Source organism: Gammaproteobacteria bacterium (assembly GCA_036381015.1).
Lineage (GTDB): Bacteria > Pseudomonadota > Gammaproteobacteria > Steroidobacterales > Rariloculaceae > ZC4RG20.
In genome coordinates this window covers 57,672-229,014 of the sequence record DASVDR010000029.1, presented here as the reverse complement: position 1 = coordinate 229,014, position 171,343 = coordinate 57,672, and the positions used below count along the sequence as shown (strand labels likewise).

Annotated in this window: 152 protein-coding genes, 3 pseudogenes and 1 CRISPR repeat array (1 of these 156 running past the window's edge); of the genes and pseudogenes, 74 read left to right on the top strand and 81 right to left on the bottom strand. The window is 68.0% G+C overall.

From position 1 onward, the window contains the following. Nucleotides 1–63 precede the first annotated feature (63 nt). Nucleotides 64–2,559: a CRISPR direct-repeat array (repeat unit 36 nt; unit sequence GTTTCCGCGGCGTATTTGCCGCGGCCTCATTGAAGC). A 56-nt stretch (nt 2,560–2,615) separates the two neighbouring features. Then, complete coding sequence (locus VF329_11650) at nt 2,616–3,854, bottom strand: glycosyltransferase family 1 protein (GenBank protein HEX7081660.1); 1,239 nt, start codon at nt 3,852–3,854, stop codon at nt 2,616–2,618. 502 nt (nt 3,855–4,356) lie between these two features. Here VF329_11650 and VF329_11645 point away from each other — a divergent pair. The 4 genes from VF329_11645 to VF329_11630 all read left to right on the top strand — a co-directional run bounded on the left by VF329_11645 (nt 4,357) and on the right by VF329_11630 (nt 9,717). Next, nucleotides 4,357–5,466: an SMP-30/gluconolactonase/LRE family protein gene (locus tag VF329_11645; protein HEX7081659.1), complete on the top strand. Its 1,110-nt coding sequence runs from the start codon at nt 4,357–4,359 to the stop codon at nt 5,464–5,466. 75 nt (nt 5,467–5,541) lie between these two features. Then, on the top strand, nt 5,542–6,894 hold the full coding sequence (locus tag VF329_11640; protein ID HEX7081658.1) for an MFS transporter: 1,353 nt from the start codon (nt 5,542–5,544) through the stop codon (nt 6,892–6,894). Nucleotides 6,895–7,126: 232 nt separating this feature from the next. Next, the gene (locus tag VF329_11635) at nt 7,127–8,398 is read left to right on the top strand and encodes a PQQ-dependent sugar dehydrogenase (GenBank protein HEX7081657.1); all 1,272 of its coding nucleotides are present in this window, start codon (nt 7,127–7,129) and stop codon (nt 8,396–8,398) included. Nucleotides 8,399–8,577: 179 nt separating this feature from the next. Next, nucleotides 8,578–9,717: a DUF6152 family protein gene (locus VF329_11630; GenBank protein ID HEX7081656.1), complete on the top strand. Its 1,140-nt coding sequence runs from the start codon at nt 8,578–8,580 to the stop codon at nt 9,715–9,717. A 93-nt stretch (nt 9,718–9,810) separates the two neighbouring features. On the opposite strand, the gene VF329_11625 is transcribed toward VF329_11630, so the two are convergent. The 7 genes from VF329_11625 to VF329_11595 all read right to left on the bottom strand — a co-directional run bounded on the left by VF329_11625 (nt 9,811) and on the right by VF329_11595 (nt 17,397). After that, nucleotides 9,811–10,659 carry a S1/P1 nuclease gene (locus VF329_11625; protein ID HEX7081655.1) on the bottom strand — a complete coding sequence of 283 codons (849 nt, stop codon included), beginning with the start codon at nt 10,657–10,659 and terminating at the stop codon, nt 9,811–9,813. Beyond that, nucleotides 10,659–11,975 carry a lipid IV(A) 3-deoxy-D-manno-octulosonic acid transferase gene (gene waaA, locus VF329_11620; protein HEX7081654.1) on the bottom strand — a complete coding sequence of 439 codons (1,317 nt, stop codon included), beginning with the start codon at nt 11,973–11,975 and terminating at the stop codon, nt 10,659–10,661. Before waaA ends, VF329_11625 begins: the two co-directional genes overlap by 1 nt. Continuing rightward, entirely contained in the window at nt 11,972–12,679 is a 708-nt protein-coding gene (locus tag VF329_11615; protein ID HEX7081653.1) for a phosphatase, read from the bottom strand. Before VF329_11615 ends, waaA begins: the two co-directional genes overlap by 4 nt. A 76-nt stretch (nt 12,680–12,755) precedes the next feature. Then, nucleotides 12,756–13,790, bottom strand: a complete 1,035-nt coding sequence (locus VF329_11610; protein HEX7081652.1) for a transaldolase family protein — start codon at nt 13,788–13,790, stop codon at nt 12,756–12,758. A gap of 7 nt (nt 13,791–13,797) precedes the next feature. Beyond that, complete coding sequence (kdsA, locus tag VF329_11605; GenBank protein ID HEX7081651.1) at nt 13,798–14,631, bottom strand: 3-deoxy-8-phosphooctulonate synthase; 834 nt, start codon at nt 14,629–14,631, stop codon at nt 13,798–13,800. Further along, complete coding sequence (locus VF329_11600; protein HEX7081650.1) at nt 14,628–15,983, bottom strand: 3-deoxy-D-manno-octulosonic acid transferase; 1,356 nt, start codon at nt 15,981–15,983, stop codon at nt 14,628–14,630. The genes kdsA and VF329_11600 overlap by 4 nt, the downstream gene beginning before the upstream one ends. Nucleotides 15,984–16,086: 103 nt before the next feature. Continuing rightward, a complete protein-coding gene (locus VF329_11595; GenBank protein ID HEX7081649.1) occupies nt 16,087–17,397 on the bottom strand; it encodes a GGDEF domain-containing phosphodiesterase in 1,311 nt (436 codons plus the stop codon). 274 nt (nt 17,398–17,671) lie between these two features. Here VF329_11595 and VF329_11590 point away from each other — a divergent pair, with 274 nt between their 5' ends. Next, nucleotides 17,672–17,941 carry a hypothetical protein gene (locus tag VF329_11590; GenBank protein ID HEX7081648.1) on the top strand — a complete coding sequence of 90 codons (270 nt, stop codon included), beginning with the start codon at nt 17,672–17,674 and terminating at the stop codon, nt 17,939–17,941. 16 nt (nt 17,942–17,957) lie between these two features. On the opposite strand, the gene VF329_11585 is transcribed toward VF329_11590, so the two are convergent. From VF329_11585 to VF329_11560, 6 genes are all read right to left on the bottom strand, one after another. After that, a complete protein-coding gene (locus VF329_11585; GenBank protein ID HEX7081647.1) occupies nt 17,958–18,752 on the bottom strand; it encodes a PhzF family phenazine biosynthesis protein in 795 nt (264 codons plus the stop codon). 121 nt (nt 18,753–18,873) lie between these two features. Next, entirely contained in the window at nt 18,874–20,604 is a 1,731-nt protein-coding gene (locus VF329_11580; GenBank protein HEX7081646.1) for a M28 family peptidase, read from the bottom strand. An 83-nt stretch (nt 20,605–20,687) separates the two neighbouring features. Beyond that, nucleotides 20,688–22,268 carry an FAD-dependent monooxygenase gene (locus tag VF329_11575; protein HEX7081645.1) on the bottom strand — a complete coding sequence of 527 codons (1,581 nt, stop codon included), beginning with the start codon at nt 22,266–22,268 and terminating at the stop codon, nt 20,688–20,690. 116 nt (nt 22,269–22,384) lie between these two features. Next, nucleotides 22,385–22,951 (bottom strand): type 1 glutamine amidotransferase domain-containing protein, encoded by a 567-nt coding sequence (locus tag VF329_11570; GenBank protein ID HEX7081644.1) that lies wholly within the window; start codon nt 22,949–22,951, stop codon nt 22,385–22,387. A 131-nt stretch (nt 22,952–23,082) separates the two neighbouring features. After that, on the bottom strand, nt 23,083–24,159 hold the full coding sequence (locus VF329_11565; protein ID HEX7081643.1) for a hypothetical protein: 1,077 nt from the start codon (nt 24,157–24,159) through the stop codon (nt 23,083–23,085). Between the two features lie 160 nt (nt 24,160–24,319). After that, entirely contained in the window at nt 24,320–24,790 is a 471-nt protein-coding gene (locus VF329_11560; GenBank protein HEX7081642.1) for a MaoC family dehydratase, read from the bottom strand. Nucleotides 24,791–25,063: 273 nt separating this feature from the next. On the opposite strand from VF329_11560, the gene rimO reads away from it, so the two are divergent. From rimO to VF329_11535, 5 genes are all read left to right on the top strand, one after another. Then, a complete protein-coding gene (gene rimO, locus VF329_11555) occupies nt 25,064–26,434 on the top strand; it encodes a 30S ribosomal protein S12 methylthiotransferase RimO (GenBank protein HEX7081641.1) in 1,371 nt (456 codons plus the stop codon). Beyond that, nucleotides 26,434–27,666: a DUF1015 family protein gene (locus VF329_11550; protein HEX7081640.1), complete on the top strand. Its 1,233-nt coding sequence runs from the start codon at nt 26,434–26,436 to the stop codon at nt 27,664–27,666. The genes rimO and VF329_11550 overlap by 1 nt, the downstream gene beginning before the upstream one ends. A 72-nt stretch (nt 27,667–27,738) precedes the next feature. After that, a complete protein-coding gene (locus VF329_11545) occupies nt 27,739–28,407 on the top strand; it encodes a SatD family protein (protein HEX7081639.1) in 669 nt (222 codons plus the stop codon). Next, on the top strand, nt 28,404–28,802 hold the full coding sequence (locus tag VF329_11540; GenBank protein ID HEX7081638.1) for a hypothetical protein: 399 nt from the start codon (nt 28,404–28,406) through the stop codon (nt 28,800–28,802). The genes VF329_11545 and VF329_11540 overlap by 4 nt, the downstream gene beginning before the upstream one ends. 36 nt (nt 28,803–28,838) lie before the next feature. Then, entirely contained in the window at nt 28,839–29,135 is a 297-nt protein-coding gene (locus tag VF329_11535) for a YciI family protein (GenBank protein ID HEX7081637.1), read from the top strand. Here the strand turns inward: VF329_11535 and VF329_11530 are convergent. Beyond that, nucleotides 29,089–29,544 (bottom strand): NfeD family protein, encoded by a 456-nt coding sequence (locus VF329_11530; protein HEX7081636.1) that lies wholly within the window; start codon nt 29,542–29,544, stop codon nt 29,089–29,091. The genes VF329_11535 and VF329_11530 overlap by 47 nt on opposite strands. 219 nt (nt 29,545–29,763) lie before the next feature. Between VF329_11530 and VF329_11525 the strand changes: the two genes are divergently transcribed. The 3 genes from VF329_11525 to VF329_11515 all read left to right on the top strand — a co-directional run bounded on the left by VF329_11525 (nt 29,764) and on the right by VF329_11515 (nt 32,249). Then, nucleotides 29,764–30,561, top strand: a complete 798-nt coding sequence (locus tag VF329_11525) for a DUF4159 domain-containing protein (protein HEX7081635.1) — start codon at nt 29,764–29,766, stop codon at nt 30,559–30,561. Between the two features lie 215 nt (nt 30,562–30,776). Next, on the top strand, nt 30,777–31,706 hold the full coding sequence (locus tag VF329_11520) for an endonuclease/exonuclease/phosphatase family protein (GenBank protein ID HEX7081634.1): 930 nt from the start codon (nt 30,777–30,779) through the stop codon (nt 31,704–31,706). A gap of 30 nt (nt 31,707–31,736) precedes the next feature. Then, on the top strand, nt 31,737–32,249 hold the full coding sequence (locus VF329_11515) for an arsinothricin resistance N-acetyltransferase ArsN1 family B (protein ID HEX7081633.1): 513 nt from the start codon (nt 31,737–31,739) through the stop codon (nt 32,247–32,249). Between the two features lie 76 nt (nt 32,250–32,325). Here the strand turns inward: VF329_11515 and glpK are convergent, their stop codons facing one another. From glpK to VF329_11500, 3 genes are read right to left on the bottom strand one after another with little or no spacing between them, the layout of a single operon-like run. Then, nucleotides 32,326–33,822 carry a glycerol kinase GlpK gene (glpK, locus tag VF329_11510; GenBank protein ID HEX7081632.1) on the bottom strand — a complete coding sequence of 499 codons (1,497 nt, stop codon included), beginning with the start codon at nt 33,820–33,822 and terminating at the stop codon, nt 32,326–32,328. Between the two features lie 15 nt (nt 33,823–33,837). Continuing rightward, on the bottom strand, nt 33,838–35,484 hold the full coding sequence (locus tag VF329_11505; GenBank protein ID HEX7081631.1) for a PQQ-dependent dehydrogenase, methanol/ethanol family: 1,647 nt from the start codon (nt 35,482–35,484) through the stop codon (nt 33,838–33,840). Next, nucleotides 35,481–36,251, bottom strand: coding sequence for a c-type cytochrome (locus tag VF329_11500; protein HEX7081630.1), 771 nt, complete (start codon nt 36,249–36,251; stop codon nt 35,481–35,483). Before VF329_11500 ends, VF329_11505 begins: the two co-directional genes overlap by 4 nt. A 253-nt stretch (nt 36,252–36,504) precedes the next feature. On the opposite strand from VF329_11500, the gene VF329_11495 reads away from it, so the two are divergent. Next, a complete protein-coding gene (locus tag VF329_11495) occupies nt 36,505–36,861 on the top strand; it encodes a phage holin family protein (GenBank protein HEX7081629.1) in 357 nt (118 codons plus the stop codon). Nucleotides 36,862–36,962: 101 nt separating this feature from the next. Here the strand turns inward: VF329_11495 and VF329_11490 are convergent, their stop codons facing one another. The 4 genes from VF329_11490 to VF329_11475 form a co-directional block, all read right to left on the bottom strand. Further along, nucleotides 36,963–37,334 (bottom strand): hypothetical protein, encoded by a 372-nt coding sequence (locus VF329_11490; protein ID HEX7081628.1) that lies wholly within the window; start codon nt 37,332–37,334, stop codon nt 36,963–36,965. After that, nucleotides 37,318–37,824, bottom strand: a complete 507-nt coding sequence (locus VF329_11485; GenBank protein HEX7081627.1) for a sigma-70 family RNA polymerase sigma factor — start codon at nt 37,822–37,824, stop codon at nt 37,318–37,320. Before VF329_11485 ends, VF329_11490 begins: the two co-directional genes overlap by 17 nt. Before the next feature lie 21 nt (nt 37,825–37,845). Then, nucleotides 37,846–38,601, bottom strand: coding sequence for a hypothetical protein (locus tag VF329_11480; protein HEX7081626.1), 756 nt, complete (start codon nt 38,599–38,601; stop codon nt 37,846–37,848). 152 nt (nt 38,602–38,753) lie between these two features. Beyond that, a complete protein-coding gene (locus tag VF329_11475; protein ID HEX7081625.1) occupies nt 38,754–39,398 on the bottom strand; it encodes an FMN-binding negative transcriptional regulator in 645 nt (214 codons plus the stop codon). Between the two features lie 353 nt (nt 39,399–39,751). Between VF329_11475 and VF329_11470 the strand changes: the two genes are divergently transcribed. Beyond that, nucleotides 39,752–40,219, top strand: a complete 468-nt coding sequence (locus VF329_11470; GenBank protein HEX7081624.1) for a hypothetical protein — start codon at nt 39,752–39,754, stop codon at nt 40,217–40,219. Nucleotides 40,220–40,259: 40 nt separating this feature from the next. On the opposite strand, the gene VF329_11465 is transcribed toward VF329_11470, so the two are convergent. From VF329_11465 to argS, 3 genes are all read right to left on the bottom strand, one after another. After that, the gene (locus VF329_11465) at nt 40,260–41,009 is read right to left on the bottom strand and encodes a 2OG-Fe(II) oxygenase (protein ID HEX7081623.1); all 750 of its coding nucleotides are present in this window, start codon (nt 41,007–41,009) and stop codon (nt 40,260–40,262) included. A gap of 257 nt (nt 41,010–41,266) precedes the next feature. Then, the gene (locus VF329_11460) at nt 41,267–42,118 is read right to left on the bottom strand and encodes a neutral zinc metallopeptidase (protein HEX7081622.1); all 852 of its coding nucleotides are present in this window, start codon (nt 42,116–42,118) and stop codon (nt 41,267–41,269) included. A gap of 98 nt (nt 42,119–42,216) precedes the next feature. After that, entirely contained in the window at nt 42,217–43,959 is a 1,743-nt protein-coding gene (gene argS / locus VF329_11455; GenBank protein ID HEX7081621.1) for an arginine--tRNA ligase, read from the bottom strand. A 221-nt stretch (nt 43,960–44,180) separates the two neighbouring features. Between argS and VF329_11450 the strand changes: the two genes are divergently transcribed. Beyond that, nucleotides 44,181–45,257 (top strand): MBL fold metallo-hydrolase, encoded by a 1,077-nt coding sequence (locus tag VF329_11450; GenBank protein HEX7081620.1) that lies wholly within the window; start codon nt 44,181–44,183, stop codon nt 45,255–45,257. Between the two features lie 24 nt (nt 45,258–45,281). Here the strand turns inward: VF329_11450 and VF329_11445 are convergent, their stop codons facing one another. The 4 genes from VF329_11445 to VF329_11430 form a co-directional block, all read right to left on the bottom strand. Next, nucleotides 45,282–46,028 carry an alpha/beta hydrolase-fold protein gene (locus VF329_11445; protein HEX7081619.1) on the bottom strand — a complete coding sequence of 249 codons (747 nt, stop codon included), beginning with the start codon at nt 46,026–46,028 and terminating at the stop codon, nt 45,282–45,284. 40 nt (nt 46,029–46,068) lie between these two features. Beyond that, nucleotides 46,069–46,842: an MBL fold metallo-hydrolase gene (locus tag VF329_11440; protein HEX7081618.1), complete on the bottom strand. Its 774-nt coding sequence runs from the start codon at nt 46,840–46,842 to the stop codon at nt 46,069–46,071. 162 nt (nt 46,843–47,004) lie between these two features. Further along, a complete protein-coding gene (locus VF329_11435) occupies nt 47,005–47,280 on the bottom strand; it encodes a hypothetical protein (GenBank protein ID HEX7081617.1) in 276 nt (91 codons plus the stop codon). Between the two features lie 221 nt (nt 47,281–47,501). Continuing rightward, nucleotides 47,502–47,900, bottom strand: coding sequence for a VOC family protein (locus VF329_11430; protein HEX7081616.1), 399 nt, complete (start codon nt 47,898–47,900; stop codon nt 47,502–47,504). Between the two features lie 198 nt (nt 47,901–48,098). Between VF329_11430 and VF329_11425 the strand changes: the two genes are divergently transcribed. Together VF329_11425 and VF329_11420 are read left to right on the top strand one after the other, a co-directional pair. Continuing rightward, entirely contained in the window at nt 48,099–48,533 is a 435-nt protein-coding gene (locus VF329_11425; protein ID HEX7081615.1) for a winged helix-turn-helix domain-containing protein, read from the top strand. A gap of 34 nt (nt 48,534–48,567) precedes the next feature. Then, nucleotides 48,568–49,290 carry a c-type cytochrome gene (locus VF329_11420; protein ID HEX7081614.1) on the top strand — a complete coding sequence of 241 codons (723 nt, stop codon included), beginning with the start codon at nt 48,568–48,570 and terminating at the stop codon, nt 49,288–49,290. Between the two features lie 29 nt (nt 49,291–49,319). On the opposite strand, the gene VF329_11415 is transcribed toward VF329_11420, so the two are convergent. Together VF329_11415 and VF329_11410 are read right to left on the bottom strand one after the other, a co-directional pair. After that, nucleotides 49,320–50,531 carry an FAD-dependent oxidoreductase gene (locus VF329_11415; GenBank protein ID HEX7081613.1) on the bottom strand — a complete coding sequence of 404 codons (1,212 nt, stop codon included), beginning with the start codon at nt 50,529–50,531 and terminating at the stop codon, nt 49,320–49,322. Between the two features lie 17 nt (nt 50,532–50,548). Further along, nucleotides 50,549–50,860 (bottom strand): HU family DNA-binding protein, encoded by a 312-nt coding sequence (locus tag VF329_11410; GenBank protein HEX7081612.1) that lies wholly within the window; start codon nt 50,858–50,860, stop codon nt 50,549–50,551. 253 nt (nt 50,861–51,113) lie between these two features. Between VF329_11410 and VF329_11405 the strand changes: the two genes are divergently transcribed. After that, on the top strand, nt 51,114–52,712 hold the full coding sequence (locus VF329_11405) for a tannase/feruloyl esterase family alpha/beta hydrolase (protein HEX7081611.1): 1,599 nt from the start codon (nt 51,114–51,116) through the stop codon (nt 52,710–52,712). 21 nt (nt 52,713–52,733) lie between these two features. Continuing rightward, a complete protein-coding gene (locus tag VF329_11400; protein ID HEX7081610.1) occupies nt 52,734–54,008 on the top strand; it encodes an amidase in 1,275 nt (424 codons plus the stop codon). A gap of 103 nt (nt 54,009–54,111) precedes the next feature. Here the strand turns inward: VF329_11400 and VF329_11395 are convergent, their stop codons facing one another. Then, nucleotides 54,112–54,711 (bottom strand): NUDIX domain-containing protein, encoded by a 600-nt coding sequence (locus VF329_11395; GenBank protein ID HEX7081609.1) that lies wholly within the window; start codon nt 54,709–54,711, stop codon nt 54,112–54,114. Between the two features lie 154 nt (nt 54,712–54,865). Here VF329_11395 and VF329_11390 point away from each other — a divergent pair, with 154 nt between their 5' ends. Then, nucleotides 54,866–55,339 carry a cupin domain-containing protein gene (locus VF329_11390; protein HEX7081608.1) on the top strand — a complete coding sequence of 158 codons (474 nt, stop codon included), beginning with the start codon at nt 54,866–54,868 and terminating at the stop codon, nt 55,337–55,339. Nucleotides 55,340–55,375: 36 nt separating this feature from the next. On the opposite strand, the gene VF329_11385 is transcribed toward VF329_11390, so the two are convergent. Both VF329_11385 and VF329_11380 read right to left on the bottom strand, forming a co-directional pair. Further along, nucleotides 55,376–55,789, bottom strand: coding sequence for a DUF6152 family protein (locus VF329_11385; GenBank protein HEX7081607.1), 414 nt, complete (start codon nt 55,787–55,789; stop codon nt 55,376–55,378). Nucleotides 55,790–55,831: 42 nt separating this feature from the next. Continuing rightward, nucleotides 55,832–56,653, bottom strand: a complete 822-nt coding sequence (locus tag VF329_11380) for a hypothetical protein (GenBank protein ID HEX7081606.1) — start codon at nt 56,651–56,653, stop codon at nt 55,832–55,834. Nucleotides 56,654–56,695: 42 nt separating this feature from the next. On the opposite strand from VF329_11380, the gene VF329_11375 reads away from it, so the two are divergent. Beyond that, nucleotides 56,696–57,898, top strand: coding sequence for a hypothetical protein (locus VF329_11375; GenBank protein HEX7081605.1), 1,203 nt, complete (start codon nt 56,696–56,698; stop codon nt 57,896–57,898). Between the two features lie 263 nt (nt 57,899–58,161). Here the strand turns inward: VF329_11375 and VF329_11370 are convergent, their stop codons facing one another. Continuing rightward, entirely contained in the window at nt 58,162–58,602 is a 441-nt protein-coding gene (locus VF329_11370) for a VOC family protein (GenBank protein ID HEX7081604.1), read from the bottom strand. Nucleotides 58,603–58,922: 320 nt separating this feature from the next. On the opposite strand from VF329_11370, the gene VF329_11365 reads away from it, so the two are divergent. Next, entirely contained in the window at nt 58,923–59,516 is a 594-nt protein-coding gene (locus VF329_11365) for a TetR/AcrR family transcriptional regulator (protein ID HEX7081603.1), read from the top strand. Between the two features lie 27 nt (nt 59,517–59,543). Here the strand turns inward: VF329_11365 and VF329_11360 are convergent, their stop codons facing one another. Genes VF329_11360 through cysK form a run of 3 tightly spaced genes read right to left on the bottom strand, consistent with a single transcriptional unit; the run spans nt 59,544 to nt 62,655 of the window. Next, on the bottom strand, nt 59,544–60,185 hold the full coding sequence (locus VF329_11360) for a peroxidase (GenBank protein ID HEX7081602.1): 642 nt from the start codon (nt 60,183–60,185) through the stop codon (nt 59,544–59,546). Nucleotides 60,186–60,196: 11 nt separating this feature from the next. Continuing rightward, nucleotides 60,197–61,150, bottom strand: coding sequence for a 2OG-Fe(II) oxygenase family protein (locus VF329_11355; GenBank protein HEX7081601.1), 954 nt, complete (start codon nt 61,148–61,150; stop codon nt 60,197–60,199). Nucleotides 61,151–61,161: 11 nt separating this feature from the next. Beyond that, nucleotides 61,162–62,655, bottom strand: coding sequence for a cysteine synthase A (cysK, locus tag VF329_11350; protein ID HEX7081600.1), 1,494 nt, complete (start codon nt 62,653–62,655; stop codon nt 61,162–61,164). Nucleotides 62,656–62,841: 186 nt separating this feature from the next. Between cysK and VF329_11345 the strand changes: the two genes are divergently transcribed. The 4 genes from VF329_11345 (at nt 62,842) to VF329_11330 (ending at nt 68,545) form a co-directional block, all read left to right on the top strand. Then, on the top strand, nt 62,842–65,898 hold the full coding sequence (locus tag VF329_11345; GenBank protein ID HEX7081599.1) for an AAA family ATPase: 3,057 nt from the start codon (nt 62,842–62,844) through the stop codon (nt 65,896–65,898). A 163-nt stretch (nt 65,899–66,061) separates the two neighbouring features. Continuing rightward, nucleotides 66,062–66,622: an OsmC family protein gene (locus tag VF329_11340; protein HEX7081598.1), complete on the top strand. Its 561-nt coding sequence runs from the start codon at nt 66,062–66,064 to the stop codon at nt 66,620–66,622. Continuing rightward, complete coding sequence (locus VF329_11335; protein ID HEX7081597.1) at nt 66,619–67,923, top strand: NAD(P)-binding domain-containing protein; 1,305 nt, start codon at nt 66,619–66,621, stop codon at nt 67,921–67,923. The genes VF329_11340 and VF329_11335 overlap by 4 nt, the downstream gene beginning before the upstream one ends. Before the next feature lie 103 nt (nt 67,924–68,026). Beyond that, nucleotides 68,027–68,545, top strand: a complete 519-nt coding sequence (locus VF329_11330) for a hypothetical protein (protein ID HEX7081596.1) — start codon at nt 68,027–68,029, stop codon at nt 68,543–68,545. Nucleotides 68,546–68,562: 17 nt separating this feature from the next. Here the strand turns inward: VF329_11330 and VF329_11325 are convergent, their stop codons facing one another. Next, a complete protein-coding gene (locus tag VF329_11325) occupies nt 68,563–68,793 on the bottom strand; it encodes a hypothetical protein (GenBank protein ID HEX7081595.1) in 231 nt (76 codons plus the stop codon). 65 nt (nt 68,794–68,858) lie between these two features. Between VF329_11325 and VF329_11320 the strand changes: the two genes are divergently transcribed. Then, nucleotides 68,859–69,467 (top strand): hypothetical protein, encoded by a 609-nt coding sequence (locus VF329_11320; protein HEX7081594.1) that lies wholly within the window; start codon nt 68,859–68,861, stop codon nt 69,465–69,467. 275 nt (nt 69,468–69,742) lie between these two features. Here VF329_11320 and VF329_11315 read toward each other — a convergent pair whose 3' ends face one another. The 6 genes from VF329_11315 to VF329_11290 form a co-directional block, all read right to left on the bottom strand. Beyond that, nucleotides 69,743–70,234 (bottom strand): SDR family oxidoreductase, encoded by a 492-nt coding sequence (locus VF329_11315; GenBank protein HEX7081593.1) that lies wholly within the window; start codon nt 70,232–70,234, stop codon nt 69,743–69,745. A gap of 2 nt (nt 70,235–70,236) precedes the next feature. After that, entirely contained in the window at nt 70,237–71,823 is a 1,587-nt protein-coding gene (locus VF329_11310; protein ID HEX7081592.1) for an amino acid permease, read from the bottom strand. Nucleotides 71,824–71,993: 170 nt separating this feature from the next. Beyond that, nucleotides 71,994–72,260, bottom strand: coding sequence for a hypothetical protein (locus VF329_11305; protein HEX7081591.1), 267 nt, complete (start codon nt 72,258–72,260; stop codon nt 71,994–71,996). Between the two features lie 62 nt (nt 72,261–72,322). Beyond that, a complete protein-coding gene (locus VF329_11300) occupies nt 72,323–73,117 on the bottom strand; it encodes a hypothetical protein (protein ID HEX7081590.1) in 795 nt (264 codons plus the stop codon). A gap of 82 nt (nt 73,118–73,199) precedes the next feature. After that, on the bottom strand, nt 73,200–73,841 hold the full coding sequence (locus VF329_11295) for a phytochelatin synthase family protein (protein HEX7081589.1): 642 nt from the start codon (nt 73,839–73,841) through the stop codon (nt 73,200–73,202). Between the two features lie 209 nt (nt 73,842–74,050). Next, nucleotides 74,051–74,884: a 5'-3' exonuclease H3TH domain-containing protein gene (locus VF329_11290; GenBank protein ID HEX7081588.1), complete on the bottom strand. Its 834-nt coding sequence runs from the start codon at nt 74,882–74,884 to the stop codon at nt 74,051–74,053. 195 nt (nt 74,885–75,079) lie between these two features. Here VF329_11290 and VF329_11285 point away from each other — a divergent pair, with 195 nt between their 5' ends. Together VF329_11285 and VF329_11280 are read left to right on the top strand one after the other, a co-directional pair. Continuing rightward, nucleotides 75,080–76,006 (top strand): MBL fold metallo-hydrolase, encoded by a 927-nt coding sequence (locus tag VF329_11285; GenBank protein ID HEX7081587.1) that lies wholly within the window; start codon nt 75,080–75,082, stop codon nt 76,004–76,006. Between the two features lie 64 nt (nt 76,007–76,070). Next, nucleotides 76,071–78,416: a DUF1592 domain-containing protein gene (locus VF329_11280; GenBank protein ID HEX7081586.1), complete on the top strand. Its 2,346-nt coding sequence runs from the start codon at nt 76,071–76,073 to the stop codon at nt 78,414–78,416. 58 nt (nt 78,417–78,474) lie between these two features. On the opposite strand, the gene VF329_11275 is transcribed toward VF329_11280, so the two are convergent. Then, complete coding sequence (locus VF329_11275; protein ID HEX7081585.1) at nt 78,475–80,142, bottom strand: cation:proton antiporter family protein; 1,668 nt, start codon at nt 80,140–80,142, stop codon at nt 78,475–78,477. A gap of 226 nt (nt 80,143–80,368) precedes the next feature. Between VF329_11275 and msrA the strand changes: the two genes are divergently transcribed. From msrA to VF329_11260, 3 genes are all read left to right on the top strand, one after another. Further along, entirely contained in the window at nt 80,369–80,980 is a 612-nt protein-coding gene (gene msrA / locus VF329_11270) for a peptide-methionine (S)-S-oxide reductase MsrA (GenBank protein ID HEX7081584.1), read from the top strand. Further along, nucleotides 80,965–81,384: a hypothetical protein gene (locus VF329_11265; GenBank protein HEX7081583.1), complete on the top strand. Its 420-nt coding sequence runs from the start codon at nt 80,965–80,967 to the stop codon at nt 81,382–81,384. The genes msrA and VF329_11265 overlap by 16 nt, the downstream gene beginning before the upstream one ends. Nucleotides 81,385–81,798: 414 nt before the next feature. Next, nucleotides 81,799–82,083: a KTSC domain-containing protein gene (locus tag VF329_11260; protein ID HEX7081582.1), complete on the top strand. Its 285-nt coding sequence runs from the start codon at nt 81,799–81,801 to the stop codon at nt 82,081–82,083. Between the two features lie 152 nt (nt 82,084–82,235). On the opposite strand, the gene VF329_11255 is transcribed toward VF329_11260, so the two are convergent. After that, entirely contained in the window at nt 82,236–82,400 is a 165-nt protein-coding gene (locus VF329_11255; GenBank protein ID HEX7081581.1) for an FmdB family zinc ribbon protein, read from the bottom strand. Nucleotides 82,401–82,755: 355 nt separating this feature from the next. Here VF329_11255 and VF329_11250 point away from each other — a divergent pair, with 355 nt between their 5' ends. Both VF329_11250 and VF329_11245 read left to right on the top strand, forming a co-directional pair. Further along, nucleotides 82,756–83,301 carry a DUF2975 domain-containing protein gene (locus VF329_11250; protein HEX7081580.1) on the top strand — a complete coding sequence of 182 codons (546 nt, stop codon included), beginning with the start codon at nt 82,756–82,758 and terminating at the stop codon, nt 83,299–83,301. A gap of 13 nt (nt 83,302–83,314) precedes the next feature. Continuing rightward, nucleotides 83,315–83,560, top strand: coding sequence for a helix-turn-helix transcriptional regulator (locus VF329_11245; GenBank protein HEX7081579.1), 246 nt, complete (start codon nt 83,315–83,317; stop codon nt 83,558–83,560). A gap of 362 nt (nt 83,561–83,922) precedes the next feature. Here VF329_11245 and VF329_11240 read toward each other — a convergent pair whose 3' ends face one another. Next, nucleotides 83,923–84,270 (bottom strand): PadR family transcriptional regulator, encoded by a 348-nt coding sequence (locus VF329_11240; GenBank protein ID HEX7081578.1) that lies wholly within the window; start codon nt 84,268–84,270, stop codon nt 83,923–83,925. Nucleotides 84,271–84,447: 177 nt separating this feature from the next. On the opposite strand from VF329_11240, the gene VF329_11235 reads away from it, so the two are divergent. Both VF329_11235 and VF329_11230 read left to right on the top strand, forming a co-directional pair. Beyond that, the gene (locus VF329_11235; GenBank protein ID HEX7081577.1) at nt 84,448–84,906 is read left to right on the top strand and encodes a hypothetical protein; all 459 of its coding nucleotides are present in this window, start codon (nt 84,448–84,450) and stop codon (nt 84,904–84,906) included. Nucleotides 84,907–84,919: 13 nt separating this feature from the next. Beyond that, entirely contained in the window at nt 84,920–85,396 is a 477-nt protein-coding gene (locus VF329_11230; protein HEX7081576.1) for a MarR family transcriptional regulator, read from the top strand. A 22-nt stretch (nt 85,397–85,418) separates the two neighbouring features. Here VF329_11230 and VF329_11225 read toward each other — a convergent pair whose 3' ends face one another. From VF329_11225 to VF329_11205, 5 genes are all read right to left on the bottom strand, one after another. Next, nucleotides 85,419–86,147, bottom strand: coding sequence for a hypothetical protein (locus VF329_11225; GenBank protein HEX7081575.1), 729 nt, complete (start codon nt 86,145–86,147; stop codon nt 85,419–85,421). A 2-nt stretch (nt 86,148–86,149) separates the two neighbouring features. After that, complete coding sequence (locus VF329_11220) at nt 86,150–86,551, bottom strand: DUF6152 family protein (protein HEX7081574.1); 402 nt, start codon at nt 86,549–86,551, stop codon at nt 86,150–86,152. Nucleotides 86,552–86,623: 72 nt separating this feature from the next. Then, a complete protein-coding gene (locus tag VF329_11215; GenBank protein ID HEX7081573.1) occupies nt 86,624–88,552 on the bottom strand; it encodes a hypothetical protein in 1,929 nt (642 codons plus the stop codon). 136 nt (nt 88,553–88,688) lie between these two features. After that, nucleotides 88,689–89,171 carry a VOC family protein gene (locus VF329_11210; GenBank protein ID HEX7081572.1) on the bottom strand — a complete coding sequence of 161 codons (483 nt, stop codon included), beginning with the start codon at nt 89,169–89,171 and terminating at the stop codon, nt 88,689–88,691. 46 nt (nt 89,172–89,217) lie between these two features. Beyond that, entirely contained in the window at nt 89,218–90,201 is a 984-nt protein-coding gene (locus VF329_11205; protein ID HEX7081571.1) for an AraC family transcriptional regulator, read from the bottom strand. A gap of 344 nt (nt 90,202–90,545) precedes the next feature. Between VF329_11205 and VF329_11200 the strand changes: the two genes are divergently transcribed. After that, nucleotides 90,546–91,133, top strand: a complete 588-nt coding sequence (locus VF329_11200; protein ID HEX7081570.1) for a hypothetical protein — start codon at nt 90,546–90,548, stop codon at nt 91,131–91,133. A 92-nt stretch (nt 91,134–91,225) separates the two neighbouring features. On the opposite strand, the gene VF329_11195 is transcribed toward VF329_11200, so the two are convergent. The 4 genes from VF329_11195 to VF329_11180 form a co-directional block, all read right to left on the bottom strand. Next, on the bottom strand, nt 91,226–92,788 hold the full coding sequence (locus VF329_11195; protein HEX7081569.1) for a di-heme oxidoredictase family protein: 1,563 nt from the start codon (nt 92,786–92,788) through the stop codon (nt 91,226–91,228). A 308-nt stretch (nt 92,789–93,096) separates the two neighbouring features. Beyond that, nucleotides 93,097–93,795 (bottom strand): class I SAM-dependent methyltransferase, encoded by a 699-nt coding sequence (locus VF329_11190; GenBank protein ID HEX7081568.1) that lies wholly within the window; start codon nt 93,793–93,795, stop codon nt 93,097–93,099. Between the two features lie 144 nt (nt 93,796–93,939). Next, on the bottom strand, nt 93,940–94,551 hold the full coding sequence (locus VF329_11185; GenBank protein ID HEX7081567.1) for an FtsX-like permease family protein: 612 nt from the start codon (nt 94,549–94,551) through the stop codon (nt 93,940–93,942). Then, entirely contained in the window at nt 94,461–96,368 is a 1,908-nt protein-coding gene (locus VF329_11180) for an ABC transporter permease (GenBank protein ID HEX7081566.1), read from the bottom strand. The genes VF329_11185 and VF329_11180 overlap by 91 nt, the downstream gene beginning before the upstream one ends. Before the next feature lie 324 nt (nt 96,369–96,692). On the opposite strand from VF329_11180, the gene VF329_11175 reads away from it, so the two are divergent. The 5 genes from VF329_11175 to VF329_11155 all read left to right on the top strand — a co-directional run bounded on the left by VF329_11175 (nt 96,693) and on the right by VF329_11155 (nt 101,771). After that, nucleotides 96,693–97,565 (top strand): hypothetical protein, encoded by an 873-nt coding sequence (locus VF329_11175; protein HEX7081565.1) that lies wholly within the window; start codon nt 96,693–96,695, stop codon nt 97,563–97,565. A gap of 48 nt (nt 97,566–97,613) precedes the next feature. After that, complete coding sequence (locus tag VF329_11170; GenBank protein HEX7081564.1) at nt 97,614–98,927, top strand: DUF1552 domain-containing protein; 1,314 nt, start codon at nt 97,614–97,616, stop codon at nt 98,925–98,927. A gap of 10 nt (nt 98,928–98,937) precedes the next feature. Next, nucleotides 98,938–100,656 carry an ankyrin repeat domain-containing protein gene (locus VF329_11165; GenBank protein HEX7081563.1) on the top strand — a complete coding sequence of 573 codons (1,719 nt, stop codon included), beginning with the start codon at nt 98,938–98,940 and terminating at the stop codon, nt 100,654–100,656. Nucleotides 100,657–100,771: 115 nt separating this feature from the next. Then, entirely contained in the window at nt 100,772–101,389 is a 618-nt protein-coding gene (locus VF329_11160) for a hypothetical protein (GenBank protein ID HEX7081562.1), read from the top strand. A 7-nt stretch (nt 101,390–101,396) separates the two neighbouring features. Then, nucleotides 101,397–101,771, top strand: a complete 375-nt coding sequence (locus VF329_11155; protein ID HEX7081561.1) for a transcriptional regulator — start codon at nt 101,397–101,399, stop codon at nt 101,769–101,771. A gap of 88 nt (nt 101,772–101,859) precedes the next feature. Here the strand turns inward: VF329_11155 and VF329_11150 are convergent, their stop codons facing one another. After that, entirely contained in the window at nt 101,860–103,083 is a 1,224-nt protein-coding gene (locus VF329_11150) for a phosphoribosyltransferase family protein (GenBank protein HEX7081560.1), read from the bottom strand. Between the two features lie 308 nt (nt 103,084–103,391). Here VF329_11150 and VF329_11145 point away from each other — a divergent pair, with 308 nt between their 5' ends. Genes VF329_11145 through VF329_11135 form a run of 3 tightly spaced genes read left to right on the top strand, consistent with a single transcriptional unit; the run spans nt 103,392 to nt 105,716 of the window. Continuing rightward, a complete protein-coding gene (locus VF329_11145) occupies nt 103,392–104,120 on the top strand; it encodes a hypothetical protein (protein HEX7081559.1) in 729 nt (242 codons plus the stop codon). Nucleotides 104,121–104,136: 16 nt separating this feature from the next. Further along, the gene (locus VF329_11140; protein HEX7081558.1) at nt 104,137–104,607 is read left to right on the top strand and encodes a hypothetical protein; all 471 of its coding nucleotides are present in this window, start codon (nt 104,137–104,139) and stop codon (nt 104,605–104,607) included. Then, the gene (locus VF329_11135) at nt 104,520–105,716 is read left to right on the top strand and encodes an ABC transporter permease (protein ID HEX7081557.1); all 1,197 of its coding nucleotides are present in this window, start codon (nt 104,520–104,522) and stop codon (nt 105,714–105,716) included. Before VF329_11140 ends, VF329_11135 begins: the two co-directional genes overlap by 88 nt. Here the strand turns inward: VF329_11135 and VF329_11130 are convergent. Next, nucleotides 105,695–105,889: pseudogene (locus VF329_11130) on the bottom strand (TipAS antibiotic-recognition domain-containing protein). The gene VF329_11135 and the pseudogene VF329_11130 overlap by 22 nt on opposite strands. A gap of 461 nt (nt 105,890–106,350) precedes the next feature. On the opposite strand from VF329_11130, the gene VF329_11125 reads away from it, so the two are divergent. Continuing rightward, nucleotides 106,351–109,200 carry a TonB-dependent receptor gene (locus tag VF329_11125; protein HEX7081556.1) on the top strand — a complete coding sequence of 950 codons (2,850 nt, stop codon included), beginning with the start codon at nt 106,351–106,353 and terminating at the stop codon, nt 109,198–109,200. A 79-nt stretch (nt 109,201–109,279) separates the two neighbouring features. Next, nucleotides 109,280–110,500: a PQQ-dependent sugar dehydrogenase gene (locus tag VF329_11120; protein HEX7081555.1), complete on the top strand. Its 1,221-nt coding sequence runs from the start codon at nt 109,280–109,282 to the stop codon at nt 110,498–110,500. 73 nt (nt 110,501–110,573) lie between these two features. Here VF329_11120 and VF329_11115 read toward each other — a convergent pair whose 3' ends face one another. The 5 genes from VF329_11115 to VF329_11095 all read right to left on the bottom strand — a co-directional run bounded on the left by VF329_11115 (nt 110,574) and on the right by VF329_11095 (nt 117,545). Then, nucleotides 110,574–113,273: an ADOP family duplicated permease gene (locus tag VF329_11115; protein ID HEX7081554.1), complete on the bottom strand. Its 2,700-nt coding sequence runs from the start codon at nt 113,271–113,273 to the stop codon at nt 110,574–110,576. Continuing rightward, nucleotides 113,270–113,587 (bottom strand): helix-turn-helix transcriptional regulator, encoded by a 318-nt coding sequence (locus VF329_11110; GenBank protein HEX7081553.1) that lies wholly within the window; start codon nt 113,585–113,587, stop codon nt 113,270–113,272. Before VF329_11110 ends, VF329_11115 begins: the two co-directional genes overlap by 4 nt. Nucleotides 113,588–113,848: 261 nt before the next feature. Next, nucleotides 113,849–114,295 (bottom strand): universal stress protein, encoded by a 447-nt coding sequence (locus tag VF329_11105; protein ID HEX7081552.1) that lies wholly within the window; start codon nt 114,293–114,295, stop codon nt 113,849–113,851. Between the two features lie 56 nt (nt 114,296–114,351). Continuing rightward, nucleotides 114,352–114,543 (bottom strand): hypothetical protein, encoded by a 192-nt coding sequence (locus VF329_11100; GenBank protein HEX7081551.1) that lies wholly within the window; start codon nt 114,541–114,543, stop codon nt 114,352–114,354. Between the two features lie 44 nt (nt 114,544–114,587). Beyond that, nucleotides 114,588–117,545, bottom strand: coding sequence for a TonB-dependent receptor (locus tag VF329_11095; protein ID HEX7081550.1), 2,958 nt, complete (start codon nt 117,543–117,545; stop codon nt 114,588–114,590). A 270-nt stretch (nt 117,546–117,815) separates the two neighbouring features. Between VF329_11095 and VF329_11090 the strand changes: the two genes are divergently transcribed. Next, complete coding sequence (locus VF329_11090) at nt 117,816–119,720, top strand: hypothetical protein (protein HEX7081549.1); 1,905 nt, start codon at nt 117,816–117,818, stop codon at nt 119,718–119,720. A 104-nt stretch (nt 119,721–119,824) separates the two neighbouring features. Here VF329_11090 and rnk read toward each other — a convergent pair whose 3' ends face one another. The 5 genes from rnk to VF329_11065 form a co-directional block, all read right to left on the bottom strand. Continuing rightward, nucleotides 119,825–120,238, bottom strand: coding sequence for a nucleoside diphosphate kinase regulator (gene rnk, locus VF329_11085; GenBank protein HEX7081548.1), 414 nt, complete (start codon nt 120,236–120,238; stop codon nt 119,825–119,827). Nucleotides 120,239–120,555: 317 nt separating this feature from the next. Then, nucleotides 120,556–121,626 (bottom strand): multicopper oxidase domain-containing protein, encoded by a 1,071-nt coding sequence (locus tag VF329_11080; protein ID HEX7081547.1) that lies wholly within the window; start codon nt 121,624–121,626, stop codon nt 120,556–120,558. Beyond that, complete coding sequence (locus VF329_11075) at nt 121,623–122,054, bottom strand: cytochrome c (GenBank protein HEX7081546.1); 432 nt, start codon at nt 122,052–122,054, stop codon at nt 121,623–121,625. The genes VF329_11080 and VF329_11075 overlap by 4 nt, the downstream gene beginning before the upstream one ends. Next, complete coding sequence (locus VF329_11070) at nt 122,054–122,746, bottom strand: c-type cytochrome (protein HEX7081545.1); 693 nt, start codon at nt 122,744–122,746, stop codon at nt 122,054–122,056. The genes VF329_11075 and VF329_11070 overlap by 1 nt, the downstream gene beginning before the upstream one ends. A gap of 23 nt (nt 122,747–122,769) precedes the next feature. Further along, nucleotides 122,770–123,711 (bottom strand): multicopper oxidase domain-containing protein, encoded by a 942-nt coding sequence (locus VF329_11065; GenBank protein HEX7081544.1) that lies wholly within the window; start codon nt 123,709–123,711, stop codon nt 122,770–122,772. Nucleotides 123,712–123,856: 145 nt separating this feature from the next. Here VF329_11065 and norR point away from each other — a divergent pair, with 145 nt between their 5' ends. The 5 genes from norR (at nt 123,857) to VF329_11040 (ending at nt 131,424) form a co-directional block, all read left to right on the top strand. Beyond that, nucleotides 123,857–125,410, top strand: coding sequence for a nitric oxide reductase transcriptional regulator NorR (gene norR / locus VF329_11060; protein ID HEX7081543.1), 1,554 nt, complete (start codon nt 123,857–123,859; stop codon nt 125,408–125,410). A 175-nt stretch (nt 125,411–125,585) separates the two neighbouring features. Continuing rightward, nucleotides 125,586–126,692 (top strand): hypothetical protein, encoded by a 1,107-nt coding sequence (locus VF329_11055; GenBank protein ID HEX7081542.1) that lies wholly within the window; start codon nt 125,586–125,588, stop codon nt 126,690–126,692. Between the two features lie 233 nt (nt 126,693–126,925). Continuing rightward, nucleotides 126,926–129,925, top strand: coding sequence for a TonB-dependent receptor (locus VF329_11050; protein HEX7081541.1), 3,000 nt, complete (start codon nt 126,926–126,928; stop codon nt 129,923–129,925). Nucleotides 129,926–130,101: 176 nt separating this feature from the next. Beyond that, entirely contained in the window at nt 130,102–130,521 is a 420-nt protein-coding gene (gene panD, locus VF329_11045; GenBank protein HEX7081540.1) for an aspartate 1-decarboxylase, read from the top strand. A 180-nt stretch (nt 130,522–130,701) separates the two neighbouring features. Continuing rightward, nucleotides 130,702–131,424, top strand: coding sequence for an HAD family hydrolase (locus VF329_11040; GenBank protein HEX7081539.1), 723 nt, complete (start codon nt 130,702–130,704; stop codon nt 131,422–131,424). Here VF329_11040 and VF329_11035 read toward each other — a convergent pair whose 3' ends face one another. Further along, nucleotides 131,425–131,907 carry a DUF2269 domain-containing protein gene (locus VF329_11035; protein HEX7081538.1) on the bottom strand — a complete coding sequence of 161 codons (483 nt, stop codon included), beginning with the start codon at nt 131,905–131,907 and terminating at the stop codon, nt 131,425–131,427. A 198-nt stretch (nt 131,908–132,105) separates the two neighbouring features. On the opposite strand from VF329_11035, the gene VF329_11030 reads away from it, so the two are divergent. After that, nucleotides 132,106–132,729, top strand: a complete 624-nt coding sequence (locus VF329_11030) for a TetR/AcrR family transcriptional regulator (protein HEX7081537.1) — start codon at nt 132,106–132,108, stop codon at nt 132,727–132,729. Nucleotides 132,730–132,780: 51 nt separating this feature from the next. Here VF329_11030 and VF329_11025 read toward each other — a convergent pair whose 3' ends face one another. Then, nucleotides 132,781–133,800 carry a DUF3500 domain-containing protein gene (locus tag VF329_11025; protein ID HEX7081536.1) on the bottom strand — a complete coding sequence of 340 codons (1,020 nt, stop codon included), beginning with the start codon at nt 133,798–133,800 and terminating at the stop codon, nt 132,781–132,783. Nucleotides 133,801–134,045: 245 nt separating this feature from the next. Here VF329_11025 and VF329_11020 point away from each other — a divergent pair, with 245 nt between their 5' ends. The 3 genes from VF329_11020 (at nt 134,046) to VF329_11010 (ending at nt 135,862) form a co-directional block, all read left to right on the top strand. Next, nucleotides 134,046–134,654: a hypothetical protein gene (locus tag VF329_11020; protein HEX7081535.1), complete on the top strand. Its 609-nt coding sequence runs from the start codon at nt 134,046–134,048 to the stop codon at nt 134,652–134,654. A gap of 8 nt (nt 134,655–134,662) precedes the next feature. Then, complete coding sequence (locus VF329_11015; protein ID HEX7081534.1) at nt 134,663–135,001, top strand: transcriptional regulator; 339 nt, start codon at nt 134,663–134,665, stop codon at nt 134,999–135,001. A gap of 261 nt (nt 135,002–135,262) precedes the next feature. Continuing rightward, the gene (locus VF329_11010; protein HEX7081533.1) at nt 135,263–135,862 is read left to right on the top strand and encodes a pyridoxamine 5'-phosphate oxidase family protein; all 600 of its coding nucleotides are present in this window, start codon (nt 135,263–135,265) and stop codon (nt 135,860–135,862) included. A 538-nt stretch (nt 135,863–136,400) separates the two neighbouring features. Here the strand turns inward: VF329_11010 and VF329_11005 are convergent. Further along, nucleotides 136,401–136,784 (bottom strand): annotated as a pseudogene (locus VF329_11005) (type II toxin-antitoxin system VapC family toxin). An 89-nt stretch (nt 136,785–136,873) separates the two neighbouring features. Here VF329_11005 and VF329_11000 point away from each other — a divergent pair. The 6 genes and pseudogenes from VF329_11000 (at nt 136,874) to VF329_10975 (ending at nt 142,655) form a co-directional block, all read left to right on the top strand. Continuing rightward, nucleotides 136,874–137,029: pseudogene (locus VF329_11000) on the top strand (hypothetical protein). 144 nt (nt 137,030–137,173) lie between these two features. Then, the gene (locus tag VF329_10995) at nt 137,174–137,725 is read left to right on the top strand and encodes a dihydrofolate reductase family protein (protein ID HEX7081532.1); all 552 of its coding nucleotides are present in this window, start codon (nt 137,174–137,176) and stop codon (nt 137,723–137,725) included. Nucleotides 137,726–137,933: 208 nt separating this feature from the next. Then, nucleotides 137,934–138,470: an NIPSNAP family protein gene (locus VF329_10990; GenBank protein ID HEX7081531.1), complete on the top strand. Its 537-nt coding sequence runs from the start codon at nt 137,934–137,936 to the stop codon at nt 138,468–138,470. Between the two features lie 11 nt (nt 138,471–138,481). After that, nucleotides 138,482–140,188, top strand: a complete 1,707-nt coding sequence (locus tag VF329_10985; GenBank protein ID HEX7081530.1) for a PQQ-dependent dehydrogenase, methanol/ethanol family — start codon at nt 138,482–138,484, stop codon at nt 140,186–140,188. Between the two features lie 41 nt (nt 140,189–140,229). After that, a complete protein-coding gene (locus tag VF329_10980; GenBank protein HEX7081529.1) occupies nt 140,230–142,182 on the top strand; it encodes a thiamine pyrophosphate-binding protein in 1,953 nt (650 codons plus the stop codon). Next, nucleotides 142,179–142,655: a cytochrome c gene (locus VF329_10975; GenBank protein HEX7081528.1), complete on the top strand. Its 477-nt coding sequence runs from the start codon at nt 142,179–142,181 to the stop codon at nt 142,653–142,655. Before VF329_10980 ends, VF329_10975 begins: the two co-directional genes overlap by 4 nt. 45 nt (nt 142,656–142,700) lie before the next feature. On the opposite strand, the gene VF329_10970 is transcribed toward VF329_10975, so the two are convergent. Both VF329_10970 and VF329_10965 read right to left on the bottom strand, forming a co-directional pair. After that, nucleotides 142,701–145,802 (bottom strand): TonB-dependent receptor, encoded by a 3,102-nt coding sequence (locus VF329_10970; protein HEX7081527.1) that lies wholly within the window; start codon nt 145,800–145,802, stop codon nt 142,701–142,703. A gap of 219 nt (nt 145,803–146,021) precedes the next feature. Further along, the gene (locus tag VF329_10965; GenBank protein HEX7081526.1) at nt 146,022–147,617 is read right to left on the bottom strand and encodes an ankyrin repeat domain-containing protein; all 1,596 of its coding nucleotides are present in this window, start codon (nt 147,615–147,617) and stop codon (nt 146,022–146,024) included. A gap of 119 nt (nt 147,618–147,736) precedes the next feature. On the opposite strand from VF329_10965, the gene VF329_10960 reads away from it, so the two are divergent. From VF329_10960 to VF329_10950, 3 genes are read left to right on the top strand one after another with little or no spacing between them, the layout of a single operon-like run. After that, nucleotides 147,737–150,118 carry a DUF1592 domain-containing protein gene (locus VF329_10960; protein ID HEX7081525.1) on the top strand — a complete coding sequence of 794 codons (2,382 nt, stop codon included), beginning with the start codon at nt 147,737–147,739 and terminating at the stop codon, nt 150,116–150,118. Then, the gene (locus VF329_10955; GenBank protein ID HEX7081524.1) at nt 150,115–151,458 is read left to right on the top strand and encodes a DUF1552 domain-containing protein; all 1,344 of its coding nucleotides are present in this window, start codon (nt 150,115–150,117) and stop codon (nt 151,456–151,458) included. Before VF329_10960 ends, VF329_10955 begins: the two co-directional genes overlap by 4 nt. A 16-nt stretch (nt 151,459–151,474) precedes the next feature. Then, entirely contained in the window at nt 151,475–152,419 is a 945-nt protein-coding gene (locus tag VF329_10950) for an alpha/beta hydrolase (GenBank protein ID HEX7081523.1), read from the top strand. Nucleotides 152,420–152,435: 16 nt separating this feature from the next. Here VF329_10950 and VF329_10945 read toward each other — a convergent pair whose 3' ends face one another. Continuing rightward, a complete protein-coding gene (locus VF329_10945) occupies nt 152,436–152,870 on the bottom strand; it encodes a hypothetical protein (GenBank protein HEX7081522.1) in 435 nt (144 codons plus the stop codon). A 155-nt stretch (nt 152,871–153,025) separates the two neighbouring features. Next, nucleotides 153,026–155,173: a hypothetical protein gene (locus VF329_10940; GenBank protein HEX7081521.1), complete on the bottom strand. Its 2,148-nt coding sequence runs from the start codon at nt 155,171–155,173 to the stop codon at nt 153,026–153,028. 449 nt (nt 155,174–155,622) lie between these two features. On the opposite strand from VF329_10940, the gene VF329_10935 reads away from it, so the two are divergent. Further along, nucleotides 155,623–157,824 (top strand): M3 family metallopeptidase, encoded by a 2,202-nt coding sequence (locus tag VF329_10935; GenBank protein HEX7081520.1) that lies wholly within the window; start codon nt 155,623–155,625, stop codon nt 157,822–157,824. Between the two features lie 86 nt (nt 157,825–157,910). On the opposite strand, the gene VF329_10930 is transcribed toward VF329_10935, so the two are convergent. After that, nucleotides 157,911–159,803, bottom strand: a complete 1,893-nt coding sequence (locus VF329_10930) for an MBL fold metallo-hydrolase (protein HEX7081519.1) — start codon at nt 159,801–159,803, stop codon at nt 157,911–157,913. 262 nt (nt 159,804–160,065) lie between these two features. Between VF329_10930 and VF329_10925 the strand changes: the two genes are divergently transcribed. From VF329_10925 to VF329_10915, 3 genes are all read left to right on the top strand, one after another. Beyond that, nucleotides 160,066–162,090: a marine proteobacterial sortase target protein gene (locus VF329_10925; protein ID HEX7081518.1), complete on the top strand. Its 2,025-nt coding sequence runs from the start codon at nt 160,066–160,068 to the stop codon at nt 162,088–162,090. Continuing rightward, on the top strand, nt 162,087–162,719 hold the full coding sequence (locus VF329_10920) for a class GN sortase (protein HEX7081517.1): 633 nt from the start codon (nt 162,087–162,089) through the stop codon (nt 162,717–162,719). Before VF329_10925 ends, VF329_10920 begins: the two co-directional genes overlap by 4 nt. 63 nt (nt 162,720–162,782) lie before the next feature. Then, nucleotides 162,783–163,052: a hypothetical protein gene (locus VF329_10915; GenBank protein HEX7081516.1), complete on the top strand. Its 270-nt coding sequence runs from the start codon at nt 162,783–162,785 to the stop codon at nt 163,050–163,052. 23 nt (nt 163,053–163,075) lie between these two features. Here the strand turns inward: VF329_10915 and VF329_10910 are convergent, their stop codons facing one another. The 3 genes from VF329_10910 to VF329_10900 form a co-directional block, all read right to left on the bottom strand. Then, entirely contained in the window at nt 163,076–163,447 is a 372-nt protein-coding gene (locus VF329_10910) for a YciI family protein (protein ID HEX7081515.1), read from the bottom strand. Nucleotides 163,448–163,476: 29 nt separating this feature from the next. Further along, nucleotides 163,477–163,836 (bottom strand): hypothetical protein, encoded by a 360-nt coding sequence (locus VF329_10905; protein HEX7081514.1) that lies wholly within the window; start codon nt 163,834–163,836, stop codon nt 163,477–163,479. A 111-nt stretch (nt 163,837–163,947) separates the two neighbouring features. After that, nucleotides 163,948–164,730 carry an AraC family transcriptional regulator gene (locus VF329_10900; GenBank protein ID HEX7081513.1) on the bottom strand — a complete coding sequence of 261 codons (783 nt, stop codon included), beginning with the start codon at nt 164,728–164,730 and terminating at the stop codon, nt 163,948–163,950. 442 nt (nt 164,731–165,172) lie between these two features. Here VF329_10900 and VF329_10895 point away from each other — a divergent pair, with 442 nt between their 5' ends. From VF329_10895 to VF329_10885, 3 genes are all read left to right on the top strand, one after another. Further along, nucleotides 165,173–167,674, top strand: coding sequence for an ABC transporter permease (locus VF329_10895; protein ID HEX7081512.1), 2,502 nt, complete (start codon nt 165,173–165,175; stop codon nt 167,672–167,674). A gap of 148 nt (nt 167,675–167,822) precedes the next feature. Next, complete coding sequence (locus VF329_10890) at nt 167,823–168,308, top strand: (2Fe-2S)-binding protein (GenBank protein HEX7081511.1); 486 nt, start codon at nt 167,823–167,825, stop codon at nt 168,306–168,308. Next, nucleotides 168,305–170,674, top strand: a complete 2,370-nt coding sequence (locus VF329_10885) for a molybdopterin cofactor-binding domain-containing protein (GenBank protein HEX7081510.1) — start codon at nt 168,305–168,307, stop codon at nt 170,672–170,674. Before VF329_10890 ends, VF329_10885 begins: the two co-directional genes overlap by 4 nt. A gap of 76 nt (nt 170,675–170,750) precedes the next feature. Here the strand turns inward: VF329_10885 and VF329_10880 are convergent, their stop codons facing one another. After that, nucleotides 170,751–171,343, bottom strand: the 3' portion of a protein-coding gene (locus VF329_10880) for a 4-coumarate--CoA ligase family protein (GenBank protein HEX7081509.1). The gene runs 985 nt beyond the window's last position; 593 of the gene's 1,578 nt are visible here — the last part of the coding sequence; its start codon lies off the right edge, out of view; it ends in the stop codon at nt 170,751–170,753.

The following is a 171,343-nucleotide window of genomic DNA, read 5'->3' as shown; positions in this document are numbered from 1 at the left end:
GGCGTATTTGCCGCGGCCTCTTTGAAGCAGCACGATGGATACACGGCGCTCGCCCTCATAGGGGTTTCCGCGGCGTATTTGCCGCGGCCTCATTGAAGCGCGCTCATCCGGGCCCGCGAGGGCTCCGTGTATCAAGGTTTCCGCGGCGTATTTGCCGCGGCCTCATTGAAGCCCGCATAGCCGTTGCGGACGGATACGACTTTCGCCTGTTTCCGCGGCGTATTTGCCGCGGCCTCATTGAAGCAACCCGTCGGCGCTCTGCTTCGACGAGCTCCACGCGGTTTCCGCGGCGTATTTGCCGCGGCCTCATTGAAGCTCGGGGCACACACGAGCCGCATGAGCACACGCGAGTGTTTCCGCGGCGTATTTGCCGCGGCCTCATTGAAGCGGCCCGTGCATTTGTACTCATCCACATCGAGCCCGTAGTTTCCGCGGCGTATTTGCCGCGGCCTCATTGAAGCCCGCTGATGTACGACAGGTAATCCTTTTGCGTTCGCGGGTTTCCGCGGCGTATTTGCCGCGGCCTCATTGAAGCGAAGTCGAAGCGAAACGGATTCACGGCGCGGATGACGGTTTCCGCGGCGTATTTGCCGCGGCCTCATTGAAGCTGCTCGTGCTTCGCAGAAGACCCGCCGCCCGAATACGGTTTCCGCGGCGTATTTGCCGCGGCCTCATTGAAGCAATACATACGTCGTCGCTCTTGAATCTCTCGATCGGGTTTCCGCGGCGTATTTGCCGCGGCCTCATTGAAGCGGCGAGCTCCAACCGCCGCGCATCACGCCGAGCGCAGTTTCCGCGGCGTATTTGCCGCGGCCTCATTGAAGCCAGATCGTTGATTACGTCCCGCTCCGCGAGCACGAGGTTTCCGCGGCGTATTTGCCGCGGCCTCATTGAAGCAGCTGAAAAATCAGCGTGAGCGGCTGCGGATTCGGCGGTTTCCGCGGCGTATTTGCCGCGGCCTCATTGAAGCCAGCCATCAGGTGTATTCGCAGACGATCGAGGCCGAGTTTCCGCGGCGTATTTGCCGCGGCCTCATTGAAGCACTGGACGTGCGCCTTTTTCTCGCTGCGCGCCGCGAGGTTTCCGCGGCGTATTTGCCGCGGCCTCATTGAAGCGTCGCGCCCCAGTAGATCATATGTCCCCACACCCCGGTTTCCGCGGCGTATTTGCCGCGGCCTCATTGAAGCCAATGCCCGATGTCGCAGTGCAAGGATCGGGAGCAGGTTTCCGCGGCGTATTTGCCGCGGCCTCATTGAAGCGGGACGATCGGTGCGTCGCCGTTGAGCCGAACACCGGTTTCCGCGGCGTATTTGCCGCGGCCTCATTGAAGCGTGACGAACGAAGTCCGTGCAGCTCCAGACCACGCGAAGGTTTCCGCGGCGTATTTGCCGCGGCCTCATTGAAGCCGCGCCTGATTCGCGAGCGGCAGCATGTGCCAGTAGGTTTCCGCGGCGTATTTGCCGCGGCCTCATTGAAGCCTGGCCGTGACCGCAGCGCTCTTAGGGCTGCACCCTGCGTTTCCGCGGCGTATTTGCCGCGGCCTCATTGAAGCCGGACATTCGGAAGGTCTCGATGGCCCAGGATTTCAGTTTCCGCGGCGTATTTGCCGCGGCCTCATTGAAGCTGAGGAACAGCATGGACATAGAAAAGTTCACCGACTGTTTCCGCGGCGTATTTGCCGCGGCCTCATTGAAGCGAGATCATCTGCTCGAGCGAGCGGATCGCGCCCTCGGTTTCCGCGGCGTATTTGCCGCGGCCTCATTGAAGCGCGATCGTCCCGTCCGTCGAATCGACCGCCACGTCGTTTCCGCGGCGTATTTGCCGCGGCCTCATTGAAGCGCCCCCGCTCACGCTGACGACGATGCGCTCGAACTCGTTTCCGCGGCGTATTTGCCGCGGCCTCATTGAAGCGGATCGGCCTTGGCTCTACGCTTCGACCAATCTCGAGTTTCCGCGGCGTATTTGCCGCGGCCTCATTGAAGCGCCCCCCATCGTTGGCAGCCCTTGCGCTGCTCGTGTGTTTCCGCGGCGTATTTGCCGCGGCCTCATTGAAGCGATTCCGCGAGCGCAGGACAGTCGCGCGTCGTCGGCGTTTCCGCGGCGTATTTGCCGCGGCCTCATTGAAGCGTGCTCATCCGGCGCAACAACGGGGCGGACCAAGGTGTTTCCGCGGCGTATTTGCCGCGGCCTCATTGAAGCTTCTCGGGTTGGGTGGAGAGAAGCACCGATGGAAAGGTTTCCGCGGCGTATTTGCCGCGGCCTCATTGAAGCGAATAGGCCGAATCGGTGAACCGGAACATCGTGAGTTTCCGCGGCGTATTTGCCGCGGCCTCATTGAAGCTCCGCCTTCTTCGAGCCGGTCTCTTTCGCGGCCCGCGTTTCCGCGGCGTATTTGCCGCGGCCTCATTGAAGCTTGTTATGGAGCCGACTTTTTCGCTCGCCGGCGGCCGGTTTCCGCGGCGTATTTGCCGCGGCCTCATTGAAGCTCGAGGATCGCGCCGAGGCGTCGCGCGTCGCCGTTCAGTTTCCGCGGCGTATTTGCCGCGGCCTCATTGAAGCCGTTGCACAGCGGCACTGGAAGACCCGACTCGAGGTTCCACCCGACCAACGCGGCATCACGCCCGTTTCGTTCCCGCTGGCGGCCCCGAAGGGCTCTTACGAGCCGCTGTGGGCGACTTGGCTGCGCTCGCCGGCGGCCGCGCCTCCTCGATGACCTGGCCGATTGCGTCGAGGACGCGCTTGGCAGAGCGGCTCCAGTCGAAGAAGGACGCCCTCTCTAGCGCCCGGCTCCGCAGTTGCGCGCGCAGCTCATCGTCCTTCAAAACAAGGCGCATCTTCTCGGCGAAATCGTGCCAGGAATACGGGTCGGCCATGAGGGCGGCGCCCGCGGTGATCTCCGGACAGGCGCCAGTCCGCGATACCACCGTGGGACAGCCGCACGTCATCGCCTCGACCAAGGACATCGCAAAGCTCTCGTAGAACGATGGGAGCACGAAGAGATCGGCAAGCGTCAGGAAAGCGGGCAGCTCGTCATGCGGAATGAAATCCATGAACCGAATCTTGGCGAAATCCTGGTGCTTGAAGCCGCGATGAAGCAGAAACTCTTCCACTCGCCGGCCGCCGATGACCAGCTCGTGCGGTATTTCGTCGCGGATTTGCGCGAATGCGCGCACTGTCGTCTCGACGTTCTTCCCCGGGAAGAAGCTGCGCGAGTTATCGAGGCCCGGGTGGTCGACGCGGGTCAGCGTGAAGATGAACGGCTCCGTCAGGCCGTACTTCGCGCGCGCCCGCTGCAGCGCAGCCGGGTCCTCCACTCTTCGGATGTAACTCCTCGGTGCCGGATACGTAACCGTCGTGTTGTCGAACGGGTGCCTGATGTATTTCCGGCATTCGTCGACCACGAACTGGGAGATCGGAAACAGGTGCTTCGATCTCTTGATATAGATCGGAAGCATCGTCTTCATGTAGGTCCTGTCGAACGGTTCGTAGTGCTCAGGCCACGTCCACCAGGCCGGCTCGTGCAGGCCCATCACGACGGGGCAGTGGCTCACGAGCGGCACGCTGAACTTCGGGTTGAAGATGACGCTCGCGTTTTCTTTCCACGCGTAGTAGGGAACCGCGACTTGATCCCAAAGAAACTTGTGCGGAGCGCGGATGAGCTTTTCCTCGGCGTTCGGATATTCGGAGAATCTGCCGAAGAACTTGGGAGTTCGATAAAGGAGAAGAAAGGAGGTCTCCGGTGCCTCGCGCAGCATGTTCTCCACCAAACCCATGATGATGGACTGGTGGCCGCTATCCTGGTCCATCGCGCGCATCATGACCGCGATTCGCGAGTGCTTCGGAGCGTCGACCACGGTCTGGCCTCTCCCTGATCTTTCCCTGATCTCGCTGAGGTGTGCAACCGTCCTGCGGGCACGGCTCGGCAAGACTTATGCTACCCGGGATGCTACCCCGCAACTATCCATACCTGATGCTTCGAGGGACGAGGGACGCGCACAAGCGAGCCTGCCGGAACGTGTTCACGGTCTTTCCCGGCACGCATCAGGCATTGGCGTTTACGGGACACCGCAGTAGAAACAGACAGAAAATCAGAGAATTCCCGATATTCGAGGAGTGCGGATTCGGCGACACCCGACCGAGCGGCCGCACGGATCGCGATGCCGGCCGAGCTCTCGAGCAACGCGGAGCACGTCTGGCGCTAGGGGATCTCCCCCTATCCTTCCTTTGCTTCGCGTCGAGATCCCGGTACTGTACCGACGACCTGCTGTTGCGAAGCGGCCGAGGAGCGCTCGGCATGACGTTCCTTTGATGTTCCTTTCTCATTGCGAGCGTGCTCGGCAAAGTCCGCGAGCTAAGATGATCGCACGCGCACGAACGGCGATCGCGGCGCTTGCGCTTGCAGCGACGCTGGCCGGTCCGGCGGCCTCGCAGCAGGCGCCGGCGATGCGCGGCGACGGTCCGCCGCCGGCGCCAAAGGCTTTCAGCATCACGAGGATTGATCCTGCGCTCGATGCGATCGTCGCGCCGAACGCCGAGCTCGAGCTCATCGCGAGCGGCTTCGGTCTCAACGAAGGTCCGGTGTGGGTCCGAGAAGGCCGATCGGGTTATCTGCTCGTCGGCGGCCTGATCGACAACGTGATCTACAAGATCTCGGCCGACAAGCAGGTTTCCGTGTTTCTCGAGCAGGCCGGCTACACCGGCACGGACATCGAGCACGTGGGCGCGCAGACCCGGAGCGGCCGCTCGCACGTGCTCCTGATCGGACCGAGCTGCGCAAGCCTCGATTCCGTCGGCCGGCTCATCTGGTGCGCGGACAACGACCGCGCGTTGATGCGCCTCGAGAACGACGGGACGCGGACGGTGCTCTCGGGCGGCGCGAACGGCAAACGCTTCAGCGGCCCGAACGACATCGCCGTGACACACGACGACGCCGTTTACCTGACGGACAACGACTTCGGCCTGCGCGGCGCAGGGCGGAGCCCGGACAAGCAGATGCCGAACGGCATCTGGCTCGTCGAAGACGGCCGCTCGACGATGGTGCTGGACGCGGCGACGCTCGGCGGCATTCCGAACGGCATCGCACTCTCGCCGGACGAGCGGTATCTCTACGCCACGGCGGGTCGCAAGCTCATGCGCTACGAGGTGCAGCCGGACGGCACGCTCGGCGCGGGCATCGTGTTTGCCGAGGGGCCTGGCATCGGCGACGGTATGAAGGTCGATACGCTCGGCAACGTCTACTCCACGAGCGGCGCCGGGCCCGGCATCGTCCGGATCACGTCTCCGGCGGGAACGCTGCTCGGCTATCTCAACCTGCCGATCTACGGCGGCGAGCCGAAACGGCAGATCTGCGCGACGAACGTCGCGTTCGGCGACGCGGACGGGAAGAGCCTGTACATTACGGCCTGCGACGTCGTCTACCGAATCCGCCTCGAGGTCGCCGGCATCATGCCGGGGCCTGGGGGGTAAATCCGCGGGGAACGGAAGCCGATCGCGCCGGGAGACAACGGCGAAGAACCAAAAATAAAGCTCTTCGGGGGAAGAATGACGACAACCGAACGCAACTTGGCCGTTAGCACGCATCGGCGCCGCGCCGTCGTCGCGAGCACGGTAGGCACGACCATCGAGTGGTACGACTTCTTCCTGTACGGGACTGCCGCCGCGCTCGTATTCCCGGAGGTATTCTTCCCGAACGACACGCCGCTGCGAGGGGTGCTCCTCGCGTTCGCCACCCAGTTCGTCGGGTTCGCGGCGCGGCCGATTGGAGCCGTCATCTTCGGCCACCTCGGCGACCGCATCGGCCGCAAGGCGACGCTGATCTCCACGCTGATGCTCATGGGGATTGCGACGACGCTGATGGGCATGCTGCCGGGCTACGACACGATCGGAGTCGCCGCCCCGCTGTTGCTCGTGGCGTTGCGTATCGTGCAAGGCATCGGCGTCGGCGGCGAATGGGGCGGCTCCGTGCTGCTGTCGATGGAATGGGGGACGCAACGGCGACGCGGCCTCATGGCCAGCTGGCCGCAGGTCGGCGTGCCGCTCGGGCTGCTCCTGTCGACCGGAATGGTCAGCCTGTTCGGTCAAGTGGCCGGCGACGGATTCGGTACCTGGGGCTGGCGCGTGCCGTTCCTCTTGAGCACCGTGCTGATCGCGGTCGGCCTCTACGTTCGGCTCAAGGTGCTGGAGAGCCCGACTTTCAGCCAGCTGAAACGCGAGAACGCGGTGGTCAAGTTGCCGGTGTGGCAGGTCTTGAAGGAGCAGCCGCGCGAGGTGATCACGTCCGCGTTCGTGCGGTTGTCCGAGCAGGCCCCGTTCTACATCTTCGTCACGTTCGTGCTCACCTACGGCACCGATCACCTCGGCATGTCCAGGGACGCGCTGCTGAACGACACGCTCGTCGCGGCCACGGCCGGCCTGATCACCGTGCCGCTGTTCGGGCTCTTGTCCGACCTGATCGGCCGCCGCCTGATGTACGGCATCGGCATCGTCGGCCTGGCCATGTTCGCGTTCCCCTACTTCGGCATGCTGAATACCCAAGCTCCCGCACTCGTGCTGCTCGCGATCGTGATTTCGCTGCAGTTCCACGCGATGCAGTACGGGCCGCAGGCCGCGCTGATCGCCGAGAGCTTCGGTCCCTCTACGCGGTACAGCGGCGCGGGGCTCGGCTATCAGCTCGCGTCGGTCATCGCCGGCGGGCCCGCACCGCTCATCGCCACTGCGATCCTGAGCTCGACCGGATCGAGCACGTTGATCAGCGCCTATCTCGTCGGGTGCTGCATTCTCGCAATGGGCGCGCTGCTGCTGATGCCGCGCCGGGAAACCACGGCGGCGCCGTCCAAATTCGACGAGGCCGCGGACCGCGGCGCGATTGCAGAGGTCGAGCCGGCAGGCGCGTAGCGGCGGCGGCCGGGAAACGGTGTGGACACACTGCTCCGCGAGCTGCATGCGCCGTGCGCCGGCGTACGCGCGAGTTCGGCATCCCGCATCGCGCAGGCGCCGCCCCGGCGCCGCAGCTTATGGACATTTCGCGGCTCATGAACTAGAAGACGACATCCGGCAAACGATCGCGCGGCTCCGCGTCGCCGCGCGGAGTGCTTTTTTGGTTCGACACGAACCCGGGGGAGCAGCATTGACGAACACGACAACGCAGCAGATTTTCTCCGGCGGCCTCCTGATGGCGCTCGCGACGGCGCTCTCGGCGCCGGCGGCCGCGCAATCCTCCAGCTTGCCGCCGCTCGATCCGGCGGCCCTGCCCGCGACCGAGTCTTCGATTCCGCCGGGCATCTCCTGGTCCTCGCCGCCGCTCGGTGAAGGCCCGTTCCTGATCGAGTCGGCCGTGCCCGAGCACCGCGAGCTACGGGTCGTCGTCGTCGCGCGCGGCCTCGAGCAGCCGTGGTCGATCGCGTTTCTACCCGACGGCGCGACGCTCGTGACCGAGCGTCCCGGCCGTCTCCGGATCATCCGCGACGGCGTGCTGGACCCCGAGCCCGTCGCCGGCGTGCCGGAGGTGCACGCTGCCGGCCTCCAGGGCCTCATGGACGTCGTGCTGCATCCGGAGTTCGAGGAAAACCATTGGATCTACCTTTCCTATCATCGGCCCACCTCGGAGGGCGAGGGCGAGACCGTGCTCGGGCGCGGCCGCTGGACGGGCACGGCGCTCGACGACTTCGAGGTGATATTCGAGACCGGCGCCACCGGGACCGAGGCCTCGCGCATCGGCTTCGGGGCCGACGGTATGCTGTACATGACCGTCAGCGCGCCCGGCACCGGCCTCGGCGTGCTCCGTTCGCAGAAGCCCGACGATTACGCGGGAACGACGATCCGGCTCCACGACGACGGCCGCATACCCGACGACAACCCGTTCGTCGATAAGCCGGGCTGGCTCCCTGCGATCTACACGACGGGACACCGCAACGGCCACTCGATGACGCTCAATCCCTGGACCGGCGAGCTGTGGGTCACCGAGCAAGGGCCGAACGGCGGCGACGAGATCAACATTCTCGAAGCGGGCGCGAACTACGGCTGGCCTTATGTCAGCTACGGCCGCACGTACATGGGTCCCTCCGTCTCGAAGAATCCCTACCTCGAGGGCACCAAGCAGCCCGTCGTCTTTTGGGTTCCGTCGATTGCCGTCACCGGCATGACGTTTTATTCGGGGCGCGTGTTCACCGAGTGGGAGCGGAATGTGTTCGTCGGCGGTTTACGCGAAGGCGAAACGCCGCGTACAGGGCAACTGCAGCGCATTCAGTTCAACGAGAACTGGCAGGAAATTCGACGCGAGCCGATGCTGCGCGAGCTCAAGCAGCGCATCCGCGACGTCCGCGAAGGCCCCGACGGCCTGCTCTATGTGCTGACGGGCGAGCGGGAGGGCGCCGTGCTCAGAATCGAGCCGCGCGAGTGAGCTCTCGCGGTGCTTGCTCTCTTCTTGATCGCATAGGCCCGGTCGCGACAAAATCCAGATAAACTAGCCTTCCCATTCGTGGCGAGCGCCTTTGTCCGACACCGGGACAAGCACGGTGCCGAGCTCGATCGGGCGTTCTATTCGACTACAGCGGCAAGGATGAAGGGATAACCATGGACATGTCACACAAGATTCTGAGGTCGGCAGTTGCCGCTGCCACCGTTGCCAGCTTGGCTGCGCCGGCGTTCGCGCACCATGGTTTCGGCCGTTTCGAGATGGAAGTCAACGAGGAATGGTCCGGAACCCTCACCAAGATGAACCTGGTGAACCCGCACTCCTACATGGAGCTCGACACGGTCGACGAGAACGGCAAGACGGTGCACATGCGCTGCGAAATGCGCGCCGCGACCCTGATCAGGCGCTCCGGTTGGTCCATCGACATGTTCAAGGTCGGCGCGCACGTGGAGATCGAAGGTCACCCGCACCGCGATGATCCCGAAGCGTGCTACATCGAAAACTTCAAGATCGGCGATTCGGTCGAAATGAACCGAAACGATCAGCTAACGACGAGTCAGCCCGTCGATACGCACAATCGTCCACTGCGCCTGGCCGACGGCACGCTCAACCTCAGCGGTGACTGGGCCGTGGAGCAGCTCGTGCTGACCGTGCCCCCGAGCGGCGGTCGCGGCTCCATGATTCCCAAGCACCTGTCGCCGGATTTCGCCGCCGGCAAGATCACCCTGGAGGACGTGCGCGCCACGATGCCGCCGAGGCCGGAAGTCGTCTATACGGAACGAGGCCGGCAGGCGGCCGAGGCTTTCGACCGCCGGTCTCCGGAGGACAATCCGTGGTTCGCCTGCAAACCCACCAGCATCATCCGAGACTGGACGGCGGACTGGCCGATCAACCGTTTCGTGCAAAGAATCACGCCGGAAGGCGAAAAGGTCATCGACATCACCTATGGCCTGTACAACTTCCATCGCCGAATCCACATCGGTATGACCGAGCATCCGGAGAACCTCGAGCCGAGCTACGCCGGGCATTCGATCGGCAACTGGGAGGGCGACACGCTGGTGGTCGATACCATCGGCTTTGCCGAAGGCGTCCTGTCCCCGCCCACTCGCAGCAGCGAGCAGATGCACATCGTGGAGCGCTTCACGCTCGACACCGAAACGATGGCGCTGAAGCGTGAGTACACGGTCACCGATCCGGTCTATTTGGCGGCGCCCTACGAGAGCTACGACGTCATGTATCTCTCGGACGTGCCTTTCCAGGAGCAGCCCTGCAAGGAGATGACGCCGGAATTCCAGCAGGGTTGACGGCGCGGCGGCGTCGGATCGTACGGCCGATCTAAACGCCGCTCGCGGAAAGCGCCGCCCTCGAGAAGCGTCTCCGCGAGCGGCTCGGCTCCTTCAGCACGCCTCGCCCGGCGCGAGAATCCGATTCAGCGTCGCGGCGAGCCGCGCGGCAGCTTGTGCGAGCCGCACGCGCGTGATCGCGTCCGCGCGGTCGAGGTACGCGTCGTCGAGACGCACCGCCCCGCTCCGCGCTGCCGTGAACGCATACACCTGCGGACGCAGCGCGAGGCTTTCGGCCGCCCAAGTCGGGTACGGATCGTCGCCGGCGGCAACCACGAACAGGCGCACGAGCGGCTCGAGGCCGCGGGCATAGATCGGCTCCGGCAACCCGGCGAGCCGCAGGACGTCCGTATCCCAGAATCGATGCAGCGTGATCGTCTCGCCGCCGACGCGCACGTCGATCGTGTTGCCGCCGCGGTCCGACTCCCGGCCGACGTGAAGCGGCTGGTGCACGTCGACGACGAAGTGCACGAGAAATCTCAGCGCTTCGCGCTTGTCGGCGCGCGAGCCTGGCGCCGCGAGCCGCGCGGCGTGACGCTCGATGGCCCAGAGCACGTCGCCTTCCGGCGGGTGCACGAACGACGCGATCGAAGCGCCGTCCGCGATGTTCATGTAGTGCCAGGGACCGGTGTGCCGCCAGGCCTCGTCGTCGCGGATGCGGTCGGCCCAGACCCCGATCTCGCCGAGATCCTCGCCGCCCGCGAGGCTCTCGACGGCTGCCGCGGCCGCCGGGCAGAGCAGCGGCTCGGCAAGCCGCCCCGCGACCCTGTGCCCTTCCGGCCCGAACGCGAGAGCAGGGCCCGCGAGCGCCGCGGCGCCCGCCGACGCGACGAGCGCGAGCGCGAGCGTTTTGACGGCGCGTGCGCTCGCGCGCGCAAGGTCGACGCGACCGTCCATCGACATCAAGGCGCCTTTTCGGCGGGTTGCCGGAAAGCCGGGTCGACGCCGAAGCCGACACGCCCGAGGGTCTCGTCCATCAGCCGCAGCGTGCGCTGCAGCGCACCGTGATTGTCCTCCATCAGGCTGTGCGCGGCGTCGCCGGCGGCGCGCCGCAGATCGGGCCGGTCGAGGAAGAGCGCGACGGCGTCGGCAAGCTCGTCCGCGTCGGCGACCTGCCGCGCGGCGCCGCGTTCGAGCGCGAGCCGGCTGATCTCCTCGAAATGAAACATGTGCGGTCCGAAGATCACGGGCACGCGCACGGCGCAGGCCTCGAGAATGTTCTGGCCGCCGTGGCGTACGAGGCTGCCGCCGACGAACGCGACGTCGGAAGCGGCATAGAGCCGCTGAAGCTCTCCCATCGTGTCGCCGACGACGATGTCCACCTCCGCCCCGAGCTCCCGGTGCGCGAGGCTGCGGAGCGCGATCTCGTACCCGCGGCGCTCGCAGAGGCGCTCCACGCCGTCGAAGCGCTCCGGATGGCGCGGCACGAGGGCGAGCAGCAAGTCGGGGTGCGTCTGCCGCAGCTTCGCGAAGGCGTCGAGGACCTGCGCCTCCTCGCCCGCGTGCGTGCTCGCCGCGATCCATACCGGCCGATCTCGGCCCCACTGCTGCCGCACGGCCGCGCCTTCTTGCAGAAGGCTCTGCGGCAGCTCGACGTCGAACTTGAGGTTTCCGGTCACGTGGATTCGCTCGGCGGGCGCGCCGAGCAGGCGCAGCCGCTCGGCGTCGACCTCGGTCTGCGGGCAGATCAGGTCCGCGTTCTCGAGCATCCTGCGCGTCGTCCGCGGCGCGCGGAGATAGCCCCGTAGCGATGCCTGTGACACGCGCACGTTCACGAGGAAGAGCGGAATGCCCCGCTGCCGGCACGCGGCGAAAATGTTCGGCCAGAACTCGGTCTCCGCGATGACGGCGAGATCGGGCCGGATGCGGTCGAGGAAACGATGCACGGCGTCCGGCAGGTCGTACGGGACGTACGAGTGGCTCACGCGCTCGCCGAAGAGCTCCCGCACCTGCTCGGACCCCGTGGGCGTCATCGTCGTCACGTGGATGCGGTGCTCGGGATAGCGCTCGTCGAGCGCGACGATCAGGGCCGCGGACGAGCGCACCTCGCCGACCGACACGGCGTGCACCCAGATTACCCGCCGTCCCGGCACCGGCTCGACGAAGCCGAAGCGCTCGGGCCAGCGGTTCCAATAGGGGCGGTAGCGCAGTCCGCGCCAGATCAGATTCCACAGCGCGTAGGGGAGCAGGAGATAGGCGGCGACCGACCAGACGGTCACTCGCGGGCTCTCCCTTGGAGCGGCATGGACTCGAAGCGCGTCTCCACGGCCTGGCGAGCCGCGAAGTAGCGCCGGTAATCCTCGTCCCATGCGACACGCGAGTCCACGGCCCGCTCGAACTCGCCGGTGAGCCCGAGCAGAAGCTCGGCGGCCTCACGCACCGCGTGGCGCTCGGGGGGCGCCGCGGTCACGTAGTCCGCGAGGCCGCGCCGCGCGACGTGCTCGTGCAGCAGCGGGCTCGAGTCTCGCCTCACGAGGATCCTGACGCCGCAGCGGGCGGCCATCGCGAGATCGTTCACGTCGTCGAATACCGCGATCAGACGTTCCGGCGGCAGGCCGTGCTCGGCGCAGAGCGCGTCGAGCGCGTCGGGCTTGTTCTTGACGCCGGTGTAGAGCACGTGAAAGTGCTCGCGCGCCGCGAACGCGGCAGCGCCCCGGTTCTCCTCGCCGGTGATGATCGCGGCGATCGGCAGCCCGGCATGCGCCCGCCACATCGCGAACCGCAGCAAATTGACGCCCATCGAGTCCGCTTCGCTGAAGCCGCTCGCGCCGCCGTCGCCCTTCGCGCCCGTGTTGAAGACGCCGTCCCAGTCGAAGACGATTCCGCGCGCGGCCGCGGCCCGCTCCGCGAGCGCCGCGGCCGGCGTCAGAAACACGCCGCCGAGCGCCGCGAACGCCGTCTGCACGTCACTTACCGATGGCATCACGAAAAAAAGGTGTCGGACACCTTTTCCTCGACGAAGGGCTCGGGCCGGAAAAGGTGTCTGACACCTTTTTGGGTTAGCGCTGCGGACCGAGCAGGCCGAGGCGCACGAGATCCTGAATGTCGAGGATGCCGGCGGGCCGCTCGTCGTCGACGACGACGATGCTGTCGACCTGGAACTCCTTGAAGAGCTTCACCGCCTCGTTCAACAGGCTTTCCTTGCCGATCGTGACCGGGCTCTTCGTGAAGCCGATCTGGCCGAGCGTCTTGTCGAGAATCGACGGGCCGTCCTTCTGCAGGCGGCGGCGCAGGTCGCCGTCGGTGAAGACCCCCGCGACGGCGCCCGACTCGTCGACGACGGTGACGGCGCCGAGGCGCGATTGCGTCATGCCGACCATCGCCGCAGTCAGCGTGTCCGACGGCGAGCAGACCGGATTCTCCTCCCGAATCAGATCCTTGACCTTCACCGTCATGAGCTGCGTGTGCTCCCTGAACTGGGCCGTGCCGACCTCGGTCAGCGAGTTGTCGCAGAGGTGCTGCATCACGAGGAACGGCACCGTGCAGACGTGCACGCCGGCGAGCAGCGCCTGGCGCACGTGCTCGGCATGGCGCACGGAAGAGAACATGACCTTCGTGTCGTAGCCGTGCACCTCGACGACCTCGACGCACTGCTCGAACAGCTTGATCGCGTCGTGGCCCTGATCCTGGAGGCGCCCGGCGAGCGGGCAGACGAACGCGGCGCCGGCCTCCATCGCCATGTACGCCTGATTCAACGTGTAGATCAGATGCACGTTCACGCGGTGGCCGCGGTTCGTCAGCCGCTGGCACGCCTTCACGCCGGCGTTCGAGATCGGCACCTTGAACACGGGCTCGCGCTCGAGCCCCAGCCCGAGAATTCGCTCGGCCTCGGCGACGATCGCATCGGGCGTATCGCCGAGGGCCTCGACTTGAAGCTCCGGCACCATCCCGGAGAGCTTCACGATCGCGCCGTCGATGTCGGTGATGCCGTGACGGTGCATGAACGTCGGCGTCGTCGTCAGCCCCTTTACGAAGCCGAAATCGAAAGCCGCTTCGATTTCCTTGAAATCTACGGAGTCGAGATAAAGGTCCATGAAGGTCTCAATGCGCCCGAGAGCGAACGATGTCGTGAATGTCGAGCAGCGGCCGCACGAAGTCGGCGAGATGGTCCAGCTCGTATTGGCTGGCCGCATCGCAGAGCGCCTCGGGCGGGTTCGGGTGCGCCTCGATGAAGATGCCGTCGACGCCGGCGGCCACGCCGGCCCGTGCGAGCACGGTCAAGAACTCGCGCGTGCCGCCGCGCGGATCCTTGCTGGGGATGCCGTACTTCCTGATCGTGTGCGTGATGTCGAAGACGACCGGATAGCCGGTCTGCGCGAGCAGATAAAAGCTGCGCGGATCGACCACGAGGTCGTTGTACCCGAACGTGTAGCCGCGCTCGGTGAGGATGATGCGGTCGTTGCCGGATGCCTCGATCTTCTGCACGGGCTTCGCCATGTTGTCCGGGGCGATGAACTGGCCGTGCTTGATATTGATCACGGCGCCGGTCTTCGCGGCGGCGACGACGAGCTCGGTCTGCATGCAGAGGTAGGCCGGAATCTGGAGGACGTCGACGACCTCGGCAGCCGGCGCCGCCTGCGACGGATAGTGGATGTCGGTGAGGATCGGCAGCTCGAACTCGCGCTTGATCTTCTCGAGCGTTCTCAATCCGGCCTCGAGGCCCGGGCCCTGGTAGTAGTCGAGCGAGCTGCGGTTGTCCTTCGAGAACGACGACTTGAAGATGAGCGGCAGACCGAGCTCCGCCGCGATGCCCTTGAGGCGCTCGGCGGTGCGCATCATCAACGGTTCGTGCTCGATGACGCACGGCCCCGAGATCAAGAAAAGCTCATCGGATCCGCAGTCTATGTCGCCGACAAATACGTGCTTTTCGCTCATCGGGAATCCAGGTGGCCGCTCGCTCGCGGCATTGTGCGTTCAAAGCCGGGGGCCTGCAAGCGCGGCCCGTTACCGTCGATGATGTGCGACAGCAACGCATAGTTTCGCCGCGTCGCGCCTTGCCCGTCGAGAACGACGCGCTTACCGCGCTCGCCGAGCCGCCTTCTTCGCTCGCCGTCGGCGACGAGCTCCGCGATCGCCGCGGAGAGCTCGTCCGCGTTCCGCACCAGGAGGCCGGCGTCGTGCCGCAGCAGATCCTCGACGGTCTCCTTGAAGCTGAAGTTGTACGGACCGAACAAAACGGGCACGCCGAGGACGGCAGGCTCCATCAGGTTGTGGCCCCCCTTGTTGCTGCCGCGATAGAACAGGCTCCCGCCGACGAAGGCGACGTCGGCCGCGGCGTAGAGAAGTCCGAGCTCGCCCACGGTGTCGACGACGAGCACGGCGCCCCGCCCGGGCGCGGGGCAGGCCCCGGAGTCGAGCAGCGTCTTGCGCACCGCGCGCAGGCCTTCGGCCGCGAGGTGCTGCTCCACGTCCGAGGCGTCCTCCGGGTAGCGCGGCACGACGATCAGGGCGGCGCGCCGCTCCGGGTCGAGCGCCTTGAAGGCGCGGAGCAGGGCCTCGTGCTCGCCCGGATGAAGACTGCCGCCGATCACGACGACATCCTCCGGCGCATAGCCGAGACGCTCGCGCAGACGGCGCCGCGACTGGTCCGCCGCGCCCGTGTGCGCGAGGTCGTATTTCATGTTACCGGTGACGTGAAGGCGCTCCGGGGCGACGCCCAGACGGCGCAGCCGCTCCGCATGCTCGCCGCTTTGCACCGCGACGAGCGCGACACTGCGAAGCGCGCGCCGCAGCACGCCGGTCCGCGCGTACGCGCGGCAGGACTTCTCCGACATCTTGCCGTTCAGCACGACGACGGGCACGCCGCGCGCCTCGGCCGCGAGAAGGAAGTTCGGCCAGAACTCCGACTCGACGATCACGACGATGCGGGGATCGAAGCGCTCGAGAAAGCGCCGAACGACGACCGAAAGATCGAACGGAAACAGCGTCACGCGGTGACGCGGATAGGCCTTGCGTGCCGCCGCGAGCCCCGTCGTCGTATAGGTCGAGACGATCAGCGGCACGCCCGGCCGGTCGGCCTCGAGCATCGCGACGAGAGGCTTCAGCAACGAGACCTCGCCGGCCGAGGAGCCGTGCAGCCATATCGAGCCCGAAGCCGGCTCGCCGAGCCCGAACCCGAACCGCGACGAGAAGCCGCGCCATCCGCCCGTGCGCAGCAGCCGGTAGAGAATCCACGGCGACGCGAGCAGCAGGGCGATCGAATAACCGAGATCGAGCAACAGGCTCATCGGGACATCGGGCGCGCACGCCGCCGGGCCAAACGGGCGCTCATTTTAGCCCGCCCTCGAGGCGGGCTGCGGCGGCGCCGCGGCATCCGACGGGCCGCGGCGGTCACGCGGCCGGGCCGGGCGCCTCCTCGGCCGGCCTCGAAGCCGGCCAGCGCGCCGCTTCCCGCTGGAGGTGGGCGATCCAGTCGCCGGTGACGCCGGCGCGCATCGGCCGCGCGATGAAGAAGCCTTGCGCGGCATCGCAGCCGAGCTCGGCGACGGTCTCGAGGTTGTAGGGGCTGTCCACGCCCTCGGCGACGACGGTCATTCCGAACGCGCGCGCGAGCTCGACGATGACGCGCACGATGTGGCGGTCCTTCTCGTCGGTCGCCGCGGTCGCGACGAACCGCTTGTCGATCTTGACCTCCGTCGCGGGGATTTCCTTGAGGTAGCTGAGCGAGGAGTAGCCCTTGCCGAAATCGTCGATCGCGACACCGATACCGAGCTTGCGCACGCGCTCGAGGCTCGGGATCGACGCGCCGTCTCCGCTCACGAGGCTCTCCTCGGTCAGCTCGAGCGTGAGCCCGAGCCCCGACTCCTCGAGAGACCGGGCGCTGTGCTGCAGGCGCGAGAAGAAGTCCGGATGCGTCAGGACCTGCGGGGCGACGTTCACCGCGATCGAGAACGGCGCAAAGGGCGACCACGTGGCCGCGGTCTCGAGGACCTTGTCGAGCACGAGCCACGTCATCGGCACGATGCTGCCGCTGCGCTCGGCGAGCGGCACGAACTGCTGGGGCGGCACGAACGTGCCCGAAGGCGAGCGCCAGCGCGCGAGCGCCTCGACGCCGAGGACGCGGCGGTCGCCGAGGGCGATTTTCGGCTGGAAATAGACGTCGAGCTTGCCCTGCTGCACGGCTCGCTCGAAATCGCTCTCGAGCTTCCACAGCGCGGTTTGCCGGCGGGTCGAGTCGGGGCTGTAGACCGCGAACCCGAGCTCGTTCTCGCGCGCCTCCTTCAGCGCGAGCTCGGCGCGGCGAAAAAGGCTGGCGGCGTCTTCCGCGTGCGTCGGGTAGACCGCGACGCCGAGGGTGAGATCCACGACGAAGCTGTCGTCGCCGACCTGCACGCGCGCCCGATCGTCCTCCGTGAGCCGGGCCGCCGCATCGAGCACGGCGCCGGCGGAGTCGAGCGGCAACAGCACGATGAAGCGGCGACCGGAGAGGCGGATGATCGGAGCGCCGGGCGGCAGCAGCGCTTTCATGCCCTCGACGTAGTCGCTGCAGAAGCGTTGCGATCGATCTTCGCCGAAAGTCGCGCTGATTCGATTGAACGCGTCGAGCTGACCGAGCAACAAACCGATCAGCCGATGCGATGCCTGCTGGAGAAACTGATCGATGAATCGCGTACTCGCGCTCGCACGCCTGCCAGCGGCCATTACGCTCCTTTTCGACGCCGGAGATGGTTGCGCTGCAAAGCTCCGATGAACGGAGCCGTCGGGCATTTGAGCACGACGGCGGCTTTGCCGCTGTGAGAGCCTTCACGGCGTCGCGACCCGAGGGCGACCGGCGGCGACGGTTTTCGCCGGTCCGCGTCACCTGCGGCATTGACATAAGCGCGGCCGGCGAGGCCTTCCCGTGTGCGCCGAGCGGCGTGGCACAGGCCTTGCAGGACGGGATCACGATCACCTTCGTTCGAGCTGAACCCTGCAGATGACGCGACTCGAGCCGCAGCTCCGCGATACGGAAACTTATACGGAGTCGAACTTCCTGCGCTTGCACACCGCGTCGGCGCCGAGACGCGCCCCCGGCGACACGGTTCTCGTCACGATCGAGCACCTCTGCTACCGACCGGACGGCGGTTGGCGTTGCTCGACGATCGTCGACCGCGAGGCGATGTCGCGGGAGGACGCGTTGTTCATCGCGCACTCGTATGCGGAGCGGAACGAGGTGCCCGTGATTTACGAGTGCCACGCGCGCTGAGCCCGCGCGGCCGCGGTCAGACCTCGATCCAGCCCTCGAGGTACTTCACGACCTGCCCGGAGATCGCCGTACGGTCGCCGCGCAGCTCCCCGAAGAGCTCGGCGCCGCGGCGCGAGAGCTGAAGAGTGCGAATCGCGGGCTTACCGAGGCGCGCGCTCCAGTAGGGCACGAGGCCGCACTGGATCGAGCCCGTTCCCGGATCCTCGCCGACGCCGTGGCTCGGCGCGAAGTATCGACAGACGATGTCGGCGCGATCGCTCGGTGCCGTGGCGGCAACGCCGGCCGGGTGCAGGGCGGCCAAGGCGTGCAGGTCCGGCGCAAGGGCCGCGACCGCCGCTTCGCTCTCGAGCACCGCGAACAGGTAGTCCCGACCGGGCGTGGCGAGCACTTCGATCGGCTCGACGCCGAGGCCCTCGACCAGCGCGTCCGGCGGTGCCACGCGTTCGAGGCGCCACGCGGGGAACAGCAGCTCGAGCCGTCCGTCATCCAACCGGCTCACGCCGAGCTCCCCGCTCGCCGTGTCGAAGCGGACCTCCGTGCGCCCGGGCTCGAGCTCGGTGAACAGGACGAAGGCGCTCGCCAGCGTCGCGTGGCCGCAGAGCTGCACCTCCACGGTGGGCGTGAACCAGCGCAGCCGGTACGCCGGGTCGCCGGGGACGAAAAACGCGGTCTCGGACAGGTTGTTCTCCGCGGCGATCGCCTGCAGCAGGCCGTCGTCGAGCCACTCGTCGAGGGGCACGACCGCGGCCGGATTGCCGGCGAACCGCCGCGACGTGAACGCGTCGACCTGGTACAGCCGCAGACGCGTCATCGTTTCCCCGAATCCATTTTCGGCACCTCGCCGAATTCGTGCCCGGCTCCGAATGCATGGACTGCAGGCGAAACCCTGTCCGGCACTCGATGCACGCAATTCCTGTCCGGCACCGAACGCATTACTCGAGAGCGTCGAGGGCGCGCTTCCGGGCGGCTTCGAACTCGTCGCCGGGGTTCCAGCGCGGCATCTCGTCGGCGTTCGCGACAACCAGGCCGGCCCAGAAGCCGAATCGGGCGTCCTGGACCATGCCCTCGAAGCTCCACTCGTCGGTCAACTCGTCGCTCGGCTGGTGGTAGTGCTCGTTCGTGTATTCTTCGACGCGCTCGACGCCCCATCCTTCCGGCCGGCCGACGAAATCGGTGCCGGGGTCGAAATAGAACGCCGGGACACCGATCTTCGCGAAGTTGAACTGGTCGGAGCGGTAGTAGTAGCCCCGATCGATGAACTCGTCGGGCTTGACCTCGCGGCCTTGGAAGTCCGCGACCTGGCGCGCGACCGCATCGAGCGTCGACTTGCCGAGACCGACGAACGTGATGTCGCTCGTCTTGCCCCAAATGTTGCCGCTGTCGTAGTTCACGTTCGCGGCGATGCGCCCGGGCGGGACGGTCGGGTGGAGGGCGAAATACTCGGACCCGAGCAGCCCCTGCTCCTCGGCGCCGACGAAGAGCAGCATGATCGAGCGGCGCGGGGGCTCGGGCATCGCCGCGAACGCCTGGCCGATCTCGAGCAGCATCGCGACGCCGCTCGCATTGTCGCGGGCGCCGTTGTAGATCGTGTCCCCGCCCTCTTCCGCGTCCATCGCGCGGCCCAGGTGATCGTGGTGCGCCGTGTAGATCACGTACTCGTCGGCAAGCTCCGGGCCGCTGCCGCGGAGGACGCCCAGCACGTTCGCCGACGACGTGCGCTCGAGCGTATTCTCGAGCGCGATCGAGGTCGTCACGCCGAGCGGCACGGGCTCGAAGTCGCGCTGCTTCGCGCGCTCGACGAGCTCGGCGAGGTCGAAGCCGCCGAGAGCGGCGAGACGCTCGGCCGAGGGCTCGGTGATCCACGCCTCGATCTGCATTCGCGGCTCGTCGCCGGCCGGCAGCTCGTACTGCGTGCCGGTCCACGAGGTCTGCACGACTTGCCAGGGATACCCTGCCGAAGGCGTCGTGTGGATGATGATGGCGCCGGCCGCGCCTTGGCGCGCGGCGCTCTCGTACTTGTAGGTCCAGCGGCCGTAATAGAGGCGCTCGCGCCCGGCGAACAGCTCCGGATCCCAATCCGGATCGTTGTTCAAAATCAGCAGGACCTTGCCCTCGAGGTCCGCGTCCTTGAAATCGTCCCAGTCGTATTCGGGCGCCTGTATGCCGTAGCCGACGAAGACGATCTCGGCCCCGTCAACCTCCGCGTGCTCGCTCTGCACGCCGCTCGCGACGATGAACTCGTCGCCTTGCGAGAGCTCGAGCGTTTCGCCGCCGCGCGAGAACGTCCATGTCGGGGGCTGCATCGCGGTGATGCCGACGAGGTCGAACGGCTGGAGCCACGAGCCGTCCGCGCCGCCGGGCTCGAAGCCGATTTCCTCGAGCGCGCGCGCGAGATACGCCTGCGTCATCTCGTCGCCTTCGGATCCCGGCGCGCGGCCGCCGTAACGATCGCTCGCGATCTCCGCGATGACCTCGCGCAGGCCGCGGGCGTCGATGGCCTCGGCCGCGTTCCGATTCGCATCGGTGAAGACGTCGCTCCCCGACTGGGCACGCGCCTGGCCGCTTCCGAGCAGCACGGCGAGCGTGCCGGCGAGCCAGAACGCGGCGCGGGCCGCGGAACGCGCTCGGCGCCGCCGGTCTTCGAGCGTGATCGTCGCGCACATGATCGGCCTCCTGCGTCGGTGGATCGTGACGGCATTATCGCAACGACGCCGGCACAGTTCATGCCGCGGCAGGCATCGGGGCGTCAATCCCGCGAACAAAGGTGGACCGCCTCGAGCGCTCCGGCGAGCTCGGCCTCGGGATCTCGAGCCGCACGTTGCGCGCGCCACGCGATGTGGCCGTCGGGTCGAACGAGCACGGCGCCGTCCGCCTCGACGTGATAGACCTCCTCGAAGCGCCGCGCGGCGGCATGCCCCCTCGGCCCCGCCGGGAGGCAACGAATCGAAGCGGCGAAGCGTCTGTCGGCGTTCGCAGCCGCCTCGCTCCAACGCTGCCCTGCGGCGCCGGTCAGCAGCACGAAGCCCGCGCCAAAGCAGTCGTGCACCGGCACGAAGCTGCCGGCGTGCTCGATCATGAAATGCGGTGCGCGTGATCCGGGTCGCCCCGTCGGCTCGTGCGGGTTCTCGAACGCGGCGCTCGCCGCAGCGTCGGCGACCAGCGCCCCGCCGGGGTAGACATAGCCGAAGATGACGGCCGCGTCGTCGACGATCGGCACCGGAGCAGGCAGACGCTTCGACGGGTCCTCGAACCACGCCGCGAGGCGCGCGAGAGCCTGGGCGAGCGAGTGCTCGGCGACGTAGCGGCGCTCGATCTGATAGCTCTCGAGGAGCCCCGGCCGAGCCGCGCGGCCAAGCACGAGCTCGAGTTTCCACGCGAGATTGTGCCCGTCGTGGATCCCCGTGTTGCCGCCGAATGCGCCGGTCGGCGGCATCGAATGCGCGGCATCGCCGAGCAGGAAGGCGCGTCCTTCGCGAAAGCGCTCGGCGAGCCATGCGGTGACGTCCCACGCACGCGCGTCGAAGAGCTCCGCCCGTACGTCGGAGCGGCCCGCCGCACGGCGCACGAGCTCCGCGGTGCGCGCAGCGTCGAAGCCCTCCGGGCTCTCGCCGCGCTCGGGCCGATATTGCAGCGCGAGCAGCCAGTGATCCTCGCGCGGCGTGACCGTCGCGTTGAGATCGGTGACGAAGCAGGACGTGAAACGACGGCCTTTCAGGAACGGCTCGAGATCGGTATCGAAGATGAGATTCATCCAATGCTGGAGGACGCCGGGTCCCGTGCGCTCGATGCCGAGCGACTCGCGAGTGCGCCCGCCGATGCCGTCCGCCGCGACGAGATAGTCCGCCTCGACGACGTCCTCGCGACCCGTCCCGAGATCGCGGACCCGGGCGAGCACCGCATGCTCGTCTTGCGTGAACGAGACGAGCTCCGTGTGAAAACGGACGTCCGCGCCGAGCCGCTCCGCATGGGCACGCAGGATCGGCTCGAGGCGGTCCTGATCGCAGGTCTCGGCGCTCGCCGCGCTGAGGTCGCTCATGTCCGACCACGGCTTCCCGAGGAACCGCACGTCCGGATCGGCCAGGCTCCGCGCGCGGGCGATCTCGCCGCCCTTCTGGTCGCCCGTGCGACGCTCGCGAATCTCCTGCTCGATTCCCGCCCCTCGATAGATCTCCATCGAGCGCGGCGATATGCCGGCAAACTTGTACTGCACCGTGGTCGCCGGATGCCGCTCCACCACGGTGCAACCCACGCGACGCCGCGCGAGGAACAACGCCAGCGAAAGACCGTTCAAGCTGCCGCCGACGACGAGCACCGACGTCCTGGTCATGACCGCACCTCCTGTTGCCGCGCTCCGCAACGCAAGACTCGCCGATGCGAATCGCGTCTGCCAGCGGCGATGGCCGGCCGCGCCGCCGGGCTCGTTCGTGGACGGCGCTGCCGCCGTCAGGCGGCGGAGCTGTGACGTCGGCCGCTCGCGGCGAACTCCTCGATCATCGTGCGATTGAACGCGGGCAGATCGCCGGGGTTGCGGCTCGTGATCAAGCCGTCGTCGACAACGACCTCGCGATCGACCCAATTCGCGCCGGCGTTCCGGAGATCGGTTCGCAGCGAGGGCCAAGAGGTCATGGTCCTGCCCTTCACCGCGCCCGCTTCGATGAGCGTCCAGGGCCCGTGACAGATCGCGGCCACGGGCTTGCCGGCCCGGAAGAACGCCTGGACGAACTCGACCGCCGCAGTGCTCGTCCGAAGCTTGTCCGGGTTCATCACGCCCCCGGGCAGGACGAGCGCGTCGTAACGGGCGGCGTCCGCCGCGTCGAGCGCGACGTCGACCGGGACCTCGTCGCCCCAATCGGTGTGATTCCAGCCTTTGACCTTGCCGCGGACGGGCGACACGACGTCGACCTCGGCGCCCGCGTCGAGCAGCGCCTTGCGCGGCTCCGTGAGCTCCGACTGCTCGAAGCCGTTCTCGACCAGCATGGCTACGCGCTTTCCTTTCAATGACTCGGTCATCTCGTCCCCTCCATGCTTCGCGCCAAGACGAGTTGCACGGGCGGCTTCACGGCGAATCGCGGCCGCGAGCGCGGCGGGTGGGCGCCGACGCGTCGGCCGCGCGCCATGCCGCCGCCCGTGCGCGTCCTGCGCTACCTCGCCGCCTGCTCGTATTCCTCGCGGCTGATGGAGCCGCTCTGATCGGTGTCGACCGACGAGACATCGACGCCTTCGATTGCCGCAAGCTCGGTGCGGCTCAGCTCACCGTCGGCGTTCGCGTCGACCTCCTCGAAGGACGGCCGAGCTTCAACGCCGCGCTGCTGCCCCGCGCCGCTGCGCTGCTGCTCGGCCGCGCTGCGCTGCTGCTCGGCGGCACCGCCCTGCTGGGCTTCTGCGCTGCGTTGCTGCTCGGCCGCTCCGTGCTGCTCCGCCGTCGCTCCGTGCTGCTGTGCCGTGGCTCCGTGCTGCTGTGCCGCCGCTCCTTGCTGCTGTGCCGCCGCTCCTTGCTGCTGTGCCGCCGCTCCTTGCTGCTGTGCCGCCGCTCCTTGCTGCTGTGCCGCCCCTTGCTGCTGCTGGGCTACCGCGGCGCCGCCCTGCTCACGCTCGGCCACGCTGCGCCCTTGGTCGACGGGGCTGCGCTGTCGTTCGATCGCCCGTTGCGCCTCGGCCGCGCTCTGCAGACGCTCGGCCTCGCTCGCCGGCTCCTCTCCCGCGCTCTGCTCCGACGAGGCCTGCTCGCCCGAGGCGGCGAGCTGGAGGTCGGCGACTTGCCGCAGCTGCGTTGCCGCATTGCGCAGCGCTTCGGCAGCACTCAGCAGCTCCTCGGCCGCAAGTCGATCCGGGCGCGCGCCGCGCCGCTGCCCGCCGGCCTCGTCGCGCGCGGCCTGCGAGCCCTGCGAAGCGGAGGAACCGCCCTCGAGCTCGGTGATTCGCTGCTGGGCCGCGAAGAGGTAAAACTCGGTGGCGTCGAGGCTGCCGTCACGCGTCAAATCGACGTCCGCCCACGCCGTGATCAGCTCGGGACGGCCTTGCGCCTCGGCTTGCTCGAGGCGCTCATCGCCGTTTCTGTCCATGCGCTGCATCTCCTCCTGCGCGCGCCGACCGTAATCGGTCGATGTGAAGGGCTGGTAATCGCGCGCCTGCGACGGCGCCGGCTGCTGTGCAAGCGCGCCGCCGGCTAGCGCCGCGGCAACGGCTGCAGCGAGAGCTGCTTTCGAAATCGTCATCATGGCTGTGGCCTCCTCCTGTGCGGAAATGCCGAGAGGCGAAATCGGACGCTGGGGAGTGCAATTGACGTGCCATGGCTCGCGAGCGCGAGCTCGAACCGGAAGCCGGGCTCGGCTTCGCCCGGGTACGCGTGCTTCGAAGTCGGAGCGGCCGGCCGGAGCCTCAATCGACGACGTGCAGCGACAGCCACTCCGCCGTCAACGCGGGCTTTTGCTCGCCCTCGATCTCGATCGTGACGTCGAGCTTCATCAGAAATTGACCGGGCTTGCGCTCCTCCACGCTCGCGAGCGTGCCGGAGGCGCGGATGCGCTTGCCGACGCGTACCGGCGCCGGAAAGCGCACCTTGTCGAACCCGTAGTTCACGAGGAGCTTCGTGCCCGCGATCTTCGGCACGAAGTCGATGCAGAGCGGCACGATCAAGGAGAGCGTCAGCAGACCGTGAGCGATCGTGCCGCCGAACGGCGTTTGTGCGGCGCGCACGGGATCGACGTGGATGAACTGATGGTCCTCCGTGACGTCCGCGAAGCGATCGACGCGTGCTTGATCGATCGTCATCCAATCGGACGTGCCGAGCGGCCGTCCGACGAGCGCCTCGAGCTCGTCGCGGCCGATTTCCCGCCGTGCTTCCGTCATGTCGCTCCTCTCGACGTCGCTGCCGATCCGGCCTCGCCCGTCCGCCGAACGCTGTGCCGCGTCCGCCGCAGGCTCCCGCCAGTGTGCCCCGAATCCCCCGCGGAGCCTAGGAGCCTGTGCGAACGCCTCGTCTCTCGCAGGCGCGCCGGCCGACGGCCGGCGGCCCGCCGGCGTTGCGTTTTGCGGCGTCGCATGGCGCAATAGGCGGCTCGCGCGCTCCCGGCGCGCTCCTGCTCGATGCGCAATCCCCGGCTCGGAGGACTTCAACCGCTCATGGCGACGGCACCACGGATCGGCTTCGTCAGCCTCGGCTGCCCCAAGGCCCTGGTCGACTCCGAGCGCATCCTGAGCCGGCTGCGCGCGGAAGGCTACGAGACGGCCGCCGACTACGCCGGCGCGGACGTCGTCGTCGTGAATACGTGCGGCTTTCTCGAGAGCGCGCGGGCGGAGTCCCTCGACGCGATCGGCGAAGCCCTCGCCGAGAACGGGCGCGTGATCGTCACCGGCTGCCTGGGCGCGCAGGCCGCGCTGATCCGCGAGCGCCACCCGGACGTCCTCGCGGTCACGGGCCCGCATCAATACGAGGCCGTGATGGCCGCCGTGCACGACGCCTGCCCGCCGCCGCACGATCCATTTCTCGACCTGATCCCGCCGCAAGGCATCCGCCTGACGCCGCGGCACTACGCTTACCTCAAGATCTCCGAGGGCTGCAATCATCGTTGCAGCTTCTGCATCATCCCGAGCCTGCGCGGCAAGCTGGCGAGCCGACCGGCGGCCGACGTGCTCGTCGAAGGGGAGCGCCTCGTGCGCGCCGGCGTGAAGGAGCTGCTCGTGATCTCTCAGGACACGAGCGCCTACGGCGCGGATCTGAAATACGCGGCCTCCTCGTGGCACGGCCGGGACGTGCCTGCGCGCATCACGGAGCTCGCGGCGGCGCTCGGCGAGCTCGGCGCATGGGTCCGCCTGCACTACGTGTACCCGTATCCGCACGTCGACGAGCTCATCCCGCTGATGGCGGAGGGCAAGCTCCTACCGTACCTCGACATTCCGTTTCAGCACGCAAGCCCGCGCGTGTTGAAGGCGATGCGGCGTCCGGCCGCGAACGCGCGGACGCTGGAGCGCATTCGGGCGTGGCGCTCGGCCGTGCCCGCGCTGACGCTTCGCTCGTCGTTCATCGTCGGCTTTCCCGGCGAGACCGAGGAGGACTTCGCGCTGCTCCTCGACTGGCTCGAGGAGGCGGAGCTCGACCGCGTCGGCTGCTTCCGCTACGAAGCCGTGGCCGGGGCAGCGTCGAACGCGCTCCCGGGCCGCGTGCCGGAGGAAGTCATCGAGGAGCGCTGGCACCGCCTGATGGCCGCGCAGCAGTCGATCAGCGCAAGACGGCTCGCGCGTCTCGTCGGCCGGACGATCGAGGTCGTCGTCGACCGTGTCGACGGCGAAGGCGCGGTCGCGCGCTCGAAGGGCGATGCGCCGGAGATCGACGGCAACGTTTTCCTGCCGCCGGCGCCGGGGCTCGTGCCCGGCACGATGCTCGACGTGCGCGTCGAGGAGTCGGGCGACTACGATCTCTGGGCCGTGCCGGTCGACTGCCGCACTGAAGGGCTCGAGCCCGTCGGTGCGGGCGCGGCGAGGGCCGCCTCGTGATGGCGCTCGTGAAGCCGTTCAGAGCGCTCCGGGCGAGCGCCGAGCACGCCGCCGGCGTCGTCGCGCCGCCGTACGACGTCGTCGACACCGACGAGGCGCGTGCGCTCGCGGCAGGCAAGCCGGACAGCTTCCTGCATGTCTCGCGGCCCGAGATCGACCTGCCGCCCGGCACCGACCCGCACGACGCCGCGGTCTATGCGCGCGGAGCAGCGAACCTGCGGCGGCTCGAACGCTCCGGCGCGCTGGTGCGGGACACCGAGGCGTCGTTCTACGTCTACCGGATGACGGCGGACGGGCACGTTCAGACCGGCATCGCGTGCGTCGCATCGATTCGCGCGTACGAGGAAAACCGGGTCAAGAAGCACGAGCTGACGAGACCCGACAAAGAGACGGATCGCGTTCGTCACATCGACGCGTTGAACGCGCAGACGGGCCCCGTGCTCTGCGCGTATCGCGCGGACGAGCGGTTGGAGGCGCTGCTCGACGAGGCGGCGCGGAAGTCGCCGCTGCTCGACGTCGAGGGGCCGAACGCCGTCCGGCACACGGTGTGGCGTGTGGCCGAATCCGCGGCTGCCGAGCGGCTCGCCGCGGCGCTCGGTGCACTCGACGCGCTCTACATCGCCGACGGTCATCATCGTTCGGCCGCCGCGTCCCGCGTGGCCCGAGAGCGTCGCGCGAAGGGCGGAGGCGAAGACGCGAGCCACGAATATTTCCTGACCGTCGCGTTCCCGCACGACGAGATGCGGATCCTCGACTACAACCGCGCCGTCGCGGGCTTGAACGGCCTGACGCCGGCCGATCTGCTCGAGCGGCTGGAGCGCACGTTCGCCGTCGAGCGGCTCAGCGCTCGGGCGAAGCCCGAGCGCGCCGGCACGTTCGGGATGTACCTCGACGGCGCGTGGTATCGCCTCGCGCTGCCGGATAGCGTGCTGCCGTCCGATCCGGTCGCACGCCTCGACGTGAGCCTGCTGCAGGAGCACGTGATCGGTCCGCTGCTCGGCGTCGACGACCCGCGGAGCGACCCGCGGATGATGTTCGTCGGCGGCGTCCGCGGCCTCGCCGAGCTCGAGCGGCTCGTCGACGGCGGCCGCGCGGCCGTCGCGTTCGCGATGTATCCGACGAGCATGGAGCAGCTCATGGCCGTCGCCGACGCCGAGCGGCTGATGCCGCCGAAATCGACGTGGTTCGAGCCGAAGCTGGCCGACGGGCTGCTGTCCCACGTCCTCGACTAGCGAGGGTTAGCCCGTTGCGACTAACCCTTTGCTGGGTTAGCATGCCGGGGCTATCCCATAATCGGGTGGACGATGTCGCAGGGAAAGCCGCACGCCGTCCTGATGGGCGATCTCGTCGGCAGCTCGAAGGCCGCGAGCAAGACCGATCTCCACGAGCTGTTCAACCGCGTCGTCGAGGATGCGAATCAGCGCTGCGCGCCCGAGATCGCGTCGCCGCTCACGATCACGCTCGGCGACGAGTTCCAGGGTCTCGCCTACACGTTGGGCGGCGCCTTCGACGTGGTCCGGGGCCTGCGGCTCCGGCTTCTGCTCGAGCGCGTCGAAGCCCGCTTCGTCGTCGGCGCAATCACGCTCGAGACCGAGCTGAACCGGGAAAGGGCCTGGAACATGATGGGTGAAGGGCTCGCCGAAGCGAGAGCGAAGCTCGGCGACAAGGACGACACGAACCGCTACCGCTTCAGCTTCCCGGCCGACCCAATGCTCGAGCTGCTCCTCGACGGCATCGGCCGCAGCCTGACGCGGGTCGAAGCCGGCTGGACCGACACGCAGCGGCGCTACGTCGCGCGCGTCCTCCTCGACCCGGAGACGCCGAAGGGCGAGATCGCGAGCGCGCTCGGCGTGTCGGAGAACTCGCTTTACAAGGTGCTGAGGTCGGCGGAGCTGCGCTTTTATTCCCGCCAGATCGAGACGATCGAGGAGGCGCTCAGCCGCGAGGACCGGCGCCGCGAGGCGGCGGCATGAATCCGCTCGCCGAAGCGCTTCGGTACGCCGCGTACCTCCTCTACGTGCCGCTCGTCTGGTACGCCGGGAACGCGTTCTGCCGGCTCGTCTTTCGCGTTGCCACCGTCGCGGTCGCGAAAACATCGGAGGCCCGCGAAGCGGAGGCACTCGCCGCGGGTCGCTACATCGGGCTGTTCGAGCGCCTCCTCGTCTCGATCGGCGTCGTCGCGAACCAGTGGGAGATCCTCGTCGCCGTCGTCGCGCTGAAGACGGTGGCGCGATATCAAGAGCTCGACAAGCAGATCACCGCCGAGTACTTCCTCGTCGGGTCGCTCGCGAGCCTTTTCTGGGCGCTGCTCGTCACCGGCGGTCTGCTCGCGTACGACCGGCACTGGGGACTGCAGCTTCTGCAATAGCGCCTGCACGAAACAGGCATACCGGAGGCCGTTCAGATGCTTTTCATCGTCCAATTCGAAGACAAGCCCGACGTCGGCGAGCTGCGCCAGAAGCTCTTTCAGGAGCATCTCGCGTTTCTCGACAGCCGCAAGGACCGCGTGCTCGTGCCCGGCGGCCTCCGCGAGGTGCCGAGCGACCGTCCGGTCGGCGGGTTGTGGATCGTCGACGCGGACGACGAGGACGGCGTCAAGGCGATCTTCGAGGACGATCCGTTCTGGACGAACGGCCTGCGGGCGAGCTACCGGATCAATCGTTGGGTGAAGGCGTTTCCGGACCGGAAGGTGCCGATCTGATCGCAGCGCCCGGCTCGGCGGGCGTCTCCGTTCGGTCGCCGCGTTTCTCGTCGACCTCGAGCACGCGACCGTTGACCGCCTTGACCTCGACCTCCGCGCCGACGGGCGGCACCGCGGCGCCCGGCGCGCTGACGCGCGCTCGCCAGCGCTCCATGCCGATCCGCACTCGAATCTCGCCGCTCGCCTCGTCGCGGTCGACGACGCGGCCGGCCGCTCCGATCAAGTGGTCGTTCGCGCCGGGTGCCGGCTTTGCCGGGCGCTCCGGCTTCGCCGGGCGCTCGCCGCGCCGGGCGCGGCTCGCCTCGAGGCGCGCCTTCAACGGCTCGGCGAGCACGATGCTCGCGAGGTAGCCGCCGCCGATCAGCACGACCGCGGCCAACAACAATCCGCTCAAGAAATCGAGTGTCATGGGCGCTCAGTCTATTCATGCGGCGCGGAGGATGCGACGCCGTTTCGGCCGGACGGCGCCGGGGCGGAAGCGATGCCGCTTGGTCCGGAGGCGGATGCGATGACGCTTCGTCCGGAGAGCGACGGCACCCGCGCGACGGCAATGCGGCGCCGCGAAGCCGCCGGGTTGCTTGACTCGGCGGGCACCGGGCGAACAATGTGAACGATCGGAGGTCCGCTGATGCGCCGTTCGCCCGTTCCCGTCACCCGCGCCGCAGCCGTCGTCGGCCTGCTCGCAGCGCTCGCCGCCGGCCTGGCCGGTGCTCAAGGTTTTTTCCGGCGGGTCGCGCCGAAGCCGATCGATGGACCGCCCGAGGCCGAGTTCCACATGGCGCGCCTCGCCTACGACACCGGCGGCGGCTGCGCGGGTTCGCGCGGGTGGTGCAATCCGTGGTGGGCGATCGATTACCCGTATGCGGAAGCGCACATCCTGGCCGCGCTCTCGCGGATGACGCGTCTGCAGGTCGCCGAGGACAGCCGCCACGTGACGCTCGACGGGGACGAGCTTTTCGATTATCCGTGGCTCTTCGTGCAGCAGGTCGGTCAAGGCAACTGGCGGCCGACGCAAGCCGAGGCCGCGCGGCTGCGCGAGTACCTGATGCGCGGCGGCTTCCTCGTCGTCGACGATTTCCACGGTCAATACGAATGGTATGCCTTCGAGGGCGTCATGCAGACCGTGCTGCCCGGACGGCCGATCGTCGACATCCCGCAGGACGACATGCTGATGAACATCCTGTTCAGTCTCGACGAGCGCACGCAGATCCCCGGCGAGCGCCACCTCGGCTGGGAGCGAATGCAAGGCCCGCCGCACTGGCGGGGCATCTACGACGACGACGGCCGCTTGATGGTCGCGATCAACCACAACATCGACATGGGGGATGCATGGGAGCATGCGGACGACCCCCACTACCCCGCGCCGATGACGGCGACCGCCTACCGCTTCGGAGTGAATTACGTCATCTACGCGATGACGCACTGACCTGCGCCGGCTCCGCGATCTGAGCCGCGACATCCGACGAAATACGGCGTTCCCGGACGGCGCTGCGCGGCGTTTCGGCGTCCACCCGCCCGTTGCAGTCCCTTTCGGCGTCAAGCGGTGAATTCAGCGCTTGCGTTCAGTTTCACGTCCCCGCAGGATATCGCCGTCCTCCAAGAGCCGATTGCAAGCCGATTTTGCAGGGAATATCGCCGGAAATGCGGGCTCGCGCCGGCGCGGCGCGTCGTTCTGCGCGTGCCGCTCGAGTTGCGACAAGACGCGCCGCGGCGTGGCTCGTCCTCGTCGTCGCCGCCCTCGCGCTCCCGGTCGAGGCGGCTACGCTCGCCTCCTGGAACATTCGCCATCTCGGGCACGGCGACCACAAGCGCTTCGACGTTCTCGGCGCCGTCGTCGAGCGCGCGTCGTTCGACTTCGTCGCCGTGCAGGAAGCGATGACGGCCGAAGGCGTCGACGCTCTGGAAGCGGCGATCGAGCGCGCGACCGGCGTCGAGTGGGAGACGATGCGTTCGCACGATCTCGGCCGCGGGTCTTACAAGGAAAAGTACGCTTTCCTTTGGAACCCCGAGGTCATCGAGTACGTCGACGGCGCGGTCGTCTATCTCGACGTCACCGATCGTTTCGCTCGCGAACCTTTCTCCGCACGCTTTCGGATTCGCGACTCCGGGCTCACGTTCGTCGCGGCGACGGTTCACGTCTTTTACGGGCACGGAGTCGCCGATCGCACGCCCGAGATCGCAGCGATCGCCGAGTACTGGCGGTGGCTTCGCGAGATCTATCCGGAGGAAGCAGACCGCATCGTGCTGATGGGCGACTTCAACCTCGCGCCGCAGCACCCGGCGTGGGCCGCGCTTCGCCCCCACGCGAGGCCGCTGATCGTGGAAGGCGCCACGACGCTTTCGAGCGTCGACGGCCGCTTCGCGAACCTCTACGACAACATCTGGATACCGGTCAGGCACCGACTGCCGATCGCCGGCGCCGGCATCGTCGCCTTCCCCGCGGCCGTCGGGCTCACGCACGCAGAAGCCCGGCGCGACGTCTCGGACCACGCGCCGGTTTGGGTTTGGCTGGATGCCGCGGAGCATCGCGATTCGGCCGCCCCGTTCGTCGGCCCTGCCGGCCGAGAGTAGAGTCGTCGTGAACGATAAGGCGGAACGTACGTGAGCGACCGCATCGCGCCGTTCCGGCCGGCGACTCCGGACGACGCGCCGCAAATCTGCGCAATCTACAACCACTACGTCGTCTCGACGGTCGTCACGTTCGAGGAAGAGCCGGTGGCCGCGGCCGACATGGCCGCACGGATCTCCCGCGTGAGCGAGACGTTTCCGTGGCTGGTCGCGGAGCGCGACGGCTCGATCGAAGGCTACGCGTACGCCTCGCAGTGGCACACTCGGTGCGCCTATCGGCTTTCGGTCGAAAGCACGATTTACTTGCGGCCCGACTGCGGCGGCCGCGGGCTCGGCAGCGCGCTCTATCGCGCGCTGATCGACGAGCTCCGCAGCCGGGGGCTGCACTGCGTGATCGGCGGCATCGCGTTGCCGAATCCGGCGAGCGTCAGGCTTCACGAGAAGCTCGGCTTCGAGAAGGTCGCACATTTTCGCGAGGTCGGCTTCAAGCTCGGCCGATGGATCGACGTCGGCTACTGGAAGCTGATCCTCGGACGTGACGCGTGACGCGTAACGCCGCTTCGCCCCGTCGCGGCACGCGCGAGCTCGCAAGTTACGCCCAGTCGAGCGACCGTGCGACCGGCTACGTCCAGTCGAGCGATCGTGCGACCGCCTTGCGCCAGGCGGCGTAGAGACGCGCTCGATCCTCGTCCGACATCGACGGAGCCCAGCGCCGGCCTTCACGCCACTGCCTTCGCAACGCCTCGCGGTCCGGCCAGAATCCCGCAGCGACGCCCGCGGCGTACGCCGCGCCGAGCGCGGTCGTCTCGAGAACCTCGGCGCGCACGACCGGCACGCCGAGCATGTCCGCCTGGAACTGCATCAGCAGGTCGTTCGCCGCCATCCCGCCGTCGACGCGAAGCTCCCGAAGCTCGATGCCCGAGTCCTGCTCCATCGCCTCGACGACCTCGCGCGTCTGATAAGCCGTGGCCTCGAGCACCGCGCGCGCGAAGTGGCCGCGGTTCGCGTAGCGCGTGAGCCCGACGATCACGCCGCGCGCGCTCGAGTTCCAGTGCGGCGCGAAGAGGCCGGAGAACGCCGGCACGAAATAGACGTCCCCGTTATCCGCGACGGTGCGCGCGAGGGGCTCGATGTCGGCGCTCTTCGCGATCAGGCCGAGGTTGTCGCGCAGCCACTGCACGGCGGAGCCCGCCACGGCGATCGAGCCTTCGAGCGCGTAGCATGCGGGCTCGGCGCCGAAACGGTACGCGACGGTCGTGACGAGACCGGCCTTGGACGATACCGGCGACGTGCCGGTATTCATCAGCAGGAAGCAACCGGTGCCGTAGGTGTTCTTCGCCTCGCCCGGCGCGAAGCACGTCTGCCCGACGACCGCGGCCTGCTGGTCGCCGAGCAGACCGGCGAGCGGCACGCCGCGCAGCGGATCGATCCGAATCTCGCCGTAGATCTCGCTCGACGACGCGATCCGCGGCAGCAGGCCCCGTGGAATCCCGAATGCTTCGACGAGCGCGTCGTCCCAATCGAGCGTGGCGAGATTCATGAGCTGAGTGCGGCTCGCGTTAGTGACGTCCGTGACGTGCAGGCCGCCTGCGGCCCCGCCCGTCAGGTTCCACGCGATCCACGTATCGATCGTGCCGGCAAGCGCCTTGCCCGCTTCGGCGGCCGCCCGGGCGCCGGGCACGTGGTCGAGCAGCCACTTGAGCTTCAGTGCGCTGAAGTAGGTTGCGAGCGGCAGGCCGGTGATCGCGCGGAAGCGGTCGACTCCGCCGTCACGGGCGTATTCCGCGACGTCCCCATGGACGCGCGTGTCCTGCCAGACGATCGCGTTCGCGAGCGGCGCGCCGCTGGCGGCGTCCCAAAGCACGGTGGTCTCGCGCTGATTCGTGACCCCGACGGCCGCGACGTCCGCGGCGGTGGCGCCGGCCTGCGCGAGCGCGTCCGCGACGACGTGCTCGGTGTTGCGCAGGATCTCGAGCGGATCGTGCTCCACCCATCCCGGCTGCGGGCAGATCTGCGCATGCTCGCGCTGCGCGATCGAGACGATCGCGCCCGATTCGTCGAAGAGGATGAAGCGGCTGCTCGTCGTGCCCTGGTCGATCGCGCCGACGTAGCGGCTCATCGTCGAGCCCCGGTCTTATTCGTCCTCGGGCAGCGCGAAAGCGAACAAGGCCGTACCCGCGGCGATCGTCACGTACTGACGGCCGTCTACGGCGTAGCTCATCGGCGCGCTGTTGATCTGGCCGCCGAGCGATGCCTTCCACAACAGCTCGCCGCTGCGGGCGTCGAGCGCGAAGAAGTAGCCCTCCCGGCCGCCGCCGAAGAGCAGGTCCCCCGCCGTCGTGAGCACGCCCGCCCACGTGATGTTCGTCATCCGGTGCTCCCAGACCGGGTCGAGCGTGTCGGGATCGTACGCGCGCACGACACCGTACGCCTCCTCGTCGTTGTTGAAGAAGGGTTCCAGGTTGACCTGCCCCATCGCGGTCTGCCGGCGGTTGACCCCGACCCCCTGCGGAAACTCGCCGAGGATCGCGATGATTCCCGAGTTCTCCCAGTGCGAGACGTAGAAGAGGCCTGTGCGGGGGCTGAACGACGGCGCGGCCCAGTTCGTGGCACCGTGCACGTGCGGCCGCACCAGCGTGCCTTCCGGAGTCGGCTCGATACCCGGCGTGCGCAGCGGGCGCCCGGTTTCGTCGAAGCCCGCCCACCAGTTCGTCTTCACGTACGGCTTGCCGTGGAGCAGCTTGCCGGTGTCGCGGTCGAGCACGTACATCAGGCCGTTACGGTTCGCCCAGAGCATCACGCGGCGCGGCTCGCCGCGCCACTCGATGTCGGCGAGCACCGGCACCTGCGTGGAGTCGTAATCGAGCTCGTCGTGAGGCGTGAACTGGTAATACCAGGCGAGCTCGCCGGTGTCCGCATCGAGCGCGACGACGCAGTTGCTGTAGAGGTTGTCGCCGAGGCGGGTGCGCCCGTCCCAGTCCGGCGCCGGATTGCCGGTGCCCCAGAACGCGAGGTTCGTCTCCGGATCGTACGCGCCTGCATTCCAGACGGCCGCGCCTCCGGTCTTCCACGAGTCTCCGGACCACGTGTCGTGGCCGGGCTCTCCGGGACCGGGGATCGTGTAGAAGCGCCATGCTTCCTCGCCCGTCTTCGCGTCGAACGCCGCGATGAACGCGCGGATCCCCATGTCGCCGCCGGCCGTGCCGACGACGACCTTGTCCTTGATGACCGTCGGCGCCATCGTGATCGAGTAGCGCTCGCCGGCCTCCGCCACCTTCGTCTTCCACAGAAGCTGGCCGCTCACCGCGTCGATGGCGAGAAGGTACGCGTCGATCGTGCCCATATAGAGCGTGTCGCCGAGGATCGCGACACCGCGGTTCACGCGGCCGCAGCACAAGCGCGCCTCCGGCGACGGCTCGTGGTGATACGTCCAGAACACCCGCCCGGTGGCCGCATCGAGCGCGACGACGTCGTTCGGCGCCTGCACGGTGTAGAGCACGCCGTCGACGACGAGCGCCGTGGCCTCGAATTTCTCGAGCGAGCGCGCCTGCCACACCCACGCGAGCTCGAGCTCATCCGCGTTGTCGACGTTGATCTGGTCGAGCAGGCTGTAGCGCTGGTTCGACAACGTGCCCGAGTAGCTCAGCCAGTTCCACGGCTCGCGATCGGCGTTCAGGATCCGCTCGAACGTGACCTGAGCCTGAAGGGGCATCGAGGCGGCGAGCGCTCCGATCAGGAGCGGCGCTCGAATACCGCACACGTGCGCGATCAACGTAATCATGGCGCGTCCTCCCCGTGCAGCGTGGTCAGGTAGCTCACGACGTCGGCAATCTCCTGAGCGGTGAGCTCGCCGCGATACGACGGCATCGGAGTCTCCGCGAAGCCGTAACGGACGAGCTCCGCCTTCTCGAACGACCGCAGCCGCTCGTCCGGACCGATGAGCTGGACGGTATACGTATCATGATTCAGCAGGCGGCCGGTGATCGGCTCTCCGCCCTTCGGAACGACGGTGTAGGAGCGGTTGGCCGGGAGCACCTCGGCCGCGGGCTCGAGCAGCGACTGCTCGAGCTCGGCCGCGCGGCGCACGAGGCCGATCCCGCTCAGGTCCGGGCCGAGCCGCGAGCCTCGGCCGCCGACGCGATGACAGTCGAGGCACCCGCCCTTTCCTTCGAAGATCGCGCGGCCCCGCGCCGGGTCGCCGGCAGCCGCCGAGCCCGCTCCCTCCGCCGCCATCGAGCGCAGGTAAGCGACGATGCGAAGGGCCTCCTCCTCGGATATTCCCGGCGTTGGCGGCATCGGAGTGTTCGGGATGCCGTTCAGGATGATCGCGGCGATCTCCTCGTCCGAGTGCGGCCTGCGGAACACGCCGCGGCCGAAGTCGATGCCGGCGATGAGGTTGCCGTCCGGGCCATGGCACGGCGCGCAGCTGGTTTGGTACGCGCGCGCCCCGTTCTCGATGTCGTACGCCGTGGCATGCTGCGCGACGGCCGCGCGGGCGGCGAGCAACGCCGCGGCGGACCCGAAGAGGATCAGAATGACGAACCGCATCGTGACCTTGCACCTCGCTGAAGCCGTCTGCCGCGACTCGGCATGCCGGATACTAACCGTCCGCGCGCTTCTACGGCAACGCGAGACGGTCGCGGGAATTGAATTGCCGACGGCGGCAAACGAGAATCGAAGCGGTTGGTCGTCCCGCTCCGTCTTGTCTTCAACCCCGGCGAGCTGCCGCGTGAGCGGGCGCGACCGGCGGGAGCGGCACGCCCGGTTCGGTGCTTCCCGATAACTTCCCGAGGAGCTCGAGATGGAGCTGTTGCTTTCTTGGCTGATCCTCTCGGTCGCCGTGTGGCTGACGGCGGCCATCCTGCCGGGGTTTCACGTGAAGAGCTTTGGCAGCGCGATCCTCGTCGCCGCGATCTTCGGCGTGCTGAACTTCCTCCTCGGCTGGCTGCTGTTCGCGGTGTTCACGGTCGTGACGTTGGGGATCGCGTACCTGCTCGCGTTCATCACGCGCTGGATCATCAACGCGATCCTGCTCGTGCTCACCGACAAGCTCACCGACCACCTGCACCTCGACGGCTTCGGGTGGGCGCTCGGCGGCGCGCTGATGATGTCGGTGATCGGCACGATCGGGGAGTGGCTGGTGCGGAGCGTGTTCTAGCTCGCTCTCGCCGGCGCGGTGCGGACGCTCGAGGACGCGCTCGAGAGCTTTCCGGCGGGTCCGGCGGCGATCGGCGCGGCGCCGGACCGCATCGACCCGCTTTACTCGAGCCGATAGATACGGACGTTCCCGCGCTCGGTCGGGATCTCGGCGACGCGCACCCTCCGGTCGTTGAGGATGACGCGCGGCTCCGTGCGCTCGAGGGGCCGGCCGAGCAGCCGGTCGAACTGCGGAGCGTCGTAAAGCGCGACCCCGTGCTCGGAATCGCTGCCGGCAATCCGCTCGCCGCGGATCAGGAGAGCAACGGCCGCTACGGCGACTAGCGCCGCGGCCGAGACGGCGACCACGAAGTAGCGGCCCGGCGCGCGGCGCTTCGATCCGGCGACATCCAGGCGCCTCCGAAAGGCGTCCGCACCGCCGGGCGGGGGATCGAGCTGCTCGAACAATCCGTGCCGATCAATGCTCATCGCCATCCAGTCCTTCGGCCGCGAGCCGCTCGCGCAAGATCGCGAGCGCGCGCGTGCGCCGAGACCCCACGGTGCCCTCGCGAACGCCGAGCGTCGAGGCCACCTCGGCGTAGGTCATCCCGGCGATCTCGGTCAACAATAATACTCGCTTGAGCTGCGCCGGCAGCGCTTCGAACGCGTCTCGCACGGGCTTCGAGATCGTGTCCCGGCACGTGCTCTCGCCGGCGATCTCCGGCACCGACGCGAGCCCGACCATGCGCCAGAGCTTGTCGCGGCGACGCCGATTGCTCGCGAGGTTCAGAGCCGTGCGGAAAAGCAGGCCTTTGACTCCGTCGGCTCGAACATCCTCCTTGCGCCGCCAGCATCGAAGAAATGCTTCCTGCACGACGTCCTGGCTCTCGGCGGCATCCCAGAGGACACGGTAGACCACGTTGTAGAGCGGCTTCTCCAGCGCGCGATACAGCTCGATCCACAGCGCCTTGTCGACGCCCCCCACGTCGGCAGCCTCGAGCCGGCTCTACTCGGCGGCCGGCCAGTTGACGATGTAGAACAGCGTGCCGTCGATGCCTCCGGGCGTCTGAATGGTGTTCTCGCCGAGCACGAGGAACTCGCCGCGATTCAGCGTCACGTTGAGATTCAGCTCTTGTGCGGTCTCCTCCACTCGGGTGGTCGCGAAGACGTTGACGTTTCCGGCATTGTCGAGCTCCGGCTCGAATCTCTCTCGGATGGTCAGCCGCATGGCGATCTCCGCGCTCGCCGTGTCGCCCTGGACGTAAGCTCTCTGCCTCACGGTGAGCGGGCGGCCCTCGACCTCGCCTTCCTGACCCGATTCCGTCACGAGCGTCGCCGTGCCGAGCACGCGAAACGTCAAATCGCCGTGCACGCGCTCGAGCTCGGCGAGCACGTCGCTCAGCATGCTCGGCGTGTCGCCGGCGGCCTCGGCCGCAGGGCTTCCGAGCACGGCCCAGTAACGGAGCCTCGCACTCGGCGACACGTCCGTTTGACGTGCCGCGACGGCAGCGAGGAGCTGCTCGATCTGCGCCTGCGTCGCGGGGGCGGTGTCGACGACGATTTGACCGGTCGGCAGCAGCTCCACGCGTCCGAACGCGGTGCCGGGCCCCGCGAACGCCGGATCTCGGACCAGAATTTCGTTCAAGGCCTCGTACACCTCCCGTTGATATTTGAAGTCCACGTCGTAGACCTTTATCTCGGCCCTGACGACGCTCGCGAGCAAAAGCCCCAGGCACACCACGGCGACTCGCACGATCGACATCGTCTTCCTCCCGATGCGGCACACGCCCATATATACACGCGACGTTCGGGATTCCTTCCCGGCAGCGAGCGCGTTGCGCCTCGCTGCGCCGCGGGAGGCCGTCTCGCCTGAACTCGAACCGGCCGGACGTTCCGCTGAGGGCGCGAAGTAGGTTACTCGCCGCGCGAGGCGTAGCGCTCCACCCACGCGGCCATCTCCGCCGACACCGGACTGCTTTCCGCGCGCAGCCCGGCGACGACGCCGAGCTTGTCGGCGTGCGGCCGATTCTGGCTGACCTTCCATTTGCCCTCGAGCTTCGCGAGCGGAATCTCGATGCCGACGAGACGTTCGATCATGCGCTCGACGAAGTCCGGCGGCGCATCGGCCACTTTCCAAGCCGGCGAGCGACCCGTTTCGTGGGTATCCGTGAGCCGATTCAAGTGCTCGAGGAGCCATGCGGAATCGTCCACGACGCGCGGGATCCCATGGGCGTGCACGACGACGTAGTTCCACGTCGGCACGACCCGGCCGTGAGCTTGCTTGCTCGGATACCAGGACGGCGAGATATAGGTATCCGGACCGTGAAAGACCACTACGGACGGAAGCGTCCTCGAAAAGGCTCGCCATACCGGGTTGGCTCGGGCGACGTGGCCCATCAGCGTGCCGAACGTTCCGCGCGATGGATCCACCAGGAAGGGGATGTGGTTGACGATAAGCTCGCAGTCGCCCGGCGCGGCCCACGTGCCGAGCGGGTGCGCGCGAATCAGGTCGTAGAGGACCGCCTGGTCGGTCTCTTCGTGAGGCTTCGGAATGTACATCGGGATCTCCCGGCTCTGAGGCGACGCTGCTCCCCCCTACCTAATGAAACACACCTGCGGGAAAGCCTTCATCGGGTGCTTGTCGTTCGGATCCGGACCATTCATCGCGGGCCTCCTTCATCTTCACTGCCGAACCGTGCGGGAGAGAAATTCCGAGCAGGCTCGACGACCAATTGAACGTATGCGCAGCCATCTGTTGCGCCGCGCCAGTAGTTAGCGACTTTCACCAACCGCATCGCGCCCCCCGATCCCCGGCGGCGCCCGTTTTCTTCGTCCACTCAGCACGTTACGCGCGTGCCCGCGCGTCGGCACAGTCCTTGGAAAGAGGGACCGCCATTCACAGGGAGCCAACCATGACACACATCTCTCGAATCGCCTTCGGCACGCTCGCCGTCCTGTGCCTCTCGCCGGCGGTTGCCGAGGAAGACTCATCCGTCGTCGCGCTCGCCGACGGCCATCACATCATCCGGCCGTATCGATCGGCAGCGGACGTCTTGGACCGATACGCCGGCCGATACGAGACGCCGACGGGCGTCGCGTTCGCCGTGATTCACGAAGCCGGTACGTTGACGATCGACGTCCCCGCGAGCTTCGGCCTGCTGACCTTACGACTGCATCCAGAGGACGAATCCGGATCGTTCAGGACCGATGCCGGGCGCGTGGTCTTCCGAACCGACGCCGCGGGACGCGTCACCGGATTCGCGTTCCACAACGCGGGCGCCGTGGAAGCGATCGTCGCGCGCAAGGCGCCGATGCCCCGCGGCATCGTGACGATTCACGATCTGCCGACCGCAGCCGCCGCGGTCGCGCAGTCGGACTGAGTCGGGATCGGCCGCGAGTGGGTGCATGCGGACGGAGGGCTCAGGCGGCATCGTGAAAGATGACGCCCGCCGTGTACCGCGCGCCGGACCGGATGCGGCTGACGCCGTGACGCATCGTGACCCGAGAGGGACCGCGCTTGCCGGGCACGGGCCGTTGGCTCACCGCAAACAGGACCGCATCGCCTCGCTCGAGCGGCACGACCTCGGCCCGGGACTGCATCCGCGGACGCTGCTCCGTCAAGACGAATTCGCCGCCGGTGAAATCCCGTCCGGGCGCCGACAGCAGGATCGTGACTTGAATCGGGAAGACATGCTCGCCGTAAAGATCCTGATGGAGGCGGTTGTAGTCGCCGGCCTCGTAGCGAAGCAGCAGCGGCGTCGGCCGCTGCTGGCCGGCCGCGTGACAACGCGACAGAAATTCTTGGTGCGTCGCCGGGAAGCGCACGTCGACGCGCATGGCCTCGTGCCACCGGTTCGCGACCGGAACGAGACGCGGATAAATTTCGCTTCGCAGCTCCTGGATGATGCCGGGCAACGGGTATGCGAAGTACTTGTACTCGCCGCGGCCGTAGCCGTGCCGGCTCATGACGATTCGGCTGCGAAACAGGCGATCGTCCGTGTACGAGCGCGCCAGCGCGTCGCACTCCTCGTCGTGCAGCAACGCGGAGATCGTCGCGCAGCCTCTTTCGTCCAGATCTCGAGCGATCCGCGCCCAGTCGGCCGTTTGCACGCGGCGCGCGATCTCGAGCGAGCGCCGGCTGGCCCGCGCCCCTGCGGCCGCCGCGCTCACGGCCGTCCTTCCCCGCGACCCACGCCGCGATCGCGCGCAGCCACGCGACGAATTGCGGAAAGCGCCAAGCTCGATCGACGCATGATTCAGCCCTCGTTGCCGAACGTCACGCCAAGCATGCCTCGGCACGGCCGCGGGCGCATCCCGCGTCTGGCTCTCGAATCGGACGGGCTTTCACTTGCAGGTCCGCGCGGGCCGGCGCGCCCACCGGATCGGGGCGGCACGCGCTCGCACCTTATTCTTCGATCGATGCCCCGTCACACTCCGAACGTATCGCAGTCCTCGGGCCGGCCGCTCCGAAGGCCGGTCTCGAGCCAGCGCCGGCGCTCGTCGGACGAGCCGTGCGTGAACGCGTCCGGCGTGACCCGTCTGCCGGCGTTACGCTGAAGGCGGTCGTCCCCGATCGCGGCTGCGGCCGCGAGACCTTCGGCGACGTCGCCAGGCTCGAGCACGTGCTGCTGCCGGTTCGCGTGATGCGCCCAGACGCCCGCGTAGCAGTCCGCCTGCAATTCCATCGCCACGCTGAGGCGATTCGCGTCGGTCTCGCTCGAGCGCGCCTGGAGCTCGCCGACCTCCCGGGAGGTGCCGAGCAGCGTCTGCACGTGGTGCCCGATCTCGTGGCCGATCACGTACGCGGCGGCGAAGTCGCCGGGGCCTCCGAGACGCGCAAGCTCGTCGAAGAACGACGTGTCGAGGTAGACGCGCCGATCGCCGGGGCAATAGAACGGCCCGACCGCCGCGCTCGCGTAGCCGCACGCCGAGCCGACGGCGCCCTCGAACAACGTGAGCTCCGGCGGCTCGTAGAACGCGCCGCTCTCCGCGAACAGCGCGCTCCAGACGTCCTCGGTGCTCCCGAGGATCGCGGCGACGAAGGCGCCTTCCTCGTCGCTTGGCGTTCCGCTCGCGGGCGCCGGATCCGACGCGTAGTCGCTCCCGCCGCCCATCAGCAGATTCACCGCCTCCGGCCCGCCGATCAGGAACGCGATCACGAGCATCACGATCACGGCGATGCCGCCGCCGCGCCCGCCGAGGGCGAGCGGCATGACGCTTCGACCACGTCCCCGTGCGTCGCGCACGTTTTGGCTGCGCCTGAGTCCCCGCCACCGCATCGCCGTTCCCGCCGTCTTTCGGGCAGATCGCCCCGGGAAGCAAGAACGGTGCCACGGCCGGGAGCGGCGTCACGGCCTGCTCCGCGCGCCGCCGCGAGCTACATGCGCTCGACGGTTCCGATCCCGAGCAGACCGAGACCGGTTCGCAGCGTGCGCGCGGTGAGGTCGCTGATTCGAAGCCGGCTCGCCCGCGTGGCGTCGTCCGACGCCGTGAGCACCGGGCAGCGCTCGTAGAACACGTGATACGCCGACGCGAGGTCGTAGAGATAGTTGCAGAGCCGGTGCGGCTCGAGCGTCTCGCCGACGCTGCGGACGGTCTGCGGGAATTGCAGGAGCTTCAGCACGAGCGCCCGTTCGGCGTCGTCGCCGACGACGATCGGCCCGGCGCTCGGAACGTCGAGCCCTTGCGCTTCCGCCCGGCGGAAGATCGAGCGGATCCGCACGTAAGCGTTTTGCAGGTACGGCGCCGTGTTGCCCTCGAAGGCGAGCATGCGGTCCCAGTCGAAAACGTAGTCCTTGATGCGCTCGCTCGACAGGTCGCCGTACTTCAGCGCGCCGACTCCGATCACGTGCGCGACGCGACGCTTCTCGTCCTCCTCGAGATCGGAGCTCTTCTCGTTTACGATGGCATACGCGCGCTGCTCCGCCTCGTCGATCACGTCGGCGAGGCGAATCGTGTCGCCGGAGCGCGTCTTGAACGGCCGGCGGTCCTTGCCGAGGATCGTGCCGAACGGCACGTGATCGAGCCGCACGCGGTCGTCGGCCCAGCCGGCCTGGCGAAGCGTCCGGAAGACCATCGCGAAGTGCTGCGACTGCCGGGCGTCCGTCACGTAGATGATGCGATCCGCGTGCAGCGTGCGTAGGCGATAGCGCGCGGCCGCGAGGTCGGTGGTGGCATAGAGATAGCCGCCGTCGCGCTTGCGCACGATCATCGGCAACGGCTCGCCGTCGCGGCCCTTGAAGCCTTCCGGATAAACCACGAGCGCGCCTTCGCTCTCCTCGAGCTGCCCCGCGCGCTCGAGGTCCGCGACGACGGCATCGAGATCGTCGTTGTACGCGCTCTCGCCGCGATACTCGAGGTGCTCTCGATCGATGTCGAGGCGCTCGTAGGCTTCGTCGAAGTGCCGTTTCGAAAGCTCCACGAACCGGCGCCACAGCGCGAGCGTTTCCTCGTCGCCGCTCTGCAGAGCGACGACGCGGCGCCGCGCGCGCTCGGCGAACTCGTCGTCCTCGTCGAAGCGCCGCTTCGCGGCTTGATAGAACGCGTTGAGGTCGCCGATTTCCCGGCGCTCCGCCGTCCCGGACTCGATCAGGTGCTGGATGAGCATGCCGAACTGCGTGCCCCAGTCGCCGAGGTGGTTCTGGCCGATCGTCTCGTGGCCGAGGAAGCGCAGCACCCGCGCGATCGCATCGCCGATTATCGTCGAGCGCAAGTTGCCGACGTGCATCTCCTTCGCGACGTTCGGGCTCGAGTAGTCGACGACGACCCGCTGCGGAGGCTCGGCCCGCGGCACCCCGAGGCGCTCGTCGGCGTGCATGGCGGCGGCGAGGCGCCCGAGAGCGGCGGCGTCCAGCGTGAGGTTGACGAACCCCGGCCCGGCGATCTCCACCTTCGAGAAGAGATCCGCGGCGTCGAGCGCCTCCACGATCTTCTGCGCGACGTCCCGCGGCTTCTGCTTCACCTGCTTCGCGAGGCTCATCGCGACGTTCGCCTGGTAGTCGCCGAAGCGCGCGTCCCCGGACGGACGCACGAGCGGGTCCGTCTCCGCGTGCTCGTCGCCGAAGGCCTTGCGGAGGGCGGCGCGGAAGCGCGCCTCGATTTCGTCGTGGAGGTCGGTCATAGGACGCGACATGGTCCACGCGGGCCGGTGCGGGGTCAATCACAGGGACGCAGTGCGCGAATCCGGCACGGATTCCGTCGCCGCCCGGCGCAGCCCGGTCGAAGGCTTTGCGCACGCGACCCGCTGGTCTCCGTCCCGTCGCCGAGGCTATGCTCGTTCCTTCACGAAGAATAGCGACGCAGCCGACTCCGGTCGGCAGCGAGAAGGGGGGATACGCGAGCATGCAGAAAGAATTCGTCGGGCGCGTGACCCGGACGCGCCGAGCGCTGCTCATCGATGCGGGGAGGCTCGCGGGCCTCTGCACTGCGGCCGCTCTCGGCCCATTGGCCACGGCCGTGCCGAAGGCTTTCGCCCAGCCGGCCGCGGCTCCCGAAGCCGAAGCCAACGCAGGCTCGCGCCTCGTGCTGCTCGGCACGCAGGGCGGGCCGGGCGTGAACCTGCGGCGCGGCCAAACCGCGAGCGCCGTCGTCGTCGGCGGCCGGCCGTACCTCGTCGACTGCGGCTACGGGACGGTGCGGGCGCTGGTCGAGAGCGGCCTCGGATATCGCGACGTTCATCACGTCTTTCTGACGCACCTGCACGACGACCACACCCTCGACCTCGCGGCGTTGATGTCGCTGCAATGGACGGGCCGCGGCACGGTGCCGACGAACGTCTACGGCCCCTACGGTACCGCGGCGCTCGTCGCCGCCGCGCTCGATTATCTGGGGCCGAATACCGAGATCCGCACGATCGACGAAGGACGATCGGTGAACCCCGAAACGCTGTTCCACGGGCACGACGTCGCGGCCTCCGCCACGGCCTCGGACGTGTTCGAGGACGAGCGCGTGCGCGTCTCCTGCATCGAGAACACCCATTTCCCGGAGGCGGCGAAGGCGCAAATGCGCTTCCGCTCCGTCGCCTATCGGCTCGATACGGCCGATCGGTCGTTCGTGATCGCGGGAGACACGGCGTACTCGGAAAACCTCGTCGCGCTCGCCCGCAACGCGGACGTCTTCGTCTGCGAGGCCGTCGACGTGGCGCAGCACGCGCGACTGGTCCGCCAGGCCGCGGAAGCCGACGAGAAAGGCGACCCGAACGCGGCGTTTCTGCACCACGTCGCGGACACGCATTCGACGACCGAGCAGGTCGGCCGGATGGCGGCCGAGGCAAACGTGAAGACCGTCGTGCTGAACCACCTGCTGCCGGGCTCGAGTGGTCCGCTGGCCCGCGAGCTGCCCGACACCGCCTATATCGACGCCGTACGGAAGTTCTTCGACGGTCCGGTCATCGTCGGGCGCGACCAGATGCGGCTCTGACCTCGCCCGGCTCGAGCCTCGCCCTCACTCGGGCCGCGCGCCGCAGCCCTTCCGGGCTTCGTCGAAGCCGTCGAACAAGCGGCCGGCATTCTCGCCCGCGAGCGATTGAAGCCGATGGGCTTGCCCCTTTTCCACGGTGTAACGAGCGACGGCGCCCTTGGAACGCAGCACGTCCGCTTCCCGCTTCATCTCGTCGTGCCACATGTAGGGATCGGATTCGCCGACGTACATGAAAACGCACATGCCGGCGATCGCGTCGAGCTTCTCCTCGCTGGGCCGCCACATGTATCCCGGAAACGCGGTGACGGACCGGAAGTACCGCGGGTTCGCCGCCGCGACGTGAAAAGCCGCGATCCCGCCGTTCGACGGCCCGGCGACGTGAAATCGGCCGCCCTCGACGTGGTAGTCCGCGAGGATGCGGTCGAGAAACGCCGGAAAGATGCGCGCGCCGCCTTCGAAGAAGAGGCCCTCGGCCGGTGCGGCGGGCGCGATGACTAGGTAGCCGCGCTTCTCCGCCTCGGCTCGAAGGTTGCGGCGCAGCAGGCCGTCCACCGTCTCCATCGTCTGCGGTCCGCCGCCGAAGGCGAGGATCGCCGGATACGTCTTTGCCGGATCGAAGCCGTCGGGGAGCACGACCTTGTAGTGCACGGTGGTGCCGTTCACGGTGGCCGTTCTTTCGACCACCTCCCCCTTCGCACCCGCCGCAGCGAGCATCGCGAACGCCGCGGCGCAGCAGAGCGCCGGCAGCCGGTTCCCGCTGGATCGCTTCATCGACAGCACCTTTCTCCCGCCCGGTGGGAAGTATACGCCGCTATTTCGACATCTCCGCGATCTGATCGTCGATCAGCGAGGCGTCGCCGAGCGGACCATGGTCCGGCACGACGTGCAGCGGCTCGAGCGCGGCGAGCTTCTCGAGGATGGCGACCCAAGCCTCCGCGCTCGATCCTTCGGCAAACCGCGCCGGCGGTCGGTCCTTCATCGCGAGGTCGCCGCTCAGCAGCGTGCGGTCCTCCTCGACGAAGATCTGCTCGTCGCCTTGCGTGTGCGCGGGACCGAGCCACATCAACCGGGCGTGAACGCCGCCGAGGTCGAGGCGGTATTCGTCGTCGAAGAGAACGTCGGGCTCTCGGAACTCCACGTCGTCGAGGTAGGCCGCGAAGCCCGGCCGCTGCTGGAACCGCTCGACGATGCGTTCCCCGTCACGCTCGAGCTCCTGCTGCTGCACGCGCGGTCGAATGAGGACCGTATCGGCCGGAAAGCCTGCGTCGCCGGCCGCGTGCTCCGGATGAAAGTGAGTCGTCGTCAGGTACAGCTTCCCGCTGTTGGAGAGGCGTTGCGCGATCTCGGCGACGACGGCGCCGTTCCGCGGGCCCAGGCCCGTGTCGACGACGAGCGTCCCGTCGTCGCCGACGACGATGCCGATGTTCGGCCAAGCCTCGATGACGTAGACATGCTCCGAGACGCGCGTCAGCGAATCCTCGGGTACGGCCGGATCGTTCCCCTGCTGCGCAGCGGCTTCTCCGGCCGCCGCGAGCCCCAAGGCAATGAGTGCGCTCGAGCGAAAGAGCCCGCTCTTCTTCGACATGGACGTTACCTCGCGATGGACGTTACCTCGCGCCGACAGTGGCCGAGCTCAGTGTACGCCGGTTCTTCGCGGCTGCAGCGCCCCGGCGCGTCACTCCGCGCGCGGCCGCCGTGCAGCCGCCGCTTCGCGGCGCCTTCGGCCGCCCTCGGAGAGGAGCGGCGCTCAGGCTCGAAGGCGGTCGATGTCGTCGCGGAGCTTCGTGGAATCGTCGGTGACGATGCGCTCCAGCACGCGAACCCGCTCTTCGAGGCCTTCGATGGCCCGATCGCGCGCTTCGACTCGAGCCTGAAGCTCCTCGAGTCGCCGGCTCAACGCCGTATCCTGCTCGTTCCGCGCTCTCGCGTGCCGGAGCTGCAGCCAGCGCATCAGGAACAAGAACGTGCAGACGATTGCCGTGATCGGAACCAGAATCGTCACCAAGCCCGGCACCATTCCCATCGGCGTACCTCCCTCGTTTCGGTGCGGCGCCTCCGCGCTTCGAGATTCGAAAACCGGCAGCACGGTCCGTGCCAAGCGGCATGCGACTCCAACCCGTTGATCCTTCGAAGATCTTCCTTTTCGACCGGTCCGCGCCGTTGCGCGGCGCCTCATTGATTGGCGATTTTCGCCAGCCTCTTCAGCGCCCCTCACGACGCTCGCGCATGGCTACCGCCCGCCCGCTATCCGAGCCTCGCCTCTTGCCGAGTCGGCTCGAACAGCTCGATCGGATTGCCGGAGGGATCCTCGACGATGATTTGCTTGCCGCCGACGCCCGTCACGATCTCGTTGCGGAAACGTGCGCCCGCTTGGCGCAATTGCTCGACCTCCGCCGCGATGTCGCGAACCTCGACGGCGAACCGGTTCCATCCGCCGGGCTCCTGGCGAGTACCGTCCGGCATCGGCTGTCCGCCGCCGCCCGCCGGGTTCGGAGCGCTCAGCACGAGACGAAGATCGCCGCGCGAAAGCATCGCGAACACCGGAGCAGGATGCAGGTCGAGCTCGAAGCCCAGCAGCCTCGTATAGAACGCGATCGCAGCATCGACGTCGTGAACGATATAGCGGATCTGGACTGTCGGCATGTCCTGCCTCCCTGATCTGCGGGCGAAGGCGCTGCGTCTCTCGGAACGCACGCCCGGGGAGGGATTATCGCGCGTCTTGCCGGCCCGGCGGCAAGCCGCGCTCCGCCGCGGCGTCCGCGACCCGGCGCATATCGCCGCCCACGCGCGTTTATTAACGAAGCGGAACGGTTAACGAAGAAGACGATAACCGTTTACTACTTGACCCGCGAGGCCCCGGAACCGAAGTTCGGCAGCGTGGATGCCGCTCGGGAACAAGCATCGACGTCCGCGGCCGACGGGGCGATCTTTCGCTTCGGGGACTTCGAGCTGAACGCGGCGCGCCGGGAGCTGCGCCTTCACGGACGAATCGTCCTCCTCCCGGCGCGCGCCTTCGATCTGATCGTCCTCCTCGTCGCGAACCGCCACCGCATCGTCGGCAAGGACGAGATTCTCGGCGCGCTTTGGCCGGATGCGGTCGTCGGCGACGGCGCGCTGCAACGCGCGATCAGCGGCGCACGGGCCGCCCTGAGGACCGGCGGCCTCGGTGGAGCCATCCGCAACCACGCGCGGCGCGGATATCAGTTCTCCCCCGAGTGGATGCGCTATCATGCTCCGCACGGCCCCGGAGAGCGTCAGCGGGGCCCGGACGATTAGGACGACGTTCGCAACGTTGGAGAGAGGACCTCCGTTGGCCCGCGCGACACACGGAACGAGTCGTAGGACCGTCGAGCTCATCACCCTTCTCTGCTTCGCCGCCGCGCTCGACGGATGCGGCCCGGCGGGCGAATCGGAAACCACGGTCTCCGTCGAGCAGCAGCAGCGGCTGCGCGCCGAGAGCCAGGCCTATGCGGATCGAGGCATCGAGCAGCTCGTCCGCGACGACGCCGCACTCGCGCTCGGGCAGCAGCTCTTTGCCGCGCACTGCGCGTCGTGCCATGGCGAGAACGGAGAAGGCCGCCCGGGCGTCACCCGCCTCGCCGCCGGCCCGCACAACTATCCGATCACGGTCGAGTCCATCCGGTCCACGATCGCGAACGGCAGGCGGGGCACGATGCCTGCGATGGGCCAGCTGCTCGGCGAGGTCGAGCTGGGTCAGGTCGTCGCGTACATCCGATCGCTCCCTTCCGCCGACCCGCTTTCGGAGGACGAGAAGCGCGGCCGGCAGCTCTTCACCGAGCACTGCGCCCGTTGCCATGGCGACGACGCCCGCGGCAAGGCCGAGCTCGGCGCCCCGAGCCTCGCGGACGACTACTGGCAACACGGCGACTCGATGATGAAGATTCGGCTGGCGGTCACGCGAGGCGTCGAGACGCAATGTCCGGCGCACGCCGGCACGCTGACCGCGGCGGAGATCGATCTATTGACCGCGTTCGTGCTGGGCCTCGTGCCGGGGCCCGACACCGGCAGCTAGGCGAAGCGGGCCTGACGGGGCACTAAAGCTCAAGTCGGCGGCCGGCCTTGGGCCGCGAGATCGGTGCTCGACATCGCGAGCAGCGCATCGCCCGGGGCGTCGGCCGGCGGATAGATGAGCTCGCGGTTGATGCGCCGCTTCGCCGCCTTCGCCTCAGCACCCGTCTGCCGAACGATCCGCTCCCAGCCCTCGGTCCGCACGGCGCCGGAGCGTCCCAGATCGAGGCACGTGACGTAACGCCGCTGGACGTAGTCGAGCGTCGGCAGGCCGAGCAGGTCGCGCGCGGCGTTCTCGCCGGCGAATCGGCCGAGCTGGAGCGCGTGCTGGCAGGACTGCAGCGTCCGGTGACCGTCGCCGGTGTCGGCGGCGGCCGCGTCGCCGGTGACGAAGACATCCGGCACGGCCGGCGCGCGCAACGCACGGTCGACGACTACGCGGCCGCGCTCGTCCCGCTCGCCGGGGATCCGGCTCGCGAACGGCGCGGCCTCGAGCCCGGTGGCGAGCACGACCGCGTCGGCCGTGACGGCGGCGCCGTCTCGAAGCTCCACGCGATTCGCCGACAACGCCTGCACGGCGGCGTCGAGGCGCAGCTCGATCCGGGCTTCGGTCAGCGCCGCTTCGATCGCGGACCGCGGGCCCGCGCCGAGCTCGGGCCCGACCACCGGCGCGCGATCGATCAACACGATGCGCAGTCGTTCCGCCGCCTCTTCAGCGCCGTGCGCTCGAAGGCGATCACGCAGCTCGAGCGCGAGCTCGATGCCGGTGAAGCCGGCGCCGACGACGCCGACGGTCGGAGACGGCACCGTCGCGGCGATCTCGGCCAAGCGCCGATCGAAAGCGATCGCCTCCGCCTGCGTATCGACCGAGAACGCGGACGCTGCGCCCGGCACGTCGGGTCGGCGCATGCGGCTGCCCGTGGCGACCACGAGGCGTGCATACCCGAGCCGCTCGCCGGAAGCGAGAGTGACGGTGCGTGCCGAGGGATCGAGATCCGCCGCTTCGCCGGCGACGAAGCGCACGCCGACCCTGTGCAACAGCGGCCGCAGATCGACGCCGAGCCGCTCGGGATCGGCCTCGTAGAGGCGCGGCCGCATCTGAAGCACGGGCTCGCGGGAGAGCAGCGTCACGGGTGCGCGACCGTCGATGACGCGGCGGGCGGCGAGCGCCGACCAGAAGCCGGCGAAGCCGCCCCCGACGATCAGAATGCCATTCGACTGCGACGCGTTGCCGTTCGACGGCATCACCCGGACGCCCGATGCTAGCTGACCATGTCCTTTAGGCCCTTGAGGGGCAGCGCTCTCACCTTCTTGCTCGCCGGCTTCGCCTTGAAGATCATCTTCTCGCCGGTGAACGGATTCACGCCCTCGCGGGCCTTCGTGGCCGGCTTCTTCACGACCTTCAGGCGCAGCAGCCCCGGAAGCGTGAACAGACCGTGAGCGCGCAGGCTCTTGCGCATGATCCCGTTCAGCGAATCGAATACCGCGTTCACCTGCTGGCGGGTCAAACCCGTATCTTCCGAGATCTGCCTGAGAACTTCCGACTTCGTCGGCGGGCTACCTTTCGTTGCCATGCTCCCTACTCTCAAAGGTTGACGACGTTCGGCGCGAAAGCGCCGACCCAAACCCGGCGCGGAAAATAGCACATTGCGGCCGCCGTGGCCTCGCGTTGCACCTTCTTGCGCGCGGATCTCTCGGGCTTGGCCGGCCGGCGCCGATGCCGGCGTCGCCGCGTGGGGCGATTAACCGGCGCGATTGACAGCAGCGGCTCCCGGGCGTATGTACCGTGGAAGTTCCCGTTGCGCGACCTTTCCACGAGGCACTTCGATGCGCGCGTTCCACCTCTCACGCCCGATCCTGTCGGCCGCGTTTCCGTTCCTTGCGTCCACCCTCTGCCATGCGCAGCCGTTCGCGAACGCCTCGGAGTCGCGGGCGGGCTACTCGGGCGGCGACATCGCCCCGCAAGGCGAATGCGCGGCGCTCACCGGCATTCGCCTTCCGGATCTCGTCGAGATCACCGCCCGTGCCGTTCCGGCCGAGCCGGATGCGCCGGCGCACTGCCGGGTGAGCGGCACGCTCGCGCCGGAGATCGGCTTCGAGGTGAACCTGCCCGATTCGTGGAACGGACGTTTCTACATGATCGGCAACGGCGGCCATGCCGGCCAACAGCCGGACGCGCCGGACCGTGCCGCGCAACGTGCGGAGGCGCTGCGGCTCGGCTTCGCGATGGCGAGCACGAACACGGGTCACGATGCGCGCACCGAGCCGCAGGCGACTTTCGTGCTGAGCAATCCGCAGAAGGCCATCGACTACGCGTATCGCGCGGTGCATTTGACCGCCGTGGCCGCCAAGACCCTCGCAGAGGCGTACTACGGAGAGCCGCCCGCGCACTCCTACTGGAACTCGTGCTCGAACGGCGGCCGTCAGGGCCTGATCGAGGCGCAGCGCTATCCCGAGGACTTCGACGGCATCGTCGCGAACGCACCGTGGGTGGATCAGACGGGCTTCACGATCGGCGCGATCTGGAATCAACGCGCGCTCGACGAGGCGCCCTTATCCGCCGAGAAGCTCGCGCTCGTCGCCGACCGGGTCATGGCTCAGTGCGACGCGGTCGACGGGCTTCGCGACGGCCTGATCGACGACCCGCGAAAGTGCTCGTTCGAGGTCGCGCGCGACGTGCCGATCTGCCCTTCCGGCACGGACTCGGACGCCTGCCTCACGGAGGCGCAAGCGCGCGCGGTGCAGAAGATTTACGACGGGCCGAGCACCAGCGACGGACGGTCGATCTTTCCGGGCTTCATGCCGGGCAGCGAAGCGATCGTGGAAGGCCGCGACGGCGTGCCGCGCAGCAACTGGATGGGCTTGATCGTGCCCGGGGCGCCCGACGCGAAGGCGGCCGATTTCTCGCTCGCGGAAGCCACGATGCGCTACCTCGTCTTCGATCCGCCGCAGCCCGATTGGGACTATCGCACCTTCGACTTCGACCAGGACACGGCGCTGCTCGAGCGCTGGGGCCGCATCGCGAACGCGACGCAAACCGATCTCGGCGCGTTCCGCGAGCGCGGCGGCAAGCTGATCATCACCTACGGCTGGGCCGACACGATCCTGCAACCGATGATGGGCGTGGAGTATTACGAGCGCGCGGCCGAGGCGAACGGCGAGAACAGCGACGACTTCATGCGGCTTTTCATGGTCCCCGGCATGGCGCACTGCGGCGGCGGCGTAGGCCCCGATCAGATGGATCCCGTCACGGCCGTGATCGATTGGGTCGAGGAAGGCTCGGCGCCCGACAAGCTCGTTGCGAAGAAGGTCGTCGATGGCGCCACGGTCCGATCGCGGCCGCTGTGCCCGTATCCGCAGGTCGCCCGCTACAAAGGCGAAGGCTCCCCCGACGACGCCGCAAGCTTCGAGTGCCGGGACCCGTAGCGGCCGATGCGATCCGACGTCATGTCGGCTCGTGCGGTCGCCGCAGCCATCCGCAGCGGCGCGCTGCACGCCGCCGATGCGGCCGCGGCGTGCCTCGAGAAGCTCGCGGCGCACGAGCCCGTGCTGAAGGCTTGGGCGAGCGTCGACGCGCGCTGGGTCGAGCGGCAGGCTGCCGCGCTCGACGGCGGCGCTCCTCGCGGTCCGCTGCACGGCGTGCCGATCGGCGTCAAAGACATCATCGATACCGCCGACCTGCCGACCGAATACGGCTCGCCGATATATGCCGGCCACCGCCCGGCCGCCGATGCCGCGTGTGTCGCGCTCGCGCGCGAAGCGGGTGCGATCGTGCTCGGAAAGACGGCGACGGCGGAGCTCGCCTGCTACTCGCCCGCCGCCACGGTCAACCCGCACGATCCCGCACATACGCCGGGCGGCTCGTCGAGCGGCTCCGCCGCGGCCGTCGCGGCGGGAATCGTGCCGCTCGCGTTCGGCACGCAGACCGCGGGGTCGATCATTCGGCCCGCGAGCTTCTGCGGCGTCGTCGGGTACAAGCCGACCTACGGGCTCATCGGCCGTGCGGGCGTGAAGCTCGTGGCGGAAAGCCTCGACACGCTCGGCGTTTTCGCACGCGACGTCGCGGACGCGGCGCTGCTCGTCGGCGCGCTGACCGGCCGCGCCGATCTGCTCGACCTCGAGCCCGGCCGGCACCGATGGCGCATCGGCCTCTGCCGAACGCACGACTGGGAGCACACGGAGCCCGAAGCCCGCGCCGCGCTCGAGCAGGCGGGGACCGCGCTCGCCGAGGCCGGCGCCGCGGTCGATTGGATCGAGCTGCCGGCACGCTTCGGCGGGCTCGGCGATGCGCACGCCGCGATCTTCGGGTACGAGACCGTGCGCAATCTCGCGCACGAGCGGCGCGCGCACTGCGACCAGCTGAGCCCGCGCCTCCAGCGCGAGCTCGACGCCGGCGCGGAGGTCTCGGCCGCCGACTACGACGCCGCGCAAGCGCTCGCGCGGGACTGCCGCCGCCGGTTCCCGAGCGCAACGGCCGACTTCGACGTGCTCCTCGCGCCGAGCGCCACGGGGGAAGCGCCGCGCGGTCTCGAGTCCACCGGCAGCCCGGTCATGAACCGTACGTGGACGTTGCTGCACGTGCCGTGCGTGAATGTGCCCTATGGGCGCGGTCCCCATGGCCTGCCGCTCGGCGTGCAGGTGATCGGCCGGCAAGGCGACGACGCCCGGATGCTCGCCGCGGCGGCCTGGATTCACGATCGGCTCGGCCGCCGCGAGACGTGAGCAGCGCGCTTGCCGAGTCGCGTTCCTCCGCGCTCCCCGCCGTCGACGGCATTCACGCTCGTCGACGGCATCGCCGAGCCCGGCGCATGACGGCCCGAGGCTCTCAGGATCGATGCGACCGGGCGCGATACTCCGCGAGCCAGTAGGCTGCGACGAGCGTCTTCATGTCCGTGATCTCGCCGCGGCGCGCCCGGTCGATGAGCTCCTCCGCGGGCAGCACGACCGTCAGGATGTCCTCCTGCTCCGCCGCATTGCCGTGCACGCCGCCGGCGCGGCTCGCATCGACGAATCCGAGCACGATCGATATTTTTTCCGACGTTCCGCCCGGGCTGACGTAAGCGCCGGGATGCACGAGCACGGGATCGCGAAGGTCGAGCCCCGTCTCCTCCTTCATCTCGCGGACCGCGGCCTCGACCGGCGTTTCATCCTCACCGACGATGCCGGCCGCGAGAGCATCGGTGAACGGGTGCTCGCCGGCGGCCACGATGCCCGCTCGAAGCTCGTTCACGAGGACCGCCTCGTCGCGCGCGGGATCGTAGGCCAGCACGGCCACCGCGTGACCGCGCTCCATCACCTCGCGCGTCACGTGCTGCACGCCGCCTTCGTGCCGCTCCGCCTCGAGCTCGTACCCGTTCACTTTGAGGAAACCGTCATAAAGCGGCGTCACGCGCTTGATCGTGACGCGGAGCTTGCGATCGCTCATGCGCGCCTCCCGGCGTGGACCGCCCTGTTGGCGATTGCCTCGTCCCGCGGACGTTCTATCATGCTCGGACTACACGTTGAACGACACCGGCGGCGAGCGTGGTCCTTGCGAGTCCTGCAAGGCGAGCGCTCTCCCCCGGCAAGGAGCGGACGCTATGCCGAAGATCGAGCTCGAAGAGGCGCCGGTGCTCAAAGGGTCGTCCTACCCGCCGCCGTTCGATGTGCCGTGCAGGAACCGGAGCGCGTTGCGGCTCGGCCTCGCGGCCGGCCTCACGCAATTCGGCGTGAACCTGGTGACGCTGCCGCCTGGCGCCTGGTCGAGCCAACGCCATTGGCACGCCAAGGAGGACGAGCTCGTCTACGTGCTCTCGGGCGAGGTCGTCCTCGTCGAGGACGAAGGCGAGACCGTTCTCGGGCCGGGCGACTGCGCCGCGTGGAAGGCGGGTGTGCGCAACGGCCATCACCTCGTCAACAGAAGCTCGGAAGACGCCCGGCTCCTCGTCGTCGGCACGCGCGACGACACGGACTGGGGCGAGTACCCCGACATCGACCTGCGGTTCGGCCCGGCCCTTGAGCCCGGCGGAGGCCCGGCCGGACGGTATACGCACAAGGACGGCACGCCGTATTGAAGCGCGCGTCCTCGGTGTGTGAAGCCCGTCGCCGATCTACTCGGCGCTCGGCGCCCCGATGCCGGTGGAGGTGACGTTCAGACTCGACCCGTCGGGGAGCTTCACGGACGCGCCGCTCGCTCTCAACGTGCCGTCCTTCGACCGATAGCCGAGCACCGTGACCTCCGTGCCCGGAGGCAGCGAGTTGCGGTTCCAGCCGCGGCGGATCAGCGCGTTCGGCGCGCCGCCTTCGATGGCCCATTCCTGGACCTCGCCGCTATCCGTGGTGACCTTCAGGTAGATCCACGAATGCGGGTTGGTGAATTCCATGCGAATCACCTCGCCGTGCAGCTCGATCGGCTGATTGATGTCGAACTCGGCCGCGAACGAGTGATGGGCCGCGGCCGGCCCGGCGGCGAGCAGAGCGAGCAGGACGGCGAGCGACGAAGCGGCAAGAGCATTACGTGACATCGGACGGACCTCGTGTTTCGTGCCTGAGCGTGAGCCGCCGCCTCACTGAGTCTCGGCGACGGGCTTCCGCGTCATCAAGTCGCCGTACAGCAGCTGCTCGGAGAATTCCACGCAGTTGAACTCCAGAAGATGGGCGTTCTCTTCCACTCGGCGGTAGAGCGGCATACGGATCGTCCACGGACGGGAAAAGGTCTGGGGATCGTCGATGGTCGCCTCGTACTGCATGACGTTGTCGTCGATCAGCGTGTAGCGCTCGGTGACGACCATCGCCGAGCTGTGGTGATTGCCGGCGCGGTCGAGCCACGTCTTGTCGATGTTGGAGTTGACCTCGATCACGAGCGTGTCGCCCTCCCACCGGCCGTTGGAACGGCCCATCCACAGGTCGACGGGGGCGATCTCGTGGTCTTCCGGATTCATATAGACGGGGCGATTCGCGTTCGCGTACTCGTAAGCGAAGAGGATGATGTCGCCCTCGCCCTGCACGATCTGAAACGGATAGGGCATGTAGGTGGCGCGCGGAATGCCGGGCATGTAGCACTTCGCTTCCGGGTCCGACGCCGGCCAGCCCGCGCGGTTCTCCTCGCGCTTGGCAAGCGCCTCCGGCAGGTACGGGATTTTGCCGCCGACGACGACGCTCTCCCCGGCCGGGATCGCCGCGATCGCGCCGAGCTGCCAAAACGACTCGAGCGCTTCGGCGGAGTGTCCTTCCAGATTCCAGTAGGCCGTGTTCATCGCCTGCCAGATGCCGTTCAGGTTCGGCTTGCCGGCGATCCGCTCCGGGCGCTCGCGCTCCTGCGCGCAGGCCGGACCGGCGGTCGCGGCCGCGAGAAAGCACAGCAAGGCGAGTGGAAGTGCGTGGCGCATGCGCTTTAACATACCCCCAGGTTCGGCGCGGGAGAAAAAAGTATGCGTACCCTGGAGAAGCCGGTCAATGCACGCATCGCGTTCGCCGATGATCACGCACGCTTGCGCGTCTCCACGCTCGCCCTGGCGCCCGCGACGCTCGGGCTCGCAGCGGGCCTCCTCCTCGCAGCGGAATCGCAGGCCCAGGACGCGGCTCCGGCCGCCGGGACGCCCGTTCCGGCCGAGCAGACGGCGGCGGCATTCGCGGATCCCGATTGGCGCGTGCCGCGCCTTTCGTGGGGCGATCCGGATCTGCAAGGCACGTTCACGAGCCGCGATATGAGCGGTATTCCGATGGAGCGTCCGGAGCAATACGGCAAGCGCCAAAATTTGACGGCGGAGGAGTTCCAGCAACGGCTGTCGCAAGGTTCCCGCGGTCTGGCGGCGCTCGCCGCGAGCCAGCCGAACGACGGCCGCCGCCTGGAGCTGAGCGCGCTCGATTCGGCGGAAACCGGCACGCGCACCTTCGGCTATACGTCCTACATCATCGATCCCGAGGACGGGAGGATGCCGGCGCTCACCGAGGAAGGGCGGCAGCGGCAGTCGACGATCCATCGCGGCCAGGCGAACGGGCCGTTCTACACGACCGAGGATTTTTCGTATTACGACCGCTGTATCACGCGGGGCGTCACGGGGTCGATCCTGCCCTCGCTTTACGGTGACGCGATGCGCATCGTGCAGTCCCCCACGGAAGTCGCTATCAGCTACGAGATGCTGCACGACACCCGCATCATCCCGCTGGACGGACGGCCGCCGGCCGACCCGAACGTCCGCCAATACATGGGCTCGTCGGTCGGGCATTGGGAGGGCGACACGCTCGTCGTCGAGACCACGAACTTCACCGACAAGCTCGCCGAGGCGCGTATGGCGCACAGCGAGGAGCTCAAGCTGATCGAGCGCTTCACGCGGATCGATCCGGAGATGATCAACTACGTCGTCACCGTCATCGATCCGCGCACGTTCGAAGAGCCGTGGACGTTCCGGCTCACGCTCACGACGCAGCCCGGCTACGAGGTGCTCGAGTACTCCTGCCACGAAGGCAACTTCTTCGTGGCCAACGCGCTCAGGGCCGAGAAGGAGTACCAGCGGCGCGTCGCCGAGGCGCGCGCCAAGGGCGAGCCCATCCCGGAGCGCACCGTCACCACGGGCCAGGGCCTGAGCATCTACGAGGCGCCCTCGGCCGACCAGGCGGTCGACATCAACTGAAAGCGCCTTTCGCGGCGCGCGGGCTCCGGCCCGCGCCGCCGCTCGAGGCCGTCGGCGCCCCTTGCGGGCCTCGTATACCGGAGGAGATCGCGTGGAGCTCGATGCCGAGATAGCTTCGGGCACCACGGCATAGGCGGGTCCATAGGCTTCTGCGACCCGGACGCGGGGTCGGGCTTCTCGTACGCGTGCAACACGATGCATGCCGTCGGTACGAACGGCCCGCGGGCGGCGCGTCTCATCGACGCGTTGTACGGCTGCGAGCTCTAGGAAGCGACGCCCGGCACGGCAAGCGAATCATCCTCGGGCGCGCGTTCGCGGCTCTCCGGGTAGATGCGCGGACGCCGTGACTCGACGAGCTCTATCTCGTTGCCGTCGGAATCGCGAATCGGCACGATTCGGCAGCAACGCACCGCATCGAATCGCGGCTCGATGCTCCCGTCGGCCGGCACGACGCCGAGGTTCCACAGGCGCTCGCGCGCGATATCGAGCGAGACGGTCTCGAACCGCAGTCGTTTCGGCTCGGCGATTGCGTCGCTTTGCTCTTCGATTGCCAAGTATGTCCACCCTCGCCCACGCATGAGCACGCGCGGTGATCCGTTCTTGCGCGTCGTCGAGACGAGCTCGAAGCCGAACACGCGATTGTAGAAGCGGACTGCACGTCTCGAGTCACGCGTTGGAATCTCGATGGCGCCGACGGTTGTCACGTCGATCGGTTCTTCATGATCGAAGCGAGTCACAATGGCCTCCCAGCTCGGAGTGGTCGCGAGGCGCCCGGCCTTGCAGACGGGCGACCGACGAGTGCGGGCGAACGGTCGATTCCGATGAGATGTCGCCGATGTCTCATCGGCGCTTCCGGATGCCGCTGCCCGTTCTCGCCAATGCATCGAAGGCGTGCTAGCCTTAACAAGCGGAACGTTGTTCCACATGATGTGGAACAGTGTTCCGCTTGTCAATGGTGTAGATGGATCCATAGGTGCGCAACCGGAAGACATCCTCCCCGCCGCAAAACCAAGAGGCGCGCCCGGTGCGTGCAGACGCGCGCCGCAACGCCCAAGCGCTGGTCGAAGCGGCGATGAAGGTCTTTGCGACTTCGGGCGTCGAAGCCCCGTCGAGGGAGATCGCGGAAAAGGCCGGCGTCGGCGTGGGCACGCTCTATCGCCATTTCCCGCAGCGCTCGGACCTCGTGGTGGCGGTCTTTCGCAACGAGGTGGACGCCTGCGCAGACGCAGCTGCGAAACTTGCGGCCGAGCATGATCCAGGGGAAGCGCTTGCGCGGTGGATGCAGCGTTACGTGGATTTCATCGCCGCGAAGCGAGGGCTTGCGGGCGCGCTTTCCTCGGGCGACTCCGCCTTCCAGTCTTTGCCGACCTATTTCCTCGAGCGAATTCGGCCGGCGTTGCAGGCTCTGCTCGATGCAGCGATCGACGCGGGCGATATCCGCTCCGACGTCGACCCCGACGAGCTGCTGTTCGCGGTCCCGAGACTCTGCAAGACCGACGCCTACGGCGGAAGCCAAGAGCAGGCACGGCGGATGGTCGCGCTGCTCGTGGACGGGCTGCGCTACCGCGCCCAGCCGACTTCGGCCGGCCGCAAGAAAAGCCGTCGTTCTCGCAAATAGGCCGCGCCGATGAGCCGTTGCGCCCGGTCAGCCGGCGCTTCGCGCCCGGCAGTCGGTAAGCGTTCCCGCTCCCGCGGCGTCGTCGGGGGCGACGAGCGGCCGTCCGGCCGTCAGCGCCTCCGTGAAATCGCGGTCCATTGCATGGAACGGCGCATCGGCTTCGACGCCGAGCGACTCGATCACCTTCGTCCAGAATGCACGCGCGGCGGCCGTCGCGGTGATGTCGAAGATCTCGGCGTCCGTGAACCCTAAACCCTTGAGCCGCTCGACGTCGCCGGCCGTCACGGACGCCGCATCGCGGGCGACCTTACGGGCGAACTCGAGCATCGCCGCCTCCGCGTCGCTGAGCGCCGCAGGCTTATCGCCGCGCGCGATCGCCATGACGTCGGCCGCGGAGAAGAACTCGGTCAATGCCTTGCCGTGAGCGAGCGAGCACAACGTGCTGCGCAGCTCATGCGCCGCGGCGAACGTGACGAGCTCGAAGCGCCGCTTGTCCATGTGGCGCTTGATGCCGGACTGAAGCTGCGCCCACAGCCGCATGATCTCCGGACGGTGGCAGAACACGAAGGCATAGCCCGGCACGTAGCCGTAGTGCAGAAATTGCCGCTCGTACATCGCCTTCACGTCGCCCGTGGCGTCCTGTGCGGAAATCGTCTCGATGAAAGCCATCTCGGTGCTCCTTACTCCGTGAGGTGCCAATCGCTGATGCGGACGTAGCGGCCGTGATCGGCGTAGTCGCCGGCGGCGCGACGCGCGCGAAAATCGCCCCAGTTGATCGGCCGGTAGCGCGGCGGGCGGTATGCGTCGACGGTCGACGGAAGCGGCGCATACTCGACGCTGTAGGCGGGATTCAGGAAGAACGGCGCGCTGAACCGGGCCGCCTCGGCGCTCACCAATCCGCGATGCAGCGCCGCCTGATACCGGTCGTTCGACCACACCTGCACGATGTCGCCGATGTTGACGACGAGAGCATCGGGCCGCGGCTCGACGAGGTGCCATGCGCCGTCGTGGAAGACCTCGAGGCCGGGCTGCTCGTCCTGCAGCAGCAGCGTGAGCGCGCCGGCATCGGTGTGATGGTTGACGCCGAGATGTCCGTCGCGCGCCATCGACAGATCCGTCGGCCGTGCCGGCTTGGGGCACTTCGGATAGTAGTTGAGGCGCAGGAAGCTCGTGTGCTCCGGCATGAAATACGGGTCGAGGTACCGCGCGGGCATGCCGAGATTGACCGCGATAGCGCGGAGCAACCGCAGCGCAAGCCCATAGCACGCCTCATAGAAGCCCTGGATCGCGCCCCGAAACTCGGGCAACGCGGCCGGCCACTGCGGCATGATCACGCCCCCGTCGGGCGGCCCGTAGTCGTAGATCTGCTTCCAGTCCGGCGTGTGCTTGGTGAGCTCGCGATCGTAGAACCCCCAAGGGTTGTCGGCCGTGCGCAGGATCTCGCGCTTGACGTCGAGCGGCTGCGCGAAGAAGGCGCGCATCTGCCTCCTCAGCGCGAGGATGCGGCCTTCGTCGATGCCGTGTCGCTCGATTTGAAAGAAGCCCCAGTCTCGGCACGCGGCGTCGATCGCGTCGAGGGTTTCGCCGCTCGAGAGATCGCTGATGTCGATGACGGGCAACGTGCTCGTGGTCATGACTTTCTCCTTCACGCGGTCTTGCGCGGCTGCAGCCACTTCGGCAACAGCGCGTAGGGGTCGACGTCGGCGCTCTTGGCGTAACGGATGCCGCGCTCCTCGAGCCGCCGCTGCAGCGAGCCGTTGCGCCAGGCGTCGAAGAGATCCGTGCAGCCGCCGATGTGCTCGCCGCCGACGAAGATCTGCGGGATCGTCCTCGCGTTGGTGCGCTCGGCGAGCACGGCGCGAATCTTGCCGCCCCTGTCGCCGGCCTGGTATTCGACCGAGTCGAGGTCGACGCTGCGGTATTCGATGCCGAGCCGCGCGAAGAGCTTGCGGACCGACCAGCAGAACTCGCACCACTCGAGCGCGAACAGCACGACGGGCTCGTTCCGAACGACGTCGTCGACGAAGCGCTCGGCGTCCGGATCGAGCGCGGCGGGCGTCGGTGCCGCGGCAGCGGGCGCGGGCGCCGGCGGCGGCGCATCGAAGCGGCAGCTCGGCGTCGAGCGCGACAGCGCGAGCTCCTCCTCCGTCATCTCCTCGCCGATGTGCTCGAACAGCGGGGTCGACATGTAGCGCTCCCCGGTATCGGGCAGCATGCAGACGACGTTCGTGCCGGGCGGCGAGCGCCGCGCGACGTCGAGCGCGGCCGCGAGTGTCGCGCCGCTCGACGTGCCGACGAAGATGCCTTCCTGGCGCGCGAGCTCGCGGGCCAGGTGCAATGCGTCGTTCCCGGATACGGGCACGATCTCGTCGATGAGACCCGCGGCCACGGCGTCCTCGGTCAGCTTCGGGATGAAGTCGGGCGCCCAGCCCTGCATCAGATGCGGACGAAAGCGCGGATGGCTCTCGGCGGGCGTGCCGTCCGGAGCGCGCCGTTGCGGTATGCCGCTGCCGAGCACCTGCGAATTGTCGGGCTCGGCGGCGACGATCTTCGTCGGCAGCCCCGCCTGCTTCAGCGCGCGCGCGACGCCTTTCAACGTGCCGCCGGTGCCGAATCCGGAGACCCAGTAATCGAGGCGCTCGCCCGCGAAGTCGGCGATGATCTCCTGCGCCGTGGTCTGCGAGTGCACGTCGGCGTTGGCCTCGTTCTCGAACTGTCGGCACAGGAACCAGCCGTGCGTCTCGGCGAGCTCGACGGCTTTCGCGAGCATCCCGGTGCCCTTCTCGGCCGCCGGCGTCAGGACGACCTTCGCGCCGAGAAAGCGCAGCAGCTTGCGGCGCTCGATGCTGAAGCTTTCCGCCATCGTGACGACCAGCGGGTAGCCTTTCCGGGCGCAGACCATCGCCAGACCGATGCCCGTGTTGCCGCTCGTCGCCTCGACGACGGTCTGGCCCGGCTCGAGCTCTCCGGTCTGCTCCGCGCGCTCGATCACCGCGAGCGCCATGCGGTCCTTGACCGAGCCCATCGGGTTGAAGGACTCGACCTTCACGTACACGTTCACACCCGCCGGCGCCAGCTTGCCGAGCTTGACGAGCGGCGTGTTGCCGATCGTTTCGAGAATGTTGTCGAAGCGAGCCATGCGTTTCTCCTCGAAGGGGTTTGCGCTGGAGGGCCATCCTGACGGCGGAGCGTGGCAGCGGCCGTGGAAGCGAGCGTGGTTTTTCGTGCCCGGAGCGTTGGAATTCGGGCTCGGAGCCGCCGCATGCGCGGCTCGCCCGGCCTGCGACCGTTTGCCCCGTGAAGGGCCGGAACTACAATTCGCGTCATGGCCGCGCTCGAGCTCAAGTTCCTCGGGGGGCTCGAAATCCTTCGCGACGGGGCGAGCGTCGAGCTGCCCCCGTCCAAAAAGACGCGTGCGCTTCTTGCCTACCTGGCGCTGAACGGCCGGCCGTTCCAACGCGAGCATCTGTGCGACCTGCTGTGGGAGATCCCGGACGACCCGCGCGGCTCGCTCCGCTGGAGCCTTTCGAAGCTGCGCCGCCTCGTGGACGACGATTCGCGTCAGCGGATCGTCGCCGATCGGAACAGCGTCGCGTTCGACGCGAGCGACGTCGAAATCGACGTGCTCGCGCTGCACGCGCTCGCGGGCGGAGGCCTCGAGCACGTGTCGCTCGACGCGCTCGAGGCCGCGGCCGCGCGCTATCGCGGGCACTTCCTCGAGGGCCTCAGTCTGTCGGCGTTCCAGGACTTCGACGCCTGGTGCTGCGCGGAGCGGGAGCGGGCCCTGCAAGCGCAGTCGCGCGTGTTGTCCGCGCTCGTGCGGCGCCTCGAGACCGAGCCCGAGCGCGCGCTGCCGCACGCGTACGAGCTCGTGCGCATTGCGCCTTACGATGAAACTGCGCGCGCGACGCTGATCCGGCTGCTCGTCGCTCTCGGCCGGACGGATCAGGCGGAGCAGCAGTATCGAACCGGCGCCCGGCTGTTGCAGGAGGCGGGCGCGGCGCCGACCGGGGCGCTGTACCGGGCCTTGCGGGGCGAGCCCGGCGCGCGGCGAGCCGCCGGCGGCGCGGAGTCGGTCGAGGCTCGGCGCGCGAGCGTCGCGGAGCATCGCGCAAGCGTCGCGGAGCGTCGCGCGGCCGCGGGTGCCCCGCAGCCGCCGAAGGCCCCCGGCGGCGCCGGCGACACGGCGTTGATCGGTCGCGACGAGGAGCTCGAGCGGATCGCGACCGCGCTCGCGCGCGCGGTCGCCGAGCGACGCGGCCGACTCGTGCTCGTCTGCGGCGAGCCCGGCATCGGCAAGAGCCGCCTGCTCGAAGCCGCCGCAGGGCTCGCCCGCGATGCCGGCGCATTCATGCTCGAAGCGTGTGCCTTCGAGTCGGAGTCGATCCGCCCGTTCGCATTGTGGATCGACGCGCTGCACCGCGCCGCGGCCAACGGCACGGCGGATGTCTTCGGCGATGTTCTTGCCAACGTCGACGAGGCCAACCGCGACCGCTTGTTCCGCGCATTGGGCGAGCTCGTCGCGGAGCGCGCCCGCGTGCAGCCCGTCGTCGTGCTATTCGACGATCTTCACTGGGGCGACGAGTCGAGCGCCTCGGCGCTGCATTACGTCGCGCGGACGAACCGCGATCAACCGTTCGTCGGCGTCCTGGCGACCCGCGAGGACGAGCTGCGCGACAACACCGCGGTGCGCCGCATGCTGCGCGAGCTGCGCCAAGCGGGGCTGCTCGAGGAGATCGAGCTCGGGCCGTTGCCCGAAGCGGATTTGCGCGCGCTCATCAGCACGCGCGTGCCGCAGGCGAACGGCACGCGGCTCAGCCGCGAATGCGGCGGCAATCCGCTGCTCGCGATCGAGCTTGCGCGCGCCGAGGCCGCCGGCGACAGCGGCCAGTCGCTCGACGAGCTCGTCCAGGAGCGTCTCGCGCGCCTCGATCACGAGAGCGGCGACGTGCTGCGCTGGGCCGCGGTGCTCGCGCCGCGCATCGATGAAGCCACGCTCGCGCGGGTGAGCGGCCTCGACTGGAACGGCATCGGCGAGGCGCTCGAGACGGCCGCGCGTCAGTCGATGCTGCTGCCGACGGAGCGCGGCTTCCGCTTCTCGCACGATCTCATCGCGCGCAGCATCTACTCGAGTATCTCGCCGGCGCGCCGCCGCACGATGCACCGGCGGGTCGCGGAGCTCCTCGAGCAGGACACGGCGCTCGACCTCGCGCACGCGGCGGATCTCGCGCACCACGCCTCGCAAAGCGGCGACGCCGGCCTCTGCGCACGCGCGATGGTCTCGGCCGGGAGGCTGTGCTTGAGATTCTTCGCGAACGAGGAGGCCCTCTCGCTGGCCCGCAAGGGCCTTCAGTGGGTCGAGCGCCTTGCGCCTGCGGAACGCGTCTGCCTCACGCTCGAGCTGCGCGAGATCCTGCTTGCCGCGGCACCCGTCGAGGACTGGGAAGCGGCCGCGGCCGAATACGCGGCGCTCGCCGAGCAGGCGCTCGACCACGGTGCGATGGCGCACGCGCGCCGCGGCTACAACATGGCGAGCTACGTGCTTTGGCAACACGGCCGCTGGACGGGCGCGCACGAGGAGACTCTGCAGGCGGAGCGCGTCGCGCGGGGCGGCAGCGAGGCCGAGAACATCGCGGGTCTCGCCGAGGCCGCGCGCTGCCTCGCGATGCTCGAGCGCGATCTCTCGCAGGCGGAGGCCCTGCTGATGGAGGCGCAAGCTCTCGCGAAGCGCAAGCGCATGAGCCATTGCGCGATCCCGGGCGCGCTCGGCATGCTGCGCTTCCATCAGAACAAGCTCGACGAAGCCGTCGGGCTCTTCAAGGAGGCGCGCGCCCTCGCGAAATCCGCGGGCGACCGGATCAGCGAGTTCCAGGCCAACGAGTATCTGGCGATGATCGAGCTCGAGCGCGAACGCTTCGACGCGGCGAAGGCGTATTGCGCATCGCTGATCGAGCTCGGCGAGAAGATTCGCGAGGGCAGCGAGCGGCCCTTCGCGCATGCGCTCGACGGCTTGTGCCACTACGCACTGACCGACGAGACCGCACCGCTCGAGGCCGCTCTCGAGGATCTGCGTTCCGCCGACGCGAAGCATCGAATGGCCTATACGCTGACGCGCGCCGCGCTCCTCGACATCGAACGGCGCCGGCACGAGACCGCGCTCGACCGCGCGACCGAAGCGCTCGACTGTGCCGAGGCGCTCGACCGCGCCACCGACATGATGCTCGCTCACGTCGCGCTGGCCCTCGCGAGCCGCGCGGCGAACGACGAGGCCGGCTTCGAGCGCCACGCAGCGGCGCTCGCCCGTCTCGAGACGGCGCCCGTCGCGCTTTGGGCTCGTGAGCGCGCTGCCGCGTTGACGGCGCCGCTGGCGCGTCCGGCGTGAGCGCGGCCGGCTTCGATCGCCGCCCGCGCCGCACGCGTTTCCACGCTTCCGTCTGAAAATTCCACGCCCGCTCCCACGCTCGGTCCAACGCGCCGCCCGCAAGCTGCGCTCCATGCCCGGTCGCCGACCGGTCCCGAAGCACAACCAGAGGGGAGCACCCGACATGAACATCACCGCGAACAAGGTCGACAACGGCGTCAACGTCGAAGCGCTGCTCGGCGCCCGGCAGGCACTGACCGAAGCGCCGGAGGCGGCGCGCTTCAAATGGCGTGCCACGTGCGCGTGGGTCAACGGCACCCATAGCCGCTCCGTCGTGCACGGCTTCTTCGGGCTCGGCGCGGAGCAATCGCACAAGACCGAGTTCCACTACGACGCCGATCACCCGGAGCTCTTCGCCGCGGAGGACAACGGCGCGACGCCGGTCGAGTACGTGCTCGTTGCGCTCGCGTCCTGTCTCACGGCGGGAATCGCGACCGTCGCGCAGCACCGGAACATTCAGCTGCGCTCCGTGAAGGCGACGCTCGAAGCCGGCATGGACCTGCAAGGCATCCTCGGCATCGACAGCGAGGTGCGCAACGGCTTCGACGGGATCAAGGTCGTCTTCGAGGTCGATGCGGATGCCACGGAGCAAGAGATCGCCGCGCTCGTCGCGCAGTCGCAGCGGCGCTCCGCCGTCTTCGACATCGTGACGAACCCGACGAACGTCGCGGTGGAGGTCAAGTGATCCGCGCTCCTCGAAGGCGCTATCCGCCGGCCGGCGCCGTCGACGTCGTCGTCATCGGCGCCGGCCACGCGGGGCTCGCGATGAGCCGGTGCCTCGCCGAGCTCTCGATCGATCACGTCGTGCTCGAGCGCGGCGAGATCGCGAACTCGTGGCGGCGCGAGCGCTGGGACTCGCTGCGGCTCTTGACGCCGAACTGGCAGAGCCGGCTGCCGGGCTATGCCTACCGCGGCCCGGACCCGGACGGCTACATGAGCGTAAGCGACGTCGTCGAGTTCATCGACGGCTACGCGAGGCTTATCGGCGCGTCCGTGAAGCCGCACACGACGGTGACGTCGGTCGTCGCGGAGGCTTGCGGCTACCGCGTCGCGACCGATCGCGGCGATTGGCGTTGCCGCGCGGTCGTCCTCGCGAGCGGCGCGCACGGCGTTCCGGCCGTGCCTGCCGCCGCCGCCGCGCTGCCGAAGTCGGTCACGACGCTGACGCCGAAGACGTATCGCAATCCGGACCAGCTCGATGGCGGCGGCGTCCTCGTCGTCGGCGCGTCGGCGAGCGGAATACAGCTCGCGGACGAGATTCGGCGCTCGGGGCGGCGCGTGATCCTCGCCGTCGGCGAGCACATCCGGATGCCGCGCGTCTACCGCGGGCTCGACATCCAATGGTGGCTCGACGCCGTCGGGATCCTCGACGAACGCTACGACGAGGTCGACGACATCGTCCGCGCGCGGCGCGTGCCGTCGCCGCAGCTCGTCGGAACGTCCGAGCGCGCGACGCTCGATCTGAACGCGCTCACGGAACGCGGGATCGAGCTCGTCGGCCGCCTGGTCGGCATCGACGAGGACGGCAAGGCGCAGTTCTCGGGCTCGTTGCGCAACCATTGCGCGATGGCCGACCTGAAGCTCGCGCGCCTGCTGGACAGGCTCGACGACTGGGCCGCGCAGCACGGCGACCGCCCTGCCTTCGCACCGCCCGAGCGCTTCGCGGCGACGCGGGTCGGAGACGCGCCGCGCCTCTGCGTCGATCTCGCCCGCGAGCGCATCTCGACCGTGATTTTTGCGACAGGCTTCCGGCCGGACTATGCGTGGCTGCACGTCCCGGTCTTCGATCACAAGGGCCGGCTGCGTCACGACGGCGGAGTCGTGGATGCGCCCGGCTTGTACGTGCTGGGGCTCAATTTCATGCGCCGGCGCAAATCGAGCTTCATCCACGGCGCCGAGGACGATGCGCGTGACCTCTGCGCACACCTCGCCGCGAGCTTGCGGCTTGGCAGCGGCGGGCGCATGCCGCGGGGCGCCGTCGGTTGAGGCCCGACGACGAGGATGAAACGCCCGATCGCGCGGTCCCCTTGCCTTTGGCGCACGGTCGAATGAACATCCGTATCGTTAGCGGCGATCGGAGGATCAACCGATGAGCGATGTGTTCTACCTTCGGTCGATCGACCCGCCCATCACGCCCGAGGACGTCGTCCTGACCGCGGAGGCAGGCGGCTGCTTCGACCTGCATCGCGTGACCTGGAAACAGAGCTTTCTGTCAGCCGACGGGGGACGGATGCTGTGCTGGTACGAGGCGCCGGACGCCGAGTCGGCGCGGATCGCGCTCCGGCAGTTGAAGGCGGACCTCGAAGGTGTCTGGCCCGGCACGGTCACCGGCGGGAACGGCGCCGGTACGCCGGCGCTGTCCGACGCGAATTTCGTTGCGGAGCTTCGCTTACCCGACGAGCAGGCTCGAAGCCTCGACGGCGTCGCAACCGCGCTGGAGCAGGAAGACGCGGCGCTCGTGCGCGGCTTCGTGTCGATCCGCGAGCCGAGAGCCGTTTGCATCGTCCGCGCGCCGAGCGACGGCGCGGTGCGGGCGGCGCTTGCCCGAACCGACGCGCAGCCGGACGCGGTTTGGGCGTGTACGCCGATCTTGCCGACCGTCCGGTAGCCCCGGCGCTCGGTTCGTCAGCGGAACTCGAACCCTTCGTAGCCGCGCCTTGCGACGTCGTCGCATCGTTCGCGGTACACAGCGGCGCCGGGCGCGTAGATCGAGACGCTTCTCGCCTTACCGGGCGTGTTCGCGCCGAAGAACCACGAGCTCGTGTCACGGGCGAGGAGCGTCGCGTCGGCCGCCTCGCGGACGTGCGCCGTCCACGCATGCTCGGCGTCGACGCTCGGCGCGATCGCCGGGCCCAAAGGGACTCGAATATCGCCTCGCGTTCCTCGGGCGTCACCTCGCGTCCCGAGCGAAGATCGAACCCGTGCACGAAGCCGCCGAAGGTCTCGCGGCATCGCGCGAATATCGCGGGATAGTTGCGGCGAATCTCGCGCCAGTCTTCGTCGGGTGCGATCGTCTGGATGACCTGAACACCCGTCGCGCCGGTGCCGATCACGCCGACCCGCTTGCCGGCAAGATCGACGTCGTCATGAGGCCAGCGGGCCGTGTGGTAGTGCTCTCCCTCGAACGTGTCGACGCCGTCGATGTCGGGCAGCTGGTAGGCGGACAGCGGGCCGACCGCGGCGATCAGGTAACGCGCCCGCGTGCGCTCGCCGCGGTCGGTCTCGATGAGCCACGAGTGGTCCCGCGCGTCGTACCGCGCGGAGACGACCTCCGTCTCGAAGCGAATGTCGCGCAAAAGATCGAGCTTCTCGGCCGCGTAGTTCAGGTACGCGAGCACCTCGGGTTGCGCGGCGAATCGCTCGCTCCAGCTCCATTCCTCGAGGAGCTGAGGCGAGAACGAATAGCAGTACGTGTAGCTTTCCGAGTCGAATCGGGCGCCCGGGTAGCGGTTCCAGTACCAAACGCCGCCGACTCCGCTCGCGCGCTCGTACGCCTGCACGGTGAGCCCGAGCTCGCGGAGTCGATGTAGCGCGCACAGGCCGGCGGCGCCTGCACCGATGATGACCGCGTCGAAGTGCCGTGTGCTCATGCGTGTGTCGAAGGCATTCTGCTCGATAGAGCGCGTCTCGCCTGACGCTAGCGTCGAGCAACGCTCATCACGGTGACATGCTCATGCCAGTGGGGCGGAACATTATATCCGTCCGGCAATTTCGCCCGGAATGCGTACGGCTCGCCGGGCTTCGCCGGGTCGCCGAAGAGAACGGCAAACCGAGCTCCCGCGGGGAGCTTCGGAGAAGCCGGCCCCTAAGCCACCTGATTCGGCGGAATCATCAGGTGCTCCTGGGTTTGCGACGATGTCGGTCCGAGCTCCGCGGCCATCACTCGCGTGAAGGCGACCACCGCGCCTTTCACGGCGCTGTGCGCGGACGTGCCCGGATAGCCGCGGAAGGCGACCGGCGAAGCCATGTTGATCAAGCTCGCCCCACGCTCCGGGTCGTAATGCGCGACGAGCGCCTGCGCGGACCAGAAGAGCGCTTTGATGCCGACGTCGAGCATCGCGTCGAGCCGTTCGGGCTCGACCTGATCGACGGGGCAATAGTGGAGAAGCATCGCGTTGTTGACGATCGCGTCGATCCGACCGGTCCGGTCCCCGAAATCGTCCGCCACTCGCAGGAACGCCGCTCGCGACCCCACGTCGCACTCGTGCCCGCGCCGACGATGATGTAATCGAAGTCCCGACCGGGCTCGGGGTGCGTGCTCAAGCCAACGCGATCCCGGCGCACCGCCGACGCGAATCGTCAGTCGGCGATTCCGGGAGGCATGACCTCCTCATGGCCCCCGACGACGATGCCCTTCCCGAGCTTCGAGTTCCACACGCCGTACACGAAGTAGAGAAGGAAGCCGAACCCGAGATAGATGAGAAAGAAGTTACGCGTCGCCTCGTGCGCCATCAGCGACATCAACAAGAACAAGCACATGACGGCGCCGAGGAGCGGGGTCACCGGGAACAGCGGCGTCTTGAACGGCCGGCGCATGTCGGGCCTGGCATATCGAAGATAGAGCACCGTAAAGCAGACGATCGTGAACGCGGCAAGCGTGCCGACGTTCGTCAGATTCGCGAGCGCGTCGAGCCCCATGAATCCCGCGAAACCGCACGCGACGACGCCGACGATGATCGTGTTGATCCACGGCGTCTTGAACTTCGGGTGCACGACCGCGAAGACGGGCGGGATCAGACCGTCACGCGCGATCGTGTAGAAGATGCGCGTCTGCGCGTAGAGCAGCACGAGCATCACCGACGAGAGACCGGCGATGGCGCCGATCTTCACGAGCGCGGCGAACCATGGCAGCCCGATTTGGTTGACCGCCTTCGCAATCGGCGCGGGATCGTCGAGGTCCGTGTACGGGACGATTCCGACGAGCACCCCCGACGTGAGGATGTAAAGAATCGTGCAGATGATCAGGGAGCCGAGGATGCCGATCGGCATGTCCCTCGCCGGGTTCTTCGATTCCGCGCCCGCGGTCGACACCGCCTCGAAACCGATGTACGCGAAGAAAATCGTGGCGGCGCCGGTGATGAGCCCCGGCACGCCGTACTGGCCCGTGCTTTGCGCGGTGAGGACGGCCCAGAGCGCGCTGCCGATCTGGCTCCAGATGCCCGCATCCGCGCCGGCCGGCGGCGGCGGCTGCTGGGGCGGAATCAGCGGCGTCCAGAGATCGGGGTTCACGAAGAATGCGCCGATCACGATGAACGCGACGATGACCGACGTCTTGATGAACACGATGATGTTGTTGACGAGCGCCGATTCCGAGACACCGAGCACGAGGAGGCCGCTCACGGCGATGATCGCGATCAAGGCGGGCAAGTTGACGGCGCCGGTGCCAACCACCGCTCCGCTGGTGAAATCCGTGACCTCGACCCCCGGCGCGGCGCGCAGCGCCGGGGGCAGATCGATGCCGATGTCGTGCAAGAAGCTCGCGACGTATCCCGACCAGCCTACCGCCACGGTCGACGCCGCGAGGCCGTACTCGAGCACCAGCAGCAGGCCCATGATCCAGGCGACCATCTCGCCCATCGAGGCGTACGAGTACGAATACGCCGAGCCCGAGACCGGTATTGCCGCCGCAAGCTCCGCGTAAGAGAGCGCCACGAGCGCGCACAGCGTTCCCGTGATGATGAACGAGATCATGATGCCGGGCCCGGCGAACTCGGCAGCCGCCCTGCCCGTCAGCACGAAAATACCCGTGCCGATGATGCAGCCGACCCCGAGCAGAACGAGATTCAGTGCGCCGAGCGTCTTCTTGAGCTCCCCATGCTCGTGCTCGGCGTGCATTTGCTCGACCGATTTCCGTGCGAACAGCCGATCGACCCCACGCTTTACCATCAAAGCTCCTCCTTCCCCGCACCAGGCCGGTCCGCCGCCGGCCCCCTGCCCCCCCGGGGAACACTCTATCCGGGCGAATGCGACCGGGCCACCGCTTGCGGTGCGAGCGGTTCCCGCCGCAGGGGGCGAGTAGACCATCCGCGGGAGGCCGGATCAACCGGGGGGCCGCCTCACAACGCCGCCGACGCGGCGATGTCGGACAGCCGCTGAAACCGCTCGATGTTCGGCGCGGGCTGCATCACGCCGGCCGACAGGCAGACGAACGTCATCTCGAGCGCCTCGTCGCCGAAGCCGATCGCCTCGCAAAGGCCGAGCTCGCCACGGCGCGCGACGGCAACGACCGCGCCGAAGTAGCGGTCCGCTTCGATGTCGGCGTGGATCGTCGCCTCGAGGTGGGCGAGGCGGTCGGCGTCGAGACCGGATGCTGCGTGGGGCACGGGCGAATCTCTCTGGCTCGGCCGCCGTCGATTCTAGGCGGATGCCGGCTCGGCGGCACGTGCTAGGGCCGGTCCAGCCACCAATCGGGAGCGGCGTCCGGAAACGGATTCGGGCGGAAATACGCGATCAGGCGCTCGCCGGCCGGCGCGGCGCTCCAGGGCGCGACGCCGTGCAGTGCGAGCCGGTGAATCAGATACGACTCGCCGGGGCGCGCGTGAAGCGGCACGCGGCGGCACGTCTCGAAGCACTCGCGCCGGGCCGCGACGTAAGCGTCGGTAAGGTCCTCGTCCCTCCAGCGCTCCGTCGGCACGTCGGCGAGCCGTGCGCGCAGCGCGCGGCGCATCACCTCATGCGAGCCTTCCCACACCACGAGCGGCGCGGCCCCGGCGGGAGCGTCCGTCAGCGGCACGCCGAGGATGAAGCCTTGCAGCTCGCCGAGCCGGCGACGCCGACTCTCGAAGCGCTGTAGACCGTCGACATGCGCCGCGTCACGGTCGCGGCGAAAGCGGAACGCGGCCGCGGATTCGCCGGCCGAGGGCCGGGGATAGCCGGGAAAACAGGCCGAGATCTGCCCCCTGTCCCATCCGACCGCAAGCTTCAACGCCTCCGCGATGAATTCGACCGGCGGGCCCGCGAGCGGAGGCACGCCCGCCTCCGGCACGGCGCCGGCGGCATCGTTCGGGAAGACGTTGACGCCGACGAACCAAGTGCCGCCGCATCGCAGCCAGCGCGCGCGTTGTTCCGGGTCCGCGACGCAAGCCTCCGCCACCGGGCGGGCTCGTGCCGCCCAGTCCGCAACCTCGGGGGCGTGCGGGAAGCGAACCCAGCCGCCACGGAAGAATTGCGCCGCGTCCATGAGCGCAAATTATGACTCTCGACAGAAAAAAAGGTGTCAGACACCTTTTTTCCCGAAAAAGGTGTCAGACACCTTTTTTCGGTCAAGCGCCTTTGTCGATCAGGAGCCAGCCGCGCGGGCGGCCCGTGTCCCGATCCTCGTCCTCCATCGCGTCGAAGAGGAGGTCGACGGGCACCCAGTGGGGCGGATACTTGAAACGGGCCGTGTCGAGCACGAGCACCTTGTCCGTCGGCACGTGGTAGCCGCCGATCGGCGAGAAGTGGCCGCCCCCGGTCTGGCCCAAGGCTCGTCGCGAGTAATTCACGACGAGCACCGGCCCCTCCGCTCCCGTCGCGGCCCGCTGAGCGTGCGCGCGGAACGCGTCGACGTTCGCGGTCGGCGGCCGGTGCATGGCGACCGCCGCGCCGCTGCACTCGGCGAGGCAGCCCGCTTCGTCCAGCGTGAGCCCGAATTGCCGGACGTCGTCGAGCGACTTGCAACAGTCGAGCAGCTCCTCGCTGAACCATCTCCACGGCCCCTTCCAGACGCGAGCAGGATCGATGTTCAGCGCGTTCAGCGCGCAGACGAGCGACCCGAGACCGCAATAGGCCGGATCCGATTGAGTGTGAAATTGCTGGGCCAGCTTGAAGTAGCCTTCCATGGTTCCCGCCGTCAACGCCTGCGTGAACAGCGCTCGCCCGTCTCGGGAGTCGAGCGCGACGAGATCGGCGGGCAACGGGCGCATGTAGGTCGTGCGGGGGTCCGGGGCGGCGGGAGGTCGCGGGCGGATACAGGTGTTCATCTGCGCGTCCGGCTGGGTGGGTGGCCTGCATGCAGTGTCCCATGGCGCCGCGCCCGGCGCTTGAACGAAGCGGCTATGTTGGCGCGCAAGAAAATGGTGTCAGACACCTCTTTTCTCCCAAAAAGGTGTCTGACACCTTTTTTTCGATTCGATCAGCCTGCGGCGCGGCGGCTCGCCTTCTCGCAGCGCACGGTCAGACGGCTGCTTCCGAGACGCTCGGCGTATTCGGCGAAGCCCGCCGTCGGCCCGCGCCATCGCAGCTCCTCGACGTTCGAGAATAGCGGCGCGTCCGTGCGCAGGGTCGCGAGCTTCTTGAACAGCAGAGCCGTCTCGCGCCGCTTCCCGAGAACCGCCGAAGGAAAGTCCTCGATGGCGCCGTATCGGCGCACGAGCTGCGCGGCCGTGACCGGCCCGATGCCGGACAGACCCGGATAGCCGTCGGCCGGATCGCCGACCAGCGCGAGAAAATCCGGAATCCGCTCGGGATCCACGCCGAACTTGCGGCGCACGCCGGTCGCATCGCGAATCTCCTTGCCGCGGCGAACGATTTGCACGACGCGATCGCCCTGCACACATTGCGCGAGATCCTTGTCGGGCGTCCAAATGCAGACCTTCCGCACGCGCTCGTCGGCTGCGGCGATGCGCGCCGCGCTCGCGAGCGCGTCGTCCGCCTCGAGCTCCTCCATCGGCCAGACCGCAACACCCATCGCCGCGAGGGCTTCCTCGAGCGGATGGAATTGCGCGAGAAGCGCACGCTCGATCCCTTCGCCGGTCTTGTAGCCGGGCCAGAGCTCGTTGCGGAACGACTCGATGACGTGGTCGGTCGCGACGCCCAAATGCGTCGCGTCGCCTTCGATCATCTTCAGCACCATGTTGAGGACACCGACGACTGCGCCGTAGGGTCTGTCCTTGCCCTTCGTGAAGCGGCGCAGACCGTAGAAGTGCCGGAACAGCTCGTAGGTGCCGTCGATCAGGTGGACGATCATTCGTAAGAAGCCCAGGCGGAAACGCGTCGAGCATGTTACATGACGCATCGTCGAGGCCTGGAAGCATTTCGCGCAGGATCGCGCGCTCGCGCGCGATCCCGAGTCCTGCGTTCTCGCGGGTTTGCCTGGCCCGAGCGAATCCCTATGATGGTAAGGAGCGCGCCGCGCGGGAGCCGCGGCGTTTCGCCTCGAGAAATGCAAAGCCTCAGCCGAAGAACATTGATTCGGGGCGCAGTCTACGGCGCGCTCGCGTCCGCGCTGCCTCCGCTCGCGCGCGGGCAGGCCGGCGCCGCGAAGCTCGACGTGACGGCGCTCCGCGCAGGAACCGTGCTGATCGCCGGGGCCGGCGCGAACATCGTCGCCGCGGCCGACGGAGACGGCATCGTCATGGTCGACGGCGGTCTCGCCGAGCATGCCGAAGCCCTGCTCGCGACCGTCGCGGCCCGCTTCGACGGCCGTCCGGTCCGCACTCTCGTCAACACGCATTGGCACCCGGAGCAAACCGGCGCGAACGCTTCCGTCGCCCGCACCGGCGCGCGGATCGTCGCTCAGGCCAACACGCGTCTCTGGCTCGGCACCGACATCAAGCGGCCTTGGGAAGACTTCGTGCACGAGCCGCTTCCGCCCGACGCACGCCCCAAGCTCTCCTTCTACGAATCGAGCCGCGAGCTCGACCTCGGCGACGTGCCGTTCGAATGCGGGTACATGCTTCAGGCCCATACCGACGGGGACTGCTACGTCTTCTTCCCGGACGCGAACGTTCTCGCGTGCGGCGGCGTGATCGCCGGCGACCGCTGGCCCCTGATCGACTGGTGGACCGGCGGCTGGTTCGGCGGCCTCGTCGAGGGCATCGAGACGCTGCTCCAGATCGCGAAAGACGACACGATCATCGTGCCGTCCGAAGGGCCGGTGTTGCGCCGCACGGACCTCGTAGCGCAGCGCGACATGTACGCCCAGCTCTTCGTGCGCTTCCGCGACGAGCTGCTTTTCAAGGGGCTGAGCCCGGCCGAAGCGGTCGCGGCGCAGCCGACACGTGACTATCATCCCGAGTGGCCGCAGCGGGACGAGTTCGTGACTCTCGCGTTTCAGAGCCTGTGGGGCTTCTATGCACCGGACGTATAGACAAGGAGTCGCCGTCCTCATCGGCTCTCTCGCCCTTGCCGCCTGCTCCCGGGGCCCGGGATCGGTGGCCGAGCAGTGGGGCCTCGTCGAAACCTACTGCGTCGACTGCCACAATTCGATCGACCGCACCGGCGGCCTCGTCCTCGAGGAGATGAGCCCCGAGAACGTCGGCGCCGATGCCGCCGTCTGGGAGAAAGTCCTGCGCAAGTTCCGCGGCAACTTGATGCCGCCGCCGGACCGCCCGCAGCCGTCTCCCGAGCAAAAGGCCGCCTTCGTCGCCGCGCTCGAGCATCGGCTCGCCGAGGAGGCCGAAGCCTCCGGGCCCCACCCGGGCTTCGTCGGCCTGCGTCGTTTGAACCGCACCGAATACGAGAATGCCGTGCGGGATCTCCTCGGCGTCGACGTCGATGCCACGGAGCTCCTTCCGCCCGACAACAAGAAGAGCGGCTTCGACAACAACGCTTCGGTCCTGACGATCTCGCCGACGTTCATGGAGCAGTACGTCGCAGCCGCTCGCACGGTCGCGATCGAAGCCGTCGGCAATCCGGATGCGCCGCCCGGCAGCACGACTTACGTCAACGACGGCGACGCGGGATCCTACAAGCGTCACATCGAAGGGCTGCCGCTCGGCACGCGCGGCGGGCTGGCGGTAATGCACGACTTCCCCGCCGACGGCGAGTACGTCATCAACGTCGCGGACATGGCCCAGGCGCTCTGGGTCTACAACATGGAGTTCGAGAACACGGTGCTCGTCACGCTCGACGGGCGAGAGGTCTACCGCACGACGATCGGCGGCGAGGAGGACCAGAAGGCGATCGACCAGCACGGCCAATCGGCCGTCGACCGCATCAATCAACGCCTGAAGAACATCCGCTTCGAGGCCACGGCGGGTCCGCATCAGGTCGGCGTCACGTTCCTCGCGCGCACCTTCGCGGAATCCGACGATCGGCTTCAGCTCGCGGCGCCCGGCGGCGGCCAGGACCGCATCCTGCGCGTGAGCTCGTTCGAGCTCCAGGGCCCGTTCCATCCGAGCGGCGTGAGCGAGACGCCGTCCCGCCGCAAGATCTTCAGCTGCCATGTCGGTCCCGATGCGGGCGCCGAGACGGCGGAGAGCTGTGCGCGCGAGATTCTCGGGCGGCTCGCCCGGCTCGCGTACCGCCGCCCGGTCGGCAAGCACGACCTCGACAAGCTGCTCGCGTTCTATCGCGGCGGCGCCGCGTCGGGCGGCTTCGAGACGGGCATCCGCAAAGCCGTTACCGCGATTCTCGCGAGCCCGGATTTCCTGTTCCGCTTCGCGTCTCCGTCCGAGGATCTGCCTCCGGGCTCGATCTACGAGCTGTCGGATCTCGAGCTCGCGTCGCGTCTCTCGTTCTTCCTCTGGAGCAGCATCCCCGACGACGAGCTTCTCCGCGTCGCCGAGCAAGGGCGGCTCGGCGAGCCCGAGGTCCTCGACGCGCAGATCGAGCGCATGCTCGCCGACGAGCGCGCCCGTTCGCTCGTCACGAGCTTCGCGTTCCAGTGGCTCGACGTGGACAAGCTCGACGACGTCGTGCCGGACCGCGGCATCTTCCCGCAGGCCACGCCCGATCCCCGCGAAGCCTACAAGCACGAGCTCGAGCTCTTCCTCGCGAGCATCCTGCTCGAGGACCGGAGCGTCCTCGACCTGATGACGGCGGATCACACCTTCGTCAACGAGACGATCGCGCATCTCTACGGGCTGCCCGCGGTGCGCGGCGATCAGTTCCGCCGCGTCGAGCTCGAGAGCTCGGCGCGTTTCGGCCTGCTCGGCAAGGGCGCGATCCTGATGGCGACGTCGTATCCGAATCGCACGGCCCCCGTGATTCGGGGCAAGTGGATCCTCGAGAACCTGATCGGCTCGCCGCCGTCCCCGCCGCCGCCCGGCGTCGACACGGATCTCGTCGAGGACACAGGCCCCGAGCCGCGCACGGTCCGCGAGCGGCTCGAGCAGCATCGTGCGGACGCGGTCTGCGCTTCCTGCCATGCGGTCATGGACCCGCTCGGCTTGACGCTCGAGAACTTCGACGCGATCGGCGAATGGCAGGACTACGACAAGCGCGCCCGCGAGCCGATCGACGCGAGCGGGAAGCTGATCGGCGGCAAGGAGATCGTGGGGCCGGACGAGCTGCGCCGGGCGCTCCTCGAAGATCCGGAGCGAATCGTTTGGACCATCACCGAGGAGCTGATGACCTACGCGCTCGGCCGCTCGCTCGAGTACTACGACATGCCGACGGTGCGCCGGATCGTCGACGACGCGGCGCGCGACCGCTACCGCTTTTCGGCATTGGTCCGCGGCATCGTGAAGAGCGATGCGTTCAGGATGCTGGAGGTGCCGCCCGCGGCCGAAACCGTCGCCGACGAGGCCGGCGAGCCCGAACGCTCGGCGATCTGACGCGCCCGATTTTCCCGGCCAGGACCGAGGCCGCGTCGCGATCGCCCCTCGGCCCGCGCTACTTCTCCTCGGTCTGCTGCATGAACGCCATCGGGAGGGCCACGCTTGCGGGGGCGGATTCCGCGTCGAGCGAGCCCTCCTCGGCCGGCGTCGCTTCCGAGAGCACGGTCCCGGCCGTGCCGTCCGGCGACGACAGCGCTTCGAGCGTATGCCGCGCGAAGCCGTACCCCGCCTCGCTGAAGTAGTTGTAGCTCGCATCGCAGCCCGCCTCGAGCAGCGGCGCGAGCTCGTCCGGATACACATGCGTCGCGCTGATCATTCCTTCGAACCCGCGCCGCCGAAGCTCCCGGATCGAGCGCAGCTTCGCTTCGAGATCGGGCATCGCGAGCATGATGAGCTGCAGGCGGTCCACTTTCAGCCGCAGCCAGAAGTTCGGATCCTCGGCGTCGGCGTAGGCGACCCGCCGCCCCTCGCGCCGATGACGCTCGAGCTTGCCGGTATCGCTGTCGACGCCGACGACGTGCTTCCCCTGCGCCCGCAGATAGTCGAACGCACCGGTGCCGACGCGGCCCATCCCGACGACGAGGATCTCGGCGCTGCCGAACGTGATCGGCTCGTCGTCCGGGTGCCGCTTGTCGCGCTCGAGGCAGTCCAGCCACCGGCGGGTCAGGGCGTAGAGCGCATGAGCGCGCGCGTTCAGCGGCGCGGCGACCGCGAACGAGAGCGCCACGGCGATACCCGCGGCGGTGAGCCAGCGCTGATCGAGCATGCCGTTGTCCACGGCGAGCTGAGTGACGATCAGCCCGAACTCGCTGAACGTCGAAAGACTCAATGCGGTCAACAAGCTGGTGCGCGCACGCAGGCCGAGGAGCAGCAGCAGGAAGAAGAACACGCCGGCTTTCAACGGCATCAGCACGAGCAGCAGGGCCGCCGACTCGGCGACCACCCACGTCGGCGTCCCGCTCATCCCGATGGACAGGAAGAAGCCGATCAGCAACAGCTCCTTCAGGCTCCACAGCGCTCCACTCAGCTCGTGCGCACGCGGATGGTTTGCGAGCATCATCCCGAGCACGAGCGCGCCGAGCTCCGGGCTCAGCCCGAGCCGCTCGAAGCCCTCTCCGCCGACGGCCAGCGCGAGCGCCGCGCCGAGCAGCACGAACAGCTCGCCGTGACCGACGACCGTGAGCAGGCGGGCGATCAGCGGCCGCGCGAACGGCAGAGCCAGCAACAGCAGCGCGTAAGGCGACGGCCTCTCCCCGTTCAGCAGCGCGAGCAGGGCGACGGCCGCAATGTCCTGCACGATCAGAATGCCGATCGCCACGCGCCCGTGCACGGCGCGCAGCTCCTCCCGGTCCTCGAGCACTTTGGCCGCGAATACCGTGCTCGAGAAGTTGAGCGCTACGGCGAGCGCGATCGTGAGCATCACCGGCAAGCCGCCGGCGATGGCCACCGGGACCGCGACGACGGCCGAGACGATCACCAGATGCGCAACCGCGGTGCCCCACACCTCGTAGCGCATCAGCGTCTTGAGACGCAGCTTCAGGCCGACGGCGAAAAGGAGCAGCAGCACGCCGGCGTGCGCCACTTGCTCGAGCGCGGGCGTCGTCTCCATGCCGAGCGCTCCCAGCACGAAGCCGCACACCAGAAAGCCGACCAGCGGCGGCAGCCCCGTGCGCCAGGCCAGGAGGCCGAGAACCAAGGCGGCCGCAATCCAACTGCCTGCCATGACGAGTCCGTTTGAAAGCGAGATGAAGCCGTCATTATGCAAGACGCTGCCCCCTCCATGCGAAGAGATGCTGCCGGGCGCGGAAACGAGGCGGCCGAGGCGCCCAGGCTTGGTACAATCGGGCGAAGCGCTCTCGGCAGCTCGCCGCCTCCGGCCAGCAGCGCGCATCGTGCGAAGCCGGCGGGCAGCCGTGCGGAAGCCCTCGGCCCCACGAGGAGGAGATGCGATGAATCAGCTACTGTGCGTATTGCTCGCCGCCGCAGCGGCGGTCGCTGCACCGCTTGCGGCCCAGCCCGCCGAGGAAGGCTCGGAGGACACCGCGGTCGCCACGTTCGCCGGCGGCTGCTTCTGGTGCGTGGAAGAGGCGTTCGACAAGGTCGAGGGCGTCCTCTCGACCACGTCGGGCTACACCGGCGGCCACGTGCCGCATCCAAGCTACGAGCAGGTCTCGGCAGGCAACACGGGGCACGCCGAATCGGTGCGGGTCGAGTACGATCCCGATGTCGTGACCTACGAGGAGCTGCTCGATGCCTTCTGGCACAACATCGATCCGCTCGACGCGGGCGGGCAGTTCTGCGACCGGGGCGACCAGTACCGCAGCGCGATCTTCTATCACAACGAGCGCCAGCGCGAGCTCGCCGAGCGCTCGAAGCGCGAGCTCGAGGAAAGCGGCGTGCTGCCGGGCAAGATCGTCACGGAGATCGTTCCCGCGACGGAGTTCTACCCGGCCGAGGGCTATCACCAGGATTACTACAAGCACAACGCGCTGAGATACAGGTTCTACAAGTACACGTGCGGCCGCCCGGATCGGCTCGAAGAGCTGTGGGGCGGGAAGTAGACGGCTCGGCGCGGATCAGCGTTCTCAAGACGGTGCAGCTCGCCGTTGCCGTCGGCGTGCTCGTTCTTTTTTGGCTGATCTATCCGGGCACCCTGCTGCTGATCACCGGCGCCGTCGGCCTGTGCTACCTGATCGCTTCGATCGCCGCGATATGGGACAAGGCGGTGGCGGTCTGGATCGCATTCGTGCTGACCGTGCTGACCTTCGCGTTTTCGACCTGGGGCGTTTACCGCTATCTGGACAACGGCTTCGATTACCTGGCCGGTCATTTCGAGGGCCGCGACGGCATTTACTGGCCCGCGTATCTCTTCCTGCTCGTCGCGCTCGGCTCGATCGTCGTCATCGTGCTGCACGTTTCGTCGTGGCGCTGGATGGGGCGGCCGCGGGAGCGCGGCGCCGGTTGAGGCCGGCGCGCCGGGCGCGCGCCGCCGTCAGCGCCCTCGCCCCCCGTCAGCCCGGCGTCTTGTATCGCTCATAAAGCTGGCGTGCAATCTTCACGCTCAGCCACCCGAGCGCGAACGCAAGCACATAAGCAATAAGTTCCATCTGTCGATTTGCCCCCCATGGTGTACGACGCGCTCGAACGAGCGTTTGCTCGTCCGCCGCGCGCGATCTCACGATTCGGCAAGTCGCGGCGAGCGCCGCCGTCGTCGCTGAGCGGCATGCTCGCGCCGTCGAGATTGCGCGGCGGCTCGCTGCGCATTGTAGGCGACTGGGAGAAGGGATCCATGAGCGCGTTCGCACAACGGCGATTCACGCGGCGCCGAGGCGCGGGAACACGAGACGCGGACCTACACCCTGAGGTAGGCTCTGTCGGCATGCATACGGTCAAGTCCCGCGGTATCCGCCGGATCGCGTACAACGCGGAAGAACGTACGCTCGACGTCGAGTTTTCCTCGTCGAAGCTGTACCGTTACTTGGATGTTCCGCCGGCGGCCTACGAATGGCTGTCGCGCGCGAAGTCGAAGGGCCGCTTCATCAACCGGCTGATCAAGGATAAATATCGCTGCGAGCGAGTCGACGGACCGGCTGCCGGCGCCGAGGAGCCGGACTTGCTCGACACGCTGCGAAAGTCTCTGGAGCGCCCGAAGGGCGAAAGCTAGCGAGGGTCTGCGCAGTCGGCCGAGCCGGCTCGATCACGGGACGGCGCCGCGTGCGTGCGCTGCATTTGACGGCACCGGGAAGCGACCGTCAGGAGCGCATGACGGTGATCGTGAGCGCGGGTAAGGTGCGCGCGGGCGGCCGTTCGAAGGCCTCAGCTCTTCCGCGACGTCTTCGCGAAGAACGACGCCGGCACGCTGTGGACGTCGCGGCTCTTGCACTTCGGGCACTCGGGCTTCGACTGTCCGTGCTCCGACATGCGTTCCGTCCGCTCGAACGCTTCGCCGCACTTCGCACAGCGATAGACGTAATCGGGCATCTTCGTCCCCTCCCGTCCTGACTCGGGTCACCCGATACTCGGGGCGCCCTTTCGATCATCATGGTCGTATCGGCGACGAGCGCGCTCGAACGAAGGGCGAGCAATCTCGCCGCCGACACTGACGTCCAACGGAGCGGGAGCAAGTTGCGTGCCATGGAGGCATGAGATCGAGTCCGCGTGCCGATCCGCGACCGGATCGACGACGCGCGCACGAGGGTCCTCCGTCCCGCCGCCCCGCACGCTTCCCAGGAACCACCTTCTGAATATTAAACATAAATTAATTATTGACGCACGATAAAAAATGGCTGTTTAATAGACCATCGCTAGTCGTTCCACGCCACAGGGAGCCAATCCGGTGACGACGCAACGCACCGACAAGCTGGAGAGGGTCGCCCGCTACAGCCGCTCGCTCCGGCAGCTCTTTCAGCTTCTGCTGGGCGCGACGGCCATTGCGCTGCTCGTGGGCACGCTGCTGATCGCCACGGGCACGGACCCGTACGACACGAGCGTCACCGTGGGCGGCGCGATCTACGTCGGAGACGTCATTCCCGCCGTGCTCCGGTCGATGGCCGTCGTGGGTTTCATCCTGAGCACCGGGATACTGCTGAAGGTGCTTTTCCACCTCGTCAAGCTGTTCGGGCTCTATGCACAAGGCAAGATCTTCAGCGCGGACAACGTTTACCAGATCCGTCAGATCGGCATCGCCGTCATGCTCATCCCCACCCTCTGGACGCTGGGCCTGATCGCGGTTTTGCTGGTCCCCGGCCATGGCATCGCGAGCCGGATCCGGATCGACGAGGCGCCGTTCACGGAGCTCGTCGTCGGAATCATCATCATCGTCGTCTCCTGGATCATGGACGTCGGCCGAGAGCTCCGCGAGGAGCAGGACCTCGTCGTCTAGCGGGGCCGTCGAAGTGGCCATCATCGTCAATCTCGACGTCATGCTCGCGAAGCGCAAATTGCGCTCCAGCACCGTCGCGGAGCAAGTGGGCATCACGCCCCAGAATCTTTCGATCCTGAAGACCGGCAAGGCCAAAGCCATCCGCTTCAGCACGTTGGAAAGGCTTTGCGCGATTCTGGACTGCCAGCCGGGAGATCTTCTCGTGTACGAGCCGGATGCGAAACAGCCGGCAGCGGAGCGCGCCGAAAAAGGTGTCTGACACCATTTCCGAAAAAGGTGTCTGACACCATTTTTTAGCCGCCTTCCCGCAGCGCGTCCGTCGGCGCCACTCGGAGCGCCCGCCGGCCGGTCCCGCAGCTGCCAATCCGCAGACGCCCAGCATGACGAGCGCCGCGAGCGGCAGGACGCCGGGTACCTCTCGCCCCCCGAGCTCCTCGATCGGTATCACGACGCCGAGCAGGTGAGCCATGGCGGAACGAGCAGCAGCGTGAAGAGGAGCATTCGGCCCGGAAGGTCCCCGACGCGCGGCGAGCCCACTCGCGCAGCGTCTCGAGAGACTTCATGGGCTGCCCCGCGCTCGGCCGGCGCGTTCGCCGGCGCCCGCTCCGGCACCGGCCCCTCTCACGTCGGCTCACCGAACAGCGTCTGCATGATCGCCACCATTTGCTCCCAGGACTTCTTCTCGGCTGCGAGATGCCGGCGCCCTGCCGCCGTGATCGAGTAAAAGCGCGCCTGCCGGTTGTTCTCCGTGGTACCCCAATTCGCGCGAATGAGGCCGCGCTGCTCGAGGCGCATCAGCCCGGGATAGAGTGTGCCCATGTTGGGCAGGAGCGCGCCGCCCGATGCCTGCTCGAGCCGCGCGGCGATCGCATAGCCGTGCATCGGCCCCATCGCCGCCAACGATTGCAGGATCATGAGATCGAGCGTGCCGCGGAGGAACTGTGCCCTGGCCGGTTCTTTATTAGACATACCAATAGAGAATAGCACGTTCCATTTTAGTTTCAAATGGAAGGATGGGCTGCGGAAGCGAGGAAGGACGGACGCGATCCGCGCCGCCCGGCGTTCGTGCAGCTCTTTACACGATCTCTCGGTGTACCGTAATATCTTCCACAAGAGAGGAACTCGAGATGAACAAGGAGGCACGGAATGTCTACCTCTTCCCTGGTCGTCGTCGCGCTGACGACGGCCTTGGGTCTGGCGTCGCTCGGCGGCGGGCTCTACGAGTTTCTGGTCGTCGATCCGTTCTGGCCGCGCCGCCCGGAGCTCATTCAGCCGCAGCGCGGCGGTATCTCGCGCAAGCGCTTCTGGATCCCCGCTCACACGGTGTTCGAACTCGCGCTGATCGTCTCGCTCGTGGTCACGTGGCGTGAGCCCGATGTGCGCGCGCCGCTGCTCGTGGCCCTCGCGAGCCATGCGGTCATGCGAATCTGGTCCGCGTTCGACTTCATCCCGAAAGCCCTCGCCTTCGAGCGCGCGGATCCGGCGAGCGTCGACCCCGCGGCGGCGCGCAGGTGGAGCCGGCGGAGCATCGGCCGGCTGCCGCTGGACCTCTTGACCTGCGGGGCATTGCTCACCGCGCTCGTATCCGCCGCGCGGCTCGGCTAGCTCGGGAGAAACGATGACTTCGAGGTCACGGCCTCGCCCACGCGAGGATCTTCTCGCGGAGCTGGCGAAGGCCGGGCGCGAGCACAGCGATGCGACGGTGCTGTTTCACGCGATCGTCGCGAGCCTCATGGAGCTTCACCCCACCGACTACAAGGTCCTCGGCCTGCTCGAGAGGTTCGGCGCGATGAGCGCGGGCGAGATCGCGCGGCAGTCCGGTCTCGCTACGGCTTCGGTCACCAACCTCATCGATCGGCTCGAGCGCAAGGGGTTTGCGCGGCGAATGCAGGACGACCGGGACCGCCGGCGCGTGCTGGTCGAGCCCGTCTTGGAGCACCTCCACGGCGCCCGCGACATGTTCGCCTCCACCCAGCGCTCCTTGCGCCGGCTCCTCGAGCACTACTCGGACCGCGAGCTCGCCGTCATCGCCGATTTCCTGACGCGCAACGCGCGGCGGCTCCGCGCCGAGACGAAGAAGCTCGATCGACGCTAGCGCGCGCGGACCTCGTCGGCGCCTAGCGCCCGGTGCAGGGCGTCGGGTTCCAGCCCCGGTCGTCCGGCAGCTTGCGCAGGTCGGTGCTGGTCATTGCCGGGCCGCGGAAATACCGCGGGTCCGTGACCCGCGTCGTGATCGTGAGGTAAATGTCGCCGTTCGGGAGCGTATGCAGGTCGTAGTACTCCGTCATCGTCGTGAGCTCGCTGTACGGAGCGCCGTTCTTGCGTATGTAGCCCGGTAGCAGATTGTCGGTCGTCACTTTCAAGCTGCCGCCCGTGCCGCCGGGCGCCGGTTGCCACTCCGCGAACGAACGGCCCTGACGCGTCGGTGCGCCCGCGGAAGTTTCCGTGAAGTGCAACAGGCGAGTCTGCTCGCCGTTGTCGGTGTCGATCCGCAGCGTCTGGTCGTCTTCCCAGCTGATGCGGAAGCGACCGGGCAGACGCATGATGGCCGGCGCGCCGTACGCCTTGCACGCATCGCCTGCCGCCTCGTCGGCTTCCGGATCCCAGGCTTCGCCGACATTTCGGCCGTCGGCGTTGAGCGGTATGCCGTCGAAGATACCGGGACTCGGTGTGACCATGCGGTATTTCCAGTCTTCGAAGACCACCGAGACCCAGTATCCGGTGAGATCGATCGGGGCCGATTCGCGGGCCGTTCCCGCGGTCTCGCCGGGCTGCGCCAGCGCGAGATTCGTGCTCGCGCCGATCGCTGCGACGAAGCCGAAGCCGAGCTTCACGACTGCCGACACGATCAGTCCACCACTTCGTCGGGATTCGTGCCCCATTTGAGCCCGTCGGCGGGGCGCTCCAGCGTCAGCATCAGGCTGCGAAACTCGCCCTGCGCGCGCGACGGCCGGGCGACCACGATGAGCTCGTCCCCGGTGCGCAGCGTATCGCGCGAGACGCCTTGTCGGACCAGCGAGCTCGGCGCGGCCCATTCGACGGCCCAGCGCTGCGTTTCACCGTCCTCACCCTTCACGACCAAGTGCAGATAGGAGTGCGGGCTGCGGTATTCGAAGCGCACGAGCCGGCCCTCGAGCCGCACGGTTCGGGATACGTCGTACGTGGCGGCATAGGAATGGTGGGCGTTCGCCTGCCCGCTCGAAAGCAGGCTCGAGGCGGCCAGGGTCAGCAAGGCAATGCTCGGTCGCATGACATCGTCCTCACGAATCGAATGTGGTCTCCCTGGCGCGGGCCCCTCGATCGAAGCGTCCCTGATTTCACGTCAGTTGCTGAGACTGCGGTAAACCGCTTCCACGAACATGGCCGTGGTCCAGTCGCCGCTGTCGGTGCCGTAACGTGCGTCGAAGTCGTACGTCGGCCGCGCGGCGAGCACTTCCTCCAGCGTCATCCCCTCGTCGATCAGCGCCTTTATGCGGTCGTGGATGATCTGCACCATGTTGCGATACGACGCCACGTCCGCCGTGTCGGAGAGCCTGCCTCTGCCGGGAATGATCCAGGTGCCGCCTTGAGAGCGGTACTCCGCCACGGCCAGGTCGAGGATGGCGTTGAGACCGTCGATGACGCCCTGGATGCTGCCGCCTCGGGACAGATCGAAGCGAGGGTATTCGACAGTGGAAAAGATGTCGCCGGCGGCGATGACCTCGGAATGGCGGAAGAAGACGATGATGTCGCCGTCGGTCGTCGCGGGCGTCGAGTAGGCGATCACGGGTTCGCCGTTGAAATAGGACGTCATCTTGTAGATGTCGCTGTAAAAGGACTCGGTCGGCCAGGCCTCGAAATTCGTCGACCACGGATCGTCTGCCGGCCCGGACATCGTGATCAGCGTGTTCTCGTGAGCGATGATCCTTGCGCCGCCGTCGCGCCCCATCCCTTCCGGCGCCAGCAAGGCGTTGCCGCCGACGTTGTGCGGCGCGGCGTTTGTGTTGATGATGTACCGCAACGGTCTGGGCGGGGCCGGCGAGCTGATCACGGTATTCATGTACGGGCTCGTGAAGCCGCTCGGGACGTTCGGGCATTCCAGGCCGAAACACCGATTCGGCGCCGGCGCGGCGGTTCGCGCCGCGAGCTCCGACAGCGTTTTCTTGAGCTTCTCGCCCATCTCGGCCGGTCCCGTGTTCACAAGCATCATGCCGTCCGGACCCACGGATACGGCGAGATTCCTGCCGTCGGCGATGACCATGTAGATATTGCCCTGCACGGGCATCACGTGAACCTGACCGTCCCGAGGGCTCTGGGCATCGATCTTCGCCCGAGCCGTGATCTCGGGGGCGGACACCGGCACTTCGAGCGCGTCGACCGTCGTCGATCCGTCGAGCACGCGCCGGTATTCCGGATAAATCGTCTTCGCGCCGCCGCGCACCGCATCGAACGGCACCCACGGCTCGTTCGGCAGCCAGTCGTGGACCAGCAAGTCCTGGCCCGGCAGCAGATGCGGGACGAAATGAGGATTCGTCCCGCCGGACTCGGCGAACGTGCCGGCATTGCAGAGCTCCAGATTGACCCGGCTGTCCGGAGCGTAGAGATAGATCGTCGACAGCACCATCGGCTCTTCCAGGTAGACGGGGTCGTCCGTTACTTGGACGATGGTGAGCATGTCGTCATGCCGCGTGAGGTATTCGGTCATCGTCAGCATGTCGCTGGTCTGCGGGCCGCCGCGCCTCAGAAACCCGTCCTTCAGGTGCGTCGTCCTGATCACGAGCGTGTTACCGACCCACTCTCCGGTCGAAAAGCCGCTCCAGCTGTGCGGCGCCCAAGGCGGCGGATGGGGGCGGCCGTCCATGAACACCGGTCGGTCCAGCGAACGCCAGAACTGGAAGTGATAGGCCCGGACCTCGCGCGTCAACGGGTCGAGCTCGCTCAAGATGCGCGCGCCGCCGAGCCCTCGCCACTGATGCGGAGCGGAATGCGGGCGGCACTGATATTCCGGCGTGCCCCAGATCGATTCGGCCGTCGTGTCGGAGCGCATGCGGCCTGCATCGTTGAACGGAATCCCGAGGTAATCCTGAGGGTTCGGCTGGAGGCTGCCCACCGCGCCCCGATCCTCGCTGCCCTCGAGCTGCCATTCCCCGACGATATCGGGCGGCGTTGCCGTGCGGCCGACCAGGGGCTGGGCCTGCGCCGCGGACGTTGCGGAGCCTGCAAGCAGCAGCAGCGTATGGGCCCACACGCCGCTGCGCGCGCCATGGATCATCGAATCCCCCCTCGTGCAAATGCGCCGTTTCGTTGCCCGAGGCGCTTATCGGCCTATCTTAGACGAGCTTTTCGGCCTCGTCAGCGAGCGAGGAGGATCCCGATCGCGGCGAGCCGCCGCTCGGCGCGGCGCGCCTTCAGTGCGGGAGGTGGTCGAGTCCGTCCGGCAGCTCCATGATCTCGAGCACGTTGCCCTGCGGGTCGACCATCGTCGCGATCTTGATCGGCGTGCCGCCGATCGGGACCGAAACCACGTCGCCATTCACCGTGGCGCCGGCGGCCTTCGCGGCCGCCACTGCGGCGGCGATGTCCGAAACGCGAAAGATCGCGTGCGCGATCTCGCCTGGCTTCGCGCCGGCTTCGCGTCGAGCGACGAGAAATTCCGGCGACGAGCCGGCCTTCGCCGCGGCGACGGTGTCGCCGTAGCGCATGATGATCTCGGTCGGCGGGTCCCCGACGTGGTCGATCTCCTTCAACCCGAAGGCGGTTTCGTAGAACTTCGCGAGCGCGGGGACATCGTCGGCGCCGAGCCGCACCGCGAGCACCGTGGTGTCCGCGTGAGCCGCACCGAGCCAAATCGCCGCAGTGAGCCCCAGGACCGCCGTCATCGTTCGTTGCATGGTTGTTCTCCGTTGTTCTCCGTTGTTCTCGGACAGTGTCACGCGACTACGCGGACCGCGCCAACGCCTTGCGCTGCTCCCTCGCGGCGCGACGATATTGCGCAGGCGGCTTGCCGAAGCGGCGCTTGAACGCCCGGTTGAAGGCGGCCTCGGACTCGTAGCCGACCTCGGTCGCGATCTGCAGCACGCTGCGGCTCGTCGTGCGCAACGCTTCCGCGCCCAGCTCGAGCCGCCAATCCGCGAGATACGCCATCGGCGACTGGCCGAGATAGCGCGCGAACCGTTCCGTCAACGCGGACCGAGAGATGGCGGCTTCCTGGGCCAGCTCGTCGAGCGTCCATGCGTGCGAGGGCCGGCGATGGAGCGCCGCGAGGCTCCGTCCAACGGCCGGGTCGAGCGCGCCCGCGAGCCAGCCGCTGCGGCCCGGCGAAACCTGCACGACGTACCGCTGAAGCGCCTCGGCGAACAGCACCTCCGCGAGCCGCGCGAGGATCACGTCACTGCCCGGCGCCGCGGCCGCCGCCCGCTCGACGGCATGCACGATCGAGTTCTCGAGCCATTCGCCCGCGCGGTCGTTGCGAAGATGCACGCGCACGACGCGCGGCAATCCGGCGAGCACGGGCCGAATGAGCGCGGCTTCGCACGCGAGGTAGCCGCAAACGAGGTGCGTCTCCTCTCCCCCGCCGCCGAAACGCGACCGGATCGTGTCGCCGGTGAGCAGCGCCGGCAGAGTGACGGAGGCATCGACGAGCTCGGCGTCCGAGCCGTTGCCCATCTCGTGCTCGTCCCCGTGCGGAATCATGAACAGATCGCCCGCGGAAAACGGCGTGGTCTCGTCGTCGACTCGGACGTAGCCCGAGCCGAGCGTCGCGAGATGGAACTCGATCACATGGCTCGCGTTCGGGGCCACGTATCGCCCGAGCTTGTGGCCCGGCGGCGCGAGCACCCGCCAGGGCTTCGAGCACTCGGCGACGTAGAACATGGCGCCGGAAAGCTTCACGGCGCGGAGCAGCTCGGAGAGGGCGTCCATGGCTCGCGTCCGTCTCTGTCGGTGGATGCGCCAAGTCTCGCGGCCGATCGATCGGCACGCGCCGCGCGGCCGACCGAGCAAACGCCGCGCCGCACGGCAAAGCTCACGCGCTGATAGTGCACGGACACTCCGTGCGGCTGCAAGCCATCGGAACCCGCGCTCCCTCGCGCAGAAAGTCGCTCTCGCGCTCGGCGCGCAGGCGGGCGACGCGTGCCTGCGCTCGGTCTGATCCGCGCAGGCTTCACGCGGTTTCGGCGTGTGCTCGAAACGCCGTTCGACTTGATCTTCGAGGCGCGGCCGTGAGAGCCTGAGCGCGCCAGGCCCACGGCCGAGGGGAGCGCGTCGTGACGAACAGGCGGGAATTCCTATGCACCGCGGCGGCATTGTCCGCCACGCCTCTTGCGGGCCGAGCGGCGTTCGCCGAGGGACGCGAGCTGGCGGCGCTCGAGGCCGTCGTCTACGACTCGCGCCACCCGGAAGCCCGCGAGTTCGGCGCGCGCGCCGCGCTCCTCGGTGCGCCGCTCCGCGCGATCGAAGGCGACGTCACGGATCTCTGGCAGCACGAGCTGCTCGCGCGCTGGAAGGCCGGTCCCCGCGCCGTCGCGGGCCTCACCGAGCGGCCCGCGCTGTTCGTGCTCGAGCGCCTCGCCTGGGAGCACGGTCTTCGCGTGGTCTTCGAAGCCGAGCACGAGCCGAACGGCAGCGGAGCCGCGGCGCACCGGGTCCTCCGCACCGCGGCTCCCGACCTCGCGCACGAGCTCGCGGCCGCGGGGCGGGGCTGGACGGCCGTGCTCGCCGAAGCGGTCGTCGCCGGCCCGCGCACGCGGGGGCACGACTTCCGTTCGTCGCAGGCCGCCCTCACCGCCTATCCCGGCGAGCCGACGACGCTCTGCTCTTGGGTCATCGCGCCGCGAGCAGAAACGAAGATCTGACAAGGCCGCCCGCCCCTGCATCGGCCAGCGAACGAGCGACGGCGCGTCGCGAACGAGAGCATACGGACGTGACGCATACCCCTGCCGCGTCGCTATTCCGGCCCATCGGAATCGTTCTGGAACAGCACTCCGAGATCGAGGCTGCCGTGGCTCTCCGGCTGCTGCACGTCCCCTTCCCCTGTTCCGGGATTCAGATTCGAAGCCGTGTCCTCGGGCGGGAAGATGATCAAGGTTTCGAGGAAATCCACGATCTTCGCCTGATCGTCGTCGCTGAGCGCGAGATAGGCATCGGTGACGGCCGCGGCCTCGCCCCGATGCCTGCGGATGACGGCATCGAGAGTCACGCTGCGTCCGTCGTGACCGTATGGAGCCGTGTTGCCCACGCCCCACAAGGGCTCGGTAACGTGGGCCTCGATGCGTGAACCGTCGTAGTCTCTCTCGACGAAGTACGGGCCGAGATCGTGACGCTTCAAGTCGGTGAACACGTTCTCGACGACGAACTCTTGCAGAGCAGGCACCATTTGCGGGTAAGGCTCCCCGTCGTCCTCCTCCACCATCAGCGGATAGACCTCCGCAAACAGCTCGTTGAAGAAGCCGCGGGAAGGATCATAGGTCGTCACCACGTCGGCGATACGCCGGTCGCGCTCGATCGTCAGATTCTGGACGTGGCAGGACGTACATCCGATGCTCTTCATGAGCTCGAGCCCTTGTTCGGCTCGCGCCGTGCTCCGGTAGCGCGCCGGTTTGAAGTAGTTCAAGAAGTAGAACTCGAGATAGTCCACCAGAGCGGGATCCACTTCCCCGGAAACGCCGTCCGCATCGGGGTCTTCGATACGATCGCAGCTCGGCGGCCGGTTGAAGGTGTCCGTTGCCGGATCGAAGACGAATCCGGCCGGGCTTTCGCGCGCTTGGGGCTCGTCCGGATCGGTCGCGTCACACAGGATCGGGTCCCACACTTGAAGCCCCATCTCGTCGTTGAACGCGCCGATCACGAACTCCCGAATCGACGCCGAGCGGCCTTCGGCAAAGAAGGGGCGGACTCGCAGATCGGCGCTGACGCCTTCCACCTTGGATGTGTCGACGCGGCCGTTCGGGAACGCGGTGATCGCACCGAAGTCGACGCCCTTGCTGACGAGCTCCCGCCTGACGGGGGCACGTCGTTTGCCTGCGGCCGCGGCCAGGGCGTCGTCGCGAATCGCGCGTAAATCCGCGGTCATCTCGTCGGCCAGCATCTCGATGAGCCCGAGTCCGAAAAGGTGCGGCGCGTCACGGCTGTCCGGAAACGTGGCGACGTCGCCGCCGTTTCCGGCGGCACCCCTCGGCCGTCCGTGGCATGCCGCGCAACTGTCCGCCAGTCCCGCGCCGAGCGCGCGCGTCGCCGTCACGTCGCCTTCGGAAGTAAAGCTGACGCGCGGGCCCAGGCCCTCGCTTGCAGTGAACTTGCGCTGAAAAACTTGCCGTCCTCTGCGAATAGCGCGCGCGGGATCGCGCTTGATCAGGTAGATCGACGAGCCCGGGGTCACGACGCCGCCTTGACCGGGGCCGATTTGGTCCCGCAGCGGCCTCGAAATGCAGCCGCCGGGCGCGTCGATCAGCAGTCCCTGGTCGATTTGCTGGCACTCCGCGAGCTGCGCGCTGCCTGTCCGCGGGGCCAATACCAATAGAAAGATAGTCGTGCCTACAAGAGCATATATGCTTGGGCGAGCGAATCGCGTGATCATCAGGAACCCCCTGTTTCAAGCGGACTGGGGCAAACGCGCGGCACGGCAATGTGCCGGCGCAGTGGGGGGTATCGGATTCCGCCTCGATGTTCGTGCGCGCGCAGGGCTTCATGCCGACCCTCGTACCCGTGCGCGGCGCGCGAGTTTCGAGCCGAAGCTACGCGCGTGCTTCGACGCCTGCAACGTGTCTCTCCGCGGAGACGCAGGATGGACCGCTTCCGGTCGTCGACCTCGATCCCTGCTTACGGCCCGGGGCAGCGATTCGGATACGGCAGCGCCTGCGAGCGTCGAGCGCCCCGAAGGGCTCCTCGCCGGCGCGCGCGCTCGTCGAGGGCCGCCGGCTTGCGCGCGCTCACGACCATCAATCCCCACAGCACGCCGATCCGCCGCCGCTCGATCACGATCTCCTCGAAGCCCACGCTCCGCAGCAGACGCTCGCAATCGCCGCTGCGGAGCATCGTGAAATTCGCCTTTCCGCGCATTCGCATCACGCGATCGAGCGCCCGCATCGTGAGGAAGTCGCGGCACCAGTCGGTGATCGACAAAGCGCCCCCCGGTGCGATCACGCGATACAGCTCGGCGGCCGCGGCGTCGAGATCGGCGAAGTAATGCATCGCGCTCGTCGAGACGAGCAGATCGAAGCAAGCGTCCGGGAACGGTAGCGCCTCGGCTCGCGCGGCGACGAGCGCCGCGCGCCCGATCGCACGGGACCGCGCTGCCGTGAGCATCGCGAGGCTCGGGTCCGCCCCGAGCAGCGTCGCGGACGGGAAGCGGGCCGAGAGCCGCGCGAGCAGCGCTCCGGTGCCGCAGCCGACGTCGAGGATCCGCTCGAAGCGGTGCTCGGGCGGCAGCCGGCTCAGCGTCAAGCCGATCGAGGCGGCGATGTACGACGCCCAGCGCTCGTCGTATGTCGCCGCGAGCCGGGCGTATTCCTCGTCCACCGACTGCTCGCGTGTGCGTGATCGCGTCGAGCGGGACATTCGGCTCGAGTTTACAGGGCTTCGCTCGCCCACCGGCGACCGCCGGTCACGGCCGTTTCGCTCGTCGGATTGCGGTCGGCGGCACCACGCGATCCGCAAATCGACCTACCCGTAGCGCAACGCGGCGCTCGGCTCGCGTCGAACGACGCCGCGCACGGAGACGTAGATCGAAAGCAGCACCGTCGCCGAGACGACGACAACGACGCCCGCCGCCATCGCGGCGAGCGTGGCCCCGCAGATGGAGAAGCCTTGCAGGACGACGGTCAGCACGGCGGCCGACAGCAGTGCGCTCGCCCCGAGGCCGACCGCGAGCTGCCTGCTGCCTTGCCGCATGAAGATCGCGACGACATTGCCGTTGCTCGCGCCGAGCGCGCGCCGCAACCCGACCTCGCGGGTGCGCAGCACGACGGCGTTGCTGCTCATCCCGTAGATGCCGGTGATCGCGAGCAGGATCGCGAAAGCGCCGCAGGCGGCGAAGAGCTTCGTGATCGTTCTCGCGAACAGCGTCATCCGGTCCAGAGCGAACGCATAGCTCGTGATGCTCGGCGGAATCGCCGGATCGACTCGCGCGAGCGCCTCGTACATCGCGCTCCGCGCCGCGGCCTCGTCTCCGGCATGCCGGACGATCATGCCGGCGACGGGCAGAACGAGCTGCGGCAGCGGAACGTAGACCGCCGAGCTGCCGACCGGCACCATGCCGAGCGGGTCATAGCGCACGTCACCGACGACGCCGACGATGACACGCTGCTCGGGCGGGCCGTCGCCGAACGAGACCTCGATGCTTCGTCCGAGCGCAGAGGCATTCGGCCATGAGTTTCGGCGAGCGTCTCGCTGACGATCGCGGTCTTCACGCCGGTTGCGCTGTCGCGGCTGTCGAACGCGCGGCCCTCGATCAGCGCCGGTCCGATCGGCGCCGGTGAGTCGGACAGGACGACGAGCCAGGCCGCCGGTCGATCCTCGAGCGTCGCGTACTCGGCGCCGGCGAGGGCGAACCGCGCGATGCCCGCTTGCTGCATTACTGCGGCCGCCCCGATCCCCGGAGTCGCGCGCAGCTCCGCGAGCAGGCGCTGCTGGAACGCCAACCGCTCCGCGGCCGTGCCGTAGCGGTCGGCGGGCAGCTCGACGTCCATCATGTAGAGATCGGCGATGTCCATGCCGATGTCGAACCGCGCGGCGCGGTGAGCGATGACGGTGGCCGCGCTGCCGACGAGCATCACCGCGGAAATCAGCGCGATCTGGACCGTGACGAGCGCGCGGGAGATGCGCCCGGTTCCGAGCCCGCCGCCTCCGCGGCTACCGTCCTTCAGAAGCGCGTTCGCATCGGCACGGCTGACGCTGTAGGCCGGCAACACCGAGACCACGAGGACGGTCCCGAGGAGGAGCAGCACGGCGGCCGCGACGGCTTCGCGATCGAGGCCCCACGTCCACCAGAACGGCAGATCGTCGCCGAGCAGCGCTTTCATGAAACCGTCCGACGCCTCGAGAGCGCGCGCGGCGAACGAGACCGCGAGCAATCCGCCGAGGGCGCAGAGAACGACGTTCTCGAGCGTCGTCTGAACGATCAGCCGCAAGCGCGGCGCACCGAGCGCGACACGGAGCCCGATCTCGTTGAGCCGCGCATTGGTGCGCGCGAGCAGCAGATTGCCGACGTTGACCGCGGCGAGCAACAGAATCGACAGCGCGAGCAGATTGAGGACGCCGAAGATCACCGTGCCGAGGATGCCCCATTGCTCCTCCTGGAACGTCAGGACCGAAACGGCGCCGAGATCCCGGTCGTCGGCCTCCGGGCGCTGCTGCCGGACCCGCTGGAGCAGCGATCGAAGCTCGGCCTCCGCGGACTCCGCCGAGACGCCGGGACGAAGCCGCGCATAGGCGGCGAGCGCGTTTCCGGTGTAATCGGCCGGATCGAGGTCTTGCGGACCGAGCGGGAGCCACATTCCCGTATTGATGGGAAAGGCATAGCCTTCCGGCATCACGCCGACGACACGCGTCGGCCGTCCGTCGACCCTGACGAGCTGCCCCACGATGCCCGAATCGCCTGCGAACACGGATTGCCAGGTGCCGTAGCTCAGCACGGCAACGGGCTCTGCTGCGGCAGAGCTGTCCTCGGCGACGAATCCGCGCCCGAGCAAGGGCGGCGTGCGAGTGAACTCGAAGACGGCCCAATCGGCCTCCGTGGACCGGACCGTATGGCTCGAGCCCGGCTCGCCGACGAGCGAGCGGGACGTGCGGAAGGCGCCGAGCTCCGACAGGCTTGCGGCCTCTTCCCGAATCCGGGAGAGCTCGTAGGCGTCGAGCGGCTCGAAGCTCGGCCACTCGCCCGCGCCGACCCGCACGATCGAGTCGCCCTCCGGCAGCGGCAGGTCGCGGTACATCATCATATCGAGCGCCGCGAACGTGTAGATGCCGATGCCGAGGCCGCCGGAGAGCACCGCCACCGTCAACATCGTGAACCACGGGCTCTTGCACAAGAGCCGCGCCGCGTATTTGACATCGGAGAGCGATAACGGCATCCGCAGCTTCCCGTGAGTCATCGCAGCCCTCGCCCGCAGTACACGATGTGCCCGTGCGATCGCAACAAGCGTGCCACGCCGAGCGCGCGCATAAGATATTGAATAGTTTCAATCCGTCGTGCGAACGCGATCGGCCTCGCGTGGCTCTGTCGCGAAAGCGGACAGCTGCGTCCCTTTTCCGGGACGAGCCCTTCGGGGAGGACACGGCCGAATCATTGTCGGCCGATGCTATTCGGATGCGGCGCGGACTTTTGTAGTATGGGCCGAGGCAAGTCGGCCGCGGGCGAACCGCGGATTACGCTGCGGCGGCAGCGACGTCGTGGCAGCCGGTAACGGAGGATTGCGATGCCGAAGTTCATCATCTCGCCGCACATGCGGCTGCACGAGTGGGTTGCCGAGGAGAAGGGCTATTTCGCGGCCGAAGGGCTCGATTACGAGTTTCGCGCCGCGCTGGGGTCGGCCGACGCCAAGCAGCACGATCTCGGCGATAGAGTCGGCGCCTATCAAACCTTCGAGCGCGGGCGCGAGAGCGACGTGAGCTGCGCCTGCCACTGGACCGTGAACATCGCCGCGGCCGCGGGCCACGGCCGGATCTACGTCGACGCCTACTCGGTCGCGCCGTGCGGCATTTTCGTTGCGCCGAATTCCGGCATCGAGCGCCCGGAAGATCTCGCCGGCGTGCCGATTTCGGTCGGCTATCAATCCGGGAGCCATTACTCGACCCTCGAGGCGCTCGACCGCTTCCTCGCGCCGAGCGACATCAATCTGTCCTTCGCCGACGGCTTGCTGTTCCGCCGGATGGAAAAGCTCATCGACGGCGAGGTGCCGGCCGTCAGCGTCTTCTCGGGCCCCTACTACTTCCTCGAGCAGCTCGGGTTCCGCAAGATTCTCGACACGAGCTTCATGATGGCTGCAATGGTCAGCGAGCGCGCGGACAAGGACGCGCTGCGGCGCTACTTCGCGGCGCTGCGCCGAGCACAAATCGACATCGACCTGCACACGCACCGCTACACGCACCACTATCTAAAGGAGTTTCCGCAGCGCTTTCACGACATGATGGACACGCGGGTCTTCGGTCCCGGCGAGCGCATCGTCTTCCAGCCGTACACCCGTGAGATGTACGAGGAGACGCAGCGGTGGGTCATCGAGCGCGGCATCTTCCCGGAAGGCGACCCGATCATTCGCGCGTTCGAGGACGCGACCGCGACCGCGGCCTGAGCCCGCAGGGCGCTCGAAAGACCGCCGATGGATAAGGAGCCGGGGGCCATGTTCATCAGCAAGAAGCGTCTCTCTCGACGAACCGTCCTGCGAGGCGCCGGCGTCGGCATCGCACTGCCCTTCCTCGAAGCCATGCTGCCCGCAATGGCGACGCGCGCCGAGGCGGCCGAGGCGTCGGCGCTCCGCATGGGCTTTTTCTACTTCCCGCATGGCGCGATCCTGCTAGAAGGCGACGACCGCTGGACGCCGAAGGGCGAAGGCAAGAGCTTCGAGCTGTCGCCGATTCTGAAGCCGCTCGAGCCGTTCAAGGACCGTCTCACGGTCGTCTCGTATCTGCGCAACAAGCCGGCCGAAAGCCCGGACCCTCACGGCATCATTCCGGGCACGTGGCTGCGCTGTGCACCGCCGGGCGCCGCGGAAGGCGGCACGACCTGCGACCAGATCGCCGCACGGCATATCGGGCAGAGCACGCCGTTCCCGTCCATCGAGATCGCGGCCGAAGGCAAGGCCGGGCCGGCCGGCGCGTCCGGGAACATGTTCGGCAACACGATCTCCTTCCGCACGCCCACGCAAGGGCTGCCGATGGAATTCAACCCGCGCAAGCTCTTCTTCAAGCTGTTCGGCGAAGGCGCGAGCCCCGAGGAGCGGGCGGCGATCATCGACGAGACGGGCTCCGTCCTCGACTTCGCGCTCGAAAGCGCCGCCGACCTCCGCGGCCGGCTCGGACGCAGCGACGTCGCGCGGCTCGACACCTACCTCGACTCGGTGCGCGAGGTCGAGCGCCGCGTGCAGAAGATCAAGGAGCAGGATCTTTCCGATCTCGAGCTGCCGCCGGTGCCGCTCGGAGTGCCGCCCGATTTCCGTGAGCAGCAGACGCTGCTGTTCGATCTGCTCGCGCTGGCATACCAGGGCGACATCACGCGCATCGGGAACTACATGATGGCGGCCGAAGCGAGCATGAAGGCTTACACGCACCTCGGCATCTCGGAAGCCTTCCACCCGCTCTCGCATCACGGCGAGGATCCCGGCAAGCTCGACAAGCTGCAGAGCATCCAGACCTACCACAGCGAGATCTTCGCGGAGTTCCTCGCGAAGCTCGACGCGATGCCGGAGGCCGAAGGCTCGGTGCTCGACAACGCCATCCTGCTCTACGGCAGCAACATGTCGAACAGCGACCTGCACAACAACGATCCGCTGCCGTCGGCGGTGCTCGGGCTCGGCGGCGGCACGATTCGCGGGGGCCAGCACCTCGTCTATCCCCGGAACACACCGCTCGCGAACCTGCTCCTGACGCTGCTGCTCCGCGCCGGCGTGCCGATCGAGTCGTTCGGGGACAGCACGGGCGAGCTCGCGGAAGTCTAGGAGACCGGGCGTGCCGCGACGGGGCGCAGCCGCCGCCGGTCTCCGCGCGACGCGAAGCGCCGCGGCATCCCAAGGGGCCGCGCGGATACGCGCCACGGCAGCGCGTGTGCGCCGCGAGATCTTCTGCGCGCTGCTCGTGCTCGCGTCACTCCCGTCGGGCGGCGCGTTCGCGGACACGCTCCCGGCCCCCGGCACCGCGCCGCCACTCGTCGAAGCCGCGCGCGAGCAACGGATCGCCGATGCGCTCGCGCTGATCGAGTCGGGCGCGGACGTGAACGCCGCCGCGGCGAACGGCACCACGGCGCTGCATTGGGCCGCACACTACGGGGAGGTGGAGCTCGCGCGCGCGCTGCTCGAAGCCGGCGCGCAGGCCGACGTCGTGAACGATTTCGGCGCCACGCCGATCGCGGAAGCGGCGCTGGTCGGCTCCGTGCCGATCCTCGAGATCCTGCTCGCGGCGGGCGTCGACGCGAACGCGGCGAACGCCGAGGGGCAAACGCCGCTGATGGTCGTCGCGCGCGCCGGGAACCTCGATGCCGCGGCGTTACTGCTCGAGCACGGCGCACGCCCGAACGCGGTGGAAAGCTGGGGCGGGCAAACCGCGCTGATGTGGGCAGCCGCGCAACGCCACCCCGAGATGGTCGCGATGCTCCTCGAGAACGGTGCCGATCCGAACATGCGCGGCAAGGAGCGCAACTGGCAGCGGCGCGTGACGGCCGAGCCGCGCAAGAAGGACATGCACGACGGCGGCTTCGCGGCGTTGCACTACGCCGCGCGCGAGGGCTGCGTCGCTTGCATCGCACCGCTGCTCGACGCGGGCGCGGACATCGACATCACGGACCCGGACCGCACCACGCCGTTGAATCTCGCAATCTACAACGGCCACTTCGACTTCGCGAAGGCGCTGATCGAGGCCGGCGCGGACGTTAACAAGTGGGACTTCGCCGGCCGCACGCCGCTCTACCACGCCGTGGATCTGCACACGCCGCCGAGCAACGCGCGCAACGCGCTGCTGCACGGCGACGAGACGGACGCAATGGACCTGATTCGTCTGTTGCTCGACCGCGGCGCGGATCCGAATATCCAGCTGAAGCACCGGCCGCAGTTTCGGGACGCGGTCTTCGAGCGCGGCACGGACGTCATGCTCTCCACGGGCGCCACGCCGCTGCTCCGCGCCGCGCGGGCGGGCGACACCGAGGTCGTGCGTCTGCTGCTCGAGCACGGCGCGATCGCCGAGCTGCCGAACCAGTACGGCGTCACGCCGTTCATGGCCGCCGCGGGCGTCGGGTTCGGCATTCGCGCCACCCGCGGCCAGGACGCGACCGAGGAGGACCGCATCGAGACGTTGAAGGTCCTGCTCGAGGCCGGCGCGGACGTGAATCGCCGCACCGTCTCGTTCGGCCGCATTCCGCCGCCCGGCAAGGACAACTTCCTGATGCACGTCCGCATCACCCACGGGAACCAGCGGTACATCTACAGTTACGTGCCGCCCGACGGCCGCGCAGCGATCCATGGCGCCGCCCGCAACGGCTGGAACAAGGTCGTGCAGTTCCTGTTCGACCACGGCGCGAAGCTCAAGGTCGCCGGCCGCGACGGTCTAACGCCGATGGATCTTGCGGCCGGGCGCTACGAGCCGGAGATCCTCGTGCCGCCGGCCGATCCGTTCCCGGAGACGATGAAGCTGCTCGAGGAGCTCTGCAGTCGCCAGGCGGAGTGCGGCACGTTCTGACGAAAGCGCAACCTCCCGTGTCCCCGGTCGGCGAGCTGCAGGACCGCTTCTTCAGGGCTTCTCTCTGCATCACAAAGTACTTGACAGTGACGCGCGGGGCCTGCAACTTACGCTGATGTACTCCGTTCGCTCGAGCGCACCCGCGCCCCGCCGCCAGGCCAAATCGCTCGCCGCGCTCGCCACGGAGAATCTCGAGTACATTCGCAGCACGATCGAGGCCGCCCGCACCTTCACTGCGGTGCCCGGCAAAGGCTGCATCGCGATGGGCGTCGTCGGCCTTGCGGCGGCCGCCCTCGAGTCGGTGCCCGCCCTTGCGTCGCATTGGCTCGCGATCTGGCTCACCGCCGCCGTCGTTGCTTGCGCGTCGGCGCTCGTCGCGATGGAAATCAAGGCGCAGGCCCAAGGCTCGAGCCTGCGCCGCGCGATCGCGCTTCGGTTCTTTCTGACGCTCGTGCCGGCTTTCACGGCCGGCGCCGTGCTGACCGCTGCGCTGCACGATACGGTCGGGCGCGGCGCCATCGCGGCGATCTGGCTGCTCCTTTACGGCGCCGGCATGGCCTCGTGCGGCGTCTTCTCGATTCCGGCGGTGCTCGCCGCAGGCTTCGCCTTCATGGCGCTCGGAAGCGTGATGTTCGCGGCCCCGCCCGCCTCCGCCGCGGCGATGCTCGCGCTCGGCTTCGGCGGGATCCACCTCGCGCTCGGCGCCTTCATCGTCAGGAATCACGGTGGCTGAGAAGGCGGTGAAACGGAAAGCGGCAGCGGCCGCCGCGCCGGACGCCCGCCGGCTGCGGGCGCTCGCCGGCTACTTCGCGACGGCGGAGAACGACCAGGCGGACCGTATCCTCCACGAGCGGGTTCGTCTCGGCATCATGAGCGCGCTCAGCGTCATGCCCAGCATGAGCTTCGCGGAGCTCAAGGAGCTCTTGAGCACGACGGACGGAAATTTGAGCGCGCATGCGCGCAAGCTCGAGGATGCGGGTTACATCGTCTGCAAGAAGCGCTTCGCCGGCCGCGTGCCGCGGACCGAGTACAGCATGACAGCCGAGGGCAAGCGCGTGTTCGCGAGGCGGCTCGAGCACATGGAAGCGCTGATCCAGGCGGCGCGGGGGGAATGAGGACACCTGCGCTTTCGCCGCCGCCTCGCGGCCGGCGCGGCTGCCGAAGAGCCCGGCGCGGTAGTGAGCGCGGGCGTATGACTCGGAATCATCCGCGCCTCTGCGCGTGCAGCTCCCGAAGCTGGTCGTTCGTCCAAATCTTGCGGATGAACCTGGGGTTCTTCGACGACATGTCGATCTGATAAAGGCTCGTGGACTCGCTGCACCGCACGCCGAGGATGCGGCAGAGCTGACGCGCCAGCCAGCCTTCGATCTTCAGCACGACCATTTTTCGGCGCAGCCGGCCCTGCTGGTCGCGATTGAGAATCGTCGGCAGCGTGTTCAGCGTCAGAATCTCGTCGATGGCCGTGCTCGCCATCTTCTGCCGCCCTTCCTCGCTCGCATAGAAGTGCGTGACGGCGAAGACCGTTCTGCCCGGCGCGACCTGGCGCAGGAACTGGCACGTCTCGACGACCGTGGAGCCGGTGCGAACCATGTCGTCGAAGAGCACGACGTCGTGACCGCGGATCTCGTCGAACGTGGACTGGCTTTCGGGATGCAGGCTGATCTGCACCTTCCGCTCGCCCGCACGTTCCTTGTCGAGCAGGATGAGCTTCGCTTTCGGCAGCGCAAGGCGCGCGTGCATCTCCTTGACGAAGCTCCGCGCGCCGCGGTCCGGCGCGCACAATACGAGGCCTTCGCCTTCCGGGCCGTACCGCACGATGTCCGAGTTCTTCAGATAGTCGACATAGATGTCGTACGGCATCAGGTTGTGGAACGCGCCCTCGAAGATCTCCGTGAACGTCCGCTGGACGGACACGGAATGGTTGTGAACCGTCAGCACGCGGTCCACGCCGGCCAGTCTCAGCATTTGCGCATACAGCTTGGCGGTGAACGGCTGCCCGTCGAACTTCTTCAGATCGGCCGCGTCCCGCTCGAACGCGGTGTCGCCGAGCTCGGGCCGCGGCCCGCGATCCTGCGCGCTGTAGAAAAGATCGGGCTCCACGAGCACGACCTCTCGCGCACCGTTCTCCTTTGCGGCGCGGGCGATCAGCATCGTGCGCATCGCGAGCGTCTGCCGGCTCGGTTGCCGGCTCGACGTGCTGACGATCACGACGATCTTGCCTTCGAGCTTCCGGCCGATGCGCGAGAAGTCGTGCTCGTCGGAAATGAACCTCGGGCAGAACTCCGAGTTCGCGAAGGTCTTCATGCTGATCAGGTCGGCGATGTCCTCCGCCTGGCCGACGGTATAAGCCACGTCGATCGCGAAGGGATCGTCGGAAGAGTTGCCCACGACGATGACGTCGGACGGGCCGAGTGGAGACGTTCTCACGTCGATCGGTTCCGGTGTCGCCGCTGCTCCATGCGCGCCGGGTTCCGTGCCCGGAGCACCTCCGACCGCCGGCGGCCGGCGGGCACGAGTGCCGAGCATACGGCAGCGGCCGATGCGGCGGAAGTGCGGCATCGGGCGCGGCGCAACGGAAGCGCGGTCCACGCGGGGAAGGGCGGCGCCGAAGTCGACGGGCGCACTCGCGGACGCCCTCCCGCCGGCATCGAAAGGTCCCGGTACGACGATTTCCAGGCTCAAAGATGCTAGATTTCTCTGAATCCTCGTCCGCCGAAACCCAGGAGGAGAGCACGATGCACCGAGAGCGCGATCGCGACCTGTCGTTTCCGCCCCTCCCCTCGGGCCGCGCTGCCTTCAGTCGCCGCTCGTTCCTCGCGGCCGGTGCCGCCACGGCGGCCGCGGCGGCGGTCTCCCCGGCTGCGCTCGCGCAATCCGTCCGCGGGCGCGACATCGGGCCGAAGTTCGAGCGCGTGCCGACGCAGTTCATCGCGGCGCTGGGCGACCGTGAAGCCACGTCCGGCAACAACGCGCAACTATGGGGGCTGTGGCGTCGCGACCCCGGTCCGCGGGGAGTGATACTCGATCACTACGAGCGGCTCAAGGTCGCGGGCGTCGCCCCGGCGGGATGGAGATTCGACGACTCCAGCTGGTGGCTCGAGGAGCACGGCTTGATCATGGAGTCGCCCGAATTCCCGCTCCCGCCGGGCCAATACATGGTCACCGGCAACCGCGAGGCGAAGAGCATCCTGACCGTGCACGCGCCGGACGCAAGCGGCGCTCAGCGCTGGGAGCTCGGCGGCGGCGCCACGCTCTACGACGTCACGCATCTGCGCTGCCGCTCGGCGCGCTACACGCCGGCGAGCGCGGCGTCGTCCTGCTCGCCGGCGCATGCAGTGAAGAGCGCGTTCCCGGTAAGCCCGGGCGCGCCGATGCCTCCTGTCGAGGGCTGCGACAAGCAGGATTACGCCGTGCTCATCGTGATCGGCGTCGCCGTCGACAATCGAGACGCTCGAACGGCTTGAGGTCTTCGGCACGTCCGTGAAGCACGCGCTGCGGCAGCTCGCCCTGCGCCCGGGGCTCTCCGCCGCCCTGATCCTCATGCTCGCGCTCGGCATCGGCGGGACGACGGCGATCTTCTCGCTGTTCCATCAGATCCTCGTGCGGCCCCTGCCCGTCCCCGAGCCCGACCGGCTCGTCAATGTCGTCGAGTCAGGGCAGGAGCCCGGAACGTTGTGGTGCGGCGAGCTCGGGTGCAACCGCGAGTACGCATTGAGCTATCCGATGTTCCGCGAGCTCGAAGCGCGGCAAGACGTGTTCACGGGCCTCGCCGCGCACCACGGGCCGTTCGAGGCGAACTTCGCCTTCGGCGACCGCGCGCGCGCTCGCGCGGCGTGCTCGCCACGGCGCAGATCGCGATCTCGATGGTGCTGCTGGCACTGGCCGGGCTCTTTGCCCAGAGCCTCGCGAACATCGCGCGTGAGGATCTCGGATTCGACGCGGATTCGTTGATCGCGTTCGGCGTCTCGCCGCCGCCGGCCCAGTACGACCCGGCGCGCGTCCTCGCGCTCGGCGATCGAATTGCGGAGGAGCTCGACGCGCAGCCGGGCGTCGCGAGCGTCGCGCTGTCGACGGCACCGCTGATGAGTGGCGAGCGCCTGGGGATGACGATCACCGTGGAGGGGTTCGAAGCTTTCCCCGGCCCGGCTCCCGGGGCCGCAACGAACGCCGTAAGCCCCGGGTTCTTCGAGACGCTGTCGATGCCGCTGCTCGCGGGCCGCGATTACACGGACGACGACGATGAAGGCGCTCCTCGCGTCGCGATCGTCAACGAGGCCTTCGTGCGCCGGTTCCGGCTCGGGAACGACGCGCTCGGCACGCGGATCGGCATCGGCACCGGAGCGGAGCCCGACATCGAGATCGTCGGCGTCGTCGCCGACGCGAAGTACGGGAACGTCAAGGAGGCGGCGCCGGCGCAGTTCTTCACGCCGCTCCGCCAGCAGCTCTCGCTCACGTCGCTTCGGTTCTACGTCCGCGCCGGGCGCGACGCCGACGGGCTGCTGCGCGCGATCCCGCGGATCGTGTCGGGCGTCGATCCGAATCTTCCCGTCGACGGCCTCGCGACGATGCGGCATCAGGTCCGGGACAACGTCTACATCGACCGCCTCGTGACGATGCTCGCCGCGGGCTTCGCTGCCCTCGCGACCTTGCTCGCGGCGATCGGAATCTACGGCGTCCTCGCCTACGGCGTCGTGCAGCGCACGCGCGAGCTCGGCTTGCGGCTCGCGCTCGGCGCCGAGCCGAGGAACCTTCGGGGGATGGTGCTGAGGCAAGTGGGAGGGATGGCGATCGTCGGCATCTCGTCGGCCTCGGCGGAGCGTTCGGCGCCGGGCGCGCCGCCGAGGCGCTGCTGTTCGGCCTCTCGGCTCGCGATCCGTTCGTCCTCGCCGGCGCGGCCGCGTTGCTCGCCGCGGTCGTGGCCACGGCGGAATATCTTCCCGCGCGACGGGCGTCGAGGATCGCGCCGATGGACGCGCTGCGCCACGAGTGAAGGCGGACCCGGCGGCCCCTTGATCCGAACGGCAACGGTTGTTTGGATTCAGCCTGCTTTTTCCTGTTGACGCAGGATCTCGATGGCGGCGCCGACGAAGCGCATGAGGTCGAGATCCAGCCCGTACCGCTCGCGCATCGATGGCTCGTTGCCGTACATCCTCGCCACCGACCTGGCCATTTCCGGATCCCCGCCGGTGAACTGACGGACCAGCGCCATCCACTCCTTGGCCAGGACCAGAACATCGGCGTCCGCGTCAGCTCGCTGAGTGCCGCCAGCTCACCGACGGTCATGGTCGTCATCAGTCACGAGCGTGCGCAGGGCGCCACGCTACGCGAGGCTCGAGACGGCGCTATCCGCCGCCGGGCCGTTCTCCGAACTGCACGGTTTCGTATCCTCGCGCTTTGCTCGACAGAGGCTTTCGCCTCTGCTTCGCCCGCTCGCCGCATGATCCATCGAGCGCGCCGCGTGCGAGTCGCTCAGCGCGCCGCGAATGGCTGGACTCATGACGGAAGCGACCGTATGTTGGGTCGACAGGGGGGGTAGTCGATAGCGGGGGAAAAAAGATGTTGCAGAGCAATAGCAATGTCGGAAAGAGCCACGGCAATCGCCGCCCAATCGCCGCCGTTGCCTTGTTGGCGTGCGGTACCGGGGCGCTCACCTGCGCGCACGCACAAGACGCAGTCGGGCAAGCGGTCGAAGAAGTGCTCGTTACGGGTTCGCGAATCCAGCGCACGGGTATGGTCACGCCGACGCCCGTGACGGCGGTCACGAGCACGGAGCTGCAAAACATGGCGCCGGGGCAAATGATCAATGCCCTGAGCCAGTTGCCGCAATTCTCCGGTAACCTGACGCCGCAGACGACAAGATGGTGGATAGAAGGGGTCGGCGGCGCGCTCAATCTCAGAGGCGCCGGTCTCAATCGTACCCTCGTGCTTCTCGACGGCCGCCGCGTGGCGCCGACGAATCGTCAGGGCGTCGCCAATACGAGCGACCTCCCGGAGCCGTTCATCCAGCGCGTGGAGACGGTGACCGGAGGTGCGTCGGCGGCGTATGGAACGGACGCCGTGGCCGGCGTGGTCAACTTCCTGCTCGACACGAATTTCGACGGGCTCGAGGCCCGCGTGAAAACGGGCCGCACGACGTTTTCGGACGGAGAGAGCCGCGGGGCGACGCTCGCGTTCGGCACCGATATCGGAGAGCGCCTGCACTTCCAGGTCGCCGGCGATTATTACCACCAAGACGGCATAGGCGGCCTGGAGGCTCTGAAGCGACGCGGCTTCTTCAAGCAATGGGCGCGCGTCACGAACCCGGACCCTAACGGACCCTCGCTGATCATCAGGCCGTTCGTGCGCCCCACGAATTTCTCCTACACGGGCATCATCAACGCTCCGGGCTCGGCGTTGAACAAGATGGAGTTCGTCAACACGGATCAAGGCGTTTCCGTCCGGCCGCTCGAGTTCAGCGGCGTCGGTGATCTCGACGGAGGCTGCAATTGTCAGGCGGAGCCGAGTCAGACCTATGGCGTCGACCAGGACGATTGGCTTCTCGACGAGAACCAACGAGAGAACCTGTTTACCTATCTCGATTACGACTTGTCCGACAAGATCAGCGTCTATTTCCAGGCGATGGCGTCGGACAGCTACACACGGGCCCCGTGGGTCGGCATCACGCTCTCCGGGCCGTGGCAGGCCACGATCTTCTCCGGCAATCCATTCTTGCCGAGCGAGGTCCAGGCCATCATGGACCAGGAAGGGCTGGAGTCCTTCGGCTTCGGGTTGTTCGGCCGGAACAACTCGAACACACCGCTCGGTACCTACACCGTGAAGACGACCCAGGCATCCCGATCGGGAACCTTCGGGTTCGATGCGGAGCTTGGAGACAACTGGGGAGCGCGGGGGTACGTCCAGTACGGGAAGAACGACGAGGAAAACATCCTCCATAACCCCACCCGCGTGGACACGCTGTTCTTGGGCTTGGACGCCGTCAGGAATCCCGCCACGGGAGCCATCGAGTGCCGCGCGGCACAGGTGAATCCCGAGACGTTCGGGGATTGCGTGCCGATCAATCTTTTCGGCGGCGTGCAAAACCTCTCGCCGGAAGCCGCCGAGTACATTCTGAATCCGAGGCCGATGTCGATCCTCAACTTCATCGATCAGACGGTTGCGGAGCTCGTTCTGGATGGGACTATCGCGCAAGGCTGGGGAGCGGGCCCGATATCGATGGCCGCCGGCGCGTCATACCGCGAAGACAGCATGAGGTCCTGGGTGCCGGACCTCAGAGACGAGTTCGTATACCTCAATGGTGAAAACACGCACTTGCGCGGCCTCGTCCCCGAAGATCAGCCCAACGGCATGCCGGGCGTGCGGCCGGGAAGCGTGCCGCCCGGGTATTTGGGCAACAACAGCCTGAGCGTGAATCTGTTTACCGCGTCGATACAAAACGAAACTGCCTCGGCGGAAGGCACCTCACACGTCTCGGAGCTGTTCAGTGAGCTCGACATTCCGCTCTTGTCGGGCCGGCCGCTGGCGCAACAGCTCGGCTTGAACGTCGCCGCGCGCTGGGCGGATTACAGTGCGAGCGGCGGTATCTGGGCCTGGAAGTATGGGCTCAACTGGCAAGTGACCGACGCGTTGCGGATTCGAGGTACGCGATCGCGCGACGTTCGGGCGCCGACTCTTCACGAGCTTTTCGAGCAAACGGGAGGGGGAGCTTCGGTGGAAGATCCCGAGCTCGGCGGCATCCGCTACTCCACGCAGGTGCGTGTCGGCGGTAATCCGAGCTTGAGACCGGAAGAGGCCGATACGTTTACGCTGGGTGCGGTGTTTCAACCGCCCTCCGTGCCGGGGCTCGGGATCTCCGTCGACTGGTACGACATCGACGTGCACGGCGCCATTGCCGAGCCGTCGGCTCAGGATCTCGTCGACTTGTGCTTCCAAGGGGCGAGGGATCTCTGCGAGCTCATCACGCGAGACCCGGACACTCAGCGCATCGTCAGCATTGCGCAGCTCTACACCAATCTGGATGACAACCGAGTCAAAGGCGTCGACGTCGAGATGACGTATCGGAGGGATGTCGATTGGTTCGGAGCGGCCGGAACCTTGTCGACACGCTTCCTGGGCAGCTGGCTCGACGAGAATTCCATCAAGAGCCCCGGCGCGCCGCGAGACGATCGAGCGGGAGAAGTCGGCGGCATGGCCTTGCCGAAAAGGAAGTTCACGGCACATCTCGGCTATGGTGTCGGCCCGGTCGACGTATTCTTGCAGGGGCGCTGGATCGATGGAGGCGTGTTGAATCGCTTCTACGTGGAAGGTGTCGACATCGACGACAACAGCGTTCCTTCCATTTTCTACACCGATCTTCATTTTTCTTATTCGGGATCCTTTGCGGGCGGCGGAAATTGGCAAGCGTTTGCGCAAATAAGCAACCTGTTCAACAGGGAGCCCGTGCCGACGCCTGGCGGCGTCGGGCGTACGGGGACGAACGAATTCAATCAAAGTCTGTACGACACGCTGGGCCGGTTCTTCGATGTCGGAGTGAACCTTTCATTTTGACTCGGAGTGGCGCGCCGCCCCGCGATCGAATACCTTTGTCTACTCCGGATTCGAGCACAAGAGCAGAGGAACACCAAGAATGAAGACTCTTTCGTGCGCGGCCTTTCTTTCGATGCTCGCCTGGTCTTCGGCGCACGCGCAGATCAATGCCGGCGAGCAGAAGCCCGAGCCGAGCCTGCCGTTTACGATGACACAGGTCGCGACGTTCAATCTGCCGTGGCGCATCGCGTTCCTGCCCGATGGACGGATGCTCGTTACCGAGAAGGTGGGCCCGCTCTGGCTCGTCACCCAGGAGGGCGAGAAGACGCCGGTGACGAACGTGCCGGCCGTCCTCTATCAGGGACAGGGCGGCATGCTCGGCGTCTTCACATCGCCGCACTATGCGACCGATCACTCCATCTACTTGACCTACGCGGAGCCCGGAGACGGCGGCTCGAGCCTCGCGCTCGCGCGCGCCCGGCTCTCGCTGACCGATGACGCCGCGAGCCTCGAAGGGTTGCAGGTGCTTTGGCGCCAAATGCCGAAAGGCAGGGGCGGTCAATTCGGCGGTCAGATCGCGTTTTCGCCCGACGGCGAAAGTCTGTTTTTGACGGTCGGCGAGCGCCAGCGCATGACGCCCGCTCAGGATCCCGATCAAGCGCTCGGCAAGATCCTGCACCTCACGCTCGACGGCAAGCCCGCGCCGGGCAATCCGGGCGAAGGCAAGACGGGCGCCGCGAGCGTCACGCTGATCGAGCCCCCGAGGGATACGGAAGCGGCAAAGACCGCCCCCGTGGTCAGCACCTACACGTTTCCGTCGCCGAACCTCGCCCCGGCGGAAATCTGGACCAGCGGGCACCGCACGCCCTACGGTCTTGCGTTCGCGCCCGACGGCCGGCTTTGGGAAGTCGAGCACGGCCCGCGCGGCGGCGACGAGCTGAACCTCATCAAGCCCGGCAAGAACTACGGCTGGCCGCTCGTCTCATACGGCCGCAACTACAACGGCGTGCCGATCCCGAGCCCGGATTCGCGGCCGGATCTTGCGAAGCCGGTCATCTATTGGGCGCCCGTCATCGCGCCGGGCAACCTCGCTTTCTACACGGGCAACTTGTTTCCCGAGTGGCGCGGCTCGGCGCTCATCGGCGGACTGGGCAGTCAAACGCTCAACCGCGTGACGTTCGACGGAAAGGGCGGCGCCGCGCCCGCGGAGCGCTGGGACGTGGGTCATCGGATTCGCGACGTCGCCGTCGCGCCGGACGGGGCGGTATGGCTGCTCGAGGACGCCAATCCGGGCGGGATGTATCGCGTTACGCCGAAGTAGCCGACATTCCGTCAAGCGCCGGCCGAGAAACGTCCCCGATCGGTGTGGGTTGGGAGAGGGGCCCTTGCGCCCGTCAGCCTTCCTCCCTAAGCAGCGCCGAGGGCTCGATCGCCGTCACACGTCGCGCCGCCAGGTAGCAGACGAGAAGCGCTACGGCAACCAGACCGATCCCGACGGCAACGAGCGTGGGCCCGTCGTACGGCGACACCTCGACGAGAATGCCCCGGATCGCCCGGCCGGACAGGTAGATTCCGGGAATGCCGATCACGAGACCGAGGACGATCAGCCGCGCACCTTCGCCCAACACGAGCCGCAAGACACGGCCGGGGGTGGCGCCGAGCGCGCATCGGACGGCGAGCTCGCCGCGGCGCCGGGTCACGGACCGCGACACCACGCCGAACAGACCCATCGCGACCAGAAGCAGGGCGCCGAGTGCAAACCCGGCGATCAAGACGGCGCTGAGGCGCTCCCGGCTGCGCGCGTCGGCGACGATCTCGTCCATCGTCCGCATCTGTGACAACGGGACTCGCGAGTCGATCCGTCCGATCGCAGCTCTCACTTCCGGGATCAGTGACTGCGGTTCTCTCTCTGTACGGACCACGACGAAATACGGTTGACCAAATGGCCCCCAGTCTTCGGACCGGATGAAGAGCTGCGGTCGGCCGTCCTGATGGATATCGTCCAGCCGGGCCTGCTCCACGACGCCGACGACCGTCAGTGATCCACCGGCTCGTCCGAACGGGATCGTCGCACCGAGCGGGCTGCCCGTCGGAAAAAACCGTTCGGCCAGACGGCGATCGATGAGTGCTTCGCGCACATCGTCTCGACGCGTCTCGCCGAACGTTCGGCCGTCCAGAAGCCGCATCCCCATGGCTTCGACGTACCCCGCGCGTATGAGTATCGTATTGACCAGCGTTGAATCCCGTTCGGCATCGCCGGTATTTCCCGGCGCGCCGGGAATCGAGATTTCGGCCAACGATGCCGAGCTTCCGAGCGGTAGCGCGGACGTAGCGCTGACGCCCGTGACGCCCGGCAGAGCACGAAGCGAGGCCTCGACCCGATCCTGGAAGGCGAACGCATCGGCAGGTTCAGTAAAGAGCCGGGGCGCCATGGTCAGGTGGAAAGTGAGGACGCCTTCGGATCGAAAGCCGGGGTCCACGGCGAGCAGCCGTTCGAAGTTGCGCACCACGAGGCCCCCGGCACTGAGCAGCACCAGAGACAATGCGACCTGCGCCACGATCAGGCCGCCGCGCAAGCGGGACGAACGGCCGCCCCCACGCACCGCGCTTCTCCCCAGCAACGACGTCAGAGACGCCCGCGATGCCCACGCCGCAGGCGCAGCGGCCGCCGAGAGGCCCAGGAGCACGCCCACGGCAACGACAACGGCGCCGGTGCCCCAGTCCAGGACGATCTCCTCGCGGCGCGGCAGGTCGAGCGGCGCCACGGCGACGATCAGGCGTGTGCCCCAGATTCCCGCCGCCGCGCCCAGCAGGCCGCCAAAGAGACCCAGCAGGCCGCCCTCGAGCACGATCGCACGCACGACGGCGAGGCCGTTCGCACCGAGCGCGCGGGACACGGCAAATTCCCGCTCGCGATCGGCCGCACGCGCCAGCAGTAGCGACGCGAGATTCACCGCCAGCACGAGCAGCAGGAACACGCCGGCGAAGCCCAAGGCGATCAGGGCTGGCCGGATGGGGGCGACCAGGTCCGCCTGGAGTCCGGTCGGATAATAGCGGCGACCGCGGCTTTGATTGTGGCGTTCGTCGAGGAGACGGCCGACGCCGTCCACGGCCGCGGCCACCGCCTCGGGCGAGCTGCCCCGGCGGGCGCGTATCAATCCAGTGAAGTCTCCGTCGCCCGGATCCTCGTCCGCGAGATCGAAGTCGAACGGAACATACAGGTCCGCTCTACGGGGCGACGCGGCCCACCACGCCTGCCCGGCCAACCGGAAGTCGGGCGGCATGACGCCGACGACGGTATAGCGCTCTTCACTCAATTCGACTTCCGCGCCGATGATCGCGGGGTCGCCGCCCAGTCGTCTCCACAGGGCATCATTCAACACGATCACCGGTGGACGGTCGGGGCCGGCTTCCTCGGGCGCAAAACCACGACCGAGAGCCGGGGCTACGCCCAGCAGGTCGAACAGGTTCGGCGAAACGAGCATCGTCGTCAGGTCGGGCGGGTTCGTCTCGCCACTGGCGGAAAGCGTTCGCAGCTCGACCCGCAGGGCGGCCGCGTCTTCAATGACGCCACCGGCCTGCTGCAGTTCGACGATGTCGGGTCCACTGAGCCCGTTCCGGTCCCCGTCGGAATACGCCGTGTCATCGCGCCAGACGAAGTACAGGTCATCCGGATTGCTGTAGGGCAAGGGCTCGATCAGAACCTTATCGACGGCGGTGTACACCACCGCGAACGCTCCCAGCCCGACCGTCAGAGTTCCCAGCGTCGCCGCGACGAAGACCGGCGAACGACGGAATCGGCGGCCCACGCGCTCCAGGTCCCGGCCCCAGTCGCCGCCGCGTCTCCAGGACACGGCCGGATGCAATCGTTCGCCCGGGCCGTTCCGCAGCGAATCCCAGAGCGCCGCGAGCCACACACCGGCCAGCCGGAGCCGACTGGCGGCAGCACTGCCGTGATCCAACGCTTCGCTTGCCCGGTCCCGGTAGGTCTCCACCAGCGCCTCACCCATCTCGTCGCGGAAGTCGGGCGGGTAGAGCCGGAGCAGCAGGCGGAACCAGGCGTCGGAGACATGCAGCAAACGATCGCGTCTCACTTCGCCACCCCCTCGAGCAGGCCGCCGAGCCGTGCCGCCCGCGTCAGGGCCTCCAGCCGCCGCGCTTCCGCTTTGGCAACTTGGAGCCCCGCCTTCGTGATGCGATAGTAGTTGCGGCGCTCCTCACCCGCGTCGGGCGCCGACCGCCGGCCCGCCGCTTCGATCCATCCCAGTTCGACCATCCGCGCCAGCGCGCGATAGAGGGTTCCCACATCGGGCATCGCCGCCTCCTCGCCACGTTCCCGCGCGTCCTGCAGGATGCCGTAGCCGTGGCGCTCTCCGCCGGCCAGGCTCAGGAGGATGTGAAACTCCACGGGGCGTAGCGACGTCCGGCTGTCCCTTCTGCGGTCACGGTCCATGCAAATCCGGCCGATACTATATGCCTAGCGCATATATATGCATAGCGCAGTGTCGAGTCAAGCTTCTTGGACCGGCGGTCGAGATAGGGCCGGCGAAAAACGTCGTAGACGCGGTTGGAAGCGTTTGAGAGCTCGGCATCGTGGGCCGAGCTTGGTTTCGAAGTCCGAGATCGTTTGGGAGAAGAACGGGACAGGGAAGCCGGCCCAACACCGAAGCTACGGCGTCCTGTCCGCTACGACGATCACGCTGCACGGCGCCGAGTGCAGCACGCGATGGGACACGCTGCCCATGATCAGACTGCCGATGTCGCTCGTGCCACGGCTGCCGATGACGATCGCGTCGACGCCCAAACGCTCTGCTTCCGAGACGATGACCGAGGCGGGCCGCCCCGCGCGCACGAGCGTTTGCACGCGTTCAGCGTCGAGCCCTGCCTCGGCGCGGACGGAATCGAGCACCACCTGCCCCGACGATTGCACGACTCGATCGGCATTGCGGGCCGGCGCCCCGGTCGCCCGTCCGAGGGTGTCTTCGGCGAGCGGCGGCTCCTGGACGTTGAGCGCATAAAGCAAGCCGCGATCGGAGTCGATCAGATCGACGGCCACCTCGAGCGCTTTGCGGGACTGTGCGGAGCCGTCGATCGGCACGAGTATCGAGTGGTACATATTCCGACCTCCTTTTCGGCGGGGTGCGCGGCGCCGACGCGCTCACACGCTCCATGCTAACAGGCGCCTTCCGCCGCTGGGGCAGCCCATCCGTCGGTCCGGCACGACGACGAGCTCCGCCCAGAGGACGCGCCGGTGATCTCGATCGTGCGGGACGAGTCGAACAAGCTGACCTGGCTGTGATGCGCGCGGGCGGCGCCGGTGAGGATGACCGGCACGAGGGCGAGGAGCGATGCCGTACGGAACATGGCGGCTCTCCCCGGACGGACAGTCCGTAAGCCTATTGTGGCGTTTACAAATCGTACCGGAACCCGATCGTGTACCGCCTGCCGAGGATGTCGTGGATGCTCGGGTTCACCTGGCTCGCTTGGCCCGTGAAGCTGCTGAAATTGGGCACGATCGGCGGATCCTCGTCGAACAGGTTCGTGACGCTGCCGAAGATCTCCCAGCGGCTGCCGTTGGGCCGCTCCCTGCCGAACGACACGCGGGCGTCCGTGTAAAGGACGGACTCTACGCTGTTGTCGCTGATGGTCACGCCCTCGATGTCGCGCGCATCGAAGACGCCGGAGCCGATGTAGCGCGCCTGTATGAAGGCCGAGAACGGCCCCTGGTTCCACGTGAAGTTCGTCGTGTACTTGAGCTCCGGGAACTCCTGCGTGCCGACGTCCCCCGCGAAGTCGACCTTTGCCGCGCCGAAGTTGGTGATCGAGTTCTCGTTGAGCCGCGAGCCGAGGAAACGCCATCCCAGCGTCCCCGGACCGATGTTGGCTCGATAGGCGAGCTCGAGATCGATGCCGCTCGCCCGGGCCGCGTTGATGTTCACGAACACGTTCTCGACGAGGACGATCACGTTCGTGTTCGGGTCGCGATGCACCAAATTGCACGTGTCGCTGCCCGGAAAATCGAAGCACTCGTCCACGAGCGCCTGAATGCCGAGCTGACCGACCGCGCCGCTGATGTCGATCTCGTACCAGTCGACGGACGCCTGAAATCCGGGCAAGGCGGTCGGCTCGATCACGAGCCCCACGGTGCGCGTGTCCGCCTCCTCGGGCTTCAAGTTCGGATTGCCGCCCGAGGCGAGGCTCGTGTCGAAGCGTGCGCCGGGGCCGAAGGCCCTGTCCTCGATGTTGGCGATGCCGCCCGTGCGGTCCAACCGCTCCGCGAGCGTCGCCGCCCGCACGTCGCGCGAGACGGTCGTGCGCACGCGCAAGACGTCGTTGACTTGCCAATCGAGGCCGCCCTTCCAAGCGACGATCGAGCCGCTGCCCTTGTAGTCGGCCCAGCGCCAGGCGAGCGATGCAGCGAGGCTCTCGAAGGCCGTGCGCTCGGCGACGAGCGGGATCAGGAACTCGGCAAACGCCTCTCGCACGTCGTAGCCGCCGTCGAGATTCGGCACGGACGCGAACTGGATGGCCGTCGTGCGCTCGCTCATGCCCGTACCCACGCCGCGCACGATGGCCGGGTCGAACTTCGCCGGCCGCGATGCGAAATCGCCGCTCGGATTCGTGTGATCTATCGCCAGCTGCAAAATGCTCTCTTCACGGTAATGCACGCCGAAGCCGGCCGAGATCGGCCCGGCCCACCCTTCGGCGAGCTGACCGTCGAGCGAGAATTCGATGATGTCCTGGTCGTAATCGGTCTGCGTGATCTTGTCCTCGCCCGAGACGTAGCTGATCGTTCTGCCCTTCGCATAGCCGGAGTCCGAGAAATACACCGGCGCGTTCGTGACCACCGTTCCCGCGTCCAAGCCGGTCACGTAGTCGATGGCTTCCTGCGACGCGTTGCCGGCGCCGAACAGATTCAGGGGCACGCAGTCGCTCCAGTTCTCCGGGTCCTGCAGGGCCGCGTAGCAGACGATCTCGCCCGTGTCCGGATCCACGACCGCGTCGATCGCCGCCGGGAGGCGGTCGATCCGGATGCCGTGCTTGTGAAAGCCGCGGTGCTCGGCTCTGCCGACCTGCACGTAGCCGCGCAGTTGCCAGCCGTCCAGCATGCCGTCGGCCGTGAGGTCCTTCGAGAAGCCCAGCGTGAGCGCATTGTTCGTGTTTCGGGTTTCTTGCGCCGCGCCTGCCGCGACATCTTCCAGGCTTCCGAATCGCTGAAAGGAAAACGACTCGAGGTCCTCGGCATCCATGATCGCCTGCACGTTCTCGGGCAGGAACGCGTTGCCGCTGTAGATCGTCAAGCCGTTCGAGGCGCCGGTGAATACGCCGCCGAGGTTGTGGCTCTCGCTCGTGTTCTGGCCGTGGGTCAGCTGCACGTAGACGTTCGTGCGCTCGCCGATGTCGTGGTCGTAGTAGAGGAAAAGGTTGTTTCGATCGGCTTTCGGGGAAAGCGTCGCGTATTCGGTGCCGTTCGGCGTTCCGCTGCCGCCGTTCGTGATCGAATGTGCGCCCCCGCCGGCCGGGCTGCCGAAGACGAACGGCCCGGCCGTCCCGTCCGGGCGAAACTCCCAGTTGTCGAGCGCCGATCCCGGCGCGCTGATGATGCCGTTCTGCGAGCCTTGCGTCGAGACGACGTTCGGGACGACGAGATCCAACCGCGAGTCGGGCGTCGACGTGTCGCGCACCTGGCCCCAAGCTTCGTACCAGCTCTGGCGGTCGTAGCCGTGTACGCCGTCCTGCGCATACGCCTCGGCTGACGCGATGATGTGGCCGTGCTCGCCGATCGGCGTGCCGACGGCGACGCCCACTTCCCACGTGCCGCGGCTGTTCGCGGAGCTGTTGCCCGCCTGTGCGTGCGTCGTCACGCCGTCGAAATCCGTGTCGAGAATGAAGTTCGCGACGCCGGCGACCGCGTCGGTGCCGTAAGCGGCGGACGCGCCGCCCGTGATGACCTCGACGCGCTCGACCAGCACTTCCGGGAACGAATTGATGTCGACGGCGCCGATGCGATTCGACGGCGTCATGCGCCGGCCGTTCAGCAGAGTCAACGTGCGGTTGGTATTGAGCCCGCGGATGTTGAGGCTGCCGGAGCCCGGGCTGCTGAAAAAGTTGCCCGGATTGTCCTGAGTCGTGTTGTTGAAGAAGATCGGCAACTGCGTGACCGACTCGATGAGGTTTCCCGGGGCCATGAAGTCGAGCTCGGCCGAGGTCACTGCCGTGACCGGTGTCGGCGTGGAGAAGCCGGTGGCACGGATACGCGAGCCCGTGACGGTCACCTCGTCGACAGTGGGCTCTTGCGCGCTGACGATACCGGTGAGTGCCAGCGAAACAGCGGCGGCACAAGCGCGTCGATCGAAGACTTTCATGGTTCCCCCTCCGTACCCTACGGTACCGGCGATCGTCTCATTGTTAGAGAAGTTAGAGCCTATAGCGGCGGCATGCCGCTAGCAACTCGCTCGGGCTGCTCGCCGCCCTACCCTCGGCGGCAACCGTGAAGAGCGCCGGAAACGGCCGGGATCGGTCCGAGCGGCTCGCGTTTCGGCTCGCGCTCGGACATCGCGGCGCCGATCGCCCTGCGTCAACCTATCGCCCCGTCGCGCGTTCTGATTCCCCAGTCACCATTTGCGAGGGAAACCATGCAGTCGTCGACGTTCACGCGCGTCTTACGCGCCGCCGCGAAAATCGGCACGATATCTTTGGCGCTCGCGCTCGGCGGGTGCAGCGGCTCGGGAGGCTCGTCCGCGACCGCCGACCCGCCGGCACCGTGCGATCCGGCCGACGCGGCGACGGCCGCGGAATGCGGCACGCTGCTCGTCGCCTTGACCGATGCGGACGGCGACTTCGCGAGCTACTCGGTCGACGTGCTCTCGATCACGCTGCATCGCAGCGACGGCGCAACGGTCGAGGTGCTCCCGAGCACGACGAGAATCGATTTCGCGCAGCTGGTCGACCTGTCCGACCTGCTGTCCGCCGTCACGCTGGCGCCGGGGGAGCTCGTCGGCGGCACGATTCGCCTCGACTATGCGAACGCCGAAGTCTTCGTCGAGGCCGGAGGCGAGACCGTGCAGGCGACGGTGGTCGATACGAACGGCGAACCGCTCGGCGTGACGGAGCTCGAGATCCGCCTCCCCGATCGAGACCGGCTCGTCGTCACCCGCGGTCGCGCCGCGTTCCTCACGCTCGATTTCGATCTCGCGGCCTCCCACGAGGTCGACACGATGCAGAGCCCGCCGGTCGTGACCGCGGAGCCCTACATCGTCGCGGAGGTCTCACCGGTCGTCGAGAAGGAGCTGCGCGTTCGCGGCGCGCTCGTCGACGTCGACGAGGATGCCGGCGAGTACACCATTGCGATCCGTCCGTGGCACCGGCGCGACGGCGACCAAGGCCGAGTGACCGTGCACACCACCGCGGCGACGACGTTCGAGATCGGCGACGCCGCGTACGTCGGCGAGGAAGGCTTGGAAGCGCTCGCGGAGCTCGATCCGGGCACGCTCACGGTCGCGTTCGGCACGCTGGACGTGCAGGATCGCGAATTCACGGCCGAGATCGTTCATGCACGAGAGAGCGTGGGAGGAGCCGGCGTCGATGCCGTCTACGGCCATGTGGCCGCGCGCCGCGGCGATCTGCTCACGGTCAAGGGCGCGTTCGTCGTCGATCGCGACGGCGGCGCACGCTTCCGCCGCACCGTGCTGGTCGACGTCGGGCCGGACACGCGCGTGTTCAAGATCGGCGATCCGGCACAGGCTCTCGGCGACGATGCCCTTTCGGTCGGACAGCGGATCGTCGCCTTCGGCGAGCTCGCGCCGCCTGCTGATCCCGAAGCGCCCGATGCCGCGCCGGCGCTCGACGCGACGCAAGGCCGGATCCGCATGCTCGTCACGCGGCTTCACGGCACCGTCGCCGCGGTGACGAACGGCCAGCTCGATCTCGAGCTTCGGGCGATCGACCGGCTGCCGGCCGAGCTCTTCGATTTCACCGGCACGGGCGCGGCGCCGGCCGTGGATGCGGATCCGAGCGACTACGAGGTGGCGACCGGCGCGCTCTCGCTCGGCGCGCTCGCGCCGGGCGAAGCGGCGAGCGTGCTCGGCTTCGTCACGCCGTTCGGCGCGGCGCCGCCCGACTTCGAAGGGCGCACGGTCGTCGATCATCGCAACCTGCCGGCGTCGCTCGGCATCGGTTGGGGCGACGCCGGCACCGTGGCGCCGTTCCTCGCGCTCGAGCCGACCGGGCTGGTGCTCGACCTCGCGAACCCGAGCATCGGTGCGCGGCATCACCTGCGCGTCGGCCGCCGCGTGGTCGACCTGCTCGACTTGCCCGCTCCGCCGACGGTCGCTCCGCACGGCGGCCGCGCGCTCTTCGGTCTCGCGGAGCCCGGTCGTGTCGAGCTCTTCAGCGATTTCGGCACCTTCATCGATGAGCTTGCGCGGCGGCTCGCCGCGGGCGACGCGGCTCGGGCGCTCACGGCCCATGGAACCTACGACGAAGCGGCGAACACCGTGGACGCGCGCTACGTCGCCGTTCACCTGTTGCTGGCCGAGTAGGCGGGCGGGCGCCCCGGCGGCCTCGGTGCTGAGCGCGGACCTCGGTGCTCGGCGCGGGCCGCGTGCTCGGCGCGGGCCGCTGTGCTCGGCGCGAGCGTCGCTGCCTAGCGATGGAGGTCGCCCGCACGCTCCGGTTGATAGACCACCTCGACGACCTTCACGGTCGCGACGCCGCCGCCCGGCCGCGGCCATGTGAGCTCGTCGCCGACGGAAAGGCCCAACAACGCGCTGCCGACCGGCGCGAGAACCGAGATTCGGTCCGACTGCCCCTGGACGTCCTTCGGATAGACGAGCGTCAGCAGAAACTCCTCGCCCGACTCGAGGATCTGGAAGCGGACCGTCGAATTCATCGTCACGACGTCGGGCGGCACCTTTTCCGGCTCGACGATCTCCGCCCGCTCGAGCTCCGCCAGCAATGCCGCCTTGGTCGGCGACGCATTCGCCGGCAACGATCCGAGCAGCTTCTCGAGCCGGTCGAAATCGCGGGACGTCAGAACGACCTTGGATTGCTTGGCCACGTTCGCCTCGCTTCGGGGAATGCCGAGCGCGATCGCACGATCCTCGAGGAGGCGCCCGGTACCCGAGCGTCGCGCGGACCCTCTCGAAGCGCGGCCTCACCTCCTCCGCGAGCGGGCGACGCTCGGTCGCCCACGCGACCGGCGCCCGCCCCGTCAGACGTTAGCGCAATGCACGGCGGCCTTCGATGCGAACCTTCACCCACGGCCGCGGCCTTCTCGGGTCGCCGACAGCGACCACGAGAAGGCCGCCCCCGCACCCTCGGCTGCCGGCCCCGACGCATCCGGCCGCCGATCAGTGCCGGGCTGCGGCGCAGCGATCAGTGAGAGGCTGCGCTGCGCTGACGACGCTGGAGGAACGGATCGATGCCTTTGAACGCCTCGATGTCGTGGATGCCGTACGGCTTCTTCAACGACTCGCTCATGTAGAAGTCCGGCTCGTACTCGATGTTCTTCCAGATGTACCAATCCGGCTTCTCGATCTCCTCGTACTCGATGACCAGCATCGAGCCGCCCATATGGGCGCCGTTGTTCGTCACGTGATGCTCGACGTGGTCGTGCGTCATCCAGATGCCCGGGTTCTCCATCCGCATGATCACGTCGTATCGCTCGCCCGGCTGGAGCGCGAGCACGTCGACGGGATAAGGGTTCTCGAGGGGCAGCCCGTCCTTGTGCGTCACGAGGGCATCGTGCCCGTGAGGATGGAACGACACGGGGATCGTGACGGCGTAGAGCCGCAAGCGCAGCACGTCGCCCTTCTTGACGCGCAGCGGCTGATTGAGCGGATGTGACTTGCCGTTGATCGAGAAGTAGTCGATGACCTCGGCCGGATGACCGCCGGTGCCGTACGTATCCGCCGACGCGGAGCTCCAGCTCGAGAACATCGCGATCGCGTCCTTCGTGACTTCCTGCTCGAGCTTCGTCGGGTTCTTCGGATCCACGATGAACGGCCCCCACATGCCGCGCAGGCCCACGTGCTCCGCGACGTTGACGTGGCAGTGGTACCAGAGGCTGCCCGGCTTCTCGGCAACGAAATGATACGTGTAGCTTTCGCCGGGCTCGATGGCCTTCTGCGTGACACCCGGCACGCCGTCCGATTGCCAGGTATTGGTCTGATACTGGCCGTGCCAATGGATGGTGTGGTTGAGCGTCGTGAGGTTGTGGACGACGACCTCGACCTCGTCGCCTTGCCTGACGTGGATCAGCGGCCCCGGAACCTGACCGTTGAAGGCCCAGACTTTGACGGTAAAGCCCGGTGCCACCTCGAGATCGACCTCCTCGATCGTCATCTCGAACTTGCGAAGCTCGGCTTGGGCCGCGGCGCAGAAACCCAGCAGGGTCAGGCCGATCAAAACGTGGCGTAACAGCATGAGCGCCTCCTTCGCGTTCATTGCGCTTCCGAGCAGCAGAGCTTGCGGAGATAGGCGACGAGGTCGCGGATATTCTCGTCGCTGAAATTGCCGCCCCAGGCCGGCATCAGCACCGACTTGTCGACGGCCTTGCCGCCGCCCTGGATGGCCTTGAACAGGTCCTCATCCGTGCGCGCGGACATCTCGACGCGATCGGTGTGGTCTCTCGGCATTACGGCCATGTCCGGGACGTTGACCCCGCGGCCGTTACCCTGCAGTCCGTGACACTGGGTGCAGTAGATCCGGTAAAGCGCCTGACCGCGCTCCGCGTCGCCGTCCGCGAGCGAGACTCCCGGCAGACTCGATAGAGCGGCGGCGCCGAGCGCCAGAAGCAGCCGCCTCATCTCGCTTCCCATGCGGCGCTCGGCGCCTCGCTTTCCATGCAAGCGGTGCATGACTTCTTCGCTCATTACTCGACCTCCGATAGCGCCTTCAGGTAGTCGGCCAGCTTCTTCACTTCCTCGGGCGGGAGCGATCCGCGCGGCATCATCGTGTGCGGATCCCATGCCGTCGGATCGGCGATATACGACGCGATGAAAGCCGGCTGCAGGCGCTCCCACGCGGTGTAGAGCTCGGGCCCGGACACGCCGCCGAAGTCGGGCGCATCTCGATGACAGCTGTCGCAACCCTTGAACTTGCTGAAGTTCATCTGCCCGATTCGCAGGTTGATCGGGCCGGGCTCGTACGACTGCGCGGCGACGAGGTCGTCGTACGGACGCAACGTCATCAGATACTTCGCGGCGCTTTCGGCCTCCGCGGCCGAGAGAACCGGATGCTCGATCAGCGTCTCCGGATCGATCACGTCGCCTTCCGGCGTGCTGACCGCATGGGCCGGCGCGAAGACGCCGCCGGGGCGGATGCGCTCCGGCGCCTGCAGCCACTCGACCAGCCACTCCTCGCGGAACTTGTTCCCCGCATAGTAGAGTGGCGGTCCCTTCCGCTCCGCGCGCTCGGCGACGCCGAGTGCCTCGTAGTCGGGCTGCGTCAACGCGTGGCAGCTTGCGCAGTTCTGTTGGACGAACTCGGCCTCGCCGGCCGCGTTCGCGATCGGCAGCGACAGGGCGAGCCCCGCCACGATGCCGACGAGCGGTATCACTTTCATGGACGGCTCCTCCGGTGCGTGATTCAGCGCAAGATCAGCGCGTCGCCTCGGCCTTTCTCGGGGTCCGCGCCCTCGTAGTTCATCAGCACGGTGATGCCGCCGTTCATCGCGTGCCTCATGCGGTGATCGACGAGCGCATTGTTCGTCGCGCGGCCCTCGGGGCTGATCAGGTCTAGGACGACGCCGTGGGCCGGCGGCACCTCGACGGTCTGCATGCCGTACGACACGTTCTTCGGATTGCCGTTTTCCCAGACGCGATCCCAGATGCCGGCGATCGGATGGAACGCGGCGGATTCGTTGATCATGGCGTTCACGAAGTAGATGCGGACGCGCTCGCCGGGCTCGGACTCGAGCGCGAGGCTTGCGTTCGGATCGTGGACCGGGTCGTAGTGAAAGACTTTGCCGTTCACCAGCACGCCCTTCCAACCGCGGCCCATCGTGATGTCCTCGGCCGACGTCCCGACCTCGAACAGATCGCCGTGCACGAGCACGTACTCGCGGTCGGGCTTCGGATATTCCGAGCTGTACCCCTCCTTCGGATCGACGATGATCACACCGTACATGCCGCGCGAGATGTGCTCGGCCATCGAGTCGGCGCCGCAGTGATAAATGAAGACGCCGGGATACTCGGCCTCGAACGAGAACTGCTTCGTGTCGCCGGGCTTGATGGCCTCGAATTCACCGAGCACGTCGGCGCGCGCGGCATGAAAATCCATCGAGTGACTTTGCTTGTTGTGCTCGTCGTTGATCAGCGTGAACTCGACGATGTCGCCCTCGGTCACCCGCACGAGCGGGCCGGGGATCGTGCCGCCGTACGTCCACATCGGATGCGTGGTGCCGGAGTTGTCGACGACGAGATCGACTTCGCGTACGCGAATCTCGACCTTCACCGTTTCGGCCGCGGCGGCTCCCAGCGAGAGCGCGGCGGCGGCGGCGACGGCCAAGGAAGAAGTTAGCTTTTGCATGAATAGGTCCTTCCGCTGATGGAGCGTTTCTCCCTAGTCAAATTCCGTGCCAATTCCTATCTCGTTGATTGGGTGGGAATTTGCTGCGCGTGTTGTGCTCGCGACAACGCCCGGGGCGTAGTCATTCGGACAACCGCGTGTCCCGATGACGACGCGTAACTTCAGCCGCCTCGCCGGCATCGTCACGGACCTGACCGAGTCGATGCCGTGCGAGGCCCGCTATCAGCGGTTGCTGGATACGTTTCGCGCGAGCTTCCCTTGCGACGCGATCGCGCTGCTCGAGCTCGACGGAAGCGTGCTCGTGCCGAGAGCGGTGCAGGGATTCAGCCCGGATACGCTCGGCCGCCGCTTCGTCGTCACGGAGCACCCGCGGCTCGCCCGGCTGCTCGACAGCCGTGCCGCTGTACGCTTTCCGGCAGACTCCGCGCTCCCGGATCCTTACGACGGGCTCGTCGACAACGCGAACGGCCACCTATACGTGCACGACTGCATGGGCGTCGCGCTGCGCATCGAGGGCGAGCCGTGGGGCGTGCTGACGCTCGACGCGCTGCGGCCGGGGCAATTCGAGACGATCGACGACGACGTGTTCGGCGCGTTCGCCGCGGTCGCCGCGGCGACGGTGCGGGCGGCGGACTGGATCGAGCGCCTCGAGATGCAGCTCGAGCGGCACCACCGGATCAACCTCTCGGGCGTCGGCGAGCGCGCGGCGGACGAGCTGATCGGCGAGAGCGAGCCGATCCAGCGCGTGCGGCGCGAGGCGCGCACGGTCGCACCATCCGATCTGCCGGTGCTGATCCTCGGCGAGACGGGCGTCGGGAAGGAGCTCGTGGCCCGAATGATTCACCATCACTCCGCCCGCGCGCAGGAGCCGATCGTCCATATCAACTGCGCGGCCCTGCCCGAGTCGCTCGCGGAAAGCGAGCTCTTCGGACACGCGCGCGGCGCGTTCTCCGGCGCGACGGAGGATCGGATCGGCAAGTTCGAGCTCGCCCATGACGGCACGCTGTTTCTCGACGAGGTCGGCGAGCTGCCGCTCCCGGTGCAGGCGAAGCTGCTCCGCGCGCTGCAGAGCGGCGAGATACAGCGGCTGGGCTGCGACCGCGCCCGGCGCGTGGACGTGCGCCTGATTGCCGCAACGAACCGCAACCTCGAGGAGGAAGTGCTCGCCGGCCGGTTCCGGACCGACCTCTATCACCGGCTCAGCGTTTACCCGCTCCGCGTACCGCCGCTCCGCGAGCGCGGCGATGACGTGCTGCTGCTCGCGGGCTACTTCCTCGAGCGCAACCAGCGGCGGCTCGGATTACGCGGCGTGCGTCTCGGCGCGGCGGCCCGGCGCTGGCTGCAGAGCTACTCGTGGCCCGGCAACGTCCGGGAGCTGGAGCACGCGCTGTCGCGGGCGATCATCCGCGCGTTGGCCGAGGGGCAGCCGCGCGACCAGCTGCTCGAGCTGACGCCGAGGCACCTCGGTGCCGCCGACGGCGACGCCCGAGCGGCAGTGTCGAACGGCGCATCCGTGCCCGAGATCGAGCTCCCCGAGATCGACGTGACTTTGCGGGACGCCGTCGACGACTTTCGCCGCGACCTGATCCTGCAACGCATTCGAGCCCATGGAGGCAACCGCGCGGCGGCGGCCCGCTCGCTCGGCCTCGATCGCGCCAATTTCCATCGATTGCTGAAGAAGCTCGGGATACACGGCTGAGCCGACCGCGATTGCGCAGCCCGCTCGGCATCCACCGCCCGATCCCGCCGCCGCGGCCGCGCACCGGCCGCGGCGCGTCTTTTGACGCCGCCGCGGCGCTTGCCTACGCTTGATCTCATCGCGCGCCCCGGGGGAGATCGGGGCTTCGACGCAAGCGAAACGGAGGACGAATCACGTGGACAAGCGACACCCGTCAACGAAGGCTTTGTCGGCGTCCTTGGGCTTCGCCGTCTGCCTCGGCGCCGTTTCCGCGGCTGCGCAAGAGACGTCGAACGTGCAAACGGCCGAGACGGATTCGAGCTCGTGGACCGCCCCGCGCACGCCTTGGGGCGATCCCGATTTGCAGGGCAAGTGGCCTCTCGACTCCGCGGGCCAAACGCCGTTTCAACGCCCGCCCGAGCTCGGGGAGCGCGCCTGGCTCACCGACGAGGAGTATGCCGCGGCCCTCGAGCAGGCGGCCCAGCTGGCCGACAACTACCAGGAGGAGCTCGAGGCCAACCGGATCGGTTCCGGCCATTGGTTCGAGTGGGGCAAGCCGCTGCGCCAGACGTCGTTGATCATGGAGCCGGCGAACGGCCGCATTCCGCCGATGACCGAAGCCGGTCGTGCGGAGGCGGCGAACATGAAGAGCAGCTGGTCCGAGGATGTGTTCGACGAGATCTCCGATTTCAACGCCCTCGACCGCTGCATCACCCGCGGAATGCCCGCTTCGATGATTCCGTTCCCGTACAACAACGGGGTGGAGATCATCCAGACGCCCGGCTACGTCGTGATCCGGCTCGAGCTCATCCACGAGACGCGCATCGTTCCGCTCGACGACCGCGCGCCGCCGGCGGAGATACGGCAGTGGCTCGGCATCTCGCGGGGTCGTTGGGACGGCGACTCGCTCGTGATCGAGACGACGAACTTCAACGGCCTTTCCCCGATGGTGATCGTCGGCCCGAGCAACGAGCCCGTCCCGACGAGCCCATCGCTGCGCGTCACGGAGCGGCTCACGCCGACCGGTCCGAATACCCTTCAATACGAAGCCTGGGTCGAAGATCCGGAGGTCCTCACGGCCCCGTTCAAGATCTCCTACCCGTGGACCCGAAACGAGGACTACAAGTTCTTCGAGTACGCCTGCCACGAGGGCAACACGGTCGTTCGAAACTACATCGAAACCACGAACCCGCGCTTCGTCGGGGAGGAGAACGCGGGGGTCAATTTCGACGTGCAGGAATGGCTCCGGCTCTCGGTCGATCGCTTCCAGGAAAGCGAGGAGGAGACACCGCCAGAGGAGTGATCTCGCCCCGCTTTCGGAAAGATCGGCGTGCCGGCCCGGGGCGCGCCGGTCTCGTGCGGCATGCAGAAGCCCTGCCGCAGCACGAAGCCGGGCGGGGGAGGTGCGTGCGTCGTGATCGCAGCGCGCCGTATCGAGAGGCGCGCCTCCGTCACGCGACGGCGGGATCCCGGTGGACTCGGCGGGAAACTGCGCAAGCGCCGGTCGGGGGCACGCAAAAAAGAAGGAGCACCGCGATGAGCAGGGGATCGAAGCGTGCAACCAGCCGAGGGCAACGAGAGCGCGAGACTGCAAACCCCGGGCGGATGCCCGAGCCGCCGTCGCCAGTCGCCCTGGCCGTCGGCCTCGCCCTTTCCGCCGGTCTCGCCGGCGTCGCGTCGGCGCAAGCGCCGCGCGAAGGCGCTCAGGGGCAAGCGATCGAGGAGGTGACGGTCACCGGCTCGCGAATCACTGCGACGGGGATGACGACGCCGACGCCCGTCACCGTCGTGCAGGTGGACGAGCTCAGCAACATGGCGCCCGGTCAGCTGATCGACGCTCTCGACCAGCTGCCGCAGTTTGTGAACAACGCGCGGCCGAACACGGCCGCGAGCAAGGCGGACTCGGCCGGCGCCTCCAACCTCAACATGCGCAGCATCGGCTCGAAGCGGACCCTCGTGCTGCTCGACGGCCGCCGCATCGTGCCGTCGAACCGCCTCGGCATCGTCGACATCAACCTGTTCCCGGAAGCCCTGCTCCAGCGCGTGGAAACCGTGACCGGCGGGGCGTCTGCGGCCTACGGCACCGACGCGGTCGCCGGAGTCGTGAACTTCATTCTCGATACCGACTTCACGGGCCTCGAGACGCATCTTCAGGGCGGCGTCACGAGCCGCAACGACCACGACAGTTACGAGGTCTCGATCGCGGGCGGCACGCCGATCGGCGAGCACCTCCACTTCATCGGCGCGCTCGACCGCTTCGACTCCGAGCGCATCGATAACCTCGACGGACGCGAGTGGTATCGCGGCATCGGCCTCGTCACGAGCTCCGACTTCCTCGCGACAGGGCAAGGTCCGCGCCTTCTGACGCGCGAGAACGTGGTCTCCACGGAGTACACGAACGGCGGGATGATCGACGCGCCGGGCACGTCGATCGACCGGCTGTACTTCCTGCCCGACGGCTCTCTCGCACCGTTCGAGTTCGGCGAGCACGCGACCGTCGGGACGGGGACGAACAACATGGTCGGCGGCAGCGGCTATAACCCCACGGACTTCGATACCTCGATCCACACGCCGGCCTACCCCGACGGCTCGCGCTCGGGCTCGTTCGTGCCGGACAGCGAGCGCAGCACCGGCTTCGCGCGGCTCACCTACGACCCGAGCGAGGAATTGCGCCTCTATTTCGAGGGCATGTGGGGCTCGACCGAGACGGACAGCGCCGGCACGCTGCCGCTCGGGCACTCGATCTGGGCACTGACGATATTCCCGGGCAACGCATTCCTGCCCGACGAGATCAATCAGGCGATGATCGACGAGAACATCCCGTCCTTCCGCCTGCAGCGCTATCACACGGAGGCCGATATCGCGCAGGACCGGTTCATCATGTCGAACGACACGCTCTCGTTCACGGTCGGCTTCGAGACGGAGCTCTCCGGCGGCTGGGAGCTCCAGGGCTACGTGCAGAGCGGACGCAATGACAACGAGCTGATTTTCTCCGACTTCCTGCGCCGCGACCGGCTGCCGATGGCCGTGGACGCGGTTCGGGATCCGGCGACGGGAGAGATCGTTTGCAACGTCACGCTCTTGAGCGACGAGTTCGATGACTGCGTGCCGGTCAATCTCTTCGGCCGCGGGCGCGCCTCGCCGGAGGCGATCGCGTGGGTCGCGGACGACATGTTCGTCCGCGCCGACCTCGAGCAGAACAATGCCGAGCTGTCGGCGAGCAGCGAGATCTCCGAGGGCTGGGGCGCAGGCCCGGTTTCGCTCGCCGTCGGCGCATCTTGGCGCGAGCAGCAGATCGAGCACCGGATCGGCCCGCCGCATCTCGTGAACCAGCCGCCGCTCGCGAACGACCCCGCGCGCGGCATTCGCGGCATCACGATCGCCTCTCTCGGAACCGACGACCGCCTCGAGTTCGTGGATCTCGACAACTTCGAGGGGCGCTTCGACGTCAAGGAGCTCTTTGCCGAGACGCTGCTGCCGCTGATCGCGAACCGCCCTCTGGTTCGGCAGTTGAACGCGAGCCTGGCCGCGCGCTGGGCCGACTACTCGGGCAGCGGCGACATCTGGGCGTCGAAGATCGGCCTCGACTGGAGCGTCAACGACGTGCTGCGCGTGCGCGGCACGCTTTCCCGCGACGTCCGGGCCGCGAGCCTCGAGGAGCGCTTCGACCGTCAGGGCCAGGGCACGTCGCTCGAGGACCCGGAGCTCGACAACGAGCGATACACGACCTTCCAGCTCCGCGGCGGCAATCCGAACGTCTCGCCGGAGGAGGCCGACACGTTCACGGTCGGCGCGGTGTACCAGCCGGCGCGCGTCGACGGCCTCTCGATGTCGCTCGACTGGTACGACATCGAGGTGGACGGCGCAATCGACTTTCTCGGCGTCCAGGAAATCGTCGACCAATGCTTCGAGACGGGCGCCGCGGAGTTCTGCGGCCGCATCACGCGCGATCCGAATACGAACATCATCACCCTGGTGGAGAACACGTTCGCGAACGTCGACAAGCGGAACGTCAGCGGGCTCGATCTCGAGGTGGCCTACTCGCGCGACATCAATCTCTTCCGGCAGGGCGCCGAAAGCCTGCGGTGGCGGTTCATCGCGAGCTGGCTCGACGAGAACTCAACGACGGAAGCAGGTGCCGCGAAGCGCGATGTCGTCGGGGAGCTGGGCGGCGCGGGCGTGCCCGAGCTGCAATGGACGAGCAACCTCGCCTACGACAACGGGCCGTTCACGCTGTTCCTTCAGGGACGCTGGATCGACAGCGGCGTGGCGGACATCGATTTCGTCGAGGGCGTCGACATCGATGACAACTCCGTCGAATCCATGTTCTACACGAACCTGCGGGCAAGCTATCGAGGCCGGCTCGGAAGCGGCGGGGAGTGGGAGGCGTTCGCGCACATCGCGAACGTGTTCGACGAGGACCCGCCTCTCATTGCCGGCTGGTCGGCGTTCGGCGGCACGGGCATCGGCACGAACGAGAGTCTCTACGACGTTCTCGGCCGGCGCTACACCGTCGGGTTCCAGCTGCGCTACTGAGGCTCGGCCGCGGCGGCCGGCCTTGCGCCGGCCGCCGCGCGTACCGCTCGCTTGCCCCCCTACCGATCCGCCGCTAGAGTGGCGTGTCCCGACGAGCCGGGCCCGAGGGCGCTTCGGGCTTCGACGGTATCGGAGCGGCGTGACACACGGAGGTTCATCGCTTGAGACGCTCGATCATGATCGCGAAGCTGCACGGCCTGCGCGTCACGGGCGCGGATCTGCACTACGAAGGATCGATTGCGCTAGACCCGGACCACTGTGAGCAGGTGGGCCTGCTGCCGTTCGAGTTCGTCGAGATCTGGAACAAGGCGACCGGCGCGCGGATCAGCACCTACGTGATCTACGGTGCTCGCGGCAGCCGCTGCTGCCTGCTCAACGGCGCAGCGGCGCGCTACTGTCAGGTCGGCGACGAGCTGATCATCGCCGCGCGAGCCGACGTCGATCCGTCGGAGCTGTCGAGCGTGACGCCGCGCGTTGCGATCTTCGACGCGAGCAACCGCCTCACCGACTTGCGCGAGCTCCGAATCGAGCCCGACGGTCCCGAGCGCTGGCGCGTCACGCCCTCATCGCCGCAACGGGCCCGCTCCACCGGATAACGCGCCGGCGACGCGCCCCCCGACGGGCGCCTTCCGCCCCATTTGGATTCGTACGGGAATCGTTGCAAACTCGTCCGCAACGCTGCGCGGCGAGCGTCCGCGCAGTCGAGACGAGGCCGGACGGCGCTGCGCACGCCGAAACCGGCGAAGCAGTCGCTCGAGACTCGGGGAGAATCGGAGATGGGAATAAAGAAGGGACGGTGGCCGCGCGCCGTGTTCTACGACTCCAAGGGAACGCTCTTCGACTGGCCGTGGACGTGGAAGCAGGCGGCCCGAGAGATCGTGCAGAAGTACGATGCCGGCGTCGACGCCGAGACGTTCGCCGAGACGTGGGCGAGGTTCTTCGAGGGTTTCCACCGTCGGGCGGCGGCGTATCGGTACACGCCGGTCTCGGATCTCGTCGGGCAAGCGCTCGTCACGGCTTTCAAGATCCACGACATCGACGGATCTGCGGATGACGTCCACTTCATGCTGGACCTGCAAGACCAGGTGCAGCTGTTTCCCGACACGGAAGCCGCCCTGCAGGAGCAGCAGGACATGGGCGTCAAGGTGCTGATCTACTCGGACGTCGAGCGGAAATACCTCGACATGTACGTGAGCAAGTTCAAGACCTTCAAGCCCGACTTCGTCGGCACCACGGACCAGGCCGGCTTTCACAAGCCGCACCCGAAGACGTACTACTGGGTCCTGCAACAAACCGGGCTCGACGTCCGGGATTGTCTCTACTGCGCCGGGCCGACCTTCGATTGCCAAGGCGCCATGGCCATCAACATGGTCACGGCGCAGATTCGCCGGTCCGGGATGGCGAGGGACACGTTCTTGCCCGGCGACACGCCGGCCGACTACGAGGTCGACGACCTCCACGGCGTGACGGAGATTCTCAAGCGAAATCACATCGGCTGATCAGCGCAGGCGCCACGCCGGCTTGAAGACCGCAAGCAGCATCGCGACGGTCAGCAGCGCGACGGCGACGATCGGTGCGAGAACGAGCGCAAGGGGTTCCTGCGGCTGCACGGCGCCTGCCGAAGCCTCCAACGCGGCGGACGCTTGGACGCCGAGGCGCGGCACGAGCACGAGAAGCACCGCGGCCGTCAGGGCCGCGGTGATCGCGAGCTTGAGCGTGACCCACCAGTATCGAAGCAGCCCCCATTCCGTGAGCACGCCGAGCGCCACGCCCGAGCCGAGCGAGACGACCGCGAACGGCGAAAGCACCCATGCGCCGATCAGGTGCGCGGCCGGGTAGACCGCGGCCGCGGTCGCGCCCGCGCGGCCGGCGATTCCGAGCGCGACGAGCGCGAGATCGAGACCGAAAACGCCCGCAGTAGCCGCAAGATGAACGGCGAGCAGGAGCCGGCGCGAAAACCTCGAAATCCGTGCCGCTTGCATCGACTGGCCTCCTGATTCGATCCGAGAACGCCGCCCGCCTCCCCGGCGCGCTCGCCGCCGAGGCATTCAAGGAATCGGACGCGGTGTAAGATATTGAACACCGTGTCCGGAATACTCAACGGACGATCGCGCCGAGAAGTTCGTTATCGAACACCGGGACCGCGATCGTTCGATAAAAGCAATACGAAGGGGCGACCGATGGCACGAACGATCGACAGACGCGCGGCGCGGACTCGGCAGGCGCTGCATCAAGCCCTGATTACGTTGATTCTTCGCAAGGGCTACGAAGCGATCACGGTCCAGGACATCATCGACGAAGCCGATGTCGGCCGGTCGACGTTCTACGCGCATTACACGGGCAAGGAAGACTTGCTCCGCAAGGGTTTTCAGGCGCTGGGCGCTCTGCTCGACGGCGAAAGCGAAGCGTCGGGCCGCGGCGGCCGTCGCGGCGAGCCGCTGCCGTTCAGCCGCGCGCTGTTCGAGCACGCCTGCGAGTACAAGCACGTCTACAAGGCGCTCGTCGGCGGCCGGGGCGGCACGGTCGCAACGAACGAGATTCGGCGGCTTCTCTCCGACGTCGTGCGCCGGGATCTGGCGAGATACGAGCGCGCGGGATTGCCGGCGGACCTCGTCGTGCGGTTCGTCGTCGAGACGTTTCTTTCGGTGCTCGGCTGGAGCCTGAAGCGCAAGCCGCACGTGCCGCCGGCCGAGATGGACGCCGTCTTTCGGCAGCTCGTGCTGCAGGGCATCGGTGCCAAGCACGCGAACGCGCCCGGCGCACGCGCCGCTTCATCGCCTGCCGGGGCGGAAGCGCCGCCTTGATCCTTCGTCGCGGCGAAGAAGGGCCCGTGAATTACTCGTGGCGAAGTGCGCTTATAGCACGTGCGACGTCGTGTAGTGCTCGCCGAGAACGTCGTAGCCGAAATCGTTCGTGAGATCGCGCCACACGGAGTGGATGTGGTTCGCGTCGTTTTGCGTGTTGTCGTACTCGATCAGGAAGGTCGGGCCGTGGATTCGGTAGTAGTGCGGCTGGCCGGGCTGCGCGCTGCCGGCCCACGCGAAGTGAATCGCGCCGACGTCTGCTTGCATGATCTTCTGCAGCTGTGCGTCGGCGATCTCTTGTCGCATGCGGCCGAGATAAACGCGGATCAGTGCCATCAACGCATCGGCCTGCTCCGGCATCATGTCGCGCACCGCGAGCCCGACCGGCGAGCCGATGTCGACGCGGCGCGAATTGCTCGTGAAGATGTCCCGCGGCGATTCCGCTCGGAAAATCACGCGCTCGCGTGCTTCCCCTTGGAACATCGCGAGGAGCTCGCGACCGAGACGCTGCTCGTCCGCGAGGACTTCCATGCCCGCGTGCGGACCGTCGCGGACGATCGCCGGATTGCTGCCCATGAAGGCCGGCGACGTCGAGACGAGCCGCCCCTCGTTCAGCGTGACGTTCAGCGAAAGATGATGCCCTTCGATGCGCCAGCCCCAGGCGCCGTGCGCGCCCGGCTCGCCGAAGATCGACACGAAGTAGCGGTCCGGATCGCGGATGTCGCGGCGCTCCCGCTCGAAGAGGATCTGATCGAGGTACATGATCCCGAACGCCTTATCGAGGCCCTCGCGGCTCAATGCCGTGGCGAGCAGGCGGTCTGCAAGGCGCCGCTCGCCGCGCGCGAGCTGCTGATACGGCAGCCCCTGGCGCTCGACGGGAGTGAAGTGCCAGTTCAGGCGCTCGTCGTCCGTGAACGCGAACGTGGCCTGCTCGCGGCTCGGGCCATCGAGCGCAGCGAGAAACTGCGCGGCGCGGTCGGCCATCTCGCCGGCGATATCGTCGAATGCGGCCGCCCACACCGCGCTCGCCGCCAGAACCGTGCACGCCAAGAAGCCCGCTCTCGTCCTCATGGCTCTCCCCCTGCTCCGAATCACTGTGGATGTGCGCTCGGCAGCGCGATCGCCTCGGCCTCGGGAGATTCTACCCCGCTGCCCGGCGGCGGGGATCCCCGGGTCGCGAGCCGCCTGTCGGATCGCCGGCCGCGGCTCGCGCCGTGCTCGAGGCCATACGCCGCTGCGCTACTACGACCCGGCCCTTAGCGTGTCCGGATATCTAGTTATTGACAATAGCTAGACTGCTACGAGAACATCGGCTAGTGATGCGTTTGGAGGCGGCGCTGATGGTCTCGAATGCCGAGCGGATTCGCGGTCTGACGCGGAGCTATCGCTATCTGCGAGGGTACGAGCAGATCCCCTTCGGCCTCTGGGCCGCGACGCCCCACCTGCTCGACCGCGAAGGCCCCGGCTTCCTGCCGATGTTCCTGCTGGCTTCCGCCGTTGCGCTCGCGGCCACCCATGCGATCAAGCGCTACTACGATCGCCGTTTCGGCGTCGTCGCGGCGTCCGGCGGCACCGGTTGGCGCGTCGTCGCGATCGGCGTGCCCGGCTTTTTCGCGCTGCAGTTCGTTTCGAACGGTCTCGACCTGCGCGTGCAGCTCGGCTTTCTCGCCGTCGGCGTCGCGTTCGCCGTCTACGCGCTGCGCCATTTGGAGCTCCATTGGCAGAAGCTTCTCGTCGGGGTCTTCTTGATGATCGTCTCCGTGTGGCCGCCGATCACGGGTCCGCTCGGGCCGGACGAGCTGTGGAGCAACGTCTTCGCCATCGGCTTCCCGTTGGTGTGGATCGCCATGAGCGTCTTGGATCACCGAACGCTCGTTCGCGCTTTCGAGTCCGCGCGGCTCGCGCAAGCGAACGGAGCGCACTGATCGCGACGATGGAAGCGCCCGAGGCTTTCGAACAGGTCATCGCCGCCGACAAGCTCGTGCACGAGCCGGCGCGGCTCGCGGTGCTGACCGCGCTCTCGGCGTGCGAGTCCGCGGATTTCGTGTTTCTGCAGCGGCTGACGGGCCTGCAATCGGGCAATCTGTCGCAACACCTTGCGAAGCTCGAGCAGGCCGGGCTCATCACGCTCTCGAAGGGATTCGCCGGCAAGTACCCGCAAACGACGGCGCGGATCACCGCTGCGGGCCGCAAGGCGATCGACGAGCACTGGGCTCGCCTCGAGGCGCTGAAGAAGGCGGCGGCGAGGTGGGCGCGACGCTCCGGCTCGTGACTCGCGGCCGTATAAGGGACCGTTATGCCAGCAGGGGGACCGTCGGTACAGGTTGAAGCGAGATAGTAGATAACGGCAGATCGAGCCTCCCTCCCGGCGGAGGCGGCCCGCCCCCTCGACTTTCGGGTACCTGAATCTCCCGTGCGCTAAGGGCCTGGTCGCGCGTGCCTTGGGGCCCGCTCGTGTGGCCGACCCCAGCAGCCACTTGACCGGCTGCAGCGGCGGCGGATACTCGCTTGGTCGACAAAGAGAGGACATGCCATGCCGACTTCCGCCTACCACGACGGCATGCGTCGGCTCCAGGACGCCCGCGAAACCCGCGCCCTCGCCGATCGCCTCGAACAGGTGACGATGCGCAGCGCGTTCACCGAGGAAGACAAGGCCTTCATCTCGCGCTGCCGCATGTTCTTCATCGCCACGGCCGATGCCGCCGGCCAGCCCGACTGCTCGTACAAGGGCGGCGTCGCGGGTTTCGTGCGCGTCGTCGACGAGCACACGCTCGCGATTCCGGACTACGACGGCAACGGCCAGTACCGCACCTGGGGCAACTTGCTGGTGAACCCGCGCGTCGGCCTGCTGTTCATCGATTTCGAAAAGCCGACGCGTTTGCGCGTCAACGGCACGGCGAGCATCAGCGCCGACGATCCGCTCATGAGCGAGCTGCCCGGCGCCGTGTTCGTCGTGCGCCTCCGCGCCGAGCGCATTTTTCCGAACTGCCCGCGCTACATCCACAAGATGCAGCTCGTAGAGGAGTCGGTTTACTCGCCGCGTCCCGGCCACACGCCGCCCGTGCCTGCGTGGAAGACGTTCGACGTGTTCAAGGATGCGCTGCCGGCGAGGGACCGCGAGCGGCCGAAGTGACGATCTCGACCACGTGCCAGTACGGTCCCGGGCTCGAGCCGGCAAGGCAAGACGCACTATCACGGGCCGCGGAGGGTGCGCTGGCAGGACGTCAATCGCGACGGCCGCCGCGATCTCGTCGTCGAGTTCCGCTAGTCGAAGCTCGACTTCAGCGAAAGCGACATGACGCTTGTGCCGGCTAGTCCAGGCAAACGGTGCCGTCCGGCAACACCGAGACCGTAAGGCGTGTGTTCGGCTGGACGAGCCGAGCGAGCGCGTCGCGATCGACAGATATGACGCCGGACCGCTCGCGGTCGGAATCGTAGTGTGGATCGTATCGGCTCCGTTGCTCGTGACGTCCGCAGAGCCGGATCTTGATGTACGCCCGCTGCTGCGGTAATCGAGCTTTCGCGCTGCTTCGATTGCGGCTCGGTATGCGGATCCGCCCGCCAGCGATGTCCTTTGGGGTGACAGGTTGCGTCGGAGCCCAATCAGCCGAGGCCGAGTCGCGAACGCCGCTCGCATCGTCGGTCGGCGTAGAGTCGGCCGAGCCGAACTCGACCGCCTTCACTTCCGTGCATGCGAAGTCGTCGCCCTTGTAAAGAAGCGGCTCGCCGAGGGCGGTGGCAAGCGCATAAGAGAAGCAGTCTCCGAAATTCAACGCTGCGCGGTGACGCCCCTTGCCGAAACGACTGTATGCACGGCGTGCCGCAAGTGCCTGTTCGCTGTCCACTGCAATGACCTCTATTTCGGCCTTGCTGAGGAAAAGATCCAGATCACGGAGGCCGTCGGCCCCGTAGCGCGTTTCCAGCACGATCGAAACCTCGACGAACGCAACAGCGGACATCAGACGCCTTTCCGCTGCGGCGACTGCCTCGAGGTACTGCCGCCGCTCGGGCTCGTTCTGCATGATTGCAAGCAGCGCCGACGAATCGACGACCATCAGCGCGGCAGCCCCCGCTCGTCGTAACCGAGGATTTCGTCGGACGTCCGCGCGTCGAGAACGGGCAGGCTTGCGCAGTGCTCGGCGCCATGGCGTCACGCGCGCCAGCCATAAACGGCACGCGCTACGACAATCGCATCGTGTTCGTAAAGATCGAGTCGCCACGCCTGCTCGAGATGATTCACGGCGCAGATATCGATGACGATCCCAACCGATTCAGAACCGTCGTGACCTTCGACGAGCAAGATGACGGAAAGACCGTCATTACGTTGCGTCAGCTGCATCCGAGCAAGGAGCGTCGCCATCGCATTCGGAGCCGTCGAGCTCGGCTATCAAACCCTCGGCAAGCTCGCGAGACATGTCGAGGCCCTGAAAGGCAAGGAGACGAAATGAGACGCTTGGTCGCTTGGAATCTAATGACCCTCGACGGCTATTTCGACGGGGAAAACGCCTGGGACCTCGGCTTCTCGGAAACGGTCTGGGGCGAGGAGCTCGAGGCGTTCTCGCTGGAGCAAGGCAAGGAGATCGGGACACTGCTTTTCGGCCGGCGCACCTATGAGGGCATGGCGAGCTACTGGACCACGCAGACCGGGCCCATAGCGGACATGATGAATTCCCTTCCGAAGGCGGTAGCGACTCGCACGCTGAATGAAGCCACTTGGAACAACACACGGCCTCTGAAAGGCAACGCGGTCGAAGCAGTGAAAGCCCTGAAGGCCGAGGCCGGCAAGGACGTCTACGTGTTCGGCAGCGCGGATTTGCTCTCCTCCCTACTTGCCGCCGGACTCGTCGACGAATACCGCATCTGCCTCGCACCGGTGGTGCTGGGCAGGGGTCGTCCCCTGTTCCCGAAGCAGGACCGGCAGATCGAGATGCGCCTTAAAAGCACGCGGCCACTCAAGACCGGCGGCGTGATCCTTACTTATTTGTTGGGCAACTAGCGGAGTCGTTGCTTCAGGACCGGTGGCTCACGGGCTGCGAGCGGCCTGTCGAATCGCCGGCCGCGGCTCGCGCCGTGCTCGGATCTGAGCGAAACGCCACATCGGCGTCGACCTTCTTCACGTCGGCGAATCCGGGGCTGCCCTAGAATCGATTCGCCGGCGCGGGGCGCCGCGCACGATAACCAGAACGAAGCTGGAGGGGACGTCCATGCACAGATCACCCACACGACGCCGCACGTTCCGCGTGACGGGCGCCCTCGCCGGCGTCGCGGCAGCCTTCACGCTCGGGTTCATCGCCGCAGGCGACGGCCGGGCGCAGCAGGGGCAGCAGAACGCGCCGCCGGCGCCGTGCGGCCCTGCCGGCGATCTGCCCGCCGAGCTCGCCCGCAACGTCGCGGCGGATTCGCGCTGCTTCGAGCTCCGGATGTACACCGCGGACCCGACGCGCGACGGCGTCGGCCAGTTCAAGGGCGGCATCAACGAGCTTCACCAGCGCTTCCGCGAGAACGAGGTAGCGCTTTTCGAGAAGCACGGCGCGGAGGTCATCGGCGTCTGGCAAAGCCTCGACAATCCCCGCACGCTCGTCTACATGTTGGCCTACCGCGACCGCGCGCATCGCGAGCAAGTCTGGGAGGATTTCGGCGCCGACCCCGAATGGGATGCGCTCCGACAAAAGTACTTCGTGCCGCTGGAGCGGCCGGCGGTCTACATGCTGAGCGCCGCGGATTACTCGCCGCTCAAGTAGCCGCGCCGGTCATGCAATCCGATTTTCCGCTCGGCTCGAGACGCCTTCTTGCGGCCGGCGCGCTGGCGGCCTCCTCCGTGTGCGCCGCGCCGGCCGTCGACGGCCCGGCGCTCTTGTCGTCCCCCAATCGCGAGTGGCTCACCTACGGCGGCAACTACGCCGAGACGCATTACAGCCCGCTCGATCGAATCGATCGGAGCAACGTGGATCGGCTCGCCGTCGCGTGGCAGTGGGAGATCACCGGCACCGACGGCAACCTCGAATCCACGCCGCTCGTCGCCGACGGCGTGTTGTACGCGACCGGGACGTGGAGCAGCGTCTTCGCGCTCGATGCGGCCACCGGCGAGCTCTTGTGGCGCTGGGATCCGGGGCTCGTCCGCGGCGGTAAGGCGAACGGCGGGCCGAGCAGCTGCTGCGGGCCGGTGAACCGCGGCGTCGCGCTCTACGGCGACAAGGTCTATGTCGGCTTGCTCGACGGCCGCCTCGTCGCGCTCGACCGCGAAACCGGCCTTCCGGTCTGGGCCGTGCAGACGACGCCGCTCGGCTCGGATTACGCGATCACCGGCGCACCACGCGTCGTGAACGGGAAGGTGATCATCGGCAACGCCGGCGCGGAGTTCGGCGTCCGGGGGTTCGTCAGCGCGTACGACGCCGAGACCGGCGAGCAGGTCTGGCGCTTCTACACGGTGCCGGGCAACCCGGCCGACGGCTTCGAGAACGAGGCGATGCGGCGCGCGGCGGAGACCTGGACCGGCGAATGGTGGGTCATGGGCGGCGGCGGCACGGCGTGGGACAGCTTCGCGTACGACGCCGAAGCTAACCTTCTTTACGTCGGCGTCGGCAACGGGTCGCCGTGGAATCACGCGATCAGGAGCCCGCACGGTGGCGACAACCTTTACCTCTCGTCGATCGTCGCGCTCGATGCGGACACCGGCGAGTACGCGTGGCACTTCCAGCTCGTCCCGGGCGACAGCTGGGACTACACGGCGTCGCAGCCGATGATGCTGCTCGATCTCGTGATCGACGGCCGCGAGCGCAAGGTGCTCGTTCAGGCGCCGAAGAACGGCTTCTTCTACGTGCTCGATCGACTCACGGGCGAATTCCTCTCCGCCGCGCCGTTCTCGAAGGACATCACGTGGGCGTCGGGAATGGATCCCGAGACCGGCCGGCCGATCGAGAATCCCGAGGCGCGGTACGAGGTCACCGGCAAAGGCGTGTGGCTCTCGCCCGGACCCGGCGGCGCGCACAACTGGCAGCCGATGTCGTTCAACCCGGCGACCGGGCTCGTCTACTTCACCGCCGTGAGCTCGCGGTACTGGTACAACGACGTGCGCAACGTTCGGCCGTTCGAATACACGCCCGGCGTGCGCAACGAGGGCGTCACGACGAGCCGCGGCCCGGAGCCGCGGCCCGAGCCGCCGCCGCTGAAGGGCACGGCCGCGCTGCTCGGCTGGGATCCGGTCGAGAACCGCGAAGTGTGGCGCGTCGAGACCCAGGGGTCGAGCGCGACGCTTTCGACGGCCGGCGGCCTGCTCTTTCGCGGGAGCAGCGGCCGGTTCTACGCGCACGACCCGGCTAACGGCGACGTCCTCGCCGTCTGGGACGTCGGCGGCAGCAACTTCGCGACGCCGATCACTTACGAAGTCGACGGCCGCCAGTTCGTCGCGGTCGAGGTCACGGACCCCGCGCGCGTCGTCGCCTTCGCGCTCCCGCGCTAGAACGACTGCTCGAATGAACCACCGAAGTTGAGACGACACCGATGTCGAAGCGCGCGAAAGCTCCACAAACCGTGTCCGGCGCCGAAAGCACCGAAAGCATCGTGGGCGCCGAGCGCACGGAACGCTTGTCCGGCACCCGGCGGGAGTTTCTGAAAGGCGCGGCCGGGGCGGCGGCGCTCGCGGCGGCGCCGCCGGCGAACGCGCAGCAGCCGCAGGCGGAGACGCCGCGGGCGCGGGCGCCGGTGCCGAGCGACGGCCAGCTTCGCCGCGAGGCCGGGCCCGCGTCGACCGTCGGGTCGCGCTTCATCGAGCACCCGGCGTCGGACTTCATGGTCGACGTGCTGAAAAGCCTCGACTTCGAGTACGTCGCCTCGAATCCCGGCTCGAGCTTCGAGTCCCTGCACGAATCGCTCATCAACCACGGCGGCAACCGCAATCCGGAGTTCCTCACGTGCCTGCATGAGGAGTCGTCGGTCTCGATGGCGCATGGCTACGCGAAGATCGAAGGCAAGCCGATGATGGCGCTGATGCACGGCACGGTCGGATTGCTGCACGCCGCGATGGCCATCTACAACGCCTACGCGGACCGTGTGCCGATCTTCATGATCGTCGGCAACCACCAGGAGCCGGGCGGGGGCGTGACCGGCGCGCACAGCGCGCAGGACATGGGCGCGCTCGTACGCGACTACGTGAAATGGGATGCCGAGAGCCTCACGCCCGAGCAGTTCGCGACGGCCGCTGTCCGCGGTTACGCGATCGCAATGACGCCGCCGATGGGGCCCGTGCTCGTCGCGGCCGATCATGACATGCAGGGGCGGCCGCTCGCGGACCCGTCGGCGCTTCGCATTCCGCGCCTCGCGCTGCCGCATCCGCCGCAGGGCGAGCTCGCCGCCGTGCGCGAGGCCGCGCGCTGGCTCGTCGAGGCCGAGCGGCCGCAGATCGTGACGCAAAGGGCCGCGAGAACCGACGCCGGTCTCGACCTGCTCGTCGAGCTCGCGGAGCTTCTGCAAGCGCCGGTCTCCGGCGGCGAGCGCGTCGATTTCCCGTGGCGGCATCCGCTTTACGGGCGCGGCGGCGCGGATTACGAGCCCGATGTCACGCTCGCGCTCGAGGTCAACGACATGTCGACTGTCGCGCGGGCGGCCCGCGCCTCGGGCGGGCGCTCGATCGGCATCTCCTCCGTCGAGCTCGCTCACGGCAGCAACATCCACGACTACGGCCGTTACGCGGAGCTCGATCTTTCGATTCCGGGCGACGCCGAAGCGACGCTGCCCGCGCTGCTGGAGGAGGTTCGCCGTCTCGTCACACCCGGGCGCCGGCGAACCTTCGAGGAACGGGGGGCCGCGATCGCCGCCGCGCATCGCGCCGAGCGCGAGGCCGCGATCGCCGAGGCCCGCTACGGCTGGAACGCGAGCCCGATCAGCATCCCGCGGCTCTGCGCGGAGATCTGGGCGCAAATCCGAAACGACGACTGGTCGCTCGTATCGCGGCAAACGTTCTTGAGCGGCTGGCCGGGCCGGCTCTGGAACATGGACAAGCGCTATCGCTACATCGGGAGCTCCGGCGCGGGCGGCATGGGCTACGGGCCGGGCGCCGCCGTCGGCGCCGCCCTCGCGAACCGCAAGCACGGGCGCCTCTCCGTGAACATTCAGACGGACGGCGACTTGAACTACGCCCCGGGCGTGCTGTGGACGGCCGTGCACCACCGCATCCCGCTGTTGACCGTGATGCACAACAACCGCGCGTACCACGCCGAGCTCATGTATATCCAGCAGAACTGCGGCCTGCATCGCCGGGGCGCGGACCGGGCGCACATCGGCACCACGCTCGAGGATCCCTACATCGACTACAAGAGCATGGCGCGCGGCTACGGCATGTATGCGGAAGGGCCGATCGAGGATCCGAGCGATCTCGCCCCGGCGCTTGCCCGCGCGCTCGACCGCGTCCGCGCCGGCGAGCCGGCGCTCCTCGACGTCGTGACGCAACCGCGATGACGGTGTCGGCGAAAAAGGCTTCGGCGAAAAAGGTGTCAGACACCTTTTCGGACGAAAAATGGTGTCTGACACCGTTTCCTCTCGAGAAAAGGTGTCTGACACCTTTTTTGCAGGCAGCTTTTTTGCCGTTGCTGGCGGCCTGCTTCGCCTGTGGCGCGGCCGCGCAAGACCTCGTCGGGGACGCGGAGCGCGGTGCCGTGCGCTACTCAGAGCTCAGATGCTATGCGTGCCACGGCCATACCGGAGAGACGGGGCCCGCGCCGCGGCTCAACCCTACCCGCTTCAATCAGGCGGGCTTCATCGCCTACGTGCGCAATCCGGCGACGTTCTACCGCGGCAACGTGGGCGGCGCGATGCCCCCCTACGCCGCCGACGACGTCTCCGATCAGGACCTCGCCGACATCTACGCGTACCTCGACGCCCTGCCGTCGACGTCGCCGGCGCTCGAGGACATCCCCCTGCTCGACGAATGACGCGCGGCGCTCGGCGGGTCCAGCCGCGGCTCGTTCCGTCCGCCGCTACTGCATGCTGTACTCGAACCCGAGCGAATAGCGCCGTCCGAGGACGTCGCCGACGAGCGTCGTGCCGGCGATGACCGGGTCGCGATCGAACAGATTGTTCACGTTCAGCGACGCGCGCCACGTGTTGCCGCCGGCCGTATCGCCGGTCCAGAACACGCCGAGGTTCGTGAGGCTCACGGACGGCACGCTGTTGTCGTCGACGTCGACGCCCTCGACCCACGAGATGTTGCGCTTCGTGCGGCTGCGCCAGTTCTGCTGGAGGTTGATGCCGAAGTTGCCGGCGTTGTAGCTCACCGTCGCGGTCAACGTCCGCTTCGGCAGGTTCGCGCTGCCGGCCTGATCGATCTTCGTCCCGCCGAGCGGCGTCGACGAGTTCTCGTCCATGTAGCCGGCGAACGCACGCAGCATCAGCGCTTCGGAGCGGTTGTTCAAGAAATCCGGCTCGATTCGGTACGAGGCCTCGAAGTCGTAGCCGCTGACCTTCGCCGCGTCGATGTTCACGAACAGCGTCTTCACCCGATTGATGCGGCCGGTCGTGGGCGAGCGCTCGACCCGATCGCACAAGGCACCCGTCTCGAAGCACTGATCCACGATCTCCTGCTCCTCGAACGTGCCGATCGCGGACGACAGGTCGACGACGTACCGGTCCGCCGAGAGCTGCAGGCCGGGCACGCGAGTCGGCTGGTACACGAAGCCGACCACCGTCGTGTCGGCCTCCTCCGGCTCGAGATCCGGGTTGCCGCCCGTCAGGTTGAACGTGGTATAGCTCTCGTTGTTGTTCCAAGGATCGGTGACGTCCGTGCCGCGCCCCTGCTGCACGAACAGCTCCTCGAACGAGCCCTCGCGGATGTCGTGCGAGTACGTGCCGCGGAAGCGGAAAGCCTCCGTGAGCTGTAAGCTCAGGCCGCCTTTCCAGACGACTTTCTCGCCGGCGCGCGAGTAGTCCGTAAAGCGCGCCGCCACGCTGAGCTCGCCGTAGCGCCCGTTATCCGTCGAGAAGAGCGGCACGACCTCCTCCGTGAACACCTCCCAGACGTCGAAGCCGCCCTTGAACGTCGGCTGGTCCGAGAAGCGATGCAGGTTCGTCGCCGAGCCGTGCAGGAACGGCGCAATACCGCGGATTGCGACCGTCCCGTCGTCGAGCGTGACGTTATAGATCGGGCCGAGGAGATCGATCGCCGTGTCCTCGATGTACTGATGGATCGATTCCTTCCGATACGTGGCGCCGAACGCGCCTTCGATCGCGCCGGCCCATCCCTCGGCCAGCGTGCCGGTGGCGAGCAGCTCCGCGAAGTGCTGCTTCTGCCGCGAGACGCCGACCTTGTGCCGATCCGGGAAGATGTAGTCCATCGCTTCCTGGGACTGGTTACCGTTGCCGAACATGTTCACCGGCACGCAGTCGCTGATCGTGCCGTCGATGCTGTCGACGGCGATCGGGTAGTCGATCGGACTTGGGATGGACGGATCGAGCTCGAGCGAGTCGGTGTGGAACACCGAGGTGTTCTCGAGCGCCCACTGATGCAGCTCCTCCTCGAGGTTGCGCCCCTGGCGCTCGAGCTCGCGCGCGACGAGCTGGATGCGGCATACGATCTCGCCGGGGTTCTCCGGATCCTCGACCGCGTCCGTCGCGAGATAGAAGCGGTCGAGCCGCTCCCAGTTCTTGTTCTTGTTGCGCTTCTTCGCCTCGCCGTACTGAAACGCGCCGCGGAGATTCCAGTCGCCGACGAGCTCCTTGTCGAAGCCGATCGTCCACGACCACAGCTCGTTCGTGATGACGGGCTGTTCCTGATAGCCCCAGTCGGAATCGAGATAGCCGTGCTGATCGACGCGAATCGAATTGAGCCCCTCCGCTTCCATGGCCTCGCGCACTTCCTCCGGCAGGAACGGGTTCTCACGGAAGGCCGTGATGAACGCGAGACCCGCGTGCCCGAGAAACGTTCCGGAGCCGCCCGAGGTGGTCGGCTCCACGGTGTTCTTCGTGCGGCCGTAGAGTGCATGCCCCCACAGCGTCGTGGTGTCGTTCAGCAGGAAGTCGGTGCCGAGGAAGACCGTCTGCTGCTCGACGCCGACGCGCTCGAAGGTCTGCGGATGCGTGCGCTTCCAGAGATCGTACTGATAGTCGCCGGGTTGGCCGGCTTGCGATTGCTGCGTGCCCGGCTGCCCGGGGAGCGACACGAAGTCGGCTTCCTCGAACGGAATGACGCCGGTGCCGTCCTCCGTGAACTGGTAGCGGTCGAGCGAGAAGCCCGGCTGGCGAATCAATCCGGTGGGCGAGAAGTCCGTGTCGTACACGTAGTCCATCGTCAGCCGCTGCGGGATGCCGGGCGGCGCGCCGGGGAACCACTCCGGATTCAGGACGTAGCCCTGCTCCTTGTCCCAGTCGACGGCATACGCGTCGCCGCGCTCGCCGCGCCGGTAGCCGTCGTTGACCCGCGCCTCGACGGTGCCGAAAAGGTGCAGCCGATCGTTGGCGCCGAGATCGTCGCCCCACGTGACCGAGCCGCGCGTGTACTCGCCGTCGCCGAACTCGTTCATGCCGGTTCGCACGGAGAAATCGAGCCCGGTGAAGTCACGGTCGAGGATGAAATTCGTGACGCCGGCCACGGCGTCCGCGCCGTACGCGGCCGACGCTCCGCCCGTGACGACCTCGACGCGCCGGATCAGCGAGCTCGGCAGATAGTCCACGCTGACCGAGCTGCGGCGATCGGAAGGCACGATCCGCAACCCGTCGAGCAGCACCAGCGTTCGCTCGCCGCCCATGCCGCGCATGTTCAGCTGGCTCTGACCCACGTCGGCGGAGACACGGCCCGCGATGTCGTCGGAGCTCACGTTCCCGAAGTACTGCGGCAGGCTCTCGAGCTGCTGAGCCACGCCGAGGCCGGGCTCGAACATCGTCAGCTCCTCCTGCGCGACGGCCGTGACCGGGACCGGCGAAGCGAAGCCGACGTCGCGCTGAATGCGCGAGCCGGTGACCGTAACCTCCTCGATCGAAGCGGGCGCGGAATCTTGTCCGAGAGCGCACTCGCCGGCGGCGAGCGCAGCGAGCCCCGAGCTCGCGATCGTCAGAGCCTTCCTCGATCTTTTGCGTTGCTTGGCCACAACATTCCCCCCTTCTCGGCAGCCTGCTGGCCTCGGCGTGTCGAGCCGCGAATGCGCGCGCCGCCGATGCCGCGGCGCGTTCGAAACGCACGATTCCCCCTGAGCACCTGTCGCGCCGGCGCCCGCTCCCGCGAACCGCGCCGGCGGTGCGCCCCGATTCTAGTTCAAGAGCAAAGCGCGAGTGGTGTGAAGAAGTGCGGGAGGGCTGTGGGCTTTTCGTCACCGCGCGGCGAGCGCTTCGGCCTCCCTCAACATCTCTGCCGCGGCCGGGAATTCCTTCTTCGCGTTAGCGAGAAAGATCCCTTCGGCCACCATCAGCGGCGTCCAGCCGAGCGTGTTTGTTGCGTTTACGTCCGCGCCTTGGTCGATCAGATACCGGACGATCGAGGGCTGGTTCGAGATGACGGCGCCGTGCAGCGCCGTCATGCCGTCGAAGCGCGGGTCGCCCATGCCGAGCTCGTCGAGGTCGTCGAAGTTCAACGGATAAGTGAGCAGCGTGAATTCCGGGCCGCCGAGCATCGGATAATCGCCGAAGTCGGTATGCGCGTTGATGTCGTTGCCGAGCTCGAGCGCGAGCTTGACCGCTTCGAGCCGCTCGGCTTCCGGCACCCCGACGAACGGGCCCGGGGTCTCGCCCTCGTAGTAATCGAGCCCGGCCGCGGCCATCAACGGCGTGACGCCGCCGACGTTCGGGATCGTCGCGTCCGCGCCGAACTCGGCGAGCAGCGCCATCAGGCGATAGTCCCCGTTGCGCGCCGCGACGTAGAACGGCGTGGCGCCGTTGTACGTGAGGTAGTGCCTGCCGAGCATGAGCCCGGGCGGGTTCATCGTCGTGCCGAGACCTTTCGTGAAGCGCTGCTCCTCGAAGCGCGCGCGAATGTTCGGGTCGGCGCCGTGCTCGAGGAGCTTGCGGGCGAGCTCGAGCGCGGTGACGCGGCCCGTGGGCCGCGGCGCGGTCTCGGGCTCGGCGCTGAGCGCTGCGGCGTCCCACGTGGACCCGGGCTTGTGCAGCCACGCGACGGTGTGCAGCGCGCTGCCGCGCGGATCCGGGGCGTTCGGATCGGCGCCGAAGTCGAGCAGCATGGCGGCGAGGTCGTAATAGGCGTTGACGACCGCCATGTTGAGCGCCGTGGTGCCGTCCGGCGCATGGTCCTCGACGTTCGCGCCGTGCTCGAGCAGCTGGCGTGCGGCCTCGATGCGGTTCTCCCGCACGGCGAAGAGAAGCGCCGTGAAGCCGCCGTGGGATCGAGCGGCGACGTCGGCGCCGGCAGCGACGAGACGCTCCACGGCGGCCGCCTGCCCCGCGCCCGCCGCCCACATCAGCGCAGTCTGGCCGCGGAACGGCTCGACCGCATTGACGTCGGCGCCGTGCGCGATCAGCACGTCGAGCGCTTCGATGCGTCCGTTCAGCGCCGCGCTCATCAGCGCGGTTTGCCCTTCCCGCGAGGTCTCGTTCGGATCCGCGCCGGCCTCGAGCAGGCGGCGCAGCATCGGCGCGCTGCCGTTCGCCGCGGCGAGCGCCAACGGTGTCACGCCGTAGCGCGTCGCGGCGTGAACGTCCGCCCCGGCCGCGAGGAGCAGATCGGCGATCTCGAGATCGTCCCGAAGCGCGGCCACGTGCAGCGCGGTGGTGCCGTCCGCCTGCGCCTCGTCGAGCGCAGCGCCCGCCTCGAGCAGCGCGCGCACGCTTTGCCCGTCACCGCTCTCGACGGCCTGGATCAGCTCGCCTGCCGAAGCCGCGGCGGCGACCAATGCGCCGAGCGCGAAGACAGAGCGCACAAGCCGGCGAACGAGCTGTTTCGTTTCGCGTTGCATCTCTCGACGCCCCACCTCGCTGCTCGACCGCTTCCGACGATGAGTTTATAGTCAGGATAGCACTCGTCGCAGCAATAGGTGGGAATTTGTCTCGCCTGAGATCGGGCCTCCTTCGCAACGTGAGAAGACGCTTCCGGCTCGTCACGGGGCTCGCGCTCGTAACCGCCGCCGGCTTCTGGGCCGCGCACCGGGCGGGGTTTTTCCAGGACGACGGCGCCGTGACGCGGGCCGCCGTCGCCGGCTATTGCATCGACTGTCACGATCCCGTCACGCGTTCCGGCGACCTCGTGCTCGATCCCGCGCTGTTCGATCAGGTCGGCGATCGCGCCGAAGTGTGGGAGAAAGTCGTACGCAAAGTCGCCGCCCGGGAGATGCCGCCGGCGGACTCCGGAGGCCCGCGGCCGGACGAGGCGACTTACGAGGCGATGCGCCGCTACCTCGAGTCGGCGCTCGATGCGCACGCCGCCGCGCACCCGAACGCCGGCGACTTGCCGCTGCTCCACCGCCTCACGCGCACGCAGTACCGCAACGCGGTGCGCGATCTCCTCGCCCTCGGCAACCTTCCGGCCGAGCTCGACTTCGAGCTCCTCCTGCCGGCCGACAACGCGAGCAGCGGCTTCGACAACATCGCCGAGCTTCTCTTCGTCTCGCCGCGCATTCTCGAGCGCTACTTCGATGCCGCCCGCAAGATCAGCCGGCTCGCGGTCGGCGACACGAGCGCCCCCGTGCTCGTGAATCTGCACCGGACGCCGTTGCAGTACCCGCAGGACCGGCACGTCGAAGGCCTGCCGATCGGCACACGCGGCGGCCTGCTGATCGAGACGTACTTCCCCCTCGACGCGGAATATGCCGTCCGGGTCGAGGTCGGGGGCCGCGGCGACGAGCCGCACGAGCTCGAGATCTTGATCGACGGCCAGCGGGCCGCAGCGGCCACGATCGCGCCGTCGGGCCCGGGCGTCCCGCGACGGCCCGAGCCGCTCGAGTTCCGCATTCCGGCCGCCGCCGGTCCGGCGAAGGTCGGCGTGACCTTCGTCGAGCGGTCCCAGGCGTTCGACGAGTCGACGCTGCGCGTGCGGCGCCGGAGCCGGGGAACGCTTCCGTACGTCGAGCGCGTCACGGTCAGCGGACCCTTCAATGCGGCGGGCCCGGGCGACACACCGAGCCGCGCGCGGATCTTCGTCTGCCGGCCGGAAACCGCAGAGGCGGAGCTCCCGTGCGCGCGGCGGATTCTCGGCACGCTTGCGCGCCGCGCCTACCGCCGCCCCGTCGACGAGGCCGATCTGGCCGACCTGCTGCCGTTTTTCGAGACAGGCCGCGCCGAAGGCGGCTTCGAGCGGGGGATTCAGCTCGCGCTCGAGCGCCTGCTGGTCAGCCCGCAATTCCTGTACCGCGTCGAGGTCGAGCCGCCCGGCGTGACGCCGGGAGAGGCGTTCCCGGTCAGCGATCTCGAGCTCGCGACGCGGCTCTCGTTCTTCCTGTGGAGCAGCATTCCGGACGACGAGCTGCTCGATCTCGCGGAAGCGGGGCGGCTCGGCGAGCCCGCCGTGCTCGAGGCGCAGGTCGAGCGCATGCTCGCGGACCCGCGCGCCGAATCGCTCGTCACGGATTTCGCCGTGCAATGGCTTTTCCTGCACGACCTCGAGGCCAAGGATCCCGACCTCTTCCTGTTCCGGGACTACGACGAGACGCTGCGCGAAGCGTTTCGACGCGAAATCGAGCTCTTCGTCGGCAGCATCTTTCGCGAGAACCGCAGCGTGCTGGACCTGCTCTCGGCCGATTACACGTTCGTGAACCAGAGGCTCGCCGAGCACTACGGCATCCCGAACGTCCGCGGCAGCCGCTTCCGGCGCGTGACGCTGCCCGAAGGCAGCCCGCGCGCGGGTCTGCTCGGCAAGGGCGGCATCCTCGCGCTCACGTCCTACCCGACGCGCACGTCCCCGGTGCTGCGCGGCAAGTACGTCCTCGAGAACCTGCTCGCGTCGCCGCCGCCTCCGCCGCCGCCGAACGTGCCGAGTCTCGTCACGGAAGATGCGTCCGCGGGCAAGGCGCTGACGATGCGCGAGGCGCTCGCGCGACACCGCGCGGATCCGGCCTGCGCGGCCTGCCACGCCCGGATGGACGCGATCGGTTTCGCGCTCGAGAATTTCGACGCCGTGGGCCGGTGGCGCGACACGGATGCCGGGCAGCCGATCGACGCATCGAGCACGTTGCCGGACGGCACGCCGATCGACGGCCTCGCGGGCCTCGAGCAATTCCTGACGCGCGACCCGGAGCGCTTCGCCGCGGCGTTCACCGAAAAGCTGTTGATGTTTGCGATCGGCCGGAACGTGCAGTATTACGATGCGCCGGCGGTACGCCGGATCGTGCGCGAAGCGGCGCGCGACGACTATGCGTTCGCGTCGATCGTGAAGGGGATCGTGAAGAGCGTGCCGTTCCGCATGCGCAACGCCCGCGCAGGCGAGCGCGTCGCGGCGGCCGCGGATATGGAGGGGAGGCGATGAGATTCGTTACGCGCAAGGCGCTCGACCGGCGCACGTTCCTGCGGGGCGCGGGCGCGACGCTCGCGCTGCCGATGCTCGACGCGATGACGCCGGCCTTCGCACAGGCGCCGCCGCCGGTGCCGCGGCTCGGCTTCGTCTACATCGGCAACGGCATCATCCACGACGACTGGAAGCCGCGGACGGCGGGCACGGGCTTCGAGCTGCCGCCGAACCTGAAGCCGCTGGCCGCGGTCCGCGACCACATGAACGTGCTGACCGGGCTCTCGCACCTCGAGGCCGACTCGAAAGGCGACGGCTCGGGCGATCACACACGCGCTTCCGCCGCATGGCTCACCGGCGTGCACGTCTACGACCGCACGCGGCCCGGTGTCGAGGTGCGGGTCGCGACGAGCGCAGATCAGGTCGCGGCCCGCAAGATCGGACGGGATACGCCGCTCCTTTCGCTCGAGCTGACCGTCGAGGTCCCCCAGGAAGGAAGCTGCGACTCCGGCGACTGCTTTTACGTCAACACGGTTTCGTGGCGGAACGAGACGACGCCGAATGCCACCGAGATCCACCCGCGCGCCGTCTTCGAGCGGCTCTTCGGCGACGGCGGCACGAGCGCCGAGCGCATGGCGCGCATCGAGCACACCGCGAGCCTGCTCGACTCCGTGATGCACGAGGCGGAGCGCCTCTCGAATCGCCTCGGCGCCGGCGACCGGTCGAAGATGCGCGAGTACCTCGACTCCGTCCGCGACGTCGAGCGCCGCATTCACAACGCGGAGTCCCGCGGCGGGCAGTCCGTCGATCTCCCCGAGCGGCCCACCGACATCCCGGAGACCTTCGAGGAGCACGCGGCGCTGATGTTCGACCTCCAGCACCTCGCGTTCCGCACCGACATGACGCGCGTCTTCACGATGATCTTCGCGCGCGAGCTGAGCGGCCGAAGCTATGCGCAGATCGGCGTGCCGAGCGCGCATCACCTCGTGTCGCATCACAGGGACGATCCGGACATGATGGCGCTGAAATCGCGGATCGATACGCACAACGTCTCCGTCTTCGCGCGCTTCGTCGAGAAGCTCGCGGCTACGCCGGACGGCGACGGCTCGTTGCTCGATCACAGCTTGATCGTCTACGGCGGCGGCATGGGCAACGGAAACCTGCACCGGCACTCGGACATTCCGTGCCTCACGTTCGGCCGGCTCTGCGGCACGATCCCCGCGGGCCGGCACGTCGCGTATCCGATGGACACGCCGATGTGCAATCTGCTCGTGACGGTGCTCCAGGCGGTCGGTGTCGACGTCGACCGCTTCGGCGACAGCACCGGTACGCTCGATCTCGCGCCGCGGGGCGCTGCTTGAGCTCGAGGAGGCTCGAATGGACCGACGTGATCTCTTGAAGGGCGCCGCCACGGTCGCGGCCGCATGGACGGCTGCGCGGGTCGTGACCGCGGCCGCGCAATCCGAGGCGGCCGACGCGCGGCTCTTCCCCGGCTTTCGCACCGAGCGCGTGAAGACGAGCGGCGCGGAGATCCAATGCGTCATCGGCGGCGAGGGTCCGCCGCTGCTCCTGCTGCACGGCGCGCCGCAGACGCACGCGTCGTGGCACGCGTGCGCGCCGGAGCTCGCGAAGCACTACACGGTAGTGGCCGCGGACCTGCGCGGCTACGGCGACAGCAGCAAGCCCGAGGACGGCGAGAATCACGCCAACTACTCGAAGCGGGCGATGGCGCAGGATCAGATCGAGGTCATGCAGCATTTCGGCTTCGAGCGCTTCCGCGCGGTCGGCCACGATCGAGGCGGGCGCGTGATCCGGCGCATGGCGCTCGATCATCCGGAGCGCGTCGAGAGGGCCGCCGTGCTCGACATCGTGCCCGCTCACTATCTCTACAACCATCTGACGAAGGAATTCGTCGAGGCATACTTTCACTGGTTCCTGTTCATCCGGCCGGCGCCGTTCCCCGAGAACATCATCAATGCGGATCTCGAGCGCTGGGGCGGGCGCGGCAATTCGCCGGCGTCCGCCGAGTATCGCCGCGCCTTGTCGAATCCGGCCATGGTGCACGCGATGTGCGAGGACTATCGCGCATCGGCGTCGATCGATCTCGAGCTCGACGAGGCGGATTCGGACAAGAAAATCCAATGCCCGCTGCTCGTGCTGTGGGCCGAGCGCGGCACGATGGGCCGGCTCTACGACGTCCTCGGGATCTGGCGCGAGGAAGGCACGAACGTCACCGGCAAGGCGATGCCCGGCGGGCACTCGTTCCACGAGTCGCACCCGCAGGAGACGCTCGCGGAGCTGCTACCGTTCCTTGCGGCTTGAGGGCGGCCGCTCGTCGTTACGGCCGCGTGCTCACCCCGTAGCACTCGAACAGCACCGCCGGATCGTCGGCGGCGCGCAGGATGCGCACGTGCGTGGTCTCCTCGGGGCACTCCATCGTGTCCGAGCTCGATTCGTCGTCGACACACATCCAGCCGACGTTCGGGCTCTCCACCTCGAAGACCGCGTGCTGGCCTTCGCGGACGCGGTGCAAGCCCTCGCCGCCCCCAATGCCCGACTCGAGCATCAGGTCGCCGTCACACGGCGCGTCGTCCGCGCCGAGGAGCGTCAAGCCGACCGGTAGCCGAGGGCTGCCGTCCTGAGCGAACGCGACGGCGCCGAGCGGCCCGCCTCCGAAAAACACGAGCGCGAATCCGGCGATGCTCGACACCCAACGCTGCATGCGATTCTCCTCGGGCCGAAAGTTGAGCCGGAAGTGCAACAAGCGTGCCATGGCCGGGCGTCGGCGGTAGGTCTCCGCGCGAGCTTCGGCCCCTGCGAGCCGTGATCGGACGGCCGTCGAGCGACGACGAGCCGGCCGATTTTCAGGCCTCGGCCGACTCCGGCGCGGATCGAGTCCCGCTTTCCGCGCCGGGACAGGCCCATACGTCACCCGGATCGCTTTGCGGCGCCTCGCCGGCGAGCAGCGCGAGCACGGCCTCGATGTTCGCGGCGTTGCGCGCGGCGGCCGCGCCCCCGTCGGGCAAAAGTCCGAGCTGCCGCCGCATCTCGTCCCGTGCGAGAGCCGAAAGCGCCCACCCGAGCGGCAGCGGCTGCCCGCGGCCGCCCTCCGGATCGCGGCACAGCCGGAAGTGGAAATGCACGCCGGACCGCCGAGCGAGATCCTCGCGTGCCTGGAAGCCGCGCCTGACGCGTGTGCAGCAGCGCCTTGACCGGCGCGACCGGCTGATTGAGCCATTTGCGCCGCTCGAGCAGATCGCTTGGATCCGTCGTTGCCGGGTCGTTGCTGATGTGGATCACGACCGGCTCGATCTCGATGCCGCGTGCACTGAGAGCGGGCTTGTCGTCGCGAACCGAGTCCAGGATCTCCGCCGCAGTCACGGCACCCGAGTTCTCGAAGTAGCCGCCGTCCACGAGCCGAATCCACTCGCTCTCGGTGCGCCCGTCGACGTCGACGGCTCGATCGCGGCGGCGCACCGTGCCCGCCGGGCTCACGTATGTGAATCGAGCGCTGTTGTGCACGGCGGTGCTGAGCGGCACTTCCGGACCGAGTGCGCGTCGGCCGTCGATCGCCTCGTTGAATTCCGGCTCGCGGATCGTGACCGGGGCCTCGATCAGGCGCTGGCCGGTCTCGACGACGGTACTGTTCAAGAACAGCAACGGCACCGCATGAGGATCGGGCCCCGACCAAAGCGCCGAGAACGGCCGAGCGAAGCGCCGGCCCGGCTCGCAGGCGTCCCATGCCGCTTCGAACGCGCGCTCGAGCGCGACGGCGCGATCGTTCAAAAAGCCGAAGGGCACGAGCTGCTGGAGGAGGTCCGGGAAGAGCATCACCGCGACGGCGGGTGCGAGGAAGTCGCGCTGCAGCACGCGCTCGGCGCGCGCTCGGACGCCGGTATCTCCGGCGTCGCCGCCGGGGCACGCGGCAGCGCGCTGCTCCGGACCGCCGGCGCCGTTTCCGTCGAATGCGGCACCGGCGCTCGCATCGCTCGCGCGCTTCGCGGCATCGTTCGCAACGAGCGCCGCGAAGGCGGCGGCGCCGAGCGACCCGCCCGATACGCCGCTGATCGCGAAGACGTGGCGCGCGAAGTCCCGCCCCTCGGCCGCAGCCCGGTCCTGAAGCTCGCCGAGGACGAGCGCGGTCCAATACGCGGCGCGAATGCCGCCGCCCTCGGCCGCGACGATGAAGACCGGAATCTTGCCCGCCGCACCGGATTGCAGGGGCGCAACCCAGCCCTCGAGGTAGTCGCCGACGATGACGTCCTCGTCCGCCGCGTCGTCCGAGGGAACGGCAGGGGGCATGGCGTGCGAAGCCATCTCGGATGTGACGCGAACGTAGTGGTTGTCGGAGGCGTACGTGCTGAAAGCCGCCCAGAGCAGCAGGAGGCTGACGACGGGCAGATGCAGCCGGTTGCCGAGATAAACGAGAAAGCTCGCCACGGGGATCAATCCGATCACGGCGAGCATGGCGACGGCGGCCGTGCCGATCACGGGCGCCAAGTCCACGGCGCGGTAGGCGAATACGACCATCAACGCGAAGCCGGCGGCTGCGACCGTCGCGAGCGGCGCCCACGTCATCGGCGCGAGCTCGCGCACCGAGCGCAAGTCTCGCGGCCGATCGCTCTCGCGGCGCAGGAACCAGTCGCGCCGCTTCCGCGTGACGTAGACGAAGGCGGCGGCGAGCCCGATGAACAGCCCGCCGAGCGCAACGAGCGTCGCACCCGGTCCCGACGATCGCGTGGGATATGCGAGCGACGCCTCGAGCAACGCGACGGCGATCAGCCCCAGCGCCGATGCGCCGATCAGCCGGGGCAAGTGCTCCTTCAACCGAGGATAGACGCGCGGCGAGGACGCCGGATTGCCTCGGAAGCGGAAGTAGAACATGACGCGGGTCGACCACCACGCGACGGCGGCGCTGCCGATTGCCGCGAGCACGAACCAGACGATGCGCCGGTCAGGCTCCTCGCCGAGCGCTCGAAGCACGTCCTGCGCTTGCGCGTTGAGCACGAGGACCAGGCCGCCGACGATGCCGAGCAGGATGCTGAAGCGGACGAGCAGGAGCACGCGATACAGCATGCGAATGCTCTTCCAGAGCGCGGCGCAGCGCCGAACGAGACGGCCGGCAAGTCCCCCAGCTCTTGCTCGACGTGCCAAGGGTCACTCGCGCGCGGCGAACGCCGGCGGGTCGTGGTCGTGCATCGGGATGCCGCGCTGGCTCCGGTTCGACCCCCAGCTCGTCGAGACGGAATTCGGCTCGTTCATGTTCGTTCTCGCCGTTCGTCGTCCCACGACGCGACCGCTCGGGCGACCCGAGCGTCGGCGTGCAAGTGTACCGGTGCTCCTCGGCAAGCGCACCTCTTTGCCCGCATCGGCGCGCCGCGGTCGCTCGCCTGAGCCGGCGGCTCCAGCCGCGCCCCGCGATAGGGGAAGTCACGAAGCCGGCGGGGGGCCGCCCCCCGGGGAAGCCGTCATGGGGTAATCTGTAGCCAACCAGCTCGCACTTCGCATCACCGAGGAAGGAGCCCATGAAATCAGCGCATTTCGCCGCGCTCGGCATCGTGGTCGCCGCGGCAGTCTGCCTGGCCGATCCGGCAGCCGCTCAGTCCCCCGAATCCGAGACCGGAGCCGACGTGGCTTCACCCGAGAGCGATGGCGCCGCGGCCGACTCCGCCAATCCGTTCTTCACCGAGAGCGATCTGCCGCTCGGGTATCCGCGTTTCGATCTCATCGAGGATCGGCACTTCGCGCCCGCGCTCGATCGAGGCATGGCGGAGCACCTCGAGGAAATCGAGGCGATCGCCGGCAACCCGGCGCCCCCGACGTTCGAGAACACGATCGTCGCGCTCGAGAAATCCGGGCGGCTGCTCGAGCGAACCGCGACGACCTTCTTCAACCTCGTATCGGCCGACACCAACGACATGCGTCAGGCCATCGAGGCCGAATACGCGCCGAAGCTCTCCGCTCACGCGGACGCGATCCTTTTGAATCCGGAGCTCTTCGCCCGCATCGAGACGCTGTACGAGCAGCGCGAATCCTTGGGGCTCGATCCCGAGGCCGTCCGTCTGATCGAGCGCTATCACACGGACTTCGTCCGCGCCGGCGCCGAGCTTTCGGAGTCCGCGAAGACGCGATTGAAGGAGATCAACGCCGAGCTCGCGCGACTGAGCACCGAGTTCAGCCAGAACGTGCTCGCCGAGGTCAACGACTCGGCGGTCGTCGTCGACAGCCGCGAAGCGCTCGCCGGTTTGCCGCCGGCCGCGATCCAAGCGGCCGCGGACGAGGCCGAGGCTCGCGGGCTCGAGGGCAAGTACGTGATCACGCTTCAGAACACCACGGGGCAGCCGCCGAATACGTTCCTCGAGAACCGCGAGTTGCGCCGCCGCATTTACGAGGCGTCGATCGCGCGCGGCAGCCGCGGCAACGAGTACGACAACCGGGCGATCATCTCCGAGACGATGAAGCTGCGCGCCGAGCGCGCGAACTTGCTCGGCTACCCGAATTACGCGGCCTACGTGCTCGCGGACGAGACCGCGAAGACGCCCGAGGCCGTGAACGAGATGCTCGCGCAGCTCGCGCCGGCCGCGGTGGCGAACGCCATGCGTGAAGGCGAAGCCCTCCAGGCCGTGATCGACCGCGAGCAGGCGGCGAAGGGCGAGCCCTCGTTCGAGCTCGAGCCTTGGGATTGGGCCTATTACACCGAGAAGGTTCGCCAGGCCGAGTACGACTTCGACGAGGCCGCGCTCAAGCCGTACCTCGAGCTGAACAGCGTGCTCGAGAACGGCGTCTTCTACGCAGCGAACCAGCTTTATGGCATCAGGTTCGAGGAGCGCACGGACTTGCCCGTCTACCATCCGGACGTGCGCGTCTTCGACGTCTTCGACGCCGACGGCTCGCAGCTCGCGATCTTCATCTTCGATCCGTACGCGCGCCCGTCGAAGCGCGGCGGCGCGTGGATGAACGAATATGTCTCCCAGTCGGATCTGCTCGGCACGCGGCCCGTGGTCGCGAACCACATCAACATCCCGAAGCCGCCGGAAGGCGAGCCGACGCTCCTCACATGGGACGAGGTCACTTCGATCTTCCACGAGTTCGGCCACGCGCTGCACGGCATGTTCTCGGATGTGAACTATCCCTACTTCTCCGGCACGCGCGTGCCGCGCGACTTCGTCGAGTACCCGTCGCAGGTGAACGAGATGTGGGCCGACTGGCCTTCCGTGCTCGCGAACTACGCGAAGCACTACCAGACGGGCGAGCCGATGCCGCGCGAGCTGCTCGACAAGGTCGTCGAGAGCGCGAAGTTCAACCAAGGGTTCCTCACGACCGAGTATCTCGCCGCGGCGATGCTCGATCAGAGCTGGCATCAGATCACGGCCGACCAGGTGCCGCCGGCCGACGAGGTCATGGCGTTCGAGGCGGCCGCGCTCGAGGCGAATGGCACGGACTACGAGCCGGTGCCGCCGCGATACCGCACGCCGTACTTCAGCCACATCTTCAGCGGCTATGCGGCCGGCTACTACTCCTACATCTGGTCCGAGGTGCTCGACGCGAACACCGTGGAGTGGTTCAAGACCCACGGCGGGCTCACGCGCGAGAACGGCGACTACTTCCGCGAGAAGCTGCTGTCGCGGGGCGGCAGCCGCGACGCGCTCGCCCTCTTCAGCGACTTCGCCGGTCACGAGCCGCAGATCGAGCCGCTCCTCGAGCGCCGCGGCCTGACCACCGACTAGCGAAAAAGGTGTCAGACACCTTTTTCCGAGAGTGGCAGGCGGATCTCGCGAAAATGGTGTCTGACACCTTTTTTCGACACCTTTTTTCAAAAGCGGATCACCGCGCCGAAGCGCGCGCGCAGCTCCCGGTAGACGGCGTCCGCGTCCGACTCGTAGCGCCGCGAGAAGTGAAACGGCACGAGGCGCTCGACCTCGGCGGCTGCGGCGATCTCCGCGCACGCTCGCGTCGTGAGGTGCGCCGTGCGCTCCGCCTTGTGCGCGTCGGCTTCGCGGAACGTCGCTTCGCAAAATAGCGCGTCCGCTCCGCGGGCGAGGTCGGCGAGCTTGCGCCGATTGTCGGCCGTGTCCGCGAGGTCCGTCGCGTAAGCGAGCTTCGTTCCGCGCGCGACGGTGACCAGCGCGTCCGCGAGCGCTCGAACCGTCCGCCGCTCGCCGCCGGGCAGCTCGACGGTTTCGTCCTCGCGGCCGGCGGCGATCTCGTGCTTCAGGCGCGCGAGCCACGGCCCGGCCGGAAGGCCGAGCGCGGCCAATCGCTCCTTCCGCACGCTGATCTCCCGCGCCGACTCGAGCGCGAACGCCAAGATCGGCGTGCGGTGATCGAGCATCGCGGCGCGCACCCGAAACGCGGGCTCGTCGACGAGGATGCCGTCGGTCAGCTCGGTCTCGCCGGTCTCGCGGGCGCGGCTTTCACCGGCCTTCACGGCGAATCGCCGCACGCGGCCGTCCGGATGAAGCTCCGCAACGTCGAATCGCGGCGCGCCCTCGCCCGCCCGATCCCAGTGCACGCCGTTGACCATCCCGCTCACGTTCGCGGCGAGACCCGGGGGCCCGTAAAGACGGCACGCCGGGAAGTCGCCGATCCGCGCGCGGAGCAGCCAGAAGAATCCGCCGATGTGGTCGATGTGCGCGTGAGTGATGAAAACGTCGGTGACGCGATGCGCCGTCCGGGCGCCGAGACGATCCGCTTCGCCGAGATCGAACAGCAGCGTTCGGCCGTGGCGGACGCGCACGAGCAGCAGCGGATCGCCGAAGACGCCGTTGACGAGGGTCGCGACGAACGGGCCGAGCTGCAGGGCCTCGCGCCGTTCGGCGACTTCGTCCCGGTTTCTTCCCGGCGATCGTGCGGCACGCGCGCGCACGCGCTCGGCCGGCGGGGGCGCCGTGCCGAGCAAGCCTTCCGGACCGCGCTGCGCATCGCGCACGAGCAAGCCGGTTGCCGGCACCTCGGCCCCGCACAGCCGGACGCGGACGGCCGTGCCTTCCGATCCGACGATCTCGCCGAACCCCGCGCAGCCGCTGCCGTCGAGCAACGCGACCTGACGCCCGCGCCATGCTCCGGGCGCTTCGCGGGACGGAGGCATGCCCGCGAGCACGAGGCCTTCGAGATCCAACCAGCGCTCGGCGACGGCGTCTTCGAGGTATGCGTTCCACAAGGCCGTGCGCCGGCGCGCACGCTCCGGCTTGCTCGGCGCGCGAGCCGCCTCTGACCCGCACCGCCGCTCCACCTGCCCCGTGAGCGCAGCGAGCAACCGCTCGACCTCGGGCACTCGGCCGTCCCGCTCGAGCAGCACGACGAGATCCGCGCGCGCGGCGGCCGCGACGCCGGCGAGCAACTCCGCGCCGGGCACGCCGCGGATTGCTCCCGACATGTCGATCAGCAGCGCGCCGGGCCGCGTTCGCTCGAGCAGGCGGCGGACGGCCTGCACCAACGGCAACCGAAAGCGCGCCGCGTCGAGCGTGCAGAGGGGTTCGAGGTCGACCAGGGCCCAGCCTTCGTCGCGCCACTCGCCGAGGCAGATCGCGCCCGGCGGCCCGAAGGCCGGCGAGCCGGGATCGCAGCCGACGCACGCCAACGACACGCCGGCTGCCGCAAAGCGGACGGCCCACTCCGCGGCGAGCGTCGACTTGCCGGTGCCCGGCGCGCCGGCGAGGAGCACGCGCCCTCCCGCCTCGAGCGTCCTTTCGATGCGGTCCCGCATGGTGCGGCAGCTGAATGCATTCCCGGCATTCAGTATAGGCGGACGTCATGCGCCGCCGGCGAAATAGGCGGCCGGCGTGCGCGCCGCTGGCGACCGACGCGGATCCGTCTCGAGCGCAAGGACGCGAGTCCGCGCGCCCCGCCGGCCGCCGCGCCGCCGTAATTCCCCACAATTCGTCCCGCACGACGCCCGAATTCGACCGCCGCTCGGCAGATCGCGCCTGCGGAATGACAACCTGGATTCCGCAAGGGAGGACATGCCGATGCTCCGGCTCCCGTCCATCGCCGCCCCCGCCGCGGCGCTGGTCCTCGCCCTCGTCGCGCATCGCGCGGCCGCCGCCGAGCTTCCGGCGGACATCGGCGCCGGCACGCTGCTGTTTCGATCCGAGGCCGGGTTCGACGTTTCCGCACCGCTGTCGACGGACGTCCGGATCGCGGTGACGGGCATCGTCGCGCGCGTGACCGTCGCGCAGCGTTTCCGCAACCTCGGCGACGGCTGGGCCGAGGCCGTTTACGCGTTCCCGCTGCCGGACGGCGCGGCCGTCGATCGGCTGCGGATGCGGATCGGCGATCGTCTGATCGAGGGCGAGATCCGCGAGAAGGAGCAGGCGGCGCGCGAGTACCGCGAGGCCCGTGACAGCGGTCGCCGCGCGAGCCTCGTGACGCAGACCGCACCGAGCCTGTTCACGACGCAGGTCGCGAACATCGGGCCCGGCGAGTCGACCGACATCATCATCGAATATCTCGACACGGCGCGATACGACGGCAGCGGGTTCAGCCTTCGCTTTCCGATGACGTTTACGCCCCGCTATGAGAACGGCGGAGCATCGGGCGCGAAGGCGTCGAACGCCGCGGCGGTCGCGGCTCCGTCGGACCCCTCGATCGGCTCTTCCGCGGGCCCGGCCGCATCCGCAGGCGTTGCGGCGGAAGCGGCGCTGCACGTCTCGCTGACGCCCGGCCTGCCGGTCGCCGAGATCGAGAGCCTTCATCACGAGATCCGTGCGACCGCCGACGGCTCGGGATACGAAATCGAAACGGCGAGCCCGACCGTGCCAATGGACCGCGACTTCGTGATCGCGTGGCGTCCGCGCGCGAGCAGCGCGCCCACCGCCGCCGCGCTGACCGAAACGCGCGGCGACACGACGTACGCGCTGCTGATGGTCGTCCCGCCGGCCGAGACGCACCTGTACCGCGCGCAGCCCCGCGAGCTGATCTACGTCGTCGACACGTCGGGCTCGATGCACGGCGCATCGATCCAGCAGGCGAAGCTCGCACTGGGCGACGCGCTCGGCAGGCTGACCGGCGTCGATCGCTTCAACGTCATTCAGTTCAACTCGACGACCTCGAGCCTTTACCCGTCGCCGCGGCCGGTCACGCCCGAGACGCTCGCGCAGGCGCGGCACTACGTCGCGACGCTCGGCGCCGACGGCGGCACCGAGATGGCACCGGCGATCCACGCCGCGTTGGCGCAGCCGGCGGCGCCCGGGTATCTCCGCCAGGTCGTGTTCCTGACCGACGGCGCCGTCCAAAACGAGACCGAGCTCTTCGCCGCGATCCGGCAGCGCCTCGGCGACGCGCGGCTCTTCACGATCGGCATCGGCGCCGCACCGAACTCGCACTTCATGCGCAAGGCCGCGCAGTTCGGCCGCGGCACGTACACGCACATCGGCGACGCCGGCGCCGTGGCGGAGCGCATGCAGGCGCTGTTCACGAAGCTCGAGCGCGTCGCGCTCGCCGACGTGCTCGTGGATTGGCCGAATGCCGTCGAGCTCTATCCGCCGCGCGTGCCGGATCTTTACGCGGGCGAGCCGGTCGTGGTCACGGCGAGCTTCCCGCGGGGCGACGGGCCGATCGCAATCGAGGTTTTCGGGCGCCTCGCGGGCTCGCCGTGGTCGCAATCCGTCGAAGCGAAGCCTGCGCCCTCGCCCGGCATCGCCGCGCTGTGGGCGCGGCGCAAGATCGAGCACGCGCTCGACAGTCGCGTCGAGGGCGTGAGCGAGAGCGTGATCCGCAGCGTCGTCGTCGAGACGGCGCTCGAGCACGGGCTCGTGAGCCCCTACACGAGTCTCGTCGCCGTCGACAGGACGCCCGCGCGGTCGCGTGCCGCCGCGCTCGAGCGGCAGGCGGTCGGCAACATGGCGCCGGCCGGCACGTCGCTCGCGTATCTACCGGCGACGGCGACGCCGGCGGAGCTCTATCGCCGGCTCGGATGGCTCGCGATCGCCGCGGCGGCGCTGCTGCTCGGAACGTTGCGGCGGCGCTCGCGCTTCGTCGGAGCGCCGCGATGATCCGCAGGTTCGCACCGGCGTTCACGCCCTGGCGGGGAGCGGCCGTGACCGCGATGTTCGCGACCGGAGGTCTGCTGCTCTCGGCCGGCGCGTGGATCCCGGTGAAGGCGGAGGTGGCCCAATACCTGCTGAATCGCGCGTGGGCCGCCACGCAGGACGGTGCCGAGCGCGTCCGGCCGTGGCCGTGGGCCGATACGTGGCCGATCGCACGCCTGCATCTGCCGACCGCCGATGAGCCGCTCGTCGTGCTGGCCGGTGCATCCGCACGCAACCTCGCGTTCGGCCCTGTGCATCTCGAAGGAAGCGCGGAGCCCGGCACGGCCGGCGTCAGCATCATCGCCGGTCACCGCGACACACATTTCGCCGCGTTGCGCGAGCTTCACCCCGGCGACCGCCTTTATGTCGAATCCGCGAACGGCGGCGTCGCAGCGTACGTGGTCACCGCGGTCGACGTCGTCGATGCGGAGCGGGCGACACTTCGGACGCAGACGGACGAGTCCGTGCTCGCGCTCGTCACCTGCTGGCCGTTCGACGCCGTGACGCCGGGCGGCCCGATGCGCTACGTCGTCACGGCCGCGCGGGAAGCGGAGATGCCGCGCCCCGAGCTGGTCGCCCGCGCCGGAGGCTGACGAATAGTCGTTCCCCGGCGTCGGCGCTATACTCGATCCGCGCCCGCCAGAGGAGCAACCAAAATGTTCGCGCCGAGTCCGCTCGAGGATCTGATCCCGATCGTCGCCATCGTCTGCACCTTCGTGTTTCTGATGCGCCTCGCGAGGTTGAAGCACGCGCGGGCTCAGGACAGAGATCAGCCGACGCGCCGCGAGCTCGACGAGCTCAAGGAGCGGCTCGAGGATCGCGACCGCCACATTCGCACGCTCGAGGATCGCATTCGGGTGCTCGAGCGCATCGTCACCGACGAGTCGAGAAAGCTGAGCAGCGAGATCGAGCGGCTTCGAGCCTAGCGCTCAGCCCGAAGCACCGAGCGTCAAGGGCCCGTCCCGGGATCGAACATCGGCCGGACTTCCGACTCGCCCTCGAATTCCGGCCAATACTTTCGGTGCAGCTCCATGAGCTCGGTGGCGACCCGAACCGCCTCCTCCTTCGAGTCGGCGTTCAGGATCGCCCAGCCGCCGATGATCTCCTTGCTCTCCGCGAAGGGCCCGTCGGTCACCGTGATCTTCCCGTTCGCGAGCCGTACCCGCGCACCTTCCTTGCTCGGCAGCAATCCGCCGGTATCGACCAGCGTCCCGTTTTCGAAGGACCGCTGGATGAACTCGCCCATCGCCTCCATCAAGGCCTGGGGCGGGCCCGCCTCTCGATAGGATTCGGCGTGCCGGATGAACGTCAGGTACTTCATGAGCCGGTCTCCTGCTTGGCTTTCGACAATCAGTCGAACGAGCCCGCGGAAATTCGACACTCGAACTCGTAAGCGCGATGGTCCTTGTATTTAAGGAACCAGAGGATCGGCAAGCCCAAGTAGTACGCGCTCACGATGGCGCCGAGAGCAGGCCGCTCATTGCGGCGGAAGCTGTAGGATTTTTCCTCACAGCCCTCCTTGCGCAGCGTGACCTCCTGCCTGGTGAATGCCGGCTTTCGATCGGAGTAGTAGCCGTCGCCCGTGCCGACGTACTCGCCGTTGACGTAGATGCGGGCATCCGGATCGGACACGCGAATGCGGGTGCCGCTCGTGCAGCCGGCGAGCGCGATCACCGCCGCGGCGCTGACGAAGAGCTCGAGCTTGGCCATGTCGTTCCCCTGACGGACATCGGACTGACCTTAGCATCCGGCTACGAGATGAACTCACACTGAACAGCGCCGCCGAGGGCCGAGAGCGCGTCGAGCCGGAAGACGTGACGATCAATCGACAACGCTGAACGGCGACGCGATCTCGAAGAAGTCGCCGCGCATCATCACGGAGGGCGGAATCCCGAACATCTGGTAGAAGGTGCGGGTCAGGTGGGCCGCATCCGCGAAGTCGGACGCGTGGGCGGCGGCGCCGATCGTTCCTCCTTTGCCGATCGCCAGCATCGCCCGCGCGAGCTTGCGCCACAGCAGATAGTGCCGAAACGGCAGCCCGACCTGCTGCTTGAACAGATGCGCGAAACGGCCGGGCGACAGAAACGCGATGTTCGCGGCGTCCTCGAGCGACATTCGCAAATCCTCCGAGGCGCGGACCGCGTCGAGCACCCGGGTCACCCGCTTGTCGAGACGGCGCGCGGGCGGCGCGCCGGCGCAGAGCGACAGCACGCAATGGCGGATCAGCTCGCGGAGCTCCATGCTCTCGTACGGCCGCTCGAAGAACGTCCGGAGCGCGGAGATGCTGTCGTCGAGGCGCTCCTCGGGGACGACGACGATCTCTTCGGCCAATGCCGTCCGCAGCCAGACGCCCTCGCTCGATTCCGGATCGACGAACAGCATCGCACCGCTCGCGCCCTTGCCGTCGTAGGAGTGCCGCGCGTCCGGGCGGATGATCACACCGCGGCCGTCGCGCCAATCTCCGGTCGTGCCCTTGACCGCGACGTCGCCCTCGATCGCGATCACGATCTGGATCGCGTGATGCGCGTGCGGCGGCACGACGCCTTCGCTCTTTCCGAGCGCGAGAAATCCGCCGTCCCACAGGTACCAGCGCGGCGTCAGCATCCACCGCGACTCGCGTTGTCCGGATTCCTGCTGCGCGTCCCGCGGCATCGTCGTTACCACCTCACGATGATGCACGACATGGAGGGGTTGCAGCCATCCCCGGCCGAGCTCGATACAGCGCCTTTGGAACGACGAGCACGCCGCCCGCGACGATGCTTGCAGTGCGAGGCGACGAGCACTCGATAACGAGCTGCGCGCGACGAGGTTGCGGCGTCCCACGACCGAGATGCGCCGTCCGCTTTCGGGACGAATCGATTTGGGCGAAAAATCGGTCGAGAGCACCATGTCAAATAGAATCAAGCAATTGACTCGCACGCCGGCCTTGGCACATCGGTTGCTAAGGACTGCGCATCCCGGCGAGAGCGCGCCATGAACCTTTCCACGCCCGGTCCCGCCTGCCGCTGACGGTGCGACGGCTCCGAGCGAGCGGAGGAGCCTGCGCATGATTCACGTCCGCAATGCCGCTCGGCAGCTGACCCGCCATCCCGCGGTCTCGATCATCATCGTCGTCATGCTCGCCGTCGCGATCGGCGGCAGCACGGCGATCTTCTCGCTGTTTCACGAGTTGCTGCTGCGACCGCTGCCGGTCCCCGACCCCGAGCGGCTCGTGAACCTCGACGCGCCCGGTCCGAAGCCGGGCTCGACGAGCTGCGGCTGGGCCGGTGATTGCCAGTACGTCTTGAGCTATCCGATGTTTCGCGATCTCGAAGCGGGGCAGCGGGTCTTCAGCGGCATCGCCGCGCACCATGATTTCGACGCGAACCTGGCGCACGACGGCGCGACCGTCGCAGGCGGCGGACTGCTCGTATCCGGCGGCTACTTCAGCACGCTGAATCTTTCCCCCGCGCTCGGCCGACTGATCGGCCCGGGCGACGATGCGCGGATCGGCGCATCGCCGGTCGTCGTGCTGCGCTACGGATTCTGGCGCGATCAGCTCGGCGCGGACGAAAACGTGCTCGGACGCACGCTGACGGTCAACGGGCAGCCGCTCGAGATCATCGGCGTCGCTCCGGAAGGCTTCGACGGCACGACGATCGGCTTCCGGCCGGACGTGTTCGTGCCGCTCACGCTGCACGAGCTCATGCGGCCGACCGGTCGACCGGAGACCGAAAACCGCCGCGCGTACTGGCTCTACGCGTTCGCGCGCCTCGCGCCCGGCGTCTCCGTGCAAGAGGCTTCGGCCTCGATCAACGTTCTCTACAGCGGCATCCTCAACGACGTCGAGGCGCCGCTCCAGATCGGCCTGTCGAGCGAGGATCTCGAACGCTTTCGGAATCGGCGGCTCATCCTCGAACCCGGCGCTCGGGGGCAGAGCTGGGTACCGGAGGGCACCGCGCAGCCGTTCACGCTGCTGCTCGGCGTGACGGCGCTCGTCCTGCTCATCGTCTGCGCGAACGTCGCGAACCTCCTGCTCGCACGCGGCGTCGCGCGGTCCGGCGAGATGGCGATCCGCGCATCGATCGGCGCAGCGCGCCGCCACCTCGTCGCCCAGCTGCTGACGGAAGCCGGCGCGCTCGCCGTGATCGGCGGCGCGCTGAGCCTGCCGGTCGCCGCCGCGACGCTGCAGCTCGTCGCCGCGATTGCGCCGCCGGAAGCCGCGGGCATCGACTTCGAGCTCGACCGGGCGGCAATGCTGTTCGGCGCCGGCGTCGCGCTCGGCACGGTCCTGCTCTTCGGCTCGGTCCCGGCCCTGCGCGCCGCGCGCACGGATCCCGGCGCGGCGATCAAGGGCCGGTCGGCTCAGGCCGGCGCCGGGCGCGGCCTCGTGCGTTTCCGCGGCACGCTCGCGACGCTCGAGATCGGCCTCTCGATAGTGCTGCTCGTGCTCGCGGGCCTCTTCACGCAAAGCCTCATGAACATCGGGCGCATCGACTTGGGGCTCGATGTCGAGTCGGTCGTGACGTTCACGGTGTCGCCTCGATTGAACGGCTACGAACCCGAAAGAGTCATGGGCCTTTTCGACCGCATCGAGGAGGCGCTCGCGGCGCAGCCGGGCGTCACGTCCGTCGGCTCGTCGGCCGTGCCGCTCTTGACGAACAGCTCGAGGAACCCGGGCTTGAAGGTCGAAGGCTTCGACGCACCGTACGGCACGAACACGAATGCGGCGATGAACGAGGTGAGCCCCGGCTTCTTTGCAACCCTGTCGATCCCGTTCGTGGCCGGCCGGGGCTTCACCGACGCGGACCGGCTCCTCGCTCCGCGGGTGGCCGTGGTCAACGAAAGCTTCGTGCGCAAGTTCGGGCTCGGCGGGAACGCGCTCGGCTCACGCTTCGGTTTCGACTTCCCCGGTAGTCCGGCCCCGGACATCGAGATCGTCGGTGTGGTGCGCGATACGAAGTACAGCAAGGTCAAGGCGCCGATCCCGCCGCAGTTCTTCCTGCCGCGCCTTCAGAGCCTGGGGCTCGGCACGCTCACCTACTACGTGCGCGGCGCCGTCGAGCCGGCCGTGCTCATGGGGACGATTCGTCGCGTGGTCGCCGGCATCGATCCGAACCTGCCCGTCGACGACGTTGCGACGATGCAACGGCACGTGCGGGACAACGTGTTCCTCGATCGTTTCGTGAGCCTCTCGTCGGCGAGTCTCGCGGCGCTCGCGACTTTCCTCGCCGCGGTCGGGCTCTACGGGGTCTTGGCCTACAACGTCGCGCAGCGCACGCGCGAGCTCAGTCTGCGTATCGCGCTGGGCGCCGAGCCCGGACGATTGCGGCGCATGGTGCTGAAGCAGGTCGGCATCATGGGGCTCGTCGGCGGCACGCTCGGCCTCGCGGCCGCGCTCGGGCTCGGCCGAGCCGCCGAGGCGTTGCTGTACGGTGTTTCGGGATACGATCCGCGCGTGCTCGCGGCGGCCGCCGCCGTGCTCGCGGTTGTCGTGCTCGCGGCGAGCTACCTGCCCGCGCGACGGGCGTCCAATGTCGCACCGATGGAAGCGCTGCGCCACGAGTAGGCGACGGCCAAGCGGCGACGGCATGCGCTTCCATCGTCACCGACTCCGTCCAGACGGGGCCTCCCCCAAGGCCTTTGAATTCCCAACGGCTTGGTATAGGGTCATTCCCTGACCCGGCCCGTCGGCCGGCTTAACCCCGGGGGATCCAATGAGTGTGGTTTCACTGCGCGTCAACGGCGCCCTCCACGAGGTAGACGTCGAGGCGTCGACGCCCCTTCTATATGTGTTGCGCAACGATCTCGGGCTGCGCGGTCCGCGTTTCGGCTGCGGGCTCGCGCAGTGCGGCGCCTGCACCGTCATCATCGACGGCGTCGCCACACGCTCGTGCGTCACGCCCGTCGGGCAGGTCAACGGCGAGATCACCACGCTCGAAGGTCTCGCGAAGGACGGCAAGCTCCATCCGCTTCAGCAAGCGTGGATCGACGAGCAGGTGCCGCAGTGCGGCTACTGCCAGAACGGTCAGATCATGACGGCCAAGGCGCTGCTCGACCGGAATCCGAACCCCACGGACGCCGAGATTCGCGAGGGCATGGAAGGCGTGCTGTGCCGGTGCATGACCTATTACCGCATTCAGGCCGCGATCAAGCGCGTCGTGCGCAGCACCGCGGCGAGCGCAGAGGAGGCTTCCGCATGAGCACCGCACTCGCGCTTCCGGAAGCGGTCGAGGACGCGCTTCGACGCGTCAACCCGTCGCTTTCGCGCAGGAGCTTCCTCAAGTCTTCGGGCGCGGTGGTCGTGAGCGTCGGCATCGGCGCGATCCCCGGCGGTAACGTGCTCGCCCAAGCCGGAGGCCGGGGGCCGTATCCCGACCCCGACTTCCGTCAGCTCGACACGTGGATCGTGATCCATCCGGACAACACGGCGACCTTCTTCGTCGGCAAGACGGACGGCGGCCAAGGGACCGGCACCGCGTTCCGCCAAATGATGTGCGACGAGCTCGACATCGCCTACGACAAGACGCGCCTCGTCATGGGCCGCACCGACATGACGCCCGACCAGGGAGGCTCGGGCGGCTCCGACGCGATCGAGCGCGACGGCTGGCCGATGCGACGGGTAGCGGCCGAAGCGCGCCGCGTCTTGCTCGAGCTCGGCTCGGAGCACTTGGACGCGCCCGTCGCGGAGCTCACCGTGCGCGACGGCGTGATCTCGCCCGCATCCGATCCGTCGAGGTCGGTCACCTACGCCGAGCTCATCGGCGGGAAGCGGTTCGACGTTACGCTCACCGGGCGCGATATCGACGCGACGACGGGCGAGGCCGCGGTCAAGCCCGTCAACGAGCTGCGCGTCGTCGGTCAGTCCGTGCGACGCTACGACATTCCCGCGAAGGTCGACGGCTCGTTGACGTGGGCCGTGGACATGAAGCTGCCCGGCATGCTCCACGCGCGCAACGTGAGGCCGCCGTTCGCCGGCGCGCGGCTCCGCGGCATCGACGAGTCGTCGGTGGCCGACGTGCCGGGGTTCGTCAGAGTCGTGAGCCGCGGCAACTATGTGGCCGTGGTCTGCGAACGCGAGGAGCAGGCGATTCAGGCCGCGCGGCAGCTGAAGGTCGATTGGGCGCCGCCGGCCGAGGCGCCGTTCCCGTCCTCGGCCGGTCTGTTCGATTACATTCGCAACGCGACGCCCACATCGAGCCGCGGGCCCGAGGTCACGGGCGACCCGGACGCGGCGCTCGCGAGCGCGGCCACGGTCATCGAGGCCGACTACGAGGTGCCGTTCCAAGGCCACACCGCGATCGGCCCGGCACACGCGCTCGCCGATCCCTCGGACAATCAGCTCACGATCTACTCGAACGACATGAAGTCGTACGGCTTGCGGCGCGGCGTTGCGGAATTCCTGGGTCTGTCGCCCGAGCGCGTGCGCGTGATCTACATGGACGGTCCGCAGGTTTACGGCCGCACGGCCGCGGACGACGTCGGCTTCGAGGCCGCGTTCCTCGCGCACGAGCTCGGCCGGCCGGTCCGCGTGCAATGGATGCGGCACGAGGAGACTGCCTGGGATACGAAGGGGCCGGCCTACACGTTCAAGCTCCGCGGCGGGCTCGACGCCGAAGGCCGTCTCGTGGCGCTCGAGTACGAGGCGCGCGCGGTCGACTACAACCACATCGGGTACAACGAGCCCGACACGGTCCTGATCGCGCAGCTGATGGGCATCCGGCCCGACAAGCCGGCCGAAGGCCGCGCCGAGACGCCTTCCGTCCTCTACGCGATTCCCCATCGGCGCATCACGGCGCACGTCGTGGCGCTGCCTTTGATCTGGGAGACGCCGCTGCGCACCGGCAACCTGCGCGACCCGAACGGGCCGCAGGTGACGTTCGCGTTCGAGTCGTTCATCGACGAGCTCGCGGCAGCCGCCAAGGCCGATCCCGCGAAGTTCCGACTCGACATGATCGCCGCGAGCCCCGAGGACCGAGTCTTTCGGCGCGCGCGCTCGCTCGCCGCGCTGCGCGCGGCGCTCGAAGTCTACGGCTGGGACGAGCGGCCTTCGCCGAAGCCGCGAGATTCGGGCCCGATCCTGACGGGGCGCGGCCTCGCGTACACCTACCGAAGCAACACGGTCGTCGCCACGATCGCCGAAGTCGAGGTCAATCGCGAGACCGGCCGCGTCTGGGTCAAGCGCCTCGTGTGCGCTCACGATTGCGGCTTGGTCATCAACCCCGAGGGTCTACGGCGTACCGTCGAGTGCGGCATGTTGCACGGCTTGAGCCGTGCGCTGTGGGAAGAGGTGCAATTCGATACCGAGAAGGTCTTGAGCGTCGACTGGGCGACGCATCCGAGCTTGAGGCACTCCGATACGCCGGAAACGATCGACGTCGTTCTCGTGAACGGCGACCCGAACCCGAATCGTCCCGACCTGCCGCATTACGGCGCCGGGGAGGCGAGCCACAAGCCGGTGATCGCGGCGGTCGCTAATGCGATTCACGACGCAACCGGTGTTCGGCTGCGGCGGCCGCCTTTCCGGAAGGAACGCGTGCTCGCGGCGTTGCGGGCGGCGGAGGCATAGGCCCGGCAGTGCGGCGTCAGGCGAACTCCGAGGAGACCGACAGCGATACTCCGGCGAAAGCTCGATCTCGCTGCCGCTACGTCGATCGGTCCCTCAGCAGCCGCCGCAGAATCTTCCCGGACGCCGATTTCGGAATCGCGTCGACGAAGTCGACGCGCCGCACCTTCTTGTACGGAGCGACGCGCTCGGCCACGTAGCCCATGAGCTCGTCCGCCGTCGCCTCGCCCTTCCGCACGACGAACGCGCGCGGAACCTCGCCCGCGTGCTCGTCCGCGAGCGGCACGACGGCCGCGTCGGCGACGGCCGGGTGCGAGAGCAGCACCGCCTCGAGCTCCGCGGGCGGCACTTGGAGTCCCTTGTACTTGATGAGCTCCTTCAAGCGGTCGACGATGAAGAAGTGGCCGTCCTCGTCCGCGCGGCCGATGTCGCCGGTCCGGAGCCAGCCTGCGTCGTCGATCGTCGCGCGCGTCTCGTCGGGCCGATTGAAATAGCCGCGCATGACCTGCGGGCCGCGGACCCAGATCTCGCCGTCCTCGCCGGGCGGAACGTCGCGGCCGGTCTCCGGATCGACGACGCGGCATTCGGTGCTCGGCACGGGTGGACCGACGGAGCCGTGCTTGATCCTCGCCGGGTCGTCCGACGTGATGTGCGTCGCGGGGCTCGTTTCCG

Coding starts and splice junctions, on each gene's coding strand:
- VF329_10905 (HEX7081514.1), bottom strand. CDS start 163,836: ATGGCCAAGCTCGAGCTCTTCGTCAGCGCCGCGGCGGTGATCGCGCTC.
- VF329_10985 (HEX7081530.1), top strand. CDS start 138,482: ATGCAATCCGATTTTCCGCTCGGCTCGAGACGCCTTCTTGCGGCCGGC.
- VF329_11300 (HEX7081590.1), bottom strand. CDS start 73,117: ATGGACGCGGCGCAATTCTTCCGTGGCGGCTGGGTTCGCTTCCCGCAC.
- VF329_11290 (HEX7081588.1), bottom strand. CDS start 74,884: ATGATCGTCCACCTGATCGACGGCACCTACGAGCTGTTCCGGCACTTC.
- VF329_11215 (HEX7081573.1), bottom strand. CDS start 88,552: ATGATCCATGGCGCGCGCAGCGGCGTGTGGGCCCATACGCTGCTGCTG.
- VF329_11610 (HEX7081652.1), bottom strand. CDS start 13,790: ATGGACCTTTATCTCGACTCCGTAGATTTCAAGGAAATCGAAGCGGCT.
- VF329_11175 (HEX7081565.1), top strand. CDS start 96,693: ATGCCGAAGTTCATCATCTCGCCGCACATGCGGCTGCACGAGTGGGTT.
- VF329_11590 (HEX7081648.1), top strand. CDS start 17,672: ATGACGCGACTCGAGCCGCAGCTCCGCGATACGGAAACTTATACGGAG.
- VF329_10980 (HEX7081529.1), top strand. CDS start 140,230: ATGTCGAAGCGCGCGAAAGCTCCACAAACCGTGTCCGGCGCCGAAAGC.
- VF329_11415 (HEX7081613.1), bottom strand. CDS start 50,531: ATGCCGTCGAACGGCAACGCGTCGCAGTCGAATGGCATTCTGATCGTC.
- VF329_11460 (HEX7081622.1), bottom strand. CDS start 42,118: ATGCGGTGGCGGGGACTCAGGCGCAGCCAAAACGTGCGCGACGCACGG.
- VF329_10990 (HEX7081531.1), top strand. CDS start 137,934: ATGCACAGATCACCCACACGACGCCGCACGTTCCGCGTGACGGGCGCC.
- VF329_10995 (HEX7081532.1), top strand. CDS start 137,174: ATGAGACGCTTGGTCGCTTGGAATCTAATGACCCTCGACGGCTATTTC.
- VF329_10955 (HEX7081524.1), top strand. CDS start 150,115: ATGAGATTCGTTACGCGCAAGGCGCTCGACCGGCGCACGTTCCTGCGG.
- VF329_11285 (HEX7081587.1), top strand. CDS start 75,080: ATGCAAAGCCTCAGCCGAAGAACATTGATTCGGGGCGCAGTCTACGGC.
- VF329_11410 (HEX7081612.1), bottom strand. CDS start 50,860: ATGGCAACGAAAGGTAGCCCGCCGACGAAGTCGGAAGTTCTCAGGCAG.
- kdsA (HEX7081651.1), bottom strand. CDS start 14,631: ATGAGCGAAAAGCACGTATTTGTCGGCGACATAGACTGCGGATCCGAT.
- VF329_11520 (HEX7081634.1), top strand. CDS start 30,777: ATGCGGGCTCGCGCCGGCGCGGCGCGTCGTTCTGCGCGTGCCGCTCGA.
- VF329_11145 (HEX7081559.1), top strand. CDS start 103,392: ATGCACCGAGAGCGCGATCGCGACCTGTCGTTTCCGCCCCTCCCCTCG.
- VF329_11550 (HEX7081640.1), top strand. CDS start 26,434: ATGGCGCTCGTGAAGCCGTTCAGAGCGCTCCGGGCGAGCGCCGAGCAC.
- VF329_10940 (HEX7081521.1), bottom strand. CDS start 155,173: ATGCTGTATCGCGTGCTCCTGCTCGTCCGCTTCAGCATCCTGCTCGGC.
- VF329_11390 (HEX7081608.1), top strand. CDS start 54,866: ATGCCGAAGATCGAGCTCGAAGAGGCGCCGGTGCTCAAAGGGTCGTCC.
- argS (HEX7081621.1), bottom strand. CDS start 43,959: ATGACCGACCTCCACGACGAAATCGAGGCGCGCTTCCGCGCCGCCCTC.
- VF329_10915 (HEX7081516.1), top strand. CDS start 162,783: ATGTTCGCGCCGAGTCCGCTCGAGGATCTGATCCCGATCGTCGCCATC.
- VF329_11180 (HEX7081566.1), bottom strand. CDS start 96,368: ATGACTCACGGGAAGCTGCGGATGCCGTTATCGCTCTCCGATGTCAAA.
- VF329_11210 (HEX7081572.1), bottom strand. CDS start 89,171: ATGCAACGAACGATGACGGCGGTCCTGGGGCTCACTGCGGCGATTTGG.
- VF329_11490 (HEX7081628.1), bottom strand. CDS start 37,334: ATGGCGATGAGCATTGATCGGCACGGATTGTTCGAGCAGCTCGATCCC.
- VF329_10885 (HEX7081510.1), top strand. CDS start 168,305: ATGAGCACCGCACTCGCGCTTCCGGAAGCGGTCGAGGACGCGCTTCGA.
- VF329_11645 (HEX7081659.1), top strand. CDS start 4,357: ATGATCGCACGCGCACGAACGGCGATCGCGGCGCTTGCGCTTGCAGCG.
- VF329_11345 (HEX7081599.1), top strand. CDS start 62,842: ATGGCCGCGCTCGAGCTCAAGTTCCTCGGGGGGCTCGAAATCCTTCGC.
- VF329_10945 (HEX7081522.1), bottom strand. CDS start 152,870: ATGGCACGCTTGTTGCACTTCCGGCTCAACTTTCGGCCCGAGGAGAAT.
- VF329_11570 (HEX7081644.1), bottom strand. CDS start 22,951: ATGACCGAGTCATTGAAAGGAAAGCGCGTAGCCATGCTGGTCGAGAAC.
- VF329_11205 (HEX7081571.1), bottom strand. CDS start 90,201: ATGGACGCCCTCTCCGAGCTGCTCCGCGCCGTGAAGCTTTCCGGCGCC.
- VF329_11600 (HEX7081650.1), bottom strand. CDS start 15,983: ATGAGCCTGTTGCTCGATCTCGGTTATTCGATCGCCCTGCTGCTCGCG.
- VF329_11435 (HEX7081617.1), bottom strand. CDS start 47,280: ATGGGAATGGTGCCGGGCTTGGTGACGATTCTGGTTCCGATCACGGCA.
- VF329_11170 (HEX7081564.1), top strand. CDS start 97,614: ATGTTCATCAGCAAGAAGCGTCTCTCTCGACGAACCGTCCTGCGAGGC.
- VF329_11015 (HEX7081534.1), top strand. CDS start 134,663: ATGGAAGCGCCCGAGGCTTTCGAACAGGTCATCGCCGCCGACAAGCTC.
- VF329_11310 (HEX7081592.1), bottom strand. CDS start 71,823: ATGGTAAAGCGTGGGGTCGATCGGCTGTTCGCACGGAAATCGGTCGAG.
- VF329_10910 (HEX7081515.1), bottom strand. CDS start 163,447: ATGAAGTACCTGACGTTCATCCGGCACGCCGAATCCTATCGAGAGGCG.
- VF329_11385 (HEX7081607.1), bottom strand. CDS start 55,789: ATGTCACGTAATGCTCTTGCCGCTTCGTCGCTCGCCGTCCTGCTCGCT.
- VF329_11400 (HEX7081610.1), top strand. CDS start 52,734: ATGTCGGCTCGTGCGGTCGCCGCAGCCATCCGCAGCGGCGCGCTGCAC.
- VF329_10950 (HEX7081523.1), top strand. CDS start 151,475: ATGGACCGACGTGATCTCTTGAAGGGCGCCGCCACGGTCGCGGCCGCA.
- VF329_11240 (HEX7081578.1), bottom strand. CDS start 84,270: ATGTCTAATAAAGAACCGGCCAGGGCACAGTTCCTCCGCGGCACGCTC.
- VF329_11430 (HEX7081616.1), bottom strand. CDS start 47,900: ATGCCGACAGTCCAGATCCGCTATATCGTTCACGACGTCGATGCTGCG.
- VF329_11500 (HEX7081630.1), bottom strand. CDS start 36,251: ATGCGGTTCGTCATTCTGATCCTCTTCGGGTCCGCCGCGGCGTTGCTC.
- VF329_11440 (HEX7081618.1), bottom strand. CDS start 46,842: ATGTCGAAGAAGAGCGGGCTCTTTCGCTCGAGCGCACTCATTGCCTTG.
- VF329_11065 (HEX7081544.1), bottom strand. CDS start 123,711: ATGCAAAAGCTAACTTCTTCCTTGGCCGTCGCCGCCGCCGCCGCGCTC.
- norR (HEX7081543.1), top strand. CDS start 123,857: ATGACGACGCGTAACTTCAGCCGCCTCGCCGGCATCGTCACGGACCTG.
- VF329_10920 (HEX7081517.1), top strand. CDS start 162,087: ATGATCCGCAGGTTCGCACCGGCGTTCACGCCCTGGCGGGGAGCGGCC.
- VF329_11075 (HEX7081546.1), bottom strand. CDS start 122,054: ATGAGCGAAGAAGTCATGCACCGCTTGCATGGAAAGCGAGGCGCCGAG.
- VF329_11355 (HEX7081601.1), bottom strand. CDS start 61,150: ATGACCACGAGCACGTTGCCCGTCATCGACATCAGCGATCTCTCGAGC.
- msrA (HEX7081584.1), top strand. CDS start 80,369: ATGAATCAGCTACTGTGCGTATTGCTCGCCGCCGCAGCGGCGGTCGCT.
- VF329_11545 (HEX7081639.1), top strand. CDS start 27,739: ATGTCGCAGGGAAAGCCGCACGCCGTCCTGATGGGCGATCTCGTCGGC.
- VF329_11530 (HEX7081636.1), bottom strand. CDS start 29,544: ATGACACTCGATTTCTTGAGCGGATTGTTGTTGGCCGCGGTCGTGCTG.
- VF329_10925 (HEX7081518.1), top strand. CDS start 160,066: ATGCTCCGGCTCCCGTCCATCGCCGCCCCCGCCGCGGCGCTGGTCCTC.
- VF329_10890 (HEX7081511.1), top strand. CDS start 167,823: ATGAGTGTGGTTTCACTGCGCGTCAACGGCGCCCTCCACGAGGTAGAC.
- VF329_10965 (HEX7081526.1), bottom strand. CDS start 147,617: ATGCAACGCGAAACGAAACAGCTCGTTCGCCGGCTTGTGCGCTCTGTC.
- VF329_11050 (HEX7081541.1), top strand. CDS start 126,926: ATGAGCAGGGGATCGAAGCGTGCAACCAGCCGAGGGCAACGAGAGCGC.
- VF329_11095 (HEX7081550.1), bottom strand. CDS start 117,545: ATGAAAGTCTTCGATCGACGCGCTTGTGCCGCCGCTGTTTCGCTGGCA.
- VF329_11540 (HEX7081638.1), top strand. CDS start 28,404: ATGAATCCGCTCGCCGAAGCGCTTCGGTACGCCGCGTACCTCCTCTAC.
- VF329_11405 (HEX7081611.1), top strand. CDS start 51,114: ATGCGCGCGTTCCACCTCTCACGCCCGATCCTGTCGGCCGCGTTTCCG.
- VF329_11025 (HEX7081536.1), bottom strand. CDS start 133,800: ATGAGGACGAGAGCGGGCTTCTTGGCGTGCACGGTTCTGGCGGCGAGC.
- VF329_11220 (HEX7081574.1), bottom strand. CDS start 86,551: ATGCGACCGAGCATTGCCTTGCTGACCCTGGCCGCCTCGAGCCTGCTT.
- VF329_11475 (HEX7081625.1), bottom strand. CDS start 39,398: ATGTACATTCCGAAGCCTCACGAAGAGACCGACCAGGCGGTCCTCTAC.
- VF329_11040 (HEX7081539.1), top strand. CDS start 130,702: ATGGGAATAAAGAAGGGACGGTGGCCGCGCGCCGTGTTCTACGACTCC.
- VF329_11230 (HEX7081576.1), top strand. CDS start 84,920: ATGACTTCGAGGTCACGGCCTCGCCCACGCGAGGATCTTCTCGCGGAG.
- VF329_10895 (HEX7081512.1), top strand. CDS start 165,173: ATGATTCACGTCCGCAATGCCGCTCGGCAGCTGACCCGCCATCCCGCG.
- VF329_11275 (HEX7081585.1), bottom strand. CDS start 80,142: ATGGCAGGCAGTTGGATTGCGGCCGCCTTGGTTCTCGGCCTCCTGGCC.
- VF329_11450 (HEX7081620.1), top strand. CDS start 44,181: ATGCAGAAAGAATTCGTCGGGCGCGTGACCCGGACGCGCCGAGCGCTG.
- VF329_11330 (HEX7081596.1), top strand. CDS start 68,027: ATGAGCGATGTGTTCTACCTTCGGTCGATCGACCCGCCCATCACGCCC.
- VF329_11640 (HEX7081658.1), top strand. CDS start 5,542: ATGACGACAACCGAACGCAACTTGGCCGTTAGCACGCATCGGCGCCGC.
- VF329_11260 (HEX7081582.1), top strand. CDS start 81,799: ATGCATACGGTCAAGTCCCGCGGTATCCGCCGGATCGCGTACAACGCG.
- VF329_11010 (HEX7081533.1), top strand. CDS start 135,263: ATGCCGACTTCCGCCTACCACGACGGCATGCGTCGGCTCCAGGACGCC.
- VF329_11030 (HEX7081537.1), top strand. CDS start 132,106: ATGGCACGAACGATCGACAGACGCGCGGCGCGGACTCGGCAGGCGCTG.
- VF329_11295 (HEX7081589.1), bottom strand. CDS start 73,841: ATGCGCCCGTTGCCCGCCGATCTCGTCGCGCTCGACTCCCGAGACGGG.
- rimO (HEX7081641.1), top strand. CDS start 25,064: ATGGCGACGGCACCACGGATCGGCTTCGTCAGCCTCGGCTGCCCCAAG.
- VF329_11625 (HEX7081655.1), bottom strand. CDS start 10,659: ATGTCGATGGACGGTCGCGTCGACCTTGCGCGCGCGAGCGCACGCGCC.
- VF329_11235 (HEX7081577.1), top strand. CDS start 84,448: ATGTCTACCTCTTCCCTGGTCGTCGTCGCGCTGACGACGGCCTTGGGT.
- VF329_11525 (HEX7081635.1), top strand. CDS start 29,764: ATGCGCCGTTCGCCCGTTCCCGTCACCCGCGCCGCAGCCGTCGTCGGC.
- VF329_10935 (HEX7081520.1), top strand. CDS start 155,623: ATGAAATCAGCGCATTTCGCCGCGCTCGGCATCGTGGTCGCCGCGGCA.
- VF329_10900 (HEX7081513.1), bottom strand. CDS start 164,730: ATGCTGACGCCGCGCTGGTACCTGTGGGACGGCGGATTTCTCGCGCTC.
- VF329_11630 (HEX7081656.1), top strand. CDS start 8,578: ATGTCACACAAGATTCTGAGGTCGGCAGTTGCCGCTGCCACCGTTGCC.
- VF329_11535 (HEX7081637.1), top strand. CDS start 28,839: ATGCTTTTCATCGTCCAATTCGAAGACAAGCCCGACGTCGGCGAGCTG.
- VF329_11470 (HEX7081624.1), top strand. CDS start 39,752: ATGACACACATCTCTCGAATCGCCTTCGGCACGCTCGCCGTCCTGTGC.
- panD (HEX7081540.1), top strand. CDS start 130,102: ATGATCGCGAAGCTGCACGGCCTGCGCGTCACGGGCGCGGATCTGCAC.
- VF329_11580 (HEX7081646.1), bottom strand. CDS start 20,604: ATGTGCGCGACGATCACGCTCGAAGACCGGCGGCGCCGAGCGCGTTCC.
- VF329_11380 (HEX7081606.1), bottom strand. CDS start 56,653: ATGCGCCACGCACTTCCACTCGCCTTGCTGTGCTTTCTCGCGGCCGCG.
- VF329_11445 (HEX7081619.1), bottom strand. CDS start 46,028: ATGAAGCGATCCAGCGGGAACCGGCTGCCGGCGCTCTGCTGCGCCGCG.
- VF329_10930 (HEX7081519.1), bottom strand. CDS start 159,803: ATGCGGGACCGCATCGAAAGGACGCTCGAGGCGGGAGGGCGCGTGCTC.
- VF329_11100 (HEX7081551.1), bottom strand. CDS start 114,543: ATGTTCCGTACGGCATCGCTCCTCGCCCTCGTGCCGGTCATCCTCACC.
- VF329_11035 (HEX7081538.1), bottom strand. CDS start 131,907: ATGCAAGCGGCACGGATTTCGAGGTTTTCGCGCCGGCTCCTGCTCGCC.
- VF329_11080 (HEX7081547.1), bottom strand. CDS start 121,626: ATGAACGCGAAGGAGGCGCTCATGCTGTTACGCCACGTTTTGATCGGC.
- VF329_11495 (HEX7081629.1), top strand. CDS start 36,505: ATGGAGCTGTTGCTTTCTTGGCTGATCCTCTCGGTCGCCGTGTGGCTG.
- VF329_11105 (HEX7081552.1), bottom strand. CDS start 114,295: ATGTACCACTCGATACTCGTGCCGATCGACGGCTCCGCACAGTCCCGC.
- VF329_11505 (HEX7081631.1), bottom strand. CDS start 35,484: ATGATTACGTTGATCGCGCACGTGTGCGGTATTCGAGCGCCGCTCCTG.
- glpK (HEX7081632.1), bottom strand. CDS start 33,822: ATGAGCCGCTACGTCGGCGCGATCGACCAGGGCACGACGAGCAGCCGC.
- VF329_11070 (HEX7081545.1), bottom strand. CDS start 122,746: ATGAAAGTGATACCGCTCGTCGGCATCGTGGCGGGGCTCGCCCTGTCG.
- VF329_11090 (HEX7081549.1), top strand. CDS start 117,816: ATGCAGTCGTCGACGTTCACGCGCGTCTTACGCGCCGCCGCGAAAATC.
- VF329_11560 (HEX7081642.1), bottom strand. CDS start 24,790: ATGACGGAAGCACGGCGGGAAATCGGCCGCGACGAGCTCGAGGCGCTC.
- VF329_10975 (HEX7081528.1), top strand. CDS start 142,179: ATGACGGTGTCGGCGAAAAAGGCTTCGGCGAAAAAGGTGTCAGACACC.
- VF329_11135 (HEX7081557.1), top strand. CDS start 104,520: ATGGTGCTGCTGGCACTGGCCGGGCTCTTTGCCCAGAGCCTCGCGAAC.
- VF329_11375 (HEX7081605.1), top strand. CDS start 56,696: ATGCGTACCCTGGAGAAGCCGGTCAATGCACGCATCGCGTTCGCCGAT.
- VF329_11160 (HEX7081562.1), top strand. CDS start 100,772: ATGTACTCCGTTCGCTCGAGCGCACCCGCGCCCCGCCGCCAGGCCAAA.
- VF329_11595 (HEX7081649.1), bottom strand. CDS start 17,397: ATGGCCGCTGGCAGGCGTGCGAGCGCGAGTACGCGATTCATCGATCAG.
- VF329_11585 (HEX7081647.1), bottom strand. CDS start 18,752: ATGACGCGTCTGCGGCTGTACCAGGTCGACGCGTTCACGTCGCGGCGG.
- VF329_11255 (HEX7081581.1), bottom strand. CDS start 82,400: ATGCCCGATTACGTCTATCGCTGTGCGAAGTGCGGCGAAGCGTTCGAG.
- VF329_11480 (HEX7081626.1), bottom strand. CDS start 38,601: ATGTCGATCGTGCGAGTCGCCGTGGTGTGCCTGGGGCTTTTGCTCGCG.
- VF329_11615 (HEX7081653.1), bottom strand. CDS start 12,679: ATGCCATCGGTAAGTGACGTGCAGACGGCGTTCGCGGCGCTCGGCGGC.
- VF329_11360 (HEX7081602.1), bottom strand. CDS start 60,185: ATGGCTTTCATCGAGACGATTTCCGCACAGGACGCCACGGGCGACGTG.
- VF329_11340 (HEX7081598.1), top strand. CDS start 66,062: ATGAACATCACCGCGAACAAGGTCGACAACGGCGTCAACGTCGAAGCG.
- VF329_11120 (HEX7081555.1), top strand. CDS start 109,280: ATGAAGACTCTTTCGTGCGCGGCCTTTCTTTCGATGCTCGCCTGGTCT.
- VF329_11395 (HEX7081609.1), bottom strand. CDS start 54,711: ATGAGCGATCGCAAGCTCCGCGTCACGATCAAGCGCGTGACGCCGCTT.
- cysK (HEX7081600.1), bottom strand. CDS start 62,655: ATGGCTCGCTTCGACAACATTCTCGAAACGATCGGCAACACGCCGCTC.
- VF329_11575 (HEX7081645.1), bottom strand. CDS start 22,268: ATGACCAGGACGTCGGTGCTCGTCGTCGGCGGCAGCTTGAACGGTCTT.
- VF329_11565 (HEX7081643.1), bottom strand. CDS start 24,159: ATGATGACGATTTCGAAAGCAGCTCTCGCTGCAGCCGTTGCCGCGGCG.